General features: G+C 37.0%; 186 protein-coding genes, 3 tRNA genes, 28 pseudogenes and 1 riboswitch (2 of these 218 running past the window's edge). Of the genes and pseudogenes, 92 read left to right on the forward strand and 125 right to left on the reverse strand.

Annotated features, from left to right (window positions below):
- Together H3Z85_00745 and dinB are read right to left on the reverse strand one after the other, a co-directional pair.
- Positions 1-2,525: the 5' portion of a DNA polymerase III subunit alpha gene (locus H3Z85_00745; protein QPQ52085.1), read on the reverse strand. The gene continues 415 nt to the left of window position 1, outside the view; 2,525 of the gene's 2,940 nt are visible here — the first part of the coding sequence; the start codon lies at positions 2,523-2,525; its stop codon lies off the left edge, out of view.
- Between the two features lie 4 nt (positions 2,526-2,529).
- Positions 2,530-3,678, reverse strand: coding sequence for a DNA polymerase IV (gene dinB, locus H3Z85_00750; protein ID QPQ52086.1), 1,149 nt, complete (start codon positions 3,676-3,678; stop codon positions 2,530-2,532).
- 78 nt (positions 3,679-3,756) lie between these two features.
- On the opposite strand from dinB, the gene H3Z85_00755 reads away from it, so the two are divergent.
- The 5 genes and pseudogenes from H3Z85_00755 to H3Z85_00775 all read left to right on the forward strand — a co-directional run bounded on the left by H3Z85_00755 (position 3,757) and on the right by H3Z85_00775 (position 8,858).
- On the forward strand, positions 3,757-4,530 hold the full coding sequence (locus tag H3Z85_00755) for a helix-turn-helix domain-containing protein (GenBank protein QPQ52087.1): 774 nt from the start codon (positions 3,757-3,759) through the stop codon (positions 4,528-4,530).
- 121 nt (positions 4,531-4,651) lie between these two features.
- Entirely contained in the window at positions 4,652-6,505 is a 1,854-nt protein-coding gene (locus H3Z85_00760; GenBank protein QPQ52088.1) for an ATP-binding protein, read from the forward strand.
- Positions 6,502-7,080: a hypothetical protein gene (locus H3Z85_00765; GenBank protein QPQ52089.1), complete on the forward strand. Its 579-nt coding sequence runs from the start codon at positions 6,502-6,504 to the stop codon at positions 7,078-7,080. Before H3Z85_00760 ends, H3Z85_00765 begins: the two co-directional genes overlap by 4 nt.
- 77 nt (positions 7,081-7,157) lie before the next feature.
- Complete coding sequence (locus tag H3Z85_00770) at positions 7,158-7,409, forward strand: hypothetical protein (protein ID QPQ52090.1); 252 nt, start codon at positions 7,158-7,160, stop codon at positions 7,407-7,409.
- A 406-nt stretch (positions 7,410-7,815) separates the two neighbouring features.
- Positions 7,816-8,858, forward strand: a pseudogene (locus H3Z85_00775) (IS110 family transposase).
- A gap of 86 nt (positions 8,859-8,944) precedes the next feature.
- On the opposite strand, the pseudogene arsB reads toward H3Z85_00775, so the two are convergent.
- The 28 genes and pseudogenes from arsB to H3Z85_00915 all read right to left on the reverse strand — a co-directional run bounded on the left by arsB (position 8,945) and on the right by H3Z85_00915 (position 27,107).
- Positions 8,945-9,977 (reverse strand): annotated as a pseudogene (gene arsB, locus H3Z85_00780) (ACR3 family arsenite efflux transporter).
- Between the two features lie 6 nt (positions 9,978-9,983).
- Complete coding sequence (locus tag H3Z85_00785; protein ID QPQ52091.1) at positions 9,984-10,475, reverse strand: N-acetyltransferase family protein; 492 nt, start codon at positions 10,473-10,475, stop codon at positions 9,984-9,986.
- A gap of 1 nt (position 10,476) precedes the next feature.
- Complete coding sequence (locus tag H3Z85_00790) at positions 10,477-11,088, reverse strand: protein-tyrosine-phosphatase (protein QPQ52092.1); 612 nt, start codon at positions 11,086-11,088, stop codon at positions 10,477-10,479.
- A 15-nt stretch (positions 11,089-11,103) separates the two neighbouring features.
- On the reverse strand, positions 11,104-11,877 hold the full coding sequence (locus H3Z85_00795; GenBank protein QPQ52093.1) for a metallophosphoesterase family protein: 774 nt from the start codon (positions 11,875-11,877) through the stop codon (positions 11,104-11,106).
- 1 nt (position 11,878) lies between these two features.
- Positions 11,879-12,939: pseudogene (locus H3Z85_00800) on the reverse strand (NAD(P)-binding domain-containing protein).
- Positions 12,940-12,986: 47 nt separating this feature from the next.
- A complete protein-coding gene (locus H3Z85_00805; protein ID QPQ52094.1) occupies positions 12,987-13,460 on the reverse strand; it encodes a hypothetical protein in 474 nt (157 codons plus the stop codon).
- Between the two features lie 56 nt (positions 13,461-13,516).
- A complete protein-coding gene (locus tag H3Z85_00810; GenBank protein QPQ52095.1) occupies positions 13,517-14,083 on the reverse strand; it encodes a hypothetical protein in 567 nt (188 codons plus the stop codon).
- Positions 14,084-14,087: 4 nt separating this feature from the next.
- Positions 14,088-14,414: a winged helix-turn-helix transcriptional regulator gene (locus H3Z85_00815; protein QPQ52096.1), complete on the reverse strand. Its 327-nt coding sequence runs from the start codon at positions 14,412-14,414 to the stop codon at positions 14,088-14,090.
- Positions 14,415-14,844: 430 nt separating this feature from the next.
- Positions 14,845-15,447: a mercuric transport protein MerTP gene (gene merTP / locus H3Z85_00820; protein ID QPQ52097.1), complete on the reverse strand. Its 603-nt coding sequence runs from the start codon at positions 15,445-15,447 to the stop codon at positions 14,845-14,847.
- A complete protein-coding gene (locus H3Z85_00825) occupies positions 15,444-15,818 on the reverse strand; it encodes a winged helix-turn-helix transcriptional regulator (protein ID QPQ52098.1) in 375 nt (124 codons plus the stop codon). The genes merTP and H3Z85_00825 overlap by 4 nt, the downstream gene beginning before the upstream one ends.
- Before the next feature lie 226 nt (positions 15,819-16,044).
- Positions 16,045-16,841: pseudogene (locus H3Z85_00830) on the reverse strand (cation transporter).
- Positions 16,842-16,844: 3 nt separating this feature from the next.
- On the reverse strand, positions 16,845-19,019 hold the full coding sequence (locus tag H3Z85_00835) for a TonB-dependent receptor (GenBank protein QPQ52099.1): 2,175 nt from the start codon (positions 19,017-19,019) through the stop codon (positions 16,845-16,847).
- Between the two features lie 661 nt (positions 19,020-19,680).
- The gene (locus tag H3Z85_00840) at positions 19,681-20,490 is read right to left on the reverse strand and encodes a PRTRC system ThiF family protein (GenBank protein QPQ52100.1); all 810 of its coding nucleotides are present in this window, start codon (positions 20,488-20,490) and stop codon (positions 19,681-19,683) included.
- A pseudogene (locus H3Z85_00845) lies at positions 20,487-21,220 on the reverse strand (PRTRC system protein B). Before H3Z85_00845 ends, H3Z85_00840 begins: the two are co-directional and overlap by 4 nt.
- Complete coding sequence (locus H3Z85_00850; protein QPQ52101.1) at positions 21,207-22,391, reverse strand: hypothetical protein; 1,185 nt, start codon at positions 22,389-22,391, stop codon at positions 21,207-21,209. The pseudogene H3Z85_00845 and the gene H3Z85_00850 overlap by 14 nt, the downstream one beginning before the upstream one ends.
- Before the next feature lie 19 nt (positions 22,392-22,410).
- Positions 22,411-22,629, reverse strand: a complete 219-nt coding sequence (locus H3Z85_00855; GenBank protein QPQ52102.1) for a PRTRC system protein C — start codon at positions 22,627-22,629, stop codon at positions 22,411-22,413.
- 18 nt (positions 22,630-22,647) lie between these two features.
- Positions 22,648-23,209: pseudogene (locus H3Z85_00860) on the reverse strand (PRTRC system protein E).
- Between the two features lie 29 nt (positions 23,210-23,238).
- Positions 23,239-23,616 carry a hypothetical protein gene (locus tag H3Z85_00865; GenBank protein ID QPQ52103.1) on the reverse strand — a complete coding sequence of 126 codons (378 nt, stop codon included), beginning with the start codon at positions 23,614-23,616 and terminating at the stop codon, positions 23,239-23,241.
- A 3-nt stretch (positions 23,617-23,619) separates the two neighbouring features.
- On the reverse strand, positions 23,620-23,874 hold the full coding sequence (locus H3Z85_00870) for a hypothetical protein (GenBank protein QPQ52104.1): 255 nt from the start codon (positions 23,872-23,874) through the stop codon (positions 23,620-23,622).
- Complete coding sequence (locus H3Z85_00875; GenBank protein QPQ52105.1) at positions 23,871-24,053, reverse strand: 3-isopropylmalate dehydratase; 183 nt, start codon at positions 24,051-24,053, stop codon at positions 23,871-23,873. The genes H3Z85_00870 and H3Z85_00875 overlap by 4 nt, the downstream gene beginning before the upstream one ends.
- 26 nt (positions 24,054-24,079) lie before the next feature.
- Positions 24,080-24,448, reverse strand: a complete 369-nt coding sequence (locus tag H3Z85_00880) for a hypothetical protein (protein QPQ52106.1) — start codon at positions 24,446-24,448, stop codon at positions 24,080-24,082.
- Positions 24,449-24,450: 2 nt separating this feature from the next.
- Positions 24,451-24,699, reverse strand: coding sequence for a hypothetical protein (locus tag H3Z85_00885; GenBank protein QPQ52107.1), 249 nt, complete (start codon positions 24,697-24,699; stop codon positions 24,451-24,453).
- A gap of 48 nt (positions 24,700-24,747) precedes the next feature.
- The gene (locus H3Z85_00890) at positions 24,748-25,167 is read right to left on the reverse strand and encodes a hypothetical protein (protein ID QPQ52108.1); all 420 of its coding nucleotides are present in this window, start codon (positions 25,165-25,167) and stop codon (positions 24,748-24,750) included.
- A 25-nt stretch (positions 25,168-25,192) separates the two neighbouring features.
- Positions 25,193-25,609, reverse strand: a complete 417-nt coding sequence (locus tag H3Z85_00895; GenBank protein QPQ52109.1) for a hypothetical protein — start codon at positions 25,607-25,609, stop codon at positions 25,193-25,195.
- Between the two features lie 11 nt (positions 25,610-25,620).
- Positions 25,621-25,794 (reverse strand): hypothetical protein, encoded by a 174-nt coding sequence (locus tag H3Z85_00900; GenBank protein QPQ52110.1) that lies wholly within the window; start codon positions 25,792-25,794, stop codon positions 25,621-25,623.
- Between the two features lie 49 nt (positions 25,795-25,843).
- Positions 25,844-26,371 carry an antirestriction protein ArdA gene (locus tag H3Z85_00905; GenBank protein QPQ53817.1) on the reverse strand — a complete coding sequence of 176 codons (528 nt, stop codon included), beginning with the start codon at positions 26,369-26,371 and terminating at the stop codon, positions 25,844-25,846.
- 36 nt (positions 26,372-26,407) lie between these two features.
- Complete coding sequence (locus H3Z85_00910; protein QPQ52111.1) at positions 26,408-26,680, reverse strand: hypothetical protein; 273 nt, start codon at positions 26,678-26,680, stop codon at positions 26,408-26,410.
- Positions 26,681-26,704: 24 nt separating this feature from the next.
- Positions 26,705-27,107 (reverse strand): annotated as a pseudogene (locus H3Z85_00915) (single-stranded DNA-binding protein).
- A 909-nt stretch (positions 27,108-28,016) separates the two neighbouring features.
- Between H3Z85_00915 and H3Z85_00920 the strand changes: the two are divergent.
- Entirely contained in the window at positions 28,017-29,621 is a 1,605-nt protein-coding gene (locus H3Z85_00920) for a hypothetical protein (protein QPQ52112.1), read from the forward strand.
- Between the two features lie 689 nt (positions 29,622-30,310).
- Positions 30,311-30,592: a hypothetical protein gene (locus tag H3Z85_00925; protein QPQ52113.1), complete on the forward strand. Its 282-nt coding sequence runs from the start codon at positions 30,311-30,313 to the stop codon at positions 30,590-30,592.
- A gap of 219 nt (positions 30,593-30,811) precedes the next feature.
- Here the strand turns inward: H3Z85_00925 and H3Z85_00930 are convergent, their stop codons facing one another.
- On the reverse strand, positions 30,812-31,798 hold the full coding sequence (locus tag H3Z85_00930) for an aldo/keto reductase (protein QPQ52114.1): 987 nt from the start codon (positions 31,796-31,798) through the stop codon (positions 30,812-30,814).
- Positions 31,799-32,192: 394 nt separating this feature from the next.
- Between H3Z85_00930 and H3Z85_00935 the strand changes: the two genes are divergently transcribed.
- Positions 32,193-33,401: a PAS domain S-box protein gene (locus tag H3Z85_00935; GenBank protein ID QPQ52115.1), complete on the forward strand. Its 1,209-nt coding sequence runs from the start codon at positions 32,193-32,195 to the stop codon at positions 33,399-33,401.
- Positions 33,395-34,051, forward strand: a complete 657-nt coding sequence (locus H3Z85_00940; GenBank protein QPQ52116.1) for a hypothetical protein — start codon at positions 33,395-33,397, stop codon at positions 34,049-34,051. Before H3Z85_00935 ends, H3Z85_00940 begins: the two co-directional genes overlap by 7 nt.
- Positions 34,052-34,069: 18 nt before the next feature.
- On the opposite strand, the gene H3Z85_00945 is transcribed toward H3Z85_00940, so the two are convergent.
- From H3Z85_00945 to H3Z85_00975, 7 genes are all read right to left on the reverse strand, one after another.
- Positions 34,070-34,402 (reverse strand): hypothetical protein, encoded by a 333-nt coding sequence (locus tag H3Z85_00945; GenBank protein ID QPQ52117.1) that lies wholly within the window; start codon positions 34,400-34,402, stop codon positions 34,070-34,072.
- A 243-nt stretch (positions 34,403-34,645) separates the two neighbouring features.
- A complete protein-coding gene (locus H3Z85_00950) occupies positions 34,646-35,473 on the reverse strand; it encodes an SOS response-associated peptidase family protein (GenBank protein ID QPQ52118.1) in 828 nt (275 codons plus the stop codon).
- 4 nt (positions 35,474-35,477) lie between these two features.
- Positions 35,478-35,720 carry a hypothetical protein gene (locus tag H3Z85_00955; GenBank protein ID QPQ52119.1) on the reverse strand — a complete coding sequence of 81 codons (243 nt, stop codon included), beginning with the start codon at positions 35,718-35,720 and terminating at the stop codon, positions 35,478-35,480.
- A gap of 112 nt (positions 35,721-35,832) precedes the next feature.
- The gene (locus H3Z85_00960; GenBank protein ID QPQ52120.1) at positions 35,833-36,513 is read right to left on the reverse strand and encodes a hypothetical protein; all 681 of its coding nucleotides are present in this window, start codon (positions 36,511-36,513) and stop codon (positions 35,833-35,835) included.
- A 1-nt stretch (position 36,514) separates the two neighbouring features.
- Positions 36,515-46,588 carry a hypothetical protein gene (locus H3Z85_00965; GenBank protein QPQ52121.1) on the reverse strand — a complete coding sequence of 3,358 codons (10,074 nt, stop codon included), beginning with the start codon at positions 46,586-46,588 and terminating at the stop codon, positions 36,515-36,517.
- A gap of 139 nt (positions 46,589-46,727) precedes the next feature.
- The gene (locus H3Z85_00970) at positions 46,728-48,104 is read right to left on the reverse strand and encodes a T9SS type A sorting domain-containing protein (GenBank protein ID QPQ52122.1); all 1,377 of its coding nucleotides are present in this window, start codon (positions 48,102-48,104) and stop codon (positions 46,728-46,730) included.
- Positions 48,105-48,460: 356 nt separating this feature from the next.
- Complete coding sequence (locus tag H3Z85_00975) at positions 48,461-48,718, reverse strand: hypothetical protein (GenBank protein ID QPQ52123.1); 258 nt, start codon at positions 48,716-48,718, stop codon at positions 48,461-48,463.
- A gap of 116 nt (positions 48,719-48,834) precedes the next feature.
- Here H3Z85_00975 and H3Z85_00980 point away from each other — a divergent pair, with 116 nt between their 5' ends.
- The 5 genes from H3Z85_00980 to H3Z85_01000 are packed head-to-tail and all read left to right on the forward strand — an operon-like array spanning position 48,835 to position 56,157.
- On the forward strand, positions 48,835-49,653 hold the full coding sequence (locus H3Z85_00980) for a hypothetical protein (GenBank protein QPQ52124.1): 819 nt from the start codon (positions 48,835-48,837) through the stop codon (positions 49,651-49,653).
- A gap of 14 nt (positions 49,654-49,667) precedes the next feature.
- Complete coding sequence (locus H3Z85_00985; protein ID QPQ52125.1) at positions 49,668-50,741, forward strand: MBL fold metallo-hydrolase; 1,074 nt, start codon at positions 49,668-49,670, stop codon at positions 50,739-50,741.
- Positions 50,738-54,712: an ATP-binding protein gene (locus tag H3Z85_00990; GenBank protein ID QPQ52126.1), complete on the forward strand. Its 3,975-nt coding sequence runs from the start codon at positions 50,738-50,740 to the stop codon at positions 54,710-54,712. The genes H3Z85_00985 and H3Z85_00990 overlap by 4 nt, the downstream gene beginning before the upstream one ends.
- Entirely contained in the window at positions 54,657-55,622 is a 966-nt protein-coding gene (locus tag H3Z85_00995) for a hypothetical protein (protein ID QPQ52127.1), read from the forward strand. The genes H3Z85_00990 and H3Z85_00995 overlap by 56 nt, the downstream gene beginning before the upstream one ends.
- Before the next feature lie 4 nt (positions 55,623-55,626).
- Complete coding sequence (locus H3Z85_01000) at positions 55,627-56,157, forward strand: hypothetical protein (GenBank protein QPQ52128.1); 531 nt, start codon at positions 55,627-55,629, stop codon at positions 56,155-56,157.
- On the opposite strand, the gene H3Z85_01005 is transcribed toward H3Z85_01000, so the two are convergent.
- Entirely contained in the window at positions 56,154-56,612 is a 459-nt protein-coding gene (locus H3Z85_01005; protein QPQ53818.1) for a hypothetical protein, read from the reverse strand. The two genes, H3Z85_01000 and H3Z85_01005, sit on opposite strands and share 4 nt — an antisense overlap.
- A gap of 111 nt (positions 56,613-56,723) precedes the next feature.
- A complete protein-coding gene (locus H3Z85_01010) occupies positions 56,724-57,248 on the reverse strand; it encodes a hypothetical protein (GenBank protein ID QPQ52129.1) in 525 nt (174 codons plus the stop codon).
- Between the two features lie 993 nt (positions 57,249-58,241).
- Here H3Z85_01010 and H3Z85_01015 point away from each other — a divergent pair.
- Positions 58,242-59,339, forward strand: a complete 1,098-nt coding sequence (locus H3Z85_01015) for a hypothetical protein (protein QPQ52130.1) — start codon at positions 58,242-58,244, stop codon at positions 59,337-59,339.
- A 112-nt stretch (positions 59,340-59,451) separates the two neighbouring features.
- Here the strand turns inward: H3Z85_01015 and H3Z85_01020 are convergent, their stop codons facing one another.
- The 4 genes and pseudogenes from H3Z85_01020 to H3Z85_01035 all read right to left on the reverse strand — a co-directional run bounded on the left by H3Z85_01020 (position 59,452) and on the right by H3Z85_01035 (position 62,612).
- The gene (locus H3Z85_01020) at positions 59,452-60,150 is read right to left on the reverse strand and encodes a DUF1826 domain-containing protein (protein QPQ52131.1); all 699 of its coding nucleotides are present in this window, start codon (positions 60,148-60,150) and stop codon (positions 59,452-59,454) included.
- Positions 60,151-60,395: 245 nt separating this feature from the next.
- Positions 60,396-61,169 carry a serine hydrolase gene (locus tag H3Z85_01025; GenBank protein QPQ52132.1) on the reverse strand — a complete coding sequence of 258 codons (774 nt, stop codon included), beginning with the start codon at positions 61,167-61,169 and terminating at the stop codon, positions 60,396-60,398.
- Positions 61,154-61,906 (reverse strand): beta-lactamase family protein, encoded by a 753-nt coding sequence (locus H3Z85_01030; protein QPQ52133.1) that lies wholly within the window; start codon positions 61,904-61,906, stop codon positions 61,154-61,156. The genes H3Z85_01025 and H3Z85_01030 overlap by 16 nt, the downstream gene beginning before the upstream one ends.
- A 125-nt stretch (positions 61,907-62,031) precedes the next feature.
- Positions 62,032-62,612: pseudogene (locus tag H3Z85_01035) on the reverse strand (YdeI/OmpD-associated family protein).
- Positions 62,613-62,777: 165 nt separating this feature from the next.
- Here H3Z85_01035 and H3Z85_01040 point away from each other — a divergent pair.
- From H3Z85_01040 to H3Z85_01055, 4 genes are all read left to right on the forward strand, one after another.
- Complete coding sequence (locus tag H3Z85_01040) at positions 62,778-63,278, forward strand: hypothetical protein (protein ID QPQ52134.1); 501 nt, start codon at positions 62,778-62,780, stop codon at positions 63,276-63,278.
- Entirely contained in the window at positions 63,278-63,820 is a 543-nt protein-coding gene (locus H3Z85_01045) for a TetR/AcrR family transcriptional regulator (protein QPQ52135.1), read from the forward strand. The genes H3Z85_01040 and H3Z85_01045 overlap by 1 nt, the downstream gene beginning before the upstream one ends.
- A gap of 171 nt (positions 63,821-63,991) precedes the next feature.
- On the forward strand, positions 63,992-65,005 hold the full coding sequence (gene glsA / locus H3Z85_01050) for a glutaminase A (GenBank protein QPQ52136.1): 1,014 nt from the start codon (positions 63,992-63,994) through the stop codon (positions 65,003-65,005).
- Positions 65,006-65,065: 60 nt separating this feature from the next.
- Positions 65,066-65,611, forward strand: coding sequence for a hypothetical protein (locus H3Z85_01055; GenBank protein ID QPQ52137.1), 546 nt, complete (start codon positions 65,066-65,068; stop codon positions 65,609-65,611).
- A 75-nt stretch (positions 65,612-65,686) separates the two neighbouring features.
- Here the strand turns inward: H3Z85_01055 and H3Z85_01060 are convergent.
- Positions 65,687-66,133 (reverse strand): annotated as a pseudogene (locus tag H3Z85_01060) (DUF3592 domain-containing protein).
- A gap of 210 nt (positions 66,134-66,343) precedes the next feature.
- On the opposite strand from H3Z85_01060, the gene H3Z85_01065 reads away from it, so the two are divergent.
- The 4 genes from H3Z85_01065 (at position 66,344) to H3Z85_01080 (ending at position 69,753) form a co-directional block, all read left to right on the forward strand.
- The gene (locus H3Z85_01065) at positions 66,344-67,243 is read left to right on the forward strand and encodes a CPBP family intramembrane metalloprotease (protein ID QPQ52138.1); all 900 of its coding nucleotides are present in this window, start codon (positions 66,344-66,346) and stop codon (positions 67,241-67,243) included.
- Positions 67,244-67,341: 98 nt separating this feature from the next.
- A complete protein-coding gene (locus H3Z85_01070; GenBank protein QPQ52139.1) occupies positions 67,342-67,977 on the forward strand; it encodes a LysE family translocator in 636 nt (211 codons plus the stop codon).
- 41 nt (positions 67,978-68,018) lie between these two features.
- Positions 68,019-68,885 (forward strand): AraC family transcriptional regulator, encoded by an 867-nt coding sequence (locus H3Z85_01075; protein QPQ52140.1) that lies wholly within the window; start codon positions 68,019-68,021, stop codon positions 68,883-68,885.
- Positions 68,886-69,030: 145 nt separating this feature from the next.
- A complete protein-coding gene (locus tag H3Z85_01080; protein ID QPQ52141.1) occupies positions 69,031-69,753 on the forward strand; it encodes a siderophore-interacting protein in 723 nt (240 codons plus the stop codon).
- Between the two features lie 83 nt (positions 69,754-69,836).
- Here the strand turns inward: H3Z85_01080 and H3Z85_01085 are convergent, their stop codons facing one another.
- The 4 genes and pseudogenes from H3Z85_01085 to H3Z85_01100 form a co-directional block, all read right to left on the reverse strand.
- Positions 69,837-70,415 carry an NAD(P)H-dependent oxidoreductase gene (locus tag H3Z85_01085; GenBank protein ID QPQ52142.1) on the reverse strand — a complete coding sequence of 193 codons (579 nt, stop codon included), beginning with the start codon at positions 70,413-70,415 and terminating at the stop codon, positions 69,837-69,839.
- Positions 70,412-71,435, reverse strand: a pseudogene (locus tag H3Z85_01090) (saccharopine dehydrogenase). Before H3Z85_01090 ends, H3Z85_01085 begins: the two are co-directional and overlap by 4 nt.
- A 54-nt stretch (positions 71,436-71,489) precedes the next feature.
- Positions 71,490-72,059 carry a Crp/Fnr family transcriptional regulator gene (locus H3Z85_01095; GenBank protein QPQ52143.1) on the reverse strand — a complete coding sequence of 190 codons (570 nt, stop codon included), beginning with the start codon at positions 72,057-72,059 and terminating at the stop codon, positions 71,490-71,492.
- 639 nt (positions 72,060-72,698) lie between these two features.
- Entirely contained in the window at positions 72,699-74,468 is a 1,770-nt protein-coding gene (locus tag H3Z85_01100; protein QPQ52144.1) for an aminopeptidase P family protein, read from the reverse strand.
- 593 nt (positions 74,469-75,061) lie between these two features.
- On the opposite strand from H3Z85_01100, the gene H3Z85_01105 reads away from it, so the two are divergent.
- Together H3Z85_01105 and H3Z85_01110 are read left to right on the forward strand one after the other, a co-directional pair.
- Positions 75,062-75,499: a hypothetical protein gene (locus tag H3Z85_01105; protein ID QPQ52145.1), complete on the forward strand. Its 438-nt coding sequence runs from the start codon at positions 75,062-75,064 to the stop codon at positions 75,497-75,499.
- Positions 75,500-75,698: 199 nt separating this feature from the next.
- Positions 75,699-76,804 (forward strand): annotated as a pseudogene (locus H3Z85_01110) (DNA topoisomerase IB).
- 135 nt (positions 76,805-76,939) lie between these two features.
- On the opposite strand, the gene H3Z85_01115 reads toward H3Z85_01110, so the two are convergent.
- From H3Z85_01115 to H3Z85_01175, 13 genes and pseudogenes are all read right to left on the reverse strand, one after another.
- Positions 76,940-77,827, reverse strand: coding sequence for an AraC family transcriptional regulator (locus H3Z85_01115; protein ID QPQ52146.1), 888 nt, complete (start codon positions 77,825-77,827; stop codon positions 76,940-76,942).
- A gap of 106 nt (positions 77,828-77,933) precedes the next feature.
- The gene (locus H3Z85_01120; GenBank protein ID QPQ52147.1) at positions 77,934-80,177 is read right to left on the reverse strand and encodes a TonB-dependent receptor plug domain-containing protein; all 2,244 of its coding nucleotides are present in this window, start codon (positions 80,175-80,177) and stop codon (positions 77,934-77,936) included.
- A gap of 219 nt (positions 80,178-80,396) precedes the next feature.
- Complete coding sequence (locus tag H3Z85_01125) at positions 80,397-81,284, reverse strand: urea transporter (GenBank protein QPQ52148.1); 888 nt, start codon at positions 81,282-81,284, stop codon at positions 80,397-80,399.
- A 232-nt stretch (positions 81,285-81,516) separates the two neighbouring features.
- Positions 81,517-82,218, reverse strand: a complete 702-nt coding sequence (locus tag H3Z85_01130) for a hypothetical protein (GenBank protein QPQ52149.1) — start codon at positions 82,216-82,218, stop codon at positions 81,517-81,519.
- Between the two features lie 62 nt (positions 82,219-82,280).
- Positions 82,281-83,059, reverse strand: a pseudogene (locus tag H3Z85_01135) (urease accessory protein UreD).
- A complete protein-coding gene (ureG, locus tag H3Z85_01140) occupies positions 83,060-83,698 on the reverse strand; it encodes an urease accessory protein UreG (protein ID QPQ52150.1) in 639 nt (212 codons plus the stop codon). It lies immediately after the preceding pseudogene.
- A 136-nt stretch (positions 83,699-83,834) separates the two neighbouring features.
- A complete protein-coding gene (locus H3Z85_01145) occupies positions 83,835-84,524 on the reverse strand; it encodes an urease accessory protein UreF (protein QPQ52151.1) in 690 nt (229 codons plus the stop codon).
- Position 84,525: 1 nt separating this feature from the next.
- Entirely contained in the window at positions 84,526-85,035 is a 510-nt protein-coding gene (gene ureE, locus H3Z85_01150) for an urease accessory protein UreE (GenBank protein QPQ52152.1), read from the reverse strand.
- A complete protein-coding gene (locus H3Z85_01155; GenBank protein QPQ52153.1) occupies positions 85,025-85,675 on the reverse strand; it encodes a hypothetical protein in 651 nt (216 codons plus the stop codon). Before H3Z85_01155 ends, ureE begins: the two co-directional genes overlap by 11 nt.
- Positions 85,676-85,787: 112 nt before the next feature.
- Positions 85,788-87,508 (reverse strand): annotated as a pseudogene (ureC, locus tag H3Z85_01160) (urease subunit alpha).
- Between the two features lies 1 nt (position 87,509).
- Positions 87,510-87,878: an urease subunit beta gene (ureB, locus tag H3Z85_01165; GenBank protein QPQ52154.1), complete on the reverse strand. Its 369-nt coding sequence runs from the start codon at positions 87,876-87,878 to the stop codon at positions 87,510-87,512.
- Between the two features lie 12 nt (positions 87,879-87,890).
- A pseudogene (gene ureA, locus H3Z85_01170) lies at positions 87,891-88,192 on the reverse strand (urease subunit gamma).
- Positions 88,193-88,350: 158 nt separating this feature from the next.
- Complete coding sequence (locus H3Z85_01175; GenBank protein QPQ52155.1) at positions 88,351-88,716, reverse strand: hypothetical protein; 366 nt, start codon at positions 88,714-88,716, stop codon at positions 88,351-88,353.
- A 406-nt stretch (positions 88,717-89,122) separates the two neighbouring features.
- Here H3Z85_01175 and pruA point away from each other — a divergent pair, with 406 nt between their 5' ends.
- The 3 genes from pruA (at position 89,123) to H3Z85_01190 (ending at position 91,703) form a co-directional block, all read left to right on the forward strand.
- Positions 89,123-90,748, forward strand: coding sequence for an L-glutamate gamma-semialdehyde dehydrogenase (gene pruA, locus H3Z85_01180; protein ID QPQ52156.1), 1,626 nt, complete (start codon positions 89,123-89,125; stop codon positions 90,746-90,748).
- A 302-nt stretch (positions 90,749-91,050) separates the two neighbouring features.
- On the forward strand, positions 91,051-91,266 hold the full coding sequence (locus H3Z85_01185; protein ID QPQ52157.1) for a cytochrome C551: 216 nt from the start codon (positions 91,051-91,053) through the stop codon (positions 91,264-91,266).
- Between the two features lie 227 nt (positions 91,267-91,493).
- Positions 91,494-91,703, forward strand: a complete 210-nt coding sequence (locus H3Z85_01190; GenBank protein QPQ52158.1) for a hypothetical protein — start codon at positions 91,494-91,496, stop codon at positions 91,701-91,703.
- Between the two features lie 392 nt (positions 91,704-92,095).
- On the opposite strand, the gene H3Z85_01195 is transcribed toward H3Z85_01190, so the two are convergent.
- A complete protein-coding gene (locus H3Z85_01195; GenBank protein ID QPQ52159.1) occupies positions 92,096-93,721 on the reverse strand; it encodes a helix-turn-helix domain-containing protein in 1,626 nt (541 codons plus the stop codon).
- 297 nt (positions 93,722-94,018) lie between these two features.
- Here H3Z85_01195 and H3Z85_01200 point away from each other — a divergent pair, with 297 nt between their 5' ends.
- Positions 94,019-95,179, forward strand: coding sequence for a thioredoxin fold domain-containing protein (locus tag H3Z85_01200; GenBank protein ID QPQ52160.1), 1,161 nt, complete (start codon positions 94,019-94,021; stop codon positions 95,177-95,179).
- Between the two features lie 125 nt (positions 95,180-95,304).
- On the opposite strand, the gene H3Z85_01205 is transcribed toward H3Z85_01200, so the two are convergent.
- Positions 95,305-96,327 (reverse strand): ketoacyl-ACP synthase III, encoded by a 1,023-nt coding sequence (locus H3Z85_01205; GenBank protein QPQ52161.1) that lies wholly within the window; start codon positions 96,325-96,327, stop codon positions 95,305-95,307.
- A gap of 73 nt (positions 96,328-96,400) precedes the next feature.
- Here H3Z85_01205 and H3Z85_01210 point away from each other — a divergent pair, with 73 nt between their 5' ends.
- Positions 96,401-97,300, forward strand: a complete 900-nt coding sequence (locus tag H3Z85_01210; GenBank protein ID QPQ52162.1) for a magnesium transporter CorA — start codon at positions 96,401-96,403, stop codon at positions 97,298-97,300.
- 281 nt (positions 97,301-97,581) lie between these two features.
- A complete protein-coding gene (locus tag H3Z85_01215; GenBank protein ID QPQ52163.1) occupies positions 97,582-99,168 on the forward strand; it encodes a patatin-like phospholipase family protein in 1,587 nt (528 codons plus the stop codon).
- A 194-nt stretch (positions 99,169-99,362) separates the two neighbouring features.
- Here the strand turns inward: H3Z85_01215 and H3Z85_01220 are convergent, their stop codons facing one another.
- Positions 99,363-99,893 (reverse strand): NAD(P)H-dependent oxidoreductase, encoded by a 531-nt coding sequence (locus H3Z85_01220; protein QPQ52164.1) that lies wholly within the window; start codon positions 99,891-99,893, stop codon positions 99,363-99,365.
- 89 nt (positions 99,894-99,982) lie between these two features.
- Here H3Z85_01220 and H3Z85_01225 point away from each other — a divergent pair, with 89 nt between their 5' ends.
- Positions 99,983-100,366 (forward strand): helix-turn-helix transcriptional regulator, encoded by a 384-nt coding sequence (locus H3Z85_01225; GenBank protein ID QPQ52165.1) that lies wholly within the window; start codon positions 99,983-99,985, stop codon positions 100,364-100,366.
- 116 nt (positions 100,367-100,482) lie between these two features.
- A complete protein-coding gene (locus H3Z85_01230; protein QPQ52166.1) occupies positions 100,483-101,238 on the forward strand; it encodes a hypothetical protein in 756 nt (251 codons plus the stop codon).
- Between the two features lie 112 nt (positions 101,239-101,350).
- On the opposite strand, the gene H3Z85_01235 is transcribed toward H3Z85_01230, so the two are convergent.
- Positions 101,351-101,911, reverse strand: coding sequence for a DNA-3-methyladenine glycosylase I (locus tag H3Z85_01235; protein QPQ52167.1), 561 nt, complete (start codon positions 101,909-101,911; stop codon positions 101,351-101,353).
- A gap of 155 nt (positions 101,912-102,066) precedes the next feature.
- On the opposite strand from H3Z85_01235, the gene H3Z85_01240 reads away from it, so the two are divergent.
- Positions 102,067-102,444 carry a hypothetical protein gene (locus H3Z85_01240; protein ID QPQ52168.1) on the forward strand — a complete coding sequence of 126 codons (378 nt, stop codon included), beginning with the start codon at positions 102,067-102,069 and terminating at the stop codon, positions 102,442-102,444.
- 48 nt (positions 102,445-102,492) lie between these two features.
- Entirely contained in the window at positions 102,493-103,506 is a 1,014-nt protein-coding gene (locus H3Z85_01245; GenBank protein ID QPQ52169.1) for a quinol oxidase, read from the forward strand.
- Between the two features lie 58 nt (positions 103,507-103,564).
- Here H3Z85_01245 and H3Z85_01250 read toward each other — a convergent pair whose 3' ends face one another.
- From H3Z85_01250 to H3Z85_01270, 5 genes and pseudogenes are all read right to left on the reverse strand, one after another.
- Positions 103,565-104,167 carry a hypothetical protein gene (locus H3Z85_01250; protein ID QPQ52170.1) on the reverse strand — a complete coding sequence of 201 codons (603 nt, stop codon included), beginning with the start codon at positions 104,165-104,167 and terminating at the stop codon, positions 103,565-103,567.
- A 486-nt stretch (positions 104,168-104,653) separates the two neighbouring features.
- Positions 104,654-106,229: pseudogene (locus tag H3Z85_01255) on the reverse strand (DHA2 family efflux MFS transporter permease subunit).
- 91 nt (positions 106,230-106,320) lie between these two features.
- Positions 106,321-107,424 (reverse strand): HlyD family secretion protein, encoded by a 1,104-nt coding sequence (locus H3Z85_01260; protein ID QPQ52171.1) that lies wholly within the window; start codon positions 107,422-107,424, stop codon positions 106,321-106,323.
- Between the two features lie 16 nt (positions 107,425-107,440).
- Positions 107,441-108,757: a TolC family protein gene (locus H3Z85_01265; GenBank protein ID QPQ52172.1), complete on the reverse strand. Its 1,317-nt coding sequence runs from the start codon at positions 108,755-108,757 to the stop codon at positions 107,441-107,443.
- The gene (locus H3Z85_01270) at positions 108,741-109,367 is read right to left on the reverse strand and encodes a TetR/AcrR family transcriptional regulator (GenBank protein ID QPQ52173.1); all 627 of its coding nucleotides are present in this window, start codon (positions 109,365-109,367) and stop codon (positions 108,741-108,743) included. The genes H3Z85_01265 and H3Z85_01270 overlap by 17 nt, the downstream gene beginning before the upstream one ends.
- A 371-nt stretch (positions 109,368-109,738) precedes the next feature.
- Here H3Z85_01270 and H3Z85_01275 point away from each other — a divergent pair, with 371 nt between their 5' ends.
- The gene (locus tag H3Z85_01275) at positions 109,739-110,734 is read left to right on the forward strand and encodes a hypothetical protein (GenBank protein ID QPQ52174.1); all 996 of its coding nucleotides are present in this window, start codon (positions 109,739-109,741) and stop codon (positions 110,732-110,734) included.
- A 117-nt stretch (positions 110,735-110,851) separates the two neighbouring features.
- Here the strand turns inward: H3Z85_01275 and H3Z85_01280 are convergent, their stop codons facing one another.
- Positions 110,852-111,970: a DNA polymerase III subunit delta' gene (locus H3Z85_01280; protein QPQ52175.1), complete on the reverse strand. Its 1,119-nt coding sequence runs from the start codon at positions 111,968-111,970 to the stop codon at positions 110,852-110,854.
- A 429-nt stretch (positions 111,971-112,399) separates the two neighbouring features.
- On the opposite strand from H3Z85_01280, the gene H3Z85_01285 reads away from it, so the two are divergent.
- The 12 genes and pseudogenes from H3Z85_01285 to H3Z85_01340 all read left to right on the forward strand — a co-directional run bounded on the left by H3Z85_01285 (position 112,400) and on the right by H3Z85_01340 (position 126,281).
- Positions 112,400-113,713 carry a hypothetical protein gene (locus H3Z85_01285; GenBank protein QPQ52176.1) on the forward strand — a complete coding sequence of 438 codons (1,314 nt, stop codon included), beginning with the start codon at positions 112,400-112,402 and terminating at the stop codon, positions 113,711-113,713.
- A gap of 1 nt (position 113,714) precedes the next feature.
- Entirely contained in the window at positions 113,715-114,305 is a 591-nt protein-coding gene (gene lptC / locus H3Z85_01290) for an LPS export ABC transporter periplasmic protein LptC (GenBank protein ID QPQ52177.1), read from the forward strand.
- A gap of 12 nt (positions 114,306-114,317) precedes the next feature.
- Positions 114,318-115,363 (forward strand): annotated as a pseudogene (locus tag H3Z85_01295) (anhydro-N-acetylmuramic acid kinase).
- Between the two features lie 498 nt (positions 115,364-115,861).
- Positions 115,862-117,486, forward strand: a pseudogene (locus H3Z85_01300) (T9SS type A sorting domain-containing protein).
- Positions 117,487-117,492: 6 nt separating this feature from the next.
- Positions 117,493-119,295, forward strand: a complete 1,803-nt coding sequence (locus H3Z85_01305) for a hypothetical protein (GenBank protein ID QPQ52178.1) — start codon at positions 117,493-117,495, stop codon at positions 119,293-119,295.
- 155 nt (positions 119,296-119,450) lie between these two features.
- Positions 119,451-120,026, forward strand: a complete 576-nt coding sequence (locus H3Z85_01310; GenBank protein QPQ52179.1) for a hypothetical protein — start codon at positions 119,451-119,453, stop codon at positions 120,024-120,026.
- Between the two features lie 43 nt (positions 120,027-120,069).
- Positions 120,070-120,696 carry a hypothetical protein gene (locus H3Z85_01315; protein QPQ52180.1) on the forward strand — a complete coding sequence of 209 codons (627 nt, stop codon included), beginning with the start codon at positions 120,070-120,072 and terminating at the stop codon, positions 120,694-120,696.
- A gap of 5 nt (positions 120,697-120,701) precedes the next feature.
- Complete coding sequence (locus tag H3Z85_01320; GenBank protein ID QPQ52181.1) at positions 120,702-121,454, forward strand: hypothetical protein; 753 nt, start codon at positions 120,702-120,704, stop codon at positions 121,452-121,454.
- 74 nt (positions 121,455-121,528) lie between these two features.
- Positions 121,529-124,171 carry a hypothetical protein gene (locus H3Z85_01325; GenBank protein ID QPQ52182.1) on the forward strand — a complete coding sequence of 881 codons (2,643 nt, stop codon included), beginning with the start codon at positions 121,529-121,531 and terminating at the stop codon, positions 124,169-124,171.
- Entirely contained in the window at positions 124,168-124,449 is a 282-nt protein-coding gene (locus H3Z85_01330) for a hypothetical protein (GenBank protein QPQ52183.1), read from the forward strand. The genes H3Z85_01325 and H3Z85_01330 overlap by 4 nt, the downstream gene beginning before the upstream one ends.
- Before the next feature lie 294 nt (positions 124,450-124,743).
- Positions 124,744-125,757 carry a hypothetical protein gene (locus H3Z85_01335; GenBank protein QPQ52184.1) on the forward strand — a complete coding sequence of 338 codons (1,014 nt, stop codon included), beginning with the start codon at positions 124,744-124,746 and terminating at the stop codon, positions 125,755-125,757.
- A 2-nt stretch (positions 125,758-125,759) separates the two neighbouring features.
- The gene (locus H3Z85_01340; protein ID QPQ52185.1) at positions 125,760-126,281 is read left to right on the forward strand and encodes a hypothetical protein; all 522 of its coding nucleotides are present in this window, start codon (positions 125,760-125,762) and stop codon (positions 126,279-126,281) included.
- Positions 126,282-126,711: 430 nt separating this feature from the next.
- Here the strand turns inward: H3Z85_01340 and H3Z85_01345 are convergent, their stop codons facing one another.
- Positions 126,712-126,873, reverse strand: a complete 162-nt coding sequence (locus H3Z85_01345) for a hypothetical protein (protein QPQ52186.1) — start codon at positions 126,871-126,873, stop codon at positions 126,712-126,714.
- 332 nt (positions 126,874-127,205) lie between these two features.
- Positions 127,206-127,595 (reverse strand): SRPBCC family protein, encoded by a 390-nt coding sequence (locus H3Z85_01350; protein QPQ52187.1) that lies wholly within the window; start codon positions 127,593-127,595, stop codon positions 127,206-127,208.
- Positions 127,596-127,631: 36 nt separating this feature from the next.
- On the opposite strand from H3Z85_01350, the gene H3Z85_01355 reads away from it, so the two are divergent.
- Positions 127,632-128,240, forward strand: coding sequence for an NUDIX domain-containing protein (locus H3Z85_01355; GenBank protein QPQ52188.1), 609 nt, complete (start codon positions 127,632-127,634; stop codon positions 128,238-128,240).
- 145 nt (positions 128,241-128,385) lie between these two features.
- On the opposite strand, the gene murF is transcribed toward H3Z85_01355, so the two are convergent.
- Both murF and gldJ read right to left on the reverse strand, forming a co-directional pair.
- Positions 128,386-129,657, reverse strand: coding sequence for a UDP-N-acetylmuramoyl-tripeptide--D-alanyl-D-alanine ligase (gene murF, locus H3Z85_01360; protein ID QPQ52189.1), 1,272 nt, complete (start codon positions 129,655-129,657; stop codon positions 128,386-128,388).
- Between the two features lie 146 nt (positions 129,658-129,803).
- Positions 129,804-131,405 (reverse strand): gliding motility lipoprotein GldJ, encoded by a 1,602-nt coding sequence (gene gldJ, locus H3Z85_01365; protein ID QPQ52190.1) that lies wholly within the window; start codon positions 131,403-131,405, stop codon positions 129,804-129,806.
- 165 nt (positions 131,406-131,570) lie between these two features.
- Here gldJ and porU point away from each other — a divergent pair, with 165 nt between their 5' ends.
- The 3 genes from porU to H3Z85_01380 all read left to right on the forward strand — a co-directional run bounded on the left by porU (position 131,571) and on the right by H3Z85_01380 (position 139,323).
- On the forward strand, positions 131,571-135,467 hold the full coding sequence (gene porU, locus H3Z85_01370) for a type IX secretion system sortase PorU (protein QPQ52191.1): 3,897 nt from the start codon (positions 131,571-131,573) through the stop codon (positions 135,465-135,467).
- Positions 135,468-135,526: 59 nt separating this feature from the next.
- Positions 135,527-136,690 carry a type IX secretion system outer membrane channel protein PorV gene (porV, locus tag H3Z85_01375; GenBank protein ID QPQ52192.1) on the forward strand — a complete coding sequence of 388 codons (1,164 nt, stop codon included), beginning with the start codon at positions 135,527-135,529 and terminating at the stop codon, positions 136,688-136,690.
- Positions 136,691-137,058: 368 nt separating this feature from the next.
- Entirely contained in the window at positions 137,059-139,323 is a 2,265-nt protein-coding gene (locus tag H3Z85_01380) for an FUSC family protein (protein ID QPQ52193.1), read from the forward strand.
- On the opposite strand, the gene H3Z85_01385 is transcribed toward H3Z85_01380, so the two are convergent.
- Both H3Z85_01385 and H3Z85_01390 read right to left on the reverse strand, forming a co-directional pair.
- Positions 139,304-139,918 (reverse strand): 4'-phosphopantetheinyl transferase superfamily protein, encoded by a 615-nt coding sequence (locus tag H3Z85_01385; GenBank protein QPQ52194.1) that lies wholly within the window; start codon positions 139,916-139,918, stop codon positions 139,304-139,306. The two genes, H3Z85_01380 and H3Z85_01385, sit on opposite strands and share 20 nt — an antisense overlap.
- A gap of 161 nt (positions 139,919-140,079) precedes the next feature.
- A complete protein-coding gene (locus H3Z85_01390) occupies positions 140,080-140,610 on the reverse strand; it encodes a pyridoxamine 5'-phosphate oxidase family protein (GenBank protein ID QPQ52195.1) in 531 nt (176 codons plus the stop codon).
- A gap of 169 nt (positions 140,611-140,779) precedes the next feature.
- Here H3Z85_01390 and H3Z85_01395 point away from each other — a divergent pair, with 169 nt between their 5' ends.
- Positions 140,780-142,093 (forward strand): adenosylhomocysteinase, encoded by a 1,314-nt coding sequence (locus H3Z85_01395; protein ID QPQ52196.1) that lies wholly within the window; start codon positions 140,780-140,782, stop codon positions 142,091-142,093.
- Positions 142,094-142,446: 353 nt separating this feature from the next.
- Positions 142,447-142,839 (forward strand): hypothetical protein, encoded by a 393-nt coding sequence (locus H3Z85_01400; GenBank protein ID QPQ52197.1) that lies wholly within the window; start codon positions 142,447-142,449, stop codon positions 142,837-142,839.
- A 131-nt stretch (positions 142,840-142,970) separates the two neighbouring features.
- Here the strand turns inward: H3Z85_01400 and purE are convergent, their stop codons facing one another.
- Positions 142,971-143,474 carry a 5-(carboxyamino)imidazole ribonucleotide mutase gene (gene purE, locus H3Z85_01405; protein QPQ52198.1) on the reverse strand — a complete coding sequence of 168 codons (504 nt, stop codon included), beginning with the start codon at positions 143,472-143,474 and terminating at the stop codon, positions 142,971-142,973.
- A gap of 332 nt (positions 143,475-143,806) precedes the next feature.
- Here purE and H3Z85_01410 point away from each other — a divergent pair, with 332 nt between their 5' ends.
- The gene (locus H3Z85_01410; protein ID QPQ52199.1) at positions 143,807-144,715 is read left to right on the forward strand and encodes an EamA family transporter; all 909 of its coding nucleotides are present in this window, start codon (positions 143,807-143,809) and stop codon (positions 144,713-144,715) included.
- Between the two features lie 33 nt (positions 144,716-144,748).
- Here the strand turns inward: H3Z85_01410 and H3Z85_01415 are convergent, their stop codons facing one another.
- Positions 144,749-145,669, reverse strand: coding sequence for an alpha/beta hydrolase (locus tag H3Z85_01415; protein ID QPQ52200.1), 921 nt, complete (start codon positions 145,667-145,669; stop codon positions 144,749-144,751).
- Positions 145,670-145,824: 155 nt separating this feature from the next.
- Between H3Z85_01415 and H3Z85_01420 the strand changes: the two genes are divergently transcribed.
- From H3Z85_01420 to H3Z85_01430, 3 genes are all read left to right on the forward strand, one after another.
- Positions 145,825-146,388, forward strand: a complete 564-nt coding sequence (locus H3Z85_01420) for a hypothetical protein (GenBank protein ID QPQ52201.1) — start codon at positions 145,825-145,827, stop codon at positions 146,386-146,388.
- Between the two features lie 6 nt (positions 146,389-146,394).
- A complete protein-coding gene (locus H3Z85_01425) occupies positions 146,395-148,518 on the forward strand; it encodes a cation:proton antiporter (GenBank protein ID QPQ52202.1) in 2,124 nt (707 codons plus the stop codon).
- Positions 148,519-148,742: 224 nt separating this feature from the next.
- Complete coding sequence (locus tag H3Z85_01430) at positions 148,743-149,408, forward strand: SH3 domain-containing protein (GenBank protein ID QPQ52203.1); 666 nt, start codon at positions 148,743-148,745, stop codon at positions 149,406-149,408.
- Positions 149,409-149,473: 65 nt separating this feature from the next.
- Here the strand turns inward: H3Z85_01430 and H3Z85_01435 are convergent, their stop codons facing one another.
- Both H3Z85_01435 and H3Z85_01440 read right to left on the reverse strand, forming a co-directional pair.
- A complete protein-coding gene (locus tag H3Z85_01435; protein ID QPQ52204.1) occupies positions 149,474-150,586 on the reverse strand; it encodes a 5-(carboxyamino)imidazole ribonucleotide synthase in 1,113 nt (370 codons plus the stop codon).
- A gap of 24 nt (positions 150,587-150,610) precedes the next feature.
- Complete coding sequence (locus H3Z85_01440; protein ID QPQ52205.1) at positions 150,611-151,162, reverse strand: DUF1543 domain-containing protein; 552 nt, start codon at positions 151,160-151,162, stop codon at positions 150,611-150,613.
- Between the two features lie 97 nt (positions 151,163-151,259).
- Between H3Z85_01440 and H3Z85_01445 the strand changes: the two genes are divergently transcribed.
- Positions 151,260-152,090, forward strand: coding sequence for a sulfite exporter TauE/SafE family protein (locus tag H3Z85_01445; GenBank protein ID QPQ52206.1), 831 nt, complete (start codon positions 151,260-151,262; stop codon positions 152,088-152,090).
- Positions 152,090-152,474 (forward strand): annotated as a pseudogene (locus H3Z85_01450) (DUF1634 domain-containing protein). The gene H3Z85_01445 and the pseudogene H3Z85_01450 overlap by 1 nt, the downstream one beginning before the upstream one ends.
- A 3-nt stretch (positions 152,475-152,477) precedes the next feature.
- Here the strand turns inward: H3Z85_01450 and H3Z85_01455 are convergent.
- On the reverse strand, positions 152,478-152,855 hold the full coding sequence (locus H3Z85_01455) for a VOC family protein (GenBank protein ID QPQ52207.1): 378 nt from the start codon (positions 152,853-152,855) through the stop codon (positions 152,478-152,480).
- Between the two features lie 28 nt (positions 152,856-152,883).
- A complete protein-coding gene (locus tag H3Z85_01460; GenBank protein ID QPQ52208.1) occupies positions 152,884-153,324 on the reverse strand; it encodes a nuclear transport factor 2 family protein in 441 nt (146 codons plus the stop codon).
- A gap of 115 nt (positions 153,325-153,439) precedes the next feature.
- Here H3Z85_01460 and H3Z85_01465 point away from each other — a divergent pair, with 115 nt between their 5' ends.
- Entirely contained in the window at positions 153,440-154,528 is a 1,089-nt protein-coding gene (locus H3Z85_01465; protein QPQ52209.1) for an endonuclease/exonuclease/phosphatase family protein, read from the forward strand.
- 40 nt (positions 154,529-154,568) lie between these two features.
- Here the strand turns inward: H3Z85_01465 and H3Z85_01470 are convergent, their stop codons facing one another.
- The 10 genes and pseudogenes from H3Z85_01470 to H3Z85_01515 all read right to left on the reverse strand — a co-directional run bounded on the left by H3Z85_01470 (position 154,569) and on the right by H3Z85_01515 (position 164,558).
- Positions 154,569-155,624, reverse strand: a complete 1,056-nt coding sequence (locus tag H3Z85_01470; GenBank protein QPQ52210.1) for a diphosphomevalonate decarboxylase — start codon at positions 155,622-155,624, stop codon at positions 154,569-154,571.
- A gap of 161 nt (positions 155,625-155,785) precedes the next feature.
- Positions 155,786-157,554, reverse strand: a pseudogene (locus tag H3Z85_01475) (long-chain fatty acid--CoA ligase).
- Complete coding sequence (locus H3Z85_01480) at positions 157,551-158,564, reverse strand: NAD-dependent epimerase/dehydratase family protein (protein QPQ52211.1); 1,014 nt, start codon at positions 158,562-158,564, stop codon at positions 157,551-157,553. Before H3Z85_01480 ends, H3Z85_01475 begins: the two are co-directional and overlap by 4 nt.
- A 364-nt stretch (positions 158,565-158,928) precedes the next feature.
- The gene (locus H3Z85_01485) at positions 158,929-159,933 is read right to left on the reverse strand and encodes an MvdD family ATP-grasp ribosomal peptide maturase (protein ID QPQ52212.1); all 1,005 of its coding nucleotides are present in this window, start codon (positions 159,931-159,933) and stop codon (positions 158,929-158,931) included.
- Complete coding sequence (locus tag H3Z85_01490; GenBank protein ID QPQ52213.1) at positions 159,926-160,882, reverse strand: ATP-grasp ribosomal peptide maturase; 957 nt, start codon at positions 160,880-160,882, stop codon at positions 159,926-159,928. Before H3Z85_01490 ends, H3Z85_01485 begins: the two co-directional genes overlap by 8 nt.
- Before the next feature lie 74 nt (positions 160,883-160,956).
- The gene (locus H3Z85_01495) at positions 160,957-161,181 is read right to left on the reverse strand and encodes a microviridin/marinostatin family tricyclic proteinase inhibitor (protein QPQ52214.1); all 225 of its coding nucleotides are present in this window, start codon (positions 161,179-161,181) and stop codon (positions 160,957-160,959) included.
- A 25-nt stretch (positions 161,182-161,206) separates the two neighbouring features.
- Positions 161,207-161,449 (reverse strand): microviridin/marinostatin family tricyclic proteinase inhibitor, encoded by a 243-nt coding sequence (locus H3Z85_01500; protein ID QPQ52215.1) that lies wholly within the window; start codon positions 161,447-161,449, stop codon positions 161,207-161,209.
- 115 nt (positions 161,450-161,564) lie between these two features.
- Complete coding sequence (locus H3Z85_01505; protein QPQ52216.1) at positions 161,565-162,344, reverse strand: alpha/beta fold hydrolase; 780 nt, start codon at positions 162,342-162,344, stop codon at positions 161,565-161,567.
- Between the two features lie 94 nt (positions 162,345-162,438).
- A complete protein-coding gene (locus H3Z85_01510) occupies positions 162,439-163,158 on the reverse strand; it encodes a pyridoxine 5'-phosphate synthase (protein ID QPQ52217.1) in 720 nt (239 codons plus the stop codon).
- Between the two features lie 137 nt (positions 163,159-163,295).
- Positions 163,296-164,558, reverse strand: a complete 1,263-nt coding sequence (locus tag H3Z85_01515; protein ID QPQ52218.1) for a mechanosensitive ion channel — start codon at positions 164,556-164,558, stop codon at positions 163,296-163,298.
- A 118-nt stretch (positions 164,559-164,676) separates the two neighbouring features.
- Between H3Z85_01515 and H3Z85_01520 the strand changes: the two genes are divergently transcribed.
- Together H3Z85_01520 and H3Z85_01525 are read left to right on the forward strand one after the other, a co-directional pair.
- Positions 164,677-165,168, forward strand: a complete 492-nt coding sequence (locus H3Z85_01520) for a DUF456 domain-containing protein (GenBank protein QPQ52219.1) — start codon at positions 164,677-164,679, stop codon at positions 165,166-165,168.
- A 16-nt stretch (positions 165,169-165,184) separates the two neighbouring features.
- Positions 165,185-165,694 carry a hypothetical protein gene (locus H3Z85_01525; GenBank protein ID QPQ52220.1) on the forward strand — a complete coding sequence of 170 codons (510 nt, stop codon included), beginning with the start codon at positions 165,185-165,187 and terminating at the stop codon, positions 165,692-165,694.
- On the opposite strand, the gene H3Z85_01530 is transcribed toward H3Z85_01525, so the two are convergent.
- The 3 genes from H3Z85_01530 to H3Z85_01540 form a co-directional block, all read right to left on the reverse strand.
- Positions 165,681-166,322, reverse strand: coding sequence for a uracil-DNA glycosylase (locus tag H3Z85_01530; GenBank protein QPQ52221.1), 642 nt, complete (start codon positions 166,320-166,322; stop codon positions 165,681-165,683). The genes H3Z85_01525 and H3Z85_01530 overlap by 14 nt on opposite strands.
- Before the next feature lie 101 nt (positions 166,323-166,423).
- The gene (locus H3Z85_01535) at positions 166,424-167,029 is read right to left on the reverse strand and encodes a hypothetical protein (GenBank protein ID QPQ52222.1); all 606 of its coding nucleotides are present in this window, start codon (positions 167,027-167,029) and stop codon (positions 166,424-166,426) included.
- A 475-nt stretch (positions 167,030-167,504) separates the two neighbouring features.
- Positions 167,505-168,023 carry a GNAT family N-acetyltransferase gene (locus tag H3Z85_01540; GenBank protein ID QPQ52223.1) on the reverse strand — a complete coding sequence of 173 codons (519 nt, stop codon included), beginning with the start codon at positions 168,021-168,023 and terminating at the stop codon, positions 167,505-167,507.
- Positions 168,024-168,145: 122 nt separating this feature from the next.
- On the opposite strand from H3Z85_01540, the pseudogene H3Z85_01545 reads away from it, so the two are divergent.
- From H3Z85_01545 to H3Z85_01555, 3 genes and pseudogenes are all read left to right on the forward strand, one after another.
- Positions 168,146-170,292, forward strand: a pseudogene (locus H3Z85_01545) (DNA mismatch repair protein MutS).
- A 235-nt stretch (positions 170,293-170,527) separates the two neighbouring features.
- Positions 170,528-171,328, forward strand: a complete 801-nt coding sequence (locus H3Z85_01550) for a hypothetical protein (protein ID QPQ53819.1) — start codon at positions 170,528-170,530, stop codon at positions 171,326-171,328.
- Between the two features lie 33 nt (positions 171,329-171,361).
- A riboswitch (cobalamin riboswitch) is annotated at positions 171,362-171,543 on the forward strand.
- Between the two features lie 114 nt (positions 171,544-171,657).
- On the forward strand, positions 171,658-172,041 hold the full coding sequence (locus tag H3Z85_01555; GenBank protein ID QPQ52224.1) for an acyl-CoA thioesterase: 384 nt from the start codon (positions 171,658-171,660) through the stop codon (positions 172,039-172,041).
- Positions 172,042-172,202: 161 nt separating this feature from the next.
- On the opposite strand, the gene H3Z85_01560 is transcribed toward H3Z85_01555, so the two are convergent.
- Both H3Z85_01560 and H3Z85_01565 read right to left on the reverse strand, forming a co-directional pair.
- Complete coding sequence (locus H3Z85_01560) at positions 172,203-172,793, reverse strand: HD domain-containing protein (GenBank protein ID QPQ52225.1); 591 nt, start codon at positions 172,791-172,793, stop codon at positions 172,203-172,205.
- 8 nt (positions 172,794-172,801) lie between these two features.
- Entirely contained in the window at positions 172,802-173,494 is a 693-nt protein-coding gene (locus H3Z85_01565) for a hypothetical protein (protein QPQ52226.1), read from the reverse strand.
- A gap of 387 nt (positions 173,495-173,881) precedes the next feature.
- Here H3Z85_01565 and H3Z85_01570 point away from each other — a divergent pair.
- The 5 genes and pseudogenes from H3Z85_01570 (at position 173,882) to H3Z85_01590 (ending at position 178,563) form a co-directional block, all read left to right on the forward strand.
- Positions 173,882-174,210, forward strand: a pseudogene (locus tag H3Z85_01570) (PadR family transcriptional regulator).
- Positions 174,211-174,221: 11 nt separating this feature from the next.
- Positions 174,222-175,946: a PspC domain-containing protein gene (locus tag H3Z85_01575; protein ID QPQ52227.1), complete on the forward strand. Its 1,725-nt coding sequence runs from the start codon at positions 174,222-174,224 to the stop codon at positions 175,944-175,946.
- 316 nt (positions 175,947-176,262) lie between these two features.
- A complete protein-coding gene (locus H3Z85_01580; protein ID QPQ52228.1) occupies positions 176,263-176,847 on the forward strand; it encodes a 1-acyl-sn-glycerol-3-phosphate acyltransferase in 585 nt (194 codons plus the stop codon).
- Between the two features lie 46 nt (positions 176,848-176,893).
- On the forward strand, positions 176,894-177,325 hold the full coding sequence (locus H3Z85_01585; GenBank protein ID QPQ52229.1) for a PaaI family thioesterase: 432 nt from the start codon (positions 176,894-176,896) through the stop codon (positions 177,323-177,325).
- A 266-nt stretch (positions 177,326-177,591) separates the two neighbouring features.
- Entirely contained in the window at positions 177,592-178,563 is a 972-nt protein-coding gene (locus H3Z85_01590) for a chorismate-binding protein (GenBank protein QPQ52230.1), read from the forward strand.
- 92 nt (positions 178,564-178,655) lie between these two features.
- On the opposite strand, the gene H3Z85_01595 is transcribed toward H3Z85_01590, so the two are convergent.
- The 11 genes and pseudogenes from H3Z85_01595 to H3Z85_01645 form a co-directional block, all read right to left on the reverse strand.
- Positions 178,656-178,853, reverse strand: coding sequence for a hypothetical protein (locus H3Z85_01595; GenBank protein ID QPQ52231.1), 198 nt, complete (start codon positions 178,851-178,853; stop codon positions 178,656-178,658).
- Between the two features lie 5 nt (positions 178,854-178,858).
- Positions 178,859-179,461: a MarC family protein gene (locus H3Z85_01600; GenBank protein QPQ52232.1), complete on the reverse strand. Its 603-nt coding sequence runs from the start codon at positions 179,459-179,461 to the stop codon at positions 178,859-178,861.
- A 44-nt stretch (positions 179,462-179,505) separates the two neighbouring features.
- A complete protein-coding gene (locus tag H3Z85_01605; protein ID QPQ52233.1) occupies positions 179,506-181,245 on the reverse strand; it encodes a BatD family protein in 1,740 nt (579 codons plus the stop codon).
- A complete protein-coding gene (locus H3Z85_01610) occupies positions 181,245-181,985 on the reverse strand; it encodes a tetratricopeptide repeat protein (GenBank protein QPQ52234.1) in 741 nt (246 codons plus the stop codon). The genes H3Z85_01605 and H3Z85_01610 overlap by 1 nt, the downstream gene beginning before the upstream one ends.
- Positions 181,986-182,085: 100 nt before the next feature.
- Positions 182,086-183,093 (reverse strand): VWA domain-containing protein, encoded by a 1,008-nt coding sequence (locus H3Z85_01615; GenBank protein QPQ52235.1) that lies wholly within the window; start codon positions 183,091-183,093, stop codon positions 182,086-182,088.
- Positions 183,093-184,086 (reverse strand): annotated as a pseudogene (locus H3Z85_01620) (VWA domain-containing protein). The gene H3Z85_01615 and the pseudogene H3Z85_01620 overlap by 1 nt, the downstream one beginning before the upstream one ends.
- A complete protein-coding gene (locus H3Z85_01625; protein QPQ52236.1) occupies positions 184,079-184,975 on the reverse strand; it encodes a hypothetical protein in 897 nt (298 codons plus the stop codon). Before H3Z85_01625 ends, H3Z85_01620 begins: the two are co-directional and overlap by 8 nt.
- Before the next feature lie 54 nt (positions 184,976-185,029).
- Positions 185,030-185,893, reverse strand: coding sequence for a DUF58 domain-containing protein (locus H3Z85_01630; GenBank protein QPQ52237.1), 864 nt, complete (start codon positions 185,891-185,893; stop codon positions 185,030-185,032).
- Positions 185,894-185,931: 38 nt separating this feature from the next.
- Complete coding sequence (locus H3Z85_01635; protein QPQ52238.1) at positions 185,932-186,390, reverse strand: GNAT family N-acetyltransferase; 459 nt, start codon at positions 186,388-186,390, stop codon at positions 185,932-185,934.
- Positions 186,390-187,394, reverse strand: a complete 1,005-nt coding sequence (locus H3Z85_01640) for a MoxR family ATPase (GenBank protein QPQ52239.1) — start codon at positions 187,392-187,394, stop codon at positions 186,390-186,392. The genes H3Z85_01635 and H3Z85_01640 overlap by 1 nt, the downstream gene beginning before the upstream one ends.
- A gap of 316 nt (positions 187,395-187,710) precedes the next feature.
- Positions 187,711-189,006, reverse strand: coding sequence for a hypothetical protein (locus tag H3Z85_01645; protein ID QPQ52240.1), 1,296 nt, complete (start codon positions 189,004-189,006; stop codon positions 187,711-187,713).
- A 243-nt stretch (positions 189,007-189,249) separates the two neighbouring features.
- Here H3Z85_01645 and H3Z85_01650 point away from each other — a divergent pair, with 243 nt between their 5' ends.
- The 7 genes and pseudogenes from H3Z85_01650 to H3Z85_01680 all read left to right on the forward strand — a co-directional run bounded on the left by H3Z85_01650 (position 189,250) and on the right by H3Z85_01680 (position 197,480).
- A complete protein-coding gene (locus H3Z85_01650; protein ID QPQ52241.1) occupies positions 189,250-190,584 on the forward strand; it encodes a T9SS type A sorting domain-containing protein in 1,335 nt (444 codons plus the stop codon).
- A 326-nt stretch (positions 190,585-190,910) separates the two neighbouring features.
- Positions 190,911-191,381 (forward strand): DinB family protein, encoded by a 471-nt coding sequence (locus H3Z85_01655; GenBank protein QPQ52242.1) that lies wholly within the window; start codon positions 190,911-190,913, stop codon positions 191,379-191,381.
- 88 nt (positions 191,382-191,469) lie between these two features.
- A pseudogene (gene rlmB / locus H3Z85_01660) lies at positions 191,470-192,208 on the forward strand (23S rRNA (guanosine(2251)-2'-O)-methyltransferase RlmB).
- A 37-nt stretch (positions 192,209-192,245) separates the two neighbouring features.
- Positions 192,246-193,295 carry a hypothetical protein gene (locus H3Z85_01665; protein QPQ52243.1) on the forward strand — a complete coding sequence of 350 codons (1,050 nt, stop codon included), beginning with the start codon at positions 192,246-192,248 and terminating at the stop codon, positions 193,293-193,295.
- Positions 193,296-193,367: 72 nt separating this feature from the next.
- Complete coding sequence (locus H3Z85_01670; protein QPQ52244.1) at positions 193,368-193,601, forward strand: hypothetical protein; 234 nt, start codon at positions 193,368-193,370, stop codon at positions 193,599-193,601.
- A gap of 31 nt (positions 193,602-193,632) precedes the next feature.
- Positions 193,633-196,173, forward strand: a complete 2,541-nt coding sequence (locus H3Z85_01675; GenBank protein QPQ52245.1) for a YfhO family protein — start codon at positions 193,633-193,635, stop codon at positions 196,171-196,173.
- A 17-nt stretch (positions 196,174-196,190) separates the two neighbouring features.
- Positions 196,191-197,480, forward strand: a complete 1,290-nt coding sequence (locus H3Z85_01680) for a glycosyltransferase family 4 protein (protein QPQ53820.1) — start codon at positions 196,191-196,193, stop codon at positions 197,478-197,480.
- A 110-nt stretch (positions 197,481-197,590) separates the two neighbouring features.
- On the opposite strand, the gene H3Z85_01685 is transcribed toward H3Z85_01680, so the two are convergent.
- Positions 197,591-198,232, reverse strand: coding sequence for a hypothetical protein (locus H3Z85_01685; protein QPQ52246.1), 642 nt, complete (start codon positions 198,230-198,232; stop codon positions 197,591-197,593).
- A 198-nt stretch (positions 198,233-198,430) separates the two neighbouring features.
- On the opposite strand from H3Z85_01685, the gene ypdA reads away from it, so the two are divergent.
- Positions 198,431-199,399, forward strand: coding sequence for a YpdA family putative bacillithiol disulfide reductase (ypdA, locus tag H3Z85_01690; protein QPQ52247.1), 969 nt, complete (start codon positions 198,431-198,433; stop codon positions 199,397-199,399).
- A 114-nt stretch (positions 199,400-199,513) separates the two neighbouring features.
- Here ypdA and H3Z85_01695 read toward each other — a convergent pair.
- Both H3Z85_01695 and H3Z85_01700 read right to left on the reverse strand, forming a co-directional pair.
- Positions 199,514-200,694 (reverse strand): annotated as a pseudogene (locus tag H3Z85_01695) (MFS transporter).
- 381 nt (positions 200,695-201,075) lie between these two features.
- The gene (locus H3Z85_01700; GenBank protein ID QPQ52248.1) at positions 201,076-202,749 is read right to left on the reverse strand and encodes a glutamine--tRNA ligase/YqeY domain fusion protein; all 1,674 of its coding nucleotides are present in this window, start codon (positions 202,747-202,749) and stop codon (positions 201,076-201,078) included.
- A gap of 150 nt (positions 202,750-202,899) precedes the next feature.
- Here H3Z85_01700 and H3Z85_01705 point away from each other — a divergent pair, with 150 nt between their 5' ends.
- The 5 genes from H3Z85_01705 to H3Z85_01725 all read left to right on the forward strand — a co-directional run bounded on the left by H3Z85_01705 (position 202,900) and on the right by H3Z85_01725 (position 207,766).
- A complete protein-coding gene (locus tag H3Z85_01705; GenBank protein ID QPQ52249.1) occupies positions 202,900-204,030 on the forward strand; it encodes an alpha/beta hydrolase in 1,131 nt (376 codons plus the stop codon).
- An 832-nt stretch (positions 204,031-204,862) separates the two neighbouring features.
- Positions 204,863-205,690 (forward strand): phosphatase PAP2 family protein, encoded by an 828-nt coding sequence (locus H3Z85_01710; GenBank protein ID QPQ52250.1) that lies wholly within the window; start codon positions 204,863-204,865, stop codon positions 205,688-205,690.
- Positions 205,677-207,197, forward strand: coding sequence for a phosphoethanolamine--lipid A transferase EptA (gene eptA, locus H3Z85_01715; GenBank protein QPQ52251.1), 1,521 nt, complete (start codon positions 205,677-205,679; stop codon positions 207,195-207,197). Before H3Z85_01710 ends, eptA begins: the two co-directional genes overlap by 14 nt.
- A 199-nt stretch (positions 207,198-207,396) precedes the next feature.
- Entirely contained in the window at positions 207,397-207,552 is a 156-nt protein-coding gene (locus H3Z85_01720; protein QPQ52252.1) for a hypothetical protein, read from the forward strand.
- Between the two features lie 61 nt (positions 207,553-207,613).
- Positions 207,614-207,766: a hypothetical protein gene (locus H3Z85_01725; protein QPQ52253.1), complete on the forward strand. Its 153-nt coding sequence runs from the start codon at positions 207,614-207,616 to the stop codon at positions 207,764-207,766.
- Between the two features lie 13 nt (positions 207,767-207,779).
- Here the strand turns inward: H3Z85_01725 and H3Z85_01730 are convergent.
- Positions 207,780-208,783 (reverse strand): annotated as a pseudogene (locus H3Z85_01730) (o-succinylbenzoate synthase).
- Positions 208,784-209,800: a class 1 fructose-bisphosphatase gene (gene fbp, locus H3Z85_01735; protein QPQ52254.1), complete on the reverse strand. Its 1,017-nt coding sequence runs from the start codon at positions 209,798-209,800 to the stop codon at positions 208,784-208,786.
- A gap of 502 nt (positions 209,801-210,302) precedes the next feature.
- On the opposite strand from fbp, the gene H3Z85_01740 reads away from it, so the two are divergent.
- The 6 genes from H3Z85_01740 (at position 210,303) to H3Z85_01765 (ending at position 215,884) form a co-directional block, all read left to right on the forward strand.
- Entirely contained in the window at positions 210,303-211,541 is a 1,239-nt protein-coding gene (locus H3Z85_01740) for an aspartate kinase (protein ID QPQ52255.1), read from the forward strand.
- A gap of 22 nt (positions 211,542-211,563) precedes the next feature.
- Positions 211,564-213,405 (forward strand): lysophospholipid acyltransferase family protein, encoded by a 1,842-nt coding sequence (locus H3Z85_01745; GenBank protein QPQ52256.1) that lies wholly within the window; start codon positions 211,564-211,566, stop codon positions 213,403-213,405.
- Between the two features lie 109 nt (positions 213,406-213,514).
- Positions 213,515-213,587 (forward strand) — tRNA-Phe (locus tag H3Z85_01750).
- Between the two features lie 319 nt (positions 213,588-213,906).
- Positions 213,907-215,253, forward strand: a complete 1,347-nt coding sequence (locus H3Z85_01755) for a DUF3472 domain-containing protein (GenBank protein ID QPQ52257.1) — start codon at positions 213,907-213,909, stop codon at positions 215,251-215,253.
- 146 nt (positions 215,254-215,399) lie between these two features.
- Positions 215,400-215,472 (forward strand) — tRNA-Phe (locus H3Z85_01760).
- A 339-nt stretch (positions 215,473-215,811) separates the two neighbouring features.
- Positions 215,812-215,884: transfer RNA gene (locus tag H3Z85_01765), tRNA-Phe, on the forward strand.
- Between the two features lie 243 nt (positions 215,885-216,127).
- Here H3Z85_01765 and H3Z85_01770 read toward each other — a convergent pair.
- The 6 genes and pseudogenes from H3Z85_01770 to H3Z85_01795 all read right to left on the reverse strand — a co-directional run bounded on the left by H3Z85_01770 (position 216,128) and on the right by H3Z85_01795 (position 221,250).
- Positions 216,128-218,302, reverse strand: a pseudogene (locus H3Z85_01770) (peptidase domain-containing ABC transporter).
- A 48-nt stretch (positions 218,303-218,350) separates the two neighbouring features.
- Positions 218,351-219,256 carry a hypothetical protein gene (locus H3Z85_01775; GenBank protein QPQ52258.1) on the reverse strand — a complete coding sequence of 302 codons (906 nt, stop codon included), beginning with the start codon at positions 219,254-219,256 and terminating at the stop codon, positions 218,351-218,353.
- A 4-nt stretch (positions 219,257-219,260) separates the two neighbouring features.
- Complete coding sequence (locus H3Z85_01780) at positions 219,261-220,043, reverse strand: SPASM domain-containing protein (GenBank protein ID QPQ52259.1); 783 nt, start codon at positions 220,041-220,043, stop codon at positions 219,261-219,263.
- Complete coding sequence (locus H3Z85_01785; protein QPQ52260.1) at positions 220,022-220,609, reverse strand: 4Fe-4S cluster-binding domain-containing protein; 588 nt, start codon at positions 220,607-220,609, stop codon at positions 220,022-220,024. Before H3Z85_01785 ends, H3Z85_01780 begins: the two co-directional genes overlap by 22 nt.
- Before the next feature lie 88 nt (positions 220,610-220,697).
- Positions 220,698-220,841, reverse strand: coding sequence for a hypothetical protein (locus H3Z85_01790; GenBank protein ID QPQ52261.1), 144 nt, complete (start codon positions 220,839-220,841; stop codon positions 220,698-220,700).
- Between the two features lie 193 nt (positions 220,842-221,034).
- The gene (locus H3Z85_01795; protein ID QPQ52262.1) at positions 221,035-221,250 is read right to left on the reverse strand and encodes a hypothetical protein; all 216 of its coding nucleotides are present in this window, start codon (positions 221,248-221,250) and stop codon (positions 221,035-221,037) included.
- Between the two features lie 247 nt (positions 221,251-221,497).
- On the opposite strand from H3Z85_01795, the gene H3Z85_01800 reads away from it, so the two are divergent.
- Entirely contained in the window at positions 221,498-222,520 is a 1,023-nt protein-coding gene (locus H3Z85_01800) for a hypothetical protein (protein ID QPQ52263.1), read from the forward strand.
- The gene (locus H3Z85_01805) at positions 222,454-223,203 is read left to right on the forward strand and encodes a helix-turn-helix domain-containing protein (GenBank protein ID QPQ52264.1); all 750 of its coding nucleotides are present in this window, start codon (positions 222,454-222,456) and stop codon (positions 223,201-223,203) included. Before H3Z85_01800 ends, H3Z85_01805 begins: the two co-directional genes overlap by 67 nt.
- A gap of 30 nt (positions 223,204-223,233) precedes the next feature.
- On the opposite strand, the gene H3Z85_01810 is transcribed toward H3Z85_01805, so the two are convergent.
- The 4 genes and pseudogenes from H3Z85_01810 to H3Z85_01825 all read right to left on the reverse strand — a co-directional run.
- A complete protein-coding gene (locus H3Z85_01810) occupies positions 223,234-223,998 on the reverse strand; it encodes a response regulator transcription factor (GenBank protein ID QPQ52265.1) in 765 nt (254 codons plus the stop codon).
- Between the two features lie 74 nt (positions 223,999-224,072).
- Positions 224,073-225,393: pseudogene (locus tag H3Z85_01815) on the reverse strand (RagB/SusD family nutrient uptake outer membrane protein).
- Positions 225,394-225,405: 12 nt separating this feature from the next.
- On the reverse strand, positions 225,406-228,744 hold the full coding sequence (locus H3Z85_01820) for a SusC/RagA family TonB-linked outer membrane protein (GenBank protein ID QPQ52266.1): 3,339 nt from the start codon (positions 228,742-228,744) through the stop codon (positions 225,406-225,408).
- 6 nt (positions 228,745-228,750) lie between these two features.
- Positions 228,751-230,686 (reverse strand): annotated as a pseudogene (locus H3Z85_01825) (zinc-dependent metalloprotease); it runs 649 nt beyond the window's last position.

Consider the following 230,686-nt stretch of genomic DNA (forward strand, 5'->3'; position numbering starts at 1 on the left):
TTCGGTTTTTCGTTTGAACTCTGGAAGAGTTGGCCCAACTGAAAGTTCATGTTTTTATTGGAATTAAGGATCAGATGTGCCTCCCACAGCAGTTCCTTTTTATCAACGTCAAGAAATCCGAAGGCTCCGCAACGTATCAGAATGATGATCTGTTCAAGCCCTGCTCCTGTCCTTTGATTGAAATCTTCAATCCCCAGATACGGGCCATTTTTCTTCCGTTCTTCTGAGATCGACTGTGCCAGTTTTGTTTCCAGATTCAAAATACAGTCAAAACCAAGGTAGATATCTTTACCAATTATTGAGGTATCGAATATACTTCTGTTTATACAGGGCAGACAAATATTAGCGCCTGCTTTTTTTGCTTCGTTCACATACACTTCACGGTCATAGAAACCGCCATGATTATTCAGCACTGCAACCATAAATTCAAGCGGATAGTAAGTCTTCAAAAAAAGGCTTTGGTAACTCTCCACGGCAAAAGATGCGGAGTGCGCTTTATTAAACGAATATCCGGCAAAGCTTTCCATCTGCCGCCATACTTCACGGGATATTTCTTCCGGATAATTCTGGTTCCTGCAATGGGAGAAAAATTTATCTTCAATTTCGAGCATATGATTCTTATTTCGGTATTTGCCGGACATCATTCTACGCAGTACGTCCGCATCAGCCAGATCCAATCCCCCAAAGCGGTGACCGATCTTCATTACATCTTCTTGATATACCATTACACCATAGGTATCTTCGAGTTCCTGTTTAAATGCCGGATGGATATACTCAACTTTTTCAGGGTTTAGATGCCTTTCAATAAAAGTCCCCATCATTCCCGACGACGCTACTCCGGGTCTAATTATTGAACTTGCAGCGACAAGCGTCAAATAATCATCGCATTTCAATTTACTTATGAGCTGCCTCATTGCCGGGGATTCAATATAGAAGCATCCGACGGTATGGGCTGACCTTAGCTGATCTGCAATCTTTGGATCGTTAAAGAAACGTTTAGGATCGGAAGTTTCGATGGCTTCGCCCCTATTGGTTCTAACGATTTCCCTGCAATCCTCAATATGTCCGATTCCTCTCTGTGATAAAATATCAAATTTTTCAAACCCTATTTCCTCGGCAACATACATATCAAACTGCATTGTCGGCAGGTTTTTGGGCGGATAATCCAGCGCAGAATAGCAGGTCAGCGGATTTTCCGATATCAGCACACCGGAGGCATGTATCGTACGTTGATTGGGAAAATCTGCCATTTGATTATAAACTCCCAGGATTGTCCTGGTAACTTCATTTTTGTTGAGCATATTGGAGGGGTCACTGATCAGTCGATCAATTTCAGGTTTGGGAAGTCCATAAACCTTTCCAAGTTCCCTTATGATCGAACGGTCACGAAAAGTTCCCATTGCTCCCATGAGAGCAGTATGTTCGCCCTGATATCTTTTGAAAATATAATCATATATCTCATCCCGATCCCGCCATGAAAAGTCAACGTCAAAGTCGGGTGGACTTTTCCTTTTAGGGTTAAGGAACCGTTCAAAATAAAGGTTCAGTTCGATTGGACAAACATCAGTTATCCCAAGACAGTATGCGATAATACTATTGGCTCCGCTGCCTCTACCGACATAATGAAAGTTCCTGTTTCTTGCATAACGGCATATATCATCGGTTATGAGGAAATAACTGGAAAAATTCAGCTCATGAATGATATCCAGTTCATGCAGAACCCGATCTCTGGCAATTTTGTCATTTGATCCATACCGTCGTTCAAACCCGTCCATAGCGTACTTAAACAATAATTGTTTATCGTCATAACGGTTTCCCGTAAAAGTCTTTTTATTTTTGGAACCCTTGAAGTCAAAATCAAAACGGCATTCTGAAAGTAACTTTTCTGTATTTGCAATCAACTCAGGAACCAGGCCATATATTTGCATTAATTTTTCCTTATGAACAAATATTTCATCTTTCTCCGCCATCTGATCAGCAGGAAGCTGTGATATCAGAATATTGTTATCAATAGCGCGCAACTGTTTATGCAACTGAAAATCATCCTGTTTAAATGATACGGGGGAAAGGATTACATATCGATCCATAAAACGTTTTGGAGCAACGATATAACGGGTAAGCTCCGAAGGCCGTATTCCTATAAATTCATTATCCCGAAGAGCAGCTTCTTGAATACTTCCATAAGGATAAATTATAAAAACATCCCGAAAGCCAGGTGCTATTGGTGGCAATAATGTTTTATCACGATTGTGGGCAGTCATAAATTCGTTGAGTTCCCTGAAACCTTTTTCGTTCTTTGCGATTCCGATATAGAGAAGCTTACAATTATTACGAAATTCCATTCCTGCAAGTCCATTTATACCAGCTTCCCTGCACTGTCTGATAAAATCAATTGTTGCTGAAGAATTATTCATGTCCGTGAGTACAGCTGTGTCAAATCCATACTTGCGGATACCCTCAATCAGATCCTTTACGCTTATTGTACCATATCGTAGACTATAATAACTATGTAAATTGAGCAGCATCGTATTATAAATTTGGAAGTGCGAAGCCCCTGAGCACCGAATCGTGCCCATATCTTATTCTTATCCTGTCCATTGCCTCAGACAGCCTGATATCTTCAAGTGTGTCATTGAAAAGATCTGCCTGATATCCACCTGCTATCAGATTGCTGAATTTTACACCGATCAGGCGTATCAGCATCCTGCGGCTGTATAGTTTTTCAAAAAGCTGCATTACTTTTTCAGAAATAACCCTTTCGGATGATGTAAAGGGCAATTTTGTCTGCATGGTATGGGTATCAAAATTGCTGTATCTAAGCTTTACTGTCACACATGAAGTCAGTCTGCCGTCTCTACGCAGATCAAATGCCAGCTCGTCCACCATTGAAAGCATCGTCCGTCTGAGAATATCCATATCAATTGTGTCCTGTTCAAATGTCGTCTCCTTGCTCATACTTTTCTGCTGGCTGAAAGGAATAACCGCATTGTTGTCAATACCGTTGGCTTTGTTCCAGATGCTGACGCCATTTTCACCCAGTACCTTTCTCATGGTAATGACGTCCATCTGCTGTAAAGTAAGGATCTGTGATATTCCCATATTGCGCAATAACGGATAGGTCTTTTCCCCGATACCCGGTATTTTACGAATAGATAGCGGAGCAAGGAAATTCCGTTCAGTCCCTTCATCAATTTTTCGTTCTCCACAGGGTTTCGCTTCGCCCGTGGCAATCTTACTTACGGTTTTATTTTTTGAAAAACCAAATGAAATGGGGAGTCCAGTTTCTTTAATAATGGTTTTGCGGAGTTCCTGTGTCAATTGCCAGGAACCGAAAAATCTATCCATTCCGGTCATATCAAGATAATGTTCATCAATTGACGCTTTCTCAACAACCGGAATTTTATCTTCGATTATTTCCGTAACAATGTCTGAATATTTACTGTAAAGATCATGGTCGCCCCGCACAAGCACAGCTTCGGGACAGAGCTGTCTGGCAAGGCGCATGGGCATGGCGGAATGGATACCATACTTGCGGGCCTCATAAGAACAGGACGCAACAACGCCACGGTCAGAACTTCCTCCGATCAATACTGGTTTCCCGATAAGATCGCTGTTGATCAGCCTTTCAACCGATACAAAGAATGTATCCAAGTCACAATGTACAATCGTCCGCTCCATTTTATACTAATTTATTTAGCAAAATTGAGAAGAAATTTCCCAAGATGGTTTATATTTGTTGGGAAAAATATTCCCAAAATGACATTACAAACTTTTTTGGCCGACAACATCAGGTATTTACGGATGCAGAAAACGCAGCTTTCACAAGAGAAAATAGCCGAGGCCATAGGTATAACAAGAGATCGCTATTCTAAATATGAGAACGGAAAAGTTTCTCTTCCTCTGGAAGTACTTGTGGCGCTTTCTAAATTTTATCATTTAAGTACCGACTTACTTCTTACCGTTGACCTTAGAAAATATAGGTTAGAAGAAATGGTCAATTTACCTGACAACAGAATCCTACTTCCTATAAAAACCGACGAGATGGGTGAAAATAAAATCGAGATTGTTCCATTCAAAGCTTCAATGGGCTATCTTATGAGCTATGCAGATCCTGACTATATAGAGTCCTTACAAACTATGTCTCTGCCGTTTCTTCGAAATGGAAAATATAGAGCCTTTCCAGTAGAAGGTGATTCTATGCCACCTCATAAAGACGGTGCTTATATAATCGGAAGGTATATAGAATCACTGAATGACATTAAGATCGGGAAGACATATATTTTTTTAACACATGAAGGAATTACCTATAAAAGATTATCGGCAGTACAACCGACCGCATTGGAGGTTATGGCCGACAACTCTTTTTATAAGCCATACAATATTCTTTTGAAAGATCTTTTGGAGGTTTGGGAATTTACGTCGAGTATTGCTGTCGAGGAATCACAACAAAATGAACTTCTGTTGGACAACACTACTATTATCAAAATGTTCAATGAAATCAAATCGGATCTTTCAAAATTAACATCGTAATTGAGCGTTTTATATCTTGGAGATCGGATTATAATTAGGGTGAATATATTGGTGAAAAATTGTAAATTGCTTTAATCCCTCAGAACCAACTTTTGGGATCAATTTATACATATTATTAACAATGAATGAAGCTACGTTAGAAGCAAGAATTGATCGTGTACTGCACACAGTATTTCCAACATTCAAGGAGGTAAAAGTAGAACACCAAACCTCATTTACGCTTAAAATAGGACATCACTATATCCCATTAGATTCCGGATATTCAGCAAAAAATATTGTACGGGGAATTTCCGACATTATATTGAAAATTGATGGGCAAAATGTGATTCTCCTGGAACTGAAACAGGAGAATGTGGCTATTTCTTCTGGAGATATAGCTCAAGGAATTTCCTACGCACGACTTTTAGATCAGATGCCAGCGATAACATTAATTTCTAACGGAAAGATCAATCGTTTTTTTAACACCTATACCAAAGAAGAAATTATTACCGATAGTGTAGATTTTGGGATGATAAATGAGTGCATCAAGGATTCTTTCGCCCTGGCAGCAAATGATTTCAAGGATGCCGTAAATCTCCTGTTGAATAACGATCCAGAATTATTCGCTCATGTTATTAACCAGATAACCCAACAAAAATTTTTACGATTGACGGGAGAAATTGGAGATTTAACCAAGCCTATATGCCCAGATTTTGTGATTGACCGCAGCATTCTAGCAGAGGTGATTGAAGCATTCGACGATAAAACCTCTTTGATAGGCGTACAAGGCCAGGCATTCAGCGGAAAAACAATGTTGCTCTACCAATTCTTCAGTAGGTTGAATTCACAGGAAAATTTTGTCTTCTATCTGGACTGTCATGACCATAACTATTCAATTTATAGACAACTAGCCAATACCTTTACAAAAAACTCCGGTATGCGTGTGAGTGACGAACAGATCAGGGAATGGTTACATTCTTCACTGAGGGTGGGTAGTGAGAATAGGTTCTATTTGTTGCTTGATAACTTCAACGAGAGTATCTCCAATGTTATTATGGACGAAATCATTGAGCTAATTGACATTTTTGATGATGGACACCATCGAATCCTTTATACGGTAGACGAATTCAATTTACAACAGTTAGCCTATGTACCTTTTAAAAATTATAAAACTGTTATAGGCGAGAAAAGTAAAATTATAAAATTAGATGCGCTCGACGACGATGAGTATTTTCAGGCAAATGAAATAATGTTTGATAAATTCAAGTTGGTTATTGAAAATGGAGGACATTATGCAGCTGAATATAGAGAACCACGTATTATTAGACATTTAATTTCTCTGTATAAAAATGATGCCCTTGTCGAAGGGCAATATGATAAGATCCAGCCGATACCTGATGTTTACCTTTTAAAGCTCCTTACAAACAACCAAACTTATTCGCAAGAAATTCACCGTCTGATGTCAATGATGGCAGAATGCTTTATGGAAGAAAATAATTTGCGGAAACAAAACTCAGATCTTAATGTGGCTGCATCGTTAAGTGGTTCTATTACGATTGATATATTTAAACGGAAATATAATGACCATTACGAGGGACTGATAAAATCTTCCATAACGGTGATCAGGCATTTTCGGAACAATGGTTTTAGTATACTATACCCCAAACTTCCTGAACTATTAGCCAATTATTGTATTCCAATAATTTCACGCCTTCTCGCGGAAGATTCTGAGACCAGAGATATTGATCAAAATCTCAATTATTTTAGCGAATTGACTATGGCAGTTCCATATTGCGATATTGTGGGAGCCGCTGTACTGATGGAGATTTCTCAAACAAAACCAAAATTGTTTTCAGATCTTATCAACAGAATGCTAAAAGTAGAGCCAAAAAAGGAAGTGATTTCTGATCAGTCAAGATTACTTTTATTTGATGAAAACGCAGGTCACATCGACATCGATTATGAGAAAAAAAATATGGAAATGAAGGTTTGTTGATCGCAGATTTTTTTCCTTTTGCGGTACTGTCGCAATTGGCTCCGTTCCCAATGGGCGATGAAAATCATTGTGAAAATTCAGATCTGACCCCTTACAATTTTCATCTGACCTTTATTCATAAAATTGCTTCATCCCCTATATTTATCCACAGGGCAGATCGTAGATCTTTGTTGAATATGAAATCCTATGAAAGCTACGAATGGGAAGGGATCGGACAGATTATAAGCGGTAAGGAAGGCATAATCGAACCCATAGTTCAGGCCATACGGAAATGCTTTCTTTTGATACCAAACGAGATGAAATTATTATACCAATTTGGTTTAAAGGAAAAGAATTTCAATCTACTTTACAGGATCTACTTGGCCCTTCATGGTTTAATCAATATTGGAGACACAGATATAGCAGAAAAAGCCCAGACTTATGTTAGAATTTTTCACAGGTTCTTCGCCGAATTTATGGCTGAGTATTTCGGTAAAAACCTTGGAGATAGTAAACAGCAGGATGAACTTTATAATAGCCTGCTGAAACTGAATATTGATCAGGAACTTGATCGACTATTCCTGAATGATGAATAAAATATAACAAGGAATATCAAATTGAAGCAGCAAAAAAATAATCGTATATTAGATCATAACAATCAAGGACATCTATCATGAAAAGCATTGAATTTCATCAACCAGAATTTCTTTTTTGCGAAAAAAGCATTCAGGATTACGAGAATGACGGTGAGCTTGTGTCCCAGAAGGCGGACTCGTTACTGGACGGGTACTATATTGAAGATGAAAGAACCTGGGTCTATCACCTAAAAAGCGAATCACTGATCGAGTTCCTGTATATGAATGGACGGGAGCCCCAAAATTTTACATCAAGACATAAGGACTTTGTATATAAGACTGAAAATTAAACGGGATTTTTTGTTATAAGTAACGCGAAGAATCTTGGACAGGACGAGGACATGGTACTTGATAGAGCCTGGGAATTTTTAAAGGCTAAATTCAATTGGGAAGATACCTACTTTGAACTCGAAATAGAATAATGGAAGAAATTAAAAGCTACATATTTTAATCAGCCGACGTTCTTTTGCTTCTCCTATGTTTGTATAATTATAATCTAAGTGAAGAAGAGTGAGAGTAGATTTTGCTTTAAATAGCCATACGGTATATTCGGGAAAAGAAACTACCTCCTCTTCTTTACCTTTTAGAATCTGAACAGAATGTAAGGAATGCACTCATTATCAAGAGTCGTATAGCCAGTATATCCACTCAGGAGAAAAGATGACGAAAGGTTTTCACTTATCTAAAACAAATAAGATGAAGGTATTATTAAAACAAACGGTAGGCATTGATGTGGCACAAAACGAATTGGTGGTATCACTTGGCCGAATGGATGAGCATCTCAGTATAGAAGTTTATGCTTATAAAGTATTTGCAAATACCAAAAAAGGTTATTCAGCTCTTGTATCGTGGGTCAATAAGCAGACATCGACCTCAACAGAGATACGGTATGTAATGGAAGCGACAGGTGTTTACCATGAATCCCTGGCATACTATCTATACAATGTTAAAAAACAAGTCAGTATCGTTTTACCGAATAAGATCAGCAATTATTCGAGAACACTAGACATAAAAACGATAACGGACAAGAGTGCATCACAAGCCATTGCGAGATTTGGTTTGGAAAGACAATTGGAAGTTTGGGAACCTCCTTTAAAAATATACAATGATTTGAAGCAACTTTGTCGAGAGCGTGAACAGTTCATACAGGAGCGTACAATGTTAAAAAATCAACTGCATGCTGACCATACTTCTGAAACTTCAAATGCCAGTTCAGTGAAGAGAACAAAAAGAGAATATCCATAATAGATCTGCAGGAAAAAGAAATACGTGAAGAAATAGCTGTACTTATCAAAGGAGATCACGTTTTAGCGGATAAGATGACAATAGTATCTTCTATTCCGGGAATAGGAAGCCTAACAGCTGTAACAATTATAGCCGAAACAAATGGCTTTGAGTTGATAAAAAATAAACGACAGTTAGTCAGCTATGCAGGATTGGATGTAAAAGAAAAGACGTCTGGAACTTCAGTGAAATCGAAACCCCGAATCTCCAAGCGGGGTAATCGCTATTTAAGGAAGGTAATGCATTTTCCTGCTCTAGCTGCAATCAGAACCGACGGAAGGTTCAGAGAGATTTTTTTAAGATTAGTTTCAAAGCATGGAATTAAAATGAAAGCTGTTGTGGCCATTCAAAGAAAACTATTAGAGTTGACTTTTATTTTATGGAAAAATAATTCATATTATGATCCGCAATTTGTAGATTATTCCATAAAATTAAAAAGAGGGAGGTCGATTTAAAACTTATCAGTTCCAAATCGACCTCCCTATAATTTATTTAAAAGGTTTTAGATTATACTACTACCCCTGAATTTTATTGCATTATCTTAAGAATAGTATTTTTTCTTCAGCCACAGACTTGCTCTGACCAGTAGTATGAGTACAGGAACTTCCACTAAAGGTCCAATGACACCAACAAAAGCTTGTGGAGAATTAATACCAAATACAGCAATCGCAACCGCTATGGCCAGCTCAAAATTATTCCCTGTCGCTGTAAAGGCAATAGATGCATTTTTGTCGTAAGGTACTTTTAAGGATTTGTTTACAAAGAAACTAACGAAGAACATTAGGATAAAATAGATTATCAATGGTATGGCAACTTTGATTACGTCCATTGGAAGCTCTACGATTTTTTCACCTTTCAAGCTGAACATTAAAACAATCGTGAATAACAAAGCATACAATGTAATCGGGGAAATTCTTGGAACAAATTTTCTATTATACCATTCGATCCCTTTTGACTTTACTAGAATGTATCTGCTTAAGAATCCGGCTAGAAAAGGAATACCAAGATAAATAAGTACACTTTCTGTAACATCTTTCATGGATACGCTGACATTGAAATTAGCAAGACCTAATTTACCAGGCAGAACATTGATAAATAACCAGACAAAAAAAACTGTAGGTAAATACCTGAAAGATACTGTTTAAAGCTACCAGAAGAGCAGCATATTCTCTATTTCCTTTTGCTAAATCATTCCATACGATGACCATAGCGATACATCTTGCTAATCCGATAAGGATTAATCCTATCATATAGTCTGGCTCATTTCTCAAAAATAAAATGGCTAGAACAAACATTAAAATTGGTCCTATAACCCAATTTAGCAATAGTGAAATACTAATTACCTTTTTATCCTTAAAGGCAGTCGGTAAAAGGGAATAGTCCACTTTAGCTAGTGGAGGGTACATCATTAAGATCAATCCAATTGCTAATGGGATATTGGTTGTACCCATGGATAAGGAATCTGTTACCTTTGAAATACCAGGGAATAAGAAACCTAAGCCCACGCCGATGGCCATAGCAAGAAATATCCATAAGGTTAGGTATCTATCAAGAAATTTTAATTTTGGTTGCATACTATTTTAATTTAATCCTATTGTTTTACTTCTTCTTTCCATGATTACTGTGTCACGCCAGGTATCTCCAAGCTTTCCGATTTTTTCACGGTGACCTATTATTCTAAATCCCGTACTCTTATGAAGAGCTATTGGAGCTTCATTTTCTGGAAACATTCCACTTTGTAATGTCCAAATTCCATGGATCTCACTTTCCGTTATCAATTTTGTCATCAGGGCTTTTCCTATTCCTTTTCCTTTGTGGTCATTGGAAATGTAAATGCTCACTTCAGCCACTCCGCCATATACACAGCGATCACTAACCGCAGATAACGCTGCCCATCCCACTATGATATTGTCAATGACAGCAGCAAAACGGCTATGCTCTAATTTACTTTTGTCCCAATCTTCCCAATTGGGAACTGAGGTTTCAAAAGTCGCATTTCCAGTTTCAAGGCCCTGTCTATAGATTTCAGCAATTTCCCTAAACTGTTCTTTACCAAATGAAATTATATCCATATTATTTCTTTAATTGTGAAAAGACATAAAGCATTTCTGATGCTATCTGTAAACTTCTTTCTGCGTAGACCTGAGTTTGTTCCGGGGTATTGTCAGAAGCTTTGGGATCATCGTATTTTATTGGAAATCTATCCTCTGCTCCAAACACAATCGGACAGCCTTCATCCGCATTATTACAGGTCATAATTGCTCCGAATTCATTTTTTGGATTAAAGTCATTGTTATATTCTTTGGAGAAACAGATTACAGCAGCTTCATTTTGTGCGTACTTTACTGCATAGACAGGGTTTTCGTTCTCGCTAAGTTTTTGGATCTGAAAACCTTGGTTACTTAACGTTTCTGCTACTTTCGGAAACATCGCTGTTGCCTCAGTGCCACCTGAATAGCAATATACGTTCTTAACGTCAAAATGATAAGCCATAGTCTGCGCCCAGATCTGCGATAAATGACTTCTTCTACTGTTATGGGTACAGATGAAATTTAAACGGATCGTCTGGTCAGTTTCTATTTTCCTCTGCACATAATCAACTAAAGGTTGCAAAACTATTTTTCGTTCTTCTGATATCGTACCAGCTGAGAGTGCTTCGATATTTTTTACAAGTGTTTGGTTCATTTCTAAATTCTAAAATTAATAGCCTCTTCTTAAATTTTCTGCATATTCATTAGGTAGTGGGCTGTTTTCAACTGCTTGTGCCGCTTTTTCAATATCATAATCAAATCGAATAAATTCAACTTTGATACTGTCTTTATTAAGCACAGAACTATTGTCATTGATCGTTAACATAACATAGCCTCCCCGCACATCATTATCTTTTGGTTTTCCAACAGAACCGATATTAACTGCATGGCGATAATGCGGAAGATCCTCAGTACCTGAATTTAAAATGCGATGATATGGCTTATGGGTATGTCCAAAACACATAATATCCGCATCCGCTTGCTCCATGATCCTGAGCATGCTTTTTTCCTCCCGGTCTTCAAACAGATATTCATTGATTTTTCTTGGGCTGCCATGTACTAATAGAAGATTTAATTTGTCTTCATTAAGCTGGAACTCAACTTTGATGTGTGCAGGAAGTGTTCGCAGATAGGAGCGTTCATCGTCCATCATAATGGAGTTTGTAAAAGAAATGGAAATGTTACCATTGTCTTTTTCACCGTCAGTTTTATAGGCACAACCACATTCGTTGCTCATACGCCCAATGCCAAAATCATAATTTCCGGCAATGGTTGGTATTTTCCTCTTCCGGATCTCATTGACCACCTCGTTGGGCCAAATATTGTAACCTACAAGATCTCCTAAACAGTAAATACTATCCGGATCACGGAATTCGACATCTTTAAAGAAAGCTTCCAGTGCCGGTAAATTTGCGTGAATATCACTGAATAATGCAATTTTCATTTTAGTTTTGTTGGTTTAAAAATTCTTCGATTTCAGCAATGGTCTGTTTTGCTATTCTGTTTACCCCTATTAATGTTGCAGAGGCGTAACCAGTCCAGTTGCCATATCCTACAAGCCATAGTCCGGTCACTTCTAAGGACTTGCTTTCTGTAGTTTTTGCAATGCCCTTTTCATCCGTTTCTATAAGTGATTTAAGATAAGAGGTATTGTAACCGAAACCTGTGCACCAAATAATAGCATCAAATTCCTCTTTTTCACCATTATACCAGATTACCCCTTTATCGTATAGCTGATGGAATGTACCACTTGATACAAATACGCCTCTTTGTTTAGCCTCCTTAACGGTTGGAACCATTACGATATTACCTAAATTGTATTGCGATGAATCAAACGGTTTTCCTTCTTTTTCCGCCTTGTATCGGGCAGAGGCAACAGTGAATAAATAATAACCATCTACATCATCAGGTAAAAATTCAGGCTCCTTTTTGGTTGACCATTTTACAGTGGTAACTTTTGAAAGCTCTGCAACAATCTGTGCGCCTGAATTACCTTCGCCTACTACTAATGTTTTCAGTCCGATAAATTTTTCAGGGTTCTTATATTTTCCCGAATGTATCTGTAAACCTTTATAATCTTCTATTCCATCAATCGTTGGAATAAATGGATTCTCCCAAGTTCCGGTTGCTGAAATAACTGTTTTGGTTTTAAAAATCCCTTGAAGAGTATGAACGTAAAATAAACCTTCATTTTTTTAATTTCAGTAACTTCAGTACTCCTTTGAACATTCAGTTGATAATGGTCTTCATACTTGCCCAAGTAATCAATTACTTCTTGTCTTAGCGGAAACTGATGTTCAGATTTAGGCATTAGCCAACCCGGTAATGAACTGTATTCTCTGGGAGAAAAAAGAGTCAGACTATCCCAGGTATGGAGCCATGCACCACCTGGAACAGCCTGTTTATCCAGTATAATATATTTCAGTTTTGCTCGTCTCAGATAATATCCACAAGCTAAGGCACTCTGTCCCCCTCCAATAACAATAACATCAAAAATTTCTTCCATCGGATTTTAATACTGTTTAGAAGTTATATATTACATTCTTCGGATAGTTAGCAACAACCACCTCCGGGTGTACATGTATTGCTCTGATTTACCGTTAACTCAGAAAGGTTTTTCTTTTGCTTTTCTGATGGAATACCACAAGCGTCCTGGGCAAGGCATGCTGTTGTTTTGCTTTTCAACACAAATGTTTTTCCGTTAAACTCCAGATCATATTTACCGATGGTATCACTTTGATATTCAACTTCGATCTCCGAATCTTCGATTCCTAATTTCTCCTCAGAAAGTCTGATAATGTTTAACAACTTACCTGGTTTTAAACGATGTTCATAATCATCCGCATTCCAAAGCTGAAAGTTTACAGCTTTTTCGTCACGGATTACACCACCACAGTCAATGAACTTTTTATTGATCTGACCAACTTCTGTAACATGGAAATGTTCAGGTACAAATGTTCCATTTTCTAACTGAAATTCAACATTTTCTAATGTTGGAAGAATTTCTTTGATTTCTGATAATTTCATTGTTTTAATATTTTATAGTTATAATGCAATATTGCGATATTTGTTGACAAATTTTTTTAACAGCATTTGAGCTGTATCTTTTTAAAGTAATAATTGAATTTCGGACTATAAACCATAATATGCAAAAGGCTTATGATAATTGCACCCGGTAAAAGATTCAATGCTATGATCTTGAAAGTTTGATAGTTTTCTATCTGCTGAAAATTTTCAGTTAAACTGATGCCATCAGCATTTATATTTATTTTAATCACTAAAAAAACAGCGATAGCCGCGAAGTGGAAACCATTTACCAAAAGGTGAACAATATATTCCCATCTTGGCAACCCTCCCATAAATGCTCTACTATCTTTTTCAACATAGGCATCGACCAACAAGGTGATAATATCAACTGCAATCAAAATGCAGCCTAATAAAAACAAATTGTTGTTTTCAATATTGATGAATAGAGAGATTAAAATACCCGTAAATAATAAGGCTCTTATTGTATGTGTAAGATGTTCAAAACGACTTTCTTCATGTTGATAGAGGCGATATTTATATAGGTGTAAGAATACACCATCAAATACTGCCAGTAGTGAATAGCTGATCAATAATATCGATGATATAATGAAAGCAATTTCCATTTTCTTAACAACATTTTTGGTTAGTTACCGTAAAGATTATTTTTGAAAAATACTCTTTCAATATGTCAAAAGTATTTTCGTCAATACAATAACAAACTGAATTACCTTCAATGCTTCCTTTTATCAATCCTGCGTTTTTCAGTTCTTTTAAATGTTGTGATACAGTTGGCTGTGCTAACGGTAATTCATTCACAATGTCTCCAGTTATACAAGTATTGACCTTCAACAAATACTCGATAATAGCAATTCTAGCAGGATGTCCCAAGGCTTTAGCAATAACCGCTATCTGGTTCTGGCTTTCAGTAAAATGCTCTGTTTTTGTAGCTCCCATGTCATAATTATTATATTGCAATATTACGATATTATTTTTGATATAAAAAGATAATGATGATATTTTTTTATATGTTACCGCAAACCTTAAATATAAAAAAAGGGATAATTTAAATTGTTTCTTTGAAGTTTAAGTGAAAGAGGCTGCGTTTGTCATTATAATTTACTCCTTGTTTTTATCCAAGAATTTGTAATTGTATCTAGGTTTAAATAAATACCCAGAGATTAACAGCATTTTTTATTTTCTTGAATTGGCGGACACTTTACAGAGCCGAAACTACAATATACGCAACAATCACCCTTGAGAGGTTTTAAAACTCTCTTGCACTTTTCACATTCGTAAAAATATTGGCAGGCGTTTGTTGGCATTGTTTCCTCTTTCTTGTAACCACAGTCTGGACAAGTTATTATTGTTTGTAACTTTATTTCCATTACGATATAGTTTTACTATTTATTGCTTTATATCCTGTTGAATTGATAGCATTTTCAATTTCCGTGATACTTGTTTGTTTACTGTCGAACTTAACAATAGCGTTGCCCTTTTCATAAGATACTACAACTTCGACAATTCCTTTTAGTCGGTTGATCTCTGTTTTAATATGTTGTTCACACCCAGAACAAGTCATTCCTTTAATAGCAAACTCAACTTTCTGAATCTTGGAAGTCTGAGTTATAATAGTTTTACTTTTAGTCTGGGAAAAAAATATGTGAGAATAAATTGGAAACGATAAAAGTAAACCCGCAAAGACGGTAACAATTCCTAAAAATGAACTTGTCTGCATAAAATTTGGTTTTTCAGTTACTTCACAATTACAATCTATTTTCCTTAGCGGTTTCAATTTTTGATACCATGCAAAGCCAAGCACTAAAATTGTTAAACCGATAAAATATGGACGGAAAGGTTCAAGCCAGGAAAAAGTTGAAGCAAGACCACTTGTTCCAGCTATAAGCGCCAAAACAGGTGTTATACAACACAGAGAAGCTGCAATAGCTGTTAAAAGTCCAGTACCGATAAGTTTTTTATCCGTTTTCATATTGTTTCTAAAACTTTATTATCAACTAGTATTTTAAAAAATGGATCCAGCAATTTTTCGTACTCTTTTGTCAATGAGTAAAAAATGGTTTGTGCTTCTCTTTCTGTTATGATTAGCTTTCGGTCTTTAAGCTTTCGTAAATGCTGGGAAACTGCTGAAATTGTCATATCTAGTATATCGCTTAAATCACATACACAAAGTCGTTTTTCTTCATGTAGAAGAAACAAGATTTTCAGCCTTACATTATTTCCCGCTAATTCAAGTCCACTTGATAAATAATCAAAAGGGTCTTGGAGTTCTAAAACTCGATTTTTACAGCGATTGATCTGTCTAATATCCGCCCGTTGTCTTATGCACGAATTATTTTCCATCTTGCAAATATAGCTAAATTTATTATTTAAGCAAGTGCTTAAATAATGATTGAAATGTTTTAAGAATTGTTCGGATTATAATACAGAATCTATTGCTCAGAAAAAGATACAGTGGATACCTTCCTTCTTTACATTCCGATTTTTTTGAACTTTTTAAGAGATATTTTTTTCTAATGGATAAAAGTAAAAAAGCCGAATAGATTAGTATTCGGCTTTTTATAAGATATTATTTTGCTAGTTTCATAATAGAAAATGCGCCACGTATTACAATTGCGAAGACTACCGTTCCAACTATCAGGTCTGGTATTCGGGAAGAAGTAACATATACCAAAATTCCTGCAAGGATAACACCTATATTTATAATAACATCGTTTGAGGTAAAAAGCTGGCTGGCTTTAATATGAGCATCATCACTGTTTGTACGACGGAGAATGATCAATGAAGCAGCATTACCCATTAAAGCTAAAAGGGATATCGTAATCATTGTTGAAAACACAGGTGTTTCTCCATATCCCATAAATCTGCGTATGACTTCGAAAAATCCTAAAACAGCCAAAATAAGCTGTAAATATCCGCTTACCTTTGCAATATTCTTTTTCGCATAATTGATCCACCCACTGCCCATAGGCTAAGTCCATAAACAAGTGCATCGGCCAGCATATCTAAGCTATCGGCTACCAGTCCCATTGAATTTGAAATAAAACCTGTAATGATTTCCAGACCAAAGAAAAAGGCATTGATCAGTAGAACAAGCCACAATAATTTTCGCTCTTTGCGCTCATCTTTTTGAACTGGATTATGATCAAGTGAATCGACGGAACCGATATAACTGTCCTTGAGATTCAGTTCACTGATAGCCGCCTTGATCTGTTCCATGTTATCCAGATGGTATACTTCCAATTTCCTGGCTGCCAGATTAAAATCCAATCTGGATATGCCTGTAATCTCACTAAGTTTCATACGGATCATCTGTTCCTCGGCAGAGCAGTCCATTCGCTTAATTTCGAAAGTCGACTTCTTCATCGCTTAGAATTTAAGCTTTATGCCAACATTAATTACAAACCCATCAACAGGCGCATATATATCCTGGAAAACAGGGTTTGTAATAGGTCCTGAATAAATCGGTCCGAATTTGGTCTGACGGGTATTTGTATAGTTCTCAAAATTCGCAAAGATTGAAAAACGTTCCCAAATTCTTTCTGCCATCAATCCCGCTGTCCAATAACCTTTACCGGTACTTCCATCATTTAACTGTTGTGGACTGAAATAATAAGCCTCAGCACCCACTTTCCACTTTTCTTCGATTTCATACATCAGCACATTATTGAGCCTGTGTTTGGAAACAAGCGGATAAATTTTTGAAGTACCATCCGTATGCTGATTAACATTGGCATAGGTATATCCCACAAATAGTTTAAAATCCCCGTATGTAAGCTTGACATTTGTTTCCATCCCTTTGGTATCAAAATTTCCGGAAGGTTGGACATACTGATACATGTTACCTGTTGTAGAGGTTAGCAGAACCGGATTGTTGATACGGGTATAGAAAAACATATGATTGATACTGAAACGTACCTGACCATCAAACAATGCTGTTTTGTAATTGATATCATAATTCGCACCATAAGAGCGCTCGGCTTTTGTATCATCCAAATTCAAAGGCAAAACTCCTCTAAACTGGATACGTTCAGCGTCTTCGGTAAATACAGTTGGTGCTTTATAGCCAAGACCACCACCCAATCGTGTTGAAAAATGTTCATTGATCTTCCATAAAGTAGATATTCTAGGAAGAAAAAAGAACCCGAAGCGGTTATGATAATCACCTCTAATACCTGATTCGATGGTAATTTTATCTGAGGTATTCCATGTATTCTGAACAAATCCGCCAACAGTTGTGTAATTATAATCTCTTACAGGAGTTCCAGCTACTTGCTTCTCCGTAAATTTATCGGTCAAAAAATTTGCACCAAGCACCCAGTCAGTCTTTTCGCCATTAAGGGAATAGTTTGCTTCCGTATACGTAGACAATTGATCACCAGAAAATTGATAAGCAGGCAAGCCAATGGTACGGTCATAGTAACTGACACTGTTTTTTATCACAAATTTAGCCCTGTCATTTATTCTACGATCCAATTCTAACTGAGTACTGTAACGTCCGGTTTTATTTTCCTCAAAGTAGGAATGATCTGTACTCCCATTGCCTTTGATATATTCCATATCTCCACCAATTCGTTTTTCGGAAGTTGCATTGATTCCAGCCATTAATGTGGTATTCTCATTGAAATAGAAAAATACTTTGGGATTCAACGTAAAACGGTCAAATTTAGGAATAGCCGTAAGTCCAATATCAGCAGGATCATAGGCAGTCCCATGATTATATGCCGCATATATTGTTGTTCCTATACCATTAAACTTTTGGGCATAAAAGCCACTGGCGTCAAGTCCCAGGGCAGAGGTTCCATTGAGCAGAAAATTAAGCTGTCTTTGCTCGGTTGGTTTTTTTGAAACGAGGTTTACCAAGCCTGCAATTGCTCCGCCACCATACAGTGTGGAAGATGATCCTTTTATCACCTCAACCTGCTGAAGATCCAAAGGTGCTACCTGTAATAGACCCAGACCACCTGAAAACCCGGAATATAATGGAAAACCATCACGGATAACCTGCGTATATTTACCATCGAGTCCTTGGATACGTATGGCAGAGTTTCCACTGGTTGCTGAGGTCTGCTGCGTCTGGATTCCAGTACTTTCAGCAAGCAACATTCTGATATCTCCGGGTTTCATATTGCCTTTTTCTTCCAGTTCTTCGCCGCCGATAAATTCAATCCGAGTTGGGATATTTTGAATGCTTCTCGTACTTCTTGTTGATGTAATTACCACACTCTCTAATTCCTCTGAGTTTTCTTTAAGAAGAATTTCTATTATGCCGTTCTCTTTTAATGGGAATTTTATTATTTCAGTAAACTCTTCGAAGCCTAAGTAACTAAAGTGTATTTCCTGTAATCCATCGGGGATATTTGACAATGTAATCTGTCCTTTTTCATCAGATATTGCACCATTTGAAGTGCCTTTTATAGAAGCTGTTACCCCAACAAGAACTTCTTTTGTTTCGTTATTTTTAACAACGGCTTTTAATGTGTTTTGTGCATATACACAAAGGTTTATTGCCATAAAAAACGACAATATGAGCATTTTCTTCATTATAAAATGATATTTAATGTGATTGTATAAACTTAACGATGCAAAGACATCGTTATTAATTAATTTGTGCTGAAAGCACTACACATTAAGCATATTTCGGGGGATGCCAAACTGAATATCGGAAGTCGGAAATAGCAGCAATAGTTGTTACCATTATCTTTTTTCAGGTTGCTTCACGAAACCCGATATTGAAAAATGAAATGAGTTTACAACAAAACCTGCACAAGTTTTACAATTAAAAAATGGTGAACAACAATTTTTATTGCAATTATCGTCATTTTGTTGACTATTTGAAGTTTCAAAAGGTTCATCCATACAACTATCTTCTACAAGGCAAGGTGCTATAGATAACAGCAAAATCATTATAGCCGATATGTAAGACAGATACTTCATTCTGCAAAAATATGAAAATTTATATTCACTTTTTTAAGTGTTCTAATAACAATTTAATTAAACTTTTTACAAACTGATAAAAGAATATTTTAAAAAAAAATTGAAAAATAACACAGAATCTTTTCTTTGGTCGCCCATACGACAAGAAAAGAAGATATGCCTAGTGCCCGGAGTAGGGCGAAAATCAATGGGCATATCCTAAAGCGGCTATTTCGCTTTACGCAAAAAGACTTTTCCTGCTAAGGAAATGTCTTTTTGCCCGATGTGATCAGTCTATCAATATCGGGCTAGTCCTGAAATCTTCAAGATTATGGAATAATCCCCTGTACTTAGTCATTCCGAACCTGAATAAACTCCACAGTAACTTGCATCCCATCTGCGCTAAGGAAGCGTTAATAAAGAGGTCTTGCTGTTCAAGTGCTTCTGCAAGGGAACAGCTTGGCGTATTGTCGTCCCGTTCTGACTGCATCAGCAGTTCGCCATATTCTTGGGTCACAAATGGCAGGTTGTTCACAGGAATATATTTTTCAGATTCCGGTTGTACGATGTTACCCACTGTGGAAAGGATAACCTGCCCTGTATGTTTACTATTGCCATAATCCAACCAATATTTGGGCGAATCCCGAACATGGTTACGCTGCCCGTTAACCGATGTGAGTATTTCGGCAACTCCAAATCTTGCCTGTACCGTATCGACACAGGTAATCGTAATTGTCGCATTAGATTGTTTGGGCATTTTTCCAAACTTATCCTTTTCAAATTTGACCGTCTCGGCTTTCCAGTTAGCCCCCGTGCAACGGTTAATACGGTTAATAAGAGCCACGGACTTCGGCAATCCGACCTCACAGTCAAAAAAACGCTGTCTCCCCAAATTTGCGGATGTGACAATATCATCATCCCATAGCCTGACCTGCAGACCAGTATGTCCTAGTGCCAATAGGCTTTCATTGATTTCCATCAATCCAGTCAGTACCTTTGAGCCTGTTCCGCCTGCTCCCACCAAATTGACAGTGATCGGGTTTGTCGGGGCTAACAGGTAGTTATCTGTAAAATGCATTTTTGTTTTCTCCTGATTCATAGCAATATATTTTTAAGGGTTAATTTATGGGGCATTAGCACCTCTATTGGAAAAATCGTTCCCTGTTTTATCAGCCTTTTCCATAGTGTCACGGAATTTTCTTTGCTCTGTCCTCCTGTAACAAGGGCATGGCTAAAATAACTGTGGAAGAAATAGTGTTCCCATGCTTTCATAAAATCCTCTACCGAAGTCGTATTTTTAATGTCTATTTTTATTGTTCCCAAACATACTTTTCCGTCAGCGTATATATTGAAAAAGGGCAATGGTAAAGCTGTGACTTTAAAGTTGGTCTTCTATTGTTTTTAAGCGCAAATACCGTGAGACTGGATTTGCTAGCCTTCCACAGCATAGGCGGAACATAGGCTTTGCCGTTTGGAATCCCTAGACTTTCGACAAAAAACAGTTCTCTTTGCTGTGCTTTGGTATGCCAGATCACTGTTCCTTTTTCGGTGTTCGGGTCAAGGCTCAAAACATTGCTCGGAAGGACAGATTTAGGTTTTAAAAATGCGCTTTCTTTTTCGTGTTCGAGCATTAGCGTTTTCGCCAGAATATCGGCTTCCATCACTGTCAGGGGATGGGCGTTTATCGGGTTTCCGTTACCGTCCATATCAAAATGTTCTACATATACATCAGGGTCAAGTCCCTGTGATTCATAAAGCACCAATGCACATTTGGGATAATAAAGCTTATTGTCAAAATCCTGCGTAATGTCTATGTTATTGTTTTTCATCGCTCAATTGTCTATAATCGTAAATTAAATCAGTAAGGTCATGCAATAGTTCAAAGAGCCTTTCCTCAAATGCAAGGTCTTTAGTTTCATTTTTCTGTCCGTCAAAACATTGGATCAGGGCAGGTTCCTGCGTTTCACTGTATTCCTGAAACTGGTTATTGACGGATTCAAATACGGTTTCTGCGAGCCAACCTTTATTATCGGCATAGAAAGAAATATATTTTTCCATCGGAATGATCTGATCTTCCAAATATTCTTCATCCTCATCGAACATACTACTGGCATTGCGAAAAATACTGGCATCGGGATATTCACGGTAAATTGCCAGTGTTTTTTGTGCCAAGATCAAACAATTGGTATCAAAATCATCTTTGGCATCGAAATGGGCAATCCGCTGATCGAAAAAAGTGAGGTTCTCACGGTTGTAAATTTTCTGTTCAATTTTATCTCCCACCCATTCCGCAATCTCGATTTCGCTTACACGGTTGTCTTCTTCGTCTTCGTAGGGATCATCCATTATCCAGTCTTTCAATATTTCATACTCATAATATAAATAGCTTCCCTCCTGTCTGTAATAGGGTATATCAGCAATGTGATAGAGATAGGAAAACACGGATAATAAAAGATGCGCTGTTTTTTTCCGTTTTTTGTCATTAAGCATTCTGAAAAGCGGGATAACAGGAATGTAAAAGAGTGTCGCCCCTGTATCACAGCGTTCTTCGGAAACCACATAAAATTTATCATTTTCTTTTTTGAACCGCAAACTGTGAAAGTTCAGCACGTTCTTTTTTAGTTTCCCCTTTATGTCGGAAATTGCAAGATTGATATTGTAGGGAAATTTATAATTATCGGACTTGGCAAACGGTTCGATTTTGTAGTGTTCTGCCAGTCTTGAAAGTGACCTGAAAAAGTCACTTTCAAGTTTTGCAGAGGTTTCATTTACCTGATTCATTTCTGTTTGCCTGAACTTAGGTAGAAATGTGCAGTTTAGTAAACCATTGGCAACATGGCAATCGGTACGGATTTCCTTCTGTCCCTGAAAATTTCCTGTGCATCTTTTGGTTTTTCCATCCATCGGGCGAACTCCGCAATCCTGCGGTGCAGGTTGGTTTCTCTTTCTTTGTCGGGAATTTTTATTGTTCCCGATATGATCTGTTTTCGCATTGTTCATTGTTTTAATTCTTTAATAATTAACCCTTCGTACCCATCACACTTTCAAAAGTGTATACGACAGAATCATCCTTAATTACTGGCGCAGAAACCTTTGAAGTCGTCAAAATGGGATAAGTATTCGCATAAAAATTCATCACTGCATCCACGCCCCAACGTGGTTCGGGGTCGTCAAGGATTATTTTCAATCCCTTGTCCATGAGAACAAACACTCTCGCTAATTCAACGCTCAATAACATATTCTTTCAATTTTATTGTTAAACATTCACTTCTGCCAATGGCTCTTCATTTTGGTTCTGTGGTGAGGCAAAAAGATCACCTGCAAAGTGGGACTGATACAAATTTTGCTTCTGACCTATTGTTTCGGCATGGTCGGGATATTCGGAAGCCTTTGGTAACGCAGTCCATGCTTCTTTGAATTTTCCCTCTTTTTCAAGTGCTTCGGCTTTCGCCATTGCATCGTTGTACTTTTTAATCTTCACATCCTTTTCCTTTTTCGCCTTGTCCGCTTTTTTCTTTCTCCATAGCGGACTGTTTTTTTGCTTCCTCCATCTGCTTCATAAAAGCTTCCATATTGGACATAAGCCCCGAAGCGGATTCAATCGGTTTTTTGATATGTGAGAAAAATTCAGCGTCCAGTTCTTCTGCCGTTCCTTTGAGATTAAGTGGGGGGATTATATACTTTGCTTTATCTCCACATCCGTCATTCTGCACCAAAATAGAGACAACTATTTTATCTTCTGTTGCTTTGGCAATCGTAAGCGTTACTTTGCTCTGCAAGTCCATTTTTGCTATCTGTTTAAAAAAATTCGCTTCCATAATATTGTTGTTTGTGAATATTGATTTATTTATAATTGCCCGTATGGGGAAATGATTTCAGTCGGGTTATTGAGTTTAAATCTATCTATGAGAAGATTTGCAATTTCGTCCTCGGAATAACCCAGTTTTTTTAATCGCTTTTTATACCTTGCGAACCGTATAGCTTCCTCGTCCTTTCCTTTGAGGTCAAGTAAATGTGTTTTCCAGTTATAGATCGCATATAAAATACTTGAATAAGTCATGCAGGCGTATTGTTGTGCTTTTTCAGGGTCATTGTAGCTAAAACCGACTTCTATATATTTTGAAATAATTGTCAAATATTTATGTGATCGGCTTTTTCCGAACTTTCTTTCCATCATCAAAAATTCATTGAAAAGAAAGTCCATAAATTGATTGTCCTTGTCCATGATTTACCGTGTGTAATTGTGTTTAGCATCTGAAATATTATCATCTTTGAGAAGCGGTCTATTTCCCTTTCCGTCACGGTCATAATTTATCTTGTAGCCGTTGCTCTGCACGATGCCTTCCAAAAGATTCCTTGCTCCTGTGGCATCCCAATCGTCTGTTGCCGTCATGTTCAGGCAATGCAAGCGTTCAAAATCCTTAACCATTCGGGCTATGATCGAAAGTGCCCGATATTCTGTTTTATCTGCTAGATTGCTCATGATATTTTTGATTTTAGTTCCAAAAGTTTGTTGTAAACGTCAGTCCAGTATTTTTGCCTTACTTTATCGTAGGGTACAGGCGGAACATGGTGCATATCCTTAAATAGTTCCGCCTGCTGAATCGCTTTATCAAGATCGGTCACTGTTATTTCCAGACCGTTTAAATCCGTTATTTTCATTTTTAATTAATTATAGTTCAACCAGATTAGAATCTGCCAAAATCCATTGGGTCTAAACAGATAGTTTTGAGAATACCGTTAGCATAGGTTGCCATGCCATATAGACAATTGCTTATTTCCTGATAGCCCAGTGTAAAATCAACATTATAATGCTTTGCTATCCGCACCACAGCTTGTATGTTGGGTGTCCATCTCGTTTCATATTCCACCATACCGTCATGGTTATAGCTTATATAGCAGAAAAAATGATCTTCCGTACCGCCTAGAAAATCAGGCAGTTTTTCAAAATCTATCTGCTGTCCCATTTGTGCTATTGTGTTAAATAGGACTGTTATCTGCTCGATAGCTCCGGGAGTTCCCACGAAGACAAGCGTGTTATTACACCAATTTGCCATGATTACAAGAATTTTTTAAGGTTTTGGGCTTCCTTCCAATTTTCTATTGCGAGGGGAAACCATTTTGCCGCCATCGTACAAAGAATGGCATGATAAATAATCTTCGCAGTTCTATAACTGTCCTGTGGTTCATCTTCAAAATCCAGTGCGCCACTGTTCACAGCCTTAAAGAAAAGTTCTTCAATTTCTTTTAGGGGTGGGTTTATGGTCATCAATGCTTTGAAATTTTCCGTTAATTCTGCCTGTGTCATTTTGCTTGTATTTACAGGTGACTTTTCACAGTCACCTGTGGTTAAACTTTAATCTTCCGTATTTTCTGTAAATTCTATGGATACTATTTCTTTATCTCCGAACAGTAGTTCTATTGCCAGTTTCAGGCTATGGTGGGGATTTTCACACCCGACAAAGCGCACAAGGCAGTGCATCATAAAAATTGAATTGTGTCCCCAAAAAAGATGTTCGGAAAATATTTTCGGGCTTCTGTGAAGCTGAACATTGAGCCTTTCCAATAGCTTTTCAATTTCTGCGATCAGGCTATACCAATAATTCGCTGTTATCAGGCATTGGGGTGGCCAAGCCAGTTTAATATCTTCCTGCTTTTCCCGAAAATGGGTTATCTCCTTTTGAACAAAGCTGATAAGGTCTTTTAAATCTTTAGGGAATAATCGGGCTAGTACATAAGCCTTTTCTATATTGTTCATTTCGTCCAATGGTTTCATTTTGATAAATTTTGATGTGTAAAATTCAGTTCTGCGACCTGCGGTAAGTGCTTCGGTCAATGAAAGGTTCAATTCTGTATGCAACCCTTTTATTGACAAGATTTGCGTATTCAGTGGCTTTTTTCCTTGTTCGGAAAACCGCACCGTCTACTTTCCAAGTCACCTTATAATGCCTGATTGTAGAAGGCGATCTAAATGCGTAATAGTCTATCCATTTAAGTTCCTCGTCCCTGAACACCTTGACAGGATGGATATACAGCCCCTTTCCGTCAACATTCGGGTAATAGGTAGATGCCAATAATTTCTTCTCCCTGTCGAAGATTTCAAAGCGTACAAAATCTTTGTCGTGCAGGATGATCCTGAATAATTCATCTACATTGAAATGTGCGTTCAGTAGCACATTTTCGTCGTACTTTTTGTATGTTATTACGCCAATATTCATAGCGGTAAATTTTAAATGATTGATTTCTGACCGATTTTTTTAATCCTGATTATTGCCCCTATTGGACATCTTTCACAGGCCATTACCTGCTGAATTGCTCCCTGCTCTCCGCTGAGTGAGGTCACTTTGACCTTGAAAAAACCTGTATCATGTTTCAATGTTATTTTGAATGTTTCCAGTACCATTTTTTTAGATTTATAGGCGACTGCTTTCACAGTCGCCTGTGGTTAAACTTTAGTTATAGAATACGTGTCCGTCCTGGCTCCAATAGCTTCCGCAGAAAAGATCCCTTGCGTAGGCTTCATAATCAAAATACTCTTTCGCAAAATCGCTGAGATCTGAACGACCTTCTACCAGTTCCCGTGCAAAATCCTCCTCACTGTCGTAATGGGCTACATAATCATCTTTAAAATCACTGATAAGCTCGTCAATGTCACTTTTGGAAAAGTCTTTGTGATCATTGTCACACCAGATTAAAAATGCTTCAAGATCGTTATCGTCAAGATTTCCGAGGGCTTCCAGTACTTCAAAAGTGTTTTCACATAACCATGATTCGCCTATTAAGCCTTTGGGTATATGTTCGTAATCCTGAAACATAAACTCTGGGTCTTCCTCGTCACTGTGCAACTCGGCGCAGGCATCGTAAAACTCGCCCCTATCTGCATAATCGGACAGTTTTAGCCATTTTCCGAAAATTGACCCATCGTTATATTTAGCGTATGTTCCTACGTAAATACTAGCCTGTGTTATATCTATTTGAATTGTTGACATGATGTTAAATTTTTGAAGGTTTAAAAATTAGTTTGCACTTGCGACAAGCTGTTTTAATTTGGCTTTTACCGCCCTTGCAACCTCTCCGCGCCAAGTTGTCGCATTTGCAAGGAAATAATTGATTATCGAGCTTGCGGAATCTTCGTAATAGCTTTCATTTACGCTACTGAGTGAGTGCATTGCATCCAAATAAGGCACAGCCCCGAAATAGACGTTTTTCCAGTCTTTTCTAACCAATAGGGCAATCTGTGCTATATTATCGGGTATCTGTACCCCTGTATTTTGGGCTGATTTTTTCATGATGAATTTTAGATTTGCGTTGTTTTAAAATGGTAGATCATCGTCATTGTCCCCCGCAAATACGGATGTAGAGTTGCCAGTTTTTACAGTTTCCTTTTTTACTGTTTCTCCCCCTGTTTTCCATCCCCACCGTGAAAAACTATGTCTGTTACGTGAAAATTCAGTCCTGCCTTTAGGTTGCCTTCTTTGTCTATCCACGCTCTAGGGCTGACCCTTCCCGAAAGTTCTACAATAGTGCCTTTAGTCAGGTATGGGGCAATGTTTGGAGTTCTCCAGTAGGCACAGTCAAAAAAGTTGGCTGACTGATTTTTTCGCCTTCTTTGTTTCGGAAGGTGTGCCTAATCGCTACGCCAAAATTTACTACCTCTTTGCCGTTTGAAGTTGTTCTAACTTCTGCTGTTCTTGTGATTTTTGCGGTGATGTTCATAACGTTTTGTTTTATTGTTTTACATTGCTTGTTATGTTCTTCCAGTCCTTCCGAGGCTCGGCCCCGATATTATTTTCAAAAGAAAAAAGGGAAAAAAGAAAGCAGACAAACAGATCATACAACTGCGTAGACCAAGAGAAAAAATGATTTAATGGGGGGGGCCTTTGGGGGAAACCGTTCATTCACTTTTTCTCTTGGTGGGATGTGGGTCGGATGGATGAACTAACTTGGCTGCCTTTTTATCCTTTTCTTTGAAAATGATATTCATTGAATTTCTATGCATAAAAAAATCCGGATATTTAGTTGTCCGGACATCAGAGATTTGAAAGGCAGATGTTGGGAACTGTTTTGGGATCTGACTTACAATTTTCTGATCATGGGAAGCCAAAAGCTCTTTTATGGGACGGAAAGAAGCTGGGAGGTAAATGTGCTTTGGCGTGCGCGATGGGAAACATACAATAATGCGAGAGCGATTGAAGTGGATAGCCCACAGCTCAGCGAGGACTTGGAACAAAAAGCGCGGTCTCAATTTGACACGCCCCGATACGAAAAAGATCACGACAAGTCAGATCTTCCCCTTATGCCTTCTGTCCCTATAATCTCAAAAAATTTAATTGGATCTTAAATGCGTTGTAAGTCGGCAAAATACAGCTATCACCATTGTATCTAACCCACTACACTTGAATTACATTTTTTAATCTAAACAAAACATGACAAATCGATTACTTTTAAAATCAAAAAAGAATTGAAAAACACCTTTTAATTTATTTCTTTTGAATACAAATAAACATGTCTCAATCATATTAAAAAATCAAAATATTTCGGGACAATTTGTTTTGTTAACCGTCTTAGATATAATCTTATGATGGACGAAAAATAAGCAGTTTAAATAACAATTATTAGATGTAGATGAAAAGAATTTATTATCTGAGCATGCTCCTGACCCTATTTGTGGGATTTCAGAGCTGCAAAAAAGATCATGTCAGTAGTTTAGAAAACAGCAATCAACAGGTTCTTTCGCTGAAAGCAGCATTTGAAAAACAGCATAGCGACAGTGGCCTTCCGGCGGACAGAAAAAATTTCAGCAAGAATTTCAATACGCAGATCCTATGGGACAGCGTGACTTTCAAAACGGCAGATACGGCAATTGTGAGGGTAAAATTGTTAAGTGATGTGAAAATATTCACGAACGATTCGATACCTGTCGACTTAAGCAACAACCTGATTTTAAAGGCGACTAAAAACCAAAAAAGAGAATGGGATTTTGTAAAAGTTATCTATCTGCCTGAATATGGGAAAGATATACCTAACGGGTTTACAGGACGTATTATTTCTGAAGGATATTTTGATAACAACTTTACCGTTACTAAATACTATGAAGGAAAGGCATATTTTTCTACATTTAATGCGGATAATAGCTGGCTTAAAGATAGGTCAGCACCTAAGCTGAAAGCAGGCGGACTACCCGGTGATCCAAGATGTCAGCCAGAGGAAGAAGAAGATCAGAGAACTGTTGAAGGTTATGTTGAAGGGCAACTCAATACCGTATGGACTTTTCCCAAGACAAAATTACCCCATGCTGCATGTTCCGATGATCCTATCCCAACAGGTACTGGCGGTGGTGGAGCTCCAGGTGCCCCAAGTGACAATTTCCCTAAACCAAATGTGGATGAACTGAAAAATCAGCTGAAAAACAAACCTTTTGCTTTAATCCCAAATATCGACTGTGCAATAATCAAGAAGTGGTTAGCAATGGCTAAATTCGCTATTGACCAATCGACGAAAGATAAAATTCGGAAATTTGATGTAGCATATTTCGGAAGTCCTGTTTCTCACGCACTTGATATAAATGATGCATTCAGTCCGTTGGTCAATATGGATTATTTCCCTATTAATATCGATAAAATGCCGACTATTAATGGAAAAACTGCAACCCCTGAGCAGTTTCAGGAACATATCCGCAAAAATATCAATAATTTTGTTGACACGTATTATTCGAAATTTTCACCATATGACAAATGGGGAGTTGCTGACCAAAATTTATGGAACTCCAGTAATCCAAAAAACGCTGTTATTACAATTGATATTTTAGGCCCTGATAACGGTTCTGTTATTGTGAGTAAGTATAATAGTGGAGGCTGGACTTTCACAACAATTTTTGAACCCCAATATAAGGGGCATCCAGTGTCCGGTAACCGGGATTTTGGTTTTGTAAAAAATGCGAATGGCTCCTATACGTTTTATACACGTGGCGTGGATAGATTATCCTATATCGACGGCAGCAATTTCCAAGCAGTTGCAAACTTTTTTGGCGTACCGAATGCAGGGCCATTCGGTAAAGCGGATGCATTATGGAATTCTTATCAAAAAATGGTTTCAGATTTCGTGAACAAAAACGGAGGAAAAGCAGCACCGGGAAAGCAAGAAATCCATCGTCCAGACTGGAATACGGTTAAAGATGTAATTGACGGTAAAAAGCCTTTAAGTACACTGAGTAGCGATTGTAAGGATTAATCATTAATTTTAAATATGAAAGCATTAAAAGTTTTATATGCCCTGTCATTTATGGTGTGCTTATTACAGCTCGTGCTCTGGCTTTTTACCCCGTTCATGGGAGTAGGTGCAATCTGGCATATGGTAACCGGCAGCGGTTTTTATTCAGACGCATACCCCGAAAGAATTTCTGAAATATCAGAAAAGTTGGGCATGACGGTTACGACATTTAAAATGGTAAATCAAATAGTATCAATCATCTACTTTATCACCTTGATAATACCGGTTTTGTCCATTTTCTTTTTAAAAAAATTCAGCAAACGTTCAATTTATATAACTGTTAATTGTCTTTTTGTTCTGAATATTCTGATCTTATTCAGTCTGTGGTTGCAAAAATTCCTGTAATTGTAATAAAAGCATCATTAGACAGGATTTGTTGATCGAACCGAGAGGAAAAAATAGAAAGCTATCCCAAAACAGGATAGCTTTCGTTATTATTGGACAACTATTTATATTTTTAGAGAAGATCGTTTTCATGTTAAACCCAAAATTTGAAATAACTTTAGCTTTTTATACGGCAATTTGAAACGATATCTGAATTAGAAACCGTAAATTGTATGTAAAGTTCCATTAGGAGTAATTATCATTTTAAAAGTAAGGTTAGGTGGTGTTACTTCATTGAATTTAAATCTGTCCAAACTGTCGTAATTATGAAAAAGATAATGTTTGACAATAGCCATCTTTATGCTGGTTCAATAGGAAAAATATTGTTTCCTGTCTCTTCCCGCAGCGCATATCTTGAAATAGATATTGAATTTACTGATGGAATCATAGCAAAAGGTGATATGGAAGTTCTGAATGACAAAGAACTGATCCTGAATGTCTACGAATATGTTACAGCTTCTGGAACCAAAATGAGTAAAAAATCCTGGTTCCTTAAAAAACTGGAAGAAAATATATGGAAAGTAGACAAAAAATATTCGGAATATTAACCATTTTCATTTATATTTTAGTTGGGGATAATAATGACAACCCAAAACTGCTCTACTGATATACTTTTTGACTTGAAAAAGAAAGCACCGAGAGAGAATTCGGTGCTTAGCTATATTTGATCATCTTCTAAGGAGGAAGATAACACTAAAATAAAATTTAATTCTGATATTCCGTTTGAAAAAGAAAAAATTAAATAACCATTTCTCTAGGCTAATAAATTAGGACGGAATTATTGATTTAAGTGTTTCAGGATAACGGTCGCCTTTAATAGCACCCATTGAAAAAGTGCTGTCCAAAAACAGAAGCTCTTCATTGGTAAATTTTATTTCAAGTGCTTTCAGGTTATCCGACACTCTCTCAGGACATCCCATTCCGATGATAGGTATAATATCATTTCCCTGATTGAGCAACCATGCAACTGCTATCTGGCTGGGGCTATATCCTTTTTGGGCACTAAAGTCTTTTAGAAAGTCAATGATTTCCAGATTTGCCGTAAGATTTTCGCTGTTGAATCTAGGCAGGGTGCTTCTGTAATCAGATTTAGAAAACGGGCCATTAATATCGCCTGTAAGGAGACCATAATAGAGAACTGAATAGGGTATCACTGAAATTTCCAAAGACCTTGCCATAGGTAAAATTTCATGCTCAATGAATCTGGTAGCCAGTGAATATTCAATTTCAAGTGCGGAAACCGGATATATTTCATTCGCAATCTTAAGCTGCCGGGCATTTACCTCTGACATACCAAGGTATCGGACTTTTCCTTCTTTAATAAGGTCTGCAATTGCTCCTACGGTATCCTCTAACGGAACATTGGGGTCTATGCGTGCGGGCTGGTAGAGATCAATGACCTCAACACCCAATCTGGTCAGGGAATAGTTGCAAAAATTCTTGATCGAAGATGGAGTACAGTCAAGACCGAGATAATCTCCTGTCGGAGATCTTCTGAGTCCAGTTTTTACACTGAGAAAAACTTTGTCTCTCTTTCCTTTTATGGCTTTTCCGATCTGCATTTCATTTAAGCCCATACTGTAAAAATCAGCGGTATTTATGAAATTAATGCCCTTTTCTATTGCTGTTTCTAACACTTTAATTATTCTTGAACTTTCCGTGGAATCAATATCCCTATTTGGTGTCATACTGCGTGTACCAATGGATACTGCAGAAACTTTTGGCCCATTTTTTCCCAAAGATCTATACTGCATCGAAATATAGGTTTAGAGGTAAATTAATTGTTATAGCGATATAAGCTTACTAAAATTAAAAATAATTTGCAGTAAAATAGAATAGCAAGCAGTGTTTTTTTGACCTAAATATTATAGAAATGCCTAAACAAATGATTTCTGTATTTGTTTTATTTAAACGCGCTCCATTAATACTATTAGTAACGTTTGGCTGGGTATTTTGCCCAGCCTCTATTTAATCTCTTCTGTTAATACATACAAATTCTATATCGCACAGTTATTTTATTCGCACATCACTGATATTTAACCAGTTGTGAAATAAGCCATACCACGTAGGATAAATAAATGATTATTGCGCTATATATTTGTATAATTAATAAATTTACTTAGTTAAAATATCGAAAGTTAATTGACTATGGCCCAACCTGAAAATGTAGAGGATCTGAGAATCGAATTAGAATCGCTAAAATATCGTGTGAAAGAGCTGACGGATTTTATCGAAAACGGAAGTATGCCCCTTCACTGGGTAAATGGGGACGGTATTATTATCTGGGCAAACCAGGCCGAACTCGATCTTCTGGGATATACCAAAGAAGAATATATTGGTTTTCCGATCCAGAATTTTCATGCCGATAGTGATATAATTTCGGAGCTATTGGTTAAACTTTCCAATAATGAAACGGTACAGGATTTTCCGGCCAGTCTACTGTCCAAAAATGGGGATGTCAAATATGTCAGAATCAGTTCAAATGTACTGATAGAGGACGGAAAATTTATCCATACGCGATGTTTCACCAGAGATGTAACCGAGCTGGTCAAAGAAGAAAAACGCAAGAACGAACTTCACCATCTACTTGCGGAAAGTGCGGAACGTTTACGGCTTGCGATTTCAGCATCTAACTTGGGTATATGGGAATTAGATTTAATTACCGGAAATATCCAAATTTCAGATGAACTTCGGCAGATGCTTGAAATCCCGATAGAAGTTGATGCAGGTGGTCTGCTTAAAGATTATATTTACCCGGAAGATAAAGAAAAGGTGGAATCCCATATTTCAGATGTGAAATATAGGGATAACGGTGAGTTTGATATTATTTTTAGATTTTTAAAATCGAATGCTATTCCTGTCTGGATCAGGGTGCAGGGAATTATACAGAAACAAGTAAGCGAAGGTTTACACAGGGTCGTCGGCTGCGTACTTGATATTACAGATCTAAAAAATTCAGAAGAGTACCATTCAAAACTTGTGGCCATAGTGAACTCTTCTTTTGATGCCATCATAAGTAAAACATTGAATGGAGTTGTCAGTACCTGGAACAGTTCTGCAGAAACAATATTCGGTTACAGTGCCGATGAAATGATCGGTCAGCCGATCATAAAGATAATCCCTGAAGAGCGCTTGGGGGAAGAAGATTATATCTTGGAAAAACTCAGGGCTGGGGAATCCATAAATCATTTTGAAACGCAGAGGCTGACAAAATCTGGTAAACTATTAGATGTGTCCCTGACAATATCACCCATTAAGAACGCCAATGGTGAAATCATGGGAATATCCAAAATAGCCAGGGATATTTCGGAAAAAAACAGGAAGAAAGAAGGAAAAATGATTTTGTTTCAATGGTGAGCCATGAGCTTAAAACACCGCTTACTTCCATATTATTAAGTTCTCAGGCCATGCAAAGAGGTTTTAAGAATAATAATTTGGAAATAGGAAGAAACTTGTCAGTCGGGATCGAAAATCAGGCGAAACGGATGACTTCGATGATTCAGGATTTTCTGAACCTCGCAAAGATCGAGGAGGGTAAAATCAGGATGCATTTTGAATATTTTCAAATTTTAGGTTTGTTGCAGGAGATCGTATCGGAGGCAAGATATATCAGCGAAAAGCATATAATAAAGATTCAATGTAATTCCTCTCATGAAGTGCTTGCCGACCGAGATAAAATCGGTCAGGTCTTAACAAATCTTTTGACCAATGCCATAAAATATTCCCCCGAAGGCGGAACTATTGTGTTAGGCTGTGAGAAAATCAGTAATGCTTCTTTAAGGATTTTTGTCAGTGATGAAGGTGTCGGAATAAGTAATGCAGATCAGAAAGAACTTTTTAAAAGATTCTTTAGGGTCGAAAGGAAGGAACTTGCGAATATTTCCGGCTTTGGTATCGGCCTTTATATTGTCGCAGAGATATTGCATTATCACAATTCAATTATAAGTGTGGAAAGTGAAGAAGGTAAAGGTTCTACCTTTCAGTTTGTGTTGGAAAACAAAGATTAAAAAAATCGAATAAAAAAATTAAATCTTTCCAATTTTTGATTTCTTTCTTCGGTTGTTTTTTAGATTTTCATTAGATAAAAAACTACCAACAATTTGCCATTGGTCATTGTCTTTATCATATCTCATGCGCCATACTTTCTCAGGAACTTTGAGTCCTTTGGCATCTAAGTATTCACCTATTCTTAAAACAACTTCAAGAGCATTTACCTCTTCTATTACGGCATATGCTTTTTCACCACCTTGAAATTCAGCTATTGCTGGAATTGACCTTTGCCCAGGCTCAGGAATAAACATAAATTTAGCAGAACATCCGATATGGGCCTTGTTATGCTGAAAAATTATTCCATTCATATTTTTTATAGAATTCAGAAATTAATAAAGAAATGACATATTAGGTTGATCCTATCACAAGGCAATAACAACCCTATACATGCAAAGTTTAAAACATGGAATACATCTATTTGTTTTTGATGGTGCATAAGAAGTCATTAGTATGACAATTCCCATCATCTAACCAATTTATTGACCAACTTTAAATATTTAAAACGGCAACTTCTATGTAATGGGATTTTTTTAGCCGATCATTTTTAACTGTTAGACTTCATAAGAAAGATCAGGGATCTCATCGTAAACGAAAGCCTTTGAAGGAGTACCGGTTGTTTTAAATTCTTTTTCAACCGTATAAGCGACCATTTCAGTAGGATTTATCTGATAGGTTGCCAGCTCAGTAATTCTTTTTTCATCCAGATCTTCCATCATCCATTCCCAGGCAAGGTCATCAGGCAACATTGTTGGCATACGTTTTTTTGAATTATGAATTTGTCTCATTAAGCTATTTGCTTCTGTTGTTACCAGGGCTACGCAGTCAATTGTTTCTCCGGTTTCCTTATCAATCCAGTTTTGCCATATCGCTGCAATAAAAAAATACTCTTTGTCCTTTAAACCAATATGGTAAGGATATTTATCTGCTGTTTTTAAAGGCTGGTTTGTCTTTTTGTTCAGACGATAAATGTGTCGCCATTCGTAGAATTCACTAGACAGGATAAGGCATCTTCGATCAAGTGCAGCTTTGCGAAACATTTTTTCCTTGCCCGAATTTTCATCGATCAGCAGAAGCTCTTCTCCTTTAGCGTTAAGTGTTGTATAGGGTTGATGCCACTTACCCAGGGAGTCTTTGTATCCAAAACGCATCTTTTGAACCGCATCGCGATTTTTAATATAAGAAGGGATGAAACCCCATTCCATTTGCACAATTTCAAAATTACATTTGTCTTCGGAAGGACGCAGAACCGCTATCTTTCCATAATTAAAACCCTCGTGCAGATCCTGATTTAAAAAATCATAATTCACAACCGCTTTTTCCAAGTCCATTAAACGAATGAACTCAGCTCTTGAAACACGTTGTCCGTTATAATAACACATATCATTATTTTTTTAAATGTTTTAGGATTTCATTACCAAATAATTCAGCTTCTTTCTGTCTTCCCTGCGGAACACTTGTCCAGTTATTACCAGAAAAAGTGGAAATACGTGTAATTACAAGAGGTAATCTATCATCGGAAAAGATCAGTCGATATATTTGCTGATCATTTACCGTATGTTCAGATACAGCAATTTTTACACCTTCTGATATGATTTCAATTATTTTATTCTCAAAAAGATTGCCCATTCAATTATTTGTCAATGATTTACCACAATTAAAGTTAATCATTTTTAATTTTTAAATGGCAAAAAAGAAACCACCTTTCGGTGGTTTCAAAAACATTCACATCAACATAAAATCAGGAGAATTTAAGGTCTACTTTAAAATCTCCGCCCTTTATTATATCGTAACCAATGACATGATTTTCTTTGAAGGCATCAATTATTCTTTCGCTAAAAAACGGTCCTGCTGCCTGGACACTTATAATATCCTGACTTTCCAGTGCTTTAGATAAAAACAGATTTTTAACTTTGAATCTATTGTTCTTTTCTGTGAGATATTTTTCATAAGTATCAAAAACAGCAAATCTATCCTGTAATGTACTATAGAAAACACTCTTGGAATAATCAATTGTCTCAGAATTTTTAAGCATAGGAATAAAGAGAAAATAAAATGGCTCTGAAGATCCATCGATACTCAAATCTTCCAAATGGTATTCGGATTTTTTTATATTTAAGTTCTCTAATATTTCCTTTACTTTTCCACTAATAATAAATGGAATTCCCAGGCACATTGGCATGACTTGCATAATATCAATGGGAGATTTCTTTCTCTGATACATTTTGCCTGTTATATTTTTGGGAAAATCCTTATATGGTTCAGTCTGTTCAAAATAATTGTCAACATAGACCAATTTATCTTTTCGGAATGCCAAAAATTGTTTATTGGTAATTTCAACTGAAAGTGCCAATTCACTTTTGCCAATGATTTTACTGTCTATGGTCGGTTCAATTTGATAATAATTTTTCTGTTTATGCATGTTATTTCTTTTTGTTTTTAAAATAATCATTCAATGACTGCCCTGATTCTTTAAACTCTTTATAGGCTTTATTAAGTTCAATATTAGCTTCTTTTATTACTCCTTCAAGTCCTTCTTTCGTAAGATCGCCCTCAGCTAATAAATCGTCAATCTTATTTTTCACCCAATTTGTATAAGCTGGGTGATTTCCATGAAATCTATTTGGTAATTTCTTTAAATTTATACCTGAATTCTTTAATATGAAATCTCCGATTTCTGGCATTAATTTATATAGTTGCTGAGGAATAATGTGGTGTTTTTGTATCTGCGTTATAATTTTTCCACCATATTTAACACCTTTAGCACCATCACCTATATAGGGGGCAACCGATATGCCACTGATTGCAGCATTTTTCCAGTCACCTTCAAAGACGTACCAAATACCATTTGCCGTATCTGAAACAGGAGTAGGATCAACAACACCAGCTGCATCGAGGACAACATGCCCAACTTCAGCCGTTGCCGCTCCTTTAGCAGCCTGTATAGTTCCTGTTCTAAACTCCTGAAATCTTTCCTCGCCTGAGCGAACCCTAGGACCATCTTTACTACCTTCAACGGCTTTCCAAGGATTGATCCCATTCCACATCTTTTTGAGACCATCAATAACAGTATCAACCTGTTTTCCATTTGGATCAGTGTATCGTACAGGATTTTGATAGGTATAAATATATGGGTTTAAATTACCTATGAAATAGAATCCTGAATTATGTTGACCATTCCCATAAAATTGGTGCTCCATAACCGGATTATGGATAGCTAGTGGATCTACGCCATACCAGATGCTCAGTCTTGGATTATAGTATCTTGCACCATAATAATATAGGCCACTTTCACTATCCAGTTCTTTTGCATTGAACTTGTATGGATTTTCATAGACTCCAGGAACCTGCTGTTCAATGAACGTTTCACCAAAAGGTAAATTTAGGAAAAATTGTGTTGCTACGGCATTTGCATCTGTGACAAAATTTGCTGTCGATAAATGATCACTGTGTAAATAATATAGTCCTGCCTGTGAACTGTTTTTAGCAAATTCAGTTTCCAGTTTTGTAATATCTACACCCATTTTTTCTGAGTAAGCTTTAAATTCAGTTTCAACGTCAGGCACACTGTCCTTATCATCGTTGACATTTTGGTTTACTGCTACTCTGTTAAAAAGACCTGGATTGTCTGCCAATCGGCTTGCGATCCTTTGTGTTCCGGCATAATAATGTTTTGTATAAGTATTATCTGAGCTTACCACAACATAGGAGTTCGGATAGACTTTGTATCCATACAGCTGCATTGTGCCATCAACGAGTGACCCATTCTGATATAATTTAGGACCTTCCTGTAAATTATACTTAATAGTTCTGTCGCCTTTATTGTCATAGGAATAATACTGGAATATACCATCAGCCTTTTTAAAGTAGGCTTTCATATTGTCCTCTTCATCCCACGCCATCGAGACAGTGCCATTTGGTGAATTTAGATCTATTGGATTACCGTTCAGGTCATATTTGAAACTTTCTACAAACCCATTGTTCAAATCGGTAACAGAAGTGACCATATGGGTTCCTTTGACGTACTTGTAACTATTATTGTAAGTATTTAAAGGATTTGTTATACCGCTTACCACATGGGTCTGGTTTTTTCCTTTAAAGCCATTTCCAGTAGTGTAAGTTAGGGTTGTCTCATAACTTGCTCCAACATTAGAAGGGTTATTAGGATCTTCTTTTATATCTTTTAGCATTGCCCCTACCGCATGTGTAAGCCTGTTCAAGCTATCATATCCATATAGAAGCTGGTAACTTCCCCCTAATTGGTTAGGTGTTAAAATACTGCTATTGATATTAGAAACTACATTCCCCGCAAAGTCATATTTATAGCTATTAGCAAGATAGGTTGTGTAATTATCCTTAGTAAGCGTATGAGAAGCAAGATATCTGGTTTTTGGTTCGTAAGTAAACAGTGAATAGGTATCATTTCCATTTAGGATCTTGGTTCGCTGCTCATATTCATCATATTGAATATCTTTTACGTAATCCCCATTCTGCTGGCTTTTTATGGATTTTAAATTTCCGCCTAAATCATACTTGTACTTTACGATTTCTCCATCAGGATAGGTTATTGTTTTAATACGGTTCCAGCTATCATACTCATAGTTAGTAATAAAATTCATTGTCGGAATGTTGTATCCAGTAATTTTTCTATTTTCAGATACTATTTCACCCAATGTTCCGTAAGTATATTTAGTCTGCCCCGTACCGTCAATTTTTGAAGCTAACCTTCCAGTTGCTGTTCCAGCGATACCATAGGTATATCTGACATTATTAGGATTAGTGGCTCCATTAGGAAGATTAGGGTAAGTTATTTCCATCAACCTATTTTTATTGTATTTATAGGAGATCGCACTGGATTGGCCAAGATTTGGAGATAACCTTGTCGTCATTTTACCTGCCTTGTCATATGTGAACCTTGTCGTTCCATGATCAGGATGCTTTTCTGAAGTTCTTCTTCCACCTAAATCATAATCGTATTTAAACTCAATATTTTCAGGATCTTTTAACGAGAGAAGCTGTCCAACAATATCATACGTGTACTGGGAAACTAAAATTGAAGTTCCCAGATAGTTTTTAGCAATTACTGTTCTTCCTTCCGCATTTGATAATGTTTCAGATTTCATTGTACTGCCCGGATTCTGTAATTGACTTACAGTTTTTTTCATGGAAGTACCTTCAATACTATATGAGGTATCTGTCACATTTCCATCTTCATCAATTTCAATAATTGGCCTATCAAGATTGTCATATTGAATAGAACTGGAATAAGGAGAAAGGGTTAATTTGAGTTTTTTGTTCAGAACAGCATCTTTTGCCTCCATTGTAGGATGATACTGTCTAATTGGTCTACCTAAAACATCATATGATGTCATTCCAGAAACCGACATTTTCTCAGCATTTGCAATAAAAATGTCCTTCTTCACCTGTACAGTTTTTCCCGTAAAATCCGCTAATGAAATAGTTTCAATTGGATTTGTTGGATTGTCAGGATCATAGTTCTGCGTAGTTGCGCCGTATAGGTTTATCTGCGTACCTGTGGTTGAATAAGGTGTCAGAAAATAGGAATATTTTACCGTATAAGGCGAAACACCTATTTCCTTTGGTGCTAGAATATTAGTTAACCTACCATAATTATCATATTCATAAGTTATTTTATTACCAGTAGCATCTATGGATTCCAATATGGTATCCCATCTTGAATCATAAGTTGCAGATGAAAATACGCCAAAACTATCAGTTACTTTTGTCACATATTTTCCTGTTGGATCATACTCGTAAGTAAGGAGATAGTCAACGGGGTCTTTCACCGTTTTTACATTTCCAAAGGAATCATATGTAAGTTCTGTATCTGCGGTTTGACTTGAAGTAAGACTCACCTTAATTTTTGTCAGATCGCCATAATTCGTATCAACCTCTGAACTTCGTTGGCGAATTAAAATATTCGAACTATTAAAGACCTTAATTTCCGAAGGTATATTCAATATATTTTTCGCAGTTAAGGATGGTATGTCATGATATCCAATCGAGGAATAAAAACTTCCGGCGGCGACGTTGCTGTTATAGCGATATCCGATTATCTGACCTTTGACATTGTAGGTCATAGTGGAGCTCGTGGTTATAGACCCCCCATTTTCAAATGTCGTGTTGGAAGTTCCGGAAGGTAATACAATCGCGATTCTATTTCCCTGCGTTCCACCAGTATCATAAGTTTCAAATTGAGAAGAAGGAATTTCTTCAAGTTGAGTATAACTACTGTTGTATTTATATAATTTGTAATTATTTTCCGAAGTTGCTTTTAATGTAGTTCCTCCGCTGTATATCTCACTTTTTTTAGGGATTCCATTATTGTAATAATTGGAATTATAAAAAGTCTCCACACCTCTACGGTAGACATTCGTACCGTTCATATCCTCAGTGATCACTTTTTCAAATCCGTAGCTTGTTCGCTCCCTTCTGTCGTATTTAGGATTCTGATAGTCAAATCTTGTTACGATATTTTTATCGGTTGATGTTGTATATCCGTCAGAATCAACATTTGGATTGAGAATCTTTACTTCCTTCATGACCAACTTCGAATGAGGATCATTGTAGGATGGATCTGTATAAGCATAGTCGATGGTAAATGTACCATTGGTAGACTTTTCTGTAACTTTGGATAACTTATTTGTTCTTCCAATTCTCGAATAATTTACCTGTAAGCCGCTACCATTGTTGATTACCAAGTCTGGGAATCCATCACCGTTTACGTCTCTTAATCCTTTTTCAATTTCAGACATTGAAACGCCAATATTCGCGCTCATATCTGCCCCCGCACGGAAATAGAGAATGGTAATTCCAAATAGCCAAACAATTGGAACATTGATATAGAATCCACCATTTAAGGTAAGTGCCCCATTATATGTTCGACTGTCCTTCCCGAAATTAACTATACCCCCTTGTTTTGAAAGACCCTGCGCCGGAGCGAACTTATTACCCATGTTGTAGGATACAGAAGTATTTCCATCATTATCCATTGAAATTAGATCAATCATTCCATCTCCATTAATATCCTGGAACATAAGTTTTGAACTTCCGGTAGATGAAGATCCAGTTAAATTACCTGAGATACCCCAACCAGAACTGAAAGTAGCGGTTTGAGAAATCATTCCTGAAAGACCGCCTCCTATGCTAACAGAAGTTGAGCCAACAGGCTTGGATTCATAGGTTTTTAAATTTGGATAGTCTTCAAAAGGATTATTAACAAGTCCGTTGCCATAGTTGAGTTTATATCTGACCTGGCCATCGTTTAATTCAACTCTATCTACCAAACCATCCCCATTAATGTCGATCCAATATTTTACACCTCTGTCATAGGAATCAGGATAATCAGAGACTCCAACACCTCCTGACCATGCTGCTGAGGTATCAGGTTTAGAATCGGAATTAGAATTTGAGGTATTTCTACCGACAGTTTTCACCGCAGAAACATTGAATGCAATTGTATTTGTTTTCTGAAAACTATCGTTATTTGAAATAACCGAGTCAGGGTTATTTTCTAGATTTCTCCCCTGTGCACTTCTAAGACCTCCCAATGCATTTGTTAATTGGGATTCTGTTCTATATAACATATCAGGATAACCATCACCGTTTACATCAAAGAAATCCTGCGTATTGATGTTTCCATATCCTCTTAGCTCAGAAGTTGAATGTGAAATAACAGGAATGCCGATCCCCCAATTAGTAGTTTTGGCCTTGCTTTTTTGTTTCTTCTCTATTGCGTACATGGCGGTGTTGGGATTTCCCTGCACTTCGATATCCTGCTCATCTGGATCATCGTCTACAAAAAACGGAGCCATAGATTCTTCATCCCTGAAAGACCTTGCCTTTGAGAACTGTTCAGTAAAACCATTATTTATCCATTTCTCCACGATTCCATTATCACCTTTTGTGTAATAGGTATTCATTGGAACAATTGGATTAAAGCCTGCAAGAATGTTTGTGTTTGCTATATTCTGGAAATCTGCCTGAATAATATCACCGACACACTCTCCGTACTGGTCCTGATTAGTTATTCCAGAGCAAGAAGAAAAGTTATAATTGAACATCCCGAATGGCGAATCAAGGAATTCATTATTGATCAATGCTCCATAAGAATCTTTTGGTGTATCTGTGTTGATTGTATAGTCTGGTGTTGTTACGCCCGATGGAGCTGTAGGTATATCACGCGGACCTCCAGGTGGCGTAAGGGAATTATTCGTTTTTTTGACATCTTTACTCTCATTGTAAATAAATTGTCCCCAGTTGCGATAAACCGCACTAATTGTATTGAACTCAGCAGTAAATATTGCTGTCTCCACCGTAAAAGACCAAAGATTCGTATTCGTTCCAGCATAGATATTGAATATCTGATTCTGCAATTGCGATTTTAAAGATTCATAGGCTGCACGATCTTTTTGGGTAGCGCAATAAACAACAATATTAATCCTATCATCGAGCTGAACGGATTGGTAAGGATCACCAGTATAAAACTTAATCGGATTGAGAAAACCATTCAAAGAGGTTTCAGTAATACCTGAATTGGTCAATTTAACCCATCTTTTTTCCAATACAAGTCCGCCTTTTTTTATAACATACATGAAGTTACCTTCCAAAGATGGAGTAAAAGCAAAATTCTTGTTTATAGAAATAAAGTAATCGTTTGTTCCATGTGGTGGGTTGGCTCCCAAATCTGCAACATGAAATTTCTTTTTAAAATCCCTTACATAATAAGATGGATAGTCGGGTACATCAAGGATATTAACATAACCATCTGTCGTTACCGAAATATTCTTCCACTCAATTTCTTTGTTCATGTAAGAATCTGATATGACTGAGAATTTTAAATGGTATCCACCTGGTATTGGTGGTGGTACAAAAAAGTCCATATCCACTGGATCAATGTTTACGGTTCCGAGTGATTGTGAATATGTTTTTTCATAAATTACGGTAACGTCCCAAGGATTTACTACCTCTGCCTTGGATAAGGTTATTTTGAAGGTAACATTATCGTTTAATTTTGGTACTGAAAACCCTGGAATGGTAAGATGCTTGGTTCCAAAATAGTCGTACTTCAATGTCTTTGTCAGGTTGTTAAGAACAAAGTTTTCCTCATATTTTAGATTATTTGGCATGAAGTCATCTATTTCTTCTTCAGGAGAATCAACTATCGGCGAACCGTTAGCGTTTACAAATTCTACCGAAGGTGTGGTGTTTACTTCATAGTTTATACCGGTCTTCTTATGCAGACGGAAATAGATTTTGTCACCTGACTCTACATGAATTCGCGAAGAATTATTGATTCCTAAAGGAGTTCCTGGATATTCATCATATTTTGTGATTTTGAGGTCTATATTTGGGTTTCCTCCTGCTAAAGTGGTCAAATAAACCCTACCATTTTTTGAAGTATCGTTAGGATTCTTAACTTCAATCGAGTAGACGGCCCGTGCTTTGGTTTCCTGGATGTCAGTAATTGAAATATGATCATAAATAGTCACATAGCCAGCTTTTGGAGCGATCCAGACTTTTACGACATCATTTTTTGCTTTAACAGGCTCTTCACCTTCGTCGTCGTCAAGATCTTCGGGTTCTGTGTACGGGACGGGGACATTACCCTTCATGACCATGTTTTCTGTCATGTCACTGGTTGTTACCATTTCTGGCTGCCCATTGGCGTTTATTTTATTGAACCATACTTTATCGTCTTTAACCACATCGGGCAGACCGTCTGAATTAGCATCTAAAAGATAAACTGGAGTTTTAGACTCGCTTTCAGACCAGCTCTTCGTGAAATCGAAGCCCATTTTCCACCAATTGAACAAAACGGTGGCTCCGGCATTAAATGTACTACCTGTGGTTTTCGTGAAATTGCTATTTAAATTCAGTACGTTTAATTCCGGTTTGTTGAAAACCAGATTACCATTTTCCCACGATCCGGGGATAAGCTTGATCCCATTATCTCCATTTCTCTTCCTATAAAGGATATCTACAATCCCGTCACCATTAAAATCAAGTAATTCCTGTCCTCTTTTAATATCGGGATATGATTCACCAACAAATCCGGAAACCATAAAATTTTTATCGCCTGATCTATGTGGAATAAAAAGTCCTAGCCCTGCTCCTGTCCTTAATGCCCATCCCCATTCAAAATTATTATCCGCACTGATTCTTGAAGGGGTCAGTGCAGAATTAACTGCGCCTGAGAATGCATCCGGTGCCGGAGCATTTACAAATTTATCAGGGCCAAATATGGCATTGCCGGTGTCATCATGATAATCCAGCTGATAATTGACACCAGGGCCAGAAATCGATTTTAAAAGTGATTTATAGAATTTTCCTGTGGTATAGGTAAAACTATAATTTCTGACAGCCTGTGCGGTATTCGTGACAGATATATTGTCCAGTCTTTCAATTTCAACCCTTTTTACACCATCTTTTGTGTTTATGGAATAATCCGGCCTTGTGGGTTCTTTACAGGAAAAATGAATCTGATATGGTCCATCATTATCATTTACCCCTGAATACACAATTTTATCAATATGGAACTGTCTTCCTTTTTCAAGATTTATATTATCTCCCGAAATCGGTACCATTCCCTGTGTAAATAGCTTATTGAGATAATAATATTTTATATTATTGTTATGAACGTCAAGTTCTTTTACAATTCCCCATTGGACTATTGATCCATTGTCCTTTTGAACAACGGCATTATTGTCAACGGTAGATTCGGTTCCACCATAATACTTTTTAGTTCCATCAGTGGTGGTTACTACCCATGTATAACTTGTCGGTGAGGAACCATATCTTTCAATCTTTGTGAAGTTGTTATTTTTTCTCAGATAGAAGTTCTTTTTTCCGGAACTTCTAGGCTGTCTTGTTATATCCATACTTCCCTGAGCATTAAGATGCCTGTGAGGAAGGTAGTCGCCTTCATAGATTAACATTTCACCATCCAAGAGGTAAATCTCAGATTCATAGCTTGGATCAAATGTTGGAGTACCCCAACGTGTATCCAATGTGATACCTGAAATTCCAGTAATATCCCAACCTTCACCCATCCAGCCATTTCCTTTGCTACTGTTATAGGTAATGTTCAATTGCGGCTGCATTCCATTGGTTCCTGCCGGAATTTGAATTGGATAGGAAATGGCAGCATCACCTTTCTGATTTGCTGTTGGCGGTGCCATCAGCTGTACGCCTGAAGTCGGATCAGCAGATTTCAATCCACTGATAGAAGTTGGCGCAAAAGAATTGATTGTTGGTGATTCGGGTACGGAGATTATACCATTTATATAATCATTATCCTGTCCCGCATTGAAAACGACAAGTTTTAACTTTTCGTCAACAACGGCTGATGGTTCAATTTTCCATTGTTTATTACTATAATCAAAGTAAAAAATTCGAATATCTTTAGGAGAAGTTTGCCCTAATTTCCTTTCATCATAAGGCATTGAAACTTTAAGCTTTTTACTTAAGCTTCCAGATTCAAGGGATATTCTATATGCCGAATTATTGGGCGTAACATTTTTAATTCCCTGAGTTGTTGAAGGAAAATCCTTATCACGTAGTTTCTGCAGTTTTATCAGTGCAGATTCCGAGGTTCCTTTCTCAACATTGACATTTAAGTGCTCATAACTTAAATCATAAGTTTGCCCATTTAAAATTTCCAGTGTTTTAGGAGTGTAATTATCCCTGCCGACTATCTTGAAAGATTTTACAGCTTCCGGAATTTTAAGTGTCCTGATTTGATTTCCATGATGAACGGTATATGTTCCATTTCGATTGTCCTGTTCTGAGAGATCAATTAGTTTCTCAAATTCCTTTCCGTTATTCTCAACAGTCTCATTATTGATTTTTAAACTTTGTGATTTCTTGGAATATCCTCGGACATAAAGTTTATTTGAAGAAAGTATGCTGCTGATTTTTAGATCATCAGATAAATCAGGATCAGAAGAAAACACTATCCTTAAATTCTTGATCTTATATTTAATGCCAGCGGATGGTGGGGTAAATAATATAGTATTATTGCCACTTTTTAAAAGATCAATATTGAATTCCTCTTTCTGGTGGCTCCAATCCGCATTAGGTCGAATAACTTCTCCGCCTATAGCAATATCATGATTGATAGATCTTGATACAGATTTATAATCATCAAGGCCAAAAAGATCATACTCCAAAAATGCAGTTTTTGATCTGTCAATTTTCCCTTCTATCTGAATGTTAAAGAAATTATCAGAAATATTATCTGTCTCTTTTTCAGAGAAAGTTCCGATAGTTCCCTGATTTTCGTCAGCATCAAAAGCATCAATAACTGAATTTCGGTCGATGTTTTCATCAGTTACTTTATTGCTTTCAAAAATTTCTGTTGATGGCTTTTCCCAATTTTGATTTAGTGGTTGGGAAAGCGAATGTTCTGCTTTTTCCTCTGGCGGATCTTTTGCATCCGTAGAAGATGGTTTGTTACCAAGATTTAATTTAGTCATTAAATCCTGTTTAAGCATGCGTACCTTTTGCCTATCATCTTTATCAAAACTTGCGAATACAAGCATACAGGTAAAGAAAAGCACAAAGAGACACGACTTCTTACTAGGAAGTTTGTGTAAATCGATTCTCATGGTGTTATTATTCTACGATTAATTTGAAAGTTTTAATGATTTTCCCATTCTGCGTGAGATTAATCAGGTATGAACTCTGGGTTGGTAACTGGTTCACATAATGATTGGAGTTCCTGTCAACTTTATCCAACGCGACCAATCTACCTGCGCCGTCATATATAGAAACCGTTAAATTTTCCATTGGCGGAAAACGTAAAGTAAAATTCTGTCCTTTCTTAACTGGATTCGGGTATAGGACAATTTTTTCAAGATCAAGGGAAAGGTTATTAGGATCAAGAGCTTTATTGATAACTGTTTCGTCCTTTTCCTTGATATCTTTGGTAGGACTTATAGCAAATGTAAAAAGTGCGGAATCACCTGTTTCATCATCTTTAATAAAGTCCACTTTGTTGAAAAAAATATAATTGTCCGTTTCTATCCCTTGAATCTTTCTTGTGTCCCCAGCAGTATTGGTTATTAAAAGCCAATATATTGTGGGTAAAGATCTGGGATTTAAGATTGATTTTTCGATTCTTAGGGAATAACCGGATTTTTGGACCTTAGAGCCTAAAAGATTTATTTGCCAATTGCGGTTCAATTTCGAAAAATTTCCCTCCTGAGATAAGTTGAGGTCTTTATCGTCATCGGACCAAAGGATAAATTCATTGTTGTTTAATAGCGACGAGTTTTCCGCATTGGTTCGTTTGATTTCATTTAACCCTATGGTCAGGATTCGATCTTCAATATTGGTTGACTGTTTTTGGTAAAGCTCATTTCCATCATCCCTGCCCATTCCAGTTAACCTGGTCTTAAAGTTTCTGTGTTTGTCGGGGTCCCAAATAACAGTTCCTTCACTATTATAATATTTTGAATTGTCTAATGAGATTCCATATTTTATCGAAAGATAAGAGTGGATATTATTCAATTCTTTTTGTGTGGCCCTTCTTGGATAAAAAATCATTTCATGAAGGTTCTGGTCGGATAATTTAATATTAAGGCTATCAGTTTTACCTTTTGCCCGATCAGGACTGCTCATATAACTAAAAATACTTGGCCGCTTTTTTAATTCTATATCATTCTTTTCCCCTTTCTGGTAACGGTTATTTGAAAGTGCGACATTTTTTTCGGGATTATCCCATATCAATTCATTCGCTTTGGCAGTATGAACAAGACTGAGTGTGTGACTTTTATTCTTACTATACCTGATAAATTTTTTGACGACTTTATCTTTTATTCCACAATGGAAGTTCAAAAGATTTTCGTCCTTACATTTGAGAGCGTCTCTTGAATGAGGATCTATTTTTTCCCAAATTTGAGTTTCCCCGGAAATTAATTGGGAAAATGCTAATTGGGAACCTAAAAGAAACGCACAGAGCATGACTCTTGAAAAATCAATTCTTTTCATAGGCTATAAAATGTTTTTTGGTTAGTGCCAGGAAACCTATGAAAATAAAGATCCATGCATCTTATTATTATAAGATACGTTTAGAAATAATCAACATCTGGTTTCTTAGCGGTATTCTGGCAATATTATAAAAAAAATCGATACACGGTATGGGGGAAAACCCCATATTTTTAATGGGTGTTTTCACGGTATCAAGTTGAGATATAGACTTTTAAATTTTAATAGGAATGAAATGTATTAAAAAAGCTTATGATTTAGGGAGTTGATGCTTAAAAAAGAATGAGCGTCCAACATAGTAAATTTTCAACATCTATACAGGTCTTACTTTTACGTGTTTCCGTAAGGAATTATCGATTTTATAGCCGATAGCGTAATGAAATTGCCCTCCATATATCTTTTGCAAGTTCCTGATCCGCATCTGAGTTTTCAAAATACCAAGTTTTGTCTCTCTTAAGAAGTTTTTGAATCACTCCATCCAGTAGAAGGTCTACTTCAATGATATCCTTAGTAATTCCTCGTTTTAAAAGTCGAATCTGAAAATCTCTATTCTTATAGGTGATCCTAAAAATCTGTCCTGAATTAGCGTCAAATTTTGAATTAATTGTATCTTCCATAGTTATGAAACTTGAAATTAAAAAAATGAAAGTTAAAAATCCAATTTATCGTACTATTTTTTTCTAATTTCAAATAGAAATTTTAGTATATTCCTGATATTAAAAAGCCTTTATTAATGCCTTATAAATATTCAGATGAACAGCGAATAGAATGGTTAAGAAGCCTAAATCCAAAATTTGATGATCAAAATTGGCACGATGACGTCGTAGTCCATTTCAGCCATATCAAAAACTTTGATTTTTTTATATCTGCCGGAACGTTTAGGGAAAAAATAGATCCCAGTAAAATTTGTGGGATTGATTACTCCTATGGCTACAATTGTGTAATGTATAAACCAAAAGACTGGCGATATTATTGGCTACAGTTTTTTACTGATTTGCGCAGGTTGGATCGTGTTATTGACAATTTTCCAACCAAAGAAACGGTGATTGAACATATTCATAATGCAAAAGAAGCGAAAACTGTCGTTCAGTACGGCAACCATTACTTTACAATAGGCGGACAACATCGATTATGCCTTGCAAAATTTTTAGAAGTTCCCGAAATTGAGGTAGACGTAATAAAATATGTTTTTGACCGAGTCCATTTCGCTCACGAGATGCGTTTTCAAAGAACTATTCCTGCTCTGCAGGAATTAGGATTTCTATCACTTGATTATCATTCTGATCTCCATTACGATTTTTTTATCATCGAATTTGCTGGCGAGTATGTCTCCGTAAAAAAAAGATATGCACATTATATATTGAAAAGATATACGACCTTAAAAAAGATGCCATTGAAAGGATTTCTAAATTATGTAAAAGCTATGGACGCAAATTATTATGACAAGAAGAGGATTGATGAAGATGTCAAGCTTTATATCTTGGATGCCTACTTGTTAAAGCACCTTAAAACACGTAAAAAGTTAATTGATGTTTACGTAAATAACCAATAAAAAATATATTAATCATGCTTCAAAAAACGCACAAGATTAGTTTCCATTATTACGACACGGGAGGTGGTGATGCAATCCACATTAGATTTTTAGGAGAAGATTCGAACTGGCACAATATACTAATTGATGGAGGTTACGCTCGTGAATATAAAAATGCTTTTGCTCAACTTATTAAAGAAATTTTAGCTGCTGATGAAATCGTTGATTATTGGATAATCAGTCATATTGACAGAGATCATATCGGTTCAGTTTTAGGTTTCCTGCAGGATAAAACCATAAAAGATAAGTCCAAGGCTGTTAAGGGATTTATATTTAACAGTACCTCCGAACCTATCCAAATACCCCGTGAGAAAATTTCAGTCCGTGATGGCATAACATTGAGAGAATATATCAAAAAGAGTTATTTTCAAACTGAAACGTCTATTAATACGGAAACAAATCCAATTGAAGTTTTTGGCCTGAAAATGACGATACTTTCGCCTACGCCTGAAAAGCAAAAAAAAGCGGAAGATTTATGGACCGAGGAAGAGCGGACAATGAAAATTGGAAGAAAAGCTTCACAGTCAGACCATGCGAAAACTATAGCTGAACTTAAAGACCTTCCGTTTCATCAAGATAAGGATGAGGTAAATGGCAGTTCTATCGCTACCCTTGTTGAATTTGGCGACATTACGGCTTTACTTTTAGCAGATAGCCATCCCTCAGATATTGAAGATAGTCTTTCTGCCTTGCGGTACAGTTCAACAAATCCCATTCCGCTCTCCTTTATGCAATTATCTCATCATGGAAGCAAAGCAAACACTAGTATTGAGTTATTAGAAATGGTCAAGACAGAAAATTTTGTTGTAACCGGTAACGGAATCCATAATCAACATCCAGACAAAGAAGCATTGGTAAGGCTATTAGAATATGGAAAGAAAAACGAAATAAAAATTAAAATTCATTATTCCTGTGACACAAAGGAATTGAGAGATCTATTTAAAATTGATGCAAAGATAGAAACGTGTTACGAATTTGAAACTACCTATAAAGAGATTGGTCCCGAAAACGAACTATTTTTATTTGAAGAAATCACTGACAATATATGAATCTAAAGTTACCCCAGCTTTCTACCATCAGAATTCAATGCAATGAAGACATTGGGACCGCAGTTATATACTTTCCAGATGCTGATACTGATTATGTATATATTTTAACCGCTAAACATTGCTTAGTTGGAGAAAAGTTTAACAAAACATATTCTAAAGAAGGAATACTACTGGATCAAATTTTTAATGATGAGTCTTTGACCTATCATTCATATGTTCTTTCAGATACTGCAGTCGTGATAACCTCTGTAAATAATGAAGAAGATCTGGCCTTAATTATTGTACCTGCGAATGATATAGTAGCGCTAACCGGAAAAAGGTTTTTCAGTCAGGTTATTGATGCGGATGATACTATCCAAGAATATACAGTTAGGGGATTCGCAAATTTTAATGATCAAAAAGACGACCAGCCTTTTTCGCTTAAATTTCTTGAAAATAAAAAGCATAATCCGAATATTTTTACATTGCATCATGAAGGATCACTAGATACTTTTTATCAACAGGCCATGTCAAATGTAGCTGGTCTTTCAGGATCAGGAGCATATGCCGATCTGTTCGGAAATCTCTATTTTGTAGGAATAATTCATACTTACGTAGATGGAAATACATTTATAGCAACGAAGGTTTTAGCTTATAATAACCTCATTGATCCTAACAAATTCAAACTCATCGAAGAATTGAAACCCGAAACTAATCCTGAAATATTGGATAGTTATGGGAAAATGGATAAAAATAGAGAAATAATTAATTTGAGAACTAGGGAGACAGTTGGTTCATTCACTGTTCATCGTGACACATCCCTTTTGATTCGTGCTATTAAAGAAAATAATCTTGTCGTTATCCATGGAAAGCCCGGTGTAGGAAAATCAGCTCTGGCGAAAGCCGTCGTGAAAGAATTAAAATCCGAAGGTGATTACACTGTCATTACGCTTACTCCAGAAAATCTCTACTGTAATACCTTAGATGAAGCGATGAAGAGTGCCGGATATAATGCGACAATCCAACAAATTGTCGGTAGTCCTTTATCCGCACGAAATGTTTTGATTTGGATTGAAAGTTTTGAAAAATTAATAGAATCCGAATTTTCGGGGGCATTTAATGAATTGCTCCAAATTATGAAATCAAATTCGCGCATAATTCTTTTAATAACAGTTAGGGAATATTTATTACAGAGGTTTCGCATTCATTTTTATTTTGAGCTTCCAAAAAATAATACATATTTAGAAGTCAATGATTTTAATGATGGAGAGATACAACTAGTTCAGGATGCCATCCCCCAACTTAAAACATTACTTGAAAACCCAAAAATCAAACATTTACTTCATAACCCCTATTATCTTGACAAGGCAGTTCGTATTATTCCTTTCCTGGAAAGTGAGCAACAATTAGATGAAATAAAATTTAAGAAGTTGATGTGGCAGCACATAGTAGAGAATGGAAATACCGCCAGAGGAGCTGTTTTTTACGAAATTTGTGTAAAAAGATCACGAGAAATGTGCCTCTTCACCGACTTTCCAGGAAGCGAAGACACGATTTCTCAACTTTTGAGGGACAATATTATACAACAGAACGATATCGGAATAAATCCTGAATATAGTCCCTCACACGATATTTTAGAGGATTGGGCGCTGATAAGATTTATTTCAGAGCAAAAAAAGCTGATGCCAGACAGTAGAACTTTCTTAGAATCCATGGAAAATAACCCTGCAATAAAAAGAGCATTTCGGTTGTGGATGGAAGAGTTCTACCTTACTGAGCCGGTCAAATCGGTAAGTTTCGTTCATGAACTTTTGCAAGATAGCTTATTGTCGCAATCATGGAAAGACGAACTTTTAGTTGTATCACTCCGTTCCAGGAATGCTGCAATACTTTTAGATGCACTAAAAGATAATCTTCTTAACAACGAAGGGCGATTCCTGAAACAGATAATGTTTTTACTCCAGATCGGATGTAAACGTATCGACCCGGCCAAACAAAGTTTAGATCAGTTATTGCCAACAGGTTCCGGATGGGACTATATTATTGACTTTATTTGGGATAATTATGCTACAATTTCATCGTTCAAAATCGATACCGAATACATAGCACTTATTGAGGCGTGGTCGAAACAACTACCTGACTTCAATCCTCAAATAATCCCATCATGTGCCAAAAGTGTTGCCAACTTTTTGGAAGACTTCGTTCATCGAGTTCAGAAAGCATTTATTGGAGCGGTAAAATATGATTCAGTGAGCTCGGTATTAGAGCCCTATGTAAAAATAATCTTTCAACTGACCGCTTCGGACCCTTCGTTAGTTGAAAACTTAATACAGGCTGCTAAAAACCCACATGTTGGAAATGAGCGATGGAATAATATCCAATTTTTAAATCAAATTCGAAAATGTATTACTGAAGGCGTCATGGCTGACCAAATATGCCGTTTTTTCCCACATGATGTATTGGAGATTGCGAGGGAAGATTGGTTAAATAAAGAAGAAGATAGAAGACCACCTTATACTCCTATCCATTTTCGTAGGTCCGATGCAAGGGATTTCGGTTTGAGCCGACGATTTAATACCGAACATGGTTTTCCAAGTGCCTATCACACATTTTTTTATTGGATGTTTCTCTATCATCCAGATAAAGCATTAGATTTCATTATCATTTTTTTAAATGCTGCGTTTGAAAAAAACCAAAGCGTTTTAAAATCGCAAGGTGAGGATATTGAAGATATTACCGTAAGCTTCCACGATGGCACTTCGAAGTCTTATTATGGGACCTATGACTATTGGTCTATGTATCGAAGTAAAAGATCTGAAAACCGGCATATCGCCTCCTTATTAATGGCTCTTGAAGCTGGACTTTTAGACTTAATTGGGGAAACAACAGATCAACAATTAAAAGGGTACCTTCAAAAAATTATCAAAGAATCTAACAATGTTGCATTTCTGGGAATTACGATAAGTGTAATACAAGCACATCCTGAACTTTTAGATGAAAATTCGGTTTGTTTATTAGGTATACCAATTTTTTTCTGGTGGGAATCAAGCCGATGGATGTCAGAATTATATACTAATGAAGTATTCAATGATGATGAATACGAGAAAAATGAAAGAACCAAGTCCAATTCAAAAGTTCACCGGCGAAAATACTATCAGGGCCTCGTAGGTTTTGTTTTTGATTATATGTTTATCTATCGGACCCATAATGATCTATTATATAAGGAAATTGATAAAATGTGGGAACAGGCTCCAGCTGAGGAATTTCAATGGAGAAAGTTTCTATTTGATATGGATGCCCGTAAATACCAATTTATACCAGTTGAATATAACGGTAAAAAAATGCTCCAGATTCAACCAGCCTATGATGAGGAAGTTCGAAAAAATGTGACAGAAACTAATGATCTTGACACAATACCAGCTGTTAATGTTATCTGGGCAAAAGATGCGTATGACAATAAACCTATTGATGATCACCATTACGAAAAGTGGCGAGAAGGATATGATTATATTCAACAATCAAAGGGTCACTTTGATTTTATGACTTCGAAAACTCTGATGGCATCATTAGGTTTACGCGATTTTTTTACAGAAATGGACGAGGAGCAATTAGTATGGTGCCGGAAAATAATCATGGACTTTGCAGAAAAAAATCTGATGGGCCAAGAATCTATGGATATGTATCTTGACGTTTTTGGTAAGCAGGCGGCTCTTACTGGTCTTTCATATAATATTAATTACGGAACAGACGAAAAAACTATACTGAAAATAAAGGAATTAATTTTTCGATTGCTTATAAGTGGATTGGACGAACAGGAACGAATTGCGCTTCAAGCTGGGATAGCACATCAACTCGTAAAAGATGATCCTGATTTTGTATTAAATTGCTGGTATGGCCTGTTATCCTTCATAGAATACAAAAAAGAAATGAATTCTATTGAACAACGCCGCAGGGATGCTATGTGGATGTACGGGGGAGGAAACGGAAAATGAGAATACAGATGTTGTAAAGGAGGAAGAATTTGTGGATCATTTAACAACAGTGGTTCTTAATGGCAGTATTGAAAAACCTGCAAAACTATCATTCACTCTTGATATGCCCACTCACTGGCTTCTTGATGATGCTCTGCGCATTATACCTTGGACAACGACAGTTGCGGAACAACATAACATGGTACAAGAAGTTCTTAAACTTCACCTGGAATTTTTAGGAGACAAAAAATCTTGGAGCAAGTCTGATTTTTTTGAAAGTAGACATGCATTCACGTTCTTCTATCCAAGATTTTTACTTTCACAATCCGTTGAAATTTCAAAGCCTCTTTTTAAGGAATTATTGAATCTTACCATAACTGAAGACAAAAAGCTAAATACCACTGATGTAACAAATTATTTGTATCGGCTCCTCAAAGAATTTATCCGGTCTGTTGCAAATGGCTCACCTAAAGATAATTTTTGGGCACTCTGGGATGTTTTACGAGAGTGGACACTTGAGAATGAAACAACGGTTTACATACCGCTCTTTTTTATGGATCTTGATTGGACTGCGGAATCGGAAAATTGGCATGTGCTTGAAGGAAAAAGCCTTTATTATAAAGAGTTTATTACCAAATATGGATTTAACAAAATAAACGAGTGCATCAAATTTTTGAGTGGTGTGGCTTTTCAGCAGTTTATGCCGGAATCTTTAAGTTGGGTGGCCTTGATGCTTAAAAGCCAAAATGCTTACGAAGTGAATAGGAAGCTATTGGAAAACTTCGCTGAGAAAGCTTTTTACAAATATGGAAACGACATAAAAACTAACAAAGAATTGCTGGCTGATTATCTCTTTATCTTGGATTTTCTAATAACTATCATTTCCCCAAAAGCATACATGTTGAAAGATGAATTAATACAGTACAAATAAAAATATGAAAATAGAAATCATTGTAAAAAATATCAAAGACGCCATAAATGTTCTACTTGAAAAAGAAACTGGTAATCTAGCAAGAGGTCTTAATGAACTTAATATTTCTACTCATCTGGCCTTTTATTTAAAGCCTTTTTTCCCCCAGTTCGACGTTGATCCCGAATATAATGGTGACATAGATAAGCCAAATGATAGGAAGGCGCTGGATATAGCAGAAAATCGCATGATGGAAATAGGTTTTAAACCAAATGAAAATGATAATTACAAAATAAGTCCTGACATCATTATTCATCGAAGGCAGACAAACGACCATAACTTAGTTGTAATCGAAGTAAAAAAGGACAGCCATACAAGAAAACATAAAGAATTTGACCTGATTAAACTTGAACACCTAACCATTGATTTTCTTGGTAATCATTACAATTACAAATTAGGTATAGCAATAATTTTTGGAACTAAAAAGAATACGGGCAAATACGATATTCGTTTTTTCCAAAACGGCAGGGAATTCCTGGAAGAAAACATAGTTTAGTACTTATAATCTATGTATTTTAATAATTGCATCACTGAATAGTCTATTTTCATAATGTATTCGTCTTCGCCGCCGTAGTCTCGTAGAAATCGGTCAGAAAAACCGTATCCGCCATTAGCTTTTGCTTTTTTTAATACATCGCTAAGGGGGTAAAAGGTATTTCTGTATTTCCCTTTATTGATTTCCAATGATGGCAGACAATCTTTTGTATCGCATATAATCCAATAGCCTTTTCGCTCACCGAATCTTACAGCCGAATATGCCGTATTTGTAAAGCTCGCAATGTATTCTGCTTTAGATCTACGGGGAATGCTTCTGATCAGTATAGGTTTCGTCTTTGGGATGAAATTTCTTAATACAATTTCCCATACGTCATAATAAGCCTTAAATTTTTCACTTCGGTCCGTATAGACCCAGTTACAGATAAAGGTTATTGTATCGGCTGAAGGTATGATATCTTTCTCAAAAATATCAATTAGGTTTTGAGCTATTTCTTGCTTTTTGGAAGTTGTTAGGCGATAATAATCCTTCATGATTGCTTTATTTTTTTGGGAGAAAAGGGTAAATTAATTATTGTATTTAATGTAGCGCTCTAAAGCGCTTTGATATGCGAGAGAATCTATAATTCTGTCGCTCGGAAGACTTGCAAGATACATTTCCAAAAGATCTTCCGTCGCATTATCATACTTCACTCCAATTACACTTCCAAGGAAAACAAAAAGAAAATTTTGACCAAAATAAGTATATGCTGCAGATTGGTATATTCCTCCACAACCTTGTTGTTTTTTATTATTTGATTCAAATGCTGGGATTAAATTCGCAAAATATTTGTTAAAAAGAGCTCGTAATTGCTTTTTATTTTCAATCGCAAAAGCGGGATATAAATCTTCAAAAAGCTGATACCTAATGTTGATAAACTCTCTCCTGAATAATGGATTTTCGTCTTTAACGACATCAATTCTAGCATCAGTGATGGTTTTCCAATCAGAATATCGGTCAAGTCTAACCTTGTCAATATTTGCTCTTTCTGCTGCTTTAAGCCTTTCAATACCGTAATAAGCGAGTATGATTGTGATTGTTGCGGCAAACAATCCATTAAATTTGCTGAATTGATTAATGTAAAAACTCATACCATCAGGTGAAAAGTCGAAATGATTTTCGAACAGTAACCTTTGAGTTGAAATAAATGCAATAAATGATAATACAAACATGCATATGGCAACCAATATGATTATAAATCTGAAAATAGACCCGATGTTCAGAATTGATTCTAGGTATCGATAAATAAGTTGAGAAATACTTTTCATTATTGGTCGCTTTTATAGATAACTAAGATATAAAAAAATAGTAAAATTAGAAGAATGATAATGCGTATCAAATCGTTAGTGTGTTCAACTAAATTTTTAACAGAGGAATCAGCTGTAAACTTACGAGTAAAAAAAGAATGGTGTTAATCAGAAAATAAATAAAACATCAGCAAATAAATCATTTACTTCTTCACAAATATTTCATCTTGTGATACAAAACGTCTTTTTAATTCACAAAAACGATGGTGAATTCACCAGTGATTTCACCACCGATCTAAAGTTATTTTTGGATAAATAAAAACTATTAAATACTTTATTAAGCTGATTATCAATGCGTTGAGAAAAATAAGATAATATCAATAACTAACTGAATAACAGTTATATACGCAAAAAAAACTTACTTATAAACTGGGCATTTTGTCCCTCATTTTTAAAATTATAAAGTTTAAACACAAGTATGAACTTAAAAATCTGTCAGAAATGAGCAATTTTTACTATTATCAAATCGTCAAAATATAACTCATTTTTTGATCATTATGCTTCCTAAAAAATTGACAATAATTTCTTGAATTACAGTGGGAAATAATGAAAGTTGTTTCTATTATATTTTGTTCATTTTTATAAAATCCGTAAATTTGTAAGAGTTATTATTGGTTTGTGCGAATTTATCCCTTATATGTCCCTCAATGGTGACAGACCATTGAAAACTAGGACTTTCCAAGTTCTGTATCGGGAAGTAAAAGATATAAATAAACAGTTAAAAAATAAAAATTACAAATGAAAAAACTTTTAGTTATTGTATTGAGTACAATTATGGTGAGTTCCCTTTTTGCTCAAAAAATAAATAAAGGGCAGACCCTGTCTTTTGAAAAGCGTTATTATTCTGAGAACGGAGATTATTACCTCATTTTTCAAAATGATGGAAATTTAGTCTTGTATAACGAAAGAAAAGCTCCACTTTGGGCTTCTAATACTGAAGGAAGAGGAAATAAAGCAATTTTTCAACCCGACGGAAACCTTGTCGTTTATGACAGAGCCAACAAACCTGTTTTCAGCGCGGATACTTATGATAAAAGTGCAGAAAAACTTGTTGTCCAGGATGATGGAAATCTTGTAATTTACAACAATAGAAATAATGCACTTTGGGCATCAAAAAGCAGTGCCGGAAGTCAATCTATTAATAATAATACCGGAATTATTTATAAAGATAAAAGTTTTGGTAAAGAAAAAAAGATGTATTCTGAAAACGGACAGTATTATCTGGTTTTTCAAAATGACGGAAATTTAGTGCTTTATAATTACAGAAACTCTCCGATCTGGGCTTCTAATACAGATGGACGGGGAAGCAGAGCTCTGTTTCAGCCTGATGGAAATTTAGTTGTTTATGATAGAGCAAACAGACCTGTGTTTAGTGCGGATACTTATAATAAAGGTGTAGACAGGCTGGTAGTGCAAAATGACGGAAACTTGGTGATTTACGGAAATTCAAATTATGCAGTCTGGGCATCAAAGAGCAGTGAAGGAAGTAAATCCGGAACTCATTACACAGGAACAATCTATAGAGACAAAAGCTTCAGCAAAGAACAAAAGTTTTATTCTGAAAATGGACAACATTACCTTGTTTTTCAAAATGATGGAAATCTGGTATTGTATAATGACAGAAATTCTCCGGTATGGGCCACCAACACAGAAGGAAGAGGAGTAAGAGCTCTATTTCAGGCAGATGGAAATTTGGTGGTTTACGACAGATCAAACAGACCTGTTTTCAGTGCCGACACGTATAATAAAAATTCTGACAGACTCGTAATACAGAATGACGGTAATCTTGTAATTTACAATACTTCAAACGCTGCGGTCTGGGCAGTAAAAAGATAAGGTATGAAAAGAGTTTGTATATAAGTATATTACTCATTCCATCATTTATTTTTCGTATCAGAAATCATATAAGTCTCTATGTATAGGGACTTATATTCGTTTTATGGATACTTTAGCAGATCAAAAGAAGACGTAACTCTCCGTCATTTTCAACAGGAGCCCTATGAATACACGGTAATACTTGTTGTGCAGGATGATCCACTGCCAGTCGCCAGAGATGCCCTACTCCCAGATTGACAGGCCGGGCATCAGGTTTGGGCTGATAATGGAGATCGAAAAAATATTCTTTTAAAAAATCCTCAAACTCATCATCCGGACCATTGTGTAATTCTTTAAGCCTTTCCCTAACTTCCGGAATCTGGATTTTTTGTTCGGCCTGGGCATTAGGGAGAATATCACTTGCTGCACCATGATATGTGCATAAAAAAGTATCTGTACCAATGGGTGAACGGTCGACATGATATGAATAGACATCTGTGGAAATAAAATCAAACTCCTTATCTCTTTCGTAATTTTTGAGCAAATTAAGAGACGGTAACGCTCCGAAATCTGATAGCAATTTTAAATCATTCAGAATAATGTCTCTTGCAGCACTTCCCTTTTCTGAAAGATCCAGAGCTGAAAGATCTTCTGCAGAAACTTCCGTGATATTTTCTTCCAACTGAAGTTTAGATACAATTTCATTAAAGTCACCCACCAAATCCCTATACCAGCACACAGCATTCATGTTTCCTTGAAAATGAGTATTGACAAGTTCTGAAAAAGTTGAAACTTTCCTTATTTGATGATTGTCAGAAAATATATTGCTCATATTTAAAATAGACCTGTTGGGTGTTTTTCTTCTTTGCAAAAATAAGAAATGAGGAGAAAAATAATATCATAAGACCATCTGTTTTTACCGATTCTGGCTTTTCATTTTTTTTAGCCTCAATCTCATCCAAAAGCCGATATTCGAAATACAGTTTTACTAATAAATAACATATTCAGAATACTTTAGCGCCAAATCTGCTAAGTAATCCTGTCAAAAAATATAGGAAAGTGATATGAAGTGCGACATTATCGACTTAACTCAACGATAATTTTTTTCGCATTTTCATTAGCAGGATTGAGTTCAACTGATTTTCTGTACATTATTAAAGCTTTTTCTTTCTGGCTGTCTTTGAGAAGTGATTCGCCATAGCTGTCGTAAGTATTGGAACTTTGTGGAAAGAGCTCTGTATTCATTCGGAATGTTTCAACTGCCTGTGGAATTTTTCCTGAACGCAAAAAATCATAACCCAGTCTGTTCATCTGCTGTTCAGAAAGGTAATACTTCGTTGTATCTTTTTGTAAGCTGAGAAGTTCATGTGTAGCGATTGCAGATCCGCTTTTCAGTAAGCTCTTTCCATAAATTCGGGCTATATTTTTTGTAGGAGTTGGTAGTTTCCTGCCAAAAAGAATCATCAATGCTTCCATTTCAAGATCTTCTGCGTTTTGTTGCGTATTATCAAAAACAATGACTACACGCTGGGTATCAGGTTGGTCAATAAAACCTGTTGACAACCCCGGAAGTCCGCCTCCATGCCCTATCAGTTTACCTAAGATGTTATGCTCTTCTATCTGCCAGCCTAATCCAATCCCTGAAGGACTGCCATCACTGAGCCTTACTTCCGTTTGTGCTTTTTTTAAAGTTGATAAAGACAGCAGTTTTCCTTCTGTCAATGCCTTTTTAAACTTAAAAAGATCCTCCGCAGTAAGAACAATCTCACCAAAACCTTTAAAGTTGAATCTTTTCCAGTATGTCTTATTCGCTGATATTGTTTCGGCATTTTCTTTTATTGAACTAAACATATGATCGATATACAGATTCGATACATTCTTTTTTCCGAGCCGGTGTAGTTGAAAAAAGGAATTTCCGGAATAAAAGTATCATTCATCCCTGCCGGAGCAAAAATATGCTGTTTCATATAAATGTCGTAAGGTTCACCGGAAGCCTTTTCAATGAGTAAAGCAACAAATACGGAATTAACATTATTATATTCATGTGCAGAGCCGGGTTTGAAAGACAAAGGAATATTTTGATCTGTATATTCCGGCAGGATATCATCAAGTGTGAATACTGCATCCGGATGCTTCTGGATTGTATTTTTAAAAACGGCATCCCAACCCGGCAAACCTGAAGTATGCGAAAGAAGATGGCTGAGAGTGATGTCCGGATAAGGAAATTGAGAAAGATAATTTCTGATGGGTGCCTCCAGATTCAGAAGCCCCTGATCCACCAATTGAAGAGCTGCTGTAGCGGTCAGTAATTTAGTGATGGAACCGATAGGAAAACGTGAGTGTAAAGTGTTCAATCTCTTATGTTCAAAATCAGCAAATCCGAAAGCTTTATGGTAAAGTATATTATTTTTTTCAGCCACGAGAATAACTCCATTAAAATCACCATGTCTGGCTTTTGCAGAAAAATAAGTATCAAGTTTTTCTGCTGTATTTTGTGATTTCAGAACTGAAAAAGAAGCTATTCCCAAGAGTGCGGTTATAAAAAAAATCCTGGTCTGAAGATATCGTGAATATAATGTTGTACTCATGTCTTTTAGCATCATGGTTAAGGTAAGTAAATGTACAAATTCCTTATTAAAAAAGAATACAAACAACTATTAATTAAGACATTACAAAAAAACCCTTCTACTTTTACACCTGCATACCCTTTACATTATCGGAATTGTTGTGGTCTGTTTTTTTGAGAGGCCTGTTTTGCTATTTCATCAAGACGTTTCTTGCGGGTTTCAGGTCGCTTAGCAAGAACAACCCATTGAAGGAGCATTTTTTTACCGATTTACTGAGACTCAGAAAATATTCCTTTGAATCAATATATTTTTCAAATGCATCTTCCAGATCCTGAGGAATTATAAGGTCTTCAACACTATCCAATATTTCCCAGGAACCATTTTCCTTTGCGGTTTTGATGCTTTGGTAGCCTGCAGGCATCATGAGTTGATCATCGATGACTTTCCGAACTTTTTCTTTATTGATTTTAGACCAGGTACTGTTCGGTTTACGTTTGGTAAACAGCTGCATAAACGAGCCTCCATCAACAGATTTTCTTGTACTGTCTATCCAGCCAAAACACAGTGCTTGATCAACCAGATCACTCCAGCGGACCACAGGCAGATTTGATTTTTTGGTATTACAGATCACCCAGACAGATTCTTCGGTCTGATGATTCTCCTCCAGCCATTGTCTCCATTCATTGCAGGCAATGATATATATTTTTTGTCTTTCTGTTGTTTTCATCGAAACAGTATTTTAAAATGTATTGTTTCGTAAATTTAATAATGATTGGTGACAACCGTTTGTCAGTACAAAAAATATCAGAAAATTTTTAGTCAAAAACATTTTGCAGGATAAAATATTAATTTTACTTTTACATACCGAACGGTCGGTACTAAATAAAAAACAATGAATACAACAAAACGCATCCAGCTGCTTCTTTTTTTATCAGCAGTGAACTTAACCCTTATGATTCCCGGCGGGTTTATTGAATCAAGGGATTTTTCTCACATTTCAGCAGCCACTTTAGGGATTTTCAACTCTTTCCTGACCCTGTTGGGAATAGTAAGTTTATTTTTAATTTATTGTATAGGTAAGCAATGGAAGTGGGCTTATAAAGGAGCATATATATGTGGAATCAGTTACTTTATCGTTTACACAATCGATTTGCTTGCGATCTTTCCACAGTCTCCTACAGCAATGCCTACTCTACTTTTTAATTTAGAATTTTTGGGAACAGTGCTGTCTATTCCTCTATTTCTGTACGCTGTACGGAAAGCCAGAAGACTTCAAAATACACCCAACCAACAGCAATTTTCGAAATCCATGTATGGGTTTATTGGTGTTGCTATTGTCGTAGGGCTGGGTATTATTATATTTGCAACCACTGCAGCAATGACAGCTAAATAATGGAAACAAAAGAAAAAATACTTCTGGTCTCGTACCAGACATTTATCAATAAAGGATTTCATAATACTTCTATGCAACAACTGGTAGAGGCATCAGGATTTTCCAAAGGAGCATTTTATCATCACTTTAAAAATAAAAATGACCTGTATAAAGAGGTTATCAATCAGTATTTCTTACAATTTTACACTGCTGTAGACTGGAACGCTTACAGGCAGTCTGAATTGACCATCAAAGAGATTGAAACTAAAATCCAGGAATTCTACCTGAATTTTATTCCGCAAATTTTAGCGATTACTGAAAATGGAATGTCTTCCTATTATATTATGTATTTTGAGGCCTTTAGTATTCTCCCTCATTTTAAAGAGCAAGTTTCCCAATTTTACAGCAATATGGAAAGCTTACTGATAGATGCCAAAGATAATGACAGCCAATCAAAAAAAACAGCTCTTGAAATTATTACAAAATATGAGGGAATATTATTTTTATTAGCTATAAACCCAGCATTGAACATTGAAGATCTTATAAAACAAATAGCAAAATAGATTGAATATTGCTTTCCAAATAAGCATCTTCCCAAAGAGGTATCTTGGTATTTTTATCAATTGGCCCGGGATGGAACGGATATTGCAAAGAAGAATAGCTCTCAGAAGATGAAATATTTTATCTTTGTTTTCTTGAGGTATACATTAATATTTTATTTGAAACAGATTTTTATGATAAGAAATAGCTTTTTACTTTCCACAAAGGGAATTGTCTTCGCAACCTTTCTTTCCTTCAATACAATGACGTATGCTCAGAAAACGGCAGAGGTTCCTGCAATTTCTGAAAAGACCCTGAGCAGCATTCTGGAAAAAAACAGAGCTTATTATACCGAAGGTAAAGTGGCCGATTATATTCCTGAATTAGGGAAAATGGATGCTAAAGCTATTGCCTTTTCAGTAGTGGATAAAAGCGGAAAAGTCTATAATACCGGTGATGTAAGTAAGAAATTTACCATGCAGAGTATTTCAAAAATTATTGCATTGATGATTGCTGTGAATGAAAAAGGTGAAGCCCATATTTTTGATAAAATGGGCTATTACGGAACCGACAAGCCTTTTAATCATTTTGCCAATCTTGAAACCATGGGCAAACCACTTAACCCGATGATGAATGCCGGGGCTATTCTTACCACTTCTTTAATTTCCGGAGACGGCGAAAAGCCGTTTACAAAAGTGTTGGATATGGTGAGGTATATTACCAAAAACCCAACAATAGACTACAGTAAATCTGTGTACGAATCTGAAAAAACCACCGGTCATCGAAACCGTGGAATGTTCTACATTATGAAAAACAGTGGCCTGATCTCAGGAAATGAGGATCAGCTTGACAATTATTTCAGACAATGTTCCATTGAGGTCACTGCTGAAGATCTGGCTAAAATCGGTTATTTCTTTGCCAATCAATGTGTACGTTTTGACGGAGATACTACCTATAAAAATGCTGAAATTGCCCAATTAATAGAACCCCAAATGCTCACTGCCGGAATGTATGAGTTCAGTGGAGAATATTCCAGAACGGTAGGTTTACCGAGCAAATCAGGTGTCGGTGGAGGAATCACAGTAAGTGTTCCCGGAAAAATGGGAATCGGTGTCTTCAGCCCTTCTTTGGATAAACACGGCAATTCATCTGCGGGATATCATATGATTTTAGATCTGGTAAAGCAATATAATCTGAGCATATTTTAATCTTGCTTTTTCTAATTATTAAAATATTATCTTCGCAGCGTATTAGTAAAACTTGATGATATGAAAAAAATGTTATTTCTGGCTTCGGCCGTACTTGTATTAAACTCTTGCGTTGTATCTACCGCTGCAAAAGTGGTAAAAGGAGCCGTAAATGTAAGCTATAAAGCAGTAAAAGGAACGGTGAACGGTATCAGCTGGGCAGTAAGCAAAGCAAAAGGAAAAATAGATGAAGACCGTCTAGACGGAACCTGGAAAGTAGTAGGCGTATATCGTGGTTCTTTTGAAGATTTCTCTAAAGATCAGAATCCTGAAAGCACTTTTACTTCAGAGTGTACAGATAGCTATGACCAGATTATTTTTAAAGCTAAAAAATCAAAATTCCAGCCTGTACATTGCAGCTCTGAAAAAGAAGACTGGGTAAAATATTCGATGGAATTTGGAAAAAATCCGGCCACCAAAGAAAAAGAGAACTATATTGAATACAATTCCAACAATTATATTTCTGTAATTGACGTAAATAATAAAACGATGGTTCTGGAAGGTAATTTAATGCCTAAACTGGCATTTTCCGGAGCTAAGTTATATCTTTTAGAAAAGGTAAAGTAAAAAAATGAGTGCAGAAAATTGCACTCTTTTTTTATCAATTTATAGCCTTTATCTGCATTTTACCGATATTGGCTTCTATTTTAAATACTGTTCTGCAACAAAATATCCGCCTCCGATCACCAATAGCGGCAAAGCTATAGAAATCCATATAAGAGGCCATGCAAAAATTCTGAAATAGGTGTATAAACCTGCATGGGAAGGATCTTCAGGATCATATATAATTGTTTCCGTATCGCCTATCGTCCAGGCAGGAGGATTACTTCCTTCAGACAGACCATAGGTATATTCAATATGATCTCTGGTTTGAAACGTAAAAACCGGTAAATATACTTCTCCATCTGATTCAATCATACGTAATGAAGTTACCGTTCCGGTTGTTCTTTCTGCTTTTTTCAAAAATGAAAGGGTATTTTTGAGACTAAACACAGCGAGGATCAACAATCCTAATCCAGCTCCGGACATGAGATAATATTGCCACATAACTTTCTATTTTTAATTATTCAAGCTTACGTATCCTATCATTGGATGGCATCGCTTGTCAGCAGCAATCAATGTGATCTTCCGGAACCGGTAGAGCTTTTCACAAACTTAATAAAAAAAGCTTTTATTCTTCTTTAAAAGTTTTTTTTTAACACAACCCATGTAATATCAAGGCTTTAAATGTTGTTATTATCTAATATAAACGTAAATTCATCAACCCAACAACAACTATCAATTAAACCCGATCAACCTATGGAAACACCAGCTTCTACCACGGAAATCCGCAAGAATATAGCCACTTATCTGATACTTACTTTGTTTTTTTGTCTTCCTGTCTACTATATGTGCATCCGCACCGGAAAACTGGGTGGCGGAATAATCTCTTATGCAACCATCGTAATGTGGTGTCCGGCAATAGCAGCTCTTCTCACTTGTAGGATCAGGAAAATCCCGATATCGTCATTGGGCTGGAAATGGGGAAATACCAAATATCAGATAATGGCCTACTGTATTCCTCTTCTGTATGCTTTTATCCCTTATCTGATCATCTGGATCACCGGAGCCGGTGGCTTCTACAATCACGAATTCGTAAAGGAAATCGGAAAAGGAATGGGTTGGGAACTGTCTGACGGATTAACAATTGTCTTATATGTTATCTTAATGAGCAGTTTCGGGATGGTACGATCTGTAGGATCTGCTTTGGGTGAAGAAATCGGTTGGCGCGGACTTCTGACTCCACAATTGGCAAAAATCAACTCTTATACTGCTACTTCACTATGGATGGGAGTCATCTGGTCATTGTACCACTATCCTTTGTTATTATTTTCAAATTATAATACAGGCGGGCCCAAATGGCTTGCTTTGACCTGCTTTACCATTATGATATTTGCCTGCTGTTTTATTTTCACCTGGCTAAGGTTGAAATCCGGCAGCCTTTGGACCGGAGTGTTTTTACATGCAAGCCATAATCTTTTTATCCAGTCTATTTTTACACCGTTTACCACAGAAACCGGAAATACCAATTACTATATTGATGAGTTTGGAATTGCACTTCCCATTGCCACCGTGGTTGTGGCCTATTTCTTCTGGCGGAAAAGAAAAGACTTGCCTGAGCTGAGAATCGAAAATTCAGATTCATCAGTTAATACTTAAACAATAAAAAAAAAGAATAGGAGTATCTTTTTTAAAATCAGATCACAAACAGTACGTATCTTTGTACCCATATCAGATCTTTAGTACACCAACCGCCTATGATCCCACTTCACGACCTTCCGTTCTTTATGCTGGCAGCACTTATTCTTGCCATCAGCCCAGGTCCCAATATGATTTATTTGATTTCAAAATCAATTACACAAGGTAAAAAATCGGGATTTATTTCTTTGACGGGAGTCATTTGTGGCTTTATATTTCACATTATTATGGTTTCTTTTGGCCTTACCGCTGTATTATTGGCCGTTCCATTCGCTTATACGGTTCTTAAAACGGCAGGAACAATTTATCTCTTGTATCTGGCTTATCAGGCCATTAAACCTAAAAGCAGAAATATTTTTGAAGTAGACCATACCGGCACACATGATCGTCCTAAAAAACTATTCACTGTCGGCTTTTTAACTAATGTTCTTAATCCTAAAGTGGCTGTGTTTTATTTATCATTTTTTCCTCAATTCATTAAACCCGGATACGGATCGGTATTTACTCAGAGTTTAGAATTGGGTATTGTGCAGGTGATACTAAGTTTCACTGTTAATTTCATCATCGTCCTTACTGCAGCCAAAGTTGCCACATTTTTTTCAAACAATCCTGTGTGGATCAGGGTTCAGAAATGGTTTATGGCAAGCGTACTCACCTATCTTGCAATAAAGATGGCTTTTTCAAAGGCTAAATAGCCAAACATATATTGTAGCTTTGTGAAACCGGTTTAAACAAGATGAAGACAATTCCTACTTATGATTTAAAAGATATTTCGGAGCACCGATTTCATATCAAAAGAATGGATCTTCGTACTCAAAGCACAGAAGATATTCTTATGGATAAAGGAATACATCGGGACAGCCACTACATTTTCACCTGTATGGAAAGCGGACATGTCAAAATGATGGTTGATTTTCATATGATTGAAGCGCAAGGATCCGCTATTTTTTGTGTGTTACCCGGGCAGGTACATCAGGGCATCCTCATGCAAGAGGTCAACGGATGGTTTGTTGCGGTAAAAGCAGATCTGGTTCCGGATGCTGTGCGTTCTGTTTTTGAAGAATCTCTGGAAGGAATACGACCTTTGAGTCTTAATAAAAATCGGATCGAAAAAATCAGGACTGCAGCAGCCATGCTTCACGCGTCTTATACTGATGAAACGCTTTCTTCCAAAGAAGGATTTTTAGTCGTTCAATCATTACTTAATGCCTTTTTAGGAATGTTTGCGGTGATGTATTCACAGGAAAATATCTCCCGTTCTATCGGAGACAACCGTTCTTTACAACTAACAAGAGCCTTCAGGATAATGGTAAGAAAAAACTACAAAACCATGAAAAGTCCATCCGAATATGCCGAAATGCTCAATATTTCCAGAGGCTACCTCACGGAAGTTGTTCGTGAGGTAACAGGAAAACCCGTACAACACTGGATTCATCATGAAATTTTAACGGAAGCCAAAAGACTGCTGGCGTTTACCCATCTTACCGTAAAGGAGATAGCTTATGACCTGGGATATACGGATCACACGTATTTTACACGATTATTTTCAAAAACAGAAAACCAGTCACCTTCGGAATTCAGGAAGGGAAATGGAAAGCAATAAAGAAGCTGGAGGTTGGGCGCCGGACGTACAGCAGGTTATCCTATATTCTTATTCTCTCTGTTCAACCACGAAATATCCAATCAATTCCCTGAAACCGCTATGGTAATATTTTAAATTTGAAGCTTCCTTTGTAAGAAAATTTTTTATGCCAAGCCTACCAAAATGGATTAACGACACTGTAGAAAATGTCTGGTCCTCAAAATTTAAAGATTGTACTGTCATTCATATAGAAAATATTACTGCAGATCTTAAAAAAATCCGTTTTGAATCCGATTTGCAGGATGTCCAGTTTGAACCTGCTTACGCTATCGGAATACGAATCAATGACAGAGATTTCCGTAATTATTCCCCTTTTAATTTTAACAGAGAAGCAGGAACCTTTGAGGTATTATTCCATGTGCATGATGATACTGCGGCAGGAAGTAATTTTGTCACGAGATTATCTCAAGGCGACTCTATAAAAATATTGATGCCAAGAGGAAAACGTTTTTTTGAACCCGGTTCAAAAGTCCATTTTTCTATCGGTGATGAGACTTCGCTGGGTAGTTCCCTTTCCATCAGAGAAGCTGCAGAAGAAAACGGTGCGCTGTTTGTATGCCTTCACGAGCTGGAAGAATGTTCTGCGCTTGAAAAACTGAATTTATACGGATACCACAGTCCTAAAAAAAGCATAATGAGAATGATAGAGGCACTCACCGACTTTTTGAGAGAAGAAAAGGAAGCGGTCTCTCACGATGATGTTGTTTTCTACCTTACAGGAAATGGGGACCGCATGTCATTGATCAGGAAGTTTCTAAAAGCGAAGGGTGTTTCTCCACGATGCATCAGATCGCAAGCGTACTGGATAGAGGGTAAAAAGGGATTGTAAAAAGAGAATTTGTAAACCAGAAAGTCCGGAGCTGGAAGATATATCATTCAGTACTTCCAGCTCCGGACTTCAAAATTCTTATATTATTTTTGTTTTTGACCCAATTTTTTAACTTTCTTCAGCCATCCATTTCGCTGTTCCTCTTTAGAATTTCTGATAATCCCCACATAGGTTACCCTAACCGGTTTTACACCACAATATTCCAACGTTGATTTTTTAAGCTGATTGACACTGGGTCTTCCGAAGAATAAACGATAATACCAACCCGGCTGATCCAGGGTTGTCATAATATGACCTGTTTTTCCTTTCAGAAGCTTATCCCACCACACAGAATTTTCCCTTAATTTGTAAGCCATTCCCGGTAAAAAAAGCCGGTCGACAAACCCCTTTGTAAGGGCAGGTAAACCTCCCCACCAAACAGGATGTATCCAAACCAGATGATCAGCCCATTGTATAATTTCCCAGGCTTTAACCAAATCCGGTTCTAGCTCCATCCGTCTTTGATAACCGAATTGAAGATTGGGATTAAAATTTAAATCTTTAACAACAATTTCTTTCACCTCAGCACCCGATTCTTTGGCTCCGTTTTTATAAGCGGCTGCCATTCCGAAATTGAAAGAATCTTTATTGGGGTGGCCGTTGATAATGGCTATTTTTTTCATTGTGTTATTTTTATATTGATCGTTTCATATGAATTCAACTGGGTTAGTAAAGCTAATGATTCATGCAGCTGGTGGCTGAAATAGACCTTATTTTGATGAGGATTTCTCAATAGTTCTTCGGTATGCAGTACCGCTGATAAAGCCGTCAGTTCCGCTTGTCCTTTTGTGCTTTGCAAACTCAATTTTTTATAGCCTTGCTGATCTTTTACGACAATTTCAAAAACCGACTGATCTCCATTTCCGCTGGAACCGAAAATCATTTTTCTTTCTTTTTAAAGACAAAATATTAAAAATCCTGAGGTATTGAAAAGTCCCAAGCAGCCAGGTAATGAATTTCGAATTATAGGTCATCTTTACGCTGACATCCGGAACTTTTTCTACTTTATTGAAAATATACAGATCGGGAACATCAAAGTTATACGCCTGCCGTTTTCCTATTCCGAAAGAGAAGTCATAATATTCTGTATTCAAAAAGTGACGAATAGAAACCGGCTGGTCATTATGATAGCGATAAAAAGGAACGGCTACATTTTCTGCCATAAAATGAGCTGAACTTTCTCCTGCGAGATCTTTCACTGAATAGTACACGAAAAGCTTCACTTCCTCTGCCTCTGCATTGTCTGAAATAGCATTCACCAATCCGGGAACGATTCCTCCCATCCATCCTGAGCTGAATACAATCCTGCTGTTCACCTCATGACGTGTTGCCATGTCATAGGCCCTGACAAGGTCAGGAGTTGGTTTAGTAATATCGAGATAGTCAATATTATGCTTTATGGCAAACTGAAGAATATGATCGGATTTATCATTGACAGAAAGAATAATCAGGTTAATTTTATGATCGGTAATTGTTTTAAAAGTACCGGGATCGGTAACATCAACTTTTAAGTCTTTACCTGTTTTTCCGCCCTTTCGGCCCCCGATAAAAATAGTAAACTGAGGGTTTCTTGTTTGAAGAATCCGCGCTATTGTTTTACCCACTAAACCGTTTCCTCCAACAATAAGAATATTTTGTTCCATACGTTTTTTTTGACAAAAGTAGAACGCTGGAGGCTCGGTCTGCAGGACAAATGTCTAAAAAGAAATTTCTTTTCTGATCCTGCTCAAATGTCTTTGTGTAATTCCCAGATAAGAAGCCAGATACTGAAGCGGAATATTCTGAATGTAATCGGGATGATTTCTCACAAGGGTTTCATACCGTTGGGCAGCAGTATCTCTTTGAAGCTGAAAAAATCTGTTCTCAAGTTCAAGGTATTCCTGTTCGGCAATGATTTTTAAAAACTTAATCCAGTTGATGTTTTCCTGCACCATCTCATCTACCGCTTCTTTTTTTAACACCATCAATTCTGCATTGTTAATGGCCTGCATATTCTCCCTACTCAGACTATCGGAGATGAATGATGAATAAGCCGCCATCATTGTATTGGGAAACCTGAAACAATACGTCATATCTTTTCCGTCATCAGCAAGATAAAAAGAACGGAAAATCCCTGATTTTATAAACGCCACCTCTTTGCATCTCTCACCTTCCTGTACAAAATATTCATTTTTATTCACTTTTCTTACTTCAAAAAGCTGCAGAAATGCGTCTATTTCATTTTCTGAAAATAAATTGAAACTCTGAAAATAATCTTTTGTATTCATTTTTAATTACTGATGCTTCCTGATTGTTTTCTGCGAAAATAAATAAAAAACAGGACTTTTTTAAATCAGGGTGTTTAAGCGAGGGAATGGATGGAGAGGTTGGAATATTGAAAACTATCCCATTTAAATATAACGTAAAGTCTTCACTCTTCCTGCGAATCATTATAGGGAAAGGGTGGAATCAACTTCGCTGATTCTGTCTAAGGGCATACCCATCCAAACAGCTTCATCAGCAACTTTGTCGCTTTCTTAGCCCCTCATCAATAAGGAAATCGAATTCCTTGCTTAACTTTAACTTTCTGTAAAGTCCCAAAATTTTATGCTTGATCCTTTTACTTCCGTCGCTTTTTACCGTTTTTGACCTCTACAAAAAAGACCACCCCAGGACGAGATGATCTTACTACCGTTTTGAATTTACTAAGTTATATATGAAGATATGAATGATGTTTTTTGGTAAGACAAAGATAGGCTGCCATTTGATTTTCTGTCTCAGGGGAATCCCTAAAATTTTATCCGTAAAAATACGGTTGTGGGATAAAAAAAGCCCTGCAAGTAATACTTACAGGACTTTAAATTATCTAACAATTATTTTGTTTAATAGCTAAATTTCAATGCTTTTTCATTGAATTTATCTGGATATTACAATGGGCTTACCAATTCTAAGAACCATTCTTTTATTTCTCCTTCCAGATATGGGCCTATTTTTTCTTCACAGGTCTTGTGATATGCATTTAACCACGCTATTTCTGTTTCAGAAAGGATTTCTTTTACCACTGTATCTTTGAAGAACGGGCAGAATGTCAAAGTTTCGAATTCATAAAATGTTCCATGAATTGTTTTTTCTGCTTCTTTCACCGCAATCAGGTTTTCGTGACGAATCCCATAATGCCCTTCAAGGTAGTATCCCGGTTCATTCGAACATACCATTCCGGGAAGAAGATCCTGTGCGTTCAGGTCTTTCCTGATGCTCTGAGGTCCTTCATGAACATTCATAAAGCTTCCTACTCCATGACCTGTTCCATGGTTGAAGTCTTTTCCTTCCATCCACAGCGGCAGTCGTGCAATAGCATCAAGGTGTACACCTTTGGTTCCTTTCGGGAATTTCACCATAGATAAACGGATCAGTCCCTGTAATACCAATGTTGAATTTCTTTTAAACTCATCAGAAGCCGTTCCTAAAGCAAAAGTTCTCGTAATATCCGTTGTACCTTCAAGATACTGACCTCCGGAATCTACCAGAATAGTGTCTGCATTGGTTACCTCTTTGCTGCCTTCTTTCTTGGCAGAATAGTGCATGATGGCCCCATTATCTTTATACCCTATGATAGAACGGAAGCTTTCTCCTACAAAGTTTTCTCCTTCAGCACGGAATCCTCTCAGTTTCTCACCGATAGAATATTCATTCATGGCCTCTTTTCCAGCATTGTGAGTCAGCCAGTATAAGAATTTTACCATAGCCACCCCATCTCTTACCATCACTTTCCTGAAACCTTCAAGCTCAGTATCATTTTTCTGGGCTTTCATCAGGTTACCCGGCACCGGTGCTTTGATGAATTGGTTGTCTGCTTTTAACGTTTCAACAATTTGTTGGTTGGTATTTGGAGAAACCAATACTGTTTCATTTTTGAAGCCTTTCAGATAAGTATAGAATTCTTCGTAAGGCATCATTTTTACGAAAGCATCATCCATTTGTTTTCTGGCTTCCACTTCCATTTTTTCAAGGCCTGTAAAAAGAACTGCATCATTTTTTGTGATCACGATGTATCCAAGGAATACAGGGTTGCTCTGTACATCGCTTCCCCTTAGGTTTAATGTCCAGGCTACGTCATCCAAGCTGGAAATAATATGAACAGTTGCTTCCTGCTCCTCCATTTTCTGACGAATCGCTGAAAGCTTATCCGCTACCGATTTACCGGCTCTTTCAACGGGCTGTATGTAAATAGGATTCTCAGAAGGCGTTCCTCTTTCTGTCCAGACTTGTTTTAAAAGCGGAAGATCAATAAGACTTATATTTTTTGCATTGAATTTTTGAGAAAGGAGTTCCCAGTTGGCATTGGATGCAGCTAATGCATTAACCGCCACTTTACCGCCATTGGGAATTTCTGAAATAATCCAGTCGATATAATTGGGGGTACCTTCAACACCGTCTTTGAAAAGATCGATTCCTGAACCGTCCAATTCAATTGCGGCTTGGGTAAAGTATCTTCCGTCAGTCCATAAACCTGCTTTATCTTTAGTAATTACCACAAATCCGGCAGAACCTAAAAACCCTGACAACCAGGCTCTTTCCTGCCATTCTTCAGGAAGATACTCACTCATATGCGGATCCGCAGAATATACTATAAATGCATCAACATTATTTTTCTGCATTTCTTCACGAAGCGCAGCAACTTTTTCCTTTGAAGTCATTCTTTTCCTTTTTTTGAACACCGAAAGTTACGAAAAAATTAAAGTCAAAAGCTTAAATCAGCACCCTATTTTCCACTATAACATGTTATTTTTTTTGTAATAATTATTTGAAATCCTGATAATGTAATTTTCGGAGTACTGTTGCTGATTATTTAACCACAAAAGGCACAAAAGTTTTTGAACACTTAAGGTATTTTAAGTGACAAACTTTACGCATAAAAAGGACACGAAAGTTTTTGAAAATCTCCGATTTTCTCTAAAGTAAAATTATCTATTCAGTAGCATTATCAACTTTCTCAAGTGGACTACAGTGTTAAAAATATAGATTATATATATGTTCAATGTACGGAAGCAAAAAAATCTGTGTAATCTATTTTATCTGCGGGAAAATAAAACCATAAAAAGCACAAAATGTTTGGAATACTTTAGTTTTTTGGAGTTAAAAACAAATTACTTCTAAATTTATAAAACAAATTCTTCAAAAACATTAAAATTTCAAACATATTTAATTAAATAATACATTTCTATTAAAAAAAACTACCACATTATCATTTTTATAGATTTTTGGAAAGATTATTGCAGCGTTCTACCTTATGAAACAGCAGAACTACAAGAATCACAGGAAATTTTATCCTCCTCATCATTTTATATACCTTCCTTTATTAATAATACTGGAAATTTTCGGATTATATAAAATATGGAATGATCCTCAGAATCCGCTGATATGGATTCTGTTTTCCGTGGTGATCTTTCTGCTTTTTTATCTAGCGATAATGATCAGGCAGCACTATGCTTTGGGGCTCCAGAACCGTATTGTTGTTCTTGAGTTTCGACAACGTTATTATGAAATTTTCAATCTCAGCTCCGATGAAACCGTTGAGAAATTAAGATTTGACCAGATTGCAGCCCTTCGTTTTGCTTATGATGACGAATTCAAAGAGCTTTTGTACAAGGCTCTTCACGAAAATATTTCGGGAGATGAGATCAAAAGATCCATCAAGAACTGGAGAGCTGACCGAAGCAGAATTTAATAAACACCAAAAATATTGAACTATGAGAAAATGGAGCTTTTACAGTATAACCATATTAAGTTTGCTGACACTAACAAGTTGTGAAGCAGTAGGAACAATTTTTAAAGCCGGAATGTGGTGGGGAATCCTCTTAGTCTGTGTAATTGTAGTGATTCTTTTACTGATTTTTTCGAAGGGTAAAAACTCTTAACCATGTTTTATGGAGAAGAACACAGATTTAGAGATCATTTCTCATTTAAAGCCATCAAAGATTGTTAAAATCATGAAGGACCCGGAAGCTTCTGCAAAGGCGGTACATCTTGTATATACCACCGATGCAGAATCCGCCGGAATTACGCGTAAGAAAACCGGAAAAAAATATTCCTATTATAAGGATGGTGAAAAAATCAAAGATAAGGATGAAATTACCAGGATCAATAAACTGGTGATCCCTCCCGCCTGGGAAAACGTGTGGATATGCGCACTGGATAACGGCCATCTTCAGGCCACAGGTTTTGACATCAAAAAAGAAAACAGTACCGCTATCATCCATTATGGAGTGCCCTGCGAAACCATACCAAATTTTACAGGATGCTTCAGTTTGGCTATGCCTTACCCGAAATGCGACTTCATCTGGAACAGGACCTTGCTATAAGGAGCTTTGAAAAACGGAAGATACTGGCATTGATTGTAAGCCTTATGCAGAGAACTAATATACGTATCGGTAATAATGTATATGAAAAGTTATATGGCTCATTCGGACTGACTACTCTAAAGGATAAACATGTACAGGTTAAAGGCCAGAAAATTACTTTTTCATTTAAAGGCAAAAAGGGAATCATGCACCATATTGACCTGAGAAGCAAAAGACTGGCAAGACTGGTTCAGAAATGTAAGGATATTCCCGGGAAAGAACTTTTCCAATATCTTGATGATGAAGGAAACCGACATTCTGTAGATTCGGGAATGGTGAATGAGTATATCAAAGAAATAAGTGGTGAAGATTTTACTGCTAAAGATTTCAGAACCTGGTCCGGAACGGTTAGTGCCCTGATTGCTTTTAGAGAAATAGGATATGCAGAAAGCAACACCGAATATAAAAAGAAAGTTAAGGAAGCTTTGGACATTGTTGCAGAACATTTGGGCAACACTTCCGCAGTATGCAGGAAATATTATGTACATCCACTAGTTATCAATCTTTACGAAAACAATACCATCAAAAAATACCTTGATGAATTGGAAATCATTGAAGAGAATGACGGAAAGGCAGACCTTACAAGAGAAGAAAAGCTTGTCCTCAAGATTCTTGAGAATGAAAAGATGTAATGTTTGGAAGAGGGAAGCTGGAAGTACTACAATACACTATTGTTATGAATGTCGTTTTTAAAAGCCACTTCACTTAAAAGGCTAACTTTAATATATAGAGTAAAATACTTCCATCTTCCAGCCTTCAGTTTCAGCCTACCCATTAATCCTGTTCTGCAAAAACTGAGTTCTGTACTCTTTCGGAGTAATTCCTGCAATCTTTTTGAAAAGCTGTGTAAAATGGCTGGCGGTATGAAAATTCAATTCATAAGCTATTTCAGCAATATCTTTGCTGGAATGTAAAAGTGCTTTACTGTAATTGATATCAATCTCATTGATCCATTGTTTAGGAGATTTTTGAGTCACTCCTTTCACACATTTATTCAAATAACTCTCTGTAACCGATAATTTATCAGCATAAAAAGCTACCCTTTTCTCACAGACATGATACTTAAACAGAAGGTCCCTGAACTGCAGAGACAGCTCCATGGGACGTGTAGCCGATTTATGATGGGTATCAGAATCCGTGCTCAGCATCTTGATTAAAATCAGGTGAAGCATGGTCACCACTACATCGTTGATATTGAGGTTATTCAACCAGAGTTCCTGTTCCATAATCGGAAGAAGCTGGGTAATGGTTCCGTAGGTTAAGCTATCCAGATTCAGAAAAGGGGTCATGAAGAAGATACTGCTCTTATGTTTGGGGAGCTCCTGCTCAGAAAGGATATTATTTTCATAGGCCAGAAAAAATCCTTCAATATCATCGGATAATTCTACCGTGGCGGTTATTGTTCCTTGTTTGATGAAGATAACGCCGCCTTTTTCAGCGTGATATTCTTTATTTTCAAGGTACTGTCTGATATGACCGTTGGTCACGAAAATGATAAAATTAAAAGTCGTACGGTACGGAATCACCGGCATCAGAATTCCCTTAAGATAATTCTCTATGCGATAAAGTTGTATATCCGCATTATTGGCTAATATTTTCTCAGTGATATTGGGGAGAAAAAGCTTTTTATATTGAAAATTGGATAATACCTCCATATCTGATGTAATGATTAATTAAAATTAGACAAAATTTGTAATGTAGAAATCGAAGAATTTGAAAATTTGAGGATGTGTGAATTTGAAAACCTCAAACCCTCAAACTCTAAAACTTATAGTACACTCCTACTCTTACTCCAAACGGGCTTCCCGGAGTATAGGTAAGATCTGTGATAGGTTCTGCTTCACCTTTTAGCTGGGTTTCTGTCGCAAATTGGGCTTCATTCCACTTTACATTAAAAAGGTTATTCAACTGAATATTTGCCCCCCATTTCTGGCGATTGTATGAAAGCATCAGATCGTTCACAAAGTACGCCTTTGTTTTGATGCTGTTGTCTTCCACCGCCGGTCTTGAGCCAAGATAACGGTACTGAAGTCCCAATGAAAAACCATCAAGAAAATCCCAGTTTACCGATCCTGTACTCGTCACGACCGGAGCCAGCGGAACATAATCCTGTCCTTTTTCCTCTTCAAGAAACCGGGCATGAGAATAGTTGATATCCGCATTCAGATAAAAATTTTCCAATGGCTGGAAGCGAACTCCCAAATCTGCACCGAAGCGTCTTGACTTCCCTGAAGGTTCTACTACCGCATCATCACCCACATAAACAAACTCCTGCTGCAGATCCATAAACCATACTGCCGGAGTAATAATCAAGGATTTGAAAGGATGCAGTCTTACTCCAAAATCTGCCCCGATTGAGTATGGAAGGGTATTTTCGTTTTTATTCGGAACAACAACTCTCAAGTCGTTGGAATGGAATCCCATTCCTGTTTTTAAAAACCACATTACATTATCATTCTGGGCGTATGAAAAATTAAGCTTCGGGCTTAATCTTGTAGCTTCTTTTGACTGTCCGGAAGGTAATTGTTCAGAATCCAGAAGGTTGTGCATATTAAAAATAAAGTGATCTACTCTTAATGCTGGATTAATGGTCCATTTTCCTGTTTTCCAAACCAGACCTGAGTAAGCATGAAGATTCGTCTCTGTTCCGGTAACATCAGACATTCTGCCTAATAATACATCTCTGTGATAAACGTGATTAAGCTGTAAGGTATTGATATCATCGTTTCTTAACCCAATTCCTGAAGTCCAGTTTAATGAACTGTTGGCGAGAGAGAACGTTTTGGTATATTTTACTTCGGCTCCGTAGATATTTCTTCCGTCGGTCTGCTGAATTTCATCCCCATGATCTTTATATTTCAGGTTAAAAGTAAAGTCAGAAAAAAGGTTAAAATTATATTTTGAATAAAAAGCCATCGCATCAATCTGCTCAGAAGGAGAGATCACGTGTTTAAAATTCATCTGAATATTTGTTCTTGAAGTTTTTCCGCCCTCGGTAGGATCTATACTTCCCCATCTGCCAATGATGCCTTCATCTACAGCGCGCTCCGGAATCTGTCCGGAAGCATTCCATGAAGAGTTGAATGTTGAAAACTGAATATTAAAATAATCATTGTCCGTCAGCCATTGATTATATTTTCCAAAAATATTGACTCTGTTGAAATTCTGCTTTACATCAAAAGGACCGTCCGTATAATTGTATTCCGCTGCGATATAAGCATTTTTCCTTCCAAGATCATCATGAAGAATATTGAACATTCCTAACAGTCTTTTTGAATTAAAAGATCCTCCTTCCAGTTTAATCATACTGTTTTTAATCCCGTTATATGTTTGGAAATCAACATACCCTGCGGTATTAAAATCACCCCGATCCATATAATATGCTCCTTTTCCGAAATCAATATTATTAACCGTTTCAGGAATCACAAAGTGAAGATCGGAATAGCCCTGTCCATGAGCATGAGATACAATATTCACCGGCATTCCGTCTACGTTTACGCTTACATCGGTACCATGGTCGGCATCAAATCCTCTTAAAAAAAGCTGTTCTGCCTTTCCTCCTCCGGCATGTTGTGCAATAAATAATCCCGGAACTTTTCTCAACAGGTCCTGTGCTGAATTTACGGGAAATTTATTCAAATCCACTTTTGTGATAGCTGATAAGAACGAGCTGTGATTGATAGCCACTTCAGAAATCTGAAAAGGTTTATGTTGTAAAAAAATAACTTTATTTTTATCATCATCACTGATTACCCACTTTACCTCATCATATCCCGGGCGGCTGATCACCAGTGTATCCGGAAGAGATTTTACAGGAATGGCAAATGTACCGTCTGATCCTGTATGCGTGTGATTGTTTCCGTGATCATATTTTACCAATGCATCCGCAATCGGGAATTTATCATCAGCATCTTTGATTAGCAACTGCTTTTCTACTTCCTGCGCCATCATTTTTCCACTGAATGCCATGATTAGAAATGCCGCTGCTATTGTAGTTATTTTCATTTTTTGTTTTTAGTTAAATTATAAATTAGAGAAGATAATAGACGAAGATGAAAGACAAGGAATTCAGGATTTGCATTTAACCTTACTTGTCAATATTGAATTTTGTTTTGCAAATGAATCGTCAATTGCTATTGAAACGGTAACAGTCTCACTATTGAATTTTGAATGATTCTGCCTTTCGCTCTCAGACTCTCAGATCCCCTCACTCTCAAACCCAGCCTATCCTTTTGCTTTACGAAATACTCTCTGAATCAACAGGGTAATCCATGTTCCGGCTACAAATGGGAATGTAAATACTCCCCCTACTGCATCCAGGTAATGATTATCAATCAGGAAATCATCAATAATTATGGTTAAAAGAACAGCGATCAAAACCCATAACCCGTCTGTTTTTTTGATCCCAGAAAATACAATGGCTGAAAGAACAGCATTAAAGCCGAATAACCCCATGTGAATCTCTTTTACAGGTTCCCCATTCAATTGTGAAAGTCCTGCTCCAAGAATCGATGCTGCAAGGCCGTACAAAGCAGCTATCGGCGAGCTGATAAAAACGGCAATGAAGAAAATCATTCCTGAAAGTACACCACCCCTGAATATGACTTCACCAAAACCATTGGTACAGGTAAGAAAATCATCATATTTTGTAGAAACTACCTCAGCGTTCAACATCGCAGATGGCGGAATATGGGTAAAGTGGTGCAACGTAAACACCAATACCCAGGTAATGATAATAAAAGGAAAAGTGAATACCGGAATTTTCTTTTGGATAAAGAAATGTTGAATAACCGCAGCCAATGCCCCACCCAGTATAATAAGAATCCATATCAGCCATGTAGTTTCGAACAGAAAGGCTAGTGCTACTCCTACCAGCGCTGCACTGAAGCCATATAATCCGGCGTCAATTTCTGATCTGTTATATTTTAGCTTCATTGCAGTAAAAGTTCCGGCTGCTGTTGAAAGCAACACCGCTACTCCACACTGCCAGCTTCCCATAAAGATTCCTACCAGGAACAGCAACCCGGTCCATCTGTTTTCCTGAAGCATGATTTGCCCGATTCCTTTTAAAATATGATCCAGAAAAGGGAATTTTTTGAAAAATTCGTCCATAGTTTTTTTAATTGTATTAATGATTGTAATTAGAGAGATGAGAGATAACAGACGAAGAGATGAGAGACATTGTAGACTTAAAGGTCAATGATCAATTTTGCTTCGCAAGTGAATGGTGAAGCAAGAAAAAATCCTCAATCATCAGTGAAAGGATGATAAACCTGAACTTTAAACTTTGAACCTTAAACATTCTCCCTCTCAAACGCTTCTGCTCTAAAACCCTTAAAATCGTTTACCAGCCCAGAAAAACCATTCCGATTCCGCAGACTGTTACCACCGCACCGCTTACGACTCCCATATATCTTTCCAGCTTTTCGGTATTGAATAATGTTGAATAGCCATAGCGTCCCAAAAGAACCATTCCAAGCATCGTCAATACGGTAGTGATGGTAAACGAAGTCACCAAAACTGCAATTTCAGACATAGAATGTTTGACCCCGGAATAGAATAATAACGGGATTAAAGGTTCACTGGGTCCCATTACGAAGATCATAAAAAGAACAAGCGGGGTCACTTTTATTCTTTTTTGAGGCATTACCATTTCACTGTGATTGTGTTCGTACACATAGACCTCATCACCCATGACATCAAAATGTTTGTGAGGTTTATTCCTGATTGCCTGGATAAGGCCATACACCAGATAAACGCCTCCAAAAATAAGCAGCGCCCATCCTGAAAAATTACCTCTGATATCCTGAAACCACGAAATTTTATTCAGCTGCCACCCCAAAAACACCCCGATAAAACCTAAGATCAGAGAGCTGAAAACATGCCCGAAACCACAGACAACGGTTAAGATCGCTGTTTTCATTCCGCTCCATTTTTTAGATTTTGAAATTACGATGAAAGGCAGGTAATGATCCGGCCCTGAAGCAGTATGTATAAAACTTATTGAAACGGCACTCAAAAGAAGCGCCCAAACTGTACTATCCATTTTTTAATTTATTTTTTCAGTAGCCTTGTAAAGGGTTAAAATCTTGATAAGGCTACTCTGCGTTACCACAGGATTTCCTGCACATGAAGAAAGAAATTATACATCAATTCTCCTCCATGGCCCAACGCTCTTACGACAAATCCGTTTTCTTCCATCGCAGAAACCCCTACTTCCATGTCTGCATGATGATGAGCAGCAGCTTCAACAATTTCTTCAATCAGGCCGTCTTTGTCTACATTCTCTTTTGTGCTGTAGAAAATTAAAGTTCCCTGATGGGTATATTGCTCAAGATTACCAATGCTGCTGATTGGGATCAGATCCGGCTGAATTACCACATTATCTTTAACTATCAACTTATTTCTGTGGTAGATTTCCATAATGTTCTGGAAGCGTTTTAGTTTAAAAACTTCTCCGTAATGCTTTCGTCCGCAGGTAATGATCTCGCTGATAATAATCTGACTGTTTTCCCCGATATGAATATGGGCTTTACTCTTAAAATTGGAATCTTCATGCGGAACAATAGGGTGCGGAACGTAAGCAAAAGAAGTTTCATCTTCCATAGTGACATTCAGTTCCTGAAGTGCCTTATCTTTCATATTAAACAGTCTTTGGTAAGACTGCGACTGCAGCTGAAGGGAAGCTCCTTTTTCAATCGTTACATCCAGGTGGTAATGGTCTCCGTCCAGAATTCCCGGAGAGGAGCTCATCACCATCTGATAAAGCTTTTTGTCACTTTTTCTCTGTCCTACAGAAACTACTCTGAACGGTAGTGAGACATAAAGATCTTTTACATATGATTCTCCCCCTTGAATCCTGCGATAATGTTTAAACGACTATCCATTTATCTTACTAAGTTCGGTTCTTCAATTTCTTCAAGAAGTGCATATTTTTTGATCCATCCGATCACTTTATCCAATCCTTCATCCGTTTTAAGGTTTGTGAATACGAAAGGATTTCCTTTTCTCATTCTTCTTGCGTCATTTTCCATCACTTCGAGGCTTGCTCCTACGTGTGGCGCAAGGTCAATTTTGTTGATGATCAGTAAATCTGATCTGGTAATACCGGGCCCTCCTTTTCTGGGAATTTTTTCCCCTTCTGCCACATCAATAATAAAGATGGTAACATCGGCAAGATCCGGGCTGAAAGTAGCTGAAAGGTTATCACCTCCACTCTCGATAAGTACCAATTCAATTTCCGGGAAACGGGCTGCCAGCTCGTCTACAGCTTCAAGGTTCATACTTGCATCCTCACGAATAGCCGTATGAGGACAACCTCCTGTTTCTACTCCTATAATTCTGTCATGAGGAAGCAGACTGTTTTTAGCCATAAATTCCGCATCTTCTTTTGTATAGATGTCATTCGTGATTACTCCAAGATCATATTTCCCGAATAGTTTTCTGCTTAAACGTTCCAATAATGCAGTTTTTCCTGATCCTACAGGACCTGCAACTCCTACTTTTATATATTTTCTGTTTTCCATTTTGTTACATTTTACTTTGTTGTTGTTTAACGCTGAGAGCGTTAAGATTTTTTGATTGATTGTGAATATTTTCCGTTCGCCAGGGCGTTTCATTCTGCAAGGTTATTCACATTAGCCCCTCCGCCTATTTGTTTTTTTAAGACATATAAAGTCTTGAATACAGTCTTTCATGTTGCATACATCTGATATCAAAAGCCGTATTACAAAGCCCTACCATATCTCTGTCCAGCTCCATCGTTTCCCAAACTGTTTTTTCCATTACCGGATACAGGGAAAACAGGATGTCCTGTCCGTCGAGTTGACCCAGAGGCACCAATTTTACGGCATTGGTGATCATTCCGGCTACAGAAGTGTAATAGAACCCCAGAAGTGCTTCGTATAAAGGAATTTTCATCAGATAAGAATAGACTCCAAAGACGATACAGTAATGAGAATTGGCTTCTTTATTCCGGATTGCCTTTTCAAAAGCCTCCATAAAAGGGAAGTTCTCCCTTCTTTTAAAGATCTTTATTAATCTGAGACCAAGCTTCTGACTGGCCTGACGGATTTCTTTGGGACATTTGATCGAATTGCATTCATTATCCAGATTGATCAGTGCCTGCAAATCTCCTTTTTCTGCGGCTTTATACGCCAGTTTTACAAAAGCTCCGTCATTGAATTTAAGATTGTACTGAAGCATGTTCTGCACAAACTCTTTGGCAGTATCCACATTATGGACGATCCTTTCCTGCACATAGGTTTCAAGCCCGTTGGAATGGGTATAACCACCGATCGGGAGCGTAGGATCCGCAAGATGAAGCAGTCCTGATAAAAAATTGATATTCATATTATTCATCTTTCGGAGCAGCCATTTTTAAGATTTTAGTAAAAATTGTGGAACCGAGACTTCCGTGTCCGTGAGGTTCTACATTGGATTTAAGAAGATTCAGCAGTTTTACAGATTGTTTTTCCGGTTTAAAGCCACTTGCTTCCAGCCATCTGAACATAGGCATTTCAAACGGAAGCAGTACTTTGTCCTCCTGAATGAAAAGCGGAATATGTTTGTTTCCGATTTCATAGCAAACCGTTCCCATTTCTAAAAGAGAAGCCGGTGCCATTACGATAGCTTCTGTTTCTAAAACATTGATGGCTATCACTTTTTCTGCATCTTCGAAAAGAATATCACCTTCACGCAGGCGTTGACCTTCTTTCAGAAATCTGATGGCGACATCAACTCCCTGCCTGGTCTTTTTGCGTTGGATTCTTTTGGTGGTTTCAAACCATTCCAGATCCAGATAATCTATAGTCTTTTCCGTTGGATTTTCGGTAAGATTGCCTATGGTTTGATTAATGATCATTTTTAGCCGATTTTTTTCTGAAGTCTAAATTTTTAGAAATACCAACCCCGAATGTTGATCCGCTGATTCCGGCTACATAGCTTTTCGTCCAGCCTTCTTCTTTGGTTTTAGTCTGAAGCATTGAAAGTTCTGCAAATTTGAATTTCAAAGCCCAGCCTCCACCTAGTAAAATCCCGATCAAAGGATAAGCACGAAGACGGAATCCGTTAAAATTCTGCATAGCATCCGCTGTTGTTGATTGTTGTTGCCCCCAAACATAGTGAGCATCCACTTGCCCGATCAGTACAAAATACTTCCCAAGCATTACAGAAGGGCTGTACCAAACTCCTGCTTCATTCTGTTTATACATGACATGATGATCTACAGTGTTTTGCGAATACGCATAATTAACTCCGATGAGATCATTATTATTGATAAAATATCCTACTCCCAACGGGGCACTTGAAACCGTGCTGCTACTGCTTGATGGTGTAGTGATTTTTGAGTAATCCAAAGAACCGTACACCATAAATTGCCCCTTTGGTCCCTCTTCATCGCTTTTAAGCCTGTGTCCTCCTAAAAACTGAGCACTTACATTACACGACAGTAATGACATTCCGGCTACAGCAAGAGAAAAAACTGTTTTATTTAAATATTTCATTCTGAACGTAGTTCTATCATTGTTTTTAAATTCTATAGGATCTATCTTTTTTGTTGTTAAATAAACCTAACAGGTCTTTGAAACCTGTTAGGTGTTATGGATAAGATTTATCTTAGAACAAATAATACAACTGCGTTAAAGGAAGTGTCTCTGCCGGTTCGCAAGTGATATATTCACCATCTACCGTTACTTTGTAGTTTTCAGGATTCACTTCAATTAAAGGAGTCTTATCATTATGGATAAGATCTTTTTTCCAATATTTCTACAGTTTTTCACCGGAAGGATCATTTTTTCTAATCCATAGGAAGCAATCGTTCCGTTATCGATAGAGATCTGGGATACGAAGTTGGCACAAATACCATATTTTGCTTTTCCGTGGGCACCGAACATATTTCTGTAGATAATCGGCTGAGGTGTTGGAATAGAAGCATTCGGATCACCCATTTTAGCTGCGATAACAAATCCTCCTTTGACTATCATTTCAGGTTTCACGCCGAATAATGCAGGTTTCCAGATGACCAAATCCGCCAGTTTTCCTTCTTCAACAGATCCTACGTATTCTGAAATACCATGTGCAATCGCCGGGTTAATGGTGTATTTAGCCACGTATCTTTTAGCACGGTAATTATCGTTTCCGCTACCCTGATCTTCAGCTAAATCACCTCTCTGTTCCTTCATTTTACTTGCCGTCTGCCAGGTTCTTGTAATAACTTCTCCTGGTCTGCCCATTGCCTGAGAGTCTGAACTCATGATACTGAAAACTCCCATATCATGAAGGATATCTTCTGCTGCAATCGTTTCAGGACGGATACGTGAATCTGCAAATGCCACATCTTCAGGAATGTTTTTGCTTAAGTGATGGCACACCATCAGCATATCTAAGTGCTCATCGATTGTATTGATCGTGTAAGGACGCGTAGGGTTTGTAGAAGCCGGTAATACGTTTGGATACATCGCCGCTTTGATGATGTCCGGCGCGTGACCTCCACCTGCACCTTCCGTGTGGAATGTGTGGATTACTCTTCCGTTGATCGCTCTCATTGTATCTTCAAGAAAGCCACCTTCATTTAAAGTATCGGTATGAATGGCAACCTGAACGTCATATTTATCTGCTACTTTTAAAGCGGCATCAATTGTTGCAGGCGTTGCTCCCCAGTCTTCGTGAATTTTTACGCCTAATGCTCCGGCCTCCACCTGCTCTTCTATTGGTTCTTCTGCTGAACAGTTCCCTTTTCCGAAGAATCCAAGGTTCATCGGATATTCTTCTGCTGCTTCTAGCATTTTCTGCATATTGAATTTCCCTGGAGTTACCGTCGTAGCGTTTGTTCCGTCGTTTGGTCCTGTTCCCCCACCAATCATTGTAGTGATTCCACTATATAAAGAAGTTTCAATTTGCTGCGGGCAGATGTAGTGAATGTGCGTATCAATTCCTCCGGCAGTTACGATATATCCTTTTCCACCATGCACTTCAGTAGAGGCACCAATAATCATGTTTGGAGATACTCCGTCCATGGTATCAGGGTTACCAGCTTTACCGATTCCTACGATTTTACCGTCTTTAATTCCGATATCACCTTTTACGATTCCCCAGTGATCGATGATTACTGCTCCGGTGATACAAAGGTCAAGAACGCCTTCATCTCTTTTGGCAGTAACATTTTGTCCCATCCCGTCACGAACGGTTTTTCCTCCTCCGAAAACGGCTTCATCTCCGTAATGGGTAAAATCTTTTTCAATTTCAATAATAATTTCAGTGTCTCCCAGTCTGATTTTATCTCCGGCTGTAGGACCTAATATATTGGCGTATTGTTTTCTGTCTATGTGTAAGCTCATCTTACTGATTTTTAAAGTTTAATTCCTGAACTTTTGCAAGGCTTGCTTTTTTCTGATCTTCAGAATCTACCTGTCCATCAACAAGATTATTGAAGCCCATTGCTTTTTTGGTTCCTCCTATTTCTACCAATTCCACTTCTTTTTCTTCTCCCGGTTCGAAACGTACTGCAGTGCTTGCTACAATATTCAGTCTCTTTCCGAAAGCTTTTTCGCGGTCAAAGCTCATTGCTTTATTGACTTCAAAAAAATGAAAGTGTGAACCTACCTGGATGGGGCGGTCTCCTGTATTGGTAACTTTGATTTTCACCGTTTCTCTGCCTTCGTTGCAGATAATAGTGCCTTCTTTTACAAAAATTTCTCCTGGTATCATGATCAGTAGGGATTAGCGGATTGGGTTGTGTACGGTTACCAGCTTCGTTCCATCAGGGAATGTCGCTTCAATTTGCACATCGTGGATCATTTCTGCCACGCCTGGCATTACATCCTCTTTGGTCAGAAGATTGGCGCCTTCCTGCATCAGCTCAGCAACTTTTTTCCATCTCTTGCTCCTTCAAGCAGGAAGTGACTGATCAATGCAATGGATTCTGGATAGTTTAATTTTAGGCCTCTGGCTTTTCTTTTCAGAGCGAGTTCGCCTGCCAGAAATAGCATAAGCTTTTCCGTTTCTCTCGGTGTTAAGTGCATAGTATGTTTATTTAAAATTGGACAAACAATATCCTGTTCACCTTTCTGAAAAGGCAAATAGAAATGTTCAGAAAATGTAAATTGGGAATGAGTCTGATGGATCCGTATTTATGCAATACAAACCATAACAAATCATTACAAGTTTAAAAAATGAGGGATTAGCAGCCCGCTATTTGAAGAGAATGATACAGAATGTATCTTGGTGCTGTAATGTAAATACGGTTTTGAACGGCCGCAACCGGAGCAGTAAAAGTATACTTTGCAAAGAAATAGTGCAACCATTGCTGAGCAAGTATGGAATAATCAAATTTTACCTTCTCCCAATCATTGGAATCCTGAATATCCTGTGCGTCCGAAAAACTGTAGATTTCAGGCTGGGAATGTTCATCCGATTTTTGTTGAAGAAGATGTATTTTTGATAAAAGGTCAGAATAGGGTTGAGTTTTTGCCTTATGTACAAAATGACTTGTGCATAAAGTTAAAAAAAACAATATAAAAGAGAAAAATACGACTCTTTTTTTCATACCCTGGAAATAATGATGTAAAATTATAACAATCTCCCATCACAGGCTATCAAAAAAAATATTTAAAATGTTCAAAATCGCAACAAACGTAATTTTACGTATTTTTAACATTTAGTTATAATTCCTTTATTTACAATACTTAATCAGGGTTGATGAACTATGACAAATATTTTATTGTCCCATTTCCTATAATTATGGAAAACCAGAGCTTTTTTTGCAACACTTGAATAAATACAACAAATACATTCATTTTTTTTATTTTTTCTTATAAAAAAAGCCACCATTATCCAAGCAATACCTATAATTTTAGTTTAATTGATAAAAAGCTGTAGTATTTTTTCTTTCCTTATAATTATCGTAAATTTGTATACAAGATACTTTTAATAAAAAAATAATACAACGTAATATGTCAAAAGCAATTTCGCAAGTACCATTAGCGGTAAACGAGCCGGTAAATTCATACGAACCGGGATCTCCGGAAGTTAAAAGCCTTATCGACACCTACAAAAAGATGTGGGCTGAGAAAGTAGAAATCCCAATGATCATCAATGGAAAGGAAGTAAAAACTGACAATAAAGTTCAGCTTCAGTCTCCTCAGGATCATGCTCACGACTTCGGATTTTACTACCAGGGTGGTATGCAGCATGTGGATGACGCTATCAACGCGGCATTGGCAGCTAAAGAAGCATGGAATGCACTAGGTTGGGAACAGCGTGCAGCTATTTTCCTAAAAGCAGCTGATCTTTTAGCAGGTCCTTACAGAGATGTTATTAATGCAGCTACGATGATCGGACAGTCTAAAAATGTTCACCAGGCTGAAATTGATTCTGCTTGTGAATTTATCGACTTCTTAAGATTCAATGTAGAGTTCATGACAGAAATGTATGCTGAGCAGCCGGTTTCTGACAACGGAATCTGGAACCGTGTAGAGTACAGACCATTAGAAGGATTCTGCTTTGCAGTAACTCCGTTCAACTTTACAGCTATTTCAGGAAACCTTCCTACTTGTATGGCTATGTTAGGAAACGTTGTGGTATGGAAGCCTTCTGATAAGCAGGTTTATTCTGCAAAAGTAATCATGGATGTATTGATTGAAGCGGGTCTTCCTGCTGGTGTTATCAACATGATCTTTACAGATGGTAAAGAAACAGCTGAAAAAGTATTGGCACACAAAGACTTTGCAGGTCTTCACTTCACAGGATCTACTAAGGTATTCCAGGGAATGTGGAAAATGATCGGTGATAATATCCACAACTACAGAACTTATCCTAGAATCGTGGGAGAAACGGGTGGTAAAGACTTCGTTATTGCTCACCCTTCAGCTAACGTAGAAGCTGTGGCTACTGCTTTGGTAAGAGGTGCTTTCGAATATCAGGGGCAGAAATGTTCTGCAGCTTCAAGAGCTTATATTCCTAAATCTCTTTGGGCTGATGTGAAAAAAGTAATGGAAGCTCAGATGAGCACGATCAAAATCGGTTCTCCTGAAGATCCATCTAACTTCGTGAACGCTGTAATTGACAAAAATTCTTTCGAGAAATGCAAAGGATATATCGACAGAGCGAATGCTTCAGGTGAAGCTACAGTAGCTATCGGTGGTAAATACGACGATGCTAAAGGATGGTTTGTACACCCTACGGTAATTGAAACTACAAACCCTCAGTACGAAAGTATGGTAGAAGAAATCTTCGGACCAATCTTATCTGTATTTGTATATGAAGATCAGGACTGGAAAGAAACACTAAAATTAGTTGATTCTTCTTCTCCTTATTCACTAACAGGTTCTGTATTCTCTCAGGACCGTTATGCAATTGCTGAAGCTTATAAAGCGTTGGAAAATGCATCCGGTAACTTCTACATCAACGACAAGCCAACAGGTGCTGTAGTAGGTCAACAGCCTTTCGGAGGTGGTAGAGCTTCAGGAACTAACGATAAAGCAGGTTCGAAAATGAATCTTCTAAGATGGACATCTGTAAGAAGCATAAAAGAAACTTTTGTTTCTCCTAAAAACTACAAATATCCATACTTAGGATAATAAGTAATGAGTAATAGGTAATGAGAATTGTTGCCTGTTCTTTCAATACAGCCTCGGAATTTCGGTTTCGGGGCTTTTTTATGAATGATGGGGTTTACAGCATTTCAAGATTCAAAGTACAAGGTTTAAGATTAATTGTCTTGATAGAAATCAATTTGGTCCGCACCTACTTTAATACTCTAATACCTCTAATCTCCACTTACCTAACATCTTTTAACAAACTTTACCTATATTTTACGACTTTATAACCCATATTAGGAATAATAGTTGTTTTTTCATAATACACCCCAAAATAAAATTGTATGAAAAAGTTATTGCTAACAGCTATCGGAATAGGCATATTTGCAGTGAGCTGTGGAACCAAAGAGTCATCTATGTCGACCGGTACCCGTGATTCTGCAATGGACAAATCCAGAACAATGTCACCAGTTGCCACAGACACGATGAAGACAAAGAAAATGAATCCTGACAGTATCAAGATGAAAAAGGATTCAGCGGTGATGGCTCCTGTCAAATAGATTTTATATCGTTTAATTTAAAATGGAAAATCTGCAGATGAAAGCTCTGCAGATTTTTTGATGAATAATATGAGGATAAAGATTGTAAGAGGTTTGGGCTAAAGCCAAATGAAATCATTTAATTATGCTGAGATCCGAATATATAGTAATTATTTAACAACAAGATCTTTTATCTTTTATAAAATGCTTATATTTGATTAAAACCAAACATTCAAAATAATAGAATTATGAACAAATTATGGATAGGAGCCATTCTTGCACTTTTTTTTCTGGGAAGCTGTGCTCAAAACAAGGAGAAAAGAGAAGAATTTAAGGATGCTCACAATAAAGATTCTTTAAGAAACAAAATGGGAGACTCTGCAGTAGCTAATTCTGAGCCGGCAACAGCCACTCCCGATACTACCCAAGCAAAAACAGACCGTACAAAAACGAAATAAAAAACCACAAATCCGCAGATGTTCTGCGGATTTGCACTTAAAAAAACTTGACTGAAAAAAAACCGGGCAATCAACCCCGATTATATTGTTACGAATCCCTTATCAGAATATCTTTTTAACCTGATAAAAGAGGAACTGAAGTTATCCCAAATAATGAAATACTCGCGAGCACCTTATATAAAGTTTCATGGTTCGGGCTGGTGTTTTTGTTTTAAGTATGCTTTACGTTCTGAAAAAATTCCTTCAGAAAAATAAAGAAATCAGTTGGAGTACACTGCTAGACATTCCCTCTAAAACTGCCACAAAGATAGTGTAGCAGGCGCATCAGATAAAATATTAGGTTAGCCATTTTCGCGAAAATAGCAAGTACGGATGAAAAAAATCACCTGCTTTTAATCATTTTCGCGAAAATGGATATTCCGGTCTGAGCCATTTTCAGCATCAAGATGCTTGATATAGGCTGAAGGGGAAAAATCGGTGACCGCTTTAAAGACCGCCGCAAACTTACTGTGTGAAGAGAAGCCGCACTCATCTGCAAGAATACTGATTTTGTATTGTCTGTACTTCTCATCATTAATCAGTTTATCCACAATATAATTGATTCGTAAACGATTGATATAGGTTTTAAAATCGGTATTTTTGTGTTGATTAATGACGTAAGAAAGATATTTGGTATTGGTATTTAGTTCTCCGGCAAGAAAAGACAGGGACATGCCTTTGTTGTTGTAAAGCTGTCCTTTTTCAAATTCTTCAAGAAGTTCCAGTAATTTTGATTCTGTTTCGGAAGTCATCAGTGAATCATTCCTTCTCCTATCGGCTTCGCTGTCTTTTTCATCAATTTCTTCCACAGAAATATTGGCAAACTCAAGATTATCATTCGATTTGAAAAGGTGTACATTATGGGTAATCGGGCGTAATTGTGTTCTGATAATGCTTCTTAGTTTTGAACGTTGCCGTTTCTGAGTAACCCTGAAAAAGATAATCAGTCCGACGAGCGATACGAAAAGAAGAAGAATAGCCGTATTTTTCACCACATTCATTCCGCTAGTTTTTTTGGTATTTTTAGTGAGCGGAGCTTCGAGATCTTTCATTCCGAACCCCTGGTTACGGGCAGCAATACTGTCATAAGCCCTTACATATTTTATCGCATACAAAGAAGCCTTGAAGTCATCACCCGTTCCTTCGTAATAATCGTTGATGTTAGAATATACTGCTTTCTTAAGTTTAAGGCTACGGGAAGTATCTGCAATTTTTTCAGCTTTTTTTAAATACAGTTCGGCATCTTTCCAGTTTTCCTGTTTCAAGCGTATTCCTCCCAGGCCGTTATATACCAGGCCTAAAATACAGCTTCCTTCCTTCAGTAATTTTTCGGCCTTTCGGTAATAATTTTCAGAAACGGGATAGTCATTAAGTTTAAAATAGATATCACCCAACAATTGATAAGAAGCTGCTTCCGTTCTATCTTCCCGCTCGCTTTCTATTTTCCCGAAATACTGTAATGAGGATTCAATAGAGCGAATGGCATCCGTGTAATGTCCCATTTCCATCTGGTAATAGGCCATTTCCTGATTGAGCAATCCTGCCATTTCACTTCTTTTATGGGGATCGGTAATTTTCAGAGAGGCTTCGAGGCCTTTTACAATATATTTTTTTGATCTTTCCTGAAGACCTACCTGACGGTATTGTTTTGCCAAAAGCCGGTTGATGTATGCCAACCATTCCTGGCTGTTCATCTGATTGATTAGTGAATGCGCATTTTCGCTGTAGCAGATGGCTTTTTTAAATTCTCCTGCATAGTGATAAAGTTCCGATGAAAGAATCAGGCTTCTCACCTTTTCCTCCGGTTTTTGGGCGGCCATATAAAGGGAGTCAGCAGTTTTTAATGCTTGGGGCAGGTTTTTATGGGAGGTTACCACAGAAGTTCTCTCACAGATCTGTTCGAAACGGTCTTTTTTCTGTGCAAATAGGGGAATTGCTGTAGCAAGCAAAAACAAAAATTTCAGTAATCTTTTAGGCATAAAAAAACAAATTATTACTTTTATAATAATTCATCATTTTTTCATTGGGTGTCTTTTTTGTTTTTTACAAAACTACTAATATTTTAGTTTTAATTAAAATATTCCACTGTAATTTAATCATTTAACTAAAAAATAAATTTACATTAATTTTAATAATATGTTTAAAATAGTAAATGATTTTTTTTTTACCATCTTAAATATATATTAAAAACAATCTTCTCACCGAATTATTTTTGATATGACCAACTTAATTGTCATCATATTGATTACATTTGCATGGAATGAATAAAAAGTTTTATGAAAAAAATAGCAATACTTTCATCCCTGTTTATAGGAGCTATAGCCTTTGCACAGGGAATTAAATTTGAAGACGGCAACTTTGCGTCTATCCTGGCAAAAGCAAAAAAAGAGAACAAACTTATTTTCGTAGATGCCTATGCATCATGGTGCGGACCATGTAAGCTTATGGTAAAAAATATTTTTCCGCTTAAGAACGTGGGAGATTATTACAACTCGCATTTTATCAATGCTAAAATTGATATGGAAAAAGGTGAAGGTATTGATCTGGCTAAAAAGTATAATGTTAAAGCCTTCCCTACCTACCTGTTTATAGACGGAAACGGTGAGGCCGTACACAGAACGCTGGGTTATGTGGAAGAAAAGGATTTCATCCAGTTTGCAAAAGATGCTGAAGATCCGGGTAAAAGATTAACAGCATTAAAGCAAAAATTTGAAAATGGGGAAAAAGATCCTGAATTTTTGAAGAATCTGGCGATGCTCACCATTTATAATGACACTGATTTTGCAGGGAAGGTCCTCAACCGTTATTTCCAACAGAAAGCATCTCTTGATCAGGATGATGTTCAATTACTTCTTGCAGCCACTCAAAGTACTGAAAGTCCCGTATACAAAATATTCCAGGACAAAAAAGCTGATATCACTAAAATTTTCCCGGAGGATCAATATAAAAAAATTGATAAGAATATCCAATTAAATACAATAGCAAAGAAAGCTTACAATGCTGACACCAAAACATGGGATGATACCTATTTCCTTACAGAAACTCAAAAGTTTTTAAGCAAGGAAGAAGCTGATAAAGTGTTAAAAAGGATGAAGGCCAACAGAGCTTTAAAAAACAAGGATATTCCAACATATGAGAAACTGGTTCTTGAGCTTTATAAGGATATCTCTGCTACAAGTTCCGAAGAATTGAATTCACTGGCCTGGAATTTCTTTGAAAATGTAGATAATAAAGCTTCTCTGGATAAGGCTGTGGCCTGGGCACAGGAGTCTGTTAAAAAAAATCAGAACTATGCCAATACAGATACTTTAGCCAATCTTTACAACAAGATCGGAGATAAGAAAAATGCAAAATTATGGGCTGAAAAATCTATTGAACTGGCGAAAAGCACCGGTCAGGATTCTTCTGATACAGAGAAATTATTGAAGAGCCTCTAAACACGGCTCAGGATAAAAAAGTAAAAACCGCAGAATAGTTTCTGCGGTTTTTTTATTGTATTGATAAAAACAAAAATCAGCTTATATTTAAGTCAGGAATTTTATTCCTTCATTCTTTCCGCCGATTAATATTCAAAAAGAACGCTTCCCCATGTAAATCCGCTACCGAAAGCAGAAAGAAGGACTAGGTCTCCTCTTTTAATTTTTCCCTGCTCAATAGCCTCGCTTAAAGCAATCGGAATAGAAGCAGCAGTTGTGTTCCCGTATTTCTGAATATTATTAAAGATTTTATCGTCCGGTAATCCGAATTTCTGCTGAACAAACTGAGCAATTCTCAGGTTTGCCTGATGGGGAATAAACATATCCAGATCTTCAATTGATTTTCCGGCTTTATTCAAAGCTTCCATCATAGTCTCAGGGAATCGTGTTACCGCATGTTTGAATACAAAGTTTCCGTTCATAATAGGATAAACTTCTTTGTTGGTAACATTTTCCGGCTCTTTTCTCATTCTGTCGCTCCAACCGAACTTGGATCCCGGGAACTGTGTGCATAGCTCGTCCGCATATTTACCTTCGGAATGCATATTTACAGCTAATACATCTCCTGCATTTTCATCTTCTGTGGCAGAAAGAACAATAGCCCCTGCCCCGTCTCCGAAAATGACTGATACTCCTCTTCCTTCGTCAGAAAAATCCAGTCCGAAAGAATGAACTTCAGCTCCTACAACCAGTATATTTTTATATGTTCCTGATTTAATAAAGGCATTCGCAACGCTCATCGAGTATACAAATCCTGAACATTGATTTCTTACGTCCAAAGCACCAATGGTATCGCATCCCAGCATATCCTGAAGCAATACTCCACATCCCGGAAAATAATAGTCCGGAGAAAGAGTGGCAAAAACAATATAGTCAATATCCTTCGCAGTGAGCCCTGCATTTTTAATAGCTTTTTCAGCAGCTTTATACCCTAGGTAAGCTGCTGTTTCCTGAGAATCATTTCTATTTTTACGATGTCTTCTTTCTTTAATACCTGTCCTTTCCGTAATCCATTCGTCATTTGTGGTCATTAGTTTTGCCAGATCGTCGTTGGTCACAACATTATCCGGAACATAAAATCCTACACCTTTTATGGTACTTTTAATCATATAGTTTTTTAATTTTGGCAAAGATAAAACTTATTTAAAACATAGTATTTCAAAATATTAGTATTTTTACTTTATGCCAATTGAAACAATATACAGAAGTGCCCACTGTGAGTGGGTAGATGTAGAGTCTCCCACTGCAGAAGACCTTAGATTCCTTCATGAAAGATATGAGATCAACAACCTCCTTCTGGAAGATACCATAGACCCCAACCACCTTCCCAAGTATGAGGAAGACGGAAATGTAAAGTTTTTCCTTCTTCGTGAAAGTACGGAACTGGAAAGGAAAAACCTCAATACGATCAGTGATATCAGCACTAAAATAGGAGTTTTTCTGCTTGGAAATACTATTATCACGGTACACAGGATGAAAACGCGAAGTATTTCCGATACTAAAAAGACGATTGCAACGATTCAGGAAGATGTCACCCCACAAAAAGTACTTTTAATGATTGCTATTCTGATTATGAAAAGTTTTGATGATGAATCTTTGAGCCTTTTTGAAACTATGGATAATATTGAGAATGAGATTTTCCTTAAAAATACAAACCATACAAGCCAGATCCGAAGATTGTATAAACTGAAGCGGAAATCCGGGCTAAACTCACGGGTTCTGGTCATTTCTACAGATGCTATAGACAAGTTTAAATTATTGGACCTTCAGGATTCTGAAATTGTCGATTTAAAGGATAAACATAAAGATGTTGTCGCCGATTTTGATCACTTGAATATACAGATCACCAACCTTATTTCTATGTTTTTGGCTCTTTCAGATCAAAAGGCCAACCAGGTTATGAAGGTTCTTGCCATTTACTCGGTATATTTCTTACCTATTACCTTTATTGCCGGAGTGTACGGTATGAACTTTGAAAATATGCCCGAACTCCATCATAAACATGGTTATTTTATTACTTTGGGAGTAATGGCAACGGTAGTGATCAGCACTTTCATCTATGTGAGACGCAGACAATGGTAGATTTTTTAAGACTGCGCAAGGCTTAAAAGTCATTATAATTGCCAGTCATTTTGTATCCTCTATTTGCAGCAGAATATTAGTGTATCTGACAGAACGGCTGAAAAAGTGAACGGTTTTTGCCACGAATTCACGAATAATTTTTATTCGTGAATTCGTGGCAAAAACTTTATGTATTACGAACTTTGCATTAAAAAACACTCTTGATTTTACAAATAATTAAGTAATTTAGGGACTGCTTCCCCCAAGGCACACCATAAAGCAACACGCCAAAATAAAATACTATGAAAACTGAAGACCTGAATACAATTCTGGAAGATGATTCTCTATCCGGAGCCTCCAAAGATAAGCTAGTGGCATTGCATCAGAATATTTCTTCTAAAGAGTTCTCAGATCTTTTAGATGAATATGGTCATCAGTATGTGGAATTTGTACAGGAAGGCGGTGGTGTCTGGGGAAGTGCACTGGTAGGTTATCTGTATGGACTGGAAATCTTCGGGGTCCGTTTTCTGAAAGTTGCCGGAACGAGTGCAGGAGCAATAAATACCATGCTTATAGCCGCCTGCAGAACAAAAGAAGAGGCTAAGAGCGATGTTATTAAAGACATTTTGTTCAGCTGGGATTTTTCAGATTTTATGGATGGAAAAACGTATGTAAAGACGACACTCCATGCCATGCTGAATAATAAGAATTTCTTTAAAATCAATGCTATCCTGGCTATTATTTTTATTGTCATTCTTATCATTACTCCTTTTGCTATTCCTTCAGGGACGATACTGAATGCAAAGCTGATGTTCCTTATTCCATTAGTTCCAGCCTTAATCTTATTTTTCTGTATCAAAAAACTGTATCATAACTTCAGGAAAGAAAACAGCGGTCTGAACCCCGGAAATGTCTTTTTAGATACCATGAAAAATGCGCTTGATGGTTTCGGAGTAAAGACGGTAGCCAACCTCAATGAAAAATTCATCCAGAAAGAATATAATCTTAACCTGAATTACCGGTACGGAAACAGGGATGAATATTATACCATTGCGCTTCAAAGTATCGAAAAGATTAAGGTTAAAAATCAGGAACACATTGATGAAACTAGGTACAAAATATTCTATAACAGCGTTGTAAACAATGATTATTACAGAAATAATCCTTTTTACCAACTCAGATCGGAATATGTGGTCATCACGACGGATATTAATGCCAAAATAAAGGTAGAACTGCCTACTATGGCGAATTTGTACTGGTCGGAAGAGGAACTCAAGCACATCAGCCCGGCTGAATTCGTGAGAGCATCCATGTCTGTTCCTTTCTTCTTTGAACCTTTTCAGAAAAGCATCAACAAAAATGATGATTCTGTAAAGTATGCCTGGAAGTTCTGGATGAATACCAAACAGGAAGATATTAATTCTGTGGGTGTATTTATCGATGGTGGCAGTATTTCCAACTTTCCGATTGATCTTTTTCACGCAGATGAAGTGTTCTATCCGCGTCTTCCTCTCTTTGCGGTACAGCTCACCAGCGATTCCGGTATCCTTTCTGAAAGAGGAAAAACAAGTGAAGAAATTATGGCTACTCCTTTCAGTTATGCCGGGAATATCATCAGTACCCTGAAAGGTTTTAATGATAAGACTTTTCTCACCAAGCACAGTTTTTACCGACTTTACAGTATACAAACCGTTAATTGCGGAACCAGCAGCTGGCTGAATTTCTTTATGAAAAAGGAAGAAAAAGAAGATCTTTTCAACAGAGGTTTCCAGGCAGCCCTGGATTTTTTGAATCAATTTGACTGGGAAAAATATAAATATGAGCGAATGATGCTCACCATGAAAGAGAAAAAAATTCTGAAAGAAGAAGATACGCCAACTGTGGGATAAGGAATTTTGAGTATTTCAGAAAAAATATCAGTTGAAACTAATTATTGAAATGCAATGATCACCATAGAAAAGAGGGGAATTAATCAATATTCCCCTAAATTAAAGAACAAGGGCTAATCAAGTAGATTCAACTTACAATACAAAAAAAATAATTAGCTTTTCTACTTTTATATTCTGATTAGCCTTTCGGCTGATTATAACTTATCCAAAAACTCCAGATACATCGGAACACTCCTCTCAATCCATTCATCGGAAGAATCTCTTTCTATTCCGTAGTACACGAAAGGTTTGATATATTCTGCTTGTATATAATCAAAGGTCAGTTCATAGGGTCTGAAAAGCTCGTTCATCGTATATTTATATTCTCCCGAGGCTGAATAGCCATCTTCATCGATTCCGGCTGTGACAGCCAGCGACATTTTCTTTCCTGCCAGTTTAAAACCACTATTGCTTCCATAGGCCCAGCCGTATAATACAACCTCATCGAGCCATTGTTTTAAAAGTGGCGGACTGCTGAACCAGTAAAATGGAAACTGAAACACCACTTTATCATAAGCTTCCATGAGTTCCTGTTCCCGGCTCACGTCTATCTTTCCGTCGGGATAGGCTTCATATAGTTGATGTACTGTATATTTTTCAGGGTATTTCTTCAGTTCTTCAATCCATCTTTTATTGATGACGGATTTCTCAATTTCAGGGTGAGTGACAATTATTAACGTTTTCATTACTTTACATTTCTGATACAAAAATAATATACGTAACTTACATTTCGTATATAAGCTACCCATTGTAGGGTACTATAAAAAAAGTAAGTATGACTAAAATAAAGGAAACCTCAACCAATTTTGCCAATAAAAAAGCCCTTGCTGATGAATGCCCGGAAATCTACGCTTCGAATCTTATCGGAGGACAATGGTCACTGGCTATTTGTTGTTATCTGGTTAATGGTAAAATGAGATTTGGAGAACTTAAAAAGAAGCTCCAGAATATTACGGAACGAATGCTTACCCTACAGCTCAGAAGACTGGAAGAAGATAAAATTGTCACCAGAACAGTCTTTGCTGAAGTTCCTCCGAGAGTAGAATATGAGCTTACAGAAATCGGCTACAAGCTGAAACCCATCATTCTGGAATTCGAAAAATGGGGTAAAGAACATAAGGCTTTACTCGAAAATGATTGTAAAAACAACAATAACTAAGGTTTCATTTCATCAAAATCCGACAACAAACTAAGGTTCGTTGGTAATTTTTCATTAAAATTGAATATAATTTTTATTTTCAGTATTATTGCAGTGTTTATTTTACACAAAACGATATGATCAAAAAAATTATTCCACTTTTATTAGCTTTTGCTTTAGTGTTATCTTGTAGCAGAGATAATAATGAATTTAACAACGGTACATCAGATTATAATCACTCCCGTTCCGTAGGAGCGTCTGCTAATGATCTTTTAAGCAACAACAGGTATAACTCGTTGTCAATAGAGATTCAGTACATGCCCGGATATGCACCGGATTCACAGGCTATAGAACATGTAAAAAATTTCCTTGCTACCTCCTTGCGCAAAGATAACGGGATTAAAATCAGTCTGCGGGAAATTCCCGGCACTTCTGCTTCCACTTTGTCTGCCGAAGATATCAGAAAGATTGAAAATACCAACCGTACGGTGTTTACCAATGGTACTACAATGGCAGTCAATATCCTGTATACCAACGGACAATATACGGGTAGCGCCAATACTTTAGGGATCGCTTACCGAAACACCTCCATTGCCTTATTTGGAAAAACAATACATGACAATTCCGGAGGAGTGGGACAGACAAGCAGAACTAAGCTGGAAGCAACCGTTCTTGAACATGAAATCGGACATTTATTGGGATTAGTCGATTTGGGATCATCAATGCAGGTTGACCACAAAGATTCATCGAATGGTAATCACTGCAACAATAAAAACTGTCTGATGTACTATGCCTCTGAAACTACAGATATTTTAGGGTTTATTATCACAGGTTCCATCCCACAGCTGGATACGAACTGTAAGGCAGATCTTAAAGCCAATGGTGGAAAATAATTTTAAAATTATAGTTTAAAATACAATAAAAATCAGGACGTGAGATTTCATGTCCTGATTCTTGAAAAAGTAACCGTTTCCCGGGAATACTGGTGATCCCCGAATATTTATACTACTTCTTTATCGTTTGTTTCCACAGAGGTTTCCGGGCCAACACTTTAGAATGAATGGGACAAGTCTCTGCATGAGCACCTTCTAAATATCCTGTACTCATCAGAAATTCGTTCACAATTTCACCACCTGTGAATTTGAATGTTTTTTTGAATAATTTCATCCATTCCTGTAATGTTTTAGGATGGTGATGTTCAAGCCATTTTTGAAAGGAACCAAATTCATCCTGCAAAGCAATGATAGTTCTGGCATTTTCAATGGCGGCATTTACCTTTAGTTTATTTCTGATAATCCCGCTGTCACTCAGTAGCCTTTCGCGATCACTTTCTGTATAAGCTGCAATTTTCTGAATATCAAAATTATCATAGGCTTTCCTGAAGTTTTCTTCTTTTTTCAGGACCGTTTCCCAGCTCAAACCCGCCTGATTTATTTCGAGAATCAGTCTTCCGAATAATTCATTATCATCATGAATTGGAAATCCGTAATAATTATCATGGTAGTTTTTATGCAGCTGTTTTCGGCTTTCGGGCTGCATCCCTTCTATAGCTAAACAATAACTCATTGAAATATCTGTTCTAGTTTGACGATGTAAAGATAATACAGGATTGTGACAACTGTTAGTCAGTAGGATTTATTTTTTGAACCTTAAAGATATTACAGGGATGAATTTGCACAATTTATTAAGCTAAAATTAAAATAAAGTGTAGTTTTGCAATAATGTCAGACACCAGAATCCATATCAAAATGTACAAAGCAGTCATTACGATGCTTATACTGGTGTTCTCCCTATCGCCATGTTCTGTAAAAAGAAATGTTCTTGATATTTTCGACATTCAATATATCAGTGGTTTAAACAAGGTAAAGGTAACCTCCGGACTTTCCTTACACTGTGATATTTCTACAACTTCCTCCGGTATCTCCCGTGCAAAAACCAAGGCAGAAAACGAATCCAAAGGATCTTTTTGGGAAATTAATGCTGCCATAAGGAATCCGGGACAAGAAAAACCTTGTCTCAATAAATATTCGGGGCATACTACAGGAAACAGCCCGCCAAAGTATATTTTATTTAAAAGACTGAAATTGGATCTGGCTTAAAATTCCTTAAGCCTCATCATCAGTTTTTTACAATATAATATCACTTCAATGAAAAATACAAAAAACAACCAGTCTTATGACCTGGCTGGATTATACACTTTATCGCTCCGAATGGTTATCGGATGGACCTACTTTTCAGCATTCTGGCGAAGACTTATTCTTGAAAACAAACTTACTCCCGATGAAAACGGATATATCGGAGAAAAATTCAACCATTTTCTACCCAATGCTCTGGGAATCAAACCTATCATTGAGTATCTGGTCACTCACCCGGATTCTTTACAGAGGTCTATGATGACCTTTACCATTATTGAGGCCGTTGTAGGCTTACTGATTATACTTGGATTTTTCACCAGACTTATGAGTATCGGAATTTTCAGCCTAGCTCTGGGAATCCTTCTGGGGTCGGGCTGGCTGGGAACGACCTGTGTAGATGAATGGCAAATTGGTGTTCTGGGAGTTGCAGGTGGTTTTGTATTGTTTCTTACAGGAAGCAGTACCTATTCCATTGATCATTATTTCATCAAAAAAAGCAAAAGCTTTACATATTCAACATGGTTCCGATGGCTAGGTTCTGGCCCTTTACCTGTAGTTAACGTAAAAAGTTTTGTACTGGCAGGTTCCCTAATCATTTTTGGACTTACCTTATACACCAACCAATATTTCCATGGAGGCGTATGGGGAACGTTACACAATAAATCTGTACAACCGAAGATCGAAATTTCGAATATTTCCCATGAGAAATCGCTTCTGAAATTTCAGCTGTACAGAACTGAAGGAGCTGATGTCTACGGTTCATTTTTAATCGGAATCCATATTCTTGACAAAAACGGGAATGTTTTAAAGGAACTTTCGCACACGGATCTTTCAAAATTTGCTCAAGAAAATATCGAAAACCATTATGTGGCTAAAATCCGGTCCGGGAAACACAGTCTTGTAATTCCTCTTGGTGCTAAAGCTGATATCAGCATTAATATTGGAGATATCATTCAAAAAAGTGAGATCCATACTTTAAAGCTGATTGATATCAGTGGAATTGAATGGGTAAAAACTCTCAGATAATCATAGCTGGAGCGGGCCTTAAGGCCCGCTCCAGCTAATTTTTGCACACATTATTTCTTTAATTCGCATTTTTCAAAGCAATAATCCTATAGATACATGAACTGTCCGGATCAAGCTTCAATACTTCTATATGCAGTAAAACATCCAGCCCCATAGTATCGCATACACCTTGTATAAAAGGTTTTATAACCGGCCATTGTAACAGATCTGCAATTTCCAGATTCTGTGTGATTCTATGGTAGCGGTCTGTTCCTTTTATCAACATTTCAACTTTCTGATCATTTAATTCTTTAAATTCAAAATTATATTCGGGACTGGATGTAAAAATTGCTGCAATAAATATTTTAACCACACTCGGAATCCCAAAGGGTAAGTCCGGCTTTACTCCTAAAGTTCTGAGGGTCATTTTCGTTCCAAGATCATACATAAAGGCGCTCGAAAGCTGCTCAACCGACTCAGGACCAAAAAGTTTTCCTGATTGTTTAAGCAACCCTCCGTAGAATAATCCGGTGATATCGGACAAACGCTGTATTAATTCTGTAAAAGTTCCGGGAAAAAAATCTGAGATGATCTGATCCTGATCCATTTCAGGAAGATAGATATCATTTTTTCTGAAACTGGATAACGCCAAAAAGGTTTCCGGCAATTGTTTATTATTCATGGTAAAGCTTTGTAAATGTCATGGGATAATTGTAGGTAAGAAATTGAACTACCTTCATTTCACATTCTGACAGGAAAAACCTTTCGTATCATCCTGTTTAGTCTATCCGGAAACCGACTTTCAGAAACCGGTAACACACCTTTACATTGATGAAAGGCAGCAATACCATTATGCCAACGGTATCATCAATCTGATCTAGGAATCATTTTTATGACAAGCATTGTGAAGCTTGCACTCGTCTTTGCCTGTGGGAAAGACATGATGAGAGTGAGGGAATCTGTTCATATTTTTTCATTTGGTGATGTAAAGCTAAAGAAAATAAATAAATTCTCCAATAAGTGACATTATTTTTACCTTAAAATAATAATAAATTAATATGAAGACTTACATTTTAATTGAATATGAAAAACAAAGGCTTAACGGGTCAAAAAGACGCGGTTATTCCATAAAAAAACCTCCGAAGTGTTTCGGAGGTTGTCATAAAATTTAGTGCATGGCTTCACTCAAATCTATTTTTTCTTTACTCTTTCTTTCTTTAATAAATAAGATAAACGGAATACATATTAAAAATATTACTCCAAGGTAAAGAAATACATCCATATAGGATAATACTGTTGCCTGTTTGGTGACTGACAAATCAAGCATTTTATACGCCGCATTCATTGCTGCATCAGGAGTCATTCCTTTAGCCATAAAATTGGCTTTTAATGCGGCAAGTCTTTGCTGGACATCAAAGCTGTTTTGATCCAGATGCGAAATTAAATTATTCCTGTATTTCTGGCCTGCATTAGCGATGAAGGTGGTAATGGCCGCAATACCGAATGAACCGCCCAACTGTCTCATCATTCCTGTAAAGGCTGCACCCTGTCCGATTTCCTGGCCTTTCAGTGTACTTAATGACAAGGAAGTAATCGGAATGAAGAGCAATCCAAGCCCGGCTCCCCTTACAATCAGCATCCAGAAGAAAGCATCTTTACCGGTATCAGGAGTCAGGATTTTATATCCCCAGAAACTATAGACAAAAAGATAAACAATCCTAGAGATACCAGGATCTGCTGTTTAGCACCTTTTGCAAGCAATCTGCCGATAATAGGCATCATGAAAGCGGTCGTCAGCGCTGCCGGAATCATCAGTGCACCAGACTGCAGCGCCGTCCAGCCTAAAATACTTTGTGTATAAAGAGGAACAATGAATGTCGAACCATACAGCCCGAATCCCAACACAAATGACATCATTGTTCCGATTCTTAAATTACTGTTTTTAAGGACTCTAAGCTCCACAATCGGATACTTAAAGGTAAGCTCACGCCAAAGGAATAATATAAATCCTAAAATGGCCGCTATGGTAAACGCTACAATCATTCCGCTTGCAAACCAGTCTTCTTCATGCCCTCTTTCCAGGATAAACTGTAGAGATCCGACTGTTATAGCCAGTAAGGCAATACCTATCCAGTCTACATCCGATACTTTACGTTTTTCCGCATATTTCGGGCTTCTTACGAACTGAAGCGTCATCAGAGTCGCTGCAATACCAATCGGAATATTGATATAGAAAATATAAGGCCAGCTGAAGTTATCCACGATGTATCCTCCCAGTGGCGGACCTAACGTTGGGCCGATAATTACTCCCAACCCATAGATAGCCTGAGCCATACTTCTTTTTCAATCGGATAAGATTCCGTAATGATCGTCTGTGAAGTAACCAGTAAGGCTCCCCCACCGATTCCCTGCATCAATCTGAAAAATACGAGTTCCCAGATATTGGTCGCATTTCCACACAGAAATGAAAATACGGTAAATATAATGATGGAGGCCGCAAAGTAATTTCTACGCCCAAACTGCTGAGACAACCAGCTCGTCATCGGTACGATAATTACGTTCCCGATGGCATAGGCTGTAATTACCCAACCTACTTCAGAAAGTGTGGCTCCAAGGTTACCCTTCATCTCGTTCAGGGCAACATTCACAATCGTGGAGTCCACAATCTCAAGAAGGGCGCAAAGAATAGCCGTAATCGTAATGATTACTCTTCGGGCTCCATATTCTACTAATGAATCTTGCATAATTTTATTCGAATATTTGTATTAATGTAAAATGTAGGATGTATTAATGATTCAATTCATCAAGAATACATTTTACGTAAGTACATGAATACTATTTCAAGGAAACTTCTGCTTTCACGTTCATCCCTGTTCTTAATCTTTTTGCAATATTTTTATCTAGGTTTACAAAATCGATCTTTACAGGAAGTCTCTGCACTACTTTAACGAAGTTACCACTTGCATTATCCGGAGGCAGAATAGAGAACGTAGCTCCTGTTGCCGGAGAGAATGAGCTTACCACTCCATCAAACTCCTGATCAGGGAATGCATCAATCTCAATTTTCACCTTTTGTCCTTCGACCATCTTATCCACCTGTGTTTCTTTGAAGTTGGCAACTACCCATTTCTGGTCGTTTTTCACCAAGGCAAACAATTGTGCACCTGCCTGCAGATACTGGCCTGCCTGGGTAGGTACTTTTCCTACGTATCCGTCTTCAGGAGCTACAATTACAGTGTATGATAAATTTAATCTTGCATTTTCAACATCTACTTCTCTTTGTTTTGCCATTGAACTTGCTACACTGATCTGTTGAGAACTTGCCGCAGTCTGTGAAGAAGCGATCGTCGTCTGCTGAGCAATCTGGTTTCTTTGTTCCACCAATACCTGAAGCTGCTTATCTGCTGATTGTTTTGCCGCCAAAGCCTGCTCATATTGTTGTTCTGTAATCGAATGATCTTTTACAAGATTAGCATATCTTTTTAAATCTTGTGAAGTTTTCCAAACATTTACTTTTGCCGCTTCAATCTGTGCGTTTGCTGTAGCTACAGCTGCCTGAGAGCTGTTGATATTTTTAGAAGTCGCCGTAGTAGTAGCTTCAGCAGTTGAAATATTGCTTTTTGCTGTTGCCAGTGCTGCCTGTGACTGATCAAGGGCCATCTTCTGATCTCTGTTGTCTAAAATAACCAATGTATCTCCTTTCTTCACAAATTGATTGTCTTTCACTTTTACTTCAGCGACATATCCTGAGATTTTAGAGATTACCGGTGCCATATTGGAAGCAATCTGAGCATCGTCCGTCTCTTCATGATACTGTCCGTAGGTGTAAGCTCTGTAACCGTAGATTCCTCCCCCGATGACAACAGCTGCTAAAATGATAGGAAAGACTAAACTTTTTTTCTTTTTAGGTTCAGCTACCTGTGTATTATTATTTTCCATTTTGGTTTCGATCTGATTATTTAATTGTTAAAGTTCCTGTTGTTTGTAATAGTTTTCTATAGGCTAATGCAGCGTCTGCTTTTGCATTGATTACTCCTACGTTAGCGCCTATTTGTGCAGCGTCTGCATCCAGTAATTCTGTCATGGTTGCAAGACCGTTGTCATATTTATTTTTTGTAATCCTGAAATTTTCATTTGCCTGCTCTGCAGATTTTTCATACACAGAAATCCTCTTTTTAGAATAATCTGTATTCTGGTATTCTCTGTTTACATCAAGCTTAATGTTGTCATTCAGTAATTCATCGGTAGCTGCCAGCTGCTTTTCTCTGGCCTGCGATTGTCTCAACGATGAGTTTTCTTTCCAGATATTTGATAAATTATAAGAGATTCCCACTCCTACATTGATAGCATTGTAAACCGTAAGAAACTTAGGAATATCTGCTGCTACATATCCTCCTGTAAATGCAATTGACGGAAGATTTTCTGCTTTTGCTGCTTTTGTTCCCAGCTCGGCCGCTTTTCTCTGTTGTGCTAAAGCCTGTAAATCTTTACGGTTTTCTCTCGCTTCGTTTATATAAAAATCAACCGGTTTTATATCTGTTCCCTCTTCGATATAATTCTGATCCACTTCAAGCTCAGTTGTTTCAGGAAGGCCTAGCAATAAGTCCATATTGATATTGGCAATATTGTAGTTATTTTTCGCTTCCAACAATTGAAGTTCGATATTTGAGGTCTGCAGGTTTGCCTTTAATCTGTCGTTTCTTGCAATCAAGCCGTTGTTTTCCATTTTAAGGAAAGTTTCATCTCTCTTTTGAGATGCAGCAAGGTTTTCTTCAAAAACTTTAATAGACTGATTGGCTTTAAACAAATTGTTATAAGCCTGTGCTACATTGTAGGCAATCGCTATTTTATCATTTTCTGTACTCAGCTTGGATGCTTCTACCAGATATTTTGCAGATTGAATCCCGTACTTGATTCTTCCCCCGCTGTAGATAGGAACACTAAGATTGGCTGAACCGTAAAGAACCTGATGTATTTCTGGGCCTCCTGCTCCACCGGCAAGACCCGGCAATTTGATATCCACATTCGGCTTTATCGGAAGGTACATATAGCTTCCTGAAACCTTTAATTCCGGAAGCTGTCTGTTTTTAGCCTCCAAAAGATCAGCTGTAGCCTCCTCGATCTTGGCTGCATCGATCTTGAGATTCTTGCTGTTCTGGATTCCCAGCTGCACAGCTTCGTCAAGAGAAAGTGTTTTTTTCTCCTGGGCATTTGCATTTGCTATTCCTATGAATAGTGATAATGCAATCACTGAGTTATTTATTCTCTTCATAACCTAAAAGGTCTTTTAGTAAATATTTTATATGTTTATTAAGTTCTGTATAGTATTTTTCATCAAAAACCTCTTCATCTTCTGTATCATTCAGGAACTCCTTGTACATTTCTTTCGCGTTGAATGCATAGAATAAAGTTCCGCTGACGGTAGAATGAAGCAGATAAATTGGAGGGTTTTTGGTGAAAATTCCATTTTTAAGACCGCTTTCCAAAATTTGGGAGTACATAGAAATAAATCCCATTTTGGTTTGTTTCAAAAATTCTACAATCTGAGGATTCTGAGTATGCAACTGCTCCCTCTGCATAATTCTGTAAAAACATTTTTGTGTCCTTATCCTGCTTGAAAACTGATCAATTACTTTTTCAATCTTCTCCCATTCGTTGATATCAGTTCTTCCCAAAAGATCTTTAGAAAAAAACTGGCCTTCATTCATTCTGTATTCAACTAATTTCTCATAAAGCTTTTCCTTAGAGCCAAAATAATATGAGATCATAGAGATATTTACCTGAGCCGCTTTTGCTATTTCTCTGGTGGAGGTTCCTTCAAACCCCTTTTCAGCAAAAAGCTTTTCGGCTGCGAATAATATATTTTCTTCTTTTGAAATCATGTTAGTTGTCCATTTTTCAGGGCGCAAATTTACACAAGTTTTAAATAAGATCAAACGATTGATTGATTTTTTAATATAGATTTAATTAATTATTTACAAAGACCTTCTCTATAAATAAGTTACAGAGCATTTTACACCCGGAGTGTGAAGCCAATATGAAAAGTCTGGAAAATGGATGAAAATGTAAAAACGATACCAGGATCTTTTTGTAAACCTGCTAACAATTTCATCATAAAACAACTGCTGCTTCGAAGATTTATCTGAAAATCCGGCAACAGGACAAAAAAGATATTATATTTACAGAAAACGAATTCTATGGGCTTATTTGATTTCCTTTTTAAGAAGAAGAAAAAAAAGATCAGACAAACGAAATGACTTCTACCATTGACGCGCCAGAGGAAGTGACAGCCGTTTCAATACCTGAAAATACGGATATGATACTGGAAGAACGGGTTCCGCCGGTGAATGAGGACGGAAATCGTTTTACCCTTGAGAGTATTGAAGCATTTAGAAGATTTCATTCTGATCCGGGCCTTGATTTCAACACTCAGGGTAAAGATGGTAACGGAAATAGTATTGATGTTACATATCAAACTCACAGGGATCTTTTCAATGAGTGGACGGGTATCCAGTCAAAATGGGATCGTATATCATTATTATATCATTTCTGGGATCAGACTCAATTTGAAAAACTTGAACCCTGGCAGGTAATTGAAAGATTTGTAAAAGACCGTTATCCTAAAAAGGCGCTTCAGTATTTTGAAAAAAACATGTCAGATAAAAGAGATTTTACTGTGGAAGAGCTTGTTTCGCTTTCAAAACTTTACAGGGTATTACTGGATAATGTCACGGCAAAGGAATATATAGAAACAGCCTATCAAAATCATCCTGAAAACGATTCCGTAAAAGTTGAATATGCCACGGTTCTCCATATAATCGGCAATCATTCTGAAAAAGAGCTTTCCCATACATTATTTCATGAGGTACTGGACAAAAAGATAGAAAGGAATGATACAGACTCCGTTCTGGATTGTTTCATATTCTCTGAAGGATATACTGATTCTTCTATTTTTGCGATGCTCTACCTGATGAATACGGAAGCTGATAATGATGCGTGGGATCATGTATCTGAAGAATATTACTATTGCCCGGTCTTCCGGTATGAGCACGCCGTACAATTATCACAAACCGATAATTCTCTGAGGGCTTTGGCAAAGCTTACTTCCTTGTGCCAGGAATTTCCATGGTTTAAAACGGCTCTCGAAAGTACTATCGGCAATATTAAATCTATGCGAAAGCAGCTCAATAACCCGGATTTTATGGAAAAAGAACTTCAGGAATTTCAAACATCATTACAAAGTTTATAATGAGACCAAAGCTGTCAAAATAAACAGAATTATAAAGACATAATCCGCGAGCCGGTGAATGGATGAAAGACAGATCTGTTTTCTCCTTTTTTTCAGGCATCTGCTGCCTTGACTGAATTATGAATTTTTATGGATATATCTTGACAGTTTTATTCCAAGGTCGGTCCAGACAATTTTAGGATTTCCGTTTCGGGTCAAATGTAAATCTGCAGTACTTATTTCTTCCAGAATACTTTGAATATTGGCCCCACTGATGAATTTTGAAAATCCTGCCCAGTTGAATCCGTTGGCATCTATTTTTTTATACACCAGGTTTTCTGATTGATAATTCTGCAGAAGTGCCAGTCTGAAAATCTCGGAACAATAATTGAGAAAGTTTTTCTGCTTTTCTCTGTTCCAGCCGGCAATCTCTCTTGCCCAGAAAATAATACTTTTCAGATATTCGGGTTTCTTTTTTACCATAAAGGCATCACGTACCCATTGTACAAAGAGCTTTTCAAATTCATTACTTTTATCTCCTGAATTCAGAAGTTTTATGGCATCATTCAGGTTTCCCTGAGCTTCGTGAATAATTTCTCTTATTTTCTCTGCAGAAACGGAGAAGTTTTTGGTAAGGTATTTTTCAAGATCTTCATCGCCAAGTCTTGGGACCTCTACAATCTGTGTCCTGGAGAGAATGGTTGGCAGTATATCATTGGTACTTTCTGCAGTAAGAAGAATAACAGTCTTTGCGGGAGGTTCTTCCAGGAATTTTAAAAACTTATTGGAAGCTGCCACGTTCATTTTATCGGCTCTCCATACGATCAGGATCTTGGTTCCTCCTTCATAGCTTTTTAAGGCAAATTTCTGGTTTTGGTCATCAATTTCATCTGCAGAAATAAAGAGCTGTTTATTTTCGGATTCTAAAAAAGCAGTCCAGTCATCATAACTGGCATAAGGAGAATCGAGAATCATCTCTCTGAAATCATCAAATTTATTTTTACTCAGAGAGTTTCTGTTATCAGTAAAAACGGGGAAGCTGAAATGAAGATCCAGGTGGTTAAGATGCTCTACTTTGGAAGCGGCATGCTCATTTTCCTGACTTAGTATTTCTTTTGCATAAGCCAGTACCATAGGCAGGGTCCCGTACCCTTCCTTTCCTACAAAAAGCTGGGCGTGGCTCACCCTGTTTTCGGTAATGCTTTCTCTGAGAAGTTTTTTAAGATGATCTTGTCCGGCGATGTTGTCCCAATTCATGTTTCAAAGATAAAAATCTTACTTCAATTTATAAAATTAAGTCTGTTAAATATATCTTTCAGTGGCATATTCTTTATCATATAACCAGCGGTAATGCGGAGATCGACAGTAGTATTATTTACAGAAGCCGTCATTAATTACCTGGGCGGCGTGGGAATCTTAGGGATCGCAATCCATAAAAAATACAGTTTTTATAACTTTAATACCATTATAACCGTACTCCAGTTGTATTTTTATATGCTTTGTTACTATATAATGATCGTGTATTCCTCTTTGAACGGCCTTTTTACTCCCTCATAAAATCAGCTGTTTTGCTAAGGATAATTACGTTTTTCCTTTAAATATAAGGCCTTAACAAACTTTAACCACATATAATTTTTACAATTCATTAATATTTAAGATATTTGCGCATTGTTTTAAAAATAAAGAATGAAAAGAATCTTTGTAGTATCATTCATATCAGTTGGATATTTTCTAAATGCGCAGAGTCTAAGTAACTCTCCTTATGCAGCATATGGAATTGGAGATGTAAAATATGATAATACGATCGAAACTGCTTCCATGGGGGGAATATCAACCGCTTTTATTAGTGACTTCACCAGCAGTTTTAATTTTGCTAACCCGGCAAATAACGCCAACTTTGAACTTACAAGCATCAGACTGGAAGCTACCAACGAAAACAATTATTTCAAATCGAATTATAACGATATGAAATCTACAAAGCATTCTACGTATCTATCCAATATCGCTTTGGCATTTCCTTTATCTTCAAAAATGAAAATGGGAATTTCTTATCAGCCTTATAGTTCAAAAGCTTACGATATTATAACCAAACAGACTGCCTCTGACAATGGTAATGATGTAACTTATCAGAACAGATTTAACGGTAGTGGTACTTTGAATACAGCCCAGGTTGCTTTATCTTATAAAATCAACCAGGAATTCTCTGTAGGGGCAAGAGCGAATCTTTATTTTGGAGATTTATATGACCTTAATGAATTCAGTGCTTCGAATTCACAGTACATCAATGGATACGAAATGAAAAACAGGGTACGGAATTTTAATTTCACTCTGGGGACAAGCTATCAGAAACTCAATCCGCGTACTGATAAAAAATTAACAATCGGAGCTACCGCTACTTTTGGAAATACAAGTAATATGACAACCGAGTATACCAACAGTACATACAGATTTACTGATACAGCTGGAAACAAGGTTGATCAAAGTATTCTTGAACAAAAGTCTACGAGCTCTAAAAACCTTCTTCCACTTCAGGCCTCATTAGGGGTTGGTTATGGAAGTGAGAACCATTGGTTCCTTTCAGGACAGATTGATTATAAAAAAGGCGAAGAGATTACGTATTTCGGTCAGACGAAAAAGTTTCAGGATACATACCGAGTTTCTGCTGGAGGATGGTATCTTCCGAATTACAATAACTTCAGAAATTATTTCTCAAGAATTATCTACCGTTACGGAGCTTTCTATGAAAGAGGAAATCTTGCCATCAACGAACTTGGTGAGCTTGATGCCAATGGAAACAGCATCAATAAATTCGGTATTTCTGCCGGTGTAATGCTTCCATTCAAAAACAGCAGTATTACCAGAATGAGCGGTCTTGAAATTGGAGTAGAACTTGGTAAAAGAGGAACTCTTAAAAACAACCTGATCAATCAGAATTTCATCAACCTGAAAGTCGGCTTTAACTTTGCTGATAAATGGTTCAGAAAGGCCCTTTATAACTAGAATGAAGCTTTCAAAAAAAATATCATATAAAAATATAGCATGCCTTTTTAGTTGTGCTATATTTTTTATACTGACTTCGTGTGAAGAGGATCTTACCAAGCGAAAAGGCAGCGAAAGTAAAAACTTCCCTTCCCAGGTCATTAATAATGCTAATATTATACAGCGTGATTCCGGCTTTGTCACCATGAAAGCCAAAGCCCCCATTATCGAAAAATATGAACTTATAGACAGCATCTACACTGTAGCCAGAAAGGGAATTAGTATTGAGTTTTTTGATAAGAAAAAACCTAAAACACCGGGAACCATCAAAGCCAAATATGCTAAGTTCTATGACTATAAAAAGTTCTACGAAGCAAAAGGAGATGTAAGAATCACCACCAATGAAGGGCAAAAGTTTGCCATGCAAAGTATTTACTGGGATCAGAGAAAAAAAAGAATCTATACCAAGGATACAGTCTATGTCACCATGGAAGACGGCTCCACACTGGTAGGCGCCAATGGAATGACTGCCAAAGACGACTTTTCTGAATATACTTTTTATAATAACTCCGGAGATTTTAATTCTAAAAGAATTTCTGAAAATAAAAAATAACTTCTGCTTATCATGAAAACTCTTGCTATTGGACTGATGTCAGGAACAAGCCTGGACGGATTAGACATCTGTCTTGCAGAGTTTGAACAACAAAAAAGAATGGACCTTTACAATCCTCAAGACTGAAACAATTCCCTATTCATCCGTTTGGGAAAATAAGCTTAAAAAATGCTATTCATTTACCTGCAGAACAACTTCTGGAACTCCATTCAGACTACGGTTTTTATCTTGGGCAACAGGTTAAAGATTTTCTCAGAAAGCATGAGCTCAAAAAGGTAGACTTAATTGCTTCACACGGCCATACGATTTACCATCAGCCTCAAAGAAAATTTACCCTTCAGATAGGTGACGGAAGAGCTATAAAACTGGAGACCGGATTACCCGTAATTTACGACTTCAGAAGCCAGGATGTCCTGATGGGAGGAAATGGAGCTCCTCTGGTTCCCATAGGGGATCATCACCTCTTTTCTCAATATAATGCATGTCTTAATCTTGGTGGGTTTTCTAATATTTCGCTGCAATCTGCCGGTAAAAGAATTGCTTTTGACATTTCACCTGTTAATATCGTTCTAAATTCGCTGGCCCAACAATTAGGTGAAAATTTTGATCATAATGGAGATATGGCCAGAAGGGGCAAAATAAATCATATCTTGCTGGAGCAGCTTAATCTACTGGATTTCTATCAGCAACCTCATCCAAAATCTTTAGGAATAGAATGGTGTAACCGTTATGTATTTCCATTGCTTACCAATACGGATCCACTAGATTCGTTGGCAACATTTACAGAACATATCGCAGACCAGATTTCTTATGTCATTAATAAGAATATGATTGGAAATATTCTCTTTACCGGAGGAGGTGCTTACAATACTTTTCTCATTGAAAAAATAAAGTCAAAAACAACATCTGAAATCATCATTCCGGACAAGGAAATTATTGAGTACAAAGAAGCACTGATCTTCGCTTTTATGGGAGTTCTGAAAATGCATAACGAAATTAATGTTCTTTCTTCTGCTACGGGAAGCATTTCGGATCATTGTTCCGGTCTAATGGCATAAATACCCTATATCTCCTACTCTTTTCACTTATAAAATCCTATCCTGTACTGTTATTTGAGGGTGAGGTCTTCTTTTCTGAGGTATTCCCATTTTAGATCAGGCCTATCTCCTGCTTTTTCAACCTTTTAAAATTCACGCAACCTTATACATAATACGACACTGTTTGTCGCATTGCATCAATATATTTGTAACAGAGATTAAGAAAAATTATACGATTCACAATCCTTGGAAGTATAAAAATGGTATCTTATGCCATTCAAAAATTGATACAAAACATGAAAAAAATCTACTTGGGATCTATTTCCCAATATCGTTTCAACAGATATAGAAGTAAATTCAAAACTTTTATAGTTGTTTAGTTATTAATAACTTACAATTTGCAGATTCATGAATTTTGCTTGATAAATTCATGAATCTATAAATCATTCATTTGTATCATGATCCATCTTATCTCATCTTTACCCAACAAAAAATTATTAATCTCAAAAAACAATATTTATGAAGAAACTTTATCTCGGCGCATCTGTAGTATGCGCATTCTTACGGGTGTCTGCCCAGGAAGTTCTCTGGCAGAAAGACATCAAATCTTCCACTCAGGATTTTCTAAGCCAGGTCACTACGACAATTGACCAGCAATATCTTATCACAGGCAGTTCTATCCGGTCAGCAAGCACGAAGCTAGAGGCTGGAAAACAACAGAATAACGGTTACGATTTCCATGCAGTCAAACTCAACCAACAGGGAGAGCAGGCTTGGGAAAAGTATTTCTCAGGATCAAATCATGATTATCTATCCTCTACAGTAACCACTCAGGATGGTGGATTTCTGTTGGCCGGAACTTCTTATTCCGGGAAAGGATTGGACAAAAAGACGATTCTAAGGGTGGCTCGGATATCTGGCTGATCCGAATCAATGAGTTTGGAGATGAATTATGGCAGAAAACGCTTGGAACCTCGGCGGATGAAGAAGCCAGGGCAGTTATTCAGACTACCGATTTAGGATTTTTTGTAGCCGGAAATGTACAAAATTCATCAAAAGGATATGGCTCCAAAGATGTCCTGATCATCCGATTGGACAAAGACGGAAAAGAATTGTTACAATTGATTGTAGGGGGCAAAGGTCTGGATGAAGTTGAGAAGATGATTCCGACCAGGGATGGAGGAGCGTTACTGGGAATATATTCGAGGAGTTCTGAGGTTCGTGATACAAGGTCTACCACTTCAGACCTGAATAATAAAACCCCAAATTCCGAATCCCGTTACTCAAAATCCAGCAGCAATTTCGGTGAAGGTGATTACTGGATTGTAAAGCTCGACAAAAATGGAAAAGTAGAATGGGAAAAGGATTTCGGCGGCAAAGGAGATGACCATATCAGAACGCTGGCTCTTACTGCTACAGGTTTTGTTATCGGTGGAGAATCAAGATCCGAAAGGTCAGGAAACAAATCTGTAGGAATTGAAGAAGGCACAGATCTATGGTTGATTGCTGTAAACGAAAGAGGTGATGAAGAGTGGCAAAGATCCTACAATTTCAAAAACCGGGATATCCTGATGGGAATGAATGTGATGTTGAAGAGCCAAGAATCAAGATCCAAGAATCAAGATGTTACCACAGGAATTTTACTTGGTGGTTATACCCAGGCGGAAGGAAGAGTTCAAAAGGACGATGAAACCTTCTGGATGCTCTATCTGGATGGCAACGGCAATGAACAGTGGAGAAAACATGTAAGCGGAGAATCGAGACAAAAAGAAGAGCGACTTTCGGACTTGAAACTGAATAGAGACGGCTCTATCATTCTTGCCGGAACCAGTGCCACAGAATTAGGAAAGGAAAACTGGAAGATCGTAAAACTGGGAGATAAACAGATAGACCAGCTGATTCCAAAATATGATATTAAAATCTATCCGAATCCTGTTTCAGACTATGCATACGTAGAAATCGGCTTTGATTTCAAAGAAACGGAGATAGTGTTGTACGATATGAGCGGAAGACAGCTTCAGAGTTTGAGAACAAAGAATAAAGTGACTAAGATCAACACGCAGGCTTTAGTTCAGGGAGCGTATCTGGTGACCATAAAAACGGATAACAATAAAACGGCGAATGCTAAATTGATTAAAAAATAAACACTTATGAGAAAAAACATAACATTGGCAGGAATTGCTATTTCTGCTTTGATGTACAGCCAGAATGCTCCTCAGGATTATACCACCAATACCAATAATGCGGGAAAACATATTCCCAAAATATCACCTACCAGTCCTGAATCATTTAAATTTAGTCAGTATGGAAATGTTCCTATAGGAATGTTTACGGGAGCTCCTAATATCAATATTCCCATTACAGAACTTTCAGTTGATGGTACGAGCATTCCCATCTTTTTAAACTATTCTTCTAATGGAATCAATATTGATGAAATGAATGGTTCTGTAGGGCTCGGATGGACTTTTATTTCAGGAGGGGTGATCACCAGAACCATCAGGGATAGAGCTGATGAAGACAGTAGTTTTGGAAGCGGAGATGTTCCGCTAATTGACAACTCTCCACAGTTGACTGAATACTTGAAACTCTGTGAAAATGATGATTTTGATTCCGAACCGGATCTGTACACCGCCAATTTTGGGGGATATAACGTAAAATTTTTGATAAGTAAAACAGATAAGATCGTTATGATCGATCAGAAAGACTACCAAATTCTAAGAAATGATAATGGAAATTTATTCTCCATTATACTGGATAATGGGGTAAGATATAATTTCAATGCCACAGAAAACATACAAAACCGAACCCTTAATACAGGAAGCCATCAGCCGCCACAACAATATATACAATCCTGGTATTTGACCTCTATTGTCACCACCAGTGGACAGATCCTGACCTTGGAGTATCAGGATGTAAATTATACGACCATTCTTTCGCAATCTCAAACGATGGCCTATACTAAAACAGTGCAGCAGAAGTATAGCGAGTTACAATATGACGATCTAAATGATTTATATTATTGTACTCTTAAGCCATATACAATACCACCTGATCTAGGCCTCATTGCAGATTTAGAACAGTATGCAGCGGGTAAGCAGCTCAAAAAAATATATGATTCGAATAATAACTCCATTGTTTTTTCCTATTCAGCCCAAAATGGAGATTATTCAAAATTGACTAATATCAAAAAGTATCATCAAAATATTGCTGTAGATGATTATAGTTTTAATTATACCACAACAGGTGCTTCAAGGCTTTTCTTAAATGAAATACGGGATAATAAAACCAATTCATCCCATAAATTCACCTATTATAGCCCTGAGATTTTACCTTCCCGATTGAGCTTTTCCAGGGATATGTGGGGATATTATAATGGGGCAATCAATACTAATCTTGTCCCGCAGTTATTTGTAAGTACTGATCCCATAGCTCCTCAATATAATGGAGCTAATCAGGGTGTAAGTCAAACTAAAGGTTATTATGGTTTATTAAAAATGATCACCTATCCAACGGGAGGCAATACTTTGTTTAATTATGAAAGCCATAAAAGGAAGGAATATGTTTTGATTCCGGCAGTAAAAACCAATGTTCAAATCAATACATTTACTCCTCAAAATGACTTTTCTACTTCTAAAGAAGTTATTATAACTCCTAATAAGACAGGGCCTGTTGAGATTAATCTTTCTAATTATCTATATCCTTATGGAAATTGTCAGGGTAGTTCAGATTTAGAAACTGAAAAGCAAGAAGCTCATCTGGAAGTACGAGACCAGACGGGTAATCTTATAGCGAATTTAGATTCAAGTTTAAACAACAGCAGTCAGATTATTGTAAATGGGGTAAAAAATCAACCGTTGAAATTCACCCTGACAGCCATGTTTTTTGTTGTAATGCTTACGCACAGATATATTACTATGATCAGGATGATAAGTATGAGCTACAAGATGTTCTGAAAGGGGGATACAGGATTTCATCAACCGTAGACACTCCGAGTGATGGTCTCCCAGTTACTAAAAAATATCATTATATCCAGGACAATGGAGAATATTCTATTAATGTTACCAGAGACCCCGTATTTATTGAGGACAAATGGACTGCTTCTCTGTGTATGGGTTCTAAGAATGGAATACCTGTATTTTCAAATTATACAGCAATCACCTCCTCAAATATAGCAAGATTATTTTCTTTTAATCCTAATATTTTTTATAGTACAGTTCAGGAAGAAATAGAAGGAAAAGGAAAAACCATCCACCACTATAGTTCTTATAAGGATAACCCAGGAAGTGCTCTTAGAGGAAACTTCATGGAGTCAGCTCCCTGGACGAATCTTGGCTGGAATAACGGAAAAGAATTATTAACCGTTTATAAGGACAATGCAGGAACCACCCTTAAAACGGTTGAAACGAAGTATGCGGAAGATCCCACAAGAACCTATTACTTAGGGGGTATCAGCCGTCGTAAAATTTATGAACCTATTATCCACGACAGCACTTGGTTTGATTTTCAAAATTTAGATGCTGTGTATTATAAAAACATCAGTCGTTTTACCTATTTAGAATCTCAGAAAACGACAGATTATTTTAATGGCACTCCTGTTGAAACGAAGACGGAATATTTTTATAATAACCCTTCACATTATCAGATAAAGAAAAAGAAAAAACACCCTGCCCGATGGCAGCATTAATGAGACGGAATACAGCTATGCTCATGAGAAAAACAATCAGCTGATGATTGATAAAAATATGGTCGGTATTCCGTTGGAGACCAATATTCAACAAACGATGGGCAACACGACCAAAATGCTTTCCCGAGCACAAACTATTTATCCTACATCACTCCCTCAGTCAGCAAGTGGAAATCTGATACTTCCCTTATCACAATATTCTTTTGACAACCAGAATCCATCTATTTCTTATAAAGAGGTAAGCTATGATAAATATGACGAAAAAGGGAACATTCTGCAATATACAACTAACGATGGTACCCCTGTAAGTATTGTATGGGGATACAATAAAACAAAACCTATTGCAAAAATTGTTGGGTCTTCTTATAGCCAGTTGGAAAATCTGATTGCCAATATTGTCGCAAAATCTGATGAAGATTCCGCTGATCCTGCTAAAGAAGCAGAGCTTTTACTGGCTTTTGAGAGTTTCAAACCAACAGGAATGGTCACATCATACACCTATGATCCTTTGGTGGGAGTTACTTCCATCACCTCACCTTCCGGCATCCGGGAAATATATGTATACGATAATGCCGGCCAGTTAAAAGAAATTAAAACACGGGAAAAAGACAATACAGGTAATTATGTTATTAAAGTTGTCAAGGAATTCAAATATAACTATAAGCAGTAAACACAATGAGAAAAATAATAACCCCTATAGGAATCCTGTTGGCAACAGGTGTTGCAAAAGCCCAGCTTAGCCCGCTTCCTAATAACGAAAACTATATACAAAGTAAAACCTATCTGGATTACAATGGTAATACTTCATCCAAATCATCCGAAACCGTTCAGTATTTTGACGGACTGGGAAGACCTAAACAGGTTGTCAATGTAAAAAGTTCACCTCTTGGAAAAGATGTAGTTACCCATATAGAGTATGATGGTTTTGGAAGACAGGTAAGAGAATATCTTCCCGTTCCTCAGCCAGGAACTCTGAATGGGGGCATTGTTCCCCTGTCTCTTGCTAATGCAACCCAGCCTGATATCTACGGACAGGAAAAAATATTTGCAGAAAAAATACTGGAAAACTCACCCCTCGACAGGGTTCAACAGCAGATTCAGGTAGGAAATGACTGGGCCGGCAAACCTGTCAAATTTAATTATGATGCCATTACTGTAGCAGATGGAGTAAGAAAGTTTGTGGCTACCACCAATATGGTAAACGGTACCCTTCAATCTGTACTTTCTGAAGACTGGCTATATAGAGACAAAGAATTGTATAAAAATACCATTACGGATGAGGACGGTAACAAAACCACAGAATTTAAAAATGGTAAAGGAAAGACTGTGGTCGTGAGAAAAATTGTAAACGGCGAAAATGCAGATACCCACTACGTATATAACGAATATGATCAATTGGCCTTTGTATTACCTCCCTGGCCAGCATAAGAGGCGATATTGTAGCCAATACCGTAAAACACGATGAATTGTGCTACCAGTACCGCTACGACGGAAAAAATCGCTTGATCGAAAAAAAGCTTCCGGGTAAAGACTGGGAATATATGGTGTATGATAAAGCTGACCGGTTGATTCTCACCCAGGATGTGAACTTACGTAATCAGGGCCAATGGTTATTCACCAAATATGATCAGTTTGGACGCATTGCCTATACCGGAATCATGCCCGGATCGACCCGTGCAGCCATGCAAGACCAGATCGGAAATCAGGTTATTACTGAAACGCAAACCAGCATTGGTTTTTCAAAAAGTGGAACAATTGCCTATTACACTAATGCTTTTCTCAGTAATTTGACCACACTTTTGAGCATCAATTATTACGATGCGTATCCCAGAGACAGCAGGAAATTTCCTCCGGCAAAAATCTTGGATCAATTCGTTATCAATGCTGATGGAGCCTCCAACAGTGGTATTTCAACACTGGGTTTACCCACCGCATCTTATGTAAAAAACATTGAAGATGATAAATGGACCATGAATTATATGTACTATGATACCAAAGGCAGGGTAATAGGAACTTACTCCTTCAATCATTTGGGAGGCTATACCCAAACAGAATCCAAACTCGATTTTGCAGGACTAGTTCAAAATTCAGAAATAAAGCATCTGCGAAAGCCCGATGAAGCTGAGGTAAATATAAAAGAACGTTTTGAGTATGATTCCCAAAACAGGTTATTAAAACATTATCACCAGGTAGACTTCTGGCCTGAGCAGTTATTGGCAGATAATACCTACAATGAATTATCACAGCTTAAAAATAAAAAAGTAGGAAATAATCTGCAAAATATTGATTACGCCTACAATATCAGGGGATGGCTTACTGATATCAACAAAGGTCAGATGTCAGTTCCTGATTTGGGAGGAAAATTATTTTCTTATGCCATAAAATACACCCAGAAAAATGGCATTACCAACCCCGATCCCGTTCTGTTTGCGGGAAAAGATGTACAGCCAAAATACAATGGGAATATTGCAGAAGTAGATTGGAGAACAGTGGAATCTATTGGAGCCAATCCTCCTCTGGAACCTAAAAGATATGGATATGCTTATGATGGACTGAACCGATTAACAGCAGGTTATTATCAAAATCCAAATAATCCCGGAAGTAAGGAGAATACGGAATCATTAAGCTATGATCTCAATGGTAATATTACCGGTCTTTACAGAACCGGCGTTACTGATAATAGTAATACACCTACCGTAATAGATAATTTAACCTATACTTATACAGGTAATCAGGCCATCCAAATCAAAGACAATAGTAACAATAAAACAGGATATGAAGGGATTTCAGGCTTTCCTATAGAATACGATCTTAATGGAAATATGAAAAGTATGATGGATAAGGAAATTACAGCGATTAATTATAATTACCTCAGCCTTCCAAATATGGTACAAATCGGCTTTGATCCTATAACCACATCCATTAAAACAAATTATCGTGCTGATGGCCTTAAACTAAGAAAAGAAAATACACGGACTTCGATAGGTTTTGGCGGCACAACCTGGACAAAAGAAATTACCGATTATCTTGATGGATTTCAGTATCTGAACAAAACATCGTCAGGAGGCAATGAGGAAATGTTCTCGTCCGTTCCGCAGGAAACCCGGTATGCATTGGAGCAACAGGCATTTAGTCTCAATGATAAGGTGGTGGCTCCGGACCCTGGTACCGGGAACGGGGGAATTATCAAAAACCCACACCATCCTGAGCTTCAGTTTTTTCCAACAGCAGAAGGATTTTATGATTATCAGAAAAAAATGTATATTTATCAGTATAAAGATCATTTGGGAAATGTAAGAATAAGCTATGGCAGAAGTAACGACACCGGGCTCCTTGAGATCACCGATGTGAATGACTATTACCCTTTTGGAATGAATCATCTGAAATCGGGAAATGCTTTCTTTGGAGCGGGTACTTATAAGAATTATAAGTATCAAGGACAAGAACTGCAAGAGACAGGGTGGTATAGTTTTAAGTGGCGAAATTACATGCCAGATACAGGAAGATTTTTTAATATAGATCCACTTTCTGAAAAGTATGCTTTTCAATCTCATTATAATTTTTCTGAGAATAGAGTTATTGATGCAAGAGAGCTTGAGGGGCTGGAAGCTAAGTTAATAAATGAAAATACAATTGAGTGGAGAGTTAAAATAAGCAATAACTTAGGAAGAGAATATAGTAAAACATTACTAGATGACACTTCAAAAATATTAAGTCAAAATGGAATACAATATAATATAGTTGAAGATTCTAGTTCACCTTTTACTCTTAATTTATCTCTCCCAAAATTAAATATAAAAACCTTAACTTTTACTACCGGAACATCAGCAATGGATGGAAATACTTATGATGGAGAAGTCACATCACAAGATACTCCTCGAACTGTAGCCCATGAACTAGGCCATAAGGCAGGACTAAACCACATATTTGAAAATAGTAGCAAAGTTCCTAATACAAAAGAGAATATGGACAACCTGATGAATTCAGATTCGAAAGATCAAGTCACTGAATTAAGAAATTCCGAAGGTACTAAGCTTAAGGATGTACAATCTCAAGATATGAAAACGCACATAAAAATTAAATATGAAAATAAAGAGAGAGAAGTAAAACAAAATTTAAATAATAAAAAGAATAATACAGAATGAAAATCCATATATTTTTAATAACAATGTTTTGTTTACTATCATTTAATATTTCTTGCCAAACGAAAAAAATATTTTATACAAAATATGAAGATCTTCCTTATAAAAAGCAAGAAATGGTAAAAACATATTTAGACCCAGTTAAAGAAACGTATCCAAAAAACGATAATGAAATAGGATTAATGCTTGGGTATAATTGTTTTTTAGGGCAGACAGTAACTATCAATAATAAGATAAAAAAGAATTTCAAGAAAAAAATGACAATCAGGATTATGGGATAATGATGATTAATCTTGAAAAAAGAAACAAGAATATTAAATTAAAATTTTCTGATGGAAAGAAAATTACTATTAAGCCAAAAGAAGGATATGATTACATTTTTTTATGTTATTACAAAAATTTTAATCAATGGAGTATTGAATATTATAATTATCCACACCTTCATCCATCAGAATAATCACTAGTTCCATATTTATCCATGTTAGCGATAAAGTACTATTCTTGCCAAGTTTAGAAATAAACAGGTTGCTTTTCAAAGCCGCCTGTTTTTGTAAAATAAGTATTTTTACAACTGTATGGATCTTCTGGGAAATGTACGTTTAAATTATATGAACAGCGGATCCGGACTAGAGATCATTGAGGAAAGTAATTATTATCCGTTTGGGTTGAAGCATGAAGGGTATAATACTTCGGTTGGAAATGCTGCGTATCAGTATAAGTACAACGGTAAGGAGCTTCAGGAGACCGGAATGTATGATTATGGTGCGAGAATGTATATGCCTGACTTAGGAAGATGGGGAGTGGTGGATCCACTAGCGGAAACTTCCAGACGTTGGAGTCCTTATACTTACGCTTTTAATAATCCTTTGAGGTTTATTGACCCAGATGGAATGCAGGCAGAAGATAAGATTAAGATCTTTAACAATGGTAACATAGAAAGAACAAAAGACAATAATGCCTATGATACTATTACCAACGAAGATGAGTCTAAGTCTATCCAGATTGCCCGTACAAATGTGACAAAAGATAATCCAACAGGTGATTCACAGATAGGGAATATGAAATCATTAGCTTTTGATTTGCCAGAAAGTGATGGGATGGAAGGTAGCGCAAGTTCAACATACAGCTATTTGCAAATACAGAACTATGATGTAGCAACTCAGTTCTTTGAATTTGCAGCAGAAAACACAAAAGTGGAATTTTCTCAAGATACATTTAATTTTAGTGATGGATACAGTACAAGCATTATAAGTACTAACCATTCTGTTAATCAAAGTGTAAATGCAGGTGCTATGTTGGGAGCATATAGTTTTGGAGGACATATTATACAAGATGGAACCCATTTTGAAAATGTACACTCCCATCCGCCCGGTGCAAACGTGGGTCCATCGGGTTGGAATGATAGGTTTATAAATAATGTTCCAATAATGACTTATGGTTTAAAGCAAGGAGATGCAAACTTTAGAAGTAATAACCCTCAAATTACAAATACGTATCAATATGGTACTTGGAAATGGCCAACGCCAGGGAAAGGGTATTTTAAATATGACTCAAAAAATGCAACATTTATTGGAGGTAAAAAGAATTAAAAATGAGAAAGAATATATATTGTTTACTAATCTTCTTTGTTTTAATAATTAGTTGTAGTACAGCTGTTTTCAATAAAGAGGATAATACAGCGAGAAACATTGTTACTGGCTATATAGAATTTAGAAATCAACAAAAGGTAATAAATCCAAAAACGAATATCATCATTATCGGTGCTCAAAGTGATAATGCTAAAAATGGAAATTACTGGATTGATTTGTGTTTTGTAAATCCAGCATTATTAATGGATTTTAAATATTCTAAAGTGTATGAAGTCAATGGATATAAATTAATTATTAGTGAAGATTTAGATAAGTCTTATTTGTTAGAAAAAACATTTAAAGAGATTCCTTATGAAAATCTTAATTTAGCTAAAATGGCTATTACATATAACACAACAAACTGGCATATTACGTTAAATAGTAAAAACGAAGTTGTTGAAATTTTACCCCAAGAAAAATCAAAAGAAATTAAAAATATTTTGGAAAAGAAAGGAGTGAAATTTTCAAAGAATTATACAGATTAGTCTTCACTTAAAATATAGAACCACTGCGAAAGCAGTGGTTTTGTATTGTTCTGTTTTCAAATACAAAACAGAACAAAAGAAATAAATCTTTGGGATAGTATTTAGAGCTAGAATAAAAGGGCTGAATGGGTTGCAGATCTTCTGGCAGAAACATCAAGAAAATGGAATCCTTATGTTTATTTATAAGAACCCATTACTATTTATAGCCCCCGATGGAGATGCAAGGACTGCAAGTGAAAGATAAAATGAAGATCATGAATAGTGGTAAAATAGAGAACAAAAGATAACAATCCTTACGATACCATTACTAATAAAGATGAATCTAAATCTATTCAAATTGCCTGTAATAATGTGACAAAAGAATCCTGAAGATAACCACCCCACTTTTGCCCAACATATAAATAAACCTTCGCTATCGCGGAGGTTTTATTTATTCTTCATTTTTCGGTTTAAAATTTCTTCCTACACCTTGCCGAAGAAAGGTGATTTTTCCTTGTACTTTCTTTGCTTTTTCAAGAATTTCCAGCGCTTTTGTTCTCTCGTTAATTTTGCCAGCATGTGTTATATTATCCTGACGTTCAATTTTTTTCATGCTTTAATATAGTGAATTTATTTGAGAAAAACAATTTTTTCACCTAAGCATTGTTTTTAATAATTTCTTAGTATTGATCATTTTCTACTCTCAATACGATAAACACTGGAAATGTGTAGTTTTATCTCATTAGTAAAATAAATAGACAATACAAAAGAAATTTAGCCAATGATCAGCCCTGCAAATAATCCACCGTATAATTGATCTCTGAAAATAATCTACGTACATATCCGTGACTGATACTACACAAATATTGTATACAAGACTTAGTAAATACCAAAAACCAGCATTATTGCAGAAACAAAAAACCATTGCAATCGCAATGGTTTTTATTATTTATAAACTTCGATCTTGTCGGTCAAAGTGTTGATAAAATTCTGGAGTGGCTTTTCTACCATCATTTTGATGAATGGGTTAAACTTCCCTTCAAACAACATCTGAACTTCAGTCTGGTTTTCATTGATAGGGTTTAAAGTGGCTGTTAACGAAAAATCTAAACTTGAACTTGCAGATCTTAAAACAGCTTTCTGATCATCTACCTCATCAATTTTCAGAGCAATTTCCGGCATTCCCTGTAATCCGAATTTAAAACCGTTATCTCTTGTTTCAAATTTCTGAAGACCGTCCGGCATAAATTCCTTGTAATTTTCAGGTGACTTCAGCAATTCTGAAAGTTCTTTAGATGATTTATTGACAATAATTTTTCGTCCTTCTAAATTCATTTTTTATTTTTGTATTTAAATTCTTAATTCTTACAAATGTATAAAGTTTTTGTCAACGAAAAAAAATTATTGATATCTAAGCACGCCGAAGAACTCGAAAAAAAGCTTGTGTATGAAAATTACACAACTTTAGAGATGGCCCTGGATCTCTTAGAAAATACTTCCGTGCAGGAACTTAATATTTTTGGAGAAAATATCGATGAAATATGGAGTGAATTTCAAAAGCTTTTCAGGATTATTGAGGCTGCAGGAGGCCTCGTCAATAACCCTAAGGGAGAAACGCTTTTCATCAAAAGATTAGGCAAATGGGACCTTCCGAAAGGCAAAATGGAAAAAGGAGAATCCAGGGAAGAATCTGCAGTACGTGAGATTGAAGAAGAAACCGGATTAAAAGAGGTGGAACTGGTAAAATTCATCAATACCACTTACCATATCTATATTGAAAGAAACGGTGAAAAGATCTTAAAATGCACCCATTGGTTTGAAATGAATTTTGACGGTGAAGACACCTCAAAACCTCAGATAGAAGAAGGAATTACAGAAGTGGCCTGGAAAAATATTTCACAGATAGAAAACGAAGTTTTCCCAAGCACCTTCAAAAATATTGAACTTATTGTTAAAGAATTCTGGGATTCAAAGAAATAGTTTATTTAGGCCGGAAGCCGGAAGAATGGAGCTATAGGTAACACCGGAAATTTACTTCTGGTGATCAGCCAACGGTTTAAAAAGAGAAAACATTTGTAGTTCTCTTTTTCCGCTATTTCCCTTTTCCGGCTTCCCGCCTCAAAGCCTATATAAAATCAATTATTTTCTCTAAAGCGACACCTCTTGACCCCTTCAACAATATGTTTTCGGAAGAAATTTTATTTTGTTTCAGGTATTCTATCAGTTCTGCCGTACTGTCAAAAGAAAAACCCGAAGGATTAACGGCTTTAAAATGTTTTCCTACCGTAATGATTTGATCAAAACCAAGCTCCTGAGCCATGTTTAAGATATTCTGATGCTCTTTTTCGCTTTCATCACCTAATTCCAGCATATCGCCGATTATAATCGTTTTACGCCCTTCAAAACTGATAAAATTATTCAGTGATGCCGCCATAGAGCTCGGGTTGGCATTATAGGTATCCAGAACCAATGTCCTGTTGTCTTTTTTCACCACCTGGGAACGCATATTGGTTGGTGTGTACTGCTCTACTGCGTGTTTGATTTTTTCAAAGCTGATGCCGAAATGAAGACCAAGACTTGCTGCCGCACAAAGATTGGTAAAATTATACTCCCCGGTCAGTTTTGACACAGCTTTTACTCCCTTATAGCTCATTCCCACAAAATGCTCTTCTGAAAAAGATTCATAATTGTAATCTGCTCCTTCCTTGCCAAAAGTGATTGTACTGGGATAATTTTCTGTCTTTTCGACCTGAATAGGATCGTTTTCATTAACAACGATGACTCTGCTGTTGTTTTTCAGGTAATCATACAGTTCAGATTTCCCCCTGATAACCCCTTCAAAACCTCCGAATCCCTCCAGATGCGCCTTTCCGAAATTGGTAATATACCCGAAATCAGGCTGTGCAATGGTGCAGAGAAGTTCTATTTCTTTCTGATGGTTGGCTCCCATTTCTATGACAGCCATTTCGTGCTCAGGTTTGATGGACAGGATTGTTAACGGAACTCCGATATGATTATTTAAATTTCCGAAAGTGTACTGGACATTAAATTTTTCCGAAAGAACGGCATGAATCAATTCTTTGGTCGTTGTCTTACCATTACTGCCTGTAAGTCCTATCACAGGAATGGAAAGCTGATTTCTATGATGTATAGCCAGTTGCTGCAAAAACTCAAGAGTAGACGGAACATAGAAAATATTTTTCTCTTTATTTTCAAATTCAGGCAGTTCCACAATGGCAGCAAGCGCACCATCATCAATGGCTTTTTCTGCTAAAGTTGCGGCATTAAAGTTTTCGCCTGAAAAGGCAAAAAACAGATCACGCTTAGCTATTTTTCTGCTGTCGATTGTTACTTTATCAGCCTTTAAAAATAAAGGATAAAACTGTTCTATATTCATGTGGAAATATATATTATTTTTTTTAAAGAAATCGAATGCAACCGCCAAATTTCAGGCTTTTCATTCAAGGGGATTTCACGATTCAAAAATAAAAAAAACCTTCCGGATTTCCGAAAGGTTTTTTTATAAGTATTTTTTGATAAATATTATCTTCTTGTTCTATTCTTATCGTTTGTTCTGGCATCCTGTGCAACACGGAAACCAATCCAGCCGTAAGCTCTTCCCTGATTTTTATATCTTCTTTGTCCCGGATCCAGCCAATATGCCGTATCCTGCCATGAACCTCCTTTCACTACCCTTATATCGTTAGACATTGCAGAAGTTCTGTCTTTAGAATCTTTCTGCAACTTTACTCTACCTGAAGCATCTACAATAAATCTTTTTCTAGGAGAATTGTACATATCGAAAGAGGAAGCAGAATCTGAAGCTCTGTAGTATTCTAAAGAAGATTGTCTGTCACCGTCTCTGAAGTTTCTGTAATCAGCAATCGTTTCTCTTTCAAACTGTCCCGGAAGTCCTTTGTAGACTAATCTACCATCAGCTAAAGTATCATATTTAATGGTACCTTCGTCGATCATTTTGTACGTTCCGTCACCATTCTTAACTACCGCCTGAGGCATATTTCCTCTGTAATAGTTGAAATCATTGTAATCTTCATCAATGATAGGTCTGTACACATCAGCAGTCCATTCTGCAACGTTACCATACATACCGTAGATTCCAAGATCATTGGATGGATATTGTCTTACATCAGAAGTCTGTGCGGATCCGTCATTTTTCCATCCTGCAATACCTGAATAATCACCTTTACCCATTTTGAAGTTTTCAAGGAACATACCTCTGTTTTTCCCTTTGGTACCTCTTAATCTTTCAATTTCAGGCTTTTTGCCCAAGTATTGGTTATATTCTCTGTTTTTTGCCATTCCCAAAGCTGCATATTCCCATTCAACCTCTGTAGGAAGTCTGAATTTCTGAACCATTGCAGAATTCGGAGCTCTGTTGGCAGACAGCAATCTTTGGTTGGTTGTTTTCATACCACTTTTCTGCTGCATTCTTTTTTCGTTAATATATCCTTGCATTTCAGGATCATTCGCTTTGAATTTATCCATATTAAATGCAGTTCCTCCCTGGTTATTGGATTCGTTGATATATAAATCTTTAGCGATAACACCTGCCTGCATCAAAGCTTTTTCATTCGCTCTGTCAGTCAGCCATTCGCAATATCTGTTGGCTTGAGTCCACGAAACCCCTACTACCGGATAGTAGTCGAATTCCGGAGAACGCAAATAAGTCTCGTTATAATCGTTTCTAGATAATTTGTTGTCCCATAATAAGGTATCCGGCAAAGCGCCGTTGTAGATCTCCTTATAGCTAGGGTCACTTGGAGGGAAAACATACTTCAACCATGTCAGGTATTCACGGTATTCATAGTTAGTAATTTCAGTTTCTCCGATAAAGAATGAACTTACCTGCATTCTGCGAGGTGTATTATTCCAATCATGCATAACATCATCTTTCACTAATCCCATTGTAAAAGTTCCACCTTCTACATATACCATTCCTGGCCAACCTTTCTGCTTCTGTTGCTTTCCTGCAAAAAACCAACCCTGTTTTTCGTTTGGTTTCCAACCTGTTTTACTGACAAATTTTTTGGTACCGCCACCTTTGCTGGTCCCTGATCCGCCACAGCTGGTTAATGCAAGTGTAGAACTTAATGCTATTAATGAAAACAACTTTAGTTTTTTCATAGTCGATATAAATATTTTCAAGAGTACAAAGAAAAAATAAATTATTCAATAAATCAAATAAAGATTTGATTTTTTTGAACAACGTTAACAAATTAATTTTATTGTATCACAATTTAATTCTAAAATTTTGATTTATTTTGTAATTTAGCAATTTCAATAATAAACATGAGACGAAAAATCACGCTTTTATCCCTAATCGCTTTAACATCAACACTATACGCCCAAAGAAACACCATCGAATGGAATGGTTCTAAAATCCAGGATTTTGGTGAAATAAAATTAAATCTTCCGAATTTTAAAAATGAGGGCTTTTCTTTCAGCCAAAATAATGTTTTTATAGCAACCAAGCAAAAAATAGGCGAAAAGCAGTTAAAGATTTCAGACCTTATTTGGGAAAACGTTTCTAATCAGGATTTATTTGAATTGAACGGAAATAATCTTCCGGATTATGATATAGCAGATGTTTCATATTATACATTAGAAGGTGACAGATACGCCAATATCAATGTCGCTCTTTTTAAAAATGTAAAAGGCCGTGTACAAAGACTCTCTTCATTTACGGTTTCAGAATCTTCCCTACCTTTAAATACTAATGGCAGCGTCAATAAAATAGGAACTCAGGGTAACCCGCTGGCAAGTGGTAATTTTTACAAAATAAAAGTTGATAAATCCGGGATCTTTAAAATTACCACCCAGTTTTTACGCGATAACGGCATTAACCCGTCTTCTGTAAATCCGCGAAATTTCAGAATATATGGCAACGGAGGAGTGATGCTTCCGGAATTTAATCAGGATCCCAGATTCGATGCTTTACAGGAAAATGCCATTCAGGTCGTAGGTGAAGATGACGGCGTTTGGAATGACAATGATTATGCACTGTTCTACGCTCAGGGTCCCAACGGATTTAACCTTTATGATAACAGTAACGGGAATGGCTATAAAAGAAGAGACACCAGAACTGACAGAAGCAATGGAGTAAAAAATATCTATGACGACTTCTCATATTATTATATCAACTTTGATAAAGGTGCCGGAAAAAGAGTGCAGCCTGTTGACGCCAACCTGCCTGCCCAATTGATTACCCGGTATGACAACTACCAGGTAATCAACAACGACCAGAAGAATCTGCTCAAAGTTGGAAGAATCTGGGTAGAAGATACACCTTTTATCAATGAGAAAACAGTAACTTTTACAACCAATTCAGCAATACAGGCCAATGATGTGATCCGTTTCAGAACCCAGGTAGTTGCGTACAAATCGCAGCAGAATTCCATGGGAATCACCATCAATAACCTGGCTCCCTATAATCAGACGGTATTACCGGACAGCGGAACCTATGAATACAATTTTGTTCCTTTAAACCACAGCGGAACACTGACTAATTTAACAGGAAATCAGATTACATTTAAATATAACCCTGATATTTCTAAAAATCCAAACGGAACCTTCTACTTCGATTACGCTGAAGTACAGTACAAAGAAAACCTGGCTTTTAATGGTTCTCAAATGAATTTCAGAGATTTCTCTATTTCAAGTGGAAGCAATACGGATTATGGATTCAGCATTGCTAATGCATCAAATATAGAGCAGGTATGGGATGTCACTGATATCACCAATGCCAACAGAAGGGTCAATAAATCAGGAGGCGGCTTTTTTAATTTTGCATACACCGCAGCCGATCAGAATTTCAATAACGAATTTGTGGCATTCCGGTCTGATGCAGCATTCAGTCCGCAATTTGTTGGAAGAATAGGAAATCAGAATCTTTCGGCCATCCAGAATATAGATTATCTGATCCTTACCGTTCCTGAAATGATGGGTCAGGCACAAAGGCTTGCCAACTATCACCAGACAAAAAACAATTATAAGGTAGAAATCGTAGATGTTAATAAGGTCTATGAAGAATATTCAAGCGGAAGTAAAGACCTTACGGCCATAAGAGATTTCGTTACCAGACTCAATACTCCGGCCGGAAGGTTGAAATATGTTTTCATTCTTGGAGATGCTTCTTACGATTATAAAAACAGGGTTCCCAACAATACGAATGTAGTTCCCAGCTATCAGAGTGAGCATTCTTCAGACTATGTTGCCTCTTTCGTTACCGATGACTATATCGTAATGACTATGCCCCAAACGGCAAGTATCATTGAAACCAATATGCCGGACCTGCCGGTAGGTAGAATTCCTGCAGCTAATGTTACTGAAGCCGGTATTATGATAGATAAAACACTGGCGTATTACAATTCATTGCCCGGACAATCCAGTCCTTTTGGAGAATGGCGTATGAGACTTGATTTCGTAGTGGATGATGACAGAGAGGGAGGCGGCCCCTTCCATGATGTAATGAATAAAACGCTGGTGAATGTATTTGAGCAGCCGGGTCAGCAGGAGCTTAAAGAATACAATGTCAAAAAATTATACCTTGACTCCTTCCCTGCTCAGAGTACTGCGGGAGGACAAAGATACCCACAGGTTAACCAGTCGATTTCCAATGCCATCGGAAACAGCTTATACCTTTTCTATTTCGGGCATGGAGGAATCAACGGCTGGGCACAGGAAAGAGTATTAACAAGTACTGAAATTCAAAATTCCAATAACTTTTCCAATGTATACAGCAGATTTCCGTTTGTTTCTACGATAACCTGTGAGTTTACATTATGGGATGAACCGGATACAAATTCTGCAGGAGAACAATTCATTAAGCTGAAGCAAGGAGGTGCAGCAGCGATGATTACTTCCAGCAGAGCAATCGGAGTAGACTACGGACGTGATTTCACCAATACATATACCCAAAATATTTTTAAATTAACCAATGACGACTTTAATTCGTTAGGTTATTCTCATTTACTGGCAAAAAAGCAGAAAGGAGCAAACAGCAACCATTTAAAGGTAAATTTATTAGGTGATCCTGCCATGAAACTCAGCAGACCTCAAAGACTTCTGGTGATTGATAATATTGAAACTCCGGTACCGGGACTGATCAGAGGCTTGGATTTTGTTAAAATTAAAGGCCATATCAATAATCCTAACGGGACTCTTAATACTACTTTTAACGGAAAGGTGGCCATCAATATTTTTGACAAAAGATTAAATAAAAAAACATTAAATAATGATGGTGTGCTTACTCCGGTATTGGATTATACTGAAGAAGGAAGTGCTATCGTAAAAGCGGCCGGAACAGCAGTAAACGGAGTTTTTACCGCAGAATTTTATGTTCCCAAAGACATCAATTATGCTGTGGGCGAAGGAAGAATATTGGGATATGCTGATAATAAGTCCACTGACGTATTCAATAATCAGGCTGTACAGGTAGGAGATATCAACCCGAACGGTGTGAATGACAACCAGCCTCCTAAAGTAAAACTGTATATGAACAACACCAACTTTGCAGATGGTGGAATCACCAACCAGAATCCGATGCTGCTGGCATGTCTTACCGATGACACAGGAATCAATTCCACAGGATCAGGGGTAGGTCACGACATCACCACCTATCTTGACGGGCAAATTATCAATACTGTTGTTTTAAATGATTTTTATGCTCCCGGTGAAGGTAACGGCTGTCTAAACCCAAGTCTTGCCGACTACCAAAAAGGAAATGTAAGCTACCCTTTCAGAAATTTAACCATCGGACAACACCAATTGACATTTAAAGTTTGGGACATAAACAATAATTCGACAACTGCTACGTTAAATTTTGAAGTTAAGGATGAGGCCGACCAACGTCTGACGATCAATCGTCCGTTAAACTGGCCCAATCCGTTCACGAATAAGACATACATCCAGTTTGAGCATAACTGTGATGATATTTTAGATGTGAATGTACAGATTTATACCATCACAGGAAGATTGGTTAGAACCCTGTCTCAACCGGTAGTTGCAGAGCCGTTTCTGCAGGGCTTTAGAACGCCTCGCCAGGCTATAGAATGGGACGGAAGAGATGATTTTGGAGCTACAGTTGCAAAAGGTACATATATTTTTAAGATATTTGCAAAAAGTCAAAATCAAGAAAAATGCAAAGGAAGTGCTACAGCTGTAGAAAAAATGGTACTTTTGAAATAATTTAACAATACATAGATAATAAAATAAATAAAAAACTGATAATATATAAAAGACAATATATGAATTTAACTACTAAACTGCTGTTGGGATTTGGGTTAAGTGCTGGTTTTCTAGGCTATTCGCAAGATTTAGGTAGAGTAAATCCAGTTCTTACCGGAGCTCCTTTCCTAAGAATTGCACCGGATGCAAGATCAGGTGGTATGGGAGATCAAGGGGTGGTAACCTCTCCGGATGCATTTTCACAATTCTGGAATGCAGCTAAATATCCTTTTAGCAGAACAAGTTCTTCCATAGGTCTCAACTACACACCGTATATGGGAAAACTTACTAATGATGTATTCTTATTATATGGTGCATTTCATAAATTCCTTGGGCAGGATGAGAGGTCTACGATCTCTGCCAGTATCTATTATTTTAATATGGGGCAGGTAGATCTTACCCAGCTGGTAGGTACGGAAATTGCTTCAATGGGTACATCAAAACCAAATGAATTCTCTATTGACGTTGCCTATGGGTTGAAACTTTCTGACTCTTACTCAATGGCTGTAACAGGTAGATTTATTCGTTCCGATTTAGCTGGTGGATTCAATACAGATACTACACTTAAAGCTGCTAATTCTTTTGCAGTGGATATTTCAGGATATTATACCTCACCAAGATTCTCCAGTTTTGGAGGATATGACGGTAAAGTAAACGCAGGTTTTGCCATTCAAAATCTGGGTCCTAAACTGGATTATACAGGAAATGAAGAATCAAGATCTTACCTTCCTACAATGGCAAGATTAGGGGTGGGCTATGATATGTATCTGGATGATATGAACAGAGTCGGAATTTCAATAGAAGGTTCCAAGCTTTTGGTTCCGGGATCAGAATACGTAGGAATCAATCCAAATACAAGACAACCGGAGTATGCTATTCCTAATGTAGGACCAATGGCGGGTATCGGAAAATCTTTCAAAAATAAAAACAGTATCATGTACAGTGGTGCGGTAGAATATTCATATGACGATGCATTCTCTGTAAGAGGAGGTTACTTCAATGAAAGTGCAGAACAGGGAGCAAGACAATTTGCTACAGCAGGTATCGGATTAAAATACCGTTCTTTCGGGTTAGATCTTTCTTACCTGATCAACATGTCTAAAATCAACAGTGCTTTGGATAATACTCTTCGTTTCGGTCTTACGTGGAACATCGGAGATGAAACATCAAATGTAGATCGTTAAGATATTCAAACTAACAAAAGCCTCATCATATCACAATGTTTGAGGCTTTTTTTTGCGACTATTTTATTCCACCACCAAACTTCAAAGGTAATATGCGGTTCCTTATTGATGAGCGCCTCAAAAAGTGACAATACCGTTGATAAAGCAATGAGGTTGAGTCGAACCCGTCCTGCTCTAGAATAATTCGTAAGAATAGCGAAAACATTGCGTTATAGGTAAATGATATAGGTATAAATATTTCAAACTCCCACTGATCCCATTTACCATTGATCTCTCAAAAACAGGATATTAAAAAAATATAATATTTAAGTGTACAAAAGTCTCTTCTTTATGGGGCTTTTTTTGTTTCCAATACCTATTTTTGTAATATGAACTATTCGGCGGAGCTAAAGAAATTTGTAACCAGTCAGTATGTATATTCTGCCATCAGAATTACATTAGCTACCGTTTTGCCTTGTCTGGTCCTCGCCCATTTTGGAATTTTAAAAGAATATTTCCTCTTTCCGCTGGGAACCAGCTTTGTGGCTTTAACAGATCAGCCCGGTCCTTTTATCCGAAGAAGAAACTCTCTTGCTTTTGCCATTTGCTGTTTTGTCTTTGTTGCACTGATCGCCAGTCTGGTGATGAATATAAAAGTCCTTGTCCTCCTTGAGGTTATCGTATTCGGGTTATTCTTTTCTCTGATTGGAGTCTACGGACAGCGACTTGCTGCCGTGGGTTCTCTGTCTTTGGTCGTACTGGCTATCTTTATTGACGGCCATCTTACAGGAAGTAATATATTTAAAAGCTTACTCATATTTGCATCCGGATGTATATGGTTTTTACTCATATTTCTTGTGGTAACCACCATCCGTCCCTATAAACTGGCCGGGCAGATGATCGGAGAAAACTATCTTCAATTAGCAGAATTCCTAAAGATCAAGGCCAATTATTATCAGAAAAATCCGGACTTTGATAAACTGACGACCCAGGTTATTGCCAAACAGATTGAAATAAAAAATCTTCAGGAAGATACCCGGGAAACCGTTTTTAAAACCAGAACGATCGTCAACGAATCTACGACGACAAGCCGTCTTTTAATGCTGATGTTCCTGAATTCAATGGACCTTCATGAGAAGCTGATGACTTCCGAAAGTGATTATCAGAAGCTTCAGCAAAGCTTTGAAGACAGCATGATCCTGGTAAATATTCATGATTATCTCAATCTCCTTGCTGAAGAAATTACCAATATCGGGATTGCCCTGCAAAGCGGAACAAGAGCCAGACCCATGTTTAATCTGGAACTTGAATTAAAAAACCTGAATTACAACTATTTCGAACTTAGAAATAAGCAGTTATCTCCCGATAGCCTTGAGAATTTCATGGTCCTTCGCCAGATCCTGATGCGTATCAATGAGATCACCAAAGAAATCAATGAGATTTATAAAGTATTTTCACAAAACATTAAGCTGGCTAAGAGTTTATCCACTGGATTAGACTTAAAAAAATTCATGCCTAATGAACCGAAACTTAATGCCAAAGTTTTAAGGAATAACATCTCGTTATCTTCCTCTCATTTCCGCCATGCGATAAGAATTACTACCGCGCTTCTGCTCGGGTATATTTTTTCAATGTTTGATTTTCTGGGCCTGGGACATACTTACTGGATATTGATTACCATTACGGCTATCTTAAAACCGGCCTACTCCATCACTAAGAAAAGAAATCTTCTTCGTCTGTACGGAACTATTACAGGAGCGGTGATTGCTTATACTATTCTGCATTTTATACATATCAATGGCGTTTTGTTTGCCATCCTGCTGATAAGCATGATCATGTGCTTCAGCTTTCTGAAAGGACGGTATTATTGGGCTGTTTTATTCATGACCATCTATGTTTTCCTGAGTTTCAATTTCTTAAATCCCGGAAAAGTAGATATTATCTTTAAAGACAGGATTTTCGATACCGCTATTGCAGGTATTATTGCTTTTGCCGTATCTTACATCGTACTGCCGGTTTGGGAGCATACCCAGAATCTGGATCTGATGAAAAAATCTGCAGAGGATAATCTTATCTATTTTCAAAGTGTGATCTCTAAATTTTTGCAGGGGAATTTTGATCTTGAAGATTATAAAGTAAAGCGAAAAAACGCTATTATCTCCCTGGCCAACCTTTCCGATAACTTTCAGCGAATGATTTCTGATCCCAAGAACCAGCAGAAAAAACTGGAAGTTGTTCATCAGTTTGTCGCCACATCACACCTGATCACAGCTTATACGGCTTCTCTTTCACAGTATGCAAAAAGTAATGAGCAATATCCTGAAATAGATTCTGAAAACTGGAGCAGAAAAATTGAAGCGGAGATGCAACAAACATCAACGCTATTAAACGGAGAGGACATCAGCGAAACTCTGAAGATGGAAAGCCGCCTTGAACCTGAAGATTCTTTCATCGAGGACATGCTTTTAAAAAGGAAAAACGAAATTGAAGAAAACGATATCGTCGACCGAAGAGATCCTGATAAAATTTCTCATTTAACCGAACTTAAAAACATCCTGGATATCCTGGAACTGATCTACGACGTTGCTAAAGAACAACGAAAAGTAATTGAAAAATACAGAAGTGAAAAACACGCTACTCCTCCACAATCGTAAAACAGTAGTCGTCAAAAAACTCTACCCTTGCCTTAAACTCGTCTGAAAATTCTTCATCATATACCCTGCAGCTTATTTTATGCAGATGTTTCAATTCGAAGGGTTTTACTTCGTAGTTCTTCTTTAAGGACCAGTATTTTGAGTGGTGAATTTTATACATACTCTCCTTGACGCTCCAGATAATAGTGTAAAAAGTATCCGCTTTATCTTCAGGGATAAATCCCCTTTCATTTTCATACGTGAATTTGTCGATTACTCTTAAAATTTTCGGATTGAATTTTTCAACATCAATACCTATCTTATTTTTCGAAATCGCAATGGCTGCAAACGGAAAGGAATGGGTAATGGAAATTTCAGCATCGTTGGGAGAAAGAAAAGGTTCTCTTTCTTTATATAAGATCTTGGAATGAGGTTTCAATCCTTTCAGTAACTTACGCACCATCAATACTTCAAGAAGTTTCTTGGGATGATAATCTTTTACTTTCTCTGCATTTTCCGGCTCCAGAAGTTCATTGATATCAAGTTCTTCACTTTCATCATACTTCCAAACTAGAATAGTGGCATTATCATCAGAAAAATCTCGGTAAAGGGGCATTATTTTTTTATTGTACAAAAATAGTGAAAAAGTTGGAAGCCGGGAGATGAAGGACAGAAGTTTCTCTTGGTCACATCAATTCATGTAAGCTTATTTAGAAAGCAGTTCTGTTCTGAGCTTAACAACTTCAGCCTCCGGTTTCCCTCTTCCAGCCTTCTTTCTTATTTCGACTGATGATTCACATCATTTCTGTGCTCTGTAATCTCTAAATTTTCGTCTACAGAATAAGCGCTTCCAAATCCATTTACGTAAGAGCCTTTCAGCGGATTCAGTGCGATCAGGATAAAATCTCCCATATCAGAAATAATATTTACCACTTTCCCGTGAGTTTCTTTAAGTTCCGCAATCGCTGCATTCCATACTTCGGAATCTCTTTCTACCTGTGACGCTGATGCTTCCAATGTTAAGCGTTCACGGGCATAGATCTGTTTTGTGGCAGATTCGTCTTCGATAAACATGACTGACGCTTTCCTTCCGTCTGCCAGATTTTTGGTGTGTTTTGCCATGAATGAAACCAGAATATAGAATGTATTATCTATCTTCACAAACGGAGCATAGCTCGAATTCGGGTGACCATCCGCATCTACCGTAGCTAAAATTACGCTTTGAGACCTGCCTATCAATTCTTTAACTTTAGGTGCAACCGGTTTTGCTTTTCTTTGAGATTCTTCCGGAGAAGGGTTATGATTCATAATGATAATAAGTTATAGGATAAAAGTAATTATTTTTATTAAGACTAAATAATTTAAAATACTGTTTAATCTCATGAATCTGAACTTGGATTCGTGTTTTTATATCTTAATTATAAATCGTAATTTTGCATTTCGTTATCAATTGAATTTAAAAAAATATTCATTACATATGAGTACTACAACACAATACGTTCCTTATAAAGTTAAGGATATCTCCCTTGCAGAATGGGGAAGAAAAGAAATTACCCTTGCAGAAGCAGAAATGCCAGGTCTGATGTCTATCCGTGAAGAATACGGTCCGTCTCAGCCACTTAAGGGAGCCAGAATTGCAGGATGTCTTCACATGACGATCCAGACGGCAGTGCTTATCGAGACATTGGTGGCTTTAGGAGCTGAAGTTACGTGGTCTTCTTGTAATATTTTCTCAACCCAGGATCACGCTGCTGCTGCTATTGCTGCTGCCGGAATCCCTGTATATGCATGGAAAGGTCTTAATGAAGAGGAATTCGACTGGTGTATTGAGCAGACTTTATTCTTCGGTGAAGACAGAAAACCATTAAACATGATTCTTGATGATGGTGGAGACTTAACAAACATGGTGTTTGACAAGTATCCTGAACTGACAAAAGATATCAAAGGACTTTCTGAAGAAACAACGACGGGAGTACACAGATTATACGAAAGAATGAAGAACGGAACTTTGGTAATGCCTGCTATCAACGTAAACGATTCTGTCACTAAATCTAAATTCGACAACAAATACGGATGTAAAGAATCTGCAGTAGATGCTGTAAGAAGAGCTACCGACGTAATGTTAGCCGGAAAAAGAGTGGTAGTTTGCGGATACGGAGACGTAGGTAAAGGTACTGCTGCTTCTTTCAGAGGAGCGGGTTCTATCGTTACTGTAACTGAAATTGATCCGATCTGTGCCCTTCAGGCTGCAATGGACGGATACGAAGTAAAAAGATTAGATACAGTAGTAGATAATGCAGATATCATCATCACGACAACGGGTAACTTCAACATTGTAAGAGGAGAGCACTTCCTGAAAATGAAAGATAAGGCGATCGTTTGTAATATCGGTCACTTCGATAATGAAATCGATATGGCTTGGTTGAACCAAAACTACGGTCAGACTAAATCTGAAGTGAAACCTCAGGTAGACATCTACACGATCGAAGGAAAAGAAATAATCATCCTTGCAGAAGGTAGATTGGTAAACTTAGGATGCGCTACAGGTCATCCGAGTTTTGTAATGTCTAACTCTTTCTCTAACCAGACTTTGGCTCAGATCGAACTTTGGAACAACTCTGCTGCTTACAAAAACGAAGTATATATGCTTCCTAAGCACTTAGATGAAAAAGTAGCGGCTTTACACCTTAAAAAATTAAGCGTAGAGCTTGAAACCCTTTCACCTGAACAAGCTGAGTATATCGGAGTAGAAGTACAAGGGCCATTCAAACCTGAGTACTACAGATACTAAAATTCAGATAATTCTATCATATGATCCCGCTATTTTGAATAGTGGGATTTTTTGTTAATGATGTATTCCGGATTATCTTTTTACATTAAGAAGCTATTCCTTCTATCTGCTCCTACTCCTCATGCCGGCCACTCCGGTAGGCAAGCCCGGGCTCTCACATGCTTATTGCGGGGTAACCGCTACTATCAGGGCTAGTTAATAGACAACCCGTGACAAATATAAGTCTCTGATTATAAAGACCCACTCATCATCATTCTTTTTCTGAATCCCGTATTTTACCCGTATTTGGAATTCAAACCATTTGATATTTCTAAAAATTGGATATATTTACCCCCTAAATAAAACATTAACACATGAAAAAACAAAGAGTATCGAATGCGTTTGTCGCAGCATCGTGGGTCGCATTGGGAGCAGGAATGATTGGGTATATCGTAGGTCTTGCAAGAGCAGAAATGTTGCTCAACGAAAAAGGGTATTATTTTACCATTTTATTATACGGGTTATTTGCCGTTGTTTCTTTACAGAAAGCCGTCCGTGACAAATTAGAAAACATTCAGGTTACTGATATTTACTATGGCATTTGTTGGTTTGCCACACTGTCTTCTATTGTGTTACTGGCTATTGGCCTCTGGAATGCTACCCTGCTTCCAAGTGAAAAAGGTTTCTATGCCTTTGCTTTTTTACTGGCCCTTTTCGGTGCAATTGCCGTTCAGAAAAACACCAGGGATAATATGGTACAGGAATAAACGTAGCTCTGCGGTGCTGGAAACTTTTTATGAACTTCATTTTAAAAGAGACCAGAACCCTTTTAAATTCACAAAAAATAAAGAAAGCCTCACTCTAACCGTGAGGCTTATATTTTTAAGTTTACAATAAACTATAGGTCAAAATGGTTGGGGTGCTGAGCTTTAATATCATCAACGGTTCCCAGTACTTTATCTTTCAAAGAGTCCTGGTATTTCTGAAGATTTTCAGCTACCTTTTCATCGGCACTTCCCAAAATTTTCGCGGCTAAAATACCTGCATTCAATGCTCCGTTCAGGGCAACTGTTGCCACCGGAATGCCTCCTGGCATCTGGAGAATTGATAATACAGAGTCCCAGCCGTCGATAGAATTACTTGATAAAATCGGAACGCCTATGACCGGAAGTGTCGTACAGCTGGCCACCATTCCCGGAAGATGTGCTGCTCCTCCTGCTCCTGCAACAATAACTTTAAGCCCCCTTTCTTTAGCAGTCTTTGCATAATCGAACATTCTTTCAGGTGTTCGGTGTGCCGAAACTACAGTTAATTCGTACGGGATATCCAGACTTTTCAGAAAATTTGCTGCCTGTTCCATAATCGGCAGATCGCTCTGACTGCCCATAATAATTCCTACCATCTTCAATTTTATTAGATGTTCAAAGATAAAAAATTAAATGTTAAGATGATTCCGGATCAGTCTAAAAAGCAGCGGAGGTTGGAATATTTACACCTATATTATGTACATATAACACAGATTTTTCACTATTCCTGCCGATTATTTTAGGAAAGCACATGTTGGAATCAACTTCTTTGATTATTTCTAGGCATATTCGCCTTCATAAAGATTCATCAGCGACTTTGTTGCTATTTTATTGGCGAAAAATTCCATCTGTGTTCTTATAATTTAAAGCATCTGTACCCATCCGGTATTAACTCAAGTGACTATATTTGCTTTTACATCATTTTAAATTGAAAGATTACAAACTTACTCTGGCCATTTTTACCGTTGCTATTGTTTGGGGAACCACCTTTTTGTCAATCCGGGTTGCAGTAGAGACGATTCCCGCATGGTTTGTCGCTGGCATCCGTCAATTTCTCGCTTCTTTAATCATGTTTATGATCCTGATGTACAGAGGAGAATTTAAGTGGATAGGCTGGAAAAATCTAAAATACCAGATTATCTTCTCTCTGCTGATGCTGGTAATTGCTAACGGGATGACAACCGTGGCAGAAGAGGAAGTGACGAGCAGCCTGACTTCCCTTATAAGTGCCTGCTCACCTATTCTTGTATTTCTCGGAAGCTTAGCATTGGGACTTCAAAAGTTCAGCTGGCGCGCTTTTGTTGGCGTGATGATGTGTTTTAGCGGAATTATCTTTATATTCTGGGATGGCATTAATGATCTCAAAAACCCCGATTATGCAATGGGAATTATCTTCTTGTTTATAGCTATTGCAGGCTGGGCATCAGGAACTATTTTTACAAAAAAACTGAATCTTCACAATGGAAATATCTCCCTGAATTTATTTTATCAGTTTTTGTTTGCCGGAATTGTTCAGTTGATATTTGCTTTTTTATTTTCAGAAAATTATAATTTCGGAAACTGGACTTTAAAAAGTATTTCAGCGATGCTTTATTTATCCATATTTGGATCAGTTGCTGCATTTTTTGCATTTCACTATGCACTTACCAAAATTTCCCCAGTACAGGTTTCTATACTTGCTTACATCAATACTGTCATTTCAATATTCCTAAGCTGGTTAATCCTTGGAGAACATATATCATTTAAATTTATTATTGCTGCCGTACTCATTATATTAGGGGTTTTTATTATTAACTATAAACCCGAAATGTTTAAAAGGGAAAAGCTGACCACTTAAAAAATGTGATTGATAAATAATAATATGCTATCATCATTTGTAAATTACATTGATCTTCAACCATTTTAAAAACAAATCCGGCCATTCTCCGGTATTGGTATTTTTTTTACCCAATCCCCAACCATGTCCGCCCGATTGAAATACATGCAGCTCTGCAGGAATTTTATTATTTTTCAGGGCCCCGTACATCAGGATACTGTTTTCTACCGGGGAAATAGGATCGTCTTCAGACTGGGCAAGAAAAGTGATTGGAGTTTGTGCGGTCACCTGCTTTTCAACTGAATAGGCAGTCTGCTCTTTGGCATCTGATGATTTCCCCAGTAAAGATTTAAAAGAATGCGTAATGTTATAGGGAGGCAACATTGATACCACAGGATAAATCATTGCTGTAAAGTCAGGCCGGGCAGACAGCTGATCGATGGCATCTTGTGGCGGATAATACACCTTATCAAAAGTAGAAGAAATATAGCCGGCAAGATGGCCACCTGCCGAAAAGCCCAGAACACCAATTTTATCAGGATCAATATTATATTTCCCTGCATGACTTCTGATGATCCGCAAGGCCCGCTGGGCATCCTGAAACGGAACTGTTTTTGTAGCCCATCCCTCCACAGGAAGCCTGTAAATCAGTTCAAAAGCAGTAATTCCCTGTGATTGCAGCCACTCTCCGGCAGGATTCCCTTCAGAACCCGATTCGATGTGTGCATATCCTCCTCCGCTTATCACCAAAACAGCAATTCCGTTAGGATTTGCAGGTTGATGAACTAATAATCTAGGAGTACTGATATTAGTGAAAGAACCTTTTGAAGAAATTTTGTTTTCACCCTGAGGTCCCGGCCCGTCGGGAATAACCTTCCAAAGAGCAATAGAAGGCAATTGTGCTTTAACTGAAAAGTCATTCAGTCCTGAAAAAAATTGGCCAAATAACAAAAGAGACAACAGAACATTTTTCATTCAATTTAATTTTTATCCTCAATATTACTCCAAAAACCTTACCTGGTGTATAAAACTGCGTTTCAGCCCATTAAAGATAGATAAAAACGGATAGCTCCCTGCCTGATTTTTATATTCTCTTCATTTTTCATATATTGTATACTCAACTCTATAATATGCAAAAAAACACATTTTTTATTCTTCTCGCTGCCTCTTTTCTTTTGGTAAGCTGTGATTACAAAGAAAAAGAAAAGAACCTGACAGACAGAGAAAAACAATTATTGGAAAAAGAAAAAATCTTTGCAAAGAAAGAATCTGAATATCAGTCCCTCGTCAAAATGAGAGACAGCATTTTTGCAAAAAAAGATTCTGTAGTTATTGCTACATGGCCAGCAGAAATTTCAGGTCCATGGAACGGTAAAGTAATCTGTACAGAATCCAACTGCAGTGACTACGCCATAGGTGATCAACGTACCGATATCTGGGAATTCGATAACGATCCCACGCAACCTGTTACCAAAATTATTAATAACAACAATCTGATCAGGCTGTACACCGGTAAGTTTGAGAATAATGAAATTAAACTTTCTTTCAAAACCGATTCTACAGCTAAGAAGAATGTAGAAATGAATGTCTTACTGAATGACATTTCAGACAACAAAATCAAAGGAACAAGAACCGTTACTTCCGATGGCTGTACGGCTAAGTTTTCTGTTGAATTAGTACGTTCCACAAAATAAGCACATATGATTTTACTGAGCATACACAATCTGAGTTTTCCCATTGAAGATCCGGTATTAAAGTTCCTGTTGGTACTGGTCATCATTCTCGCAGCTCCATTATTACTGAATAAAATTAAAGTCCCTCATCTGCTGGGGCTCATCATAGCCGGAGCCGTTATTGGTCCCAACGGTTTCAATGTATTGTCGCGAGACAGCAGTATTGTCGTCACCGGAACTACGGGATTACTTTATATCATGTTTCTGGCAGGGCTCGAAATCGATATGGGAGATTTTAAAAAGAACAAATGGAAAAGTCTTACCTTTGGTATCTATACCTTTACGGTTCCTTTTGTTTTGGGATATCTCGGAGGATATTACCTGCTGCATTTTTCTATGCTGACATCCATATTATTTGCGAGTCTCTTCTCCTCCCACACTTTAATTGCCTATCCGTTAGTCAGTAAATTGGGAATTGCCAAAAATAAGGCTGTCAATATTACCGTGGGTGGTACGATGATCACAGATATTCTTGCCTTATTGGTATTAGCCGTTATTGTAGGAATGTCGCAGGGAGATGTGGGAACAGAATTCTGGGTAAAACTATCCGTTTCTTTTGTTCTTTTTGCCCTGATTGTACTGATCGTCTTCCCTATTATCGGGCGTTGGTTTTTCAAAAAAGTAGATGATAAAATCTCACAATATATCTTTGTATTGGTAATGATTTACCTGGCCGCCATGCTTGCAGAGCTAGCAGGAGTGGAAGCCATTATCGGAGCTTTCTTTGCAGGATTAGCCTTAAACAGGCTTATTCCGCACACCTCATCGTTGATGAACAGGGTTGAGTTTGTAGGAAACGCCATCTTTATTCCGTTTTTCCTGATCAGCGTGGGAATGCTGATTGATTTTAAAGTCTTTATTCAAAGCTGGGAAACGCTAGAGGTTGCGGCCATCATGCTTGTGGCATCTATTGGTGGTAAATACCTTTCAGCAGTGGCTACCCAAAAAACATTCAAACTTACCAAAGAGGAAGGAAAACTGATCTTCGGATTAAGTTCCGCTTCCGCTGCGGCAACACTGGCTTCGGTAATGGTAGGATACAACATCATTCTTTCTGAAACGGAAACCGGTGAACCAGTAAGGTTATTGAATGAGCATGTCCTGAACGGAAGCATCCTGTTGATTCTGATTTCATGTACGATCTCGTCATTTATCTCCATGTCCAGTGCTCAAAAAATCGCGGAAGCAGATAATGAAGATACTGTATCGGGAAATACCCATGAAGAGGAAAATATCCTGTTGGCCATAAACCATGAGGAGACCGTGGAAAGAATGGTTAACCTGGGAATTCTGATCAAAGCACACTCCAATACAGAAGATCTGTTTGCACTGAATGTCATTAACGAAGATAAGAATGAATCCTCTGTAAAAAATGCGGAAAAACTTCTTCATCAGGCTTCTGATGCTGCTGCGGCTGCAGATGTCAAACTTCAGGCTCTCAAAAGGTATGATAACGATGTGATCAATGGGGTCAACAACGTGATCAAAGAACAGAAAATTACGGATCTTATTATCGGATTAGAAGATGAAAAAGGCTTCTCACCTTCTTTTGTGTATAATTTATACAACGGCTATCTTCAGAATGATGATGCCAATGTACTGGTTTATCATGCTGCACAACCTCTTTCTACGATTAAAAAGTATGCCGTGATGCTTCCTGAAAATGCCCATAAAGAGGCAGGATTCTTCCATGCGCTTCTAAGAGTCTGGAATATTGCCAGAAATTCCGGCGCTACGATGGTATTCTATGCTCCTGAAAATATTCTGGACATCCTTCAGAAAATCATCAAAAAAGCCAATATTGAAGCGGAATTCATCATTATGAATACATGGCAGGACGGTGAAAGAACGGCCGCTCAACTGAAAGATGATGAAGCATTGATTATCTTCATGGCCAAAAGGGGAATGAAATCATATATTCCGAGAATGAGGCTTATCCCGGAGCTCCTGAACAGGTACCTGAATGACAATAATTATCTTTTGATATTCCCATTCTCCGAATATGATAAAAACAGTCCTGAAATACGTTCTGTAGGCAATCACGGAGATTTTGTCGAGATCGGAAATGTGATTCAGAAGATCTTTAAATAAAGGAGGGAAGCCGAAAGTTACGTTGATTAAGCAAAGAAGAGAGCTGTTTTTTTACAAATCCATGTAGTCATTAGCCTAAGTAAGCAAGGAAAGCTTAAATTATCAATGCAATCAATAAGATTTTCTCTATCAGCATTAAAAAAAGCAAAAAGTAATTACCAGCTTCCCGCTTCCAACCTTTTCATTATAATAAAAAACTATTTTTTGTTCAAAATTACAATTCATTGAAAACAAAGAAGGCATTCCTTGTCACAGCTGCTTTAAATGCACAATTATCATTTGCCCAGTTTGCCAAAGTTGTAGATCAGGATGGCTATGTCAACGTAAGAGAAACCGCAGATGCAAACAGTACAATTGTGGGAAAGATCAATTCCGATGAGATTGTGTATGTATTTGATCCCAACAATAAAAATTGGGCTAATGTGAGCAATGGCTATATTCATAATTCAAGACTGAAATATATAGAATCCTACCCGGCTGTTCCATCTACTATGCGTGATGCAGGCAAAGCGATTTTTAGATCAGGAAATATTAAAGTAAATATTACTTCCGGAAAATTTAATTTTAAAGAAAATGAAAAGGATTTCACCTCAACACTGTATGGAGATTTCTATAAAGAACAGCAGGTTTGGGGATTAGACGGAACAATTCCAAAAACTCATTATCTTTCCATCACCGCACAGATCGGAGATAAAGAGATTGAAATTCCGGCCAAGGAGATCGAAAATCTTTTTGAAGTCAATAATACATCCACAAAATGCTATTATGACCGTACCAATGATATTTTGTATATCTCAATGCTCAACTCTGACGGTGCCGGTGCCTATGTAGCTCTTTTTACTATTGAAAAAGGCCAATATAAAGGAAGGACGCTGGAGATTCCATTTTAAAAAATATATAAATAAAAATAGCTGCAGATTATCTCTACAGCTATTTTTATATCTTGTTATTTCAACTATTCAGAAATCACTCTTACCATTCCCTTCACCATGACAAGCTTTTCCATCAGCTCTTCCCTGGAATCAGCAAGAACATTGATATGCCCCATTTTTCTTCCCGGTTTGGTTTCTGTTTTTCCGTACAAATGGATATAGGTCTCCGGTAACTGAAGAACGTCTTCCATTCCTTCATAGATTACTTTTCCGGCATAGCCTTCTGCGCCTACCAGATTCAGCATTCCGCTGTACGTGATTGCGTCAGTATCTGCCAGAGGAAGATTCTTAACAACGCGGTACATCTGTTCAAACTGTGAATTGGTATTCCCTTCCTGGCTCTGGTGTCCTGAATTGTGAAGTCTTGGTGCTGTTTCATTTACCCAAACTTTTCCTTCTTTATCAAGAAATAACTCGATGGCAAAAAGTCCCGGAGAGTTGACAGCATTTAAAAACTTCTCTGTAATCACATCAATTTGCTGCTGAACATTTTCTGTCAACAATACAGGACATACATTGAAATCAAGAAGATTTAATTTAGGATCTGCAACCATTTCCGTTACCGGGAAAATATTGGTTTCTCCTTTTTCGTTTCTGGCAACAATCACAGAAAGCTCCTTATCAATATCTACAAGACTCTCTATTACAGAAGCTTCTGTCCAGATATGCTGATAATCCTCCTCAGTTCTGATCACCTGCACCCCTTTTCCGTCATATCCTCCGGTATTCATTTTCTGAACAAACGGTAATGGCATGATAATTTTCTCTTCACTGTTCCATACTACCTGAAATTCCGGACTTGGTATATCGTGGGCTTTATAAAATTCCTTTTGAAGGATTTTTTGCTGGATAGTTTTGATAATACTGGCGTTGGGAACTACTTTTATCCCTTGTTTTTCCAATTCAGCCAACGCATCTGCATTTACATGTTCTATTTCAATTGTTACAACGTCTTTGTCTTTTCCAAAATTCAGAACGGTATCATAGTCATTGAAATTTCCCTGTGTAAAATACGAGATATTATGACATGGGGCATCAGAAGCCGGATCCAGAGTATAAAACTCATCATCATACTTCAGTGCGCTTTGTATCAACATTCTTCCCAGCTGTCCGCCTCCCAGAATTCCTATTTTCATTTTTTATTTTTATTAGATTCTTTCTTATTGAACTTTATCAATTTTTAAATATCCCAGCCCCATTGGGTTCTCCTGATTTTCTGCATCAGATTTGGTAAGGACGATTGAGTATTTTTCTTTCATTTTTTCCGGAAGGATATCATTAACATTAAAAATATCGTCTATATCTACCCCATGTTTATCATCGATGTGGCTTACTGCTCCTTCAAAGCCCATGGTCTGATAAAATTCAGTAGCTTTTGCTCTTTTCACAATCTCTCCCATAGATTGGCCAACCATCAGATGCTGCTCATGAAATTCTTCGAAAAAACCGGGCTTATAGCCTCCTAAATTAAGGAAGTACAGTTGTTGCTCGGATGTTTTTTCTCCTTTTTCTACAATTTTCACTGCATAACCATCTGCGAATCTTACTTCCTGATGACAATCAATGTGGATTTTGCCTTCCGCTTCTTTCCAGAAGTCTTTCATCTCCGGAACAAGATCTTTAAGACTCTCGGCAATTCCGAAAAATACGTCATGCTGCTCAATATTTCTCCCTTTTGGGGTAGCCCCAAGGATGACATAAAATAATTTCATTTCATTTTTCATGCATACAAAAATACGTTAAATTTATCTTTTTCAAATGTTTGGCAGACTACAACAATAATTTTATATTTGTAGTATTATTTGTAGTATGTCAGAAATTATCATACTCTTCCTGGGCGCAATTTCCGCCGGTCTGTTGGGTTCGCTTACAGGTTTAGGAGGAGGGGTTATCATTATTCCCTTATTAACGCTGGGTTTCGGCGTCCCAATGCATTATGCTATCGGAGCATCATTGATCTCTGTCATCGGAACATCTTCCGGTGCAGCGGTAGCTTTTGTTAAAGAAGGTTTTACCAATATGCGGATTGGTATGTTCCTTGAAATTGCCACTACTGCGGGAGCGATTATCGGTGCTTTGGTTTCAGGAATGCTAAATCCCAATACCATCGGAATCATTTTTGCCAGCATCCTGCTTCTGACAGTTATCCTTAACCTTAAGGGAAAACCGGATCATCAGGAACCTTTAATCAAGGGAAGTCTGGAAGAAAAACTGAAATTGTTCGGAACTTTTCCGGATAAAGGTGTACTGAAAAGTTATTCTGCAAGAAATACCGTTCCAGGATTTTTAATGATGATGTTTGCAGGCGCAATGTCTGGTCTTTTAGGAATTGGTTCGGGAGCGTTAAAGGTTTTGGCAATGGATAATATGATGAAGCTGCCTTTCAAGGTTTCCACCACTACGAGTAATTTTATGATCGGGGTAACGGCGGTTGCCAGTGCACTGATCTATTTCCAGAGGGGTGAAATTATTCCGGTAATTGTGGCTCCTGTACTTATTGGGGTTGTGATAGGGAGTTTTATCGGCTCAAAGACCTTAATGGTATCCAAGACGAAAAAACTTAAAGTATTTTTTGCAATTGTCATTACCATTCTTTCCATCTATATGATGTATAACGGAATCAATAAAAGCTTCAGATAATGAAAAAGAATTTCACAGACGTTGATCTGAACCGCTCGGTAGGAAATCTCCTCAGGTTAGGGGGTAATTTTATCTGTAGCCACTTCACTGGTAGGTTTTATCAAGTTATTTATTGAAGGTTTTGAAATGCCTAAAAAATACAGCTGCCTGAACGTAGGAACCTCTTCAGAAAAGGTATGGGGACATTTCTGGAATTCATTATGTAAAGGGGAAGGTACGGCCATCATTCAATTGGGTATTCTTCTTTTGATTTTTACGCCATTAATGAGAATTGTATTTGCTTTAATAGGATATTTAAAAGAAAAAGACTACGTCTATGTAGTCATTTCTTCTATTGTTTTAACGATTATGGCAGTAAGCTTCTTTGCGGGCTATGCTCACTAAGTTTTACATTTCATAAAATTCCAGCGGCAATTGATCGGGATCTTGGGTAAAGAAAAATTCTTTTCCGGTGAATTCATCTATCCTGATGTCTTCACAATCCAGACCCTTGTCTATTAACTCATTTCGTTTTTCACTAACATTTTCCACTGAAAAAGCAAGATGCCTTAATCCGCAGGCTTCAGGTCGCGATGGCCTTTGAGGCGGATCAGGAAAAGAAAATAATTCAATGACGTAATGATCCCCGATAGCGAGGTCAAGTTTGTAAGATTCCCTTTCTTCACGATAAACCTCACGGATAATATTCAGCTCGAGTACTTCTGTGTAAAACTTTTTTGATACTTCATAATCTGAACAAATGATGGCGATATGATGAATTTTCATTATTAATTTTTATTATCGTTGATATATATTATTCGATTTCCTTGCAATGATCTTTTCTCCTGGTATCAATGATATACTGAATTTTCCATTCATTATTCTGTTGAACGAGCTGAAAACTATTAGCCCCGCAATGGGAAAATTTACCTTTCAGATAAAAAGAGTAAGGAGTGAATACACTGGCAAGATTACCATCTGTATGCACAGCCTCTACGATGATTTTCTCCTCCAGATCTCCCTGGGAAAATTTTGAAACAGATGTTATAAAATCCTTTATACTGTCAGTTTTCACCACTCCGTCTTTTGTTATGGTTTGAAGAACTGCATTTTCTGTAAATACGGTCTTGAGTAAATCAGTATCTGCATTTTTCATGGCAAGAAAGAGGTTGCGGATAGGTTTTTCTATTCCCTTATTCTGTTGACTGAAACACATGGCAACCATCAAAAGAAAAATGCCGGTAAGTTTATTCATAGCGGTAGTATATGTGAATAAAAATATAAAAATAAATGTAAATAATGAGCAAATTTTTAAAAGTCATTTCCGTTGAATTGTGATAAAATAGTTATTTTAGCTACAGAATTTTGATATGTGGATTATTTATCTTACGCTCGGCGTACTTTTATTAATTTTAACCATTCTTCCGAAGATCCAAAACCCGCATTGGATATTCAGAGCTCCTGAATTTGCTAAGATACAGGTCACCTACCTTATATTTTTCACATTCTTGATAGGTTTTTTGATTGATCATGCAGATACAGATTTATGGTATTACCAGGGCTTTTTGATGGTTTTACTGGTGTATCACAGCAATACCCTCATCAGATATACTCCACTCTATCCTGTAAAAAGGCACCACCCGCAATATAAATCATCTGAAAAGATTCATTTCGTTTCGGCCAATGTTTATCAGTTTAATAAAGAATATGGGAGATTTTCAAAACTGATTGAAAAATACAGTCCCGATTTTTTTATGACGATGGAAAGTAATGGTGACTGGGAAAAAGCATTAAGACCACTGGAAAAAAAGTATCCGTATCATCATAAGGTAACTCTGGAATATACATATGGAATGCATTTCTACTCCCGCATTGAAATCACAGAGGCTCATACTCATTATTTTGTAGCAGATGACATTCCAAGTATTGAGATTCATATGAAAACAAATGATGGTTTTTCTTTTGTTTTCTTTGGTGTTCACCCGCCACCGCCCAGTCCAACGGAGGAAGAAACGTCAAAAGAGAGGGATGGTGATCTTTTAAGTACTGCCAAGCAAATAAAAGGGATCAATAAACCGGTTGTTGTGGCTGGAGACTTTAATAATGTAGCATGGTCCAGATCATCAATTCTTTTCCGGAAGACCAGTCATTTGATTGATCCGAGAATCGGACATTCTTTTGTCTCTACTTTCCATGCTAAATATCGTATGTTAAGATTTCCTATTGACCTGATGTTTCACAGTGAAAATATTTTCATTAAGCAATTAAAGACCCTTGAAAATTTCGGCTCGGATCACTTGCCCGTGTACTGTGAATTTTTCATCGATCATCATAATGATGAACAGGAAGATCTTGTGGAAACAGCCACTGCAGAAGAAAAGGCAGAAGCTGAAAAAATTATAGAAGAAGGAAAGCAGGAGAATGGCGAAAGGGAAGCTATTGTGACAGAAGACGAATAAAAAAGCGGACTAATGTCCGCTCCATCGAATATTTTATTTGTCAAAATCGGATCACATCCTTCACTACCCCATTTTTCTGAGTATGTTGAAGAAGCTCAGCATTGATAAATGTTTTGATTTCTTCCTCAGAGCCATCATTAGGGAACAAAAGATGTACATTGGCACCCGCATCCAAAGTAAAGAATAAGGGAAGACGGGTTTCTCTTCTAAAATCCCATATTTTGTTGATCACTTCCAAAGTTCCTGTCTTCATCAGGATGAAGGCCGGATCACTCATCATCATCATGGCATGAAGGGTGAGTGCTTCATGCTCTACCAGTTTGATAAAACGATCCATATCACCTGTTTTTAAGATCTCTTTCATCGGAACGAAATTTTCTCTCGCCTCCTGAAATCTTCTTTCGGCGTAAGGGTTCGTTTTCATCAGGCCGTGTCCTACCGTAGAAGATACACTTTTCTGTCCTTCATGGATCAATAAAACCCAGTCATTAAAATTTTTGAAAACTTCATGAATTTCAGTATCAGGATAAGATACGGCAAATAAGTCTGAACTTCCTTCCACCTCATCAGTTTCTCCCCACACGATAAGTCCGTTATACAGACTCCTGCAGGCACTTCCACTTCCCAGTCTTGCTAAAAATGAAGCTTTTTTCAAAGATTCATCTTCATTTATTTTCCCTGTAAAGGTATTATCCAGTTTCATCAGGCATTTTGCTATGGCACCAAATCCTGAAGCGGAACTTGCAATTCCTGAACTGTGGGGAAATGTATTTTCAGTTCTGATAATATATTTCCCTTTCAAAATCCATGGAAGATATTGTTCGATATTTTTGAAATATTTTTCTATTTTTTCAGCAAACTTCGCCTCTTCATTTCCTACCAGAAAAGTCTTTACAGAAAAAGGTTCTCCTGCTACAAACTCCATTGCTGTATTGGTTTTGCAGTGATTTAAGGTAAAACTGATACTTGGATTGGCAGGCATCTGATCTGCATACTTGCCCCAATATTTGATCAAAGCAATATTAGACGGACAGCTCTCTGAAACGGTTTGTGAGGAGACTGTAAAATCCTGTTTTCCTATAAATTGTGTTGTCATAATTTCATGTAAATACTATTTAAACCACCCCGTCAAATCTACGATTTGACACCCCTCCAGAGGAGGGGAATTTTCACATTTTCAACAGAAACATTCGTGAAAACCGGAATCATATTGATGGATATTATGCTACAAGTTCGGCATAATTCAGCATCATTTAATTAATACATCTTCTCGATGATATCTGCATATTTTTTGATAACTACATTTCTTTTAACCTTCAAGGTAGGGGTAATTTCTCCTGTATTGATATCAAATTCTGCCGGCATTAGAGTAAACTTCTTTACTTTTTCGTAATCGGCAAGATGGTCCTGTAGTTCTTTAATTTTCTCTTTATAAAAACCAACGATTTTTTCGTTTTTCACGGCCTCAGCCCAATTGGTAAAAGGAATCGCATTCGTTTTCATATAGTCATGCAGAAACTCAAAATTCGGGACAATCAGAGCTGAAACAAATTGTCTTCCTTCTGCGATCAGCATGATTTGTTGAATGAAATTATTATTGGTCAAAAGGTTTTCGATTTGTTGGGGAGCAATATATTTTCCGTTGGATGTTTTCATCAGGTCTTTGATACGGTCTGTGATCACAAGGTTTCCGTGTTCGTCAAATTTACCGGCATCACCGGTTTTAAACCAGCCATCCTCTGTAAAAACTTTTTGAGTTTCTTCAGGTCTGTTATAGTATCCTTTCATGATCCCGTTTCCTTTGGCCTGGATCTCATCATTTTCACCGATACGGATTTCTACTCCCGGTAATGGTTTTCCACTGGTGCCGTGTTCAAAATGCGTTAATGGGAACAGCGTTAAAGTAGCTGTTGTCTCCGTTAATCCGTATCCTACCGTTACATGAATTCCGACTGATTCAAAGAATTTGGTTACTTCAGGGGATAAAGATGCGCCTCCGCAAGGTAAAAACCAAAGTCTTCCACCCATTTTTTCTTTGATTTTGCTAAAGACCAGCATATCTGCAACGGATTCCTTTACTTTTAATCCAAAAGGAATAGGTTTTTCGTTTCTTCTCAATTCGGCGGTTTCCCAACCGGTTTTCAATGCCCAGTCAAATATTTTTTTCTTGAGTGACGAGCCTTCTTCTGCTTTTTCCAGTACTCCTGTATACACCTTTTGGAAAAATCTCGGCACCGCGCACATTGCTGTAGGCTTCACTTCCTCCAGTGCTTTGGCCACATTTTTCGGGTCTTCAAGAAAATAAACTCTAGCTCCTCCATATAAACACAGCAAGCTCCAGCTTCTTTCAAAAACGTGGCTTAATGGCAGGAATGCCAATGAAAGTTCTTCTTCAAAGTTTTTAAATTTAAAAAATTCAAAGTGAGAGTCAAAGGCTTTAATAAAATTACCATGGGTAAGCATGACCCCTTTCGGAGTACCGGTTGTTCCTGAGGTATAGATCAGTGTTGCGGTATCATCGTTTTCTTTTTACAGATTTCAAGCTCCTGGGAAGCGTTTGCTATAAAATCTTCAAGGTAGAAACTACTCAATTCTTTCTTGATCCACACTGCTTTTTTAGCAACAATAATGGTTTCAAGATTATTTTCCTGTTTATGTAAAAATTCAAGACAAGCATCATACTGAAACTGATTTCCCACCAAAACGGCTTTAGATCGTGAATCATTGATGATGTATTCTGCCTGCTCGGCATTATTTGTTGAGTAAATAGGAACAGTAACTGCTCCGATAGCCATTGCTGCTAAATCAACGATCATCCACTCTGAAGAGTTATCAGAATAGATCGCTACTTTATCCCCTTCCTGAATTCCTGATTCTTTTAATGCATTAGCTGTTTTGAAGATAATTTCACTCAATTTTTTCCAGCTCAGCTCTTTCCAGGCTTCCTCTTTCTTTTTAAAGCCAATAGCAGCTTTTAAAGGATGTTTTTTTATATTTTTATGGATAATTGCCTCTGCAAGATTCATTTCTTCAGCTTTTTGTCGTTAATATAATTGTTTAAATGAAAGTCTATACTTTCTTTTACGGGAATAAACCGGTAATTCAGTTTTTCTTTGACTTTGTGATTGGAAATGGTATTGAACGAAGATATAGCCTCAATATTTGATTTTGTAACCATTCTCAGCTTCGGGATCAACCATCCGAAAAGGATATTGGCGAAACGTCCCAGATTGAGTAAGGATTGACTAAGAATTTTAGCGTCTTGAAGCCCTAGCTTTGATCTGATTTGTTTTGCTATTTCAGCATATCTGTTATTTTCAGCGACGATAATAAAACGTTCACCGAAGATATTGTTTTCCATCAGCTCAATGGCTGTTTTTGCGACGTCGCGTACGTCCACATAGGCAGAACCTCCTGCAAAGGTAAAACTGTTATCTTCAAAAGTAGAAAAGAGCTCTCCGCTGCTCTGGTTCCAGTTTCCGCTTCCTATAATCATTCCCGGATTGATAATGACAACGTTTAATCCTTCTGCAGAAGCTCTCCAGACCTCCATTTCGGATAAATGTTTAGAAATAGCGTACGCTGAATGTTCCAGTTTCGGATTAAAATCGGAATCTTCATCCAACTCTCCTTTTTCATTATAATTATCTAATACAGCAACAGAACTTACATGCAGAAATTTTTTAACATCAGATCCTTCGCAGGCAAACAATAAACGTTCTGTACCTTTGATATTGGTCTGGTACATTTCTTTTTCATCTTTAGGATGAAAGCTTACTTTTGCGGCACAGTGATATACTTCTTCTATACCTTTTAAAGCAGCTTGTAAAGAATCAGGATCATTAAAATTAACATCAACCCATTCGATTTTATTAAAAAAATCATCAGGATTGTCTGTATAAAAGCGGTATGAATGCCTTACCTCGTTTAAATTGCTGCCCGGTCTTTTGGAAGCACGTACCTCTTTACCTCTTTTAAGAAGTTCCAGTACAATTATTCTTCCCAGAATTCCGGTTGCACCCGTTACAAAAACCATTAATTATTTTACTTGATTGCTGACTAAAATATGACAATATTTTCTATCCGGCAATTCTTCAGGTTCCTGCAAAAGTTCCTTCGAAAAACTGCTTTTGCAAATTTGCGATTTTTAATGCAAAATTCAACTTTATTTAACCAATATTATCACTTTGAAAACTATTAAATATGAGGTTAAGAAGTCTAAATCTTCAATTTTAAATGACAACAAAGGCAAAAGATTGGTACACTTACGTCCTTAAAAGCTTAAAATGGATGTTGAAAGAGGATGTAGACTTTACAATCAATCTTTTTAAAATCAGAAAAAAAATCCTGAAAGATCATCATTCGATCTTTCAGGATTTTACAGTAATGCTAATATAATTTTAAGCCATTACCATATTATTTCTTCTCGGAGCTTTATCACAAAGAAGTTCTGCGATACTTTTGGAGATCAGGTTTCCGTCGGTAAGATTATCCAGCCAGAAGAATTCTCCGGCGGCATTGATCTCGATGAAATAATACTCATCTTCAGGGGAAACAATCATGTCTATCGCTCCGTAATCAACGTGATATACATCCAGCAGCTCCAACAGTTTTGCTTCAACATCGGCAGGAAGCTCAGTTCGGACCCATTTATCAATCAGTTTAATACCGTCTTTTCTCCAGTCAATCTTTGCATCCTCAGATTGCTGCGAATCAATTTCAAAAGCATACACATCTCTGCCTACAATGGTGATCCGAAGCTCTCTTTTCTTTTCAATCATTCTTTGAAACTGCATCGGGCAATACAACAGCGAATCAAGCTCTTCAAGTTTATCTTCATGTACGACATTGGTAAAGACTACATTTTCCACTCCATTTTCATAAATAGCAAAACCAGTCTGCATTTTCGCTACAACGTTCTTATTCTTTACAATAAATTTTCTTGCTTCTTCAGGATTGTTGGTAAGACAGGTATCAGGAATAGTAAGCCCGATTTTTTGAGCAACCTTCAGCTGTTCTTCCTTACTGTCAAGCCTTCTGTAGACACTGGGTTTACCTAATGAATAGGCATCTACAGATTCAAAAAAACCAAAGAGCGTATTGCGGATTTCTCCCATTGCCGCTCCGTAAAATTTTGAGTCTATTTCTTCTTTCAGACCTTTCCCTATATTATATGCTCTTCTGTACCAAATGGCTGAGATATCATCTAAGCGGTATTGGGCGTCAGGAGTATCGAGAATGCTGATCCATTCTCCGTCCTGGAAAACAGTTGAAAGTCTATTGTGCAAAGGGTATAGGTCAACATCAAAACGGATCACTTCACAGTTATTTTTTTCGATGTATTCTGTTACTTTTTCAATTGAAAAGTTATCTTCGGTATGGGTTATAATTAAAATTTTATTCATGGAAATTAATTCTTTTGATAAGATTATCGGCAATTTTTTCTGCGATGGGAAAGTTCAGTTCTTTTTGCAGCATTCCCCATTCTCCCTGTGGATTCACTTCGAGGAAATAATATTTTCCGTCTTTTCCTTTGATCATATCGATAGCGCCAAGATAGAGCCCCATTTCCTGCATCATGGATGTAAGATTTTCTTTTATCTGATCAGGAAGTTCATAAGCTGACCAAAAATACTCTTCACGCGTCAATCGCCAGTCTGTGTTTTCACTGTTGTTGATTTTCCCTGTAAAAAATTCGCCATCGATATATACAATGCGTAATTCATATTCTTTTTCAATATAGGGCTGAAAGATCATCGGACAATAGGCAATATCTGACAGGTGCTCCAGAGAGTCTTCTTCAATAACTGTCGTGGAAATCATGTTTTCCCCCGACATTGTTTTTGCCGTTACACCATGGAGCTTAGCTATTGCTTTTCCGTTGCAGTACTGATGAAAGAAGTTTTTTATTTTTTCTTCGTTATTGGAGAAAACGGTTTCAGGAATGATAAGTCTGTTTTTTTCTGCAGTTTTCAGCTGAAACATCTTATTTCCGTCGATCTTCTTTTCAGTTTCATAAGGGTTGATCCAGGGAATATCTTCTAAAACAGTAATCAGGTTATATCTCAGACTTGCATATTCACTCAGGAATATTTTCTCATAATCCGGGTCCAGTTCTTCCGGAACACTTATTTTCCAGGCTTTCCGGTGCCATACTCCTTGGATCTGTTCAGAATGAATGCTATTTCCGTATTCATCTGTCAATTCAAAAGAATTTTCGGTTACACTGATCTTCTGGAAATGGTTCAGACGATCAGAGTTTAATCTGAAATAAGGGACATTCTGAGAAGAAAGATATGCAAAGAAGAGGTCTATATTATAATAATCCTGTGAATGGGTGATGCAGAGAATCATTTTGCCGGTGTTATTAAAAGGGAAACTTAAAGATTAAGTTTCCCTATTATTAATTTTAGTGTATACTACTTGATTTATAAAGGAACAGATACTGTATCTTCATCACCATCAGAAGGATACTTCATCGTGTGCTGCATATCATCTTTTGGAGAAGTCACTGTATCGATAGCTGGTTTAGTAATAGCATCTCTTTCAGGAATAGACATGTCTGTACCTCCTTTTACGGTTTCCGGATCTTTCACTTGTTTTTCCAGGAATGATGCGAAAAACGGCTTCTTTTTTGAGTTGTTACCTTTCATATGATTAATGATTTAGCTGTTTTTATTATGCTTCTAAAACATCCTCGTCACCATCGGACGGATATTTCATGGTTACATTATCATTTTTATGCGTGCTCACGCTATCCTCAAGAGCTGCAGTAGTAATATGATCTTTGATCGCTGAGGTTACAGTATCTACAGTAATTAAAGTAATCGTAGAGCCTCCTTTCACTGTTTCAGGATCTTTAATTTGTTTTTCCAAGAATGTTGCGAAAAACGGCTTCTTCTTTGAATTTTTGTTTTCCATAAGTTAATATTTTTATTTTTTTGACAAAACCAAAGTACAAAAAATTCATCTTATGGAGAAATAATAAAAGATTTTAATAAAATTTTAACACTATTTCAAATTACAAAGAATAAAATTAACCAATATTCAAAAACTGCTTAACAACAATTGCAAAATCCACAGGATTTTCAGCCTGAACCCAATGTCCTGCATTTTTTACGGTAACAATTTGAGCTTTCGGAAACTGCTGTTTTATGCCGTATTCATCCTGTGGTAGGATATAATTGGACTTCGCGCCGGCGATGAATAACGTTTCACCTTCGAAAACACCGAACTTTACAGCATTCGAAACAAATTCATTATATTTTTCCGATAATGTCTTAAGATTAAATCTCCATTTCAATTTTTTATTGTCATCCCAATACAGGTTTTTAGTAAGGAACTGAACTGTAGACCTTTCAGGAATATATTGATTCAGGACAGCTTCTACTTCATTTCTTGACCCCACTGTGTTAAAATCTACAGTTTCAAGCGCTTTTATAATGCCCTGATGATGGGGAGGATACGCTTTTGGAGAAATATCTACAACAATCAGTTTTTCAACTTTTTCAGGATATTGTATAGCAAACTGCATTACCGCTTTCCCGCCCAGGGAATGTCCTAAAACATGAGCTTTCTGAATGCCGTAATGATCCATATAGCGGGCAATATCGTCTGCCAGATCATCATGTGACATATCCTCCGAATGGAAGCTTCTGCCATGGTTTCGAAGGTCAATAAGATGCACCGGAATAAACTCTCCCAGGTCTTTTCCAAAACTTCCCCAGTTATCAAGCATTCCAAATAATCCGTGGAATACAAGAAGCGGCGTACCGGATTGGTTCTCGCCAAATATTTTTGAATTTAAAATTTCCATATTTTTAAGTAACAGATTTAAGATCTCAAATTCCGTGTGACAAGTAAAATCATACTATTGATCAACACTCTCCCACAGATATCTGCTCTCTATTTTACCATTTTGCCAGCCTTTTCAGATAAGCCTGAACTGTATTTTCCAATCCCATATAAAGTGCTTCAGATACGAGTGCATGACCGATTGAGACTTCAAGTAAATTAGGAATATGATCAGCAAAATATTTTAAATTGTCTAAGCTTAAGTCATGTCCGGCATTGATTCCCAGACCCAATTTTGTGGCTTCTACTGCAGTATCGTAATAAGGTTTGATGGCGAGCTCTTTATTGTTAAAATAATCTTTTGCATACGCTTCGGTATACAGCTCTATTCTATCGGCTCCTGTTTTTGCAGCAGATTCGATAAGCTCAGGTAACGGATCTAAAAAGATGGAGGTACGAATTCCGGCATTCTTAAATTCCGTAATAATTTCAGTAAGGTACTCAAGGTGTTTTTTAGTATCCCACCCTGCATTGGAAGTAATAGCGTCATCAGCATCAGGAACCAGCGTTACCTGTTCAGGTTTTACCTCCAGCACCATATCAATAAAGCTTTTGTGGGGATTTCCTTCAATATTAAACTCAGTCGTAACCAATGGTTTCAGATCATAGACATCTTTTCTTGTGATATGTCTTTCATCCGGTCTTGGGTGAATTGTAATCCCCTGTCCGCCAAATTCCTGAATTTTTACTGCTGCTTCTGTGACACTTGGTGTCTCACCTCCTCTTGCATTTCTTAAGGTCGCAATTTTATTAATGTTTACGCTTAGTTTTGTCATTTCCTTATTTAGATGTTAGATAATATAATTAGGGACATAAATACGGAACCCTATCCTACTGCTTATTTATGTTTTCTAAGTATATTATCATTTAAAATTAGATTAAAAATTATACTGAATAGGTAAGGTTTACTTTCTCAGACCTTAACGCTTACCTGCATTACCTGAAGCTCAAATTCCTTTGATGCGACCAGCAGATGGTCAAAGATATCCGCCTGAATTTGTTCAAAATGCTCCCATTTCGAATCATTGGCAAAACAATAAATTTCCAGAGGAAGCCCTTGTGGAGTGATTTCCAGCTGACGGACCATTCTGGTGCCATTTTTATCAACATCAGGATCATTTTCTATATACTTCTGCGCGTAATATCTGAACACCCCGATATTGGTCAATTGCCTGCCATTAATGATTTTATCTCTGTGCTGTAAGCTTTCTTTCTCACTTTTTATTTCCTGCCGTTTCTTTTCCAGGTATTCAGAAATGAGATTGATTTCTTTTAATCTTTCTATATCCTCATCTGTAAGATATTTAAAAGAATTAATATTAAAATAAATAGATTTCTTGATCCTTCTGGTATTGGATTCAGACATCACCTGAAGGTTTTTGATCTCCGTTGTCAGTAAATCGTAAGTAGGAATAGTAGAAACTGTCTTGTCAAAATTGGTGATTTTTGTGGTAAGAAGGTTGATTTCTGTAATATTTCCTTCAATACTGTATTTTGGAATACTGATCCAGTCTCCCACTTTCATATTTTTTGAGGTAGCCACATGGAGTCCGGTTACAAATCCTAAAATAGTATCTCTGAAAACCAATACTAAAACAGCTGTAATGGCTCCTAAACTTCCTAAAATAGTTCCTCCTTTTATCCCGAAAACAATACAGATACCGATAACCGACAGTACAAAAATTCCAAAAATTTTGACTGTTTCAGAAATGGCATTAAGGGTCATGATTTTATAATAATCCTGCTTGATCACAAAGTAGTTTCTGAAAGCTGTCAAAGCCCTGAAAAGCATTCCTGCAATCACAAAGATAGTGGCCACACTTACAATGATTTCCAGCAATGCAAAACTTTTGGGATGTCTGTAAAATACAGACAGTAATGCGTATCCTGCAAAGTTCAGTGCTCCTAAATGAACTACTGAGTTTGTAATTCTTGAATCATAGATTGATTTTAAAACAGGATACTTTTCTTTATCAAAAAAATATTTGAAAACAGTATTAACGATTAATTTAAAGATGAAATCCAAAAGATAGATGAGACCTGCCAGAAATATAAATTTCAACATGATCTGAGTGGGAAGTGCCAAATCAGGATATACATGATCTCTCACAAAATAATGGATCTGATCACTGATATTCTGCAGAAAATCCCGGGTATCTTGTATTTCGTTTTTCATTACAGCAAATTTATGAAATTAAGAATCATGATTTTAGTATTGACAATCAATTTTCATCCCAAATTTTAAAATCTGTTATAAATTATCTTTTTTCATATCTTCGTTTATATTTTAAAGAATGGATACTACAATCATCAATATTCTATGTCTTGTTTTATTATTGGTCGGGATACTGGGAACTTTTCTTCCGGTACTTCCGGGATTATTATTAAGCATCTGTGGTCTTTTGATCTATAAATTCGGGACAGATGCTGATCTTCCTATGATTTATATCTGGGCTTTCAGTATTCTTACCATCGCTTCTGTGGTACTCAGCTATGTAATTCCTGCCAAAACGAACAGAAAATATGGAGGAACCCGCTGGGGAAGCATCGGTTCAGTGATCGGAACTATTGTAGGACTGTTCCTTCCCATTCCGCTCGGCTTTCTGATCGGAATGTTTGCAGGAGTGTTTATTGGTGAGATGCTTCATGATAGCAAGGATATGAATAAAGCCCTGCAATCTACCAAGGGAGCGTTGATCGGATTCATTTATGGAACCGGTTTCAGTTTTGTAGTGGGAGTGGCAATGTTTTTGGTGGTACTTTTAAATATGTTCGATATTATTTAACCTAAATAAAGAAACTATGTTCCATAAAATCTTCATACTGAGTCTGGGAATATTTGCATTAACAGGATGCGATGCCCAAAAGAAAATGAAAAACGACCCAAAAAAAACCGATGCGATGTCCGATACAAAAGCAACGAAACCGAATGATCAAAAAGAAGGCATCATTTACTTTACGGAAGGGGAAAATAAATTTCTGAAAGCCTATGGGATGAATGTAACATTCAAGGGAATTTCTGAAGACAGCCGCTGTCCTGAAGGGGTCAACTGTATCTGGGCCGGGGTGGCCGTTGCGAAGATTCAGGTTATGGGAACCGCTACCAGACCGATGACTCTGGAGCTTGCAAGCATGGATCATCCTTCCAGAAATTACCACCAGTCTACAGACTTCAACGGCTATATGATCAGCTTACAGGAAGTAACTCCTTACCCTAAATCAGAAGGAGGTACAGCTGCTCTGGCCGGAAAATACAAAATAGGAATCAGTATAAAAAAGGCTGAAGAACCTTCAGACACTACCAGGAAATAGGCTTCTTGCCTTTAGAAACAAGATATTCATTAATTTTTGAGAACGGCTTACTTCCAAAAAAACCTCTGTAAACAGAGAATGGCGAAGGATGTGCAGATTTCAGAATAAAGTGCTTGGCCGGATCTATCAGTTCGGCTTTTTTCTGTGCAAAAGCTCCCCATAAAACAAAGACTACATTTTCCTTTTTATCGGAGATCTCTTTAATGATAAAATCGGTGAATTTTTCCCATCCGAGATCTTTATGAGAGTTTGGGGTATGTGCCCGGACTGTAAGGGTTGCATTTAATAACAAAACGCCTTGTTTTCCCCAGTCATCCAGCTCTTTTGACGTTCGCACCACGCCCAAATCATCTTTCAATTCAATAAAAATATTTTTCAGTGAAGGCGGAGCGGCAACCTGCTCGGAAACAGAAAAACACAATCCGTTAGCCTGATAATCATTATGATAAGGATCCTGACCAATGATCACAACTTCTACATCTTCGAATGGAGTAATTTCCAATGCTCTGAAAATCTGATTTTTCGGGGGAAAAACTTTTGTTGTAGCATACTCGTTTTTCACTTTTTCCCAAAGTGTTTTAAAATATTCAGTGCTTTTTATTGGGGCTAAAATTTCTGTCCAGGTCATGATTGATGGGATAATGTGATGATTTAAATACTCCGGCTTTACTTACAAGCAGGTTACAAAAATATCTTTTAATTACCAGAACACCAAATCCCGCTCTTCAGTTAATTAGGCAATAACTTCCTTGCCGGCCTGAATATTTTCACTCTTTTTTCAATTAAGATATAGGAAAAATAAGAGAGTATCAAAGAAAACAGGATCAGGATCAGATTGTTGATGAATACAATATCCACAATGTTTATATATTGTTTTCTGACGATATAATGTATAATGTACAACGAGTATGAAATATTACCCAACAGGTATATTGCTTTGGTTTCCAAAAATGTTTTCACAAAATTCTGTCCTCCCTCGTATAAATTTTTAATGATAAAAGCAGATAATAAAGGGATAAAGAACAATCCCCGATCCGTATACAAAAGTAATACAGACAATATAATGGCAATATAAATGAAATAACCGTCCTTCTTTATCTGGATACTTGAAAAAGATACAACACCAATTCCCAGAAGATAAGAAGAAATTGTTCTTACCAAAGAATTCAACCCGTACGGAATATCAAGATACTTTGAAGATTTCCCTATCTGCATGGGAACATCTGCACCAATATGAAGGGTATCGGGAAGATGTGGAAGAACAAATCTCAGCAACAAACTTGCAATGATTAATATCTCGCTTCGTATTTTGCAACGTATGATAAACCAAAGCATAAAGGGGAAAATCAAATAACAGATCCACTCTGTGCTTAATGACCAATAAACTATATTCAACAGATAATTGGGATTAAAAAAGCATTGTAATAATGCGGCATTGATCAAAAATTTGGTTTTAGAAGTTTCCACGAAAAATAGAGCAATCACCAAAACCGATATAAAATACACAGGATAGATCCTGTTGACCCTCTTTTATAAAAATCCCAAATGACCTGAAAATTGAGGCTCTTAAATTTCTCAGAATAAGAAACAGTCAGTAAAAAAGCACTCAGGACAAAAAATATATCTACTGCCACATAGCCCTTTCCTACAATACTTCCGATAAGGATATTTTTAAAATAAAAAAAATGAAAAAACGTTACCCATAGTGCTACAATTCCTCTGAGGCCGGTTAATGATTTTACTTCATTTTTCATAAATAGTGTACATGGTTATAATTTATGGCGAATATAAAAAAAAACATTCATAGCCTTTACACTTTCATTCTTTCATTTTTTAACATAAAAAGCAAGTTTTCATTTTTTTCTCCATTATCTTTTGCTTCCTGCAGAACAAAGCCACCTTTTATAAGGAGCCTCTGAGAACTTTTATTATTTTTGTCGGTAAATGCAAGAACTTCTTGCAAATTCAGAATAGTAAATCCATATTGTAAAACAGACCGCAGTGCTTCTGTCATCACTCCCATCCGGTGGTATTCTGGAAGCAGTTCGTACCCGATTTCTGCAGTTTTTCTATCTTGAGAAAAGTTCCACAGGCAAATGGTTCCTATCAGGTTTTGTTGGCCTTTATCAGAAATCCCCCAGAAGATCATCTCCTTATCTTGTGTCTTTTTTCTGATGTGCAGTATAAATTCCAGTGCATCGTAATTATTTTTTGGTGAATTCCTTTTCACATACTGATTAATCATTTCATTACTTCTGATTTTCAGGATATCATCAATATGGCTTTCGTTAATTTCTTTTAATAATAATCGATCCGTTTCTATTTCCATAACTCAAATGTACTAAACGGATTTGATTCAGGAGTGGTCATATTTTGTTCTCTTCGTGTCAAATTGCCTCATTTTCAAACGTGCACCGCATCATATTCACATTTTCTCACTAAATTTGCAGTGTGTATATAGATAAAGAAGATTTAGACGAATTAGAGTTTCCGCAATTGCTCGCGGAAATCTCCCCATTTGCGTATTCTCCGAAAACAAGAGAAAAAATTCTTCAACTTCGTCCGATGGAAATTGACGAGGCGGAACTTTCGTTAAAAAAAACGTCAGAATACCTGTCAAGTTTTGAAAGTTCAAATGCGATTCCGTTTGATGAATATGAGGATATTGAAAGTGAGCTGAAACTGATGCTTATCGAGAATTACCGTCTGGAAAACAGTGTTTTCATCAAAATAAAAACCCTTACGGAGCAAATCGGAAGGCTTCAGAAGTTTTTCCCTACCATGCCTGAAACCTTCCCTGTTTTGATGGAAGAAGTTTCCGTTCTGGAATTCAGAAAAGAAATCATTGAAAAAGTAGATAAAGTTTTTAACCGTTTTGGTGAGGTAAAAAGCGAAGCTTCCCCTGTATTAAAAGGATTGAGAACAGAAATCCAGCATGCTAAAAAAGCGATCCAGGAAAATTTCAACAGAGCACTCACCACCTATGGACAGAGCGACTTTTTGGATGACATAAGGGAAACAATTATTGATGACCAGAGGGTACTGGCTGTAAAATCAGGTTTCAAAAAGAGAGTTCCAGGACGAACTTTGGGAATTTCAAAAACAGGTTCTATCACTTATATCCAACCGGATAGTGTGGTAAAACATTATTTTAAACTTCGGGAAAACGAAGAAGAAGAGAAAAAAGAGATTGATAAGGTTCTCAGAAAACTTACTGCTGATCTTGCAGAATTTCAGCCTCAGCTATGGAGATATCAGATGTATATTTTTGATCTGGACCTGACAAGGGCTAAAGCAAAATTCAGTGAATCCATCAATGGAGTGCTTCCTAAGATCAACCGCCACAAAACACTGAAGTTAAAAGATGCTTACCATCCTTTGCTATGGCTTAGAAATAAGGTGGAAAATAAAACTATTTTCCCTCAAACCCTGTCGTTAACGGAGCACAACAGGATTATCTGTATTTCCGGTCCGAATGCCGGAGGAAAATCCATTACCCTGAAAACTGTAGGATTGTTGCAGCTGATGATTCAGAGCGGTATTCTGGTTCCTGTGCATCCAAAATCGGAGATGTTTTTCTTTGAGAAGATGATGACGGATATTGGTGATAATCAATCTATCGAGAACCACCTTTCCACGTATTCTTCAAGACTGAAGAAGATGTCGGGAATCATCCGCGAAGCAGATGCAGATACCCTCCTATTAATTGATGAGTTTGGTACAGGTTCTGATCCGGAACTTGGAGGTGCCTTGGCCGAAAGCTTTATGGAATATTTCTATGACAAAAGAGTTTTGCCATCATTACCACACACTACACCAATATTAAACTGGTGATTGAGCAACTTCCGAATGCTCAGAATGCGGCAATGCTTTTTAACGAAGAGACCCTGGAACCCATGTACAAACTGGAAGTAGGTCAGGCAGGAAGTTCATTTACTTTTGAAGTGGCTGAAAAGAATAAAATTCCAAGGTTTATCATCCATTCGGCGAAGAAAAAAGTAGAGCATGACATTGTCAACCTTGATAAAACGATTGTCAAACTTCAGCAGGAAAAATTTGAAGTTGAAAAACTGAAATCTGATCTTGCAGAAAGAAAAGAATCTGTAGAAGACAAACGCGATAATCTTCAGAAGCTCAATGACCAGCTTCAGCAGAAGTTATTCAACTTTCAGAAGCTGTATGAGGAAGAACACCGTAAACTTCAGTTTGGAAATAAAATTGAAACGTTCATCGACAGTTACACCAAGGGTAAATCACGAAAAGACGTTGTCAAAGATTTTGTAAAATTACTGGAGCAGGAAAAGTTCAGAAAACTGGGCAGTGATAAGGATGAAACGAAACGTCTTCAGGTGGTTAAGAGAAAGATCACCCAACAGCTTAAAAAGGAAGAAGTGATTGAAAAAATTGCTGAAACCAATGAAAGACTGGAAGAGAAACGCAAAACCGATCGCGAAGTCTGGATGAAGGTAGGACAGAGAGTTCGTATAACGGGAAGTACAAGCGTAGGAACTATTGAGAAAATCTCAAGAAACAAGGTAGTTGTTAATTACGGAACTTTCAAAACTACGATTGATTCGGATGAACTTGAGAGAATTTAATCAATCTGAAAATCCATTGATTCCAATATAAAAGAGAGTGTCTGATGATGCTCTCTTTCTTTTTGATCTCAAACCCTTGTCTATATTTTTATGAATTACCGTAAAAACCATTCAGAATACAAATAAAGCTGTTCTGTTTTCACAAATTTACCATCAAAAAATTAAAACAACTCCTATAACATAAATATCTTTTCAACAATTTTTAATTTATATATTTGGGGATCTAAAATTTGTGATAATGGTTTCAGTAAACAAAGCATTCTACTTATCGGTCTTCAGTATTTTCTCTGTAGCATTGGCTAAAGGACAGAATAAGGTTCCTTTCGGCGTGGTAAAAGCAGAAGAAGGATATGCCAATGTACGTGTACACAAGGATAACTACCGAAAGATTGTAGATAAAATCCGTATGCGCAAAGGAGATGTCTTTGTTTATGTAAAACCTGCTCCCGGAGAAACGGAATGGATATGGATCAAATATCCTGAGAAACAGGATGATGACAAACCTTTTGTAAGATATGAAACCCTTGATAAGGAAGGAATGGTCAACAAAGAGCGTATTGCCTATATTGATCAGCTTCCGGCCTACACTCCCACCAAATCAAAAAACGGGAAATCTATGATCTTTACAGATAATTCCGACCCTAAAGTTCCTACCGCGCAAAGAAGCAAAGTAGTTATTGACGTCTACCCTTCCAATGCAGGTTACCGTAAAAAGGAAAAGGACGCCAACGGAAAGATTCTTACCATTGATAAGATAAAACCGTGGGGAATAGGCAACGACCTTCCTGAAGGGATGACCGAGATCAAATCTATCAGAGTTCAGCAACCGGGAAGAGGTTCTGTTTTTGTAAGAGAAGCCATTAAGAACATGTTCCAGCCTACTATGGATTTCAATAATGTATCGGTAACGGCTCTTGACAATGATAATATTTTTCTTTATATGATCAATGGTTCAGGAGAAAACAGATATACGACTCTCTGGACGATCAAAAAAGGGAGAGTGATCAGTCAGATTATTTATCATAATCCGGAATAATTTCATTATTTTTGCACCCGAAAAGTTTTATACTTATTCATCATAGAAACTGGTTCTGCTTAACCGCAGATTAAAAGGGAACCGTGTGAAAATCACGGACTGTCGCGCAACTGTAAGTAACAAAAGTCTTTTATAAAAGATCCACTGTGCGGGGCATGGGAAGGAGATAAAAGATGTTACAAGTCAGGAGACCTGCCTTTTTCTTAAACAAGAAACTTTCGCGATCTGAAGTTGTTTTGATCTGATGGATTGTTTCAGGGATTTTTAAAGTTCCTGTCATTATTCTGTTGTTTGATAACATTTCATTTCGCTTTAATTAATAATGAAATATGACTACAGAAGAAAGAATTGAAGCATCCGAAACAAGAATCTTTAAAGCGGTTTTTCCTAACACTACCAACCATTATGATACTCTTTTTGGAGGCACGGCTATGCAGCTGATGGATGAGGTGGCTTTCATTACCGCAACCCGTTTCGCAAGAAAAAGAGTGGTAACGGTAAGCAGTGACAAAATTGATTTCAAAAAACCAATCCCGGCAGGAACAATTGTAGAGTTGATCGGAAAAGTTTCATATGTAGGAAAAACGAGTATGAAGGTAAATGTTGAGATCTTTACCGAGCAAATGTACTCTTACGAGCGAGAAAAAGCGATTATAGGTGATTTTACTTTTGTAGCGATTGATGAATTCAAGAAACCAATTCAGATACTATAATATTCACGAATGACTCGGGCGGCCAAAGGCCGCCCGAGTCATTCGTGAGCTAGCCCTTTACAATGTTTTTATTCCGGATTCTGCTTTTAATATACAATAAGCCAGCTACACAGCTGGCTTATTTATTATTCTAACAAGGATCTTATTTTATAGGTAACCATTTACTTCAAAACTTTTTCAGTTTCCAGGCTTCTGTTCAACAAAAGTTCAAAAGCCTCACCCATTTCATCTGAAGCCCTTGTGATAGCATTTTCCAGCATATTTCTGATTTGTCTCTCCGTTACCCCAGCTTCCGTCCAGCTTTTACCTGAAGTATGCGAATTGAGAATAAAGGGCATGATTCTATCGATAGCACACGCAAAAATTGCATCCGGTGTTTTTTCCTCTTCAAATTCAAGCCATAGATTAAAGAATTCCGTACGCAAAGGTTCATCTAGGATACCAAAAATATTCTGAGCCGATATTTTCTCTCTTTCAAATTTACCTATCATCGCATCCTCATCAAACAGAAAAGTATCTCCTGCTTCGATTTCTACCAGATCATGAATAGAAAGCATTCTTATTACTCTCAATAAATCTATATCCGCGCGGTTTTTAGCATAGGGATAAAGAATCTGAGCTAAAATAATGATCTGCCACGAATGCTCGGCTGTGTTTTCCCTTCTGGAATCATCTGCATTGTAATTTCTTCTTTGTACGTTTTTCAAAGCATCTACTGCAAGGATAAAATCGATCTCTCTCTGAATCTTCATTGTACTTTCTATCTTTTATATTGTTCTGATGAATATACTTTTGTTTTAGTCATCCATTTATTGTTGACTTTCTCTTTTGTAACAACTTTTACGCGGTCTTCCTGCGTCATATCTTCCTCTTTTTCCAGCACTGCTTCCAGTCCCTTATTAGGAATTACGGCGTATTCCGTTGTAAAAAACATGCAGCATCCTGATTTGCCTGTAGCAATAAGCCTTTTCCGCTTGTGATCTACGGTAAATAATCCAAGAGAATTGGATCCGATATCAGTCAGCTCTGCACTTTTCACAAAAGCCATTCTCGTACTGTTAAACACATAGACATCGTAGGAATCAGCACTATAATTCCCCATATTTCCGTTTCTGATGGCGATATCTTCAGTTCCGTCAAAATTAAAATCATCAATAATGACCGGACTTTGTTCGTTGGATAGCTGAAGCATCTTACCAGGGACCAATTTCTGCCCCTTTTCTAAATTAAATATAAGATTATCAGAAGTAAAAGTCTGTACTTTAGTGTTTTTGTTATCGTATAATTCTATCGTTCCTTTATCTTTACACCGGTCATCAAAACAATTTTCCACATTGATAATTGCATTGTATTTTTTTGATGCATTTTTAATCTCAAACTGGTATTGCCCAAAGCATAAAGGTCCCAATACAATAGCCGCAGATAAAATCTTATACGTATTTAAAATTTTCATAGTAATAGTTAATAGAGATTGGTAATAATTTATAACAAAAATACAAATCATTAAAGCGATCACAAAATCTCCGGGCTATTAATATGGGCAACCAAACACTTTCTTTTTCAAAATTAGTCTGATTTTTCCTCCTTTACCAAGCTCTGTTATAAATATCCACCGTTTTTTTCACTTAAAAAATGAGTTCCGGTAATTCTATCAAAAACAGGATGGAAAATTATTATACTGATTATCAATATATTAAATATGTTATTTTGAAAATTTTACTACTTTGTATTGCATAATACCATTTTATTTACATATCTTTGTAATGTAAAATTAGAATAGGCTCAACTAGCTAGGGGCATTTTTCTAAAGATTATAACTAATTAACAAAACTTATCAAAGATGAATACTGAAAATACCAAAGCGCAAATGCGAAAAGGAATTCTGGAATTCTGTATTTTAAGTCTCATCAATCATCGCGAAATGTATGTTTCCGACCTTATCGATGAACTTAAAAAGGAAAGCTGGATGTAGTGGAAGGCACCCTCTACCCTCTTCTCACAAGACTTAAAAACGGGGAATTTCTCTCTTACAGATGGGAAGAATCAACAGGAGGACCACCCAGAAAATATTATCAGATTACAGAAAAAGGAAAACTTTTCCTGAATGAACTACTCAATACCTGGAATGAACTGACGGCTTCAGTCAATCAAATCACTCAAAAAAATTAAAAAACAAAGCTATGAACAAGACACTCTCAATAGGACTCGCAGGTTTTTCTTTTACGATAGAAGAACACGCATATATAAAGCTCAGCGATTACCTGAATGCTCTGAGAAGCTCACTGGATGCTTCGGAAGCAGATGAGGTAATGCATGACATAGAAATAAGAATGGTGGAGATTTTCAATGATTCTCTGGGAAAACGTGAAGTAATCAACGATACTGACGTAGAAAAAGTAATCGCACAAATCGGGACCCCTGAAAAAATTGAAGAACAGGAGGAGGCTTATTTTTCAGAAAAAACATCTACCAGAAAGAACAATTCAGGAACCAATTATACAGATAAAAAACAATTGTTCCGCGATCCTGAAAAGCAAAAAATTGCAGGAGTATGCGCAGGGCTAGCTCAATATGTAGGAATGGATATTACGGCAATGAGAGCAATCTGGCTAGGTATTTTTATCCTTGGCATCTTTACAGCAGCCATTTCATCATCATTGATCGGACTTCTGTATGTTGTTCTTTGGTTAGTCCTTCCTAAAGCTGAAACCGCAGCAGATTTCCTGAAAATGCAGGGAAAGCCTATGAACTTCGACAATCTTAAGAATGAGTCTAATAAATTGGTACAATTTGCCAATGAATCTACTCAGAGGGTCGGAGAGATCTACAACGAAAACAAACCATACATCACTAATGCCAGCAGTGGAATCTGGAATGTATTCAAATATATTGTCGGTGGATTATTGGTATTGATGGCTATAACAAGTATTATCGGGGTATTTGTTTTATTTGGTCTTTTCGGAATGGATACTGATTTTCCGGGGGCCAATCAGATCAGATTCTATATGGATGATAACGGACTTGATAAAGTACTGGCAGCCATGATGATTATCGGTAGTTTAATTCCTGCTATTATCTTCAGTTTACTAAGTATCAAAATTTTCTCACCAAAAACAAAACTGAGAAATATCGGATGGGTAATCGGTGGATTATTCCTGCTACTTATCGGATTAGGAACCTATTTCGGAATCAGTATGGCTAAGAAAAACCTGATCTACAGAGGAAGTAAGGAAGATATTGAAAATGTTGCCATCAACACCAATTCTGATACGGTATATGTAGATGTAAAACAAATCAATATTCCACAGAATTTCAAAGCATATGATGATGATATTTACTCTGATAAAAAAACAGTATATGAAGAAGATTACATCTCTGTGGATGTCACGAGAAAAACAGATATCAAAACACCTTATCTGATCATTAAGAAAGAAGGAAACGGCTACAATTACCCTGTTCAGCTTACAGTTCCTGTAGAAGTAGTGAACAACAAAGTAATACTTCCTAATTTTATGAAGTACCCTTACGAACACAGGTTCAGAGATTACAGAGTAGATTATGAATTGGTTGTTCCACAAAAAACAATTGTACTTCCATTAAAGAAAAACGGGATCCACTTCGATGGAGACTTAAATGGAGACGGTATTGACGACAACGGTGAAGATGATGACTACAACAACCACAACGGAATCAGAATTGAAAAAAATAAAATCACCGTAAACGGTTCAAGCATAGAATATAACTCAGACGATAAAGACAGCATTATTATCAACGGAAAAAAAGTTCCCAATAATCAGGCTAAGAAAGTAATTGATTCTGTAGCATCCGACATCAAAAAAATAAATAAAGATGTGGATATCAAAATCAAAGACGGAAAAAACGAAATTTCCATACAAACTAAATAATTAACTTCAGAGAGTGGCAGAAGGTGTGAATGGATAGCAACCGTTTGAAATTCACACTCTTCTTCTCTCAGAAAAGTGAAAAAAATCATATTATTTAATTCGTCATGTAAAAAAATTGTTTTAATTTCGTAGTACTAAAATTAATAACCAACTCAACAACCAAAAACACTATTGTTATGATCCAATTTGCACTAGAATTCGTAATGAAAATCGTAGATTTAATTAACGGTTTATTTTAAGAGCGATAATATTTCAATATATTTGTAAAGTATAACCAATATTTGGTTATACTTTTTTGTTTTTAATCCAAGAATCTATGAAAAAGCTGATAGGCAAATTGATGTTAAAATTATTGGGATGGAAAGTCGTTCTTCAGGGAGATGTTAATACCCTCAACCGATGTATCCTTGTCGTGGCTCCGCACACCCACAATATGGAATATATTCTAGGTAATTTCGCTTATTGGTCCTTGGGGAAACCCTTAAAAATAATCATTAAAGACGCTCACACTAAAGCCTGGTATGGAAGTGTTGTAAAAGGGCTAGGCGGTATCGGTATTGACAGAAGCCAGAAAAACGATCTTGTTAATTTCGTTGCCAAGCAATTCGCTAAAGAAGATTTCAGCCTTGTGATCACTCCTGAAGGAACAAGGAGCTGGGTTCCGAAATGGAGAAAAGGGTTTTATCATATGGCATTAGCCGCAAAAGTTCCTATTGTGCTGGCTGCAGGAGATTTCAAAAGAAATATCGTCTACCTGGGCTACACCATTCCTTACGAAAGAATTGCTTCAGTTCCTTTTGCTGAAATCATGCAGGAAATACAGGACTATTATGTAAAAAATGATATTGTTCCTAAAGTTCCTGAAAACTGGAATCCGGATATTATGGGCACCGGAGAATAAAAGCTGATAAAATCATTTGTAATTAATCATTTATTCATCATAAAAAATGAAAGACCAAACCAAAGAAGAAATCCTTATGTTTTTAAATAACTGGGGAGAGGGTGTAACATTAGCAAAGACACTTGAAATAAAATTTATTGATATTGACGTAGAAAATGAAACCCTTACCGCAACCATGCCCGTCCAGCCAAAAGTACATCAGCCTTTCGGAATTCTGCACGGCGGAGCCAGTTGTGTACTTGCTGAAACATTAGGGTCAAGCCTGTCTAATTTTTTTATTGACGGAAATAAATATTACGGGGTAGGAACCAATATCAACTCCAATCACCTGAGAAGTAAAAAAGACGGAACGGTAACAGCAACTGCGCGTTTTATCCGCAAAGGAAAAACAATGCACGTTTCCGAGATTGAAATTCGTGACGAAAAGGGAACACTCATCAACCATACAACGATGACCAATAATATTATTCTGAAATAAGAAGCATATATCTTCAACGAAAACCCAAGGCTCAATTTTTTTGAGTCTTTTTTATTGGCTTTCGGTAATTTTCTGTCAATATATCGATCCATCACTACCGTATCAAAGCTAAATCAACGCAGGTAAAAATGAAGATATTTCATAAAAAACAGGTGTTTTAATTTTGACATCTTTAAGACTAATAATACCTTTGCAGAAAGGAAAATCAACTTGGGAATTTCCTGTAATATTTCCGGGTAATGATTTTCAAAACCTATCCTAAGCCCATGATTTATTTCAAACTTCCTTTCGACGAAAGATTGTATTCTGCAGATGAAAAAAATAACAAAACCACAATAGATTTTTATTCTTATGATAGCCTGAATCAGATTAACTTCAATGGAAATAAGATAGAAGTTAGCTCAGAGGATTTTGATCAGATTTCAATCTCCAACGGCTCTTTTCCGGAAGACAATACAGGTTTCATCGCGGAAACTGATGAAGAGTATTATCAAAATTTACAACAGGTTATCAGGGTGATTAAAGAAAATGATCTTCCAAAACTGGTGTACTCAAGAAGAAAAATTTTTACAGATTTTAATACTATCGACTATAAAAAAAGCTTTACCAATCTATGTGCATCCTACCCGAATGCATTCAGGTACATATTCCACGAGGGGCAAAATGCCTGGATGGGAGCTTTTTCCGAAGTATTGGGAAAATTCAATAAAACAACCCACGAATTTGAAACCATGGCGCTGGCAGGAACTCTTCCTGTATCAGAAGAATGGTCTGAAAAGGAAATTGAAGAACAAAAGCCTGTTAGCACCTATATTCAGGGGATTTTAAAACAGTATTCGGGTGAAATTGAACAGTCTGGCACCTACGACCATATTTCCGGGAATATCAAGCATTTACGTACAGATTTTAAAACCCATATTAAACCGGGAGATTTAGATGCCCTTATACGGGATTTGCATCCTACTCCGGCTGTTTGCGGTATTCCAAAAGATTTCTGTAACGAAAATATAAGGAAGTATGAGAAATTTCCGCGCGAATTCTACGCAGGATATATTAAAGTTGAAACAGAAGAAAGTATCCTGTATTTTGTTAACCTGCGATGTGCAAGGTTGTATAAAGACGCAGTACACATTTTTGTAGGAGGAGGAATTACAGATCAGAGCCAGCCGGAAAAAGAATGGACAGAAACCGAGCTGAAGGCTGAAGCCATATTAAAAAACCTCGTTATTGATAAGTAATATTTATCGTATAACACAAAGAAGATATGTTCTTGAAAATAAAAAACCTCTTTCCGATGAAAGAGGTTTATATTTATATTGAAATATCCAATTTACTTTTTTGCTCCTATCCTGCTCCAGGTATCCATTACAAAAAGCACAAGAAGACCAAGGGCAGCAGCTGCTGCTGAAAACACAAATCTAACATTATCTTCATCTCCTAAGATATCCGTCTGCCAGTTGATCGCATAAAGGTTGATCGCGATGAAAACAATAAATACGACAAGAAATACTTTATAAAACTTCTTCATGATATTTAAAAATTAATATAATTCTGCACCAATTGTGCAAAGTTTGCGGTGAATAATTTAATTGAAATCGCCAAAAGGATAATTCCGAAAACTTTCTGAAGAATCATCAGGGTAGCATCCCCTATTTTTCTTTCTAACCATTTCGCTGATTTCAGCACCAAATATACGAAAATTGTATTAAGAATAATTCCGCAGATAATATTAATATCGTGAAATTCAGCTCTGAGAGATAAAGCCGTTGTCAGAGTTCCGGCCCCTGCAACCAGCGGAAATGCGATGGGAACGATAGATGCGGCCTTTGCTTCTGTAGTTTTGTTGATTTCAATTCCTAAAATCATTTCCAGTGCTATGACAAAAATCACAAAAGCTCCTGCGATGGCAAATGAATTGACATCAACTCCGATAAGCTTAAGAATTTTATTTCCTACAAACAGAAATACAATCATAATTGCTCCTGCTGTGATTGCAGCCTTACCGGCCTCAATCTTCCCAAACTTCTGTTGAAGGCTTACTATAACGGGAACCGAACCGATAATATCGATTACGGCAAAAAGGACCATAAAACTGGTAACAATCTCTTTAAACGAGAAACCATCAAAAATTTCCATCTCTTTGTAATTAAAAATTTCGCAAAAATATGAAAATAAACTGATTATTTGCTAATTTGTGAATATAAATTAACAATTGTTTTCAAAAGTTCTTCCAACCCTTCAGCAGATTTCACAGGAGCATATTTTTCAATCTGAATTTTCTGCTGCAATTTACTGTAGTCTTCCGCAAGTGAAGCCCCTTTGTGTTTTTCAAGAAAAGTCTTAAACTCCGCAGAAGTACTTTGGAAATATTGATTCCTTACTTCATGATCCAACTCTTCCAATGTAACGAAGAACTTCTCATATTCACCATTATCTTTAAGATTTTCAAGATACCCAAAATAATCATTGATATCTGTTTTCAGCAATTCCCTGATCTCTTTTTCCGTTTCAGCCACTGAACCTAAAGGTTTTGAGGATACAGTTTCCCTAACTAATGTACGTTTTTTTTGCCAAGTTTTAAATAACAGATATAGAATAAACAGCCCGAAAAGAATACCGATATTGATAAAAAGGGTATTCCAGTTGAATTTGCTTTTTTCCTTTACTTTAAAGGAAGTTGTTTTCAGCACCGGTGTATTAACCGTTTCAAGGAGGTTATTGGTATATTCATTAACCTTTTCCACAGTTGTACGGGCCTCCATAATCTGATCATGAGAAAATGCATTCAATGCTAAGGTCTTCTGGCCAAGATCAATATATTCCCTGTTTTCAGGATCAAAGAAGGCAAACTGTTCCGTCTTGATCGAGATTGCTCCGGATTTATTGGGTATGATCACATAATTGGCAAGAATTTCACCTTTCATCCCTGTAGATCCCGGTGAAACTTTAGAGGTGATTTTTGGAGTGAAAATTTCATAATCAGGTGAAGCAGCAATTTTAGGAAGTTCCATATCCGGTAAATTTCCCTCTCCGGAAACTTTCACTACAACATTCAAAGGTTTCTTAGCTTCAGCTTTTTCTTTCGATGCGTTATACACACTTACGTTAAAGTTTCCTACAGCATTTTTGAAACATTCAGGTGCTCCTTCAGGAAGTTTTCTGACATTCAGTTTTACTTTATTGGAAACAATTTTATTTTTACCAGAGTAAGAATTGACGGAAGCTGATACTCCCGGTACTTCTACATATCCTGCCTCATTCGGAAACACCATAAACATGGCCAATACCTGAGAAGCCATATTCCCGTATCCTGAAGGATCAATTTCAGATTTGCTGAAATTAATAGGATGTACATAGATATTATCCTGATGGGGAAGATGAATATTTTTCACCTTTCTCAGGTTATCCATATTCCTGGAATACACTTTCAAAACAGCAATTGTAGGCTGGTCCTGATAAATATCCCTGTCTTCAATTTCCATATTCAGGAATACTTCGCCTGAGTTGTTCGCTGCCAAAGATTTCTTTTCTACGAAATCTTTAACGGTCACATCAAAAGGCTCTGTTTTGTAGATTTTATTATTGACCGTAACCAGTACAGACCCGATTTTTATTTTCCCTTTTTTCTTGGGTTCAAGGGCTATTCTGGAAACTTTTTGAGTAATCAAGGTATTGGTAGCCGGATCAATAACCGTATTGGTTACAGATCCACTGCCTATGATATTAAATTTGGAAAGATCCGGAAGCTGAAATCTTGTTTGTTGTTCAAGGTCAATCCCATTAAGTTCCAGAACAATGGTAAGGTTTACGACCTCCTTACTTCCATATTCGGATTTATCTGCGTCAAGAGAAAGATTTACCTGTCCGTAAGTAATTACGGATACCAGAGTAAGCAATATGTAAATCAATTTTTGTTGCATCACCAATCTTTCTCGTTGCTTTCAGGCATCGAATAAGAATTTTTGTTTAAAATTCTTCTGGCGGTTTCTTTTTCTTTTTCGTTTATTTTATCTAAGATCGCTTTTTCGAGATTCTTTGGCATCCTTCCTTCATTATTAGGGTTTTGCTGAGGATTATTCCCCTGGTCGCTTTTGCCTTCATTCTGCTGACCATTTCCCTGATCCTGCTTCTGGTCTTTGTCCCCTTTCTGATCATCACCTTTGTTCTGATCGCTGCCACCACCACCTTTACCTGAATTATTTTGCTGGTTTTTCTGTTGTTGCTCTTTTTCTTTCAGCTTGGCAATTTCATAATTTTTTCTGGTTGCCTCACTGTATGGGTTTTGCTTCAGAGATTTTCTATAATAATCTGCAGCTTTTTCCGGCTGGTTCATCTGCATATAAGCATTTCCTAAATTATGAAATGCTGCCGCTTTATCAGGAAGTGTCTGAGAAAGTTTTTCTGCCTTTTCAAACTCTGCTTTTGCCTCTTCATATTTTTTACTTTTATACAAAGCATTTCCCAGATTGTAGTGAGCGGTAAAATCTTTATCATTAGATTTTGCCGCTTCCATATACTTTGAAGACGCTCCATCATAGTCTTTACCGTCGAATTTCTGGTTGCCTTCATGCACCAAAGTTCTATAGTTTTCCTGCCCAAACAAAATGCCTGAGAATGAGAAAGCAACTATAAACGATAAAAAAATGATTTTAGTATTCATCACTTGCAAAATTATTCCTTTAAATGTTAATAAACAGAGTTTTATTTGTTAAAGTTCGGTTAAAGTAGTCTCCAAAAAGACTTATCAACAGTAAGGAAATTTACACATTAAAATCTCTTTTGGGATTAAAAATATAAATTAAAAAGAAAAGTAAGATAGAAACTGCTAAAAAATATTGATAATAATGATTCGCATTCTGTGATTTCACAAGGGTTTCAGCCCCTGTCGACTTCCTATTTACGGCATCTAAAATCCTGTCCGGAGCTTCATTGATATTATTTCCGTCAATGTAGGTTCCTCCTGTAGATTCGGCCATCTTCTTTAAAGCTTCGGTTTGCCTTTTTGATATGACAGTACCTCCGTTTACATCTGTTTTATATCCCATCAACTGCCCGAAAACATATTCAGGTACGGGAGCTCCCTCATCAGAACCTATCCCGACGGACGTTACACTGACACCTTCTTTATTAGCCAATCTTATCGCGGCATTATCATTACCTTCATTATCTTCTCCATCACTCAGTAATATTACTTTTCTGGATCCTTTGCTTACATTTTTAAACTTCGCAACGGCAGCCTGCATTCCTTTTAAAAAATCGGTTCCCTGAATCTGCATTGAATTCGTTTCAATTCCGCTGATATAGGTTTCTGCCGAATTATAATCCGTAGTGAGGGGCATGATTGAAGTAGCCTGCCCGGCGAAAATAACAATTCCGACCTTATCATTTTTCATTTTCTGCATAGTCCTGATCATCAGGTTTTTTGCCTCAGTAAGACGGCTTGGATCAATATCTTCTGCGTTCATCGAATTTGAAACATCGAGCATAAAGATTACGTTATTCAGCTTCTGATTCGTTTTTACTTCTTCAGAACCATTAAGAAGATCGATAATTGAAAAGATCAGAAATAAAGTACCCAAAAGGTATAATGCCGGGAAAAACTTCGTAAACCCTGAACTTTTATCAAATAAATCGTCGTGAAACTGGCTGCTGGCAAAAATTTCTCTTTTTTTCTTTCTCCATCGTAAAAACCGGATCAGAAAGGATGCTAACAGCGGCAGAAGCAACAGTAAAAGTAAATACCAATAATTTCCTAAAGACCAACTCATCAGCTTAAAATTTTATAAAATACCCATCTCAATAACGCATCTAAAAACAGCATTCCCAAAGCGATCCAAAGGAAAATCTTAAAATATTCCTCATAATTATAAAGCTTTGAGATCTTTACATCCGATTTTTCGAGCTGATTAATCTCATTATATATTTCTTCAAAGACTACTGTTTGACGTAGCCCTGAAGTATTTTCCTCCTGTCGTTTGTGCAATTTCTCTCAAGGTATTTTCATCAATCGTAACTTCTGCTTCTGTAAAAACCAGATCTCCAAAAATATCCTGTGCCGTAGGCATTAAGGCATATCCGTTGGTACCAATACCGATAGAATAGACTTTAATATTGTTATTTTTTGCCAGTTCAGCGGCAATTTGTGGAGGTATGGCGTTTTGAATATTGCTCACTCCATCCGTCATCAGGATCACTACTTTACTTTTTGCTTTGCTCTTGATCAAATGATTTACTGCGACTGAGAGACCTTCTCCAATAGCTGTTCCCGGTTCAAGACCATCTGAATTCAGATTTTTAATTTCATCAATGACCACCTGATGATCTGAAGTAACAGGAACTTTGGTAAATGCTTCGGCAGCATAAGCCACCACCCCGATCCTGTCGTTGGGACGCTTCTGTACAAATTTTACTGCAATATCTTTCAATGCTGTGATACGGTCAGGATTAAGATCTTTGGCGAGCATACTTAATGATACGTCAATAGACAGCATAATATCAACCCCTTTTGTCTCGTCTCTGTCCTGGGAAACAGTGAACGTTCTGGGCCTTGCCATTGCAATAATAAGAGCGGAAAGAATGATATACTTTGATATTTTCAATAGAAAAAGTACACCCCGGATTCCATCACTGTTATCCATATTTTTTGTCGTAGGCACTTTTATCCCTTTTCTTTTCCTTTGTCCTGCATCCTTAATAAAAAGGGGAATAAAAAGAAGAAAAAGCAATAAAAACCACGGACTGTAAAACTCAAAATCAAACATCCTTTCTCAAGTTTTCGAATTCCAGATCTTTAGATGATCTTTTCACAAAATCCCTGATATCAGCAAAATCTTTCTGCATTGTTTCTTCATCAGGGAAGGTCTTGGCAAATTTCACCAAATCTCCCCGTAAAAATACATCTTCTATTATTTTCTCATTGTCCTGCGAAATGGTATTATTCTTTTTGATCACCTCAATCAGATCATCTGTAAGAAGGACATCTGCAGGAAGGCTGTATTGTTTGGCAATAAAGTTTCTCGAGATATCGATCAGTTCCACATAGAATGAACGGAAATTACCTCCTTCAATATATTTTTTCTTTTTAAGAGAGTCTAATTCTTTCAATGTCTGGTTGGTGGCCACTACCGGTGAACTTTTTGCTTTTCTGCCCCATTTTACAATCATAATAATGGCAATAATCAAAGCAATAAGTGCCAATGCTGCAAGAATATAAAACTTATACAGTTCCCAATAATCTTTAGCATCCAGTTTCACCTGCTTATTCTTCATGATATCATTGATCTGATCTGCTTTTTGGGCAGTATTGATGACATCAATTTCGTAAGGAATTGTTTTAAGAATTTTATCCCCTACTTTAAATTCCAGCTCAGGAATGGTAAATTTTCCTTCTTCAAAAACAGCAAATTCTATTTTTCTTTCGTAGGTGCCTGCATTTTGTCCGATACTGTCTTTTGTTTCTTCAAAATGAAAGGGAAGTAATTCGTTTTTAGGAGCAGAAGTTACCTGTTGATCATGAATATTATCAATTTTCACAACGAGATGATTCACTTCTCCCAAAGCGATGGTCTTCTTTTCTACATTGGAGGAAAGTATCTGTGAAAAAGCATTTGCACAGATCAGAAAAGGTAGTATTAAAAATATTTTTTTCAATGTTAAATAATAAATGGCCAAGCCAGATGTTTTTATGTACGGGCAAAACCCGTGTTATTTTTTCTGAAAATAATTATACAGCAATTTTGAATAATCAGCTCCGGTATTAATATTCATAAAACCGGCCGAACTTCCGGAAAAGTCTTCCTCCAAAGCTCTTACTTTTTGTTTCTGAGCCTCCGCAAAGGTATATCGCCATCTTGCGCTGGAAGTATTTGCCCATATTTGCTTTCCTGTCTCTGCATCATACAGAAGTGTATATCCTACGTCAGGAATTTCATTATCCTTTTCATCATAAATTCGCATCCCCAGCAGCTGGTGCTTTTTGGAAGCGACTCTCAACATTTTAGAGTCATATTCATCTTCAAAATCCGAAAATAAAAAAACAAGGGATTTTCTCTTAAAGATTCCCATCATATATTCGAGAGCTTTATCTATTTTAGATTCCGCAGGAACATAATCTGCTGTCAGAATATTGCTGATAATGGAAAGAATATGTTTTCTCCCTTTCTGAGGAGGAATTACTTTGTACACCTTATCAGCAAACAGGATGAGCCCTACTTTATCATTATTACCGGCGGCTGAAAAACCAAGGCTGGCCGCAATTTCGGCAACATATTCTCTTTTCAGCTGGACTTTGGTCCCATAATCCATCGATGCAGAAATATCAACCAGAATCATCATCGTAAGTTCCCTTTCCTCTTCCATTACTTTCACGAACGCCTCGCGGAAACGAGCTGTTTTGTTCCAGTCGATTCTTCTGATTTCATCTCCAAACTGATAGGGACGAACTTCTGAAAAGGTCATTCCCTGGCCTTTAAAGGCACTGTGATATTGCCCCATCAAAGCAGCTTCCGTCTTTTTTCTTGTACGGATTTCTATCTGCTTTACTTTTTTTACAATATCTTTTATCTGCATAGACACTTGTGAGATTTAAAATTGTAAATGGTGTGAATCTAATTTTTAAATTCTATAGAAACATTCAACCATTCATCATCAAACTTAGGGCTGTATTTTTTATAAAAATTTATCGCCGGCTCATTCCAGTTCAATACCTGAAATACCATGCCAGTATATTGGTTTGATTGTCCGTATTCCAATGTAGCATCAAAAAGCAGTTTTCCGATCTGCCTTCCTCTTAATTTTTCTGTCACTACAAGATCTTCAAGATACAACCTTCTGCCCTTCCAGGTAGAATATCGGTCATAATAAAGGGAAATCCCTACTATTTCTCCTTCAAATTCAGCTACAAATGCTCCCCAAACCGGAGATTTTCCAAAACCATCTTCCGTAAACTGCTCAATAGTCACAGTTACTTCATGTAAAGCTTTTTCGTATTCTGCAAGCTCCTTAATAAGGTTTAACATCGCATCGCAATCCTCGTGAACTGCTTTTCGAATTACAACATCACTCATTACGGCGCCTGTATTTTTGCTAAAATTCTGTTGATAATCTCTTCTGTTGAAATTTCCTCTGCTTCAGCTTCGAAAGTAAGCCCCATTCTGTGTCTTAATACATCTTTAGCCAATGCTTTCACATCTTCAGGAATCACAAATGCCCTTCCTTTTAAAAATGCATACGCTCTTGAGGCAATCGCAAGATTGATAGATGCTCTCGGAGAGGCTCCAAAGCTGATATAATTCTTAAGCTCAGACAATCCGTAATTTTCAGGATAACGGGTTGCAAACACCATATCAAGAATATATTTTTCAATCTTTTCGTCCAGATAAATCTGGTTGATCAGTTCTTTTGCATCGATAATATCCTGAAGAGAGATTACAGGTTTCACTGTCGGCTGGTGAGAAGTGGAAACCATTCTCATCACTTGTCTTTCATCTTCAAATGCGGGATAATCTATGGTGCACTTCAGCATAAAACGGTCACTTTGTGCTTCAGGCAACAGATAAGTTCCCTCCTGATCGATAGGATTCTGCGTAGCCAATACCAAAAATGGTCTTGGAAGCTTCATGGTCTCGTCACCAATGGTTACCTGCTTTTCCTGCATGACTTCCAGAAGAGCAGATTGCACTTTGGCCGGTGCACGGTTGATTTCATCGGCAAGAACAAAATTCGCAAATACCGGTCCTTTTTTTATAGAAAAATCATTGTCTTTGATATTGAAGATCATGGTTCCAACGACATCTGCCGGAAGCAGATCAGGAGTAAACTGAATCCTGGAAAATTCTCCGTGCACAGCATCGGCCAGCGTTTTTATCGCTAAGGTTTTAGCCAACCCAGGCACTCCTTCCAACAGAATATGACCATTCCCCAAAAGGCCTACCAAAAGGCGGTCAACCATATATTCCTGGCCAATAATAACTTTATTGATTTCCTGTCTCAGAAGAGAAAACAAGTAGTTTTTTTCTTTTATTTTTTCCGTCAATTGGCGGATATCTTCAGCTTGATATATATCTGACATAGCTTGATTTAAAATAAGTGGTAAATTTCTGATAAATACTTGCATTAATCAACACAATCAATGCCATTTTTGAGTTAAAGTTTGTTAAATATTCCACTATCACTGCTACATTTTTAATCCAACAAACTGATTTGCTAGTATATAAAAACAGGACCGGCCTCTATTTTTCTTATAAACCTTCATTGTTCCACTGAATAGAGAAATTACTTAAAATATTGAAAACCAACAGACAAAAACTCACGACAAAAAAAATGTTATGATCGTACATCACAACATTCTTTATTATCTAAAATGAAGATCGTCTAAAAATGCTTCATTATATCTTAGTAATATCAATCGTAAATGTATCTTCCGGCTTATCAACATCATCCTCAAAGGATCCTACATTCACAAAATATTCAGTTCCTGCAGTGGTGGTAATGGTGATCGTCTCTGCCTGGCCACCACCACCATCATCTTTTGTTCCTACACAAACCAAATTATCACACGCCCCGCTGTAAACTCCGATTTTAGGATCAAAAGAAACTACCGATGTAGATACTTTAATTGTAAATTGGCTTCCATCACCTGTAAATCTAAACCACAGGCCATCATTCATCCCGTTGTCAGCACATGCAGAAACAAACCCTGCATTATTTGTGGAAGATATTGCATCATTCTGTGTGTAAGCATAAGGGAAAGCAGATGCTACCAGAGCACCTGTACAAGCATCATTTACAGGTATCGGAGGAATTGTTTTAAAAGTAATTTCGCTACAGCCAACCGATTCCGCATTCCCTGAAACAGCGTTAATCTTTATATAATAGGTAGTGTCACGGTTGAGAGGAACAGAAGGGGTAAAACTATTGTTGGCCACCACCTGTTGATTAACCACATCTGTACCGCCGGAACTTGTACCCAATGAAACCTTATAAGAATCTGCACCTGACACGGCAACCCAGCTAAACAAAGGAGACAAAGAAATTTTTTGCGCATTATTTGCAGGGAAAAGAACGATGGGACAGGCAGGTGTAGGACTTGGTGTTAATCCTGAGATAGTTATTGCTGATTTATAATTAGCTCTTATCCCTCCCGGTGGAGCTGAAGGATCAACAACCTGCTGATCTCCTTTATAATAGAGAGCAGAATTTGGTAAATGAGAATACACACGAAAAGCCTCATCAAAATTATTAATATCGATACTTGGAGAATTTTCTCTGGCTGCAACCACCAGATTATCGGAATTATTATAAGCAAAGGGAGTGGTAAGACTTACCTCAACTTTATTATTATTTTTGGTGACAGTTCCCGCGAACACCTGAGTCAGCTGTGCAGCAGGAATCCAGTCTGTTCCCGAGGTAAAAGCTGATTTTGTCGTATGCCCGAGATAAACGGTCCAATTGGAAGAATCATTAATTGTTGCAGACGGATCCAGATAAAAGATAAGTCCTGTAATATTTCCTGCGGCGTTGGTATTTATTTCCTGCTTAAGATAAATCTGCTGAACATAAGAATAGGAAAAAAAACTACTCACCGGGGCGGTTCCTACATTTGTACTTCCAATGTTCAGATTAATCTGAGCGTTAACCAGCGATACAAATGACAACAAAACAAAAAGTAAAACTCTTTTCATAATTAATAATTTTATGATCTCATTTTGCGCTAAATTAATGATAAAATTTAGATTTACATATCAAAAAATTAAATTATTACGCCACATTCATTAAAATAATTAAAACCAAACAAAAAGCTAAGGTTGAAACAACCGAATTTTAACTACTTCACAATAAAAAAGTATATTTATTACCAATTTAACCAATAAATAATAAAAAACATAATACATATTTTAATATATTTACAACAAATATCAAATAATATGTATAAAAAATTATTTTTTATTAGTCTTCTCTTTGTCGGCCTTATGAAATCACAGACAACAACAATGACGAATGTGATTTCTCAGGCAATTTATTATGATGGTTATGCAGCAACGGTATCGCAGCCTGTACCTACAGGATTAATCCGGCTTAATAACTCGAGATATACGAGAAAACTTACAGATACTGAACTTAACTCTTTTAAAACAACTATTGCAATGAGGGTTACCATAGGTGCTTTATGTGATAACTATGACCGTTTGGGAGAAGTTTTTCTGGCATTAGTCCCTAAAAACCAGTCAACTTACACTCTAAATGATCCGAATGTCAAGAGAATTGAAGTTGGCCGGTATATTACTCCATTCATGAATAAAAACAGAACTCCTTCAGAAGTTCCCTACACCTATAATGTAAGCAATCTATACAGTATATTTCATGATACGGATTTACGGAACAATTATGATATCTATATGGAGCTTGATGTTTTTGGAGTTCCGTATGCTGCTAACGATCAGGTTACCGGCTGTCGTGATAGAAATGATGTCTTTACGGGAACGCTCACCTTCTTTTCAAATAATTCCGGAACTGCTACTGATTATAATACTGTAGTTCCCTTACTGACCTACAATAAACTTAATAATTATAACAGTACCGACATTGCTGGTGAAACTGTAAGAATTGTCAACTTCAATCTTCCTGCTGCTGTTGCCAACGCCAACTTCTTTGTTATATCTACTCCACATGGTGCCAATCAGGGCGGAGAAGAATATATCAGAAGACAGAACTATACTTATCTAGATGATATACAAATGCTCACCTACAAACCCGGTGGGATTTCATGTGAACCTTTCAGGGTATATAATACACAAGGCAACGGAATTTACGGAGCGACTCCCAAAACGGAAGCTGACTGGACTTCATGGAACAACTGGTGCCCGGGAAATTCTGTCCCTATCAGAGGTTTTACGCTGGCTAATCTAACTGCCGGAAATCACACTTTAAGACATACTATACCAACCGCTACTTTTTATCAGGGGGCTGGAGAGGTTTACCTTTCTATATATATGCAGGGAAAAACCAATGCTACTTTAAATGTACAGGATATTAAAACTATTGATGTCAACATTTTCCCAAACCCCACTTCGGATTTTGTCAATATCAAATCAAAAGTTGATGTTGTTTCTTTAATTCTGTACAGTATAGACGGAAGAAAATTATCTGAAACCTATAAACAAGACAGAATCGATATTTCCTCTTATAGTACTGGGATCTATCTATTAAATATCACCCTGAAGGACGGGACAACTTTTAAACATAAAATCATAAAAAAATAAGACGGAAACAGTCTTTAATAATAATTCAGATTTAATAATCCTTCCTGTAAACGGGAGGGATTTTTTTTCAGTGAATTAACAACATGTTTGCAGAATACGATCCTGAAAAATATAACAGATTTGAGTGTTGGCAAGAATATAGAATTAAGCAGGCGGAAAACCGCAAGTATGATCAGGCAGAAGACTATTCATCATAAAAATCTGAAAAACAACATCATTAACATTCTTTTTTCTAAGCGTTAAAAAACTTTAACTCTAATCCTCCGTCCAAAAAATTGTCATTTCCAGTTTATTAAACTATTTTTGGAGATTAAAAATTTTGCAAAATGAATTATCATTTTCAAGCACACCGACAAGTTAGAAAAAACCTTTTAGACATCCTTCAGAATACATCCCATGAGGACCTGATACTGATTCCGGATGGTTTCAACAATAATATTTACTGGAATATTGCCCACACTGTTGCCACACAGCAGCTTTTGCATTATTACCTAAGTGGAAACCCTTTCCGTATTGATAAATACTGGATTGAAACCTATAAAAAAGGAACTTTGCCTAACTTAAATGTTCAAAAATCTGAAGTGGAAGACTTAGAATTTTTACTGACTGAAACTTCTAAGATCTTAATGAAAGATTACGACAGCGATTTCTTTTCAGATTATACTCCTTATACGACCAGTTTTGGAATGGATCTGAAAAGCATTCAGGATGCTATTATCTTTAACAATATGCATGAAAGTTTGCACTATGGTTATGTAATGGCTCAGAAAAGAGCAATTTTAGGAGAAAAATACTAAGAGGAAACCGGATAAAAGGGGCCACGAATTGACATACAAATCCTAACCTTCTATCCTAAACCTTAAACATAAAATTTTATACAACTCAATGAAAGACGATTTTATTTTCGGGCTGCGTCCCGTTATTGAAGCAATTGAAGCGGGAAAAACGATTGACAAGGTCTTTGTGCAGAATGCACTCCAAGGACCTATTTATGCTGAACTAAAAGCAATTTTAGCGAAAAATAAAATCCGTCCCAATTATGTTCCGGTTGAAAAACTGAACCGTTTTACAAGAAAAAACCACCAGGGGGTGGTTGCTTTTATTTCGGATGTTCCGTTTCATAAAGTGGAGGATCTTGTTCCACAATTATTTGAAGAAGGCAAAACACCTTTTTTACTGATCCTTGACAGACTTACTGACGTGAGAAACTTTGGTGCCATCTGCAGAACGGCGGAATGCGTGGGCGTTGACGCTGTTATTATTCCTGAAAAAGGAGCAGCACCGATCAATTCGGATGCGATAAAAACTTCTGCGGGAGCCCTTTATAATATTAAAATCTGTAAAGAAAATAATCTTGCCCATACCGTAGACTTTTTTGCAGCAAAGTGGAATCACTGTATTTTCAGCCAGTGAAAAAGCGGAAAAACTGATTTATGATGTCAACTTTACAGAACCATGTGCTATTGTAATGGGGAATGAAGAAACAGGAATTTCCAAAGAAGTATTGCATCATTCTGACGAAAAAATAAAACTTCCTATCGAAGGAAAAACTCAATCTTTAAATGTTTCTGTTGCTTGTGGCGCGATTTTATATGAAGCTGTAAGACAGAAAATGTTGAAATAATTTATTCGATAACACACAACACTTAAAAAATTAGAAAATGAAAAACGTAGCAGCAATAGCTCTCATCTCATCTATAGCTCTAGTATCTTGTAAGAAAGAAACAGCCAAAATAACTAAAGTGGATCCTAAGACCGGGAAAACAGTAACAGTAGAAGTACCTGCTGATTCTGTAGCAAAGGTGGTGGAAAATCCGGCAATTAGAGATTCTGCAGGAATTGTAAAACAAACTTTCAAGCTTGAAAAAGGAAAAACATATCCTCTTACCACTTACCAGAGAGATGTAAAGACGATGACTGATCCTCAGGGAAAATCGATCACTGCAACCAGCGAATCTACAGATGAAATGAACTTTACCGTAAACGAGATCAAAGGAAATGTATACGAAATGACCCTTAATCTTGTTGCTAAAAGAAGCTCTCAGTCTGCTCAGGGAAAAACGATTGTTGTAGATACCAAACAACCATTACCAAAGGAAGACGACCTGAAAATGATCTGGAATATCAACAGAGCACTTACCGGAAATAAACTGGCCATGAAAATGGATACCCACGGTAATGTAATCTCTATCACCGGTTTTGATGCAGTGTATACTAAAGTTTCTGCTGCTGTGGGAACTCTTATTAAAGATGCCAATGAAAAGGCAAGCGTTGTATCAAGCCTTAAAGAATCTTTCAATGAAAAAGTTCTGAAAGATCAGTTTAATAAAAACCTGACCATCATTCCTAAAAAAGGAGTAAAGGTAGGTGAGAAATGGACAACTTCTGAAAATGCCGACCCAAGTGGAAGCGTTAAAGTAACTTCCAACTATGTGCTGAAAAGCCTAGGAAACGGAACTGCAGAAATTGCTGTAACAGGAGGTATTCCCAAGAAAACTGAAAAGAAAGCTCAGGGACCTATCACTCACAGCTTAAGCAGTGAGCTTACCCAGAACGGAACTATTAAGTTTGATGAAAACACAGGATGGATTACGAATCAGAACATCAATGTAGTCACTACACAGATTGAAACAATTTCAGACGGAAAACAATCTCAGTCTATGAAAAGTGTTTCAAAATCTTCTGTAATGGTAAATCCATCTGCAAAATAATTCACTAAAAATATTCAGGGTTGGAAACCGGAAAATATAAACTTCCAACCCTGAATTTTAAATCAAAAAGTTATGAAGTACATTCTTGAATTAGTACTGTCTGCCATTGTTATTTTCTTCGTGTGGAATATTCTGAAAAGGATATTCTTTAAAACTTTTTACAGTTATCGATTCAACAATAACAATAATCAGGATAACAGGCAGCAAGATATTCACAACTCGAATAAGAACAACAAGCAAGGTCTTAAATGGGATGCGGAAACCGTAGACTACGAAGAAGTAAAAGAGACCAAAGACAAAAGGTAAAAATTCCAAGAAATAAAAGATAATAACCAGCATGGCGAAAAATAAAAACTTAATTTATATTGCAATTTCATTAGTAGTATTTATAGTTTTAGCATTTTTATATTCCACTCCAGTATTTACAGGAAAACAGCTTTTCCAGCACGATATTGTACAATACAGAGGAGGAGCAAAAGAACTGCTCGACTATAGAGCCGATACAGGAAATGAAACGTATTGGAGCGACTCTATGTTCGGGGGAATGCCAACTTATCAGATGGGTAGCCAGTTTAAAGGTGATATCATCAAAAAAATTGATAGCAATCTGAATTTCCTGCCAAGGCCGGTAAATTATCTGTTCCTGCTTTTTGCAGGTTTTTTCCTTTTGGGAATGGTGGTTGTCAGAAACTGGAAATACGCTTTACTTGGAGCTACTTTCTTTGGATTGTCCACTTATTTTTACATTATTATTGCTGCCGGACACAATGGTAAAGTGAATACTATTGAATATTTTGCTCCGCTTTTAGCCGGTATTTTATTGGTTTATATCCGGAAACAATATATCTGGGGATTCATTGTCACTACCCTTTTCATGGGACTGCAGATTGCAGCCAACCACCCTCAGATGACGTATTATCTGTTTATTGCATTAGGCTTTTTATTCCTTTCTGAACTGATCAGAGCAATTCAGAAAAAAACACCTATGAGGCACTTCCTGATTTCTTCCGGAATCATTGCTGCATCTTGTATCATTGGGGTTGGGATGAACTCACAGAGAATCATGGCCAATTCAGAGTACGTAAAAGAAACGGTTCGTGGAAAGCAGATTTTAACAAATGACAGCCATACTTCAGGAAAATCCGGAATGGATAAAGAAAGTATGCTGATGTGGAGCTACGGAAAACTGGAAACCTTAAACCTGTTTATCCCAAGATTAATGGGTGGAGGAAGCCAGGAACCGGAAGGAAAAGAAATGATGAACAGAGTTCAGGAACTCGTTCAGGAGAATGTAGGCTCACAGGCAGAAATGGACAGAATTTCCAAGGGTTTCAGCGGAATGACGTATTGGGGAGATCAACCCGGAACTTCAGGTCCGGCGTATCAGGGAGCTATTGTATGTTTCCTTGCTGTCTTGGGCTTTTTCTTTGCCTGGAAAAAGTATCGTTACTGGATCCTGGGAGCTTCTGTTTTAACGGTTTTACTGGCCTGGGGAAGTAACTTTATGCCATTATCCGATTTCTTTATCGACTACGTTCCTTTTTATAATAAATTCAGAGCTCCTTCATCCATCCTGGTGGTCGTTGAATTGTTGTTTCCTCTGATCGCTATGGTAGGATTATACAGGTTCTTTACCGATGAAAAATTAACGGAAGAATATAAGCAGAAGATTCTAATGTATGTCAGCGGCGGAACATTGGGATTGCTTTTAATTCTTTTAGTATTTGGAAAATCATTACTAGGCTTTGCCACCGAAGGTGAAAAGACCTATTTCCCTCCTTTCCTGCTCGATTATCTTGTAGAAGAAAGATATAAACTATTCAGAATAGATGCCATCAAAGCATTTATGTATGTTGCTATTGCTGCTGCTGCCTTATTTTTAAGTTTAAAGAAAAAGCTTAACCAAAACATTGCTCTGGTAGTAATCGGAATTGTAAGCTTATTTGATCTATGGACGGTTAACAAGCGTTATTTAAATGATGAAAACTACGTAGACAAAATCTTTGCTGAAAATCCTTTCCAGACAGAAAGTTCAGATTTGCTGGCTGAAAAAGTTCAGGCTAACCCAAGTCTGGCCTCTATTTTATCCAATGTAAATATCAACAAAACATTGGAAACAATCGCGGATAAAGATAAAACCCACTATAGAATTTACAACCAGACTTTAGGAGTAACCAGTGAAACCAACACCTCCTATTTTAAATCTTCAATCGGAGGTTATCACGCGGTTAAACTAAGAAGGTATGACGATTTGCTGAACGAATACATCACAACAGCTGATAGCGTAAAAACACCGAATGTATTAAATTTACTGAATACCAAGTATATGATTTTCGGAGGTCCTGACCAACCGCAGGTCGTTCCTAATCCAAAAGCAAACGGTAATGCATGGTTCGTCAGTGATCTGAAATTTGTAAATACTCCGAATGAGGAAATTAAATCTATAGGAACCATTGATAATAAGAAAACAGCTGTTATCGCTTCATCAGACAAGTCATATTTTACTGACAAACCTGTTCAGGCAGATTCTACGGCATTCATTAATCTTACGAAATATCAACCAAATGAGTTAGAATTCAAATCTCAGTCTAAAACGCCTCAGCTGGCTGTATTTTCTGAAATTTACTATCCTCATGGCTGGAAAGTCTTAGTTGATGAAAAAGAAGTTCCTTACATCAAAGCAGATTATTTACTTCGTGCCGTACATGTTCCTGCCGGAAGCCACCATATCAGAATGATTTTTGAACCTGAAGTGATCGAGAAAGGAAAATGGCTTTCGTTACTGTCTTTCGGATTATTTATTGCATTGAGTGCTTTTGGAATTTTCTGGATGAATAAAAACAGAAAAAAGGAAACTTTAATTGAACCGAAAGCTTAATGTCTGATTTGATTAAAATGGAAGAAAAGAAAATATTGATTATCACCTATTACTGGCCTCCTGCGGGAGGCCCTGGTGTTCAAAGATGGCTGAAGTTTGCAAAATATCTTCCGGAATTCGGCTGGAAACCTGTGATCTATACTCCCGAAAACCCAAGCTATCCCTTAATAGATGAAAGTCTGATGAAAGATATTCCTCAAAATATCGAAATCATCAGAACTAAGATCTGGGAGCCGTACCAATTGGCCGAACGGCTTAATAAAAGTAATAAAAAGTTTAAGGCCGGGCAGTTTGATGTCGGGAACAATCAGAGCTGGAAATCCAGATTATCAATCTGGGTAAGAGGAAATTTTTTTATTCCTGATGCCAGAGTTTTTTGGGTAAAACCTTCCATTCGATTCCTTGAACACTATTTAAAAGAAAACAAAATAGATGTAGTGGTCACTTCTGGGCCACCCCATTCTTTACATCTCATAGGATTGGGTCTGAAAAAGAAACTTCCTGGACTGAAATGGATTGCCGATTTCCGCGACCCATGGACGGAAATTTCTTATTATAAACATTTAAAATTAACCAAAAGTTCAGATACTAAACATCGTGCACTGGAAAGCGCCGTTTTTAAAAATGCTGATATCACTTTGGCAACAAGTTATACCGATGCAGAGAACTTTCGTAAAGCAGGAGCCCATGCAATATGCATCACGAATGGGTTTGACGAAAGTGATTCTCAGAAAACAGTAAAGGCTCAGATACAGAATAAGGCTTTTACATTAAGTTATATCGGTGTTTTAGAACAGCTCCGCAACCCTGAAAACCTTTGGAAAGCTTTAGACGAACTGGTACAAGAAAATACGGAATTCGCCCGGCATTTCCGCTTAAAATTTGTAGGGAGAATTGATGATAAAATCCTGCATGTCATTGAAAAATCCGGTTTGAAAAATCATATCCTGAATCTGGGCTACCTTTCACATGGCAAAGCGGTGGAAGAGATGCAAAATTCAGAGATGCTCCTGATCACCAACTTTCCCAATGAATCTTCGAAAGGGATCATTCCGGGAAAAATATTCGAATATCTGGCTTCGGGAAAACAGATTTTATCTTTTGGCCCTTCGGGAGCTGATGTTTCAAAAATTCTGGAAGAAACTAATGCGGGGAAACACTTCAGTTACGACGATTCTGAAGCAGTAAAAAGATTTATTCTGGAAAAGTTTAACCTTTGGAAAAATGGTAATCTCCATGAAAACACCCAAAGTATTGAACAGTTTTCAAGAAAAAACCTTACGCAGCAATTAACAAAAATCTTATAATAAAAAAGCGAGAAACAGAAACCTGTATTCTCGCTTTATTTTTTATCTTCAGCCTTATCATTTTAATTTTCAACCCCAAATTCCGACTTACTCCTTTCAACTTTCAATTTTCAAATCGTCCATTGATCGTTTACCACCGCTATCAGATAATATTTCCCCTGAAACTGCTCAAAGACCAGACGAATCGTTTTCCAATCCATTTCACCATATTTCTCGGTGCCTTTCATATAATTTTCCGTAAAATCTGCCTGGGGATAAGCATCTTTTAAATTGTTCAGGGAGTTGCCTCCTCCGATGAATTTGTTCACTTCATATTGTCCGGTTGTAAAATCTTTCGAGAATACCCATTTGCTAAGGTAATCGTTGATCGTAGTTTTATATAAATCCCCGGAACCGTCTTGAGAGCCCCACGTAAATATCATTTTCGTAGGCTGGTATTTTTCAAAATCAGCTTTGGAAAAATGTTTGTCCCCTTTTACATCAACAAAAGCATACATTGAAAAGCGAATTCCTTTCTGAGGATGGATGAATGATGCAAAATTTTTATAATCTTTGTTTTTCAGTGCCTGTAAAACCTCATCATTTATTTGTTTTAAAGATTGATCTTTATTTTCTACGGGTTGGTTAATAGTAATACTGTCATTCTTTATTTGCGCAGTAGAATCACTGCCCGGCAGATTAGGTTGATTGTCATTCTTTTTACAGCCAACAGTCAGCGCTACAATAACCATGGAAATAAGTACCTTTTTCATATTCTTAATTTTGTGGTAGGTACAAAAACACCAAAACTGATGCCAGAATGCCGGGTAATAAAGACAGGAAGGCTGGATCTGTAAATGAGTCATGAACTACCAGTTCTATGATCCAAAATCCAAGACTCGGATATCTATCTCCACATATTTACCTGAGTGTATGAATATAATCTAGCAATTACATCGTACCTTTGTTGTATGGAAATTTTGGATATTCTCATTATCGGAGCCGGACCGATCGGCTTAAACTGTGCTATTGAAGCTAAGAAAAACAATCTAAACTACCTTATCATAGAAAAAGGAACTATTGTCAATTCACTATACAATTATCCTTTATACATGAGATTTTTTTCCACTGCCGAAAAACTGGAAATCGATGAGATTCCTTTCATCTCTACAGCACCGAAACCTGGCAGGCAGGAAGCTTTGGAATATTACCAGGGTATTGCAAGGCAAAAACAAATGAATATTCACCTGTATGAAAAAGTCCTGACAGTTTCGAAAAATGATGGTCTCTTTACCATTGAAACTTCGAAATCAAAATATACCGCCAGACATGTCGTCATCGCAACAGGTTTTTATGATATTCCCAATCTGATGCATATTCCGGGAGAAGATCTTCCAAAAGTCCGACATTATTATACGGAACCTTATCCTTATACCAGACAAAAAATTGTGGTAGTGGGATCCAGTAATTCCGCAGTAGACGCTGCTTTGGAAACCTACAGGAAAGGAGCTGACGTCACTATGATCATCCGACATTCCGAGATTTCAAAAAGTGTGAAATACTGGGTAAAACCGGATATTGAAAACAGAATTGCTGAAGGAAGTATCAAAGCATATTTCAATTCTGAAATTATTGAGATCAAGGAGCATTCTGTTCTGTTCAAAGATGAAAATAATCAGATCCATGAGATTGAAAATGACTTTGTACTGGCGATGACCGGCTATCTTCCCGACTTCGACTTTTTAAAAGGCTCAGGAATTGAACTGAATGGTGACTGCCTGAATCCTGTTTACAATACGGAGACTATGGAAACCAATATTCCCAACTTATATCTGGCGGGAGTGGTATGTGGTGGAAAAGATACGCACCTTTGGTTTATTGAAAATTCACGAGTTCACGCCCGTATGATCGTTAATAACATTCTTTCCGGTAGAGCCTGAAGGGATTACAATAATAATTTCGACCTATTTGTATAATAAAAGTTTTACAGTCAAGAGAAACCCAGCTGAATAGTGTTCAGCTGGGTTTTGTTTATTGGGTAAGAAAATATGAGCTTAGGCTACATTCTTTTCCGCTTTATTCTTGTCCTTAAGCATCCATGGAACAATAAAATAAAATCCTATTGCTATGGCCGTTGCCAGTAGGCCTGTCCCGATCCAAAGTACCGTGAAGCCCAGTTTATCCGCTATCACTGTTCCTATATAAGGTGTAATGATAAACGCCAGGGAAAATGACATCCCGTTCAGCCCCATGTAAGCGCCTTTATTATTTTCTCCCGACCGTAAAGCTGTAATGGTGGACATAAAAGGCAGGGTCCAGATTTCTCCGATACACAAAATCGTCATCGAAACAAGTAATGCTGCCAAAGTATAATCAAAAGCCAGCATCGCATAGGAAAAACCACACAATAAGGTTCCGGCAAGCATGGTAAATGCCAGTGTGAAATATTTCTCAGCAATCTGCACGAATCCCATTTCAAGCAGGACAATCAGGAATCCACTATATCCAAGAATGAACCCTATATTCTGCTGACTCAGATGCGCGGTATCTTTGTAAAAAATAGTAAGTGTGCTGAATAACTGAAAGAAACAAATGGAAAACAGCATACAAAACAAACTGTATACTAAAAATTTACCATCACGATAGGGAGAGTTTTCTTTTTTACAACAATGGCTTCTTTTACTTTTTTAGCATTCTGTCTCGCCAATTTCGTACGTTTTTTGAAAAACCAAATATACATAAGCCCTGCCAGTAAAGCAGCTAAGGCATTACTGAAAAACAGGAATTCATATGAAATTGCAGATAAGATTCCTCCCAACGCAGGCCCAATGGAAAACCCCAGATTTACAGCCATCCTGTTTAATGAAAATGCCCTTGTAATATTTTCAGGCTTGGCGTATTTTGTAATAGCCACGGAATTTGCAGGACGAAAAGTTTCACTGACAATACTCTGGGCCAGAATAATTGCCGCCAATCCTACTTCAGTCTTAAATAACGGAATCAGACAGAATAAAGGAACACTCAATAATAAGCTCAAACTCTGCACTCTGTATTCACCTATTTTATCAGTAATCATTCCGCCCAGCCATGAACCAATCACGGAACCAATACCGAAAAAGCTCAGTACAATCCCGGAATTTTCAATACTAAAATGTAGATGATCCGTCATATAAACTCCCAGGAACGGAAGAACCATAGAACCGGCTCTGTTGATGAGCATTACCAACGCCAGCATCCAACTCTCTTGCGAGAGTCCTTTAAAAGAACTCGTATAGATGTTAATTAATCTCACAATAGTATTTAGGGGGAAATATGAAAATGCAAATTTAGACAAAAATAGCCTGAAAGTGCTTTATATAGACCATTTTTTATAAATAACATTCATAAAGACAGACTATCATCTGTGTCTTTAGGAATCAAAATATTATTACTCTGTAAAAATTGATTACAATTTATTCCATTTTTAAATTGTAATCAAAATGAGTCTTGTCAACTTAAATAAGCACACTGCTTTTGAGATTGCTTCACTTCGGGTTCACAATGGCTGTAGTTTGTACCCATAAAAAAGCAGGGCTTTGATGAAGCCCTGCTTTGCATATCATGAATAACCGAGAAATTATTCTGGTTTATAAGAATCTTTTAAAGTCACTGTACGGTTGAATACCAGTTTGTCATCCGTAGAATCCTGATCTTTTGTAAAGTACCCTATTCTCTGGAACTGAAGTGGTTCTCCTACCGCTACTTCTTTTAAGTGAGGTTCAGCAAAGCCTTTCACTATTGTCATAGATTCAGGGTTGATGAAGTTTAAGAAGTCTACATCTTTTTCAGCATCCGGTTGTTCCACCGTAAACAATTGGTTATAGATTCTCACTTCAACCGGAATTGCGTGTTTGGCAGACACCCAGTGAAGAGTTCCTTTTACCTTTCTTAAGCTTTCTTCTGTTCCGCTTCCCGACTTGCTCTTTTCATCGTAAGTTGCGTAAATAGTAGTGATCTCTCCGTTTTCGTCCTTCTCTACTCTTTCCGCTTTAATAATATAAGCTGATTTTAAACGAACTTCGCCGCCTAATTTCAGTCTGAAGAATTTATTGTTAGCTTCCTCTTTGAAATCCTCACGTTCTATATACAGTTCTCTTGAGAAAGGAACTTCTCTGGTTCCTGCATTTTCCTGTTCAGGATTATTTTCGGTCTCCAGCCATTCTTCCTTACCTTCCGGATAATTTTCGATCACTAGTTTCACAGGATCTACAACTGCCATCACACGTTTTGCCACTTTATTAAGATCTTCACGAACACAGAAATCCAGCAACTGAATTTCAATCAGGTTTTCTCTTTTGGCAACACCTACTCTTTCGATAAAGTTTCTGATAGCGGTTGCCGTAAATCCTTTTCTTCTCATTCCTGAAATAGTAGGCATTCTCGGGTCGTCCCATCCTGTTACCACTCCTTCTGCCACAAGTCTTTGCAGTTTTCTTTTAGAAGTGATCATATAAGAAACATTCATCCTGGCAAATTCTCTTTGCTTAGGGGCTATTTTATCTTTATCAGATACCTGCTCCAGGTACCAGTTATACAAAGGTCTGTGATTTTCAAACTCCAATGAACATAGAGAGTGTGAAACCTGCTCGAGGTAATCTGACTCTCCGTGTGCCCAATCATACATCGGATAAATCTTCCATGCAGTACCTGTTCTGTGGTGAGGTCTTTTCAGAATTCTGTACATTACAGGGTCACGCATATTCATGTTTGGAGAAACCATATCGATTTTAGCACGAAGTGACATTGTTCCTTCTTCAAATTCTCCGTTTTTCATTCTTTCGAATAGATCAAGGGATTCTTCAATCGGACGGTTTCTGTATGGCGATTCCACTCCCGGTTCTGTAGGATTCTTTCTCTGCTCGGTAATTACCTGGGACGGTTGCTCATCAACGTAAGCCTTTCCTTCTTTAATCAATTGTACTGCCCATTCATAAAGCTGCTGGAAGTAGTCTGATGCATACAATTCTTTATCCCATTTGAAACCTAACCATTCAACGTCTTTTTTGATAGAATCTACGAATTCCTGTTCTTCTTTTTCAGGATTTGTATCGTCAAAACGAAGGTTTACGGGAGCGTTGTATTTTTCACCCAGACCAAAGTTGATGCAGATGGCTTTTGTGTGCCCTACATGCAGGTAACCATTTGGTTCAGGCGGAAAACGGAAACGGATCTGATCTCTTTTCAAACCGTTTGCCAGATCATCTTCAATAATTTGCTCAATAAAATTGAGTGATTTTTTTTCTTCTTCCATTAAATTAGCTTTTATTTTATAGCAAAAAAGTTGTACAAAGTTACGGAAAAATAAGCGTTTGTGAAAGTGATAATTTAAAAGCTTGTCTGTTGGTAATTCGGTATTTTTCACTAATTTAGAAAAGCTAAAACCATCACCAAAGTATTAATCATGGCCGTTTATATCTTAAGCAACCGTAAAATTGTTCGTCATAAAGGCGAAAGAGTGGATTCATTTTCCAATGATGAGTATTCAATTCCTAATTTCAGGATTGCGAAATGTAATTTCGACAGCTACAAAGAGCCCACAGCACAAGCCAGAAAGAAGAAAGAGTATACCAACAGGAATATTTTAGACTATAAGCTATTTTCTGAACCCGAAAAACAGGGCTATGAGGATGTTCTGGAAGTCCTGCTCAGTGAAAAAGGAATAAAAAAATCTTCTCTCACAGCTGATAATCTCGGTGGAACACAAAGAATGTTCTATGAATTGTATAAAAATATGTCTTCCACAAAAGACAGGAGTGATGTTCTGATTTTTATTCACGGATATGCCTATACTTTTGATGATGAATTGAAAGCAATGATTGATCTTAAAAAACTTTTCATAGATAATCCGCTTTCTCCGGTAGAGCATATTTTATTCGTAAGCTGGCCGGCATCAAGCAGCATAGTACCTATGACCTATTTTGATGATAAAGCATCAAGTATTAATTCAGGAACATCATTATTAAGGCTGTTTTACTTCTACACCCAGTTTTTAAAGGATATTTTTTCCAACCGCGATCTGGTTCCCTGCAATCAGAGAATCCATATTATGGCTCATTCTCTGGGAAACAGGGTTCTTCAGAGTATGTTGTATAGCCTTAAGCGGGAAAATATTCTGCGGGTAATTGATCAGGTGATTCTACTTAATGCTGATGTTTCCTATAAAGTATTTGAAGATTCTGAGGACTCTTTTAATAAGCTTCCCCTGCTGGCCAACCGAATATCCGTATACTTAAACAGACAGGATTTAATTCTCGGTATATCCCAGTTTACTAAAAATATTCTCACTCCGAGGTTAGGTAAAAACGGACCAAGTGATATTGATCCTTATAAAGATATTGTTTCTATCATTGACTGTACTTTTGTAAAGGATGATATTTTGAGTAGCCTTAAATTTGAGATCGGAAATCACTGGGGATACCTTTCCAGCTCACAGGTTCAGAATGATATTTTTCAGAATTTATATGGCATAGACAGAAACCTTATCACCAACAGAATAAAAAACAACGAAAATATTTTCACAATTATTTCTTAATCATTAATTAAAAAAAACTTATAAAATTAAGTCTATGTTAAAGTTGTTATAAATCAAAAGGATGGCATAAAGATTGCCAAATCATATTACGGGGATTTATAATTTTTTTTATCATGAAACAAATAAAAAAGCAGTTTTATTTTATATTAGATTATATAAAAAAAACAATTTTCGTAAAAGACGTGATTTAACTTAAAAAAAACAACCTTAAAAAAACCGGAATTTATCCGATCCTATCATTACTTTACCCGGTAAACAACCTGACTAAAAATGAATATTCCTGTAATTCTATATTGCAGGAATTTATTTTGCGATTTATATTGAAATTGTCAAAAAACAAATAAATAATATAAATATATTCAATCAAAACACAATATATTAGACTTCAATAAATTAAGTTTAGTTTAAAATTTCACATAAACAATTCGAAACACAAAAACCACTAAAGCTGCTTGACCGGGTTAACTTTTAAAAAGCTTATGACATACCACAATAAATAGCGTCAATATGAAGTTATAGAAGCAAGCCTTGAAAAAAATATTTATAGTAAAAAACGCAAATTCTTATACCAATTTTAACGGGTACCAGATTTCCAATAAGCATTAATTATTCAAAAATTACGGCCACTCCGGATACGATTAATTAAGAAATACGCAACAAATACACAATATAGAATAAGGATTATTTCGTACTATAAAGTTTATTTTTGCAAAAAATACATTAAGAATATTTTACTGAAATTCTGTCAAGGAAAATGTTTTCAATGCGAACATTATAATATAATATACAGCTAGGGATTAAGAGAATAATATAAATAGGTAAATCAAGCATTATGAACAAAACTGTTATTACTACTTACGTTCCAACATGTCTGTCATTATTATACGTACCCTTATTTTTTCTGACTATCATTCTTTTTTTTCTTTATAAGCAGGACGCACTCAATATCGATGCCTATATTGGAATTCAGGAGCATTGGTTCTTTTTCCTCAATTCAAAATTATCGAAATATCCTGTGCTTCAATACAACTTAACGCAATTGGGAGATGCGCTGGTCCTTTTACCTTTTCTATCGATCTTCGTGATGTATGCCCCAAAAATCTGGCAGTCTTTACTATCAGCGTCTCTAGTATCTGCTTTCTTCTGTAATATTTTAAAAAAATTATTTACTGTGCCCAGACCGGCAGCTGTCTTTGACAATGAAGCGTTTGTAATCATTGGAAAGACTTTATCAGGGCACACCAGTTTACCCTCCGGTCATTCCATCACGATTTTTACAACGATTACCATTTTGATGTTTGCCTTTATGCCTCAAAAATTGAAATATAAAGTTATTTGGTGCAGTTCCTTGCTTATATCAGGGCTGATTATAGCTTTTACAAGGGTTGCTGTAGGCGCCCACTACCCTCTTGATGTTATTATTGGCAGTATTATTGGGTATATTTCAGGACTTTTGGGTATTTTTATCAACCACAGATATAACATATGGGAATGGATTAATCTTAAAAAATATTATCCTGTATTTATCCTATTATTCAGTATCTGTGCCATGATCCTGATCAACAAAATCCTGAATGAAAATTTAATCATATTTTATCTATCACTCATCAGCTTACTAACTTCACTCTATATAATCACCTATTCCTATGCTAAAAAATAATTTGAAATTACTGGATTTCGCCCTTTTGATGAGCGTTCTAAATTTCTTATTCTTTCATATTCCTTTTTTTACCTTTGTTTTCAGTAAGGTTGATTATAAAAGTCTGAACTGCGTCGCCATCATCATCAGCCTGATGATCCTCATGGTTGTTGCCAATGCTTTCACTTTCTATCTTATATTTTTTCTGTCCAGAATTGTCGGAAAAATTTTGCTGGTGCTTACTTTTATTATCAGTTCGATCGCCGTCTATTTTATTAATACTTATAGTGTTATCATAGATGAAAGCATGATCGGTAATATATTCAACACCAATTATGAAGAATCAAGCAGTTTTTTTTCTCTAAAGCTTATTTTATACCTTGTTTTCCTCGGAATACTTCCCAGTATATATATTATTAAGGTCAACATACTAAAGGTCCCTGTAAAAAAGTTTTTGATTACTACTTCATTGACCCTTTTATTCATGGTAATCGTGGCTTTTGCCAACGCCAGTAATTGGTTATGGATTGATAAAAATTCAAAGACATTAGGTGGTTTGGCCATGCCCTGGTCTTACACCGTCAATACTTCTCTTTATTATATTCATGAATACAAAAAAAATGAAAAAGAAACTTTATTGCCCAATGCCACCATCAAAGACAACGAGAAATCTGTAGTAGTATTGGTCATAGGAGAATCTGCCAGAAGTCAGAATTTTTCTTTATACGGATATGGGAAGAACACGAATCCGCTGCTTTCAAAAGAACAGAACTTACATACCTTTAACGCTACATCCTGCGCCACGTATACCACTGCAGGGGTGAAATGTATTCTTGAACATACCAATACTGATGAACTGTATGAAATCCTACCCAACTATTTATACCGAAATAATGTAGAGGTAATCTGGAGAACGACAAACTGGGGTGAACCGCCGGTTCACATTAAAAATTACCAGAACAAAGAACATTTAAGTACAAATTGCAAAGGTGAAGACTGCAATTATGATGGGGTCCTTTTGAATGGCCTCAAAGAACAAATAGCTGCAAGTAAAAAGAATAAAATACTTATTGTTTTGCACACCAGTACAAGTCACGGCCCTACATACAGCAAAAAATATCCATCGCGGTTCGAAACCTTTAAACCGGTCTGCAATAGTGTTGAATTAGGTAATTGCTCCCAGCAGGAGCTTATCAATGCTTATGATAATACGATTGTGTATACAGATTATCTTCTATATAATGTTATTGAGGATTTAAAACAACTAAAAGATTATAAAAGTACAATGCTTTTTGTGTCTGACCATGGTGAATCCCTTGGAGAAAAAAATCTGTACATGCATGGCATGCCTTTAAGTATTGCACCCAGAGAACAATATGAAATTCCTTTTATGGTTTGGGTGTCTGACGGTTCAAAACAACTCAAACCCAACAAAACCTTATCACAAAACCATGTATTTCACAGTGTTTTAAACTTCCTTGGAATACAAAGTCCGGTTTATAAAGAAGAGATGAACATCTTTAAGTAATGTATACTTTCACTCCTTTTCTACCGATTATTTCAGAAGAATGATGAATAACTCATGTGCTTTTATACACACATTTTATCATTACGCTGTTTAAATTAATAAAATTCACCATTTAGTTAAATATTCATAAAATTCCACATATAATATTGCACAATTGAGAAGTATTTTCGATATTTACTTATCAATCAAAAACTTAACCATGAAAAATTGCAAAAAATTAAACAAAGCAGCATTAAAAACAATTCAGGGAGGTTTGATTCCTCGCGGCTGCATCAGCTGGGATTTTAAACTTAAATGTTGCAGAGACTGGGATCCCATCTTTTGGGGTAATCCGGTATGTCCGGAACCTTATTAATATACTGTTCTGCATTCACTTTATTTCAAGATCAATTCACCAAACTTTTAAAATATCAATTATGAAAAATTTCAAAAAACTAGCAAAACGAGAATTAAAAACAATTAAAGGAGGTATTATCCCAATCGGATGCAACAATTGGGATAATAGAAAAAGATGTTGTAGAGAATGGGATGCTGAACATTGGGACAATCCTGTTTGCCCGGGTACATAATCCTAGTTTTTAGTTATATTTTGAACCATAGCAACTCATTTCGAAGCTCCAAACTTGATTCAAAATTATTTACAAATAAAGCTCCGGTGCCTAATCCTTGAGGCATCGGATTTTTTTTGTGAACGTATACTGGGCAATAGCATTAAGTCCGATATTGCTTTCCAAAGCAGAAGTAATCCACCAGCCGATATTTTGCTTTTCCGCAAGCGAAATCCATTCATCAGAACCGGAGAACCCTCCTACCAGTGCAGGTTTTAAAATAATATATTGAGGATTTATTCTTTCCAGCAATTTTTTCTTTTCTCCGGAATCAATTACTCCTATCAATTCTTCATCTAAAGCAATAGGTGTGGGTGTTGTCGCACATAGATCAGCCATATCATCCCAGTTTCCTGCCTTAATTGGCTGCTCAATAGAATGAATATCTAAATCGGCAAGTTGCTTCAAAACAGATACGGCTTCTTCTTTACTAAATCCTCCGTTGGCATCTACACGTAACTCCAGTTGCTCTTTAGAGAATTTTGCTCTTAACTTTTGCAGAACGATATGCTCTTCCTTCCAGTTGACTCCGATTTTTAATTTAATACAATGAAAACCTTTTTCCAGCTTATCCTGGATCTGTTCTTCCATATAGCTGATATCTCCCATCCAGATCAAACCATTGATGGTAATGGCAGATTTCTCTTCGGTAAACGCAGTAGGAAAATACAAATGATCCCCATATTTCAGATTTAAAACAGCTTGTTCATAGCCAAACCAGATCGAGGGAAATTCTTTTAATTCTTCTTTTAAATAAAAGAAATCTTTATCAATATTTTCACAAAGCCATTGTAGCTTATCTTCATAATCAGGCCTGTCATCAAAGCTCAGGCCTCTGAAAACAGCGCATTCTCCAATACCTGTCTTTCCATTCTCTGAAATTTCCAGAATAAAGGTTTCTTTATCAAGCAAAACGCCACGAGATGTTCCACTCGGGCGTTTAAATTCTAATAAGTATCTTTTGTATGATGCTTTCATTTATTTTACGCTATCAATACGCATAAATTCTTCTGCTTTTTCTACCATATCTACGCTTCCACAGAAAAATGGAATCCTCTGGTGCAGTTCTGTTGGCTCAACCTCCAGAATTCTTCTGAACCCGTCTGTAGCCTTTCCACCTGCCTGTTCTGCAAGGAATGCCATTGGGTTGCATTCGTATAGTAATCTTAGTTTACCATTCGGAGCCTGCGAATAGGAGGGATAAATATAAATTCCTCCTTTCAGCATATTTCTATGGAAATCGGCTACCAGTGAACCGATATATCTGGAAGTGTAGGGGCGGTCACCCTCTTCCATCTGGCAATATTTAAGATAATTTTTTACTCCCTGAGGAAATTTGATGTAATTCCCTTCGTTAATTGAATAGATTTTACCTGTTTTTGGAAACATCATATTAGGATGAGAAAGATAATAAGTACCTAAAGACGGATCCAGTGTAAATCCGTTCACCCCGTTTCCAGTCGTATAAACGATCATTGTAGAAGAACCGTAGATTACGTATCCGGCAGCAATCTGATTAACACCTTTCTGTAAGAAATCTTCAAGCTGTACCGGAGTTCCAGGCTCTGTCACCCTTCTGTAAATAGAGAAAATGGTTCCTACAGAAACGTTAACATCAATATTGGAAGATCCGTCCAAAGGATCGATCAATACTACGTATTTGCTTAAATGACCGTTTTCTCCACATTTAATGTCTATAAAATCATCATTTTCCTCTGAAGCAATACCACAAACAACCTCCCTTTGAGACAAAGCCGTAATAAAAATCTCATTCGCGATTACATCAAGTTTCTGCTGTTCCTCGCCCTGAATATTCTGGTTTCCTGCAGCTCCTGTTATATCTACAATTCCTGCTTTATTTACTTCTCTGTTTACCACTTTCGAAGCCAATCTTATTGCGCTCAGAAGACGGGAGAATTCACCTGTAGAATACTGAAAATCGTCCTGTTTATCTATAAGAAATTCTCCTAAAGTCTGTAATGGTTGATTTGACATATTTTTCTTTTTACGTTTTCCCCAAATTTCGGAAAATTTATTACATTAAGAAAATTTAATTAAAAAAGCCATTATCTGCTGTATTCCAGCCCAATACAAATACAAAACTGCAGAATATAAAATAAAAGCCATTGGCAAATTGACCCGAATACTTATCCCGACCTGATGAAAAATTTAAAATGCTCTGTAAAAGAATTGACTATGAGTCCTGATTCAAAAAAGTGCATAAGTAGTAGAGTTGTGATTTTTTTCTAAAAAATAAGATCTATTTTACCTTCTCAATCACAATATGTTGTTTTATATTTTTCGTTGAAAAAAGCATAGTAAAGCCATGACCAGCAACCTGTTATAAACCAAAAAAAGATGCACTCGTATTATTTTAAGGAAATCTTAATTCCATCGGATTGGTTGACTATTTCATATCTCGTTGTAAATTTATAATTTTGACGTCCGTAAAAAACTCATGTAATTTTTATCTAACAATTTTATTTTTAACAATTTAATGAAAATTTTCAAGTTTGGTGGAGCGTCTGTGAAAGATGCCGAGAGTGTGAAGAATGTGTCTATGGTTTTAAAAAGCCAGGGATTTGCCAAATGTTTGCTGGTAATTTCAGCAATGGGCAAGACGACAAATGAATTGGAAAAAGTGGTAGAGCTTTATTTCAAAAAGGATAACTATCAAACTGAGATTGAAAAGATAAAACGAAAACACATTGAGATTGCGGAAGGTTTGTTTCCCGAGAACCATGCTGTTTTTGCGGAAATCAATCTCTTTTTCGATGATATCGATTCTTTTTTAAGGAGAAATAAATCTCCAAACTACAACTTTGTGTATGATCAGGTGGTAAGTTGCGGAGAAATGATTTCCACTAAAATCGTAAGCGAATACCTGAACGAAATTCAGTTTACCAACCAATGGCTGGATGCCAGAGATTATGTCAAAACAGATAATTCTTACAGAGAAGGTGTTGTAGATTGGGCAAAGACAGAAGAGTTTATTTCTCATCTAAACTCTGAAATCTGCTATGTTACCCAAGGTTTCATCGGTTCAGACGACAACAATTTTACAGTAACATTAGGGAGAGAAGGTTCAGACTACTCTGCTGCTATTTTTGCTTACTGTCTGGATGCTGAGCTGATGACGATCTGGAAAGATGTACCGGGAGTAATGACCGGAGATCCGAGAAAATTCAACGATGTCTCTCTTCTTTCCAACATATCCTATGAAGAAGCTATTGAGATGGCCTATTACGGGGCGAGTATTATTCACCCAAAAACATTACAGCCATTACAACAAAAAAATATTCCTTTCTATGTAAAGTCTTTTGTGGACCCTACTAAGGAAGGAACAAAAGTAGGCGCTTCAGACAAGAATCAACAGGAAGAATCTTATATTTTAAAAGAAGACCAGGATCTTTTAAAGATCTCAACAAGAGATTTCTCTTTTATCGCAGAGGATCACATGAGCTTGATTTTCAATCTTTTATCTAAATACAAAATTAAGGTTTCCCTGATGCAGAATTCTGCCATTTCATTGGCATTATGTCTGGAGGATAAATTTAACCATATTGAAGAACTCAACGAAGAGCTTCAAAAAATTTTTAAAACCGAAGCAATTAAAAATGTATCTTTATTCACAGTAAGAAATGCGAAGATGGATCACATTGATAGATTTTACCACGAAAAAAATGTATTATTGGAACAAATTTCCAAGAATACTCTTCAAATGGTAACACAATAATATTAATTGCGACTAAACACACATGAGTTTAATTTCGAAAAACGATCTGATCAAAGCTTCCGGCTTAAGTAAAATTGGGTTCCTAAAGAATCCGGTAGCATCTGCTGTGATGAGCATTGCTAAAATAAATGAAGTAAATAAACTATACGATAAACTAAAAGATAAGGAAGGCAAAGACTTTTTCGACTCATTTGTAAGAGAAAGGAATCTAAGCTATGTTGCTTTTGAAGAAGACCTAGCAAAGATCCCTAAAACAGGACCTTTTATTCTGGTTTCCAATCACCCGCTCGGGGCCATTGACGGAATCCTGATGTGCAAGATCCTTACAGAAGTACGTCCGGACTTCAAGGTTATGGGTAATTTCCTTTTGGATAAAATCCGGCCTATGGCTCCGTACGTAATCGCAGTAAACCCTTTTGAAAACAGAAAAGATGCTTACAGCAGCTCTTCAGGAATGCGTGAAACACTTAAGCATTTACAGAATGGCGGTTGCGTAGGTATCTTCCCGGCAGGTGAAGTTTCCAACAAAAACAATCCGTACGGGGAAATCTTAGATAAAGAATGGGAAAAAACGGCACTTAAGCTTATCAGAATGGCTAAAGTGCCGGTTGTTCCTATGTATTTCCATGCTAAAAACAGCCGTCTGTTTTATCAGATCGCTAAACTTCATCCTAGTTTACAGACATTGATGCTTCCTGCAGAAATGATGAATGACAGGGAAAAACCTATCAGAATCAGAATCGGACGCCAGATCACCGTGAAAGCTATGGATGAAATGGAAACCATTGAGGAACTGGGCGAATTTCTGAAACGTAAGGTATATATGATGAAGTCGTACTACGAGAAAAGAAAATCACTTGCTCAGAGTATAAACCTCCAGAACCTTTCTGTAAAATTTCCTTTGCTGAAAGAAGAAAATATCGTCCAGAATATTATTGACGAAACTCCTATTGAAGATATCATCAAAGATGTTGACAAGCTGAGGGGAACCGATAAAATGTTGTTCAGTAACGGAAATTATGAGATTTACTTTACAACTTACGAAGAAATACCTTCTATCATGAGGGAAATCGGACGTCAAAGAGAACTGACTTTCCGTGCAGTAGGGGAAGGAAGTAATCTTCCTTTTGACCTGGATGAATACGATAAGCATTACCATCATCTTTTCCTCTGGGATAACGCAGAGAAAAAACTGGCAGGAGCCTACAGAATGGCTCTGGGTAGAGAGGTAATGAAAAAATATGGCATTAAAGGATTCTACACAAGCTCTTTATTTGAATTTGAGCAGGATATTCACCCTTTCTTTAAAAAAGTAATTGAAATGGGACGTGCTTATATTTGTCAGGAATATCAGCAAAAACCACTTCCACTTTTTCTTCTATGGAGAGGTATCGTGCATGTATGCCTGAGAAATTCTGACCATAAATTCCTGATGGGAGGAGTAAGCATTTCCAATAAATTTTCAGAGTTCTCAAAATCTCTGATGATTGAATTCATGCGTTCAAACTACTTCGATTCTGCAGTTGCTCAGTATATCACCCCGAGAAACGAATACAAAGTAAAACTCCGTGACAGAGATAAAAGTCTTTTCTTTGACGAAATGGAATCGGATCTTAACAAACTTGATAAGATTATTGATGACCTGGAACCCGAATTGAGATTACCTGTTTTGATTAAAAAATACATTAAGCAGAATGCTAAAGTAATTGCATTCAATGTTGATCCAAACTTCAATGATGCTATTGACGGATTAATGTATATCAGGATCAGTGATCTTCCGGAAAGTACGATCAAACCGGTGTTGGAAGAAATGAGTGAACAAATCAGAAAGGAACAGGAAAATAATCCGGCTGAGAATCAGTAAGTTTTTAGCTTTATTTAAAAAAAGTACGATGAATACTTGCTTTGTATACTAAAACTTACTACTTTTGCATCACTTTAAAACAACGAAGTAAGTCAAACAAAAATATAATGGTTTCTTAGCTCAGTTGGTAGAGCAATGGATTGAAAATCCATGTGTCCCTGGTTCGATTCCTGGAGAAACCACTTGAAAACCTCTGATTATTCAGAGGTTTTTTTGTTTTTTATACTTACGTTAAAAAACTCCAAGGGCTCTCTCACAGATGGCGCAGATCGAGCAGAGCTTAAAGAATCTTGTAGTCTGCTAAATCTGTGGGAATTTTAGCGGTAAACGCAAGATGTATAAATCATGCAAATTATTTCAGGAAGCAAAATTTCTTTTTCTTTACTTTCAACTTCATATAAAATTTTTCACAATTTTTAATCAAGATCATGTGAAATAAAACATGCATTATTATCTTAAAAATTTTAAATTAGCTATTGTAAACCAAAACACAATTACATTATGAATCCAAAAGCATTAGCTATTCCGTTTTTTTGCTTTGCTCTGCTCGTTTTTCAGTCATGCAAAGACAATACTGCTGCAACAGAAGATAGTATTTCTAAACAGGAAAAAATATCATCGTCGCGAATCAGCTCCTCATTCAATGTACCGGTATCGGGAAATTCATTTTTAACTATAAAACCTTCGGGAGCAAACGAAGTGATCACTCCCACCAACCTTGGTAACTGGACGAATTCTAACACGGTTATCAGTACTTATTTCAGACTAAGTAATACGGGAACATTAAACATCGGATTAAAAGCTTCTGTTCCTTCAGGAACAAGTGTGGTTAAAGTAACCATAGGTAACACATCCAAAACAATTACTTTAACAGGATCAACTTCTAAAGAGTATACCGTTGGAGATTTTACCGTTTCCAGTCCGGGGTATGTAAAAGTTGATCTTCAGGGTGTATCTAAAACCGGAAGTTATTTTGCCGATGTTACGGATATCACTTTCACCGGGCCGGCTTCTACGGGAAACAATATTTTCAGTAATGATCCTTCTTATTATTACTGGGCTCGCCGGGGACCTTCCTGCCATCTCGGTTATACAGTTCCTACAACCAATACTATAAGCTATTATTATAATGAAGTGACCGTTCCTGCAGGAGAAGATAAAATCGGCTCATACTTCATGGCTAACGGTTTCAATGAGGGATATTTCGGAATGCAGGTAAATTCTGCTACTGAAAGAAGAATTCTGTTCTCTGTCTGGAGTCCTTTTGAAACAGATGATCCAAATAATATCCCTCCTGATCATAAAATACTATTGAACAAAGCCGGCAGTGGTGTTACCATTGGCGAGTTTGGTAATGAAGGTTCCGGAGGACAAAGTTATTATAAATACAATTGGACCGCGGGCAAAACCTATAAATTCTTACTAAAAGGCGAACCTGACGGTAACGGGAAGACAGATTATACGGCATGGTTCCTTTCTCCCGATAATACGTCATGGAAACTTATTGCCAGCTGGAAAAGACCGCAAACCAGTACTTATCTGAAAGGTTTTTATAGCTTCGTGGAAAACTTTAATCCTGAAAACGGATACCAGGGCAGAAAAGCAGAGTTTAAAAATCAATGGGTAAGAACGACTTCAGGAAACTGGATGCCGGTCTCGGGAGCTAAGTTCACAGTGGATAATACCTATAACGCAAAGCAGAGAATTGATGCTATGGGAGGAACAAATGGTAATGCATTTTTCCTGCAAAACGGAGGATTTTTTAATACTGTTGTTGCTCCGGGAACACTATTTTCCGTTACCGCCCCAACCCAGGCACCGGATATCAATTTCTCAACACTTCCATAACAACCTGACTTATAGAAAGAAGCCCGACATTATTTAATATCGGGCTCTTTATTTTCATTTATTTTAAATTTTCTATTGCATGGTATCATAAAAATTGTCATTTTTGCACCCACTTTAAACAACGAAGTACGTCAACAAAATATCATGGTTTCTTAGCTCAGTTGGTAGAGCAATGGATTGAAAATCCATGTGTCCCTGGTTCGATTCCTGGAGAAACCACTTAAAACCTCTGATCATTCGGAGGTTTTTGTTTTTAAACACTGATTCGGCTTGTAGATTTAGTATAAAAAACGAAAAAGTCTGATAATAAACATTGAGTTCTTCAAGATTCAGTTTTTGATTTTCTCATTTGTACATACAGAAATACCCATTTTATCGGTATTTTATTACCTGTAAAAAAGATCTTCCAAACATACTGATGAACAGACAGTTGAATTTAAAAAACGTTTGTAACATCATCTTTTTAAAAAAACAATGATCAAAGCTTGCACGGTATTACAAAATGTTATACTTTTGCGTCACTTTAAAACAACGAAGTAAGTCAAACAAAAATATAATGGTTTCTTAGCTCAGTTGGTAGAGCAATGGATTGAAAATCCATGTGTCCCTGGTTCGATTCCTGGAGAAACCACTTAAAACCTCTGATTAGTCAGAGGTTTTTTTGTTTTTTTATCTCTTTTGGTCTTTCCTTTCACACGTTGCGGTTAAGCTGAAGGGTAATTATTCCAAAAATGTTTAATGCGTAAGAGTAGAGGGCATTACTGAGCCGACTCCAATCAATTTCACCCTCAAAATTGTAGAACTTTACTGTTTATTTCCATTAAATTACACAGGAATAAGTATTCCTCTTCCCTAGCCTGTTTAGAATGGATTTTTAATTTCCTAGTTCCAGCTGATTTTTAACAAGATTATAGTAATCCGATTTCCTGGAAACAAGCTCCTCATGGCTCCCTTTCTCGACGATTTCTCCATGCTTCAACACAATAATCTGATCGGCATTTCTTACAGTAGAAAGTCTGTGCGCTACAATAACGGCTGTTTTTCCTTTAAAAAAGGACTGCAGATTGTCATGAATGATTTTTTCATTATCTGCATCAAGTGCGGAAGTGGCTTCATCAAAAAAAATAAAATAAGGATTTTTATATACTGCTCTTGCGATAAGTATCCGTTGTTTTTGCCCTCCTGAAATTCCGTTACCTGAAGCTCCTATTTTGGTTTTCAGTCCCAGGGGCAGCTCTTCAACAAATGATTTAATATTTGCGATATGCAATGCTTTTTCAAGTTTTTCATAATCTATATTTTCATCCCCGGCAGCAATATTTCTTTCTATAGTATCAGAAAATATATAACCTTCCTGCATAACGGTTCCGCAGTTCTCCCTCAGATCTTTAGGTGAAATATCTTGAGCGTTCAAGTGATTAAAAAAACATCTCCTTCAACCGGTTCATAAAATTTCAGAAACATTTTGATAAGAGTCGTTTTTCCACTGCCGCTCGCCCCCCACTATTGCTGTTATTTTTCCTTCAGGAATAAACAGATTGATATTTTTTAAAACATAAGGAGACCGAGGACCTTCGTATTGAAAAGATACATTTTTAAAATAAATTCCTCTTTCTATTCCGTTCTGCCGGGTATATTTTTCACTTAATAAGGGTACATGATATTCTTTTTCTTCTTCAGCATAATCATGGACCTCGTGCAACCGCGATAAACTTAATTTAGCATCCTGTAAAGACCGGAAAAACTGAATAAGCTCATTCACCGGCGAATTCATTTGTCCTATAATATAAGAAACACTTAATAACTCCCCCAATGTCATACTTCCCTTCACGACAAAGGAGGCAGCGAGAAAGGTGACAATAATATTTTTGAGCTGATTGATGAATTCAAAGCCTGAAAGTTGTATCTGATCCAGTTTCAGGATTCTGATGTTAACTTTTAATAGTTTTTGCTGTATTTCTTCCCACTTTTTTCGTTTGTAATTTTCAAACTGGTTAAGCTTCATCTCTGATACCCCATTAATGATCTCATAGATAGATTCCTGATTTTCACTCCGCTGCTGAAAGCGGAAATAATCGAGCACTTTTCTTTTTTTCATCCAAAATAAAGACCATAAGACAGATATGGCAGTCAATGCTACATAGACCAGTAGGATGGTAAAATCATAATACCAGAGAACACCGAAAAATACAGTAAAAGTAATGGCTGAAAATAAGGTAATAAGGCTTTGAGAAGTAAGAAAACTTTCTATTCGTTCATGATCCTGGATGCGTTGACTGAAATCTCCCATCAGTTTAGTATCAAAAAACTTAATGGGTAATTTTAAAAGCTTTTTCAGAAAGTCAGAAATAATACGGATATTGATATTGGTTCCTACGATCAGCATAATCCAGTTACGAAATATATTGAAAATAATATTTCCTAAGAAAAATGCCAATTGAGCAATAAGGATATATGATATGACGGAAAGGTCTTTTTTGCTGACACCCTCATCCATCAGTTTTTGGGTGAGAACAGGAAATACCAAGGTGGTTATCGTTCCAAAAAGCAAAAGCAAAAGCATCTGAAGCATTTGCCTTTTATAAGGTTTCAGATGGTTCAGCAGGAATTTTACTGATATTTTTTTTTCCTGACGGGAGGATTGTTTATAGAATTCTTCTGTGGGCTCCAAAAAAAGAACTACACCTTTTTCTTCACCTGAAATCCAGCTTTTTTTTAATTTTTCTTCAGACAGATTAATATACCCATGCCCGGGATCCGCGATTTTAAACACTGGTTTACGGGTAAAAACATTTTTAGAGATCTTACGCAAAACCACAAAATGATTTTGGTTCCAATGGAGAATACACGGCAAAAGCGAATTGTCTACATATTTCAGCTGTGATTTGACAGCTACTGTTTTCATCCCTATTTTTTCCGCAGCTTCACAGATTCCTAATAACGAAACTCCTTCTTTGGTCATAAAGCTTTTATCCCTTAGATATTGCAGCCCAAAATCAACCCCGTAATGAGAGGCTATCATGGCGAGGCACGCGGGGCCACAATCCATTTGGTCATGTTGGGGAATAAAATTCATGAAAACAGGTTGTTTAAAAAGTTATGTTGAGTCTGCATTTATTTCAGTTGAGAAAGTCCTTTTTATATCGTTATACAATGAATCAATAGCTGTAACAGAGGTATAATCTGCTGATCCGGCAATGAATTGCTGAAGTAAGTCTATGTTCCATTCCTGACGATTTATACTGTTTTTTTTGAGTTGTACCCAGTATACGAAACTTTTCAAGTCATCATGCACGGCAGATTGTTTTTGAAGCACCTCATCAAAAGTACGGTCCAGAACTTCCTCTTTATTGCCGCACTGATCTAAAAAAGGGATGTATTCATTGGTAATCTGCGCCAGCATAAGCTTTCTTAATTTCTTTAAAGATTCAGAATGATCTTCATAACAAAATTCTATATCCCGGTAACGCACTTTTTCAGAAAGCAATAGGCTTCTGTACAACAAATTAAAGATTTTACAGACATTCTCAGCATTCTGTTCTTTCATTTCTATCCTTGATATATTATGCAGTTGCTGTATTTTATGATAGGATACGGAAGCATTATATTGTTCCAGTTTTTCATCCAGTAACATGGTTTCATAAGTCTGTTGTTTTGCTAAAGAATAATCGCTTTTCTTATAACTTATAAAAGCCTGGATAGGTATGCTGATAAGATCATACAAATCTTTTTCTTCAGGTTGTAATGAGTCGCAGTCAATGTATTTTTTAGCACGAGTGATAAGCATTTCTGCTTTTTGAATATTCCCGGTACGTCCCTCGTTCAGCGCTTCATGATAATTAAGGCTGTAAAAATTAAAAGCTTCTTTATCATCACACACAACATCTATGAGCTTATCCATTTCTTTTTGAAAAATGAAATCATCTTTATAGTGCACAAGATTAGCTGTGACCAGAATTTTATGCTGTTGCAGCAATGCAATGATATACTCACTATTTTCCATTATTCTAACTCATTAAGTATTCTGTTCCTTTTTCCTGAGTAATATAATTAATGGCCAGTTTATCCTGAATATTGAATTTATTGGAAGGACAAGCTATAATGCCTTCTTCCCACGATTTAGGACATCCGCCACCGCACACAGGAAACATTTTACAGGTGTGACATGGGTAACCTTTCTGATCGGTAAGTACAACATCGTTCCAGTTTTGCAGATGAAGTGAACCGAATTTCTGATCAATTTTAATATCTTTTATGTTACCCAATTTATGCTCTGTGCTTTCATATGCAGGAACGTAAGGAACTTCTGTACAGTTGTATATATTGCCAAATGCATCTATTAATTCTGCATCCGGATTTGTAATCATGCAGAGTTCATGATTTCTCACAGGAAGAACGGATGGTGAAAAACCATATTTATACTGCTCCAGAATCCATTCTATTTCTTTTTCGGCAAATGTCTCTTTTTCCAGGGATACCAGATGAGCTTCATTTCCCCATGAGTGAATAGGTGCCACATAAAAGTGTGAAATTTTTTCGTGAAAGCCGTGTTCATGCATAAGTTGGAGCAAAGGAACTACTGATTGGTAATTGGTACGATCTACATTACATCTTATGGAAATACGCGCTCCCAGTTCTTTATAGTTTTCAATACTGAAAATATCTACTAAATTTTTAAAAATAAGATGAAATGAGTTTTCACCGGATTTTACAAATCTTCTTTTATCATGGAATTCTGCAGTGCCATCTAAAGTCACCTCTATGGTTTTTACATCATGCTGATTAACCAATTCCAGAAATATGTTTTTTTCAACGCCAAGCCGTTGGTGGTCATTTTAGCACTGTAATCAATACCCAACTCCGAACTTATTTCTTTTAACTTTCCCGTTACTTTTCTAAGGGTCTGGAGGCTCATCAAAGGCTCTCCTCCAAACCAGCCGATCAGCAAAGCTCTGTAATCTTTCAAAGAAAGTTTATGCCTGATCCGCTCAATAAGTTTTTCATAATCTTTTGCCTGCAAATCATTTTTGGTGTGTTCCTGTCCGCAATAGTCACAGCCTAACTGGCAGTTTGAAGAGGGTTGTATCACCTGATAAAGGACATTATTAGTATCAATCATCATTTTATTTTCTTCGACAATTTCCATTAATTCATTTTCAAAAGAAGGAACTAAAATAAGTGCGGTAATCAGTTGATTCTTTATCTCCGCAGTAATGGTATCAAAGTGTCCGTTGATCAGGGACTGGTAGTTTTCTTTTTGCAGAAGAAGAACTTTACAGCTTCTCGTCGAAAAGATCACATATTTATCTTCCGAAACCTGGGTAGAAACAGTATAATGAGATAGTTTATAGTTCATGGAATTCGCTTTTAAAATGAAAAGAAAAGTGTTCATAGTTTAGAGACATTAAACACAGTCGGTCTGTTGTACGTTTTGGTAGTGCGGGCTATTGCTTCGCCAGGCATCCGGAATTACATACCAGGTTAAGTGGTGCTGTACCTCCTTTTATTGAAGATAATTCTCCTTCTTTTAATGTTGTAACGTCTCCTGAAATTTTAGTCAGCAGGTTCTGTAATTTTGAATTTTTCATTTTAATTAATTTTAGTAATTGGATGTTAGAATCATAGTTTTTAAAGTGATTAATTCTTTCGACTTTTTCACACTTTCCTTGCAAGGAGTATTTATTAAATGTTTCGTTTGCATAGTACTCTACAAACTATTCCATTTGATAAAATCATTTTAGAATCATGAATTGAAACCGGCTTCCATTAGATAAAGCAGTTTTATTTTTTCGGAGGAATGTTCTTGGGATCTTCGCTGGCTGAATCATTTATAGAAACAGCATCTCCGATGTTTCTGACTACATCGGAAGTATAAAGATGCTGCCTTTCAGAAGGATCTACAGCAGATCCGGAAAGATTCGGCTGATTTTCATAGCTGTATGAACTCACGAGTAATAAAGCCAAAATAAGTATAAAATAAAAATTAGCTTTTTCCATAAAAATTAGTTTTGTTTTCTGTTTCGAAATGTATACAGGTAAAATGAAATTCACAAAATTTAAATTCAGCCGCGACACTATCAGAAAAAAAAATAATTATATATCGGCAAATAAGAATACTATAATGATAAAAAAAATTACTAAAATCATAAATGAAAACTTATAACAATCTGTATTTAAATATTTTATATTTTTATCACCAATGAAAGAAAAATTTATTTATTTTTATATTGTTTTACAGTTACAAATGAACAATTTAAAGTATATTTTTCTAACATTATTCACTTTTGTAGGATTTTATACCACGCTGCATTCACAAAATACTCAAAAGAAAATCAGCAATACAAGTTATTCTGATCTGGAATTGGCTATAAAAAAATCAGAAAATAAACAGGACGAGCAATGGAAATATATTAATCATTTTATACAAAAAGCAAAAAAAGAGAAGAATACTGAAAAAACGAGAAGAGGATACGTCCTGGCTACTTTTAATAAGAGAGGGGATGCACAGATAGCATATGGTGACAGCGTTGTCATTATGGCCCGCAAAATCAATGATAATAACCTTATCGGAGACAGTTATCTGTCCTTGGGAATGTCTTTTACAAACAATGAAAACTACCCTAAAGCATTAGATGCTTTTGTTAAAGGATATAATTATATCAAAAAAAACAAAAACCCGTACTTAATTCACAGTGTGGAATACCAGATTGCCCAAACGAAATACTACCTCGGACTCTATACTGAAGCTCATTCGCTGTTAACGGGTTGTGTCTCATTTTTCAGGAAACATCATGAAAAAATCGGGGATACCCACTATACCTATTATTATCTCTATTCTTTGATATCACTGATTGAAACCAACAGTCATTTATCAAGCTTCAATGCCAATAAGGACCTGATACAAGAAGGATTAGAGTTTGTTAAAAAGCATCAGGATTTTGAAGAATATTACGCATACTTCATCTCTTCCCAGGGAACAGATTTTTATTATCAGAAAAAATATGCTCTGGCCTTACCAAAACTCCGGGAAGCCATAAGGTTGTATAATGACTCATGGAAGCACCTGACCGATAAGTTTTATATCGGAATGTCATTGTGGAAACTGGAAAAAAAGAAGAAGCACTTCCCTATTTTTTATTGCTTGATCAAGAATATAACGAAACCAAAAAACTGGATCCTAAGTTCCGGCCTGCTTTTGAAATGCTTATCCGCTACTATTCGGAAAAGAATGACACCAGCAAACAACTGGAATATACGGATAAGCTGATTCTTCTCGACAAAGCCTACGAAAAAGATTATAAATATCTCAATTCTACCTTAAACAAAGAGTATGATACGAAAAAACTCTACGAGGAAAAAGAAATCCTGCAGGATCGTATTCACCGGGAAAGACTCATTTACATTACCCTCATTGGTTTTGGTCTTGTACTTATTATATTCCTGACATTTTTACATCTTAAGTATAAACACAGGCATTTTTCCGGATCTTATGAAAAACTTACGGCAATTCAAGATGAAGAAATTGTGTATGGGAACGAAGGAGCCAAAAGTAAAAACGATGAACCTATTATTGATGATCAACTGGGAATCAACCCTTTAATTGTCGAAAACGTTCTTAAAATACTGTCTGATTTTGAAAAAGAGAAACAGTTTTTAAAAAAAAACATCTCTCTTGCCGGCATGTCAAAATTGTGTGGAACGAATACCGTTTATCTTTCGAAAATCATCAATTTTTATAAGAAAAAAAGCTTCAATGAATACCTCAATGAACTGAGGCTCGATCATATTGTTTCCCAGTGGAAAAGCAAGCCCAAAACAAGATACATCAGCATTCAGAAAACAGCTGAAAATGCAGGCTACAATACCACTCAGACGTTTACAAAAAACTTTCAGGAGAAATACCATATTCCGCCTACTTATTTTCTGAACCAACTTAATAAGGAAAATTAATTCACCCGACGGCTGGCTTTTTAATCACGTTCAGGTATTCAACCAGGTTAAACAGCCTGCGATCTGTACTTTGCTGATAAAAACCTCCGCATTTACTTCTGGTTCGGGTGAAAGTTTGAGTTCTACTTTCTGGCTTGAATGCTTGATAATTTCTGTGACCGCCTTTTTATTAATGATAAACTTACGGTTTATTTTAAAGAAAATCTCAGGATTCAGTTTTTGAATGATATCTTTGATGGTGTCGTCATAAATGTACGTCTGATGGTCCTTAGTCGTTAGGAAAAGATATTTTCCCGATGCAAAAAAATAGGCTGTTTCATGTTCGTCGATTGACTTGAGCTTATTTCCCTCCCGTACCATAAAACGCTTCATCATTCCGGAGTCATTGGTCTGATGTAAGGTAGACATCGACTTCAGGACCGGTTCCGGATCAAAATTATTCCGTATGGAAATAAACTTTTGCAGAGCTTGATGCAAATCGGCTTCCTCAAAAGGCTTTAAAAGATAATCAATAGTAAAATGTCTGAAAACCCTCATCGCATATTCATCAAATGCGGTAATAAAAATGATGGGGGTGAATAATTCTACATGCTCAAAAATTTCAAGACTCATCCCATCGCCCAAATGGATATCCATAAAGATGAGATCGGCAGCATCATTTTCGAAAAATTCAATTGCCTGCTTTTTTGAACGGAGAATAACGATTTCGGTAACAGGAACGATATCCTGATGATCTAAAAGATTCTTCAGATAATTCACAGCCAGCAATTCGTCTTCTATAATGGCAATTCTCATAACCCTGCAAAAATACAAAAAAACCGCCAGAACGATCAAGTTCAAGCGGTTTCAGGGGTTGTTAATATGAAATGTTATAAATTAGGATTATTCTTTTTCGCACTCATCGGATATTCTATGGTATATCTCGGATCATTCTGCTGAAGAATATATTCTTTGCCCAATACGGTATGTACAATTTTTTTCTGGTCGGCCCTTCTTAAATCAAACCATCTGTGACCTTCCATTGCAAATTCTCTGAACCTCTCATCCAGAATAAAATTCATGAAATCTGTTGTATTCATTCCATTGATCTGGCTCTGAACAGAAGTATACCCTTCTGCAGTATATCTGTTTTTCAGCACCGGAAGTATTGCCTCTTTAGCCTCATCAAGTCGGTTTAGCTTTAACAATGCTTCAGATTTGATAAAATATAATTCAGCAGTTCTGAAAGATACCCTGAAATCATTGCTTCCTCCTTTGATCGCCTTGTACCGGTTTTTTGCTTTTTTCAAAATAAATACCAAATCTTTTGTCTGTAGTCGTATTATATTTTGAAATCAATTCAGGAGAAGCAAAAATTACATTCTGAACACTGTTATTCAACGGATTGTCCAATGCTAATATAGATTCCGCCGAAGCATAATGGTTGGGAGCGGTATTGGTGGTATTCAAATTACTAAGCTCTCCCTTTACAGCCAGTAACTCCTGCGAGTCATTCAATGCTTTATTCCAGTCTCCCTGATAGAGAGCCATTCTTGCGTTCAGTGCCATAAGAGCATTTTTGGAAAATTTATAATTATTTCCTGCTGTTTGCTGCTGTTCTACCATCAAGCCTTGAGCCTTTTCCATATCTGCATGAATCTGATTGTAAACCTGCTGCACTGTAGACGGCTTCAGCACCGCTTCCATATCTGTTTCCAGGGTAATTGGAACTCCCCTGTCTGAAGACGCTGTAGCGTTATTATAAGGTTTTGCGTACAGATTGATCAGATCAAAATAAGAATAAGCACGCAATGCATAAGCTTCTGCCAGAATCTGGTTCTTTTCAGGAGAATCTTTCATCGTTTTACTTCCCTCGTTGATGGCCTGATTAAGGTAGAAAATTACCGTATAAAAGTCGGCCCAATGAAATTCTTTTGTTTCAGCATCATAGTTACTGTCCTTCCACATGGCAAGTTCGCGGTAGTAAGGAAAATCGCTGGTATCTTCATCGATCACCATCTCATCTGTACGAAGTGCAGATAGAGATTTATGGATCGGATATTTGGCATATGCAGAGGTAAGTATTTTTCTGTAATCCTCAACACTGGTTGGGATCACTTTTCCTTCCGGCTGTATATCCAGGAAGCGATCACATCCAATACTGGTAAAACTAATGAATGCCAGTGCAACGAATGTAGTTATTTTTCTCATTTTTTTCAAGTTTTAAAAAGAAACATTAAAGCCGATTGTCACTGATTTTGCAATAGGCTGTGCATAAATATTACCATAGGTTTCCGGATCGAAATATCCTTTATGACCATTGCTGAATACAAAAAGGTTACGACCTTCCACACTTAGCCTCAAACTACTGATTCCCATAGGATTCGTAAATTCTTTTGGAAGCGTATATCCCAAACGAATACTGCTGATTCTCAGATAGCTGATCTCTTTCGCCCAGATATCGAGAAGGCCATATGCATTATTAGGGCTGTCGGTAAGCCACTTATTCCCCATCCATCCCGGATTGTTTTCCATATTAGGACTTGTAATCGCCGGAAGTGAAGCGCCAGCTTCAAAGATATCCCTGGTATAATTTCTTCCTCTGTCCAGATCCATCCCTCTGTATGAAGGTGACCTCATCACCGTCTGTTTAAAGCTGAATGCTGCAGAAACAGTTAAGTCGAAATTATGGATTTTAAAAGTGTTGATAATACCTCCTGTGAATTTCGGATCTCTGTCACCAATATAAGTGAAGAGGCCTCTCATCTCCTCAGAAGTAAGCTTCGTTCCTACGAGCTGTCCCGGAAGAAATTCCTCATATACATCATAGAGTTTAAAGAAATCTTCAATTTTCACCTTTTCATTACCTTTCCAGAACATTGGATTTCCATTTTCGTCCATCCCAGCTGTTTTCAAAGCAAATACTGCATTTACAGGAAGGCCTTCTCTTGACGGAAGCATAGAATTTTGGCGTGGCTGCTCAGTAATAACGTTACTCTTGTTATGAGCTAAATTAATAGTGGTAGACCATTTGAAATTTTCTTTCTCTATATTTCTCGTAGATATTGCTACTTCAAAACCTTTGTTTGTAAGACTTCCCCAGTTCATCATTGTATAGTTGAATCCGGTTTCAAGGGGTGTTTCTCTCATACTGATCATATCTGTACCTTTTCTGCTGTAGACATCTGCAGTAAGGCTGATACGGTTTTTAAACAGTCCCAGATCAATTCCGAAGTTCACATTGGTTGTTTTTTCCCAACGAAGCTTGTCATTCGGAGAGGTTATTACATTAATGATTTCATGCTTTCCTCCCGGAAGAATCGTTGCTTCCCCGTATTCTCCGATAAAAAACGGCGATGTATTACGGTCAATATTTCCCTGTAAACCATAGGAAGCTCTTAATCTCAAATTAGAGATAAGAGAAACATTCTTCATAAACTCTTCCTTACTCACCAGCCATGACCCGGAAGCCGCCCAGATCGGCAGATACTTGTACTTTTTATTCATTCCGAACAAATTGGTTCCGTCGTATCTTACACTTCCGAAAAAGGTATATTTCTGGTCGTAGGTATAAGAAGCAGTCGCAAACATTGAAGCATAAGCATTCTCTACAGTAGGCATTTCACGATACGTTTCGTACTTTTTATCTCCTGCAAAATCGGAATTGGGGAATATAATCGGTGTCCCTGTTTTGGTAAGGCTATTAAAACCAAAAGCTCTGGTGACCTGAGTATTATCGATGGTTTTACGGATTTCAGTTCCGGCCATCAAATCGATCTCATGTACTGAATTAATTCTTGTGCTGTATAACCCCTGTAATTTCCAGTTATACTGAAAGAAATCATTATCCCAGTTTTGTTTTACGCCACCTGCCGGAAGGAAATAATTTGCTGTTCCGTTTTTAAAATAACGGGTTCCCTCTTTCATCTTTCTTGTAAAATAGGTATTTTCTGCGGCAAACTTCTCCGTTTTATTGGTGTCATACTGAAGTCCCAACTGTGAAACGAATTTAAGGCTCTTAGATACTTTATATTCTAAGTCTAAAATCCCTTTTAATGAGTGGTTTTTCAGGGTATAGCTGGTATTTTCTCTTTCTTCCAAGAAGTTAAAGGGAATGTAAGCATCTCTTGTTCCATCGATATCCGGATCATATTTATAGCTTCCGTCTGCATTAAAAGGTGTCAGATAAGGATTGGCATTTCTGGAATAATTAATAGGATTGGCTGCAGCATCTGCATCCGTCATGAATGATTCTTTCTCACTCTGAGTCCCAAAAATAGAGATCCCTGCACTAAATTTGTCGCTTATCTTATAATTGTTCTTTAAAGTAAGGTTATATCTTTTGAAACCTGTTCCTATCGTTGTTCCTTCTTCATCAAAATAACCTAATGAGAAATAATAATCTGAACGGTCGCTCCCTCCGGAAAGGCTTAATCCATATTGCTTGTTTATAGCATTTCTGTACAACAGTTTTCCCCAGTCGGTATTATTATTTCTTAAAGCATCAATCTGCTGGCGGGTGAATGGGTCCAGACCGGCTAAACCTCCGGCTCTGAAATTATCAAGCTGATTGTTTTTATTCAGGATTCTCATCACTTCTCCTTTATCGGCACGATAGGTCAGATCGGCACGCTTTGCAAGCATCAGCTCAAGATCAACTTTTTCACTGGAATTCAAAAGATTAAGCTTATCAAAATCAGGACGTGATGTAATGAAAGTGTCTGCAGAAAAATTCAGTCTCATACTTCCTTTCTTTCCTTTTTTCGTGGTAATGGAAATCACCCCGTTAGCTGCTCTCGCTCCATAAATCGCTGTTGCTGCAGCATCTTTTAAAATAGTGATATCTTCAATATCATTAGGGTTTAATCCTGCAATGGAAAAATTCTGAAGCTGGTCAATATTATCTTTGTCACTGAAATTCGGGACATCATTTCCTTCTAACGGAAGACCATCTACTACCCATAGCGGATCCTGCGGGCCGGATAAAGAAGCCGTACCACGAATTCTGATCTTGGCAGGTCCTCCTGGCGCTCCTGTTTCAGGAGTCACCACGACACCGGCGATTTGTCCGGACAACATCTGATCAACGCTGGCAACACCGGCCTGGTTGATCACATCCATTTTAACGGTAGCAACTGCTGAAGTCTGCTTACGTTTTTCAATTTTCTGATATCCTGTGATGATCACTTCCTGAATCTTATTTTTATCAGAAACCTCACCAGCCACCGGCATCAGTGATATATTATAATTTGTCTGATCTTCGTCAATCTGAATCAGCCTAGATTCATATCCAAGGTAGCTCACCAATACGGATTTCGTACCTTCAGGAACCTCCAGAGTAAATTTTCCGTTTTTATCTGTTATCGCTCCTACAGCCACACTTTCAATGATCCCGTCACGATTGGTACTGGAAGACACAGACTGGGTTTCAATTTTTATGGATGCTCCTGCAATTATTTTGGAGGTATTGCCGTCCTGGACTTTACCTGTGATGATTTTCTTTTGTTGGGCAAACGCAATATTAGCAGCCAAAAGAGGTAAAAGTATTAGAGATTTTTTCATAGCCGATTATTTATTTAAAGCCTCTTCGATTCGAATGATTAAGTCTGTGTAGTGAGCTCTTGATGAGTCGTCACCTTTGTATCTGCGTGTATTCAGTAAGTTCAATACCTTCTGCAGTTCTGCCCTTTTATAAGTCGTGACTTCAGATACTCTTTTCATGGATGAATAATTGATATTTCTCAGGTTGTGATCTTCTCCATGGAAATTGCAGATGGTTGGGATCGTTAATGTCTGATCAACCTTCAATCCTTTTACCGCTGTTTTTTCGAATAATTTATTCACTGAAACAATCAGAGCATCTACATAATTCTTTTGGGCCATTTTTTCCAGGATGGTCAGACTTCCTTTTTTATTAAAAACAGCTCCTCTCACCTGATCAAATAAATTTTCAACGGTGTAGATTTCTTCTTTTGAACCGGACATTTCATGTTTCAATTCATTTTCGAGGATTCTCAATAATCTGTCGTCCACAAACAAAGAATAGATATTGGCATACTGCATTCCTCTTGCTAAAGTATACGGAGTCTGCTCGAAAGGTCCCATCGGGGAGTTTTTAACAGGATATGTCTTTTCTGTTATCGGATTAAAAAACAACCATTCCGGAAGGTTGATGGCATTTTTTATAAGATAGTCAACCGCTCTTTTCTGAGTTTCAGCCGGTACGGCTTCGTACGCCTTCTTTTTACTTCCAAAAACTGTATTGTTAAGATAAATTCCCCCTACATTCGCCATCACATGACCGGTATACAAATCCCATTGCCCGATAACTCCAAAGTAGAGTTTACCGGCATCAGTGTATTCTTTTCCATCTTCATAGCTCCATTGTAAAAGATTATTAACAACAATTTTCAGGTTTTTCAATCCATATTCACTGGCCTTCATTGCATCGTCGCCGAGGTCTTCGGACTGTGAACGAGGGTCAATGGTTTCCAGATAACTTTGTTGCTCACCATAGAAATATAATGGATCATCCTGATGTTTTTCTATTAAATTCCTAAGGGCTTTCTTTTCTGAAAACTCATCCGGATACCAACGATAGCCCCATTCGATAGCATATTTATCATAAATCCCGATTTTTGGAGTGATAGCCGTCACACCATCTTCAGGTTGTGCTACATAATTATATCGGGCATAATCCATAATAGAAGGTGCTGTACCTCCCATTTTATCGGTAAATTCTTTTGAACGTAAAGATTCGACAGGAAATGCAAAAGAGGATCCCATATTATGTTTTAATCCAAAAGTATGTCCTACTTCATGGGATGATACAAAACGAATGGCTTCTCCCATGTAGTCATCACTGAATTTATTTCCTCTCGCTTTCGGATCTATAGGTCCTATCTGAATTCTCATCCATTCCTGAAGGGAGGTCATTACATTATGCCACCAGATGATATCAGATTCGATAATCTCACCACTCCTTGGATCAACTACAGACGGTCCCATCGCATTTGATTTAGGGGAAGCAGCGTAAGTAATTACGGAATATCTTACATCATCAATATCGAAGTCTTCATCTTTTTCATCCGGCATTTTTGCAATGACAGCATTTTTAAAACCGGCCTGTTCAAAAGCTGCCTGCCAGTCATATACTCCTGCAATAATTTTCTCACGCCATTGTTTTGGAGTGGCAGGATCAATATAATAAACGATTTGTTTTTTAGGTTCTACAAGCTCTCCTCTCAGATATTTTTCTTTGTCTTCATCTTTAGGTTCAAGGTTCCATCTGGTAATGAAGAATTTCTCGTCCATCTTCTGCTGGCGGTCATTAAAAGCCCAGTGTTTTTCATTGAAAAATCCAACTCTTGCATCAGAAATCCTGGGTTTCATGGGTATCTTGGAAAGCAATACCAGGTTGGTAGTCACTCCCAATGTCACAGGCAGATCAACTCCTCCTTCATTGACTGAAGTGGTCAGCTGAGACTTTACCACAAGGTTCTGA

This window comes from Chryseobacterium indologenes (assembly GCA_016025055.1).
Taxonomy (GTDB): domain Bacteria; phylum Bacteroidota; class Bacteroidia; order Flavobacteriales; family Weeksellaceae; genus Chryseobacterium; species Chryseobacterium indologenes.

Coding starts and splice junctions, on each gene's coding strand:
- H3Z85_01200 (QPQ52160.1), top strand. CDS start 94,019: ATGAAAAAAATAGCAATACTTTCATCCCTGTTTATAGGAGCTATAGCC.
- H3Z85_00960 (QPQ52120.1), bottom strand. CDS start 36,513: ATGCATAAACAGAAAAATTATTATCAAATTGAACCGACCATAGACAGT.
- H3Z85_01605 (QPQ52233.1), bottom strand. CDS start 181,245: ATGCAACAAAAATTGATTTACATATTGCTTACTCTGGTATCCGTAATT.
- H3Z85_01665 (QPQ52243.1), top strand. CDS start 192,246: ATGAAAAACGTAGCAGCAATAGCTCTCATCTCATCTATAGCTCTAGTA.
- H3Z85_01390 (QPQ52195.1), bottom strand. CDS start 140,610: ATGAATCATAACCCTTCTCCGGAAGAATCTCAAAGAAAAGCAAAACCG.
- H3Z85_01555 (QPQ52224.1), top strand. CDS start 171,658: ATGACTACAGAAGAAAGAATTGAAGCATCCGAAACAAGAATCTTTAAA.
- H3Z85_01275 (QPQ52174.1), top strand. CDS start 109,739: ATGACTTCTACCATTGACGCGCCAGAGGAAGTGACAGCCGTTTCAATA.
- H3Z85_01440 (QPQ52205.1), bottom strand. CDS start 151,162: ATGAAATTATTTTATGTCATCCTTGGGGCTACCCCAAAAGGGAGAAAT.
- H3Z85_00815 (QPQ52096.1), bottom strand. CDS start 14,414: ATGGGAGCTACAAAAACAGAGCATTTTACTGAAAGCCAGAACCAGATA.
- H3Z85_01235 (QPQ52167.1), bottom strand. CDS start 101,911: ATGAGTTATTGTTTAGCTATAGAAGGGATGCAGCCCGAAAGCCGAAAA.
- pruA (QPQ52156.1), top strand. CDS start 89,123: ATGTCAAAAGCAATTTCGCAAGTACCATTAGCGGTAAACGAGCCGGTA.
- H3Z85_00980 (QPQ52124.1), top strand. CDS start 48,835: ATGCCTTATAAATATTCAGATGAACAGCGAATAGAATGGTTAAGAAGC.
- H3Z85_00865 (QPQ52103.1), bottom strand. CDS start 23,616: ATGGACAAGGACAATCAATTTATGGACTTTCTTTTCAATGAATTTTTG.
- H3Z85_00910 (QPQ52111.1), bottom strand. CDS start 26,680: ATGAAAAAATCAGCCCAAAATACAGGGGTACAGATACCCGATAATATA.
- H3Z85_01420 (QPQ52201.1), top strand. CDS start 145,825: ATGCAAAAAAACACATTTTTTATTCTTCTCGCTGCCTCTTTTCTTTTG.
- H3Z85_01820 (QPQ52266.1), bottom strand. CDS start 228,744: ATGAAAAAATCTCTAATACTTTTACCTCTTTTGGCTGCTAATATTGCG.
- H3Z85_01685 (QPQ52246.1), bottom strand. CDS start 198,232: ATGAAAAAGGTACTTATTTCCATGGTTATTGTAGCGCTGACTGTTGGC.
- H3Z85_00790 (QPQ52092.1), bottom strand. CDS start 11,088: ATGAACCAAACACTTGTAAAAAATATCGAAGCACTCTCAGCTGGTACG.
- H3Z85_01790 (QPQ52261.1), bottom strand. CDS start 220,841: ATGAAAAATTCAAAATTACAGAACCTGCTGACTAAAATTTCAGGAGAC.
- H3Z85_01680 (QPQ53820.1), top strand. CDS start 196,191: ATGGAAGAAAAGAAAATATTGATTATCACCTATTACTGGCCTCCTGCG.
- H3Z85_00810 (QPQ52095.1), bottom strand. CDS start 14,083: ATGGAAATTGCTTTCATTATATCATCGATATTATTGATCAGCTATTCA.
- H3Z85_00975 (QPQ52123.1), bottom strand. CDS start 48,718: ATGGAAGATACAATTAATTCAAAATTTGACGCTAATTCAGGACAGATT.
- H3Z85_01585 (QPQ52229.1), top strand. CDS start 176,894: ATGAAAGACCAAACCAAAGAAGAAATCCTTATGTTTTTAAATAACTGG.
- H3Z85_00965 (QPQ52121.1), bottom strand. CDS start 46,588: ATGACTAAATTAAATCTTGGTAACAAACCATCTTCTACGGATGCAAAA.
- H3Z85_01490 (QPQ52213.1), bottom strand. CDS start 160,882: ATGATTCTCTGCATCACCCATTCACAGGATTATTATAATATAGACCTC.
- H3Z85_01350 (QPQ52187.1), bottom strand. CDS start 127,595: ATGAATTTAGAAGGACGAAAAATTATTGTCAATAAATCATCTAAAGAA.
- H3Z85_01230 (QPQ52166.1), top strand. CDS start 100,483: ATGATCAAAAAAATTATTCCACTTTTATTAGCTTTTGCTTTAGTGTTA.
- H3Z85_00840 (QPQ52100.1), bottom strand. CDS start 20,490: ATGAATCAGGAGAAAACAAAAATGCATTTTACAGATAACTACCTGTTA.
- H3Z85_01485 (QPQ52212.1), bottom strand. CDS start 159,933: ATGAATAAAATTTTAATTATAACCCATACCGAAGATAACTTTTCAATT.
- ureB (QPQ52154.1), bottom strand. CDS start 87,878: ATGATACCAGGAGAAATTTTTGTAAAAGAAGGCACTATTATCTGCAAC.
- H3Z85_00835 (QPQ52099.1), bottom strand. CDS start 19,019: ATGAAGAAAATGCTCATATTGTCGTTTTTTATGGCAATAAACCTTTGT.
- H3Z85_01075 (QPQ52140.1), top strand. CDS start 68,019: ATGAAGACAATTCCTACTTATGATTTAAAAGATATTTCGGAGCACCGA.
- H3Z85_01800 (QPQ52263.1), top strand. CDS start 221,498: ATGAACAATTTAAAGTATATTTTTCTAACATTATTCACTTTTGTAGGA.
- H3Z85_01145 (QPQ52151.1), bottom strand. CDS start 84,524: ATGAATATCAATTTTTTATCAGGACTGCTTCATCTTGCGGATCCTACG.
- H3Z85_01710 (QPQ52250.1), top strand. CDS start 204,863: ATGAACAAAACTGTTATTACTACTTACGTTCCAACATGTCTGTCATTA.
- H3Z85_01525 (QPQ52220.1), top strand. CDS start 165,185: ATGTTCCATAAAATCTTCATACTGAGTCTGGGAATATTTGCATTAACA.
- H3Z85_01535 (QPQ52222.1), bottom strand. CDS start 167,029: ATGCTTTGGTTTATCATACGTTGCAAAATACGAAGCGAGATATTAATC.
- H3Z85_01260 (QPQ52171.1), bottom strand. CDS start 107,424: ATGGAAAATAATAATACACAGGTAGCTGAACCTAAAAAGAAAAAAAGT.
- H3Z85_01190 (QPQ52158.1), top strand. CDS start 91,494: ATGAACAAATTATGGATAGGAGCCATTCTTGCACTTTTTTTTCTGGGA.
- H3Z85_01320 (QPQ52181.1), top strand. CDS start 120,702: ATGAGAAAAATAATAACCCCTATAGGAATCCTGTTGGCAACAGGTGTT.
- H3Z85_01775 (QPQ52258.1), bottom strand. CDS start 219,256: ATGGAAAATAGTGAGTATATCATTGCATTGCTGCAACAGCATAAAATT.
- H3Z85_01125 (QPQ52148.1), bottom strand. CDS start 81,284: ATGGACGAATTTTTCAAAAAATTCCCTTTTCTGGATCATATTTTAAAA.
- H3Z85_00985 (QPQ52125.1), top strand. CDS start 49,668: ATGCTTCAAAAAACGCACAAGATTAGTTTCCATTATTACGACACGGGA.
- porU (QPQ52191.1), top strand. CDS start 131,571: ATGAGACGAAAAATCACGCTTTTATCCCTAATCGCTTTAACATCAACA.
- H3Z85_01700 (QPQ52248.1), bottom strand. CDS start 202,749: ATGGAAGAAGAAAAAAAATCACTCAATTTTATTGAGCAAATTATTGAA.
- H3Z85_01175 (QPQ52155.1), bottom strand. CDS start 88,716: ATGAAAAAAAGAGTCGTATTTTTCTCTTTTATATTGTTTTTTTTAACT.
- H3Z85_01030 (QPQ52133.1), bottom strand. CDS start 61,906: ATGAGTACAACATTATATTCACGATATCTTCAGACCAGGATTTTTTTT.
- ypdA (QPQ52247.1), top strand. CDS start 198,431: ATGGAAATTTTGGATATTCTCATTATCGGAGCCGGACCGATCGGCTTA.
- H3Z85_01215 (QPQ52163.1), top strand. CDS start 97,582: ATGAAAACTGAAGACCTGAATACAATTCTGGAAGATGATTCTCTATCC.
- H3Z85_01225 (QPQ52165.1), top strand. CDS start 99,983: ATGACTAAAATAAAGGAAACCTCAACCAATTTTGCCAATAAAAAAGCC.
- H3Z85_01705 (QPQ52249.1), top strand. CDS start 202,900: ATGGCCGTTTATATCTTAAGCAACCGTAAAATTGTTCGTCATAAAGGC.
- H3Z85_00870 (QPQ52104.1), bottom strand. CDS start 23,874: ATGAGCAATCTAGCAGATAAAACAGAATATCGGGCACTTTCGATCATA.
- H3Z85_00880 (QPQ52106.1), bottom strand. CDS start 24,448: ATGGCAAATTGGTGTAATAACACGCTTGTCTTCGTGGGAACTCCCGGA.
- gldJ (QPQ52190.1), bottom strand. CDS start 131,405: ATGAAAAAACTAAAGTTGTTTTCATTAATAGCATTAAGTTCTACACTT.
- H3Z85_01495 (QPQ52214.1), bottom strand. CDS start 161,181: ATGAAAGGTAACAACTCAAAAAAGAAGCCGTTTTTCGCATCATTCCTG.
- H3Z85_01565 (QPQ52226.1), bottom strand. CDS start 173,494: ATGAAAATTTTAAATACGTATAAGATTTTATCTGCGGCTATTGTATTG.
- H3Z85_00855 (QPQ52102.1), bottom strand. CDS start 22,629: ATGTTATTGAGCGTTGAATTAGCGAGAGTGTTTGTTCTCATGGACAAG.
- H3Z85_01650 (QPQ52241.1), top strand. CDS start 189,250: ATGTATAAAAAATTATTTTTTATTAGTCTTCTCTTTGTCGGCCTTATG.
- H3Z85_01155 (QPQ52153.1), bottom strand. CDS start 85,675: ATGAAATATTTAAATAAAACAGTTTTTTCTCTTGCTGTAGCCGGAATG.
- H3Z85_01720 (QPQ52252.1), top strand. CDS start 207,397: ATGAAAAATTGCAAAAAATTAAACAAAGCAGCATTAAAAACAATTCAG.
- H3Z85_01515 (QPQ52218.1), bottom strand. CDS start 164,558: ATGAAAAACGAAATACAAGATACCCGGGATTTTCTGCAGAATATCAGT.
- H3Z85_01415 (QPQ52200.1), bottom strand. CDS start 145,669: ATGAAAAATGTTCTGTTGTCTCTTTTGTTATTTGGCCAATTTTTTTCA.
- H3Z85_01785 (QPQ52260.1), bottom strand. CDS start 220,609: ATGAACTATAAACTATCTCATTATACTGTTTCTACCCAGGTTTCGGAA.
- H3Z85_01015 (QPQ52130.1), top strand. CDS start 58,242: ATGAAAAAACTTTTAGTTATTGTATTGAGTACAATTATGGTGAGTTCC.
- H3Z85_00760 (QPQ52088.1), top strand. CDS start 4,652: ATGAATGAAGCTACGTTAGAAGCAAGAATTGATCGTGTACTGCACACA.
- H3Z85_00755 (QPQ52087.1), top strand. CDS start 3,757: ATGACATTACAAACTTTTTTGGCCGACAACATCAGGTATTTACGGATG.
- H3Z85_01355 (QPQ52188.1), top strand. CDS start 127,632: ATGTATAAAGTTTTTGTCAACGAAAAAAAATTATTGATATCTAAGCAC.
- H3Z85_01810 (QPQ52265.1), bottom strand. CDS start 223,998: ATGAGAATTGCCATTATAGAAGACGAATTGCTGGCTGTGAATTATCTG.
- H3Z85_01080 (QPQ52141.1), top strand. CDS start 69,031: ATGCCAAGCCTACCAAAATGGATTAACGACACTGTAGAAAATGTCTGG.
- H3Z85_01115 (QPQ52146.1), bottom strand. CDS start 77,827: ATGGAGGTATTATCCAATTTTCAATATAAAAAGCTTTTTCTCCCCAAT.
- H3Z85_00940 (QPQ52116.1), top strand. CDS start 33,395: ATGGTGAGCCATGAGCTTAAAACACCGCTTACTTCCATATTATTAAGT.
- H3Z85_01020 (QPQ52131.1), bottom strand. CDS start 60,150: ATGAGCAATATATTTTCTGACAATCATCAAATAAGGAAAGTTTCAACT.
- H3Z85_00895 (QPQ52109.1), bottom strand. CDS start 25,609: ATGAATATTGGCGTAATAACATACAAAAAGTACGACGAAAATGTGCTA.
- purE (QPQ52198.1), bottom strand. CDS start 143,474: ATGGTAGGAATTATTATGGGCAGTCAGAGCGATCTGCCGATTATGGAA.
- H3Z85_01805 (QPQ52264.1), top strand. CDS start 222,454: ATGCTTATCCGCTACTATTCGGAAAAGAATGACACCAGCAAACAACTG.
- H3Z85_01270 (QPQ52173.1), bottom strand. CDS start 109,367: ATGATTTCAAAAGAAGAAAATATATTATTCGCAGCCGAAAAGCTTTTT.
- H3Z85_01040 (QPQ52134.1), top strand. CDS start 62,778: ATGAATACAACAAAACGCATCCAGCTGCTTCTTTTTTTATCAGCAGTG.
- H3Z85_01085 (QPQ52142.1), bottom strand. CDS start 70,415: ATGAAAAAAATAGCCATTATCAACGGCCACCCCAATAAAGATTCTTTC.
- H3Z85_01460 (QPQ52208.1), bottom strand. CDS start 153,324: ATGAATAAACTTACCGGCATTTTTCTTTTGATGGTTGCCATGTGTTTC.
- H3Z85_01095 (QPQ52143.1), bottom strand. CDS start 72,059: ATGAATACAAAAGATTATTTTCAGAGTTTCAATTTATTTTCAGAAAAT.
- H3Z85_01655 (QPQ52242.1), top strand. CDS start 190,911: ATGAATTATCATTTTCAAGCACACCGACAAGTTAGAAAAAACCTTTTA.
- H3Z85_01645 (QPQ52240.1), bottom strand. CDS start 189,006: ATGAAAAGAGTTTTACTTTTTGTTTTGTTGTCATTTGTATCGCTGGTT.
- H3Z85_00795 (QPQ52093.1), bottom strand. CDS start 11,877: ATGAAAATTGCATTATTCAGTGATATTCACGCAAATTTACCGGCACTG.
- H3Z85_01510 (QPQ52217.1), bottom strand. CDS start 163,158: ATGACAAAACTAAGCGTAAACATTAATAAAATTGCGACCTTAAGAAAT.
- H3Z85_01740 (QPQ52255.1), top strand. CDS start 210,303: ATGAAAATTTTCAAGTTTGGTGGAGCGTCTGTGAAAGATGCCGAGAGT.
- H3Z85_01470 (QPQ52210.1), bottom strand. CDS start 155,624: ATGACAACACAATTTATAGGAAAACAGGATTTTACAGTCTCCTCACAA.
- H3Z85_00930 (QPQ52114.1), bottom strand. CDS start 31,798: ATGCAGTATAGATCTTTGGGAAAAAATGGGCCAAAAGTTTCTGCAGTA.
- H3Z85_00990 (QPQ52126.1), top strand. CDS start 50,738: ATGAATCTAAAGTTACCCCAGCTTTCTACCATCAGAATTCAATGCAAT.
- H3Z85_01745 (QPQ52256.1), top strand. CDS start 211,564: ATGAGTTTAATTTCGAAAAACGATCTGATCAAAGCTTCCGGCTTAAGT.
- H3Z85_00925 (QPQ52113.1), top strand. CDS start 30,311: ATGAAAAAGATAATGTTTGACAATAGCCATCTTTATGCTGGTTCAATA.
- H3Z85_01310 (QPQ52179.1), top strand. CDS start 119,451: ATGGGTTCTAAGAATGGAATACCTGTATTTTCAAATTATACAGCAATC.
- H3Z85_00885 (QPQ52107.1), bottom strand. CDS start 24,699: ATGACACAGGCAGAATTAACGGAAAATTTCAAAGCATTGATGACCATA.
- H3Z85_01590 (QPQ52230.1), top strand. CDS start 177,592: ATGATTTATTTCAAACTTCCTTTCGACGAAAGATTGTATTCTGCAGAT.
- H3Z85_00805 (QPQ52094.1), bottom strand. CDS start 13,460: ATGAAATTATCAGAAATCAAAGAAATTCTTCCAACATTAGAAAATGTT.
- glsA (QPQ52136.1), top strand. CDS start 63,992: ATGATAAGAAATAGCTTTTTACTTTCCACAAAGGGAATTGTCTTCGCA.
- H3Z85_01615 (QPQ52235.1), bottom strand. CDS start 183,093: ATGAGTTGGTCTTTAGGAAATTATTGGTATTTACTTTTACTGTTGCTT.
- H3Z85_01675 (QPQ52245.1), top strand. CDS start 193,633: ATGGCGAAAAATAAAAACTTAATTTATATTGCAATTTCATTAGTAGTA.
- H3Z85_01330 (QPQ52183.1), top strand. CDS start 124,168: ATGAAAATCCATATATTTTTAATAACAATGTTTTGTTTACTATCATTT.
- H3Z85_01580 (QPQ52228.1), top strand. CDS start 176,263: ATGAAAAAGCTGATAGGCAAATTGATGTTAAAATTATTGGGATGGAAA.
- H3Z85_01025 (QPQ52132.1), bottom strand. CDS start 61,169: ATGTTTAGTTCAATAAAAGAAAATGCCGAAACAATATCAGCGAATAAG.
- H3Z85_01640 (QPQ52239.1), bottom strand. CDS start 187,394: ATGTCAGATATATATCAAGCTGAAGATATCCGCCAATTGACGGAAAAA.
- H3Z85_01560 (QPQ52225.1), bottom strand. CDS start 172,793: ATGAAGATTCAGAGAGAGATCGATTTTATCCTTGCAGTAGATGCTTTG.
- merTP (QPQ52097.1), bottom strand. CDS start 15,447: ATGAAAACGGATAAAAAACTTATCGGTACTGGACTTTTAACAGCTATT.
- H3Z85_01210 (QPQ52162.1), top strand. CDS start 96,401: ATGCCAATTGAAACAATATACAGAAGTGCCCACTGTGAGTGGGTAGAT.
- H3Z85_00825 (QPQ52098.1), bottom strand. CDS start 15,818: ATGGAAAATAATTCGTGCATAAGACAACGGGCGGATATTAGACAGATC.
- H3Z85_01520 (QPQ52219.1), top strand. CDS start 164,677: ATGGATACTACAATCATCAATATTCTATGTCTTGTTTTATTATTGGTC.
- H3Z85_01070 (QPQ52139.1), top strand. CDS start 67,342: ATGATCCCACTTCACGACCTTCCGTTCTTTATGCTGGCAGCACTTATT.
- H3Z85_00950 (QPQ52118.1), bottom strand. CDS start 35,473: ATGTGTTATTATAACGGACAACGTGTTTCAAGAGCTGAGTTCATTCGT.
- H3Z85_00875 (QPQ52105.1), bottom strand. CDS start 24,053: ATGAAAATAACGGATTTAAACGGTCTGGAAATAACAGTGACCGATCTT.
- H3Z85_00850 (QPQ52101.1), bottom strand. CDS start 22,391: ATGAACAATGCGAAAACAGATCATATCGGGAACAATAAAAATTCCCGA.
- H3Z85_01065 (QPQ52138.1), top strand. CDS start 66,344: ATGGAAACACCAGCTTCTACCACGGAAATCCGCAAGAATATAGCCACT.
- H3Z85_01285 (QPQ52176.1), top strand. CDS start 112,400: ATGAAAAGAATCTTTGTAGTATCATTCATATCAGTTGGATATTTTCTA.
- H3Z85_01505 (QPQ52216.1), bottom strand. CDS start 162,344: ATGGAAATTTTAAATTCAAAAATATTTGGCGAGAACCAATCCGGTACG.
- H3Z85_00970 (QPQ52122.1), bottom strand. CDS start 48,104: ATGAAAAGAATTGATTTTTCAAGAGTCATGCTCTGTGCGTTTCTTTTA.
- H3Z85_01635 (QPQ52238.1), bottom strand. CDS start 186,390: ATGAGTGATGTTGTAATTCGAAAAGCAGTTCACGAGGATTGCGATGCG.
- H3Z85_01395 (QPQ52196.1), top strand. CDS start 140,780: ATGAGTACTACAACACAATACGTTCCTTATAAAGTTAAGGATATCTCC.
- H3Z85_00890 (QPQ52108.1), bottom strand. CDS start 25,167: ATGAAACCATTGGACGAAATGAACAATATAGAAAAGGCTTATGTACTA.
- dinB (QPQ52086.1), bottom strand. CDS start 3,678: ATGGAGCGGACGATTGTACATTGTGACTTGGATACATTCTTTGTATCG.
- H3Z85_01045 (QPQ52135.1), top strand. CDS start 63,278: ATGGAAACAAAAGAAAAAATACTTCTGGTCTCGTACCAGACATTTATC.
- H3Z85_01600 (QPQ52232.1), bottom strand. CDS start 179,461: ATGGAAATTTTTGATGGTTTCTCGTTTAAAGAGATTGTTACCAGTTTT.
- H3Z85_01465 (QPQ52209.1), top strand. CDS start 153,440: ATGTGGATTATTTATCTTACGCTCGGCGTACTTTTATTAATTTTAACC.
- H3Z85_01445 (QPQ52206.1), top strand. CDS start 151,260: ATGTCAGAAATTATCATACTCTTCCTGGGCGCAATTTCCGCCGGTCTG.
- H3Z85_01385 (QPQ52194.1), bottom strand. CDS start 139,918: ATGCCCCTTTACCGAGATTTTTCTGATGATAATGCCACTATTCTAGTT.
- H3Z85_00945 (QPQ52117.1), bottom strand. CDS start 34,402: ATGAATGGAATAATTTTTCAGCATAACAAGGCCCATATCGGATGTTCT.
- H3Z85_01220 (QPQ52164.1), bottom strand. CDS start 99,893: ATGAAAACGTTAATAATTGTCACTCACCCTGAAATTGAGAAATCCGTC.
- H3Z85_01315 (QPQ52180.1), top strand. CDS start 120,070: ATGATTGATAAAAATATGGTCGGTATTCCGTTGGAGACCAATATTCAA.
- murF (QPQ52189.1), bottom strand. CDS start 129,657: ATGAATATAGAACAGTTTTATCCTTTATTTTTAAAGGCTGATAAAGTA.
- H3Z85_01340 (QPQ52185.1), top strand. CDS start 125,760: ATGAGAAAGAATATATATTGTTTACTAATCTTCTTTGTTTTAATAATT.
- H3Z85_01345 (QPQ52186.1), bottom strand. CDS start 126,873: ATGAAAAAAATTGAACGTCAGGATAATATAACACATGCTGGCAAAATT.
- H3Z85_01105 (QPQ52145.1), top strand. CDS start 75,062: ATGAAACAGCAGAACTACAAGAATCACAGGAAATTTTATCCTCCTCAT.
- H3Z85_01630 (QPQ52237.1), bottom strand. CDS start 185,893: ATGCAGATAAAAGATATTGTAAAAAAAGTAAAGCAGATAGAAATCCGT.
- H3Z85_01120 (QPQ52147.1), bottom strand. CDS start 80,177: ATGAAAATAACTACAATAGCAGCGGCATTTCTAATCATGGCATTCAGT.
- H3Z85_01055 (QPQ52137.1), top strand. CDS start 65,066: ATGAAAAAAATGTTATTTCTGGCTTCGGCCGTACTTGTATTAAACTCT.
- H3Z85_01400 (QPQ52197.1), top strand. CDS start 142,447: ATGAAAAAACAAAGAGTATCGAATGCGTTTGTCGCAGCATCGTGGGTC.
- H3Z85_01380 (QPQ52193.1), top strand. CDS start 137,059: ATGAACTATTCGGCGGAGCTAAAGAAATTTGTAACCAGTCAGTATGTA.
- H3Z85_01305 (QPQ52178.1), top strand. CDS start 117,493: ATGAGAAAAAACATAACATTGGCAGGAATTGCTATTTCTGCTTTGATG.
- H3Z85_01100 (QPQ52144.1), bottom strand. CDS start 74,468: ATGACTTCAAAGGAAAAAGTTGCTGCGCTTCGTGAAGAAATGCAGAAA.
- H3Z85_01185 (QPQ52157.1), top strand. CDS start 91,051: ATGAAAAAGTTATTGCTAACAGCTATCGGAATAGGCATATTTGCAGTG.
- ureE (QPQ52152.1), bottom strand. CDS start 85,035: ATGATCATTAATCAAACCATAGGCAATCTTACCGAAAATCCAACGGAA.
- H3Z85_01725 (QPQ52253.1), top strand. CDS start 207,614: ATGAAAAATTTCAAAAAACTAGCAAAACGAGAATTAAAAACAATTAAA.
- H3Z85_00785 (QPQ52091.1), bottom strand. CDS start 10,475: ATGGATATAATTTCATTTGGTAAAGAACAGTTTAGGGAAATTGCTGAA.
- H3Z85_01670 (QPQ52244.1), top strand. CDS start 193,368: ATGAAGTACATTCTTGAATTAGTACTGTCTGCCATTGTTATTTTCTTC.
- H3Z85_01480 (QPQ52211.1), bottom strand. CDS start 158,564: ATGGTTTTTGTAACGGGTGCAACCGGAATTCTGGGAAGAATAATTGTA.
- H3Z85_00900 (QPQ52110.1), bottom strand. CDS start 25,794: ATGGTACTGGAAACATTCAAAATAACATTGAAACATGATACAGGTTTT.
- H3Z85_01595 (QPQ52231.1), bottom strand. CDS start 178,853: ATGAAGAAGTTTTATAAAGTATTTCTTGTCGTATTTATTGTTTTCATC.
- H3Z85_01250 (QPQ52170.1), bottom strand. CDS start 104,167: ATGAATAATAAACAATTGCCGGAAACCTTTTTGGCGTTATCCAGTTTC.
- eptA (QPQ52251.1), top strand. CDS start 205,677: ATGCTAAAAAATAATTTGAAATTACTGGATTTCGCCCTTTTGATGAGC.
- lptC (QPQ52177.1), top strand. CDS start 113,715: ATGAAGCTTTCAAAAAAAATATCATATAAAAATATAGCATGCCTTTTT.
- H3Z85_01000 (QPQ52128.1), top strand. CDS start 55,627: ATGAAAATAGAAATCATTGTAAAAAATATCAAAGACGCCATAAATGTT.
- H3Z85_01205 (QPQ52161.1), bottom strand. CDS start 96,327: ATGATTAAAAGTACCATAAAAGGTGTAGGATTTTATGTTCCGGATAAT.
- H3Z85_01540 (QPQ52223.1), bottom strand. CDS start 168,023: ATGGAAATAGAAACGGATCGATTATTATTAAAAGAAATTAACGAAAGC.
- H3Z85_00955 (QPQ52119.1), bottom strand. CDS start 35,720: ATGGGCAATCTTTTTGAGAATAAAATAATTGAAATCATATCAGAAGGT.
- H3Z85_01610 (QPQ52234.1), bottom strand. CDS start 181,985: ATGAATACTAAAATCATTTTTTTATCGTTTATAGTTGCTTTCTCATTC.
- H3Z85_01455 (QPQ52207.1), bottom strand. CDS start 152,855: ATGAAAATTCATCATATCGCCATCATTTGTTCAGATTATGAAGTATCA.
- H3Z85_01265 (QPQ52172.1), bottom strand. CDS start 108,757: ATGAAGAGAATAAATAACTCAGTGATTGCATTATCACTATTCATAGGA.
- H3Z85_00935 (QPQ52115.1), top strand. CDS start 32,193: ATGGCCCAACCTGAAAATGTAGAGGATCTGAGAATCGAATTAGAATCG.
- H3Z85_01575 (QPQ52227.1), top strand. CDS start 174,222: ATGAACAAGACACTCTCAATAGGACTCGCAGGTTTTTCTTTTACGATA.
- fbp (QPQ52254.1), bottom strand. CDS start 209,800: ATGTCAAATCAACCATTACAGACTTTAGGAGAATTTCTTATAGATAAA.
- H3Z85_01130 (QPQ52149.1), bottom strand. CDS start 82,218: ATGGATAGTACAGTTTGGGCGCTTCTTTTGAGTGCCGTTTCAATAAGT.
- H3Z85_00920 (QPQ52112.1), top strand. CDS start 28,017: ATGAAAAGAATTTATTATCTGAGCATGCTCCTGACCCTATTTGTGGGA.
- porV (QPQ52192.1), top strand. CDS start 135,527: ATGAATTTAACTACTAAACTGCTGTTGGGATTTGGGTTAAGTGCTGGT.
- ureG (QPQ52150.1), bottom strand. CDS start 83,698: ATGGAAAACAGAAAATATATAAAAGTAGGAGTTGCAGGTCCTGTAGGA.
- H3Z85_01245 (QPQ52169.1), top strand. CDS start 102,493: ATGAAAAATACAAAAAACAACCAGTCTTATGACCTGGCTGGATTATAC.
- H3Z85_01425 (QPQ52202.1), top strand. CDS start 146,395: ATGATTTTACTGAGCATACACAATCTGAGTTTTCCCATTGAAGATCCG.
- H3Z85_01755 (QPQ52257.1), top strand. CDS start 213,907: ATGAATCCAAAAGCATTAGCTATTCCGTTTTTTTGCTTTGCTCTGCTC.
- H3Z85_01795 (QPQ52262.1), bottom strand. CDS start 221,250: ATGGAAAAAGCTAATTTTTATTTTATACTTATTTTGGCTTTATTACTC.
- H3Z85_01240 (QPQ52168.1), top strand. CDS start 102,067: ATGTCAGACACCAGAATCCATATCAAAATGTACAAAGCAGTCATTACG.
- H3Z85_01195 (QPQ52159.1), bottom strand. CDS start 93,721: ATGCCTAAAAGATTACTGAAATTTTTGTTTTTGCTTGCTACAGCAATT.
- H3Z85_01435 (QPQ52204.1), bottom strand. CDS start 150,586: ATGAAAATAGGAATTCTGGGAGGCGGACAGCTGGGAAGAATGTTGATA.
- H3Z85_01335 (QPQ52184.1), top strand. CDS start 124,744: ATGGATCTTCTGGGAAATGTACGTTTAAATTATATGAACAGCGGATCC.
- H3Z85_01280 (QPQ52175.1), bottom strand. CDS start 111,970: ATGAATTGGGACAACATCGCCGGACAAGATCATCTTAAAAAACTTCTC.
- H3Z85_01500 (QPQ52215.1), bottom strand. CDS start 161,449: ATGGAAAACAAAAATTCAAAGAAGAAGCCGTTTTTCGCAACATTCTTG.
- H3Z85_01530 (QPQ52221.1), bottom strand. CDS start 166,322: ATGACCTGGACAGAAATTTTAGCCCCAATAAAAAGCACTGAATATTTT.
- H3Z85_00770 (QPQ52090.1), top strand. CDS start 7,158: ATGAAAAGCATTGAATTTCATCAACCAGAATTTCTTTTTTGCGAAAAA.